The organism is Eikenella sp. Marseille-P7795, assembly GCF_916618725.1.
Lineage (GTDB): Bacteria > Pseudomonadota > Gammaproteobacteria > Burkholderiales > Neisseriaceae > Eikenella > Eikenella longinqua.
In genome coordinates this window covers 218,257-447,620 of sequence record NZ_CAKAJZ010000001.1, presented here as the reverse complement: position 1 = coordinate 447,620, position 229,364 = coordinate 218,257, and the positions used below count along the sequence as shown (strand labels likewise).

At 59.1% G+C, this 229,364-nt stretch carries 198 protein-coding genes, 5 tRNA genes, 3 rRNA genes and 7 pseudogenes (1 of these 213 running past the window's edge); 129 read left to right on the top strand and 84 right to left on the bottom strand.

The genetic code is table 11. The features are described from left to right. Positions 1–177: 177 nt before the first annotated feature. From LG371_RS02250 to LG371_RS02240, 3 genes are all read left to right on the top strand, one after another. Entirely contained in the window at positions 178–1,578 is a 1,401-nt protein-coding gene (locus LG371_RS02250) for a dihydrolipoyl dehydrogenase (RefSeq protein WP_225747629.1), read from the top strand. Between the two features lie 545 nt (positions 1,579–2,123). After that, positions 2,124–4,229 carry a polyribonucleotide nucleotidyltransferase gene (gene pnp / locus LG371_RS02245; protein WP_225747628.1) on the top strand — a complete coding sequence of 702 codons (2,106 nt, stop codon included), beginning with the start codon at positions 2,124–2,126 and terminating at the stop codon, positions 4,227–4,229. An 89-nt stretch (positions 4,230–4,318) separates the two neighbouring features. Next, positions 4,319–4,795, top strand: coding sequence for an Lrp/AsnC ligand binding domain-containing protein (locus LG371_RS02240; RefSeq protein WP_156503443.1), 477 nt, complete (start codon positions 4,319–4,321; stop codon positions 4,793–4,795). 71 nt (positions 4,796–4,866) lie between these two features. On the opposite strand, the gene dcd is transcribed toward LG371_RS02240, so the two are convergent. The 4 genes from dcd to LG371_RS02220 form a co-directional block, all read right to left on the bottom strand. Next, positions 4,867–5,433: a dCTP deaminase gene (gene dcd, locus LG371_RS02235; protein ID WP_225747627.1), complete on the bottom strand. Its 567-nt coding sequence runs from the start codon at positions 5,431–5,433 to the stop codon at positions 4,867–4,869. A 110-nt stretch (positions 5,434–5,543) separates the two neighbouring features. Next, positions 5,544–6,212: a hypothetical protein gene (locus LG371_RS02230; protein ID WP_225747626.1), complete on the bottom strand. Its 669-nt coding sequence runs from the start codon at positions 6,210–6,212 to the stop codon at positions 5,544–5,546. A 58-nt stretch (positions 6,213–6,270) separates the two neighbouring features. After that, positions 6,271–7,170 (bottom strand): recombination-associated protein RdgC, encoded by a 900-nt coding sequence (locus LG371_RS02225; RefSeq protein ID WP_067590747.1) that lies wholly within the window; start codon positions 7,168–7,170, stop codon positions 6,271–6,273. Between the two features lie 36 nt (positions 7,171–7,206). After that, positions 7,207–7,371 carry a hypothetical protein gene (locus LG371_RS02220; RefSeq protein WP_225747625.1) on the bottom strand — a complete coding sequence of 55 codons (165 nt, stop codon included), beginning with the start codon at positions 7,369–7,371 and terminating at the stop codon, positions 7,207–7,209. 6 nt (positions 7,372–7,377) lie between these two features. Between LG371_RS02220 and LG371_RS02215 the strand changes: the two genes are divergently transcribed. Both LG371_RS02215 and LG371_RS02210 read left to right on the top strand, forming a co-directional pair. Next, positions 7,378–7,453 (top strand) — tRNA-Glu (locus LG371_RS02215). A 217-nt stretch (positions 7,454–7,670) separates the two neighbouring features. Then, the gene (locus LG371_RS02210; protein WP_225747624.1) at positions 7,671–8,681 is read left to right on the top strand and encodes a site-specific integrase; all 1,011 of its coding nucleotides are present in this window, start codon (positions 7,671–7,673) and stop codon (positions 8,679–8,681) included. Positions 8,682–8,706: 25 nt separating this feature from the next. Here LG371_RS02210 and LG371_RS02205 read toward each other — a convergent pair whose 3' ends face one another. The 3 genes from LG371_RS02205 to LG371_RS02195 all read right to left on the bottom strand — a co-directional run bounded on the left by LG371_RS02205 (position 8,707) and on the right by LG371_RS02195 (position 9,765). Beyond that, positions 8,707–8,994 (bottom strand): hypothetical protein, encoded by a 288-nt coding sequence (locus LG371_RS02205; RefSeq protein WP_064088930.1) that lies wholly within the window; start codon positions 8,992–8,994, stop codon positions 8,707–8,709. Positions 8,995–9,055: 61 nt separating this feature from the next. After that, positions 9,056–9,460 carry a hypothetical protein gene (locus tag LG371_RS02200; RefSeq protein WP_225747623.1) on the bottom strand — a complete coding sequence of 135 codons (405 nt, stop codon included), beginning with the start codon at positions 9,458–9,460 and terminating at the stop codon, positions 9,056–9,058. Continuing rightward, entirely contained in the window at positions 9,457–9,765 is a 309-nt protein-coding gene (locus LG371_RS02195) for a MazG-like family protein (RefSeq protein ID WP_225747622.1), read from the bottom strand. Before LG371_RS02195 ends, LG371_RS02200 begins: the two co-directional genes overlap by 4 nt. A 187-nt stretch (positions 9,766–9,952) precedes the next feature. On the opposite strand from LG371_RS02195, the gene LG371_RS02190 reads away from it, so the two are divergent. The 7 genes from LG371_RS02190 to LG371_RS02160 all read left to right on the top strand — a co-directional run bounded on the left by LG371_RS02190 (position 9,953) and on the right by LG371_RS02160 (position 15,537). Next, positions 9,953–11,113 (top strand): terminase TerL endonuclease subunit, encoded by a 1,161-nt coding sequence (locus LG371_RS02190; RefSeq protein WP_370632627.1) that lies wholly within the window; start codon positions 9,953–9,955, stop codon positions 11,111–11,113. Beyond that, complete coding sequence (locus tag LG371_RS02185; protein WP_225747620.1) at positions 11,110–12,363, top strand: phage portal protein; 1,254 nt, start codon at positions 11,110–11,112, stop codon at positions 12,361–12,363. Before LG371_RS02190 ends, LG371_RS02185 begins: the two co-directional genes overlap by 4 nt. Next, positions 12,329–13,102 (top strand): head maturation protease, ClpP-related, encoded by a 774-nt coding sequence (locus LG371_RS02180; protein WP_225747619.1) that lies wholly within the window; start codon positions 12,329–12,331, stop codon positions 13,100–13,102. Before LG371_RS02185 ends, LG371_RS02180 begins: the two co-directional genes overlap by 35 nt. A gap of 61 nt (positions 13,103–13,163) precedes the next feature. Further along, positions 13,164–14,408: a phage major capsid protein gene (locus LG371_RS02175; RefSeq protein WP_225747618.1), complete on the top strand. Its 1,245-nt coding sequence runs from the start codon at positions 13,164–13,166 to the stop codon at positions 14,406–14,408. Between the two features lie 54 nt (positions 14,409–14,462). After that, the gene (locus LG371_RS02170) at positions 14,463–14,771 is read left to right on the top strand and encodes a hypothetical protein (protein ID WP_225747617.1); all 309 of its coding nucleotides are present in this window, start codon (positions 14,463–14,465) and stop codon (positions 14,769–14,771) included. Further along, on the top strand, positions 14,758–15,030 hold the full coding sequence (locus LG371_RS02165; protein WP_064084338.1) for a head-tail connector protein: 273 nt from the start codon (positions 14,758–14,760) through the stop codon (positions 15,028–15,030). The genes LG371_RS02170 and LG371_RS02165 overlap by 14 nt, the downstream gene beginning before the upstream one ends. Before the next feature lie 141 nt (positions 15,031–15,171). Then, on the top strand, positions 15,172–15,537 hold the full coding sequence (locus LG371_RS02160) for a hypothetical protein (RefSeq protein ID WP_225747616.1): 366 nt from the start codon (positions 15,172–15,174) through the stop codon (positions 15,535–15,537). Here the strand turns inward: LG371_RS02160 and LG371_RS02155 are convergent. After that, entirely contained in the window at positions 15,534–16,421 is an 888-nt protein-coding gene (locus tag LG371_RS02155; protein WP_225747615.1) for an exonuclease domain-containing protein, read from the bottom strand. The two genes, LG371_RS02160 and LG371_RS02155, sit on opposite strands and share 4 nt — an antisense overlap. Positions 16,422–16,528: 107 nt before the next feature. Between LG371_RS02155 and LG371_RS02150 the strand changes: the two genes are divergently transcribed. The 22 genes from LG371_RS02150 (at position 16,529) to LG371_RS02045 (ending at position 35,400) form a co-directional block, all read left to right on the top strand. Then, complete coding sequence (locus LG371_RS02150) at positions 16,529–16,849, top strand: phage head closure protein (protein WP_225747614.1); 321 nt, start codon at positions 16,529–16,531, stop codon at positions 16,847–16,849. After that, entirely contained in the window at positions 16,850–17,326 is a 477-nt protein-coding gene (locus LG371_RS02145; protein ID WP_255593049.1) for an HK97-gp10 family putative phage morphogenesis protein, read from the top strand. It abuts the gene before it with no gap. Further along, a complete protein-coding gene (locus LG371_RS02140; protein ID WP_225747613.1) occupies positions 17,307–17,648 on the top strand; it encodes a DUF3168 domain-containing protein in 342 nt (113 codons plus the stop codon). Before LG371_RS02145 ends, LG371_RS02140 begins: the two co-directional genes overlap by 20 nt. Before the next feature lie 126 nt (positions 17,649–17,774). Next, complete coding sequence (locus tag LG371_RS02135; protein WP_225747612.1) at positions 17,775–18,326, top strand: phage tail protein; 552 nt, start codon at positions 17,775–17,777, stop codon at positions 18,324–18,326. Positions 18,327–18,404: 78 nt separating this feature from the next. Further along, the gene (locus tag LG371_RS02130; RefSeq protein WP_225747611.1) at positions 18,405–18,719 is read left to right on the top strand and encodes a phage tail assembly chaperone; all 315 of its coding nucleotides are present in this window, start codon (positions 18,405–18,407) and stop codon (positions 18,717–18,719) included. 47 nt (positions 18,720–18,766) lie between these two features. Next, positions 18,767–19,039 carry a DUF1799 domain-containing protein gene (locus tag LG371_RS02125; protein ID WP_225747610.1) on the top strand — a complete coding sequence of 91 codons (273 nt, stop codon included), beginning with the start codon at positions 18,767–18,769 and terminating at the stop codon, positions 19,037–19,039. Then, positions 19,032–22,304 (top strand): phage tail length tape measure family protein, encoded by a 3,273-nt coding sequence (locus LG371_RS02120; protein ID WP_225747609.1) that lies wholly within the window; start codon positions 19,032–19,034, stop codon positions 22,302–22,304. Before LG371_RS02125 ends, LG371_RS02120 begins: the two co-directional genes overlap by 8 nt. After that, a complete protein-coding gene (locus LG371_RS02115) occupies positions 22,305–22,640 on the top strand; it encodes a phage tail protein (RefSeq protein WP_153716776.1) in 336 nt (111 codons plus the stop codon). Then, positions 22,637–23,362: a phage minor tail protein L gene (locus LG371_RS02110; RefSeq protein WP_225747608.1), complete on the top strand. Its 726-nt coding sequence runs from the start codon at positions 22,637–22,639 to the stop codon at positions 23,360–23,362. Before LG371_RS02115 ends, LG371_RS02110 begins: the two co-directional genes overlap by 4 nt. A gap of 33 nt (positions 23,363–23,395) precedes the next feature. Beyond that, positions 23,396–24,124 carry a C40 family peptidase gene (locus tag LG371_RS02105; protein ID WP_225747607.1) on the top strand — a complete coding sequence of 243 codons (729 nt, stop codon included), beginning with the start codon at positions 23,396–23,398 and terminating at the stop codon, positions 24,122–24,124. Between the two features lie 21 nt (positions 24,125–24,145). Beyond that, positions 24,146–24,913 carry a hypothetical protein gene (locus LG371_RS02100; protein ID WP_225747606.1) on the top strand — a complete coding sequence of 256 codons (768 nt, stop codon included), beginning with the start codon at positions 24,146–24,148 and terminating at the stop codon, positions 24,911–24,913. Continuing rightward, on the top strand, positions 24,910–25,263 hold the full coding sequence (locus LG371_RS02095; RefSeq protein WP_064103022.1) for a hypothetical protein: 354 nt from the start codon (positions 24,910–24,912) through the stop codon (positions 25,261–25,263). The genes LG371_RS02100 and LG371_RS02095 overlap by 4 nt, the downstream gene beginning before the upstream one ends. 66 nt (positions 25,264–25,329) lie before the next feature. Next, on the top strand, positions 25,330–26,061 hold the full coding sequence (locus LG371_RS02090) for a tail assembly protein (protein ID WP_225747605.1): 732 nt from the start codon (positions 25,330–25,332) through the stop codon (positions 26,059–26,061). Positions 26,062–26,072: 11 nt separating this feature from the next. Continuing rightward, a complete protein-coding gene (locus LG371_RS02085) occupies positions 26,073–29,318 on the top strand; it encodes a host specificity protein J (protein WP_225747604.1) in 3,246 nt (1,081 codons plus the stop codon). A 9-nt stretch (positions 29,319–29,327) separates the two neighbouring features. After that, a complete protein-coding gene (locus LG371_RS02080; RefSeq protein ID WP_225747603.1) occupies positions 29,328–29,690 on the top strand; it encodes a hypothetical protein in 363 nt (120 codons plus the stop codon). Further along, positions 29,683–31,620: a hypothetical protein gene (locus tag LG371_RS02075; protein WP_225747602.1), complete on the top strand. Its 1,938-nt coding sequence runs from the start codon at positions 29,683–29,685 to the stop codon at positions 31,618–31,620. The genes LG371_RS02080 and LG371_RS02075 overlap by 8 nt, the downstream gene beginning before the upstream one ends. 47 nt (positions 31,621–31,667) lie before the next feature. After that, entirely contained in the window at positions 31,668–32,306 is a 639-nt protein-coding gene (locus LG371_RS02070; protein WP_225747601.1) for a hypothetical protein, read from the top strand. Further along, entirely contained in the window at positions 32,299–32,799 is a 501-nt protein-coding gene (locus LG371_RS02065) for a hypothetical protein (RefSeq protein WP_225747600.1), read from the top strand. The genes LG371_RS02070 and LG371_RS02065 overlap by 8 nt, the downstream gene beginning before the upstream one ends. Further along, on the top strand, positions 32,796–33,227 hold the full coding sequence (locus LG371_RS02060) for a hypothetical protein (RefSeq protein WP_225747599.1): 432 nt from the start codon (positions 32,796–32,798) through the stop codon (positions 33,225–33,227). Before LG371_RS02065 ends, LG371_RS02060 begins: the two co-directional genes overlap by 4 nt. Next, complete coding sequence (locus LG371_RS02055; protein ID WP_225747598.1) at positions 33,224–33,613, top strand: hypothetical protein; 390 nt, start codon at positions 33,224–33,226, stop codon at positions 33,611–33,613. Before LG371_RS02060 ends, LG371_RS02055 begins: the two co-directional genes overlap by 4 nt. A 323-nt stretch (positions 33,614–33,936) precedes the next feature. After that, a complete protein-coding gene (locus LG371_RS02050) occupies positions 33,937–34,485 on the top strand; it encodes a TIGR02594 family protein (RefSeq protein ID WP_225747597.1) in 549 nt (182 codons plus the stop codon). Positions 34,486–34,902: 417 nt separating this feature from the next. After that, positions 34,903–35,400 carry a hypothetical protein gene (locus LG371_RS02045; RefSeq protein WP_225747596.1) on the top strand — a complete coding sequence of 166 codons (498 nt, stop codon included), beginning with the start codon at positions 34,903–34,905 and terminating at the stop codon, positions 35,398–35,400. Between the two features lie 246 nt (positions 35,401–35,646). On the opposite strand, the gene LG371_RS02040 is transcribed toward LG371_RS02045, so the two are convergent. The 3 genes from LG371_RS02040 to LG371_RS02030 all read right to left on the bottom strand — a co-directional run bounded on the left by LG371_RS02040 (position 35,647) and on the right by LG371_RS02030 (position 38,061). Beyond that, positions 35,647–36,066, bottom strand: coding sequence for a type II toxin-antitoxin system HicB family antitoxin (locus LG371_RS02040; protein WP_225747595.1), 420 nt, complete (start codon positions 36,064–36,066; stop codon positions 35,647–35,649). Between the two features lie 60 nt (positions 36,067–36,126). Then, entirely contained in the window at positions 36,127–36,309 is a 183-nt protein-coding gene (locus LG371_RS02035; RefSeq protein ID WP_225747594.1) for a type II toxin-antitoxin system HicA family toxin, read from the bottom strand. A gap of 192 nt (positions 36,310–36,501) precedes the next feature. Beyond that, entirely contained in the window at positions 36,502–38,061 is a 1,560-nt protein-coding gene (locus tag LG371_RS02030) for a recombinase family protein (protein ID WP_225747593.1), read from the bottom strand. A 92-nt stretch (positions 38,062–38,153) separates the two neighbouring features. On the opposite strand from LG371_RS02030, the gene LG371_RS02025 reads away from it, so the two are divergent. Continuing rightward, positions 38,154–38,948, top strand: a complete 795-nt coding sequence (locus tag LG371_RS02025) for a hypothetical protein (protein ID WP_225747592.1) — start codon at positions 38,154–38,156, stop codon at positions 38,946–38,948. Between the two features lie 738 nt (positions 38,949–39,686). Here LG371_RS02025 and LG371_RS12345 read toward each other — a convergent pair. The 8 genes from LG371_RS12345 to LG371_RS01985 all read right to left on the bottom strand — a co-directional run bounded on the left by LG371_RS12345 (position 39,687) and on the right by LG371_RS01985 (position 47,072). Next, positions 39,687–39,896 (bottom strand): FAD:protein FMN transferase, encoded by a 210-nt coding sequence (locus LG371_RS12345; protein ID WP_225747591.1) that lies wholly within the window; start codon positions 39,894–39,896, stop codon positions 39,687–39,689. Between the two features lie 88 nt (positions 39,897–39,984). Beyond that, positions 39,985–40,248 carry a hypothetical protein gene (locus LG371_RS02015; RefSeq protein WP_225747590.1) on the bottom strand — a complete coding sequence of 88 codons (264 nt, stop codon included), beginning with the start codon at positions 40,246–40,248 and terminating at the stop codon, positions 39,985–39,987. Between the two features lie 14 nt (positions 40,249–40,262). Next, positions 40,263–41,468: an MFS transporter gene (locus tag LG371_RS02010; protein WP_225747589.1), complete on the bottom strand. Its 1,206-nt coding sequence runs from the start codon at positions 41,466–41,468 to the stop codon at positions 40,263–40,265. Positions 41,469–41,775: 307 nt separating this feature from the next. After that, complete coding sequence (locus LG371_RS02005; RefSeq protein WP_225747588.1) at positions 41,776–43,188, bottom strand: NADH:flavin oxidoreductase; 1,413 nt, start codon at positions 43,186–43,188, stop codon at positions 41,776–41,778. Positions 43,189–43,357: 169 nt separating this feature from the next. After that, on the bottom strand, positions 43,358–44,581 hold the full coding sequence (locus LG371_RS02000) for a beta-ketoacyl-ACP synthase (protein ID WP_067590768.1): 1,224 nt from the start codon (positions 44,579–44,581) through the stop codon (positions 43,358–43,360). Further along, positions 44,581–45,309, bottom strand: coding sequence for a 3-oxoacyl-ACP reductase FabG (gene fabG, locus LG371_RS01995; protein WP_067590771.1), 729 nt, complete (start codon positions 45,307–45,309; stop codon positions 44,581–44,583). The genes LG371_RS02000 and fabG overlap by 1 nt, the downstream gene beginning before the upstream one ends. 683 nt (positions 45,310–45,992) lie before the next feature. Then, positions 45,993–46,442, bottom strand: a complete 450-nt coding sequence (locus LG371_RS01990) for a hypothetical protein (RefSeq protein WP_067590774.1) — start codon at positions 46,440–46,442, stop codon at positions 45,993–45,995. Positions 46,443–46,559: 117 nt separating this feature from the next. After that, positions 46,560–47,072, bottom strand: coding sequence for a DUF4189 domain-containing protein (locus LG371_RS01985; protein ID WP_067590777.1), 513 nt, complete (start codon positions 47,070–47,072; stop codon positions 46,560–46,562). A gap of 264 nt (positions 47,073–47,336) precedes the next feature. Here LG371_RS01985 and LG371_RS01980 point away from each other — a divergent pair, with 264 nt between their 5' ends. Continuing rightward, entirely contained in the window at positions 47,337–47,897 is a 561-nt protein-coding gene (locus LG371_RS01980) for a PH domain-containing protein (RefSeq protein ID WP_067590779.1), read from the top strand. An 85-nt stretch (positions 47,898–47,982) separates the two neighbouring features. Here LG371_RS01980 and LG371_RS01975 read toward each other — a convergent pair whose 3' ends face one another. The 7 genes from LG371_RS01975 to LG371_RS01945 all read right to left on the bottom strand — a co-directional run bounded on the left by LG371_RS01975 (position 47,983) and on the right by LG371_RS01945 (position 54,795). After that, positions 47,983–48,651 carry an OmpA family protein gene (locus tag LG371_RS01975; protein ID WP_225747587.1) on the bottom strand — a complete coding sequence of 223 codons (669 nt, stop codon included), beginning with the start codon at positions 48,649–48,651 and terminating at the stop codon, positions 47,983–47,985. 63 nt (positions 48,652–48,714) lie between these two features. Next, positions 48,715–49,311 carry a phosphoribosylglycinamide synthetase gene (locus tag LG371_RS01970; protein ID WP_225747586.1) on the bottom strand — a complete coding sequence of 199 codons (597 nt, stop codon included), beginning with the start codon at positions 49,309–49,311 and terminating at the stop codon, positions 48,715–48,717. A 289-nt stretch (positions 49,312–49,600) separates the two neighbouring features. Next, entirely contained in the window at positions 49,601–50,053 is a 453-nt protein-coding gene (locus LG371_RS01965; protein WP_225747585.1) for a hypothetical protein, read from the bottom strand. A 262-nt stretch (positions 50,054–50,315) separates the two neighbouring features. Then, positions 50,316–51,617: an adenylosuccinate synthase gene (locus LG371_RS01960; RefSeq protein ID WP_225747584.1), complete on the bottom strand. Its 1,302-nt coding sequence runs from the start codon at positions 51,615–51,617 to the stop codon at positions 50,316–50,318. A gap of 53 nt (positions 51,618–51,670) precedes the next feature. Further along, positions 51,671–52,675, bottom strand: coding sequence for a hypothetical protein (locus LG371_RS01955; protein ID WP_225747583.1), 1,005 nt, complete (start codon positions 52,673–52,675; stop codon positions 51,671–51,673). Positions 52,676–52,757: 82 nt separating this feature from the next. Then, the gene (purM, locus tag LG371_RS01950; protein WP_225747582.1) at positions 52,758–53,792 is read right to left on the bottom strand and encodes a phosphoribosylformylglycinamidine cyclo-ligase; all 1,035 of its coding nucleotides are present in this window, start codon (positions 53,790–53,792) and stop codon (positions 52,758–52,760) included. Positions 53,793–53,880: 88 nt separating this feature from the next. Beyond that, on the bottom strand, positions 53,881–54,795 hold the full coding sequence (locus LG371_RS01945; RefSeq protein ID WP_225747581.1) for a TIGR01777 family oxidoreductase: 915 nt from the start codon (positions 54,793–54,795) through the stop codon (positions 53,881–53,883). Between the two features lie 39 nt (positions 54,796–54,834). On the opposite strand from LG371_RS01945, the gene LG371_RS12200 reads away from it, so the two are divergent. After that, entirely contained in the window at positions 54,835–54,963 is a 129-nt protein-coding gene (locus tag LG371_RS12200) for a hypothetical protein (RefSeq protein WP_255593045.1), read from the top strand. A gap of 23 nt (positions 54,964–54,986) precedes the next feature. Here the strand turns inward: LG371_RS12200 and LG371_RS01940 are convergent, their stop codons facing one another. Continuing rightward, entirely contained in the window at positions 54,987–55,634 is a 648-nt protein-coding gene (locus LG371_RS01940) for a hypothetical protein (RefSeq protein ID WP_225747580.1), read from the bottom strand. Between the two features lie 355 nt (positions 55,635–55,989). On the opposite strand from LG371_RS01940, the gene LG371_RS01935 reads away from it, so the two are divergent. Next, positions 55,990–56,610 carry an L-threonylcarbamoyladenylate synthase gene (locus LG371_RS01935; protein WP_067590804.1) on the top strand — a complete coding sequence of 207 codons (621 nt, stop codon included), beginning with the start codon at positions 55,990–55,992 and terminating at the stop codon, positions 56,608–56,610. Between the two features lie 204 nt (positions 56,611–56,814). Next, positions 56,815–57,711: a hypothetical protein gene (locus LG371_RS01930; RefSeq protein ID WP_225747579.1), complete on the top strand. Its 897-nt coding sequence runs from the start codon at positions 56,815–56,817 to the stop codon at positions 57,709–57,711. A 110-nt stretch (positions 57,712–57,821) separates the two neighbouring features. Here LG371_RS01930 and glnE read toward each other — a convergent pair whose 3' ends face one another. The 5 genes from glnE to LG371_RS01905 form a co-directional block, all read right to left on the bottom strand. Continuing rightward, on the bottom strand, positions 57,822–60,506 hold the full coding sequence (glnE, locus tag LG371_RS01925; RefSeq protein WP_225747578.1) for a bifunctional [glutamate--ammonia ligase]-adenylyl-L-tyrosine phosphorylase/[glutamate--ammonia-ligase] adenylyltransferase: 2,685 nt from the start codon (positions 60,504–60,506) through the stop codon (positions 57,822–57,824). A 166-nt stretch (positions 60,507–60,672) separates the two neighbouring features. Continuing rightward, positions 60,673–61,086, bottom strand: coding sequence for a hypothetical protein (locus tag LG371_RS01920; RefSeq protein WP_225747577.1), 414 nt, complete (start codon positions 61,084–61,086; stop codon positions 60,673–60,675). Between the two features lie 276 nt (positions 61,087–61,362). Further along, on the bottom strand, positions 61,363–63,444 hold the full coding sequence (locus tag LG371_RS01915) for a site-specific recombinase (protein ID WP_225747576.1): 2,082 nt from the start codon (positions 63,442–63,444) through the stop codon (positions 61,363–61,365). A gap of 385 nt (positions 63,445–63,829) precedes the next feature. Further along, positions 63,830–64,747: a permease-like cell division protein FtsX gene (gene ftsX / locus LG371_RS01910; protein WP_225747575.1), complete on the bottom strand. Its 918-nt coding sequence runs from the start codon at positions 64,745–64,747 to the stop codon at positions 63,830–63,832. Then, entirely contained in the window at positions 64,744–65,397 is a 654-nt protein-coding gene (locus LG371_RS01905) for a cell division ATP-binding protein FtsE (protein ID WP_067590821.1), read from the bottom strand. Before LG371_RS01905 ends, ftsX begins: the two co-directional genes overlap by 4 nt. A 177-nt stretch (positions 65,398–65,574) precedes the next feature. Here LG371_RS01905 and LG371_RS01900 point away from each other — a divergent pair, with 177 nt between their 5' ends. The 9 genes and pseudogenes from LG371_RS01900 (at position 65,575) to dusA (ending at position 73,404) form a co-directional block, all read left to right on the top strand. Beyond that, positions 65,575–66,078: an adenylyltransferase/cytidyltransferase family protein gene (locus LG371_RS01900; RefSeq protein WP_067591134.1), complete on the top strand. Its 504-nt coding sequence runs from the start codon at positions 65,575–65,577 to the stop codon at positions 66,076–66,078. Beyond that, positions 66,075–67,808, top strand: coding sequence for a biotin--[acetyl-CoA-carboxylase] ligase (locus tag LG371_RS01895; RefSeq protein WP_225747574.1), 1,734 nt, complete (start codon positions 66,075–66,077; stop codon positions 67,806–67,808). Before LG371_RS01900 ends, LG371_RS01895 begins: the two co-directional genes overlap by 4 nt. Next, positions 67,805–68,599 (top strand): cell division protein, encoded by a 795-nt coding sequence (locus tag LG371_RS01890; RefSeq protein WP_067590824.1) that lies wholly within the window; start codon positions 67,805–67,807, stop codon positions 68,597–68,599. The genes LG371_RS01895 and LG371_RS01890 overlap by 4 nt, the downstream gene beginning before the upstream one ends. Positions 68,600–68,747: 148 nt before the next feature. After that, positions 68,748–71,357 (top strand): annotated as a pseudogene (recC, locus tag LG371_RS01885) (exodeoxyribonuclease V subunit gamma); the annotation flags it as partial. A gap of 74 nt (positions 71,358–71,431) precedes the next feature. Beyond that, a pseudogene (locus LG371_RS12195) lies at positions 71,432–71,527 on the top strand (hypothetical protein); the annotation flags it as partial. A 68-nt stretch (positions 71,528–71,595) separates the two neighbouring features. Beyond that, the gene (locus LG371_RS01880) at positions 71,596–71,985 is read left to right on the top strand and encodes a hypothetical protein (RefSeq protein WP_370632615.1); all 390 of its coding nucleotides are present in this window, start codon (positions 71,596–71,598) and stop codon (positions 71,983–71,985) included. Between the two features lie 194 nt (positions 71,986–72,179). Beyond that, a tRNA-Asn gene (locus tag LG371_RS01875) sits at positions 72,180–72,255 on the top strand. 2 nt (positions 72,256–72,257) lie between these two features. Beyond that, positions 72,258–72,333 (top strand) — tRNA-Lys (locus LG371_RS01870). Between the two features lie 63 nt (positions 72,334–72,396). Next, entirely contained in the window at positions 72,397–73,404 is a 1,008-nt protein-coding gene (dusA, locus tag LG371_RS01865; RefSeq protein ID WP_225747573.1) for a tRNA dihydrouridine(20/20a) synthase DusA, read from the top strand. Between the two features lie 120 nt (positions 73,405–73,524). Here the strand turns inward: dusA and trkA are convergent, their stop codons facing one another. Together trkA and LG371_RS01855 are read right to left on the bottom strand one after the other, a co-directional pair. Then, entirely contained in the window at positions 73,525–74,934 is a 1,410-nt protein-coding gene (gene trkA, locus LG371_RS01860) for a Trk system potassium transporter TrkA (RefSeq protein ID WP_225747572.1), read from the bottom strand. A 141-nt stretch (positions 74,935–75,075) separates the two neighbouring features. Next, complete coding sequence (locus tag LG371_RS01855; RefSeq protein ID WP_225747571.1) at positions 75,076–75,801, bottom strand: cyclic nucleotide-binding domain-containing protein; 726 nt, start codon at positions 75,799–75,801, stop codon at positions 75,076–75,078. A 199-nt stretch (positions 75,802–76,000) separates the two neighbouring features. Between LG371_RS01855 and hemN the strand changes: the two genes are divergently transcribed. The 19 genes and pseudogenes from hemN to potE all read left to right on the top strand — a co-directional run bounded on the left by hemN (position 76,001) and on the right by potE (position 109,457). Further along, on the top strand, positions 76,001–77,386 hold the full coding sequence (gene hemN / locus LG371_RS01850) for an oxygen-independent coproporphyrinogen III oxidase (RefSeq protein WP_225747570.1): 1,386 nt from the start codon (positions 76,001–76,003) through the stop codon (positions 77,384–77,386). Between the two features lie 366 nt (positions 77,387–77,752). Next, on the top strand, positions 77,753–79,408 hold the full coding sequence (locus LG371_RS01845; RefSeq protein WP_067590844.1) for an AMP-binding protein: 1,656 nt from the start codon (positions 77,753–77,755) through the stop codon (positions 79,406–79,408). Beyond that, entirely contained in the window at positions 79,401–81,710 is a 2,310-nt protein-coding gene (locus tag LG371_RS01840; RefSeq protein ID WP_225747569.1) for an MMPL family transporter, read from the top strand. The genes LG371_RS01845 and LG371_RS01840 overlap by 8 nt, the downstream gene beginning before the upstream one ends. Positions 81,711–81,994: 284 nt before the next feature. After that, entirely contained in the window at positions 81,995–84,028 is a 2,034-nt protein-coding gene (locus tag LG371_RS01835; protein ID WP_225747568.1) for a hypothetical protein, read from the top strand. A 372-nt stretch (positions 84,029–84,400) separates the two neighbouring features. Continuing rightward, positions 84,401–85,645 (top strand): annotated as a pseudogene (locus LG371_RS01830) (NAD(P)/FAD-dependent oxidoreductase). A 268-nt stretch (positions 85,646–85,913) separates the two neighbouring features. Next, positions 85,914–87,077: an efflux RND transporter periplasmic adaptor subunit gene (locus tag LG371_RS01825; RefSeq protein ID WP_225747567.1), complete on the top strand. Its 1,164-nt coding sequence runs from the start codon at positions 85,914–85,916 to the stop codon at positions 87,075–87,077. Positions 87,078–87,377: 300 nt separating this feature from the next. Further along, positions 87,378–89,315: a MacB family efflux pump subunit gene (locus tag LG371_RS01820; protein WP_067590859.1), complete on the top strand. Its 1,938-nt coding sequence runs from the start codon at positions 87,378–87,380 to the stop codon at positions 89,313–89,315. Between the two features lie 400 nt (positions 89,316–89,715). After that, positions 89,716–91,164 (top strand): TolC family protein, encoded by a 1,449-nt coding sequence (locus LG371_RS01815; RefSeq protein WP_225747566.1) that lies wholly within the window; start codon positions 89,716–89,718, stop codon positions 91,162–91,164. 682 nt (positions 91,165–91,846) lie between these two features. Beyond that, the gene (locus tag LG371_RS01810; protein WP_225747565.1) at positions 91,847–93,940 is read left to right on the top strand and encodes a carbon starvation CstA family protein; all 2,094 of its coding nucleotides are present in this window, start codon (positions 91,847–91,849) and stop codon (positions 93,938–93,940) included. Then, positions 93,924–94,130, top strand: a complete 207-nt coding sequence (locus tag LG371_RS01805; RefSeq protein WP_067590868.1) for a YbdD/YjiX family protein — start codon at positions 93,924–93,926, stop codon at positions 94,128–94,130. The genes LG371_RS01810 and LG371_RS01805 overlap by 17 nt, the downstream gene beginning before the upstream one ends. Before the next feature lie 363 nt (positions 94,131–94,493). After that, entirely contained in the window at positions 94,494–95,180 is a 687-nt protein-coding gene (locus tag LG371_RS01800) for an epoxyqueuosine reductase QueH (RefSeq protein WP_225747564.1), read from the top strand. A gap of 32 nt (positions 95,181–95,212) precedes the next feature. Continuing rightward, positions 95,213–95,536, top strand: coding sequence for a DUF2322 family protein (locus tag LG371_RS01795; RefSeq protein ID WP_225747563.1), 324 nt, complete (start codon positions 95,213–95,215; stop codon positions 95,534–95,536). Positions 95,537–95,954: 418 nt separating this feature from the next. Continuing rightward, the gene (locus tag LG371_RS01790) at positions 95,955–97,400 is read left to right on the top strand and encodes a peptide MFS transporter (protein WP_225747562.1); all 1,446 of its coding nucleotides are present in this window, start codon (positions 95,955–95,957) and stop codon (positions 97,398–97,400) included. 253 nt (positions 97,401–97,653) lie between these two features. Further along, entirely contained in the window at positions 97,654–99,096 is a 1,443-nt protein-coding gene (locus LG371_RS01785; RefSeq protein ID WP_225747561.1) for a peptide MFS transporter, read from the top strand. Between the two features lie 201 nt (positions 99,097–99,297). Continuing rightward, complete coding sequence (locus tag LG371_RS01780) at positions 99,298–101,091, top strand: aminopeptidase P family protein (protein ID WP_225747560.1); 1,794 nt, start codon at positions 99,298–99,300, stop codon at positions 101,089–101,091. Between the two features lie 506 nt (positions 101,092–101,597). Further along, positions 101,598–103,091 carry a peptide MFS transporter gene (locus LG371_RS01775; RefSeq protein WP_082890699.1) on the top strand — a complete coding sequence of 498 codons (1,494 nt, stop codon included), beginning with the start codon at positions 101,598–101,600 and terminating at the stop codon, positions 103,089–103,091. 399 nt (positions 103,092–103,490) lie between these two features. Beyond that, complete coding sequence (locus LG371_RS01770; RefSeq protein WP_225747559.1) at positions 103,491–105,287, top strand: aminopeptidase P family protein; 1,797 nt, start codon at positions 103,491–103,493, stop codon at positions 105,285–105,287. A 566-nt stretch (positions 105,288–105,853) separates the two neighbouring features. Then, positions 105,854–108,016 carry an ornithine decarboxylase gene (locus LG371_RS01765; RefSeq protein ID WP_225747558.1) on the top strand — a complete coding sequence of 721 codons (2,163 nt, stop codon included), beginning with the start codon at positions 105,854–105,856 and terminating at the stop codon, positions 108,014–108,016. A gap of 124 nt (positions 108,017–108,140) precedes the next feature. Continuing rightward, positions 108,141–109,457 (top strand): putrescine-ornithine antiporter, encoded by a 1,317-nt coding sequence (gene potE / locus LG371_RS01760; RefSeq protein ID WP_225747557.1) that lies wholly within the window; start codon positions 108,141–108,143, stop codon positions 109,455–109,457. 419 nt (positions 109,458–109,876) lie between these two features. Here the strand turns inward: potE and apbC are convergent, their stop codons facing one another. The 11 genes from apbC to LG371_RS01705 all read right to left on the bottom strand — a co-directional run bounded on the left by apbC (position 109,877) and on the right by LG371_RS01705 (position 121,459). Beyond that, positions 109,877–110,959, bottom strand: a complete 1,083-nt coding sequence (apbC, locus tag LG371_RS01755; protein ID WP_067590895.1) for an iron-sulfur cluster carrier protein ApbC — start codon at positions 110,957–110,959, stop codon at positions 109,877–109,879. Positions 110,960–111,074: 115 nt separating this feature from the next. Next, positions 111,075–112,322, bottom strand: coding sequence for a cell division protein ZipA C-terminal FtsZ-binding domain-containing protein (locus LG371_RS01750; protein ID WP_225747556.1), 1,248 nt, complete (start codon positions 112,320–112,322; stop codon positions 111,075–111,077). A 124-nt stretch (positions 112,323–112,446) separates the two neighbouring features. Further along, on the bottom strand, positions 112,447–113,886 hold the full coding sequence (locus LG371_RS01745; protein WP_225747555.1) for a cell wall metabolism sensor histidine kinase WalK: 1,440 nt from the start codon (positions 113,884–113,886) through the stop codon (positions 112,447–112,449). 133 nt (positions 113,887–114,019) lie between these two features. Continuing rightward, a complete protein-coding gene (locus tag LG371_RS01740; protein WP_197902035.1) occupies positions 114,020–114,697 on the bottom strand; it encodes a response regulator transcription factor in 678 nt (225 codons plus the stop codon). Positions 114,698–114,932: 235 nt separating this feature from the next. Beyond that, positions 114,933–116,786 (bottom strand): PglL family O-oligosaccharyltransferase, encoded by a 1,854-nt coding sequence (locus LG371_RS01735; protein ID WP_067590904.1) that lies wholly within the window; start codon positions 116,784–116,786, stop codon positions 114,933–114,935. Then, entirely contained in the window at positions 116,783–117,130 is a 348-nt protein-coding gene (locus LG371_RS01730; protein WP_179945893.1) for a DUF2069 domain-containing protein, read from the bottom strand. Before LG371_RS01730 ends, LG371_RS01735 begins: the two co-directional genes overlap by 4 nt. A 343-nt stretch (positions 117,131–117,473) precedes the next feature. Then, positions 117,474–118,232 (bottom strand): twin-arginine translocase subunit TatC, encoded by a 759-nt coding sequence (gene tatC, locus LG371_RS01725; protein WP_067590909.1) that lies wholly within the window; start codon positions 118,230–118,232, stop codon positions 117,474–117,476. Further along, positions 118,229–118,714, bottom strand: a complete 486-nt coding sequence (gene tatB / locus LG371_RS01720; RefSeq protein ID WP_067590913.1) for a Sec-independent protein translocase protein TatB — start codon at positions 118,712–118,714, stop codon at positions 118,229–118,231. Before tatB ends, tatC begins: the two co-directional genes overlap by 4 nt. Positions 118,715–118,717: 3 nt before the next feature. Then, positions 118,718–118,927 carry a Sec-independent protein translocase subunit TatA gene (gene tatA, locus LG371_RS01715; protein WP_067590916.1) on the bottom strand — a complete coding sequence of 70 codons (210 nt, stop codon included), beginning with the start codon at positions 118,925–118,927 and terminating at the stop codon, positions 118,718–118,720. Between the two features lie 420 nt (positions 118,928–119,347). Next, positions 119,348–120,454, bottom strand: a complete 1,107-nt coding sequence (gene glf, locus LG371_RS01710) for a UDP-galactopyranose mutase (protein WP_067590919.1) — start codon at positions 120,452–120,454, stop codon at positions 119,348–119,350. 36 nt (positions 120,455–120,490) lie between these two features. Continuing rightward, a complete protein-coding gene (locus tag LG371_RS01705) occupies positions 120,491–121,459 on the bottom strand; it encodes an ATP-binding protein (RefSeq protein WP_067590922.1) in 969 nt (322 codons plus the stop codon). Positions 121,460–121,522: 63 nt separating this feature from the next. Between LG371_RS01705 and LG371_RS01700 the strand changes: the two genes are divergently transcribed. Both LG371_RS01700 and LG371_RS01695 read left to right on the top strand, forming a co-directional pair. Next, positions 121,523–121,753, top strand: coding sequence for a hypothetical protein (locus LG371_RS01700; RefSeq protein ID WP_156503478.1), 231 nt, complete (start codon positions 121,523–121,525; stop codon positions 121,751–121,753). A 41-nt stretch (positions 121,754–121,794) separates the two neighbouring features. Next, positions 121,795–122,130, top strand: coding sequence for a multidrug efflux SMR transporter (locus LG371_RS01695; RefSeq protein ID WP_225747554.1), 336 nt, complete (start codon positions 121,795–121,797; stop codon positions 122,128–122,130). A 132-nt stretch (positions 122,131–122,262) separates the two neighbouring features. On the opposite strand, the gene LG371_RS01690 is transcribed toward LG371_RS01695, so the two are convergent. The 4 genes from LG371_RS01690 to LG371_RS01675 all read right to left on the bottom strand — a co-directional run bounded on the left by LG371_RS01690 (position 122,263) and on the right by LG371_RS01675 (position 124,409). Then, the gene (locus LG371_RS01690) at positions 122,263–122,559 is read right to left on the bottom strand and encodes a hypothetical protein (RefSeq protein ID WP_225747553.1); all 297 of its coding nucleotides are present in this window, start codon (positions 122,557–122,559) and stop codon (positions 122,263–122,265) included. 90 nt (positions 122,560–122,649) lie between these two features. Beyond that, complete coding sequence (locus LG371_RS01685) at positions 122,650–123,000, bottom strand: WG repeat-containing protein (protein WP_225747552.1); 351 nt, start codon at positions 122,998–123,000, stop codon at positions 122,650–122,652. Continuing rightward, positions 122,997–123,500 carry a hypothetical protein gene (locus LG371_RS01680; protein WP_225747551.1) on the bottom strand — a complete coding sequence of 168 codons (504 nt, stop codon included), beginning with the start codon at positions 123,498–123,500 and terminating at the stop codon, positions 122,997–122,999. Before LG371_RS01680 ends, LG371_RS01685 begins: the two co-directional genes overlap by 4 nt. Positions 123,501–123,518: 18 nt before the next feature. Then, positions 123,519–124,409 carry a LysR family transcriptional regulator gene (locus LG371_RS01675; RefSeq protein WP_225747550.1) on the bottom strand — a complete coding sequence of 297 codons (891 nt, stop codon included), beginning with the start codon at positions 124,407–124,409 and terminating at the stop codon, positions 123,519–123,521. Positions 124,410–124,525: 116 nt separating this feature from the next. Here LG371_RS01675 and LG371_RS01670 point away from each other — a divergent pair, with 116 nt between their 5' ends. The 4 genes from LG371_RS01670 to LG371_RS01655 all read left to right on the top strand — a co-directional run bounded on the left by LG371_RS01670 (position 124,526) and on the right by LG371_RS01655 (position 127,834). Next, positions 124,526–125,668 (top strand): NADH-dependent flavin oxidoreductase, encoded by a 1,143-nt coding sequence (locus LG371_RS01670; RefSeq protein ID WP_067590931.1) that lies wholly within the window; start codon positions 124,526–124,528, stop codon positions 125,666–125,668. Positions 125,669–125,754: 86 nt separating this feature from the next. Beyond that, the gene (locus LG371_RS01665; protein ID WP_225747549.1) at positions 125,755–126,621 is read left to right on the top strand and encodes an alpha/beta fold hydrolase; all 867 of its coding nucleotides are present in this window, start codon (positions 125,755–125,757) and stop codon (positions 126,619–126,621) included. After that, positions 126,621–126,974, top strand: a complete 354-nt coding sequence (locus LG371_RS01660) for a phenylpyruvate tautomerase MIF-related protein (protein ID WP_225747548.1) — start codon at positions 126,621–126,623, stop codon at positions 126,972–126,974. The genes LG371_RS01665 and LG371_RS01660 overlap by 1 nt, the downstream gene beginning before the upstream one ends. Further along, entirely contained in the window at positions 126,971–127,834 is an 864-nt protein-coding gene (locus tag LG371_RS01655) for a DsbA family protein (RefSeq protein WP_067590941.1), read from the top strand. The genes LG371_RS01660 and LG371_RS01655 overlap by 4 nt, the downstream gene beginning before the upstream one ends. Before the next feature lie 438 nt (positions 127,835–128,272). On the opposite strand, the pseudogene LG371_RS01650 reads toward LG371_RS01655, so the two are convergent. Continuing rightward, positions 128,273–129,101: pseudogene (locus LG371_RS01650) on the bottom strand (CPBP family intramembrane glutamic endopeptidase). A 282-nt stretch (positions 129,102–129,383) separates the two neighbouring features. Continuing rightward, complete coding sequence (locus tag LG371_RS01645; RefSeq protein WP_067590947.1) at positions 129,384–130,064, bottom strand: response regulator; 681 nt, start codon at positions 130,062–130,064, stop codon at positions 129,384–129,386. Positions 130,065–130,352: 288 nt separating this feature from the next. Here LG371_RS01645 and LG371_RS01640 point away from each other — a divergent pair, with 288 nt between their 5' ends. After that, entirely contained in the window at positions 130,353–130,922 is a 570-nt protein-coding gene (locus LG371_RS01640) for an inner membrane CreD family protein (RefSeq protein ID WP_225747547.1), read from the top strand. Positions 130,923–131,099: 177 nt separating this feature from the next. Here the strand turns inward: LG371_RS01640 and LG371_RS01635 are convergent, their stop codons facing one another. Then, complete coding sequence (locus tag LG371_RS01635; RefSeq protein ID WP_225747546.1) at positions 131,100–132,110, bottom strand: N-acetyltransferase; 1,011 nt, start codon at positions 132,108–132,110, stop codon at positions 131,100–131,102. 134 nt (positions 132,111–132,244) lie between these two features. Beyond that, the gene (gene lpdA, locus LG371_RS01630) at positions 132,245–134,050 is read right to left on the bottom strand and encodes a dihydrolipoyl dehydrogenase (protein WP_067590953.1); all 1,806 of its coding nucleotides are present in this window, start codon (positions 134,048–134,050) and stop codon (positions 132,245–132,247) included. A 317-nt stretch (positions 134,051–134,367) separates the two neighbouring features. Between lpdA (LG371_RS01630) and pssA the strand changes: the two genes are divergently transcribed. From pssA to LG371_RS01590, 8 genes are all read left to right on the top strand, one after another. Beyond that, a complete protein-coding gene (gene pssA / locus LG371_RS01625) occupies positions 134,368–135,162 on the top strand; it encodes a CDP-diacylglycerol--serine O-phosphatidyltransferase (RefSeq protein ID WP_067590955.1) in 795 nt (264 codons plus the stop codon). A 96-nt stretch (positions 135,163–135,258) separates the two neighbouring features. Further along, entirely contained in the window at positions 135,259–136,068 is an 810-nt protein-coding gene (locus LG371_RS01620) for a sulfite exporter TauE/SafE family protein (protein WP_067590958.1), read from the top strand. A gap of 314 nt (positions 136,069–136,382) precedes the next feature. Next, positions 136,383–136,808, top strand: coding sequence for a nucleoside-diphosphate kinase (ndk, locus tag LG371_RS01615; RefSeq protein WP_067590961.1), 426 nt, complete (start codon positions 136,383–136,385; stop codon positions 136,806–136,808). A 116-nt stretch (positions 136,809–136,924) separates the two neighbouring features. Continuing rightward, positions 136,925–138,016: a 23S rRNA (adenine(2503)-C(2))-methyltransferase RlmN gene (rlmN, locus tag LG371_RS01610; protein WP_067590964.1), complete on the top strand. Its 1,092-nt coding sequence runs from the start codon at positions 136,925–136,927 to the stop codon at positions 138,014–138,016. Positions 138,017–138,021: 5 nt separating this feature from the next. After that, positions 138,022–138,795: a type IV pilus biogenesis/stability protein PilW gene (pilW, locus tag LG371_RS01605; RefSeq protein ID WP_067591150.1), complete on the top strand. Its 774-nt coding sequence runs from the start codon at positions 138,022–138,024 to the stop codon at positions 138,793–138,795. Then, positions 138,792–139,685 (top strand): helix-turn-helix domain-containing protein, encoded by an 894-nt coding sequence (locus tag LG371_RS01600; protein WP_225747545.1) that lies wholly within the window; start codon positions 138,792–138,794, stop codon positions 139,683–139,685. Before pilW ends, LG371_RS01600 begins: the two co-directional genes overlap by 4 nt. Positions 139,686–139,698: 13 nt before the next feature. Beyond that, complete coding sequence (gene ispG / locus LG371_RS01595) at positions 139,699–140,976, top strand: flavodoxin-dependent (E)-4-hydroxy-3-methylbut-2-enyl-diphosphate synthase (RefSeq protein ID WP_225747544.1); 1,278 nt, start codon at positions 139,699–139,701, stop codon at positions 140,974–140,976. 166 nt (positions 140,977–141,142) lie between these two features. Then, a complete protein-coding gene (locus LG371_RS01590; protein WP_225747543.1) occupies positions 141,143–141,535 on the top strand; it encodes a hypothetical protein in 393 nt (130 codons plus the stop codon). Positions 141,536–141,827: 292 nt separating this feature from the next. Here LG371_RS01590 and pdxH read toward each other — a convergent pair whose 3' ends face one another. Beyond that, entirely contained in the window at positions 141,828–142,460 is a 633-nt protein-coding gene (pdxH, locus tag LG371_RS01585) for a pyridoxamine 5'-phosphate oxidase (RefSeq protein ID WP_225747542.1), read from the bottom strand. Positions 142,461–142,596: 136 nt separating this feature from the next. Here pdxH and hemA point away from each other — a divergent pair, with 136 nt between their 5' ends. The 3 genes from hemA (at position 142,597) to LG371_RS01570 (ending at position 146,025) form a co-directional block, all read left to right on the top strand. After that, entirely contained in the window at positions 142,597–143,853 is a 1,257-nt protein-coding gene (gene hemA / locus LG371_RS01580; protein ID WP_225747541.1) for a glutamyl-tRNA reductase, read from the top strand. A gap of 365 nt (positions 143,854–144,218) precedes the next feature. Beyond that, positions 144,219–144,662 (top strand): universal stress protein, encoded by a 444-nt coding sequence (locus LG371_RS01575; protein WP_067590979.1) that lies wholly within the window; start codon positions 144,219–144,221, stop codon positions 144,660–144,662. Between the two features lie 196 nt (positions 144,663–144,858). After that, on the top strand, positions 144,859–146,025 hold the full coding sequence (locus tag LG371_RS01570) for a PilT/PilU family type 4a pilus ATPase (RefSeq protein WP_067590982.1): 1,167 nt from the start codon (positions 144,859–144,861) through the stop codon (positions 146,023–146,025). A gap of 155 nt (positions 146,026–146,180) precedes the next feature. Here LG371_RS01570 and gltS read toward each other — a convergent pair whose 3' ends face one another. From gltS to zwf, 5 genes are all read right to left on the bottom strand, one after another. Next, on the bottom strand, positions 146,181–147,419 hold the full coding sequence (gltS, locus tag LG371_RS01565) for a sodium/glutamate symporter (protein WP_225747540.1): 1,239 nt from the start codon (positions 147,417–147,419) through the stop codon (positions 146,181–146,183). 211 nt (positions 147,420–147,630) lie between these two features. Continuing rightward, positions 147,631–148,620 (bottom strand): glucokinase, encoded by a 990-nt coding sequence (locus LG371_RS01560; RefSeq protein ID WP_067590988.1) that lies wholly within the window; start codon positions 148,618–148,620, stop codon positions 147,631–147,633. Next, positions 148,601–149,314 (bottom strand): 6-phosphogluconolactonase, encoded by a 714-nt coding sequence (pgl, locus tag LG371_RS01555; RefSeq protein ID WP_067590990.1) that lies wholly within the window; start codon positions 149,312–149,314, stop codon positions 148,601–148,603. The genes LG371_RS01560 and pgl overlap by 20 nt, the downstream gene beginning before the upstream one ends. Positions 149,315–149,420: 106 nt before the next feature. Next, positions 149,421–149,897 (bottom strand): hypothetical protein, encoded by a 477-nt coding sequence (locus LG371_RS01550; RefSeq protein WP_067590993.1) that lies wholly within the window; start codon positions 149,895–149,897, stop codon positions 149,421–149,423. A gap of 162 nt (positions 149,898–150,059) precedes the next feature. Beyond that, on the bottom strand, positions 150,060–151,508 hold the full coding sequence (zwf, locus tag LG371_RS01545) for a glucose-6-phosphate dehydrogenase (protein ID WP_067590996.1): 1,449 nt from the start codon (positions 151,506–151,508) through the stop codon (positions 150,060–150,062). A gap of 137 nt (positions 151,509–151,645) precedes the next feature. Between zwf and pmbA the strand changes: the two genes are divergently transcribed. Further along, the gene (pmbA, locus tag LG371_RS01540) at positions 151,646–152,974 is read left to right on the top strand and encodes a metalloprotease PmbA (protein WP_067590999.1); all 1,329 of its coding nucleotides are present in this window, start codon (positions 151,646–151,648) and stop codon (positions 152,972–152,974) included. Positions 152,975–153,001: 27 nt separating this feature from the next. On the opposite strand, the gene LG371_RS12190 is transcribed toward pmbA, so the two are convergent. Next, positions 153,002–153,130 (bottom strand): hypothetical protein, encoded by a 129-nt coding sequence (locus LG371_RS12190; protein ID WP_255593039.1) that lies wholly within the window; start codon positions 153,128–153,130, stop codon positions 153,002–153,004. Between the two features lie 29 nt (positions 153,131–153,159). Here LG371_RS12190 and LG371_RS01535 point away from each other — a divergent pair, with 29 nt between their 5' ends. From LG371_RS01535 to LG371_RS01525, 3 genes and pseudogenes are all read left to right on the top strand, one after another. Next, positions 153,160–153,927 (top strand): hypothetical protein, encoded by a 768-nt coding sequence (locus tag LG371_RS01535; RefSeq protein WP_225747539.1) that lies wholly within the window; start codon positions 153,160–153,162, stop codon positions 153,925–153,927. Between the two features lie 75 nt (positions 153,928–154,002). Then, positions 154,003–154,888 (top strand): annotated as a pseudogene (locus tag LG371_RS01530) (DMT family transporter). 195 nt (positions 154,889–155,083) lie between these two features. Further along, positions 155,084–155,995: a DMT family transporter gene (locus tag LG371_RS01525; RefSeq protein WP_225747538.1), complete on the top strand. Its 912-nt coding sequence runs from the start codon at positions 155,084–155,086 to the stop codon at positions 155,993–155,995. 173 nt (positions 155,996–156,168) lie between these two features. Here LG371_RS01525 and LG371_RS01520 read toward each other — a convergent pair whose 3' ends face one another. From LG371_RS01520 to LG371_RS01510, 3 genes are all read right to left on the bottom strand, one after another. Beyond that, positions 156,169–156,453, bottom strand: coding sequence for a hypothetical protein (locus LG371_RS01520; protein WP_225747537.1), 285 nt, complete (start codon positions 156,451–156,453; stop codon positions 156,169–156,171). Then, a complete protein-coding gene (locus LG371_RS01515; protein WP_225747536.1) occupies positions 156,450–156,872 on the bottom strand; it encodes a phage holin family protein in 423 nt (140 codons plus the stop codon). Before LG371_RS01515 ends, LG371_RS01520 begins: the two co-directional genes overlap by 4 nt. A gap of 82 nt (positions 156,873–156,954) precedes the next feature. Continuing rightward, positions 156,955–157,272 carry a YqjD family protein gene (locus LG371_RS01510; RefSeq protein WP_067591013.1) on the bottom strand — a complete coding sequence of 106 codons (318 nt, stop codon included), beginning with the start codon at positions 157,270–157,272 and terminating at the stop codon, positions 156,955–156,957. 420 nt (positions 157,273–157,692) lie between these two features. Here LG371_RS01510 and hemL point away from each other — a divergent pair, with 420 nt between their 5' ends. The 4 genes from hemL (at position 157,693) to LG371_RS01490 (ending at position 162,354) form a co-directional block, all read left to right on the top strand. After that, a complete protein-coding gene (hemL, locus tag LG371_RS01505; RefSeq protein WP_067591016.1) occupies positions 157,693–158,979 on the top strand; it encodes a glutamate-1-semialdehyde 2,1-aminomutase in 1,287 nt (428 codons plus the stop codon). 137 nt (positions 158,980–159,116) lie between these two features. Further along, positions 159,117–159,998 (top strand): UTP--glucose-1-phosphate uridylyltransferase GalU, encoded by an 882-nt coding sequence (galU, locus tag LG371_RS01500; protein WP_067591156.1) that lies wholly within the window; start codon positions 159,117–159,119, stop codon positions 159,996–159,998. A 176-nt stretch (positions 159,999–160,174) separates the two neighbouring features. After that, the gene (locus LG371_RS01495) at positions 160,175–161,755 is read left to right on the top strand and encodes an inorganic phosphate transporter (protein WP_067591019.1); all 1,581 of its coding nucleotides are present in this window, start codon (positions 160,175–160,177) and stop codon (positions 161,753–161,755) included. Between the two features lie 239 nt (positions 161,756–161,994). Beyond that, positions 161,995–162,354: a hypothetical protein gene (locus LG371_RS01490; RefSeq protein ID WP_067591022.1), complete on the top strand. Its 360-nt coding sequence runs from the start codon at positions 161,995–161,997 to the stop codon at positions 162,352–162,354. A 137-nt stretch (positions 162,355–162,491) separates the two neighbouring features. Here the strand turns inward: LG371_RS01490 and secB are convergent, their stop codons facing one another. From secB to LG371_RS01475, 3 genes are all read right to left on the bottom strand, one after another. Continuing rightward, positions 162,492–162,950: a protein-export chaperone SecB gene (gene secB / locus LG371_RS01485; protein WP_067591024.1), complete on the bottom strand. Its 459-nt coding sequence runs from the start codon at positions 162,948–162,950 to the stop codon at positions 162,492–162,494. A 117-nt stretch (positions 162,951–163,067) separates the two neighbouring features. After that, positions 163,068–164,507 carry a D-alanyl-D-alanine carboxypeptidase/D-alanyl-D-alanine-endopeptidase gene (gene dacB / locus LG371_RS01480; protein ID WP_067591027.1) on the bottom strand — a complete coding sequence of 480 codons (1,440 nt, stop codon included), beginning with the start codon at positions 164,505–164,507 and terminating at the stop codon, positions 163,068–163,070. Positions 164,508–164,694: 187 nt separating this feature from the next. Then, the gene (locus LG371_RS01475) at positions 164,695–165,381 is read right to left on the bottom strand and encodes an OmpA family protein (RefSeq protein WP_067591030.1); all 687 of its coding nucleotides are present in this window, start codon (positions 165,379–165,381) and stop codon (positions 164,695–164,697) included. Between the two features lie 207 nt (positions 165,382–165,588). On the opposite strand from LG371_RS01475, the gene LG371_RS12185 reads away from it, so the two are divergent. The 4 genes from LG371_RS12185 (at position 165,589) to LG371_RS01460 (ending at position 169,051) form a co-directional block, all read left to right on the top strand. After that, a complete protein-coding gene (locus LG371_RS12185) occupies positions 165,589–165,720 on the top strand; it encodes a hypothetical protein (RefSeq protein WP_255593035.1) in 132 nt (43 codons plus the stop codon). Positions 165,721–165,824: 104 nt separating this feature from the next. Beyond that, positions 165,825–166,769, top strand: coding sequence for a LysR substrate-binding domain-containing protein (locus tag LG371_RS01470; RefSeq protein ID WP_067591033.1), 945 nt, complete (start codon positions 165,825–165,827; stop codon positions 166,767–166,769). Positions 166,770–167,027: 258 nt separating this feature from the next. Further along, positions 167,028–167,684, top strand: a complete 657-nt coding sequence (gene mtgA / locus LG371_RS01465; RefSeq protein ID WP_370632597.1) for a monofunctional biosynthetic peptidoglycan transglycosylase — start codon at positions 167,028–167,030, stop codon at positions 167,682–167,684. 572 nt (positions 167,685–168,256) lie between these two features. Beyond that, positions 168,257–169,051 (top strand): 3'-5' exonuclease, encoded by a 795-nt coding sequence (locus tag LG371_RS01460; RefSeq protein WP_067591039.1) that lies wholly within the window; start codon positions 168,257–168,259, stop codon positions 169,049–169,051. 540 nt (positions 169,052–169,591) lie between these two features. Here LG371_RS01460 and thrB read toward each other — a convergent pair. Then, positions 169,592–170,497: pseudogene (gene thrB / locus LG371_RS01455) on the bottom strand (homoserine kinase); the annotation flags it as partial. 400 nt (positions 170,498–170,897) lie between these two features. Between thrB and adhP the strand changes: the two are divergent. After that, a complete protein-coding gene (gene adhP / locus LG371_RS01450) occupies positions 170,898–171,938 on the top strand; it encodes an alcohol dehydrogenase AdhP (protein WP_225747535.1) in 1,041 nt (346 codons plus the stop codon). Positions 171,939–172,065: 127 nt separating this feature from the next. On the opposite strand, the gene gluQRS is transcribed toward adhP, so the two are convergent. After that, positions 172,066–172,953 (bottom strand): tRNA glutamyl-Q(34) synthetase GluQRS, encoded by an 888-nt coding sequence (gluQRS, locus tag LG371_RS01445; RefSeq protein ID WP_225747534.1) that lies wholly within the window; start codon positions 172,951–172,953, stop codon positions 172,066–172,068. Positions 172,954–173,611: 658 nt separating this feature from the next. Here gluQRS and gyrA point away from each other — a divergent pair. Both gyrA and dtd read left to right on the top strand, forming a co-directional pair. Then, a complete protein-coding gene (gyrA, locus tag LG371_RS01440; protein WP_225747533.1) occupies positions 173,612–176,377 on the top strand; it encodes a DNA gyrase subunit A in 2,766 nt (921 codons plus the stop codon). A 116-nt stretch (positions 176,378–176,493) separates the two neighbouring features. Continuing rightward, positions 176,494–176,952, top strand: coding sequence for a D-aminoacyl-tRNA deacylase (gene dtd, locus LG371_RS01435; RefSeq protein WP_067591051.1), 459 nt, complete (start codon positions 176,494–176,496; stop codon positions 176,950–176,952). Between the two features lie 179 nt (positions 176,953–177,131). Here dtd and rplS read toward each other — a convergent pair whose 3' ends face one another. Genes rplS through rpsP form a run of 4 tightly spaced genes read right to left on the bottom strand, consistent with a single transcriptional unit; the run spans position 177,132 to position 179,038 of the window. Further along, on the bottom strand, positions 177,132–177,503 hold the full coding sequence (rplS, locus tag LG371_RS01430) for a 50S ribosomal protein L19 (protein ID WP_067591054.1): 372 nt from the start codon (positions 177,501–177,503) through the stop codon (positions 177,132–177,134). A gap of 14 nt (positions 177,504–177,517) precedes the next feature. Beyond that, entirely contained in the window at positions 177,518–178,261 is a 744-nt protein-coding gene (gene trmD, locus LG371_RS01425; protein WP_067591057.1) for a tRNA (guanosine(37)-N1)-methyltransferase TrmD, read from the bottom strand. Then, positions 178,261–178,773 carry a ribosome maturation factor RimM gene (rimM, locus tag LG371_RS01420; protein WP_067591165.1) on the bottom strand — a complete coding sequence of 171 codons (513 nt, stop codon included), beginning with the start codon at positions 178,771–178,773 and terminating at the stop codon, positions 178,261–178,263. Before rimM ends, trmD begins: the two co-directional genes overlap by 1 nt. 16 nt (positions 178,774–178,789) lie before the next feature. Further along, complete coding sequence (gene rpsP, locus LG371_RS01415; RefSeq protein WP_067591061.1) at positions 178,790–179,038, bottom strand: 30S ribosomal protein S16; 249 nt, start codon at positions 179,036–179,038, stop codon at positions 178,790–178,792. A 361-nt stretch (positions 179,039–179,399) separates the two neighbouring features. Here rpsP and hslU point away from each other — a divergent pair, with 361 nt between their 5' ends. Then, positions 179,400–180,737 (top strand): ATP-dependent protease ATPase subunit HslU, encoded by a 1,338-nt coding sequence (hslU, locus tag LG371_RS01410; RefSeq protein ID WP_225747532.1) that lies wholly within the window; start codon positions 179,400–179,402, stop codon positions 180,735–180,737. Between the two features lie 198 nt (positions 180,738–180,935). Here the strand turns inward: hslU and LG371_RS01405 are convergent, their stop codons facing one another. Both LG371_RS01405 and LG371_RS01400 read right to left on the bottom strand, forming a co-directional pair. Further along, positions 180,936–181,598 (bottom strand): NAD(P)H-dependent oxidoreductase, encoded by a 663-nt coding sequence (locus LG371_RS01405; protein ID WP_225747531.1) that lies wholly within the window; start codon positions 181,596–181,598, stop codon positions 180,936–180,938. 286 nt (positions 181,599–181,884) lie between these two features. Then, positions 181,885–183,357, bottom strand: coding sequence for an aldehyde dehydrogenase family protein (locus LG371_RS01400; RefSeq protein ID WP_225747530.1), 1,473 nt, complete (start codon positions 183,355–183,357; stop codon positions 181,885–181,887). A 379-nt stretch (positions 183,358–183,736) separates the two neighbouring features. Here LG371_RS01400 and LG371_RS01395 point away from each other — a divergent pair, with 379 nt between their 5' ends. Then, on the top strand, positions 183,737–184,813 hold the full coding sequence (locus tag LG371_RS01395; RefSeq protein WP_225747529.1) for an Ldh family oxidoreductase: 1,077 nt from the start codon (positions 183,737–183,739) through the stop codon (positions 184,811–184,813). A gap of 194 nt (positions 184,814–185,007) precedes the next feature. Further along, positions 185,008–185,802 carry a thymidylate synthase gene (locus LG371_RS01390; RefSeq protein ID WP_225747736.1) on the top strand — a complete coding sequence of 265 codons (795 nt, stop codon included), beginning with the start codon at positions 185,008–185,010 and terminating at the stop codon, positions 185,800–185,802. 130 nt (positions 185,803–185,932) lie between these two features. Here LG371_RS01390 and LG371_RS01385 read toward each other — a convergent pair whose 3' ends face one another. Together LG371_RS01385 and LG371_RS01380 are read right to left on the bottom strand one after the other, a co-directional pair. Next, positions 185,933–186,364 carry a hypothetical protein gene (locus LG371_RS01385; protein ID WP_067591080.1) on the bottom strand — a complete coding sequence of 144 codons (432 nt, stop codon included), beginning with the start codon at positions 186,362–186,364 and terminating at the stop codon, positions 185,933–185,935. Between the two features lie 83 nt (positions 186,365–186,447). Continuing rightward, the gene (locus tag LG371_RS01380) at positions 186,448–188,307 is read right to left on the bottom strand and encodes an ABC transporter ATP-binding protein (RefSeq protein ID WP_225747735.1); all 1,860 of its coding nucleotides are present in this window, start codon (positions 188,305–188,307) and stop codon (positions 186,448–186,450) included. Between the two features lie 378 nt (positions 188,308–188,685). On the opposite strand from LG371_RS01380, the gene LG371_RS01375 reads away from it, so the two are divergent. The 7 genes from LG371_RS01375 to LG371_RS01345 all read left to right on the top strand — a co-directional run bounded on the left by LG371_RS01375 (position 188,686) and on the right by LG371_RS01345 (position 195,248). After that, positions 188,686–189,552 (top strand): mechanosensitive ion channel family protein, encoded by an 867-nt coding sequence (locus LG371_RS01375; protein WP_225747528.1) that lies wholly within the window; start codon positions 188,686–188,688, stop codon positions 189,550–189,552. A gap of 660 nt (positions 189,553–190,212) precedes the next feature. Beyond that, positions 190,213–191,325 (top strand): LPS export ABC transporter permease LptF, encoded by a 1,113-nt coding sequence (gene lptF, locus LG371_RS01370; RefSeq protein WP_225747527.1) that lies wholly within the window; start codon positions 190,213–190,215, stop codon positions 191,323–191,325. Continuing rightward, the gene (gene lptG / locus LG371_RS01365) at positions 191,322–192,392 is read left to right on the top strand and encodes an LPS export ABC transporter permease LptG (protein ID WP_225747526.1); all 1,071 of its coding nucleotides are present in this window, start codon (positions 191,322–191,324) and stop codon (positions 192,390–192,392) included. Before lptF ends, lptG begins: the two co-directional genes overlap by 4 nt. Before the next feature lie 184 nt (positions 192,393–192,576). Further along, positions 192,577–193,128 carry a DUF2726 domain-containing protein gene (locus tag LG371_RS01360; protein WP_067591094.1) on the top strand — a complete coding sequence of 184 codons (552 nt, stop codon included), beginning with the start codon at positions 192,577–192,579 and terminating at the stop codon, positions 193,126–193,128. 68 nt (positions 193,129–193,196) lie between these two features. After that, a complete protein-coding gene (locus tag LG371_RS01355) occupies positions 193,197–193,817 on the top strand; it encodes a riboflavin synthase (protein WP_067591096.1) in 621 nt (206 codons plus the stop codon). Continuing rightward, positions 193,814–194,440 (top strand): 1-acyl-sn-glycerol-3-phosphate acyltransferase, encoded by a 627-nt coding sequence (locus LG371_RS01350; RefSeq protein WP_067591099.1) that lies wholly within the window; start codon positions 193,814–193,816, stop codon positions 194,438–194,440. Before LG371_RS01355 ends, LG371_RS01350 begins: the two co-directional genes overlap by 4 nt. Before the next feature lies 1 nt (position 194,441). Beyond that, complete coding sequence (locus LG371_RS01345) at positions 194,442–195,248, top strand: RNA methyltransferase (protein ID WP_067591101.1); 807 nt, start codon at positions 194,442–194,444, stop codon at positions 195,246–195,248. A gap of 97 nt (positions 195,249–195,345) precedes the next feature. Here the strand turns inward: LG371_RS01345 and LG371_RS01340 are convergent, their stop codons facing one another. Next, entirely contained in the window at positions 195,346–197,634 is a 2,289-nt protein-coding gene (locus LG371_RS01340) for a Tex family protein (RefSeq protein WP_225747525.1), read from the bottom strand. A 132-nt stretch (positions 197,635–197,766) separates the two neighbouring features. Beyond that, the gene (locus tag LG371_RS01335) at positions 197,767–198,450 is read right to left on the bottom strand and encodes an SMI1/KNR4 family protein (protein ID WP_225747524.1); all 684 of its coding nucleotides are present in this window, start codon (positions 198,448–198,450) and stop codon (positions 197,767–197,769) included. Positions 198,451–198,589: 139 nt separating this feature from the next. Here LG371_RS01335 and yjgA point away from each other — a divergent pair, with 139 nt between their 5' ends. From yjgA to prfB, 6 genes are all read left to right on the top strand, one after another. Further along, the gene (gene yjgA / locus LG371_RS01330) at positions 198,590–199,165 is read left to right on the top strand and encodes a ribosome biogenesis factor YjgA (protein WP_225747523.1); all 576 of its coding nucleotides are present in this window, start codon (positions 198,590–198,592) and stop codon (positions 199,163–199,165) included. Between the two features lie 392 nt (positions 199,166–199,557). Beyond that, positions 199,558–201,129, top strand: a complete 1,572-nt coding sequence (locus tag LG371_RS01325; RefSeq protein WP_179945891.1) for an MFS transporter — start codon at positions 199,558–199,560, stop codon at positions 201,127–201,129. Between the two features lie 266 nt (positions 201,130–201,395). Beyond that, positions 201,396–202,157 (top strand): hypothetical protein, encoded by a 762-nt coding sequence (locus LG371_RS01320; protein ID WP_067591115.1) that lies wholly within the window; start codon positions 201,396–201,398, stop codon positions 202,155–202,157. A 197-nt stretch (positions 202,158–202,354) separates the two neighbouring features. Then, on the top strand, positions 202,355–203,230 hold the full coding sequence (locus LG371_RS01315) for a hypothetical protein (protein ID WP_225747522.1): 876 nt from the start codon (positions 202,355–202,357) through the stop codon (positions 203,228–203,230). Positions 203,231–203,325: 95 nt separating this feature from the next. Then, entirely contained in the window at positions 203,326–204,759 is a 1,434-nt protein-coding gene (lpdA, locus tag LG371_RS01310; RefSeq protein ID WP_067591121.1) for a dihydrolipoyl dehydrogenase, read from the top strand. Positions 204,760–205,066: 307 nt separating this feature from the next. Further along, positions 205,067–206,170: a peptide chain release factor 2 gene (gene prfB, locus LG371_RS01305; RefSeq protein WP_225747521.1), complete on the top strand. Its 1,104-nt coding sequence runs from the start codon at positions 205,067–205,069 to the stop codon at positions 206,168–206,170. A gap of 215 nt (positions 206,171–206,385) precedes the next feature. Here the strand turns inward: prfB and hemB are convergent, their stop codons facing one another. Next, entirely contained in the window at positions 206,386–207,393 is a 1,008-nt protein-coding gene (gene hemB, locus LG371_RS01300) for a porphobilinogen synthase (RefSeq protein WP_067591128.1), read from the bottom strand. Positions 207,394–207,804: 411 nt separating this feature from the next. Between hemB and LG371_RS01295 the strand changes: the two genes are divergently transcribed. The 5 genes from LG371_RS01295 to rrf all read left to right on the top strand — a co-directional run bounded on the left by LG371_RS01295 (position 207,805) and on the right by rrf (position 213,280). After that, positions 207,805–209,345, top strand: a 16S ribosomal RNA gene (locus LG371_RS01295). A gap of 66 nt (positions 209,346–209,411) precedes the next feature. Further along, positions 209,412–209,488 (top strand) — tRNA-Ile (locus LG371_RS01290). 51 nt (positions 209,489–209,539) lie between these two features. Next, positions 209,540–209,615 (top strand) — tRNA-Ala (locus tag LG371_RS01285). Between the two features lie 310 nt (positions 209,616–209,925). Beyond that, positions 209,926–213,002: ribosomal RNA gene (locus tag LG371_RS01280) — 23S ribosomal RNA — on the top strand. 165 nt (positions 213,003–213,167) lie between these two features. Beyond that, positions 213,168–213,280, top strand: a 5S ribosomal RNA gene (rrf, locus tag LG371_RS01275). The 16S, 23S and 5S rRNA genes sit together here with 2 tRNA genes alongside, the layout of an rRNA operon. 214 nt (positions 213,281–213,494) lie before the next feature. Here rrf and LG371_RS01270 read toward each other — a convergent pair. Then, a complete protein-coding gene (locus tag LG371_RS01270; RefSeq protein WP_067594690.1) occupies positions 213,495–213,935 on the bottom strand; it encodes a polymer-forming cytoskeletal protein in 441 nt (146 codons plus the stop codon). Positions 213,936–213,976: 41 nt separating this feature from the next. Continuing rightward, positions 213,977–214,855 carry a M23 family metallopeptidase gene (locus LG371_RS12320; protein ID WP_305054835.1) on the bottom strand — a complete coding sequence of 293 codons (879 nt, stop codon included), beginning with the start codon at positions 214,853–214,855 and terminating at the stop codon, positions 213,977–213,979. Between the two features lie 307 nt (positions 214,856–215,162). Between LG371_RS12320 and LG371_RS01260 the strand changes: the two genes are divergently transcribed. The 4 genes and pseudogenes from LG371_RS01260 (at position 215,163) to LG371_RS01245 (ending at position 221,088) form a co-directional block, all read left to right on the top strand. Beyond that, positions 215,163–215,693 (top strand): hypothetical protein, encoded by a 531-nt coding sequence (locus LG371_RS01260; RefSeq protein ID WP_225747520.1) that lies wholly within the window; start codon positions 215,163–215,165, stop codon positions 215,691–215,693. 90 nt (positions 215,694–215,783) lie between these two features. Beyond that, positions 215,784–219,266 (top strand): chromosome segregation protein SMC, encoded by a 3,483-nt coding sequence (smc, locus tag LG371_RS01255; protein ID WP_225747519.1) that lies wholly within the window; start codon positions 215,784–215,786, stop codon positions 219,264–219,266. A gap of 112 nt (positions 219,267–219,378) precedes the next feature. Next, positions 219,379–220,302 (top strand): LysR family transcriptional regulator, encoded by a 924-nt coding sequence (locus LG371_RS01250; RefSeq protein ID WP_067594677.1) that lies wholly within the window; start codon positions 219,379–219,381, stop codon positions 220,300–220,302. A gap of 133 nt (positions 220,303–220,435) precedes the next feature. Continuing rightward, a pseudogene (locus LG371_RS01245) lies at positions 220,436–221,088 on the top strand (IS1595 family transposase). A gap of 126 nt (positions 221,089–221,214) precedes the next feature. On the opposite strand, the gene LG371_RS01240 reads toward LG371_RS01245, so the two are convergent. Further along, entirely contained in the window at positions 221,215–222,198 is a 984-nt protein-coding gene (locus tag LG371_RS01240) for a phosphatidate cytidylyltransferase (RefSeq protein ID WP_067594674.1), read from the bottom strand. Between the two features lie 134 nt (positions 222,199–222,332). Further along, positions 222,333–222,929 carry a phosphatase PAP2 family protein gene (locus LG371_RS01235; protein ID WP_067594670.1) on the bottom strand — a complete coding sequence of 199 codons (597 nt, stop codon included), beginning with the start codon at positions 222,927–222,929 and terminating at the stop codon, positions 222,333–222,335. Between the two features lie 150 nt (positions 222,930–223,079). Here LG371_RS01235 and gloB point away from each other — a divergent pair, with 150 nt between their 5' ends. Further along, positions 223,080–223,829 (top strand): hydroxyacylglutathione hydrolase, encoded by a 750-nt coding sequence (gloB, locus tag LG371_RS01230; protein WP_067594667.1) that lies wholly within the window; start codon positions 223,080–223,082, stop codon positions 223,827–223,829. A 244-nt stretch (positions 223,830–224,073) separates the two neighbouring features. Here the strand turns inward: gloB and LG371_RS01225 are convergent, their stop codons facing one another. Further along, entirely contained in the window at positions 224,074–224,649 is a 576-nt protein-coding gene (locus tag LG371_RS01225) for a TetR/AcrR family transcriptional regulator (RefSeq protein WP_067594664.1), read from the bottom strand. Between the two features lie 173 nt (positions 224,650–224,822). Between LG371_RS01225 and LG371_RS01220 the strand changes: the two genes are divergently transcribed. The 3 genes in view from LG371_RS01220 to LG371_RS01210 are tightly spaced (at most 9 nt apart) and all read left to right on the top strand, a layout consistent with a single transcriptional unit that may run on beyond the window. Beyond that, positions 224,823–225,803, top strand: coding sequence for an HlyD family secretion protein (locus LG371_RS01220; protein WP_067594661.1), 981 nt, complete (start codon positions 224,823–224,825; stop codon positions 225,801–225,803). A 9-nt stretch (positions 225,804–225,812) separates the two neighbouring features. Next, positions 225,813–228,569 carry a ribosome-associated ATPase/putative transporter RbbA gene (rbbA, locus tag LG371_RS01215; protein ID WP_067594658.1) on the top strand — a complete coding sequence of 919 codons (2,757 nt, stop codon included), beginning with the start codon at positions 225,813–225,815 and terminating at the stop codon, positions 228,567–228,569. A gap of 1 nt (position 228,570) precedes the next feature. Beyond that, a protein-coding gene (locus tag LG371_RS01210) for an ABC transporter permease (RefSeq protein WP_225747518.1) crosses the window boundary here: on the top strand, positions 228,571–229,364 show its 5' portion. 331 nt of this gene lie beyond the right edge of the window; only the first 794 of its 1,125 coding nucleotides appear in the window; its start codon is at positions 228,571–228,573; its stop codon lies beyond the right edge, outside the window.

Sequence of the window (229,364 nt, the reverse complement as noted above, 5' to 3'; positions counted from 1 at the left end):
GCCTTTCAGGTAGCCTGCATCCGGATTTTCAGGTAGCCTCTTTATCAGGATAGGTGTGCCGAATTAAGAACGAAACAAGGCAAACCAACGCCGTATCATCTTAATTTGGAGCAACCATACCCGCCATACAGGCTACCTGAAAGGTCTTCCGCCACTTACCCCACAAGGAAAGCAGACATGAAACACCTCACCGCAGACGTCGTCGTGATTGGCGGCGGCACCGCCGGCATGGGCGCCTTCCGCAACGCCAGCCTCTACACAGAAAATGTATACCTCATCGAAAGCCACGTTTTCGGCACCACCTGCGCCCGCGTCGGCTGCATGCCCTCCAAGCTCCTGATTGCCGCCGCCGAAGCCCGCCACCACGCCCTGCACACCGCCCCCTTCGGCGTGCATCTGGACCAATCCAGCATCACCGTAAATGGCGAAGAAGTGATGGCTCGCGTGAAATCCGAGCGAGACCGCTTCGTCGGCTTCGTGATGGAAGACGTGGAAGCCTGGCCCGCCGAGCGCCGTATCATGGGCGAAGCCAAATTCATCGACGAGCACACCGTGCAAATCGACGACCACACCCAAATCCGCGCCGGCCGCATCGTGATTGCCACCGGCTCGCGTCCCGTCGTGCTGCCGCAATGGCAGGCCTTGGGCGACAAGCTCATCATCAACGACGACGTGTTCGCTTGGGACACCCTGCCCGAAAGCGTGGCCGTGTTCGGCTCCGGCGTGATCGGTTTGGAGCTCGGCCAGGCGCTTGCCCGCCTCGGCGTACGCGTGGAAATGTTCGGCCTGGGCGGCCTCATCGGCGGCATTTCCGACCCCGTGGTGCTGGAAGACGCCCGGGAAATCTTCGGCCAGGAAATCCCGCTGCACCTCAACGCCCACACCGAAACCCGCCTGAATGATCAAGGCCAGGTGGAAGTGGCTTGGATGCAAGACGGCGAAAGCGGCGTATTCACCGCCGATTACCTGCTCGCCGCCATCGGCCGCCGCCCCAATGTGGACAACATCGGGCTGGAAAACCTCAATATCGAAAAAGACGCACGCGGCGTGCCCGTGGCCAACCCGCGCACCATGCAAACCAGCATCCCGCACATCTTCATCGCCGGCGACGCCTCCAACCAAATCCCCCTGCTGCACGAAGCCGCCGACCAGGGCAAAATCGCCGGCGAAAATGCCGGCCGCTATCCCGACGTTCGCCCCGGCCTGCGCCGCAGCCTGATCGGCGTGGTGTTTTCCAATCCGCAAATCATCAGCGTGGGCGCCCGCTTCAGCCAGCTGGAGAAAGAATACGGCGACAACCTGCTCACCGGCCAAGTATCCTTCCGCAATCAGGGCCGCAGCCGCGTGATGCTGGTGAACCAAGGCAGCCTGCGCGTGTATGCCGACCGCGCCACCGGCCGCTTCCTCGGCGCCGAAGGCGTGGGCCCCGCGCTGGAGCACATCGCCCACCTGCTCGCCTGGGCACACCAGCAGCAGATGACCATCCCTCAGATGCTGGATATGCCCTTCTACCACCCCGTGATCGAAGAAGGCCTGCGCACCGCCCTGCGCGACGTGGCTGCCAAGCTGGCCGCCTAAAGGCTACCTGAAAACGACGTTTTGCGAAGCAAAGTGGAGTTTCTGCGAAGCTAAAGCGATGTTTTGACACCGCCGGAGCTGAGCTTCAGCAAAGCGAAAACAAACGGCAAGCGGATTCAATCCGTTTGCCGTTTTTACGCGCCTTGGGTTTGCATGGGAGCAAGCGCGTTTTGCTTGGGGATATTTTTCAGGTAGCCTGCTTCGCTCTATGCAGGCTACCTGAAAATATCGGGATTTATTGTTTGATCAAACCCATAAAACCACGTTTCAGCAAGGCGCCTAGCCCGCAGCTATTTTCAGGTAGCCTCAGGCAGGCGCAGAGGCTACCTGAAAAACGGATTATCTTGTTTATACGGTGCAATCCGCCCGGCGGCGTGTTAGAATGCGCGCCGGTTTCGGGCTGCCTTTGGTTTTTTCAGGTAGCCTGAGCCGATTGTTTATTTTCCCATCCGGCCCTGCCTGTCTGAAACCCTAACCATGCGCTTGCGCGGCGGGTGCATGCTTAGTGTTTTAGCGGCAGCGGCTTCTGTTTTAAAGGAATATTTATGTTTAACAAACACGTGAAAACCTTCCAATACGGCCAGCACACCGTTTCCATCGAAACCGGCGAAATCGCCCGCCAGGCCGCCGCCGCAGTGAAAGTGTCCATGGGCGAAACCGTGGTGCTGGTGGCCGTTACCGCCAATAAAGAAGTGAAAGCCGGGCAGGATTTCTTCCCGCTCACCGTGGATTATCTGGAGCGCACCTACGCCGCAGGCAAAATCCCCGGCGGCTTCTTTAAGCGCGAAGGCAAACAGAGCGAAAAAGAAATCCTCACCAGCCGCCTGATCGACCGCCCCATCCGCCCGCTCTTCCCCGAAGGCTTCTACCACGACATCCAAATCGTGGCCATGGTTGTGTCTTGCGATCCTGAAATTGACAGCGACATCCCCGCCATGATCGGCGCTTCTGCCGCGCTGGTGTTGAGCGGCGTGCCCTTTGCCGGCCCCATCGGCGCCGCGCGCGTGGGCTATGTGGACGGCCAATACGTACTGAACCCCACCAAAACCCAGCTTTCCCGTTCGCAGCTGGATTTGGTGGTGGCTGGTACCGCGCAGGCCGTGCTGATGGTGGAATCCGAAGCGCAGATTCTGCCCGAAGACGTGATGCTCGGCGCAGTGGTATACGGCCACGATGAAATGCAGGCCGTGATCCGCGCCATCAACGAACTGGCCGACGAAGTGAACCCCGAAGTGTGGGATTGGCAGGCGCCCGAAACCAACGCCGAACTGGTGGCCAAAGTGCGCGAAATCGCCGGCGCCACCATTCAGGAAGCCTTCAAAATCCGCCAGAAACAAGCCCGCAGCGCCAAGCTGGACGAAGCCTGGGCCGCCGTGAAAGAAGCCCTGATCACGGAAGACACCGACACCCTGGCCGCCAACGAAATCAAAGGCATTTTCAAGCATTTGGAAGCCGACGTGGTACGCGGCCAGATTCTGGCCGGCCAGCCGCGCATCGACGGCCGCGACACCCGCACCGTGCGCCCCATCAACATCCAAACCGGCGTGCTGCCGCGCACCCACGGCTCCGCCCTCTTCACCCGCGGCGAAACCCAATCCCTGGCCGTGGCCACCCTCGGCACCCAGCGCGACGAGCAAATCATCGACGCCCTGAGCGGCGAATACACCGACCGCTTCATGCTGCACTACAACTTCCCGCCCTATTCCACCGGCGAAGTCGGCCGCATGGGCGCGCCCAAACGCCGCGAAATCGGCCACGGCCGCCTGGCCAAACGCGCCCTGCTGGCTGTGCTGCCCGCGCCCGAAGATTTCAGCTACACCATGCGCGTGGTGTCTGAAATCACCGAGTCCAACGGCTCTTCCTCCATGGCCTCCGTGTGCGGCGGCTGCCTGAGCCTGCTCTCCGCCGGCGTGCCGCTGAAAGCCCACGTGGCCGGCATCGCCATGGGCCTGATTTTGGAAGGCAACAAATTCGCCGTGCTTACCGATATTCTGGGCGACGAAGACCACCTCGGCGACATGGATTTCAAAGTGGCCGGCACCACCGAAGGCGTTACCGCCCTGCAAATGGACATCAAAATCCAAGGCATCACCAAAGAAATCATGCAGATTGCCCTGGCGCAGGCCAAAGAAGCCCGCCTGCACATCCTCCAGCAGATGCAAACCGCCGTGGCCGGCCCGCAGGAGCTCTCGCAGCACGCCCCGCGCCTCTTCACCATGAAGATTAACCAAGACAAAATCCGCGACGTAATCGGCAAAGGCGGCGAAACCATCCGCGCCCTCACCGCCGAAACCGGCACCGAAATCAACATCGAAGACGACGGCACCATCACCATCGCCGCCGTGAATGTGGAATCCGTAGAAGCTGCCCGCAAGCGCATCGAAGAAATCACCGCCGAAGTGGAAGTGGGCCAGGTGTACAACGGCGTGGTGATTAAGATTTTGGACAACAACGTGGGCGCCATCGTATCCGTGATGCCTGGCAAAGACGGCCTGGTGCACATCAGCCAGATTGCCCACGAGCGCGTGAAAGACGTGCACGACTACCTCAAAGTCGGCCAAAACGTGCGCGTGAAAGCGCTGGAAGTAGACGACCGCGGCCGCGTGCGCCTCTCCATGAAAGCCCTGCTCGACCAAATCCGCGAGCAATAAGCGCGCAACAATCAAGGCTACCTGAAAACCGCTGCACCGTTTTCAGATAGCCTTTCCAATCATAGGAGACGTCCATGCCCAACCGACAACTGAAAGAAGCCGACAGCATCGACTACCGCATCCTCAAGCTTTTGCAGGAAAACGCCCGCCTGAGCATGACCGAGCTGGCCGAGCGCGTCGGCCTCTCCGCCACGCCCGTTACCGAACGCGTGCGCCGGCTGGAACGCGACGGCCACATCACCGGCTACCACGCCCGCCTCAATCCCGCCCGGCTCGGCTACGGCCTTTTGGTGTTTGTGGAAATCAAGCTGCATTCCAAATCCGGCGATATTTTTGAAGAATTCCGCCGCGAAGTGCAGCAGATTCCACAGATTCTCGAATGCCACCTTGTGTCGGGCGAATACGACTACCTGATCAAAGTGCGCCTGCAAGACATGTCCGCCTACCGCGACATGCTCGGCAAAATCCTGCTGCAACTGCCCTCGGCGGTGGAAAGCCGTAGCTATGTGGTGATGGAGGAAGTGAAGGAAAACGGCCCGCTGGCGCTGGAGGATTGGGAAGAGTAGAAACTGAGCCGTATCGAAGCAAAAGGCTACCTGAAAAATGGTTTTCAGGTAGCCTTTATCGTGGCGGCGGCTTATGTCTTGGGCAGGGTAACGCCAGTTTGCCCCATGTATTTGCCTTTGCGGTCTTTGTAGGACGTTTCGCACACTTCGTCGCTCTCGAAGAAGAGGACTTGCGCTACACCTTCGCCGGCGTAGATTTTGGCGGGCAGCGGCGTGGTGTTGGAAAATTCCAGCGTAACGTAGCCTTCCCACTCCGGCTCGAAGGGGGTAACGTTTACGATGATGCCGCAGCGGGCGTAGGTGGATTTGCCCAGGCACACGGTGAGCACGTTGCGCGGGATGCGGAAGTATTCCACCGTGCGCGCCAGGGCGAAGGAGTTGGGCGGGATGATGCAGCAGTCGTCTTCCACGGTAACGAAGTTTTTCGGGTCGAAGTTTTTCGGGTCGACGATGGTGCTGTTGATGTTGGTGAAGATTTTGAATTCGTTGGCGCAGCGGATGTCGTAGCCGTAGCTCGATGTGCCGTAGGAGATGATGCGGCGGCCGTCTTGCTCTTTGATTTGGCCGGGCTCGAAGGGCTCGATCATGCCGTGCTCTTCGGCCATGCGGCGGATCCAGCGGTCGGATTTGATGCTCATGGTGTTGTCCTAGGTTGGGGGTGGCTTGGAGGCTACCTGAAAACGAGCTTCGCGAGTTTCTGCGCAGCTAAAAATTGCTGGTTGGGTTTTCAGGTAGCCTTTACTGATGTTTATCGGGTGAGATACAGGCAGTCTTTGTCTAAGGCAAAGCCGTAGCCCTGCTGCCACAAATCAAAATAGGGGCGCAGGAAATCGCTCTTGGGCTTGTTGCGGAATAGCGGGTATTGCAGGTAGGCGGCGAGATAGTAGTCGCAGTTTACCGAATAATAGGCTTCGGCCAGCACTTGTGCGGGGCTGTCGTGGTCGGTGTTGCCAATCCGCCATTCGTCAAACGCTTCGCCAAGCAGCTCTGCCGTTTCGTTGTATTCGTCGTCGGGCTCGCCGAAGTGTATTTCTTTAACGGCGGCGAGTGCGGCCAGCAATGCTTCGTCTTCGGCAAAGCGGGCAAATTCTTGCAGGCCGGCCAACAGCTTCTCGCCGGTTTTTTGCGCTTCGGTCTCACTTTGCGCGGGCGGGCAGAAATAGCCGGGGGCATAGCCGCTTTCGAGGATTGCCGAGTTGCGCTCGGAAGTGCTTTGATACACGGGCAGAATACGCGCCAGCAGTTCCTGCCCGCGTTCCAGCGGTTCGAACACGGCAGCCACGCCTTCTCCGCCGGGCATGAAGCTTTGGAACAGGCCGTAGAAGAAATCTTCCCAGCCGCCGTATTGGTCGGGGGGTTGGGGCTCTTCGCCTAAGAGTTTGAACAGATATTCCGCGTATTCTTGTTGCGTCATCATACTTTCCTTTTGGCTGATATTTTTCAGGTAGCCTTTAGGCAGCAGGCTACCTGAAAACTCAATCCTGCCAGCCGCCCAGCAGCGCCACCAGCTCCTGCAACAGCGCCGACAAGCCCTCGGCCATCAGCACCTGCGAAGCGAAAGCCAGGCTGGGCGCATCATCGCCGTGGCTTTCCGCCTCTTCCTGCAACACATCCAAATACTGAATGCGCTTGAGCGTGAAATCCTGAGTGAGCACAAAGGCAATCTGCTCGCGCCACACCAGGCCAAGCTGGGTAACCGTTTTGCCGTTTTTCACGTGCTGTACCACTTCTTCGGCAGTCAAATCCTGCTTCGACACGCGCACCGTGGGCGCCGCGTCGCCCGCGCCCTTGAGTTCGCACATATCGTCCAGCTCGAAGCCGCCGCCGCACGCGCCTTGCAGCAGCCATTCGGTCATCAGCGAAGAGGGCGACTGCTTGGTGTTTGGCAGCTTGGCCTCTAGCCCGCCCAAAGCCTCGCGCAGCTTGGCCAGCAGGTTTTCCGCGCGGGTGGCGGAAGCTTGGTTGACCAACAGGAAGCCGCTGCGCGTGTCGCACACGGCTTCGGTTTTGCTGCTGCGGGTAAAGGCGCGGGGCAGCAGGTCGTCGGTAATCTGCTCTTTCAGTTCCTGCTTTTCCTTGCGCCCCACCGTGCGCGCCTCCGCTTCCTGGATTTCGGCCACTTTCTCTTCCAAAATCTCGCGGATCACGCTGGCCGGCAGCACCTTTTCCGATTTTTTTAGCGCCACGCCCCAAGTGAAATCGGCGGGAAACACCCATTCCGGCGAAAAAACCTGCGGCGGCGCAAAGCCCTCGCCAAACCAGTCCAAGCCCTGCGGCGGCGCAAACGCGGCCTCCTCCAGCTTGGCAGACAGGGTTTCCGCATCCGGCAGTTTGTCTTTATTCAGGGGGTAAAAGCTGACTTGTTTAAACCACATTTTGCTTGCTGCTTCCGTTTGTTTCAAAGCGCGGCATTATACCGCCAATCCCGTCCGTTTGCCGTTTTCGCCCCGCCCGCGCCACCCGTTGCCGCCACAGGCTACCTGAAAGCGCCAGCCGCCGTGCAAGTTTAAGCGCAAGCGCCCCAAGCCGCCGCGCTTGACAGCCTGCCGCGCATCAGTATAATGCGCGCCTCTCATACGAATGCGCCCATCGTCTAGAGGCCTAGGACACTGCCCTTTCACGGCGGCAACCGGGGTTCGAATCCCCGTGGGCGTGCCAGTTTCTATTAGCCTGCAACCTGAAAAAGGTGCAGGCTAATTTCATTTCATCTTTATAATTCAATCTTATATTTCAATTTCCGGCTATTCATAGCCTACTCTTACTTTGCCTCTTATTTGTGCTTTTTTGCTTCTGTTTTGCTCTGTTTATGCCTATAATTGCAACGGATTTGCAACGCAATTTGCAACGGCGTTGCAACGGCTCGGAGATAAAAACAATGGCATCTATCCGCAAAAAATCTAACGGTATGTGGTTGGCGCAGGTGCGGCGGGTGGCTCGGGATGGGCTACCAGCTCTAAACCGCTCGGCTTCGTTCCCGCGCAAGGCGGAGGCGGAGGCTTGGGCGGCGAAAATCGAGAATGAGTGGCGCACGCTGCGCTTTGGTGGTGCGCCGAATGTGCCGTTTTCGGAGGTGTTGGAGCGGTATAAAAACGAGGTGTCGGTGCACAAGCACGGCTGGCGCAATGAGACTAATATCATCAACCGCGTGCTGCGCACGCCGTTGGCGGAGGTGCGGCTGCCGCATTTGTCGGAGCTGCAGTTTCAGGCTTGGGCGGATGAGCGGAAAAAAGAGGTGAGCACGGCCACGCTGCGGCGGGAGTGGGTGCTGCTGTCTAATGTGTTGACGGTGGCGTCTAAGCAATGGCGCTGGCTACCTGAAAACTTTATGCAGCGGCTGGACAAGCCTGCAGATGGGTTGGCTCGCACGCAGCGGGTAACGGATGAGGATGCGGCGGCGGTGGCGTTTGCGGGCGGTTATACGCCTGACTGCGTACCGAGCGCGCGTACGCAGCGGGCAGCGGCGGCGTTTTATTTCGCACTGGAAACGGCGATGCGGGCGGGGGAAATTGTGATGCTGACGTGGGATTGTGTGTTTTATGATCGCCGCTATGTGCATATCCCGCTTACCAAAAACGGCCATCCGCGCAATGTGCCGTTAAGCAGCAAGGCAATGGCAATTTTGCGGCAAATGGAAACGGTGCGTGAAAATGCTTTTGTGTTTAATATCACCAGCGGCTCGCTGGATGCGCTGTTTCGCAAGCTCAAGCGGCGCAGCTTGCTGGAAAACCTGCATTTTCATGATGCGCGGCGTGAGGCATTGACGCGGCTGGCCAAGATATATTCGCCGATGGAGCTCGCTAAGATTTCGGGGCACCGTGATTTGCGGATTTTGCTCAATACCTACTACGCGCCCACGGTGGAGGATTTGGCGGATAAGCTGGAATAAGGAAAGCGGCCGATTGGCCGCTTGTTTATTGCTGTCTGCATGATTTGATGTATTTCACCACGTCGCCGGCTATCCAACGGCGGTTTTTTTTGCCGCTGCCGCGCTGGCGTTTTTCGGGGTCAACCGGCGCTGGAAAATCGGGGCGGCAGACGATTTTGTTGTAGGTGTGGCTGTAAGAGTAATTCATCATTTCGGCGATGTCGGCAGTATCGATCAGGATAGCCGAATCTTCGGTGAGACCGGCCAGCCTGCCGCGCTGCTGATTATTATGCAGCTCCTGCACCATTGATAGGATGGTTTTAATCTCGTTCATTTTCTGCCTCTAGTTCTGCCGCGCGGGATGTGATCTGGTCTGTGGGGGTGGTGCTGGCGATTTAATTGGTTGCCAGTGAGTAATGTTTTGGACAGATAAGGATGGGGTACATCATGGAGTCCCCCCAAACATATTCTCCCGTTTCCTGGTCTAAACATCGGTAGGCAATCATAACGGCCGGAACAACTGGACTAAATTTTGATAGCGGATTGGGATAAATAAAATATCTTTGATTGGTGCCCAATGAGCCTTTAGACATTAAGTTTGGATCATCTTCAGGCAGGCTGTCCTCCACGCTTATCCATTCGGATTGTATAGCTCGGGCTTGCCAACCTTCCCATTTATACTGCGTGCCGAGGCGGCTGTATTCGTCGCCTACTCGTTCCGTTTGTGGGTTGGTTGGATATAGTTCAACCATCCACGCCTCAAAAGATTCGCGCTCTTGTTCGATTCTTTCGGGGGTCATTGTGCATCCTCCTCTTTCACAAACACGCCATCTTTCATCACGCCCTTGCGCTCTTTGATTTCGTCATAGGCTTGGGCAATGCAATCTTCTATCTGCAAGCCGTTCTGTGCCGCCAGGATAGTCAGCACGACTACGCAATCGCCGATGCTGTCAGCGATACGGCGGCGCGGGCGGCCACGGGAAATATCGGCGGCCAGTTCGCCGGTCTCTTCTACGAGCTTGGCCAGCTGTCGGAAACTGTCGCTGCCTGCGATAAGGTTGCGGGCTTCTGCCCATTCTCGGATTTGGGTAAATGTTTGGGTCATGATTATTCCTTTGCTTCTGCTGCCTGCTCCTGCATGGCGGCATCGATATGCGCCCGCAGGCAGGGTTTTAGTTGGACGGTGTTGCCAAGCGTGATATCGATATCATCTTGTGCGGCCAGCCAGTCTAGGCGCTCGGTGTCGGGGTGGGGAATGGGTTCTAACCCGCGCCACGCTGAAAGTGGTGGCGGTGGATGATAAAACCGTGGGCGGTTCGAAGGCGACGGGGATTTTGATTGACGAGCTGCACTTGTTCGGCAAGGTAGCCAACGCCGAATCCATCATCACCGAAGCCACCGGCGGCTTGTTGTCGCGCATCGACAGCTTTGTAATCAAGCTCTCGACCCAATCCACCGAGCCGCCGGCCGGGGTGTTTAAGGCGGAGCTGGATTTGGCGCGCGACGTGCGCGACGGCAAGGTGGTGAACCCCAATTACCTGCCGGTGTTGTACGAATTTCCGCGTGCCATGCTGGACAGCAAGGCTTATGAAAACCCGGACAATTTCCACATCACCAACCCGAACCTTGGGGCCAGCGTGGATGTTCGCACCCTGCTGACGTTGAAACAGAAGGCGGAAGCCAAGGGCGGCGAGGCGATAGCCGAGTTTTACGCCAAACACCTAAATGTGGAAATCGGGCTGAACCTGCGCAACGACCGCTGGGTGGGCGCCGATTTCTGGGAACGGCAGGCGCGGCCGGAAATGGCCGGGCTGCCCTACCTGCTGGCAAATTGCGATGTGGTAACAGCCGGTATCGACGGCGGCGGCATGGACGACCTGTTGGGGTTCGTGCTGTTGGGGCGGCTGAAGGCCGACCCGGAAAGCTGGCTGGTTTGGAGCCGGGCATGGGTGAACCGGGTGGTATTGGAGCGGCGCAAGCAGATTGCGCCGCTTTTGCTTGATTTCGAGCGGCAGGGCGATTTGCAGATTGTGGACGAATTCGGCCAAGAATACGAGCAAATGGCCGCGCTGATTGCCGAAGTACGCGATTGCGGGCTGCTCGGCGGCATCGGCATCGACCCGGCGCGCAACAGCGTGATTTTGGATGCGCTCAACCGGCACGGTTTCGTGGATAGCGATGCCACCGGGGTAAAACAGGGCTACCAGCTTACCAACGACATCAAAATGGCCGAACAGAAGCTGGGCGAGGGGCGGCTGTTTCACGGCGGGCAGCCGCTGTTGGCGTGGAGTATTGCCAATGCCAAGGCCGAACTGCGGGGCAATGCGGTGTACATCACCAAACAGGCCGCCGGGGTGGCGAAAATCGACCCGGTGATTGCGTTGTTTTGCGCGGTGAACATCATGCAAGACCCGAAATTGGGCATGGACAGCCCGGGGATTATCACACTATGAGACTTTTTAAATGGTTTTCAGGCAGCCAAAAGGCCGAACCGCAGGCGGCGGGTGCCAACCCGGCTCCAGCCTCCGGCATCGTGCCCGGCACGCCGGCTTATGCCTGGCTCACCGGCGGCGCGGCAGGCTACGGCAAGCCCTTGTCGGAAACGGCGGCGCTCTCGCAAGGCACGGTGTATGCCTGCGTGGGCTTGCTCTCCGGCGCGCTGGCCTCCATGCCGCTGCACCTGTACCGCCACACCGACAACGGGCGCGAGCGGGTGCGCAATGATTTGTGGCGCATTTTGAACGAGCAAATGCAGACCCGCTGGACGGCGGCGTTGGGCTGGGAATTCGCCATGCAATCGCTGCTGCTGCACGGCGACGCATTTTTCCGCATCGACCGCGCCAGCTTGTACAGCAACCGCATTGTCGGGCTCACACCGCTGCACCCGCTCACAGTAGAGGTGCGCAAGCAAGACGGCCAGCTGCTGTATCTGTACAACGATGACGGGCAGATTCTGGTGTACGACCAAGATGACGTGCTGCACGTTCCCGGTTTGGGTTTTGACGGCAAGCGCGGCATGAGCCAAATCAGCTATGTGCTGCGCCAGCCGGTGAACATCGCCACCGACGCGGGCAATCAGGCCGGGGCGTTTCTGGGCGACGGGATGCGGCCGGATTTGGTGTTGCAGTCGCCGGCCGGCACGAAACTGGGTGGCGAGCAAATCGACTTGGTACGCCAGCAATGGCGGGCGCGCTACAACGGCGTTTCCAACAGCGGCGCCCCGGTTATCCTCACCGGCGGCATGGATTTGAAGCAGATCACCATGACCGCCGTGGATGCCCAGCTGCTGGAAACGCGCAAACTGCAGGCGCACGAAATCGCGCAGATTTTCGGCGTGCCGCCGCACATGATCGGCATGACGGAAAAAACCACATCGTGGGGCAGCGGGATTGAGCAAATGTCGCTGGGCTTTGTGAAATACACCATGCAGCGGCATTTGGTGAAGTTTGAGCAGGAAATCAACCGTAAGTGCAATGTGGGCAACGGCCTGTTTTGCGAATTTAACACCAAGGGTATTGAGCGCGGCGATTTGAAAAGCCGCAACGAATCCTACCGCATTGCCTTGGGGCGCGCCGGCGAGCCGGGCTGGATGACGGTAAACGAGGTGCGCCGTGCGGAAAACCTGCCGCCCTTGGAGGGCGGCGATGTGCTTTTTAGAGGAAATCAAGATGAAGCAGAACCTGATGCGGCTGCTGGCGCGTAACCGCGGCCGGGGGCAGTTTGAAATCAAGGCCGCCGCCGACGGCAAAGAAGCCACGGTGTATCTCTACGATGCCATCGTAGCCACCGATGAGGAGGCGGAATGGTACGGCGGCGTATCGGCGCAATCGTTTGTGAAGCAACTGGCCGGACTGGAGGCCGACACCATCCACCTGCGCATCAATTCGCCCGGCGGCTCGGTGTTTGCCGGGCGGGCGATGGAAACCGCGCTGCGCCAGCATTCGGCCAAGGTGATTGTGTATGTGGACGGGCTGGCCGCCTCCGCCGCTTCGTTTGTGGCGATGGCGGGGGATGAAATCGAGATGGCGCAAGGCGCGTTTTTCATGATTCACAAGGCTTGGTCGATGGCGTGGGGCAACGGCGACGAGCTGCGCAAGGAAGCCGACCTGCTGGATAAGGTGGACGGCACGCTGGCGAAAACCTACCACGACCGCACCGGGCTGCCCGAGGACGAACTGGCCGAAATGATGGCGGCGGAAACGTGGCTGGATGCCGACGAGGCGGTGGCGAAAGGCTTTGCCGACCGCGTGGCGGAAGGCAATGCGGCGCAAAATCGCTGGGATTTGTCCGCCTACCAAAACGCCCCTGCCGCACCTGCCGCCGACAACCCGCCGGCCCCAGCCGCTAAGGGCGAGCCGCCGGCCGAACCCGAACCGCAGCCCGACCGCGCCGCTTTGGCACGGGCGGCGCAGGTGGCTATTTTGGGCGGTGGTGCTGCCTGAAATATTTTTAGCGAAGTAACCCCGCCGCAGCTGCGGCACTATTTTTTGAAAAGGAAATGTAATGTCTCAACACATTCAAGCCCTGCGCGCCAAGCGCGACCAAGCTGCCGCCCTGTTGCAAAACTTGGTGGACAAAGACAAAACCCCGGAGTGGACGGCCGACTGCCAGGCGAAATACGACCAGGCAATGGCCGACATCGCCCAAATCGATGCCGAAATCAAGCGCCACCACGATGCCATGAACGCCATCGGCGCGGGGGTGAGCGATGAAGACCGCAACCGCTTCACGCTGGACAACAGCCGCCAAGCCGGCGACAACCACGCCCTGCGTGCCTACCTCACCGGCGGCTTGCAGGCGCTGACTGCCGAACAACTGCAGGCGCACAGTGCCCGCCGCAACCCGGATATTCAGGGCGCCATGTCCACCAGCACCGGCAGCGAAGGCGGCTACACCGTAGCCACCGAATACTACCGCCAACTGACCGAAGCGATGAAGCAGAGCGGCGGTATCCGCTCGGTGGCGCGCATCCTGCAAACCAGCACCGGTGCGCAAATGCTGTTCCCCACCGCCGACGCCACCAGCGAGGAAGGCGAAATCGTGGGGCAAAATGCGGCGGTTGGCGCGGCAGATACCACCTTCGGGCAAATCAGCATCGATGTGTACAAATACTCTTCCAAAAAGATTGCCCTGCCCTTCGAGCTGATTCAGGACAGTATGTTCGACATTGAGGCGTATATTCAGGCGCTGCTGGCACGCCGCATCGGCCGCATCACCGACAAGCATTTCACGGTGGGCACCGGCACCGGCCAGCCCAAAGGGCTGATTACTGCCGCTACCGTGGGCAAAGCAGGCAAAACCGGCCAAGCCAGCAGCATCACTTACGATGACTTGGTGGATTTGGAGCATTCGGTCGACCCGGCCTACCGCAACGGCGGCGCTGTGGGCTTTATGATGCACGATGCCACGCTGAAAGAGCTGCGCAAACTGAAAGACAGCGACGGACGCCCGATTTTTGTGCCGGGTTATGAGCAGGGAAACCCCGGCGGCGCGCCTGATCGCTTGTTGAACCGCCCGATTTACATCAATCAGGCGATGGATCTGATGAAAGCCAATGCCAAATCGGTAGCCTTCGGCGATTTCTCCACCTACTTCATCCGCGAAGTGATGGATTTAACCCTGTTCCGCATGGCGGATTCGGGTTTTATCACGAGCGGGCAAATCGGCTTTATCGCCTTCAACCGCCAAGGCGGCAACCTGATCGACGTGGGCGGCGCAGTGAAGCTGTATCAAAACAGCGCCAGCTAAACCGGATAAGGCGGGGCAACCCGCCTTTATTGGCTCTTTTTGGGAGATAAAATCATGGCAAAAAACAAAGAAACCCCAGCCGATGAGGCAGAAAAAGGCGATACCGCCCCTCTGCCGGAAAACCCGCCTGCTCCGGCGGGCGAAACCGTGGCTGATAAGCCGACCGATGCCAACCCGCCGCCGCAGGCCGGATTGTTCGGCAGTGGCGGCACGGTGCGGGCGCGGGTGATTTGCGCCGGGACGTTTGGCGCGGTGGATGACGTTGTGGAAGTGGCGGCGGATTTGGCGGTGCAGTCGGACGAGCTGGATGCCGACCCGGCGGCGGTGGCCTACGCGGAGAGCCTGCAACATGGCCTTGCTTGATTTGGTGAAAGCCCACCTGCGCATCGACGGCGACGAGCACGATACGCTGCTGCAACACCTGATTGCCTCGTCCACCGCCGAATGCCGCCGCTTTACCGGGCTGAAGGCCGATGCCGCCGAGCTCTCCGAGCCGGATATCCAAACCGGCATCCTGCTGGCGGTGCAGGCCGATTTCGACGGCAATCCGGCGCAGCGCACGGTGTATTTGCGCGCGGCGCAGGCGCTGTGGACACCGTTTTGCCGCCAGTTCGGCGTGTGAACGGATTTCAGGCTACCTGAAACAGGATGAAGCAATGCTTCGCGGTATTTCAGGTAGCCTGAAATTGGTGTTTCGCTTAGGGTGTTGCTAAGATGGCTGCCTTTACCAAACAAGGAAACAACAATGAAAGCAGCAGTGTGTTTGGGCGTGGTTTTAGCCTTATTTTCTGCCGCCGCAGGCGGGCAGCCGCCAACCCGTGCACAATGGGAGGCGGCGCGCTTTGAATTTAACGACCAATTTTGCCGACGCGAGGCCTATTTTTCCAAAATGCTGATGTGGCAGCGGCAACATGATTGGGCGCTGACCGATTCGCTGAACTGGATGGATGAGGAGCTGAAAAACCATCCGAACCGGATAGATACCACCAATAAAAGCCTATACAACACCATTGCCCGAGAAGCGCATTTTTATCCCGTGGCCGCCACGGAGGCGGAAAAGCAGCGGGCCAGCAATGATTTTGAGGCGACCCATTATCATAAGTGCATGGACGCGCTGGCGGACGATTAGCCGCCGAGCAGGCGCATGAATTCGGCTTCGTTCAGAATTTGGATCGGATGCCCGGCTGCCTGCAACTCCCTGGCGCGGCGCTCTTTGCTGCTGGTGCCGTTTTTCACAGCGGATAAATCGGTGGCGCCCAGCACTAATATGGTGGTTTTCGGGCTGACGTTGGCGGTGCAGCGGCAACCGGCATCGGCGGACATCTGCTGGATTTCGGGGCGTGGCCGGCTCAAATCGCCAGTGAAAACCACGGTGTGCCCGTAGAGGTGTCCGTGGGGGTTGGCGTTGGTGTTGGTGCGCCGGTTGCGGGCTTGGTAGTCGTTATCGACGGTGAGGTGGCTGCTGTTATCTAGCATATAGCGGAATACGCCCAAGGTGGTGAGGCAGTCGGCTAGGGCGCGGTGGGCGTGGGTAACGCGCACGCCGCAATCGGAGGCAGCCTGTATCAGGCGGTGGCGGCGCGGCTTTTCACGATGCCGGGCGGCATACCATTGGCTATACAGCTTCATCATGCAGCCGGCGCGGTATTCGGCTAGGGCGATGCCGTGCAGGATGGCGCTTTGCTGCATCAAGCGGATGTCGAAATCGGCGTTGTAAATCAAAATCGGGCGCTCGGCGGCAATATCGATTAGCTGCTCCTGAACCTGCGGCCAGCTTGGAGCATCCAGCAGTTCGCTGTAGCGGATGCCGTGAACGGACGCTGCTTCATTATCGTCGCCATAGGGGCGGCTTGGCTTGACCGTGGTATTCAGTAGGATGTTGCCGATAGTATCAATGACTGCAATTTCAATGACTTCATCGCTGCTGTCTAGCCCGGTGGTTTCGGTGTCGAGGATTACGCCGTTTTCGGCATACGCCGCTAATTCGCGGGCTAATGGGTGTTGGGCGGCCATGTTTTTTCCTTTAACGTTGGGCAAAGAGGAAATCATAGGTCGGTTGGTGGGGTTTGTATAGCAGGCTACCTGAATTTCAGGCAGCCTTTTTTTATTGGGAGCAGGCAATGCGAGCTGGGGAATTGAATACGCGGGTGACGGTGCAGCGCAAGGTGAAAACCGCCGATACGAGCGGCGCGACGGTGTGGGATTGGCAGGATGTGCGGCAGCTGTGGGCGGATGTGCGCCATGTTTCCGGTCTGTCCAAACTGAAGGCGGATCAGGAAATCAGCGTGGTACGCGCCAGCGTGCGCATCCGTTTCCGGCGCGATATTGACCACACGATGCGGCTGAAGCTGCCGCACGGGGCGGTGTACGACATTAAAGCGGTGCTGCCGGACGAGGAAAAGCGCCGCTTTGTGGATTTGGTGTGCGAAAAGGCGGAATAAATGCTGGAATTGGATGTGGACTTAGCGGCGGCACTGGGACAGCTGGACGGTTTGGCGGAGCGGGTGGGGCAGGAATTGCGGCCGGCTACGCTGGCCGGGGCAATGCTGGTGCGGCGCGAGGCGGAAGAGAGGGCGCCAAGGAGCGAGGCGGCGCACTGGTTTTACAGCCGCCGGAACAAAGACGGCACGGCGGGACGCAAATACTTATTTGAGCCGGGCAGCCTGAAAAAGGCAATCTATATCCGGCACATCGACGAAAACAGCCTGAACGGGCAGAGAGAGGAATACAAAATCGGCTGGCGCAAGAACCCGTCGAACAAAGGCTATGTGCCCTATGCGCACATGGTGGAATACGGCACGGTGCGCACGCCGGCGCAGCCGTTTTTGCGCCCGGCCTTTGATGCGATGCGTAAGCAGGCGGAACAGTTGATTATCGAGCGCATTAAGGAGGCGGCTCGTGGAAAAGACCATTATTGATGCCATCCGCTCGGCGCTGCCGACGGTGGAGGTGTATCACGATTTTGCGCCGGATGATGCCGGCAGCCCGCTGGTGGTATTGCAGCGGGTGGGCGGTGCGGGCAATCTGTTTATAGATAATGCCACGCCGGGTGGCTATCAAATCCGGCTGCAGCTGGCGGTGTGGGCGGTTTCGCGGCTGGAGGCGGTGTCGCTGTCGCTGCGTATTGAGCAGGCTCTGGCCGCGCTGCCGGGCGTGGCGCCGATTGGTGCGGCGCAGGCGGATTACGATCCGGAAACCGAACTGCGCGGGATGCGGCAGGATTTTTATGTATTGGAATAAGCAGCGCTTGGCTGTGTAAATTTTGTTTGGCTGTTCGCCGTGGGCGGGCGGCTTTTTTTGTGCCCGTTGCGGGCGTTTTTTATGGAGTAGTGAATTATGGCTATGACTTTGCCGAACGGTTCGACCGTGTTTATCGCAACCGAAATGGAAGCGGAAAAACCCTTTACCGGCGCCAGCAATGCGGCGGAATGTGTACTGACTGCCACGGCGCACGGCCTGCAGAACGGCGATTACATCTTGGTGACCAGCGGCTGGGGCGATTTGAACGGCTGTGTGTTTAAAGTGGGCGATGTGCAGGCTAACACCGTGAAGCTGATCGGCATCGACACCACCAACCTAACCCGTTTCCCGACCGGCAGCGGCGGCGGCACCTTGAGCAAGATTAAAACGTGGCAGCAGCTGCTGCAGATTTTGGAATATTCCACCTCCGGCGGCGAGCAGCAGTATTACGACTATGCCTTTATGGAAGACGGCATTTCGCGCCAGCTGCCGACCACGGTATCGCCCACGCAAATCAGTATCTCCCTGGGTGATGACCCGACCCTGCCCGGTTACCAAGCCGCAGTGAAAGCGAGCCGTGCGGGCAAACAGGTGCCGCTGCGCCTGAACCTGAAAAACGGCAGCGTGGTGGTGTACAACGGTTATCTATCGGTGAACGAAACGCGACCACCACCATGAACGAGGGCATGAAGATTCAGGCGTCCTACGCCATGAACGGCCGCCCCAACCGCTATCTCGGCTAAGGAGGGCTGAAATATGGCAAGCAAACTGAAACTGCAACCGAACCCGACATTTAAATGCAAGGTGGATATTCCTGTGCCCGGTGTTGGGGTGGTGGAAACTGTATTCGAGTTCAAACATAGAGGTTTGAACGAATTGGATCGGTTTTGGGCGGACAACGTGGACAACCCAGACCCTAAATTGGCGGAAGCCTTAGTGGTGGGATGGGAATTGGAAGATGAATTCAATATCAGCAACTTGCGCACGCTGTTGGATAACTATCCCGGCGCGGCACACGCGCTGATTGCTGCGTACAGCGAAGAACTGGTTACTGCCCGCCGGGGAAACTGATTGCCGCCGCCCGTGCCTTGTATCGGCCGGAAGCTTCCGAAACGGAAATGGCGGCTTTCGGCCTCACGCCGGAGGATTTCGGCGAAGAGGATGTGGTGCAGGTGTGGCCGGACTGTTGGGCGGCGGTACAGCTGTTTGCGTCGGTATCCACCCAATGGCGGGTGAGTATGGCCGGTGCTTACGGGCTGGATTACACCGCGCTGTTCGGCGTGATGCAGGCGTGGGGCATTCGTAAGAAAAAACGCGCGGAAATGCTGCACGATATTAGGGTGATGGAGCAGGCGGTATTGGAGATGTGGCAGGAGGGTAAAAATGGCTGATTCAGTGGTAACCATCGGCGCGGAAGTGTCCGGCCTGAAATCCGGGGTGGAAGAGGCTAAGGTATCGTTGCGCTCGCTGGCGGAAACGGCGGAGAAAGCCGGCCGCCGGGGTGCGGACGGGCTGGATAAAATCGGACAAGGCGCGGGCGACAGCGCAAAAGAGGTGGAACGCGCCAACAAACGCCGCGAACGCTCCTACACTTCGTTGGAAAACGCCATCAAGCGCGATATTGCGGCGATGCAGGCCGGCGGCAAGGCCAGCCGTGCCTACTACGAGGCTTTGGCAGGGCAGCGCGGTTTGGATAAAGCCCGGCTGACGCCGCTGCTGCATGATTTGGAGCGGGCGCGCGAACTGCATTTGGCTAATGTGGCGGTGGCGCGGCAGCACCGGCAGATGGTGGGCAATATTTCGCTTGGGCAATACAACAATGCCATGCGGCAGGTGCCGGCGCAGTTTACCGATATTGTGACCCAACTGGCCGGCGGGCAAAACCCGCTGCTGGTTGCGTTGCAACAGGGCGGCCAGTTGCGTGACAGCTTCGGCGGCTTTAGTACGATGTTTCGTGGTTTGGCGGCTTCGGTATCGCTGGGCAAGGTGGCACTATTAGGCTTTGGCGGTGCGGTGGCTGGTTTGGGTTACGCCATGAAACAAGGTAGCGAGGAGGGGCGCGAATACCAAAAAGCAGTGATTTTTTCCGGTGACAGTGCCGGGCTGACTGCCGGCCAGTTGGCGGATTTGGCTTTAGCTGTGGGTAAAGTGAGTGGCCGTTATAGCGATGCGCGCGAAGCAGTGTTGCAGTTTGTGGCCAGCGGCAAGATCGCATCTGAGGATTATCAGCGCTTTACACAAACGGTGGTGCTGCAATCGCAAGTCACTGGCAAATCGGTGGAGGATTTGACCGCTAAATACATCGAAATTGCCAACGACCCGCTGAAAGCGGTGCTGGCTATGTCGGGCGTGTATAGAAGTATGACCGCCGATGTGTACGCCCAAGTGAAGGCGCTGCAGGAACAGGGGCGCGAGCAGGAAGCTGTCCGCTTAGTACAAAGGAAGTACGACGACGAATCGGCGGAGATGTCGCGCCGGGTGGTACAAAACCTCGGCGCGATTGAAAAGGCTTGGCTGGGAATTAAGAACGCCGCCTCCGGTGCTTGGGAGGGAATGAAGAGCATCGGGCGTGATGCAACCAAGCAGGAACAGCTGGATGCGTTGAACCGAAGCATTCGTGAGCGAGAGGAATATCAGCGCAACCACCCCGGCAGCCGCGTGTTTAGCGAGCAGGCGTTGAATGCCGACCGGGAGGCGGCTACTAAATTGCAGCGCGAATTGGCGCAAGAAAACCAACAGGCAAAACTGCAGCAGGAAGAAGCGCGCCGCCGCCGCCACAGTGTGGAGATTTTGGCTGAAACCAATCGCGAATACGAACGTAACCTGACGGCACGCGAAGAAGAAACAAGGGAGATCAACCGGCTAAGAAGGAATCTGGCTGATTTCAAAGCCGACCCGCACAACTCGCCGGCGCAGGTACGGCAGATGGAACAGCAGACCGCGCGACTGGTGACGGCGGCGCACCAAAAACGCGAACAGGCCGAGCAACGCGGACAGCGGCGCAGCCGGCCGCGCGGCGAACGCAATCAGTTTGCCACCACGGCGCAGGGTTTGCGGCTGAAGCCTTCAGCCATCGGCACGGTGAACGGGCAGGCGCGGTATGTGGCGCCGGGTACGTTTGCCGCCGCGCAGGCCATGCAGCAGCTGCTCGGCAACAAATTGGTGTATTTCTCTGCTTTTAACGACGATTACCACCATTCCGAAGACTATTTCCGGCGCAAGGGCAACCGCAGCTCCGGCACGCACGGGGCGGGTTTGGCCTTCGATTTTTCAATCCGCGACCCGCGCAAATCGGATGAAGTGGAACGGCAAATCCGGGCGTATTTCCGCGAGCTTGGTTTGTCGGAAAAAGATTTCACGCTGATCAATGAATACAAGCGGCCGAGTGCGGGGGCGAACGGCGGGCATTTCCACCTAAACTGGAATAATGCCCGTATTGCCGCGCAATTTGCCGGCGGGTTGGACGGCCGCGCCAAGGCGTTTGCACGCGGCGGGCTGTTTGCCGAGGCGGAAAAAGCTGCCACGCCCTACGAACGGATGCTGGCGCGGCTGACGCAGCAGTCGGAAAAGGCCAGCCTGCAGGCGCAGTTGTGGTCGGAAAACCTGGGCAAATCGTTTTCGCACCAGCTGGAATTGCTCGCCAGCCCGGAATATCAGAAATTCAGCGCCACCGAAAAGGAAACGCTGCTGGCATTGGCGCAAAAGGCCGATGCGCAGGAGCGGGTGAACAGCGTAACCGAGAAATATAATACGCTGATTCAAACGCTGGCACTGGAAACCAATAAGGGGTTTGAAGATAAGGCGTTTGAATTGTCGCTTACCGGCAAAACCGCCGATGAAATCGACCGGCTGCGGCTGGCGCGCGAATACGACCTGAAAATCCAGCAGGCTATCGCCGACGGTGCCAGTCCGGAAATTGTGGACGGCCTGCGCCAGCAGAAAGAGGCAGCGGAAAAGGCACGTCAAGAATTTCAGCGGCTGCGGCAGGCACAAAGTGATGACTGGCTTAGCGGCATCAATGACGGTTTCACGCGCTATGCGGATTCTTTCAAAGGAATGCGCGAGGAAATGGCGGACGGGGTAACTGATTCGCTGGGCAGGATGTCGGATGCGCTGGGCACGTTTGTGGCCACCGGCAAACTGGATTTCCGCGAATTCACGGTGTCGGTACTGCAAGACCTATCCAAAATGCTGATTAAGATGGCGATTCTCAATGCCATGAAATCGGCATTTGGGGGCTATGCCGACGGCGGGGTGGTAGGCGGTTTGAAAAGTTTGGCGGTTGGCGGCTACACCGGCGACGGCGGCAAATACGAACCGGCCGGCATCGTGCATCGTGGCGAGGTGGTGTTTTCGCAGGCTGATGTGCGGCGCTTCGGCGGGGTGCATAAAGTGGAGGCGGCGCGCTTGCGCGGCTATGCCGACGGCGGCGTGGTGGGGATGACCCCGGCGCTGGCGGCGGCGGTGTCCGGCGGCGGGCAGCCAAACAATATGCAGGTGAGCATTGTAATCAACCAAGACGGCAGCAGCGAAGCCAACAGCCAGGGCAGCAGCGAAATGGCTAAAGCGTTGGCGGTGGCGCTGCCGGGCATGATTGAGCAATGGTTCGTGGATAACGTGGCCCGTGTTGGCGGGCGTTACCACCGGAGTAATTAAATGGCAATCGAAACATTCGGCTGGCCGGTGGAGGCCAAGTTTTCGGCGGAACACAAATTCGCCGTGCGCACGGTGAAATTCGGCGACGGCTACGAGCAGCGGCAGGCGCTCTCACTGCGGCCCAAGCTGCAGACTTGGGAAGTAACCTTGGGCGGGCTGCCGGAAACGCTCTCGCAAGTGCGGGCGTTTTTGGATGCCCATGCCGGGGTGCGGGCGTTTTATTGGACGCCGCCGGGGCGGGAAAGGCTGCTGGTTAAGGTGGCGGAATACCGCGAAGCGCACCAAGGCGGCAAGGTGTGGCAGTTGTCTTGGAAATTTGAGGAGGTGCTCGCATGAATCCGCGTATGAAGCAGTTGTCGATTCCGATGCTGCGGGCGTTGTCGGCGGCGGATCAGGGCGTGTTGGTGGATTTGTGGGAGCTGGATTTGCGGCCGTTGGGCGGCGAAATCCTGCGCTACTGCAATCTGATGAACGAGCTCTCGCAGCCGGTGATATGGAAGGGGCAGGCTTATCAGGGTTTGCCGATTCAGGCCGATGGTTTCGAATCGAGCGGCCAGGGGGCGGGCAACCGGCCTAAGGTTACGCTGGCTAATGTGTACGGCACGGTTACCGGCCTATCCGAGCAGTTCGGTCAGCTGATCGGCGCGGAAGTATGGCGCCGGCAGACGTATGCCCGCTTTCTGGATGCCGCCAACTTCGCGCAGGGCAACCCGCAGGCCGACCCGGCGCAGGAAATCGTGAGCAAGTATCTGGTGGAGCGGATGGTATCGCTCACCGCCGAATCGGCGCAGTTTGAGCTGGCCGCTCCTTCGGAAGCGGACGGGGCAGTGATTCCGGCGCGGCTGATGCTGCACGATTACTGCCCGTTCGATTATCGCGGCGAAGCCTGCGGTTATCGGGGCAAGCCGGTGGCCGACCGCTTCGACATGCCCACTGCCGACCCGGAAAAAGACGAATGCAGCCGCAAGCTGCAGGGCTGCAAGGCGCGTTACGGCGAAACCACCGCCCTGCCCTTCGGTGGCTGGGTGGGGGTGGATAAAACTTTGACGGCCTCTTAAGGCTACCTGAAAAGGCTACCTGAAATGTTGGAGATGACAAAATCCGTACAGGCGGCGATTTTGGCGCACGCGGCCAAGGAAGCACCGCAAGAATGCTGCGGCCTGATTGTGCAGGCGGACGGGGAACAGTTGTATCGGCCCTGCGGCAACGTGGCGGCCGACCCGTTGGCACGCTTTGAAATCGCGCCGTTGGATTTAATTGAAGTGTCGGAACAGGGCGAAGTGTGCGCCATTGTGCATTCTCACCCGCAGGGCGAACCGTGGCTGTCCGGTGCCGACCGGCAAATGCAGGCGGCCAACGGCCTGCCTTGGGTGCTCGCCGTTTCAGGCAGCCTGAAAGTGTTCGCACCGGTGCCGCACCTACGCGGGCGGGTGTTTGAATACGGGCGTTTTGACTGCTACAGCCTGCTGGCGGATGCCTACCATCTGGCGGGGATTGACTTGCCGCCGGTGCGGCGTGGCGATATCGACGATGACGCGGCGCAGGGGCGTTTTTTGGCGCTGGCCGAGAAGGCAGGGTTTGCGCGGGTGCGCGATTTGCAGCCCGGGGACGTGGTATTGACCGAATTTGACGGACTGGCTTCGCACGTGCTGCTGTATTTGGGCAACGGCGAAATGCTGCACCATGCTTTCGGCCAATTAAGCCGCCGCGATGGCTACGGGCCTTATTGGCAACGGCACACGCACAGTATTTGGCGGCACCGGCAATGGCAGCCTGAAATGCTGCAGGCGGTGCTGAATGATTTGGAACACGCCAATTAGCCACTATGCTAAAATGCTGTCATGAATCCAAAGCCTCAAACTACCGCCTATGAACTAGAGAAGGCGATCAGCCATGCCTACCGGGTATCGCACCTTAAACCGTTTAATATCGCCCGCATCGAACAGGAGGCGAGAAAACTGTTCAGAACGAATGAAGCCTTTAGGGCGTATACCATATTAGGCGCGGTATCCGTATTCAAAGAGGATCTGACTTACGAACAGAAAATAGCGGAAATGCAGGTAAATTTCGATGCAGCGCGGCGGCTGCCACATTCTATTTATGATGTGGAAATGTGTTATTTTAATTCGCTTATCCGCCTGCATATGCGAGAATCCGCCTATGAGCTGGCAGAATATCTTTTTGAATTGTCGGCAGACAATCCGGACTGGTTACGCGCCTGTTTCAACCGTGGCAGTTTTACCGGGCAGCTCGGCTTGATGGAAAAAGTAATCGCCCGCTTGGATAAGTTGGGGAAAGATACGATGAACGAAAAGGAAAGAATAGGCATACTTCGTGCATCCGGTGTTGCTGAAGAGCATCTAATACGCCTACTAGCTCAAGCCGGCCATGCCATGAAAGAATCTGGGGTGGCCTATTTGGCGGACGCAGTCGATACAGACGGGGATGCCGCCTATCTGACCCTACTGGCTGTATCGGATGCCGATCCGGAAGCGGTGGCTGATTGCGATATCGCCATCAGCCGCGCCAAGGTGCGTTATGCGTTGGAGCACGGGCTTGATTTATCCAGGCTGGTTATCGGCTGCGAATTGGCGGGTGCCGACTTATGATACAGGCGGAAAACTTCCTTGGCTTTGCTAAATCCATGCCCCGTGAGAATGAGACGGATGACCGGGTGTGTATCAGCCGTGCATATTACGCCGCTATGCATAAAGCATTGGAATACGCCGTAGGAAACGGTTATGAATACAGCAATAAAGAGGCTGGTGGAACACACAGCAATCTGATTTTCTATTTTGATAGGGAGGGAACAGAATCCGCCGGAGTGGTAGCCGATTTGTTGAAAAAGTTGAAACGGAAACGCATTCAGGCTGACTACTATTTAAATGAGAATATTTACTCTGGAGAAGCTGCTCAGGCATTGAGGCGATCCAGCTGTATATTTGCCGAATTGGAATAACGTCGGTATTGATTGAAAGAAAGCCCCGAAGCTTTAAGTTCGGGGTTTTCCTTTTTGGATAAATTCATGATTACAGTTTGCTTACACGGCGGCCTGCGCGAATACGGCCGCCGTTTTGATTTGCACGCTGCAAGCCCGGCGGAAGCGGTGTGGGCATTGCTCACCCAACTGCCCGGCTTCCGGGAAATTTTAGGCAGCGGGTTTTATCAGGTGCGCTTCAACGGCCACGATTTCTGCGAGGCGGAACTGGAGCACGAATTCAGGCAGCCTGAAAGCGGGATTTTGCACATCGTGCCGCGCATTCAGGGTGCGGGCAAGGCGGGGCAGATTATCGCCGGTGTGGTGTTGATTGCGTTCGCGTGGTGGAACCCGTTCGGCTGGGCGGCAGCCGGGGCATTGATGAGCGCCGGTATTGGTTTGGTGGCGGGCGGGATTGCGCAGATGTTGGCGCGGCCGCCGAAATTGGACAATGAGCAGCGCGGGCAGAAGGCCGGGCGCAATACGGCGTTTTCTAATTTGGACAACACGGCGGCGCAGGGGCAGCCGGTGCCGCTGGCTTACGGCGAGGTGTATTGCGGCAGCCGGGTGGCATCGCAGGGTGTGGTGTCGCGCCGGGTGGATACCGACGGCGACCCGGTGCTGCAAAACCCGACGGCGGCAGACGTTACCCTGCGGCTGGTGAGAACGCCGATTGCCGGGCAGGCGGCGAAAGCGCCGAACGGGCAGTATTACGACACGGATTTTAATGACGATTCGGTGCGCGCCCGTAACTACACAGCGGCACTGCAGCAGGATTAGGAGTAAGGGTTATGGGTGGGCAGAAAAGCGGTGGCGGCGCACGCACGCCGCATGAGGCACCGAATAAGTTGTCTTCGGCGCAGATGCTGCGCATCGTGGATGTGATCAGCGAAGGGGTGGTGGCCGGGTTTGCCAACGGCAACGATGCGCCGTTTAAAAGCGTGTTCTTCAACGATACGCCGGTGCAGAATCCTGACGGCAGCTACAACTTTAAGGGCGTAACGGCGGTATTCCAGCGCGGCACGCCCGACCAATCCTATATTCCGGGCTGGGAGAGCGTGGAGCGCACGGTATCGGTGTCTAATCCGGTGAAAAACCAAAGCCCGGTTATCCGCACCGTATCCGACGGCGGCCCGACCAGGCTGCGAGTGACGGTGGGCGTGGAGCGCAATGCGTCGGTGCAGGAAAACGGCGACACGCTGGCAGCGAATACCACGCTGATTATCCAGCTGCTCAACGATGACGGCGTGCAACAGCAGCGCCATGTGAACTTTACCGAGAAGGGCAGCGGCGCGTTTTACCATGACGAGGTATTCGACCGGCTGCCGAAGGCGCCGTTTTCCATCAAGGTTTCACGCCCCACACCGGACAGCACCAGCGACAAAATTCAAAACAGCACTTTTTTTGCCAGTTACGTAGAGATTACGGATGCCAAACTGTGCTACCCGTTTACCGCGCTGGCGGCTTTGAGCATCGATTCCGACCAGTTCGGCGGGCAGAATCCGCGTCGTAATTACCTAATTCGCGGCATCGAGGTGCAAGTGCCCTCTAATTACGACCCGGAAACCCGCGCTTATACCGGGCTGTGGGATGGCAGCTTTAAAACGGCTTGGACGAATAACCCGGCGTGGGTGTTTTACGATTTGGTGCAGCAGGAACGCTACTCCACGCTGGCCTTGCGTCTGGCGTCGGAAGACATCGATAAATGGAGCCTGTATCAGGTAGCCCGTTATTGTGATGAGATGGTGCCGGACGGCTTCGGCGGGCTGGAGCCGCGCTTTACCTGCAATGCCTACCTGACCGACCGGCGGCAGGCAGGCGAACTGCTCACCGAACTGGCGAGCGCCTTTTGTGGTATGCCGCTGTGGAACGGCAACCAGCTGTCGGTATTGTTGGATCAGGGCGGCGACCCGGTGGCGCAGTACGACAACAGCAATGTGGTGGACGGGCAGTTTGCCTACAACGGCGTGGCGCTGAAATCCACCTATACCGCCGTGTTGGTGCGCTTTGCCGACAAATACGACAGCTACCGCAGTAAGACCGAGTATGTGGCCGATCCGGAGGCAGTGGCGCGTTACGGCCTGAATATCCAGTCGGTAACCGCGTTCGGCTGCACCACACGCGGGCAGGCGGTGCGTTACGGGCAATGGATACTGCAAACCGGCCTGCGCCAGCAGGATGCGGTGTCGTTTACCGTGGGGCGCGAAGGGTTGAAACACCTGCCCTACGACATTATCCAAATCGCGGACAACCACTTTGCCGGCGCACAGCTGGGCGGGCAGGTGTTGGCGGTGAGCGGCCGGGTGGTCACCCTCGACCGCGTCATCACGGAAAACCTTGCCGGTTGGTGGTTCCAATACCTTGCGCTCGAGCAAAATGCGCAAGGCGAAACGGTGCCGAAGCACTACAGCCTGAAAGTGGCATCACAGCCGCAGCCTAATCAGCTGCTGTTGGATGGCGACCCGGCAGGGCTGGGTTACGACGACCATTGGGCTTTATCCGGCAAGGTGGTGCCGCGCCAGTATCGGGCGGTAAGCATCAAGGAAAATACCGATGACGGCACGTACACCATTACCGCCTTGCGGCATGACCCGACCAAATACGCGGCGGTGGACAACAGCGCGCTGTTTGAAGCGGGGGCAACCACCAAATACGGCCGCCAGCCGCAGCTCGGCAACAGTAACTTATCGACCAACGGGCGGGATTTGACCCTAAGCTGGGAGAATTTGAGTGCCGACGGGCAGGTGGTGAGCTACGACATCAAGATTTTTAAAGACGGCCGGCTGTGGCGGCATATTCCGGATGCGCCCAGTGCCGAAATCAGCCTGCAAGGGCTGCCCAACGGCGATTACCGCGCCGAAATCCGCGGCCGCACCGCGCGCGGCGTGTTGTCTAAACCGCTGGAAAAGGCTTGGAGCCTGAATTACACCATTACCGGGGTGCGGCCCACGCCCAAGCTGTTTGCCATCGGCCTAAATTGGACGCTGCCCAGCCCGCTGCTGGCGGAAGCACACACTGAAATCCGCTACGGTAGGAGCAACAATTTTAATCAGGCTATGCCGCTGGCGAAACTGCCTGCGCCACAAACCGACTACCAGCTTACCAACGTCAAGACCGGCGAGCATTGGTATTTCTGGCTGCGCTTGGTGGACAGCGCCGGGCTGGCCGGAGAATGGACGGCGCCGGTGGACGGGGTATGCAGCGACGACCCCAGCCTGCTGTTGGAACAACTCAAAGGTAAGTTGGGCAAAGAGCAGTTTGCACCCGGCGCCGGGGAAGAGTTGCTGAACTTGGTGGGCAACTTGGCCGGTAACAACAACGGCATGGCCGGCAATACCGGCAAGCTGGCCGGCAAGTGGGATTTTTACAGCCAGATGAACGAGGCGGATTATGTGCTGTCCAAACGCATCAACGCCGTACGTTCGCAGTTCGGCGACAAGATCGCCACTGTAGCCGAGGAGATGAAAACCCTCACCACCCGAACTGAAGCCCAAGCCCGCAAAGTGCAGGCGGTGGAAAGCGAAGTGGCCGGGGCTAAGGCATCGGTAACGCAGGTGGCGCAGTCGTTTGCTGATTTAAACGGTAAATTGAGCGCGGCCTACACGTTGAAAGTGAGCACCGATACCCGCACCGGCACTAAGGTGGTGGGCGGTATCTCACTGTTGGCGGACGGTACCAGCGGTCAGTCCGAGGTAGTGATTCAGGCTGACAAGCTGGTGCTGTGGAACAACAAGAAATTGCCGATGTTCACGGTAACCGGCGACAAAACCTACTTCAACGGGGATTTAATTGCCGACGGCTCGATTTTGGGGCGGCACATCAAGGCCAACCAAACCATCGAAGCACCGGACATCCGGGGCGGTACCTTGCATATGGCGGATGGGCGCTTCATCGTGACTAAAGAGCACGGGGCGCAACTGCGTTCCGACCCCAACAGCAAGGTGGGCACCCAGTTGGATTATCGCGGCCTGATTGTACGCAACGAGAAAGGCCATGTGATGGTGCGGTTGGGTAAGCTCACCAACTGGGGGGATTGATAGGAGAACATGATGGCCGATGAATACGGCATCCAGATATATGACAACAACGGCAATGTGCTGGATACCAATTTGGATTCTGCGTTGGTGGTCGAAGGGGTCATTATTCTGGGGAATACCACAACCGGGCGTATTGATTTGGACATCCTGTTCCCGCTGCGCGAAAAGTTCAAAGGCATCTTCATTATGCCGGTGTTTCACGCGTTCACCGTTTCGGCGGATGTGGAGCATTCGGTGGAGGTGTACTTTGACGGCGCGTCCTTGTGTTGGGTAGTCAGCTACCAAGCAGCCAGTGGGTTATGGAGCAGCGTCCCGCATTACGGCGGGGCTTTCGCCGGCAGACAGTTTTTATACGGGTATTACAATGGATGATTACGGATTGGCGGTGTACAACGCCGAAGGCTTGAATGTGCTCAGTAAGCACCTGTACTGCCCGAAACTGATCGGCAGCGTGACGTTTCGGCAGCGGCAGGTGTTGCGCCGCCCGGGCGGGGATTTAACGGTGGTGGCTGCCGATGGCCGCGAAATCGGGTTGGGCGATCGCAGTTTAAACATAACTTTAGATTCGCTCCGTGCCCGGGGAATTGCCAACTTTATGCGTGATTCGGGTCGTAGCCGCCGCCCGTTCCGTGAATCTGGCGGAGATATAGTGACGGAGAAAACCTACCGCTACGAGTTCTCACTATATGGTGCTACCGGTCCGGGCACTACTGGTTTATTGCCGGCAGTAATCCACGGCTGGGGCAGCGGCTACGATGGCGACAAGTTCGACAAGGCCGAGCGTTTGGTGTGGTCGGTATTTTCCGGGCAGGATATACAGTTAGCCAACCTGCTTAATCACGCGCCGAATGGGCAGAATGACCCGCAATTCCCGCAGTACCAGTTGGCGGCCTTCCGTTCGGGCGTGGGAGTTGGACCGGTGGCCACCGGCCTACCGGTAACCATGACTTTCCGCAGCACGATTTTAGATAAAAACAATATCACTTCGCCCACAGACGGGTTTGGTTTGGTGTCTTGTGTCGGTGGCTGGCTGTATGTCGAAATGACGGCCAATACCGAGCTTACGGTGCATTTCTACGATTTGGCCGGGGTGCCTTGGGAATACTTTGCCCAATGCTCCACGGTAGAGCCGCCGCCATCCTATGGTTTGGTAGCCTACCGTTATGAGCCGATGCCGATTAAGTACGTGATAACTTCGGAAGAGCGGTCGGATATGTTCGGGCACAGCCACCGTGGCGCACCGCTGGAAATGGGGAATATCCCCCGGGCGCAGTATGTGGCGATGCCGGCGCACACGCTGCCGACCCTGTGGCGGCTGAGGCGGCAGGTCAAAGAGGGTGATGCAACACACCGCCGGCAACTGTCCGAATTATTTGAAGGAGACCCCGACAAACCGTTGCGCTACGAGGTGTTCAACAACGCCCGCCCGTATCTGCGCTTGTTGTCCAATAGCGAAGAGACCCGCAAAGGGCAGGCCATCACCGTGAAAGGGGTGCCCGGTACCAATGGTTGCATCTACACCATTACCGGCGGTCATGATTACCGGCAGGTATGCAATCCGCTAGCCCACGGCAGCGCCGGGCAGTTCAAGCTGCCGGGCGGCGGGTTGATGAATGCGGTTGGCGGTGCTGGCTCGCACAGTATGCTGGAACGTTCCTTCTCCAACGCCCCGCTGCGCGTGAATGCTCCAAGGGTGCCCGACGATTATCGCGGTGCGCCGTGGAACCCGACGGTTTCGCCGCGGATGTCGGATGCGTACAAGGCAATGGGGTGGGATTACTACGCCCCGCAGTACAATATGTCGCGGGACGAGATGCTGGGCAGCCCGACGGTTTTAGACCGAGTAGGCGACTGGGTATTCCGTAATACATGGAATTTGCAGCGGGTGGCCAACGTGCTATTCAAGCGCGACCCGGTGACTATGACGATACCGAACCCGGACTACTCACCGGATGAAGCAATGAAACGGCAGCAAGCCCGCCAGCGTTACCGCGAAGCGTTCAATGAGGCGGAATCGCAGCGTGAGTTTGAAACCTGGGGCGGTTGGGATGTGGAGGCGCAAAAAGAAATTCAGCAAGAAGTCAGCGCCCGGCTGGGATGGTTGGAATTGATTGATGAAGTCCTAGATTCGACCGAGGAAGATTTGGCGGATATTTTCCCGTTCTGGGCCAACCACGGCTACCGCCATAGCGACGACAGGCTGGAAGTGTACAAATACGTTTCGCTCAAACACAACAGCAACGTGTACAACCCGCCGGAATACGTCCCGGAAAACTGGATTTTGTGCCGGTTGCCGGTATAGGCGCATCACTACTGAGACCCTGACGGGTCTTTTTTATTGGAGACAATATGGAACAAGTCAATTTAGGCAGCCTGCCCGACGGGACGGGCGGCGACAGTATTCGCGTTGGGTTTCAGAAATGTAACGACAACTTTACCGAGGTTGCGGAAAAGTTAAAGACAGCCGGCGGCGGTGCATCCGCCGAAGAATTGAAGCAGATTAAGGATGCTGCTACTGCTTTGGCAGAGCGGGTAGAGAAGTTAGAGAAAGCTGGATCGGGTGGCGGTGTCCCCGCCGGTGAGTTGGCGGAATTAAAAAAGCAGTTGCAGCAACTGCAAACCAAACTCACGGCGGCGGAACAGGTGGCTGACGGGGCAGCCAGCAAGGCCACTACCGCGCAGCAAACTGCAACGACAGCGCAGCAGACGGCCACCACTGCCCAACAAACCGCGACTGCCGCGAAGCAGGCGGCGGAGCAATCGAGGGTGGCTGCCGAAGCCGCTGCCGCCAGCGCGGAAGGCGCGGTGAACAATGTGAGCGGCAAGCTGGCGGCGAAGCTGGATACCAGCGTTTTTGAAGAGTTTAAGAGCAAGGCGGTAACCCAGGAGGAGCTGGAAGAGAAGGTGGGCACGGCGCAAAGCCAAGTGCTGGGCAAAATCGAACTGCTGCCCTTACCGCACGGCAGATGGCGCGGAGGTATTGATTGAGCAGCTGGGCGAACTGCCGGAAGGGCTGACCTTTACGCCGCGAGAAAACGAGCATCAGACGTGGAACGGCAAGGCTTGGGTGCTGACTAAGGAGGCTAAAGCGCAACTGCTGGCCGAAGCCATTGAGCGCGGCGTGGACGAAATCAACAACGCGGTGGAGCAAGCCTACCGCCATGTAACCCGCTTTGAGGCGGAATACCAGCTCAGGGAGCAGCAGGCACGCGACTACAAGGCCGGCGGCTGCAAGGGCGAAGCACCGGCTCAAGTGGCCGCCTTTGCCGTGCCTGCGGGTAAGACTGCGTGCGAAGCGACCGACATCATCATTGCCCAAGCCGACAACCTGCGCATGGTAATGGGCAAGCTGGGCGCATTGCGGATGCGTAAGTTTGAATTGAAGGTGCTGAAGACCGCCTCCGAAGTAGAGAAACGCACGGCGGAAATCTTGGCTGAGATTAAGCCGATTGCCGACAAGCTGGGCGAGGTGGGCAAATGATTTACTTGGCTTTGTATCACGGCCACCGTGGCGGCACGGGCTGGCGCGTATGGGCGGCACGGTTTACTGATGGGCTGACTCGCATTCTCACGCGCGGGCGGTACTCACATTGTGAGCTTGCCGTCAGGCTGCCTGAAACGGCAGGCGGGCAGGAATACGAGTGCTACTCCGCCAGCATCCGCGACAAGGGCGTGCGCATGAAAACCATGCCGCTGCCTGCGGATAAGTGGGATTTAATACCACTGGATGATGCCGTGCTGCACGCCCACACCGTCGGGCTGTATCTCCGTACGGCAGGACAGGGCTATGACTTAATGGGCGCATTGGGTATTTGGAGCTTGGCAGTCTGGCTGGTGGGCGAGCATTTGCAGGATATGTTGCGTGATGAGAGACAGGCCGCGCAGACGGTCGGAAAGAAGGCATCGTGAATGATTTGCTTGCGGGATTTTTTGCCAGCAAAACACTGCTGGCGGTGGTGGGCGCGTTTGTCGGCTCGCTGCGGGTGTCGATGCGTGCCAAAGATAAAAGCATGGCGGCCAAATGCGGGGATTTAATCGCGGCGCTGTTTTTGTCTTTGGCGGTGGTGGACGACCTCACGCCCAAGGATATGCCGCGCTTGGCGCTGATGGTGGGGATACTGGCCGGGACGATGTGCGATGTGCTGCTGGATTCGGCGCGTGCGCTCTCGCCCGATACGGCGGGCGGCATCTTGGATTTTGTGCTGGGCAAGCTGGGCTACCACCGCCAGCCCCCCGCCGAGAAGCCGCCGGTGGTGGTGGCGGATGATGATGAGCCGCCACCGCCGCCGGAATAGTTTTGACGACCGCCGCCTCTGCCCGCTGTATCCGGGTACGCGGCGGTTTTTATTTTGAGGCTACCTGAAAAAGTATGGACTTTACCGCTCAGGATATAGCCTGAGCGGTATCGGCTATATTTTCAGGCTACCTGAAAACCAGTTATTAAGTAATCCTTAATAACTGAAACAAGGCTAGCTGGAGAGCAAGAAATATCCTGTTTTAAAACAATGGGATATTTTTTTATTGGGTGTAAAAACACCCAATATAAGGCTAGCTGGGAAAATCAATGACTTACGTTCTGCCCGCCATTGCGCGGGCTTTTTGTTTGGAGGTGTGAAAAATGACGAAACAAACTGAATTGCCGTGGATTGCCAAAGGCAAAGGCTACCTGGGCTTGCGTGAGATACCGGGCCCGCAGCACAACCCGGAAATCCTGCGATGGCTGGTGAAGTTTGGCGGCTACAACGGCGAAGAGAAAGCGTGGTGGAAAACCGATGAAGTTGCTTGGTGCTCCACATTTGTTGGTATGTGCTTGGGCGAAGCTGATCGCTTTGTTGTGCCGCAATGGTATCGCGCCGGGGCTTGGGCGGATGAACGCTACCTTACCCGCTTATCCAAACCGGCTTATGGCTGCCTGGCGGTCAAAAAACGCACCGGCGGCAATCATGTGATGTTTATCGTGGGCAAAGACAGACAAGGCCGCCTGATGGGGCTTGCTGGCAACCAAGGCAACCGGGTGAGCATCATCCCGTTTAACGCTGCCGAATTGAGCTTTTGGTGGCCTAGCTACTGGCGCGATAAGCAGTGCGTTAAATCCGAGCCAGCAGCCATCCGCTACGAGCTGCCGATAGTAGATGCTACAGGCAAGCAAGGCGAAAGCGAGGCATAGCATGGCAGATGAGAGTACAGCCGACTGGGTGCGCCGCATGATTGCCGAGTAAGAGGCGGTGCTGGCAGATGCCGAGGCCATCGGCGATGCCTACGCCGCCCGCCACGCGGAGCATGAATTGCGCAACTACCGGCAATTTTTGGCGCGGTTGGAACAGGCTGCCTGAAAAAGCGAAACCCCGCAAACTGGGCTGGTTTGCGGGGTTTCTGTATTCAACCTTTGAGCGGAAAGATTGAAAACTGTATGAATGATAAACGATTTACTTTCAAAATGCTAGGAGTATTTTTGATGGAAGCAATGAATGTGAGTCCAAAAGAAGTGCGTAAAACCTTCTGGCACGTTGTGGGCGGCTTGATATTGCTGATTTTGGCTTTCAGGCTACCTGAAATTTTGGCCGTATTGTTGAGGTAAGAAACGATGTGGATAGTCAAATATTGGAAACCGCTAGCCATTGCCGCCCTGCTGGCGGCAGTGGTGGGCGGGGAATATTGGTATGGCGCGCAGCGCTACAGCGCAGGCTACCGCGCCGCCGAGACCAAACTAAAGCAACAGCAAACCGAGGCGCTGGCGAAACAAACCGGCGCAGTTTTGGAAAAAGAAAGGCAGGCGCAGGCGGAATTGGCCGCCGCGCAGGCCGAAGTGGAAAAGGAAAGAGAAAATGCAAAAATTGCTGTGGATAATCTGCGCGGCGAGCTTGAGCGCGTGCGCGCCTACGCCGCTGCCCGTAGTCGCTCCCTGCCCCAAACCGCCGGCACCGCCGGCACGGTTGATGAAGCCGCTGCCCGAGGCTGGCAGTTATTCGGCAACTGCGCGAAAGAATATGCAGGATTGGCAGAAATAGCTGACACGCAGCGCAACGACCTGGCCGAATGGCAGGCGTATGGGCGCGTGGTGGCCGATACGGCAGATAAGTAAGAACCCGCCGCTTTGCGGCGGTTTTGTTTTGGGTGTGTGAAATGATTAAGCAAGAATTTGCCGGCGCAACGCTCTACCTGGGTGATTGCGCCGGCCTTTTGCCGGCGGTACTTTGATATTGCCTGCCAGCGTATTGAGCACGCACTGGCGCAAGGGCAGTTGTTCTGATTTCAGGCTACCTGAAAAAAAGGCTACCTGAATTTTCAGGCAGCCTTTATAATTTTCACTGTATAAGAAAGTATGGATTTACGAGAAGCTAATATTTAGACTTTTGCCGAGCTTCGAGGCGGCTTTTTCCAAAAAGTCTATGCGGGTATTATGCCGCAGGTCGAGTAGGCGGTCAATTTGGGGCATATGCACATCCAGTCGACGCGCCATTTCTGCCTTGCGTACGCCTTGGCTAACCATTTCATTCAGTAACAGTACTTTGGCGGTTTCCAATGCTGGTAACACTACAACCGGCTGCCCTTTGGCGGGTTTCGATGGCAGCGGAACAGCCCGGCGGTCTTCAAAATAGCCATCTATCGCGCAAAGTAGCCCGTCTAGCGCCTCAATAGCGGCAGTTTCTTTATCTTCACCAACGGCCGCCGCCTCCGGAATATCCGGAAACATTACCAAAAATGTACCGTTGTCGTCTGGAGTTAAAATATAGGGATAAGCTAACATAATTGTACACCTCTGAATTTATTATTTTGTTTTATAAGGTAGCCCTTTCGGGCTACCCTCCTATTTAAGACCTAAGTCTTTTTTGATTTTTCTAACTAACCCCGAACCGATTTCTTTGCTGCCGTGGTCTGGGAAAACTGAAGTTTTATTTCCTAATCTAATGTTTTGGTGGCTTCCGCGTTTTTGTGTTGTGAACTCAACGCCTTGAGCCTTTAACCATTTCTTAAATTCACTGTATTTCATCTCTACCTCCTTTCTTATACAGTGAATATATAATACAACAAAAATGTTTCATTTACAAGAAAAAACTAAACTTTTTTGTTGTGTTTTTCAGTATGGGCGATGATGCAACACTTTTAAAAATCTGCTTCTGATTTTTTCTGATTGTTTGCGGCAAATTGGGGCTACGTTGTTTCTTACTGCAATAGATGCATTTTATATTTTTGGTTTTAAAGCAAAATCAGAATCCCCGTGGGCGTGCCAACCTTTCGTACTATGAACCCCAGTGGAATCATGAATAACCCGTTCTGGGTGGTAGTGAATAACTACATCGGTAGGATTGACATCGATTTTTTGGATAAAGCTCTGCAATAGAATGCGGAGCTTTTTTGCATTTCTTGTGTTTAAAATGATATTTTTTAGTGTGGTTAGGGCACTATCAATATCAATTTCAGGAATTTTTTCAACACTTGGTGCAGAATCTAGCTTATCAAGTTCGACGAGCAGGGTTTGTTCCCGTTCATCATAGCCGGCCAGCCGCTCAAGCAGGGAGCGACTGTCTGAACCGGCCAGCCCGGATTCGACCAATTCAAATAGGGTATTGCGACGACGGCGCAGTTCGGTCAGTTCGCTTTGCAGCAGTTTACGCTGCTGGGCATCCCCGGCACGTTTTTCAGCATACTTTTGATAAGCCTTGCTGATGAAATCACTGACTACATCTTGAGTAAGCAATTTGTCGATAACGATATTGAGCAGGTAGTCATCTATCTTTTCGGCAGGGATACGCCGCATGATGCAGTTGCAGCCTTTGCGGGCTCCGCTGCAATTGTAGTAATTGTAGCGGCGCTTAGTTTTACTGGTCGCGGTCTCAATAACCATCGCCTTGCCACATCGACCGCATCGCAATAATCCAGTAAACAGGAAACTGCTAGAAGGGCTGCCTGCCGCTGTATGACGAGGCTGGAAACGCCGCTGGGCGTTTTCAAATTCCTCTTCCGAGAGCAGCGGCTCGTGGGTTTGGCGTATTACCCAGTCTTCTGGCGGATTGGTTTTACGGTTACTGGTTTTGTTATACACAGTTTGTCCGAGATAGACGCGGTTCTTCAGCATATGTGACAGACTGGCGGCCTGCCATTCCGCCCCGCGCCGGGTATAGCCGCGGCTGGCAAAGCTACGGGCAATTGCCAATGCGCTTTCTCCGGCTGCAAAGCGGCGGAAGGCTTCCTGTACTAGAGTTCTTTCGGCATCGTTTGGTACCAGTTTTCGGCGTTTATTTTGAGTCATGATTTGATAGCCGGACGGTGCACGGCCGCCATTGAACCAGCCTTCTTCCGCGTTTTTCAGCATGGCGCGGCGGGTGTCTCGGCTGATTTGGCGCGATACCTGCTCATCCATAATCTCCATAATCGAATCGGTGAACCAGCCTTCGTCGGTATCGCTATCGATATTCATTGAGGCATACACCAGGCGGGTACCGCTTTCACGCAGCAGCAGTTTGTAGCTGGCGGCATCCAGCTTATTGCGGGCAAATCGCGAAGTAGACCACACAATGAAATAGTCCACATCGTTTACCGCGCAGTAATGGATGGCGCGCTGGAATGCCTGGCGCTTCATGGCTGAAGTACCGGTGACGCCTTCATCGCGGAATATCTGCAACACGCTAGCGCCGAGCTCTTTGGCTTTCTTTTTGCATTGGTCGGTTTGGGCATCGATGGAAATGCCCTCATCGGCTTGGCGGGCAGTGCTGACCCGCACGTAGATAATTGCTCGTTTCATACTTCCCTTTCCTGTTCCGGGCAAATTTTACTGCCTATCCTGTGCCAAAAATACCCCTGTTTTGTTCTTGTCTTTGGTCGTTTAATGCCCGTATGAGCGACCATTCTTCCCAATCTCTCGACACCGTTGTTTTCCGTTGCACCGCCTGCAAGCACACTTTTGAATGTGCCCCGAAAACGGTGCTGGATGCGCCTGAATACGAGTGGCACCCGTTTGCCTATCAGGCAGCCTGCCCGAAATGCGGGGAGACCTGCGCCCAGGCGGCCTGGCACCGCAACCTAATGAAGGGTTGGGCGAATGCCACCGGTCCGAAGACGCCGGAAGGTAAGGCGGCGGTACGTAAGAATCTGGAAGGCCACCCGACGCCGGAGGAAACGCGAAGGACCCGCTTCAATGCGCTCAAGCACGGCATGAATGCCCGCACCGCCACCTATTTCCCGGCTAAGCCGGATGGCTACCCGGCCTGCCGCACCTGTACGGTGGATCGCGAATACTGCCGCAGCCAGCCGGCCTGCGTAAAGCAGACGCAGCTGTTTATGCTGCACCACGCCGCGTTCGAGCAGCGCGACCCACGGTATTTGACGGAGATTTATGCCGATATGCAGGCGGCCATTACCGCTATCGTCCAGCAGATACTGCAGACGATTGTGGCGGACGGCGTGGTTTTGCGCGCGCCGGCATGGAAGGTGGATCAGGAAGGCAATGTAGTGATCGGCGAATACCTCGACCGGGCCAGCGGCGAGATGAAGGTGATTTACGAAGTCCACTACCCCTTTCCAAGAAGAAGGGATTGTGGCGCCACGCCTACAGCAGAGCCAAACCAACCTGATGTATCACATCGATGCCATCCGCCGCAGCCCGATTTTGAGCGGTTGGATCGGCTATAAATCCGGGCGGCGACAGATTGCCGATACGCGTTACCAGTTCCACAACGGCAGCAAGGCCGTCTGCTACGGCATCATGAGCCAAATTGACGGTGACGGCCTGAGTATCGGTTCTCTGGAAGAAATCGACGACATGCCGGCCGACCGGCTATTTTCCCGCTTCCTGCCGATGCTGGGTTCGGCCCGGCGCCTTGGGGTGGACAGCTCGGTGAGTTTCGACCCGCAGATCCGTATCACCGGCGTGTACAAAGGGGCGGACGTGCTGACCCAGTTGATTGATACCGGCGGCTACCATGTATTGCCGCCGGTAGACGTGTATCTCGGTATCGAACTGGGGATTTTGAATCAGGCGTTTGTGGATGAGATGAAGGAACAGTTACCGGATTCGGAGTGGATTCGGCAGTTCTTGTGCATCAACGCTTCGGCGCAGAACCATATTTGGGAAAAATACATCCGTCGCGCGATGGCGGTGGGCTTGTCGGCCGGTTTGCAGGCTGCCTGCCCGCTACCAGGCGGCCGCTACCGCAAGAAAGGATTGCTCAGTTTCGGTTATGACCATTCCGGCCACGGCGAGAGCGCACATGCTTCCAAGTCTGCTTTGGTGGTGTGCGAGCAGGTGGGGAATTTCGCCACCTTCCCATTTGTGAAAACGTGGCCGGCGGGAACCGATGATGCGGTGGTGCAGCGTGACCTGTTCGGCTTTTGGGAGTATTTCCGCCCGGATTACGCGATGGGCGATGCCTACGGGTTAGGGATGCTGACCAACCTGAACGATATGCTGTTTGCTCGCGGTCTCACCGATATCGACCGACGCAGTATCGGTGATGAGCCGTGCAGCACCACGTTGCCGCCCAAATCGATCATGGCGCGCGCTATGCCCGCTTCGGCCAGCAGCCGTTTCACGCCGTCGGCGATGTAGCCTTTGGCGATGGCGCCCAAATCCAGCGACATGCCCGGCTGGGTTCACCGTGCCCATGGCGATAAAGGTGGCAACGTTCATGGCGGGCGCTCCCAAACGGGGGGATGATGAAAACACCCTTTATCCGCAGGCTCTCGGACAAAGGGCGTAGGGGCTACCTGAAAAGTTTGCGGCGGTTTGGGCTGGCGGGTTGTCGGTCGGAGCGGCGGCTAGGCTGTTTTCAGGTAGCCTTTCCGTGCCTGCTGCCGCATGAGGAGCCGATTCCCTTTGTTTCGCCACGGCGGCGGGTGCGGAAGCCGAAACGGTTTCCCCTTCTGCCCACGCCAAGTTGCCTGAAAGTGCCAAGGTGCAGGCCAAAGCGATTTTGCTGTATGAGAAATTCATTTGATGCCTTCCTTTCACGCTGTTTTTTTCAGTTTGAGCCCCAACAGGATGCCCACGATGGATACGCCCACCATAAAGAGGAACGAGGCGCTGTAGGTTTTGGTCAGGTTGTAGATCCATGAGCAGGCGATGGGCGAAAGGATGCCTGTCACGAAGCTGAAGGTCATGCTGAAGCCGGCCACGCGGCCGATGATGTGCGGCGGGTAGGATTTGGTGATGAACGACATCACCACGGGATTAACGAAAGATTGGAACACGCCCAACACAATCAGGCAGGCAATTAGGCCGGCGGTGTCTGTCCAATGCACAATCAGGTAGCTGAACGCGGCGGATACGGCAAACGCGGCCGCCAGCACCAAATTGTCTTTCTTGCCTTTGAGCAGCATGCCGGAAATAAAGCCGCTGATTGGCGAGCCGACGGCGAAGGCGATGGCGTAGTAGAACATCAAATCAGCGCCGGCCAGCTGCCCCATGTGCAGCTCGTCGCCGATAAAGCTCGAACCGATGGAGTTCACCGACTGCTGCAGCCAAGTGCCGCCGAAGAAACACAGCCCGCCCAGAATGACCAAAGGCTGAAGCATTTTGAATTTTTCCGGCGGCGGGGAGGCAGCGTCGGGCGCGGCGCCGGTGTGTTGCGCAACAGCCGGTTTCGGGCCGAGCATCACCGCAAAGGTGAGCACGATGCCCAGCGCATTGATGCCGGAAAGAGTAAGATACGACTGCGTCCAGTTGCCGGCAGCGGCTTCCACCAAGCGCGGCACCAGCAGGAAGCCCGCTGCAATCCCCCCCGACACCGCCATGCCCTGCAAGCCGGCCACGATGCCGTGTTCGTTTTCCTTAAACCACTGGTGCGAAAGTACGGCCACCGACACCATAATCGGCCCCGTGCCCAAGCCCTGCAAGGCGCGGCTGACAAACAAGCCCACGGGCGAATTGCCCGCCATCAGGCCTACCAGATTGTCGACAATCGCCAGCAGCAGGCCGCCGATATAGATTTTGTTCACGCCGAATTTGTCCACCAGCATCCCGCCGAGCATCACGGCGGCCACAATGAACAGATTGAAGGTGCTCATGGCGATGGTGATGATGGTGGGCGGCGCCATGCCCGAAGACTGCGCGATGCTCCCCACCACCGTTACCGGCGCGATCAAAAGAAGCGAGGTGGATGCGGTAACGATAAACATCACCAAGGCCACAAACCATCTGAAATTCGTATGCATAACAACCTCCTTACCGGATTGCTCCGCAGTTAATCGGGTGCTTCCGAATATAGAGGGGGAGGGGATAGCGGCGGAAATTCTTTATTTAACGACGGTCATGCAATTTGGACATAATCAAAAAAACAAATAGGGATGGATGCCGCTCAAGCAGCCTATCCCGTATCAACAAAGGCTACCTGAAAAAAGTTCAGGTAGCCTTTTGCTGCCGGATTGATGGGTGGAATGATTGCATATCCTTCCGCCATCATTGGCAGGAAACAGCCTAGTATTTGCCAGTTAAACAGATCTTGCCGTTCAACTTGTGCGCTTACAAAATATCCATTGCCGCACAGAATCCTTCATAAGTGGCTTCTTTTACCGTTCTAGCCTGCCGGGCATCGCCAACTACAATAAATCTCGGGCAAACGCCTTCCAACCGTTTGACCAAATCTTTATTTGAACGGCTGCCGCAGCAATGCAGCACCAGGTCGGCAGCAATTTGCTGTTGCTTGCCTTCTTTATTGAGATAAATCACACTGTCTTCTGTGATTTCCTGTACCACGACCACATGGCGGCGGCCTTTCGGCTGTGGTGCATTCCGCCAGCGCAATTCCCGTTGTCCGCGAGGGTTTACTGTGCAATGCCAAAGTGCCGGAATCGGGCGGGCATCGGGGTCAGAGCTCAGCGGGTTGAAGCAAGAACAACGCAGACATGGCGCTATCTGGTCTTCAATGCCGTCGCGGGTTTTGTTGACAAAATCGGGATCGGCAAATTGTTGGCGCCCCATGGCGACAATATCGCATTTCCCCGATGCAATGGCTTTTTCAATCTGTTCCGGCGAATTAAACCCGCCCACTGAAATAACCGGAACATCAACATGTTTTTTAATGGCTTCGGCCAAATCCAAGTTGCAGCCGTGCGGATCAAACATGGAGCTGAAAGCCTTGGTATTGACGTGATCCTGATAAGAACCGGACGTTACATGGATCAAATCCACATGGTGTTGGATAATCTTTGCAAACTCGATGCCGTCCTCCAGCGTCATCCCGCCTTCCATCCGTTCCGAACCGGACAAACGGTATTCGATGAGCAAATCATTGCCGCACACTTCGCGAATCTTTTTACACACCATAATCGGAAATTTCGCCCGGTTTTCCATACTGCCGCCGAATTCGTCGGTACGGTGGTTGAATTTGGGGGAGATAAACTGGTTCAGCAGCCAGCCGTGTCCGCCATGCAGGTTGATGACTTGGAAACCTAAAGATTTGCATACCCAAGCTACTTCTGCCCATTGTGCGGCTGTTTTTTCCATCATTTCCACCGTCATCTCCTCTCCCTGCACCCCGTCTTCACGGACAAATGCAGATGGGCCGATGGGATTTTTATGGCCGGGGATGGTATCAGGGTGGTTCATTGCCCCGACGTGGTTGAGCTGAATGGCGGCCACCGCGCCGTGCGCCTTGATTGCTTCGGTCAGTATCATGATAGCTTCCATGTGGATGGTGGACATCGGGTTTTCCCACAGGTTCAAACCATGCTCATGCCGCCAAGAATATTCATGGTCGATGAAGCTTTCGGTGATTGTTACTTCTGCAAAGCCTCCTCTGGCTTTGGTTTCATATACATCAATGGTTTCCGGAGTCGGGTAGCCTTGTTCGGTAACAACACGGTTGGTGGTGATCGGGGAGGCGAACACCCGATTTTTGAAGGTAACGCCTTTGATGGTTAAAGGTTGAAACATGTGGGGGTAAAGGCTACCTGAAAACCATCCGAGCATTTTTCAGGTAGCCTTTGCGCTTGTGCCGAAAGCGTTACGCCGTTGCAGCTTGCGTTTTAGCTTTGCAGAAACTCAGCCTTGCTTCGCAAGACATCGTTTTAACTTCGTTGAAGCTGACGCTTTCAGGTAGCTCCTACCAACGCTTGAATATCAGCGAGGTATTCACGCCGCCGAAGGCGAAGTTGTTGTTCATCACGTATTCGGTGTCGATGCGGCGGCCTTGGCCGGTGAGGTAGTCGGCTTCGCCGCAGCGGGGGTCGATGTTGTCCAGATTCAGCGTGGGGGCAAACCAGCCATTGCGCATCATTTCGACGGCAAACCAGGACTCGAGTGCACCACACGCGCCGAGGGTGTGGCCGAGGTAGCTTTTTTGCGAGCTGAGCGGGATGTGGCCGAACACGGCGGCGGTGGCTTGGGTTTCGGCGATGTCGCCCTGTTCGGTGGCGGTGCCGTGGCCGCTCACATAGCCGACGGCGGAGGGCGGCAGGGCGGCGTCTTCGAGGGCGAGCTCCATGCAGCGCTGCATGGTGCGCATTTCGGGGCGGGTGATGTGGCTGCCGTCGCAGTTGGCGCCGTATCCCACGATTTCGGCGATGATGTGCGCACCGCGCGCTTGGGCGTGTTCCAATTCTTCCAGCACCATCATGCAGCCGCCTTCGCCGAGCACGAGGCCGTCGCGCGCGGCATCATAAGGGCGCGGGGTGAGTTCGGGCTCGCCGTTGCGGAGGCTGGCGGCATAAAGGCTGTCGAACACATAGGCTTCGGAGGGGCAGAGCTGGTCGGCGCCGCCGGCCAGCATCATGGGGATTTTGCCGTATTTGATCGCTTCGTAGGCATAGCCGATGCCTTGGCTGCCGGAGGTGCAGGCGCTGGAAGTGGGGATCAGGCGGCCGGTGAGGCCGAAGAAGATGGCCACGTTGGCAGCGGTGGTGTGCGGCATCATGCGCACATAGGTGTTGGCGCTGAAATTGTTGGGCTGATGGGCGAGCAGCAGGCCGATGTCGAGCACGTCGGCGGTGCTGCCGCTGGACGAGCCGGCGGCCACGCCCATGCTGCCGTTGCGGATGACGGGGTCGCCGAGTAAACCGGCCTGTTTCAGGGCCTGTTCGGCGGCGTCGGTGCAGTATTGCGCCAGCGGGCCCATGCTGCGCAGCTGTTTGCGCGTCCAATGTGCGGGCGGGGCATAGGCGGGCAGCGGCGCGCCGAGGCGGGTTTCCATTTCGGGGAAGGCGTCCCACGCCTCCATGTGGCGCACAGCGTTTTTGCCCGCGCGGAAGGCGGCTTCGATTTCGTGCCACTCGCGGCCGAAGGCGCACACCGCGCCCACGCCGGTAATCACCACCCGTTTCGTTTTCATCAGCACAATCCTCCGTTTACCGCAATCACCTGCCGCGTGATGTAGGCGGCGTGTTCGCTCATTAAGAAGCGCACGGCATGCGCCACTTCTTCCGGCCGCCCCATACGCTGCGCCGGAATCGCCTTCAAAATCTCTTCCACCGGCACGTTTTCATCCAAAATTTCCGTATCAATCAAACCGGGCGCAACGCAGTTTACCGTAATTTTGCGTTTGGCCAGCTCCACCGCCAAAGCCTTGGCCGCGCCGATTAGCCCCGCTTTCGACGCGCTGTAGTTCACCTGCCCGCGGTTGCCGATCAGGCCGGACACGGAGGCCATGCACACAATCCGCCCCGGCGCGCGGCGGCGGATCATCGGCATGATGAGCGGGTGCAGCACGTTGTAGAAGCCGTCGAGATTGGTGCGCAGCACGCGATCCCAATCTTCGTCTTCCAGCGCGGGGAAGGCATTGTCGCGCGTCAGCCCCGCATTGAGCACCACGCCGTAATACGCGCCGTGTGCTTCAATATCCACTTCCAGCACGCGGCGGCATTCGGCGCGGTCGGCCACGTCAAACTGCAACACCCGCGCCTGCCGCCCCAGCGCACGGATTTGTTCCGCTACCGCTTCGGCTTCCGCCATGCGGCTGCGGCCGTGCACCACGATGTCGAAGCCGTCTTGCGCCAAGGCCAAAGCCGCCGCACGGCCGATGCCGCGCGTGGAGCCGGTGATGAGGATGGTTTGGGTCATGATGGGGTTCCTTGTGTAGAAGGCAGCCTGCTCCGGTTGAGGCTACCTGAAAAATAAGAAAGGCTAACTTAGGCGGCTTCATCTTGGCCTAGGCAGGAAAGCTGATAAAACTAGGGAAACTGCCACGCCGCATTTGATGAATATCCATATGTCGTCGCCTGTTGCACTTAATGAAAAAAAGCAAACTAGGGTCGTGCTTAATGTGCCAAGGATGACCATAATACATATGCCGAGCCAATTTCGCTGCAAATTCAAAATCATGATCAATACCCCAACCAATAAAGCAGGCAGGCCGCCGTAAATATAGCTGAATGGTACGGCGAGAGGGAAAAACATTAATGTTATCAACAGCCCTGAAGTATGGCTGCCATCAATGCTCCAACCAATCACACACATCAAAAAGAACAGCCCCAGCGGAGGACCGAGTGCTAGACAAACTGCGGGAAATCCCCAGTCATATACCGGCTTGGCTGAGCCCCTATTGCGCCTATTTTATGCCATTGTAATCTCAAATTTTCGCCTATTAGTGAGGCTACCTGAAAAATCGGGGAAAGCAGATTGTGCCACGCCTGCGCCGGTTGGGAAACGGGGAGGGCGCAGGCGGGGCGGTTTAACTTCGTTTTAACTGCGTTGAAGCTGACGCTTTCAGGTAGCCTTTTGGGCTGGAGGCCGCTGGAAAAGGCCTATCGGCAATAATTGACGACAATCCGTGCGCCGCCGTCTTGCGGGTGGTAATACGCCCCTGCGTCGCCCCATGTAAAGCGGCGGCATTGCCCTGCTGCCGATGGGTGAATGGTGCACGGAGTATCGCCCAGCTGCCGATCCAGCCATTGCTCAAACTGCTTTCTGCGCTGCCATTCGTGCGCCTCCGACCATGCCTCCCAGCCCGTGTCTTTGCCTATCGGGCAGAAAAATAGGGATAGCCTGGCCAGCCGCTGCTGCTCGAACCAAGCGGTAAGGGCATATTGTGTGGATTGCTCGGTAAACGACACGCCGAAAGAGGTGATCCCGGCCTGCGGATGATGCGGGCAGGATTCGGGAAACAGGGCAAGCCAGTTATCCAAAGTGGTGTGCGCTGTGATGGCGTGGCCGCCGGGCAGAATGATGCTGCCGTCTTCGGGCTTGATTTTCATATTTGAAGTTCCCCATGCGGTTGGCAGGTAATCTGCAAACAGACTGGCGGATGGGAGAGGCTACCTGAAAAAGAAAGGCTGTGTAATCATCTGGTTGGCGGTTTTTGGGCGTGTCCGTTATGGGTGCAGATAATATTGGTGGCGGGCATTGAGCTGGCGGATGTCGAGTTTGCAGCTGGCTGCGCCGCTGTGGCGGCAGCGGTTCAGGGCTTCCTGCTCCACCCTGCCGCACACGCCGGAAGCGGAGAAGTGGAAATTTGCGCCGCCGGTTGGGTTGGGCGAGGAGGCCATGGCGAGGCAGCCGTTGCGCTGGAAGGCAGCGGCGCGGCATCCGCCCCGGCCGGATTGTTCGCAGTTCATCACGGCGTCAGCCTGCGCGGCTTCTTGGCCGAAAAAGCCGGTAGACCAGCCCCATGCGCCGGTTTGGGCATTGACGGCGATGGCGGCATAATAATCGGTGCGGCGGGAGAAGTCGGGGGCAGGTTTGCTTGCGCTTTGATTGGGTGAGCAATTCGGATTGTAGCCATAGCCGCATAATGCCGGGTTGGTTTGTAACGGCCCTTGTGTCGGGTTTTGGGCATAGGCATGGGCGGACAGCACGGCGGCGAAGGCAAGCAGGTATTGTTTCATGGGGTTTCCTTGTGGTGTGCGGCAGGCTGGGCTTTCAGGCTGCGGCTGTTTTGCCCGCGGATTGTACCTGCGAACCGGTTTGGCCGGAATGGTGTTGGCCGTTTTCAGGTAGCCTCTTCAGGGCTGAAGGCTGCGGGAAAGGCTACCTGAAAAATCATGCGGCCTCCACAAACCGTTCTGCAGCCGCCGGGGGAAACGTGATAAATTTGAATATATTGTTTGATGGTACAATCATCCCGTTTCATGAACCGTCTGGAGGGGCAAATGCTGAAAGAATTCACCGACCCAAACGAAAACATCCTGTGGCAGGGCAAGCCGCACCGCCTGCTGTATGTGATGGGCAACCCGCTGATTTACCCTTTCGCCCTGTGCTGGGGGCTGTTCGACCTGTTTTTCATCACTAAGTTCAACGCCGCCTCGCACGGGATGTTTCCGCATGCCAACCTCTTTGTGCTGTTGCATATGGCGCCGGTGTGGTATGCGATATTTTCGCCAATCTACCGCTTTTTCAACTGGTACCGCATCGATTACGCGCTCACCGACAAGCGCCTCTATTTCACCGCCGGCGTGATCGGGCTGGATATTGCCAGCCTGGAGCTGCCGGAAGTGCATAATTTGCGGGTGTATGTGGGCGTGCTGGAAGCCTTGTTTAAGCGCGGCACGATACGCTTCGGCAACCGCAATGCCCTGTATGCGATTGAAAAACCATACGAAGTATATAAGCTGATTCAGCAAACCGCGGTGGATATTACCACCGACCGCCAGTTCCCCAACCAGCTGCGCCCCGAAGAAAACCCGGGCTACCATACCCGCTATAAGCCTTAATAGCGGAAGCCGATAAAACAGGCCGTTTGAAAACAGATTTTGCTGCTTTCAAACGGCCTCTTTCTTTCCAAGCTAGAGCGGAAACCTAGCTCCCCAGCTGCGTGGTTTTGTTCACAATAATCTCCACGCGGCGGTTTTGGGCACGGCCTTCCGGATTGTCGCTGCCGTCGGGGTGGGTGTTGGGCGCGATGGGGCGCGTGGCGCCGAGGCCTTCGATTTGGTAGTTCTGGTGCAGACCTTGTGCTTCAAACCAGCTTTTCACCGCCTGAGCTCGTGCCAGAGACAAACGCTGGTTGTAGGCATCGGAGCCTTTGCTGTCGGTATGGCCGGTGATCAGAATCAGCCCTTGGCCTTTGCGGCGGATCACTTCGGCGGCTTTTTGCAGCTCGGCATCGGCTTCGGGCTTGAGATCGGCCTTGTCGAAATCAAACAGCACATCGGAAGATAGATTGATTTCGATGTTAAACCCGGTTTCGGTGCCGCTCAAACCGCTGCCTTGCGCCGAGAGGCCGCTGCCCTGGGAAGATAAGCCGCTGCCTTGAGAAGATAGGCCGCTGCCCTGCGCCGACAGGGCAGAAGAGGCGGGCGATGCCTGCTCAGAAGCGGCGGCGGGCGCGGGTTGCTGCAAATCGGCCGCGCTGGCGGCAAGGGTTTGCTCCTGCTGCGATTGCTGGTCGGCGGGAGTAGGCTCCTGCCCGCAGGCGCACAGGGCGGAAACGGCCGCCACACAGGCAAGGAAACGCAATGTTTTCATAAAGCAAGCTCCTTCAGGGGCGGCGGGGCGGCGCTAGGCCGCCCATATGCCGCCGGGTGGAAATCAGCGGCTCACCGGCACCGAATCAAACGAGCCCGCACCGGGGAAATCGATGGTGATGGTGGGCGTGGTGGCGGCCGGGGCGGGGAATTTCAGCGCGATGATTTTGGGCGAACTGCCTGTGAGACTTATTGTATTGCTCACGCCGGGGGCAGGGTCGGTCATGTATTTGCCGCTTTCGTCTTGCAGCAGGCTGATGCGTTTGCTGGTGCTTTCGTCGATATAGGCAAAATCGGCAACCTTGCCAGAATGCTCATTAGTGAATTTATAATTGCCGCTTTCATTTTTGGGCGGAATATACATAAATTCCACATTCAGAATCTGGCCGACCACCTTCACTTTGGTTAAAGCCAGCGTGCCTCCTTCGCCAAACGGTTTGGACTGGATGGCATTTGCTGCCGGGTCTTGCTGCTGCTGCGGGGCGGCCGGCTCGCGGATTAGGCTGGTGCTGGAAGCGGGTTCGGGGGCAGGCGGCGCGGGATTGGGGTTGGGGGCTTGTTCCTGCGCCTGCGGCGGCGGGGTGGGCTCGGGATCTTTTTGGCAGGCGGCGAGCAGGGCCAAAGCAGACAACACAACAAGGGCAGATTGGGAAACACGCATTTTGGATACCTCTTTCAGGGTTGGGATATTTCTAATGAAAACACGATCAGACTGCTGGCCGTGTATACCAAAAATCCCGATAAAATTCAAGTGAGCCGCAGCTGGAACAAACACTCAACTCGAGATATAAACGGCAGCCCGCCCATGCTGTTGCTGCGCAGCCGGTTTGTTGCATCGGTGTTGGCTATTTTCAGGTAGCCTTTGCTCAGAAGAGGCTACCTGAAAATGAGCAAAGCGGCTTTCGCTGCCACGATGTTTTGCACAGCCGAAAAACCCGCCGCCCGCCCGCTCACGCCTTGGGCAGAAACCGCGATAGCACCAAGGCTGCCGCCGCGCCGCAGCCGGCAAATGCCGCCACCGCCAGCAGCCGCATCTGCATATCGACCTGCGGCCAATCCACCAGCACCACAAACGTGCTGAAGGCCGCTGCAATGGCCGCGCCGATCAGCGTCATGGCTGCCGCGCCTTTTTTGTTGCGCCGCAAACCGAGCTGCGACACGGCCAGACCGGTGAGCGCGCCCGGCACGGCGCCGTAGAGGAAGCCCCACAGCAGCAGGCGGGGCAGCAGGCCTGTGCCGCCCGCCGCTTTGCCCGTGAGCAGCAGATACGCGGCCAAGGGTAGCACGCCCAGCACGCCGCCAAGCAGGCCGCAAATCAAGGCCATGCGCCAGCGCCGCCATTCCGCGCCGAAGGCGGCGGCGGGGGAATGCGGGCGGGGCGGCGGCGTGTGTTGTTGCGTCATGAGGGTTCCTTGGTTTGGATTTGAATTTTGTTGAAGCTTGCGTTTTCAGGTAGCCTTTTGGTACTTGGGCAAGTGGGGGCAACGGTTGCCATGCGGCCTGCACGGGCGCTGAGGGCGGCCGTCTTGCCTTGCCAAGCTCCGCTCACCCTTGCAAACCGGGCAAGCGGAAGGCTACCTGAAAAAGGCTGCAACGCAGTGGGAACAGGGCACGGCAAAGTTTCTGCGAAGCCGGGATTTTCAGGTAGCCTTTTCGCGCGGCGGCTTAGGCGGCAAACGGGTGTTGCAGCACGATGGTTTCCACGCGGTCGGGGCCGGTGGAAACGATGGCGATGGGGGCGCCGCACACTTCGGCGATGCGTTTCAGGTAGCCTTTGGCGTTTTCTGGCAAGGCGTCGAAGCTTTGCACGCCGAAGGTGGATTCGCTCCAGCCGGGCAGGGTTTCGTAGATGGGGGTGCAGCCGGCCACGGCGTCGCTGCCGAAGGGCAGGATGTCGGTGGTGCTGCCGTCGGGCAGGGTGTAGCCGGTGCAGATTTTGATTTCGGGAATGCCGTCCATCACGTCGAGCTTGGTGATGCACAGGCCGCTGATGCCGTTGATTTGGATGGCGCGTTTGAGCGCGGCGGCGTCGAACCAGCCGCAGCGGCGGGCGCGGCCGGTAACGGAGCCGAATTCGTTGCCGCGTTCGGCCAGGCCGGCGCCGGTGTCGTCGAACAGCTCGGTGGGGAAGGGGCCGGAGCCGACGCGGGTGGTGTAGGCCTTCACGATGCCGAGCACGTAATCCAGGGCTTGCGGGGGCACGCCTGCGCCGGTGGAGGCGGCGCCTGCCAAGCAGTTGGACGAGGTAACGAAGGGGCAGGTGCCGTAGTCGATGTCGAGCAGGGTGCCTTGCGCGCCTTCAAACAGCAGGCGTTCGCCGCGCTGGAGGGTGTCGTGCAGGCGGCGCGATACGTCGGCGAGCATGGGCAGGATGCGCGCTTTGAAACTGTCGATTTTGGCCATCACGTCGTCGAATTGCATGGGCTCGGCGCCGTGCAGGTGTTGCAGCTGCATGTTGTAAAACTCGAGGTTGGCGCGCAGTTTGTCGGCGAGGCGGCCAATGTCGGCCAGTTCGCCGAGGCGGATGGCGCGGCGGGCGACTTTGTCTTCATAGGCCGGGCCGATGCCGCGGCCGGTGGTGCCGATTTTGCCGGCGCCTTTGGAGGCTTCGCGGGCGTGGTCGAGCGCCACGTGGTAGGGCAGGATCATGGGGCAGGTGGGGGCGATGTGCAGCCGGCCGGCCACGTTTTTTACGCCGGCGGCGGTGAGCTCATCAATTTCGCCGAGCAGGGCTTCGGGGGAGACCACCACGCCGGAGCCGATGTAGCAATGCAGGTTTTCATGCAGGATGCCGCTGGGGATGAGGCGCAGCACGGTTTTTTTGCCGTTCACCACCAGGGTGTGCCCGGCGTTGTGCCCGCCTTGGAAGCGCACCACGCCGGCGCATTCTTCGGCCAGCCAGTCTACGATTTTGCCTTTGCCTTCGTCGCCCCATTGCGCGCCGATGACTACGATGTTTTTTGCCATGATGTTGTTGCCTTTGTTGGAATAATGGATGGGATTTTTCAGGTAGCCTTTGCCTACATTAGCGCCTTGATATGTTCAGGCAGCATGGGCAGGGTAAGGAATGTTAATTCATACATACTGCTAAATGCTTTAGCTTGCGCTTCATCTATATCGGTAACCAATAGAATAAAGTTTTCGGCTGGGATATTCAGCCGTTTGCGCAGATTGAGGTATTTGTCTAAATTGCGGCGGTATTCGCCGGTTTTGCATTCGATGATTAGGGGTTGTTTGTCTGCAGGCAGGAAAACGACATCCAATTCATGCAAATCTTCGTTGGCGAAGCGGATTTCCACACTTCTGGCGCAAGAGAAAGAATAGGACTTGCCCCGCTGCTTGGCCTCTTTCAATACTTGCCCGAGCGCATACCATTCCAGCCACTCGCCGCTGAAAAATTGGCGGATAGGTGCGGCGCTTTGCAGTTTCAGATGGATGAGTTTGTCTTGTTTCTGATAGGCATAGCGGGAAAACAGGGTGTGGCTGTAGAACTCGCGGCAGGTGTTGTTGATTTGCTGGGCTTCTTTTTGCGAATATTTTTTCAAATCCAAATTCAGCCCGCTGTGGCTGTTGCGGTATGCCCAAGTGATTCTGCCGATGATGTCTTTGAATACGCCGTAATATTGCCCGATACGCTCGGCAGCTTCATCGTAATAGCCGCTCATATCCACAGCGGAATAATCAAAGTTTGGGACAATCTGCCTGCTGCCGAACCATTGCGCCAGCCCGAAATGTTGCTGTGCCGTGCTCAGCACTTCGGTATCCGATAATTTGATGCCGTGCAGCGGATTGGTTTCATTCGATTGAGCAGCTTCGTTTGCCTCTCCGCCGGCAGGCTGTTCGCTTTCTTGCTCCTTCAATGCATTCAATTCGCGCATGGCGGCGGCATAGCGGCTAATCAGCTGTCCGATGAAATACACGGTGTCGTAAACGGTAACGGGTTGCCCGCATTTTTGGCAAACCGCCCCCTGTTGGATGGCGTGTTCGCCCAGCTGTTTGCAATGGTTGCAGCGGTAAACGCCCATTGTTTCTCTCTTTAACTTTATGAATAATAATGAGTTATAGTTTCAGGTAGCCTTCCCGTTGCGGTGGGGCTACCTGAAAAATTTACGCCACCTGCGTTTGGTGCTCCTCGCCTGCACGTTGGCGGATTTCGCCCAGGCGGTACACGGTTTCGCCCTGTTCGGCGAAGAAGGCCTGCGCCGCTTCGGCCTGCCCGGCGGGCACGATCACGGCCATGCCGATGCCGCAGTTGAAGGTGCGGTACATTTCCTGCATGTCCACATTGCCGGCCTGTTGCAGCCATTGGAACAGTTTGGGCAGCGGCCAAGATTGTGCATCGATTTGCGCCACGCAGTTATCGGGCAGCACGCGCGGGATGTTTTCGGTGAGGCCGCCGCCGGTGATGTGCGCCATGCCTTTGATGTCAAACTTTTCCAGCGCAGCCAAAATCGGCTTCACATACAGGCGGGTGGGCGCAATCACGGCCTGGCGCAGGGTTTGGCCGCCGTCGAACTCGGCATCCAAATCGGGATGGCTGCGCTCGATGATTTTGCGGATAAGGGAATAGCCGTTGGAATGCGCGCCGTTGGAGGCGAGACCGAGCACCACGTCGCCGGGGCGGATGCCGCGCCCGTTGATGACCTTGCTTTTTTCCACCACGCCCACGGCGAAGCCGGCCAAATCGTATTCGCCTTCGGGATACATACCGGGCATTTCGGCGGTTTCGCCGCCAATCAGCGCGCAGCCGGATTCCTCGCAGCCCTGCGCGATGCCTTTAATCACATCGGTGGCGCGCGCCACATCGAGCTTGCCGCAGGCGAAGTAATCCAGGAAAAACAGCGGCTCGGCGCCCTGCACCAAAATATCGTTCACGCTCATGGCCACCAAATCGATGCCCACGGTGTGGTGGATATCCCATTCGAAAGCCAGCTTCAGCTTGGTGCCCACGCCGTCGGTGCCGCTCACCAGCACGGGCTGCTCATATTTCTTGCTGATTTCCACCAGTGCGCCGAAGCCGCCCAAATCGCCCAACACTTCGGGGCGCAGGGTGCGCTTGGCAAACGGTTTGATGTTTTCGACCAGTTGGTCGCCGGCATCGATATCCACGCCGGCATCGCGGTAGCTGAGGGGTTGGCTCATGTTCGGGCTTTCGGGAAAGGGAAAAAGGGAAAACGGAAAGCGCTATTTTACCTGATTTTAAGGCGGCTAACGATTGAATCGGGCAAGCCTAGCCCAGCAGGTCGTCCAGCGCGCTGCCGATATTGGGGAAACGGAAGCGGAAACCCTGCCGCAGCAAGGCCTGCGGCAGCACCTGTTGGCCGTCGAGCAGCAAATCGGCCTGTTCGCCCAGCATCAGGCGCAAGGGCTTTTCGGGAATGGGGAACAACAGCGGGCGGTGCAGCCGTTTGGCGGCGGCGCGGGCGAAATCGAGCTGGCTGGCGGGCTCGGGCGCGGTGAGGTTGTAGGCCTGCCAGCCGCTGTGTTGTTGCCCGGCCAAAAAGCGGATGGCGGCCACCGCGTCGCCCAAATGAATCCACGCCATAGGCTGCCGCCCGCTGCCGATTTTGCCGGCACACCAGCGCACGGGCTGGAGCAGCCGCGGCAAGATGCCGCCGCCTTCGCCCAGCACCACGCCGAAGCGGCACACGGCCACGGGGATGCCGCTGCTCTGCTGCAATTGCCGCGAAGCCGCTTCCCATTGCTGGCACAGCTGCGACACAAACACTTTCTGCGGCGGGCTGGCTTCGGTGCAGGGCGGCCAGCCTTGGGCGCTGCCGTAGCCGTAGTAGCCCACGGCGGAGGCTTGGATGATGAGGCGCGGCGGCTGCGGATGCTTGGGCAGCCAGCCGGCCAGCGCGCGCAGGGTTTGCAGGCGGCTGTGCAGCAGCTCTTGTTTGCGTTCGGGCGTCCAGCGGCCTTCGCCTATGGAAGCGCCGGCCAGGTTGACGAGCACGTCGGGGCGGATGGTGTCGTAGAGGTGGTGCAGGGCGGCGATATATTCGAAGCGCGGGTCGGCGGCTCGGGCGCGGGCGGGATCGCGGCTCACGATGAGCACACGGTCTCCGCTTGCCTGATAGGAAGCAGCCAGCGCGCGGCCGATGAAGCCGCTGCCGCCGATGATAATGATGGTTTGACGGCTCATGCGCATCTCCGGCGGGCAAAAGAAGGGGCTACCTGAAACATGGTTGATCCTCGGAAAGATTTTTCAGGTAGCCTGCCATGTTCTCGGGCGGCGTGCAACTGTGTGGCCGGGGGCGAAAGATTTTCAGGTAGCCTTTTGCTGTGGAAAGGCTACCTGAAAAATGGATAGTTTGAATGGGCAGACAAGCCGGCTTATTGATGCCGGCGCAATTCCTGCCGCAGCGAATGCAGGCCGGAGCGGCGGTCGGCGATTTGGATTTGCAGGTTGCCGGCGCGGTCGGCCTGGTGGTGGCGGCGGGCGTTGGCCAGCTCGCGTTCGGCTTGGGCGAGGGCGCGCTCTTCGCGCTGGATGTCGCGGGTGATGATTTGTTTGGGAGTAAGCGGTTTGGCGGCGACCATCACGGGCGCGGAGCGGATGGCGGCGGCTCGCACGGGCTGCTGTCGCAGGGTAACGCGCATCGGCACGGGCTGGGCGAGCTGCACATCGCTGGCGGCGGCCACGGCCTCTTGCCACACGGCGGGCAGCTCGCCGTTGTCGGCCTGCTCTTTGGTGGGGCGGCCGTTGGGGATGGCCACGGTGTCGGCTGCGGCGGGCGTGGAAGCGGCGGCTTCGGCATGTTGGCTGCTGGCGCGGACGGGGCGGCAGCGGCCTTGCGGCAGGGCGGTGCGCACGCTTTGGCCGTTGGGTAGCTGGCAGAGGTAGGCGATGTCGGTGGGCGCTTTGGGCTCGGCGCTTGGGGTTTCGGTGGCGGCGCTGATGCCGAAGGCGGCCAGCAGCAGGGCGGGGAGGAGGAAACGGGCGGTTTTTTCAAACATGGTATGGGTGTGGCGTTCATTCATGCGGGCAGATTATAGCAAGCGGCAGGTAGCCTGCCGTTGGCTTGGGTTTAAACAGGTAAATGGATTTTAAAAGCTGCCTGAAAGCGTTATAGCGAACCAACTTAACTTTCGCTACGGCGTTAGCTCGCCTTGCCGTACTCCTGTACTGCCTGCGGCTCGCTGCCTAGTATCGAAAGCCAATTTGATTCGCTATAGCTTCAGCGCGGTTAAAAAACACCGCCGGCGTGAAGCGTGCCCCAAGCGCGGGGGCGCGCTCTTTTTCAGGTAGCCTGCCGCCCGCGCAAAAGCAAGACAAGCCGACCGCCGAAGGATTAAAATACACCCTTTCGCACCCACCGATTTGCAGGAGGCCGCCATGGCACAGTTTTTCGCAATCCACCCTGAAAACCCGCAAGAGCGGCTGGTGAAGCAGGCCGCCGAAATCGTGCGCCAGGGCGGCGTTATCGTGTATCCCACCGATTCCTGCTACGCGCTCGGCTGCCAGATGGGCAACAAAGAAGCGATGGAGCGCATCCTCGCCATCCGCCAGATCGACTTGCGCCACCACCTCACCCTGATGTGTGCCGACCTCAGCGAGCTGGGTACCTATGCCAAGGTGGACAACAGCCAATTCCGGCAGCTCAAAGCCGCCACCCCGGGCGCCTACACCTTCATCCTGCCCGCTACCAAAGAAGTGCCCAACCGCACCCTGCACCCCAAGCGCAAAACCATCGGCCTGCGCGTGCCGGATAACCACATCGCCCTCGCGCTCTTGGCCGAGCTGGGCGAGCCCATGCTCTCCTGCACCCTGATGCTGCCCGGCGACACCGAGCCGCAAACCGACCCCTACGAAATCCGCGACCGCCTCGAGCACGCCGTGGATTTGGTGATAGACGGCGGCTGGTGCGGCACCGAGCCCACCACGGTGATCGACATGACCAACGGCACCGAGCTCATCCGCCAGGGCGCGGGCGATACGGGTGTGTTCGGCTTATAAGCCCGGATGCTTGGCACAGCAAAAGGCTACCTGAAAAACGGTTTGCGGTTTTTCAGGTAGCCTTTTCGCCTTCAGCCGACGGCAGCGTGATTGGATTGGCGCTGGGCGGCGGGCGGTTTGGCGGCGCAGCAATCTTGCCCGGGCTATGCTCGCACGCCGTTTTCAGGTAGGATTTATCATTAATTTTAGGTAAATCAAATATTCATGTTTACTGAACAGGATTTCCTCTTTGTTTATAACCTGCTTCATTGGGGCGGGATAATATTGCTGATCGTGGCCGTGAGTTTTGCCTGTTATCAGATAAACCCCAAATTATTTAATAAAAATCCGCAGTTAATATTTCTGCCTGGGCTAGTTGTGGCCGGGCTGCTTTATGCGGTAGGGCAGGTAGAAAAAATGCAGGAGAGGCAGGAAGCCGAAGCGGCTGAAGCCGAATGGCGCAAACGCTACGACCCTGCCAAAGCCCGCTTCGACCAACTGTGCCAAAACGCCGGCGAGAAGATCTACCGCACCGCAGACAATGTGGACGGCATCCTGCTGCTGAAAGTGCGCGGGGAGGGGGAGAAATACCAAGACAGCTTCTACAACCCGCGGAAAGACCAGATGTGGGAGGATGCGGCGGTGGAGAGTGAATTTGATCGTGAGGCATATATTGAGGAGTTTTTTCTTTGGGCTACAAGTGGGTTACCAAGGTATGCTTATATTGATGTTATACAAAAAGACGGCTCAATTATTCGTTACAGTACGCGAAGAGAGGATCGAAATTGGGTTATGGATAAACAGCCTAATCCCCATCCCCGCGCCCGTTATGCTGTTACCTACGAAAACGATGTTTCTTGGGAAAACCGCAAACATTGGATAGCGGGAACAACCATCAAGGTGATTGACACCCAAACCAATGAATTGATGGCTGAGAAAACCATGTATGCCTTTGTGCCAGAATTAGGCTATTCCAAATTTGAGCAGAATCCAAACCCTTGGGGCAGGGGGATACGCTGCCCTGATGAAAATTCGTATGAACAGAAAACAGTTATTTTTGCGAGTAAAGTTTTAATCCCGCCGCCTCGAGCCAGCGAACCCGCTGCCTCTTCCCAGCCGTAAGCCCAAACCCAAAAGGCTACCTGAAAGCGTGAGCTCCAACGAAGTTAAAATGCCGCGCAGCAAAGTTCTGCCAAGCGGACATTTTTCAGGTAGCCTTTTCCTTGCCTGCTCTAGCGGATGGCTTCGCCGAATACGGTCTGCCACAGTTCGGCCACTTGGGCATAATGCGCGAGCAGGGCGGCATCCACCTGCACGGCGCCGGCGCCGTGGAGCTGCTGGCGGTGCTGCACTTGGCGGTAGTGGCGGTAGGCGGCGGCGGTGCGCGCGGCGGCTTCGGGGCTCACCAGGCCGCGGCGGGCGGCCATGTCGAGCAGGGCGATGTTGCCGTAGTTTTCCAAAAGCTCGGGATAGCGGCGGGCGTGGAGCAGCACCCAGAATTGCACGATGAATTCCACGTCCACCACGCCGCCGCGCGCGTATTTCACGTTGCTTTCGTGCGCGGGGTGGGTGGGCAGCATTTTGTTGCGCATGTCGGCCACTTCTTGGCGCAGTTGCGCTTCGTCGCGCGGCAGGCTGAGAATTTGGCGGCGGATGGCTTCAAATTTGCGCCCCACTTCGGGGCTGCCGGCCACGAAGCGGGCGCGGCTTAAGGCTTGGTGCTCCCAAATCCAGGCGTTTTCGTGCTGGTATTTGGCGAAGGCTTCGAGGCTGTGGGCTTGGAAGCCGCTGTCGCCGTTGGGGCGCAGGCGCAGATCGGTTTGGTAGAGCGTGCCGGCGCCGGTGCTGCCGGAGAGCCAGGTGGTGAGGCGGCGGGCGAATTTGCTGTATACGTCGGCGGCTTCGGGCGCGCTGTCGTCATACAGATACACCAAATCCAAATCGGAGGCATAGGCCAGCTCTTTGCCGCCGAGCTTGCCGTAGCCGATGATGGCGAATTGCGGCATGGGGCGGTGCACTTTGGGCATGGCCTGCCATACGTGTTGCAGGGTGTGCTCGAGCAGGATGTCGGCCAGGTAGGAGAGCTGGTCGCTGAGGGCTTCGAGCGGCCAGAGCCCGGCCAAATCCTGCACGGTCAGCCGGAAGGTTTGCGCGTGTTTGAAGCGGCGCAGCACGTCCATTTTGGCTTCGGGGTCGCCGGCGGCTTGCAGGCTACCTGAAAGCGCGCCGATGAATTGCGGCCAGTTGGGGCGCTCCATGAGCTGGGCCGACAATAATTCGTCGAGCAGCACGGGGTGTTGCTGCAAATATTCGGCCAGCCAGGGGCTTTGCGCCATCAGCTCGGCCACTTGCTTTAAGGCGGCGGGGTATTTCTGCAAAAAGGCGAGATAGGCGGAGCGGCGGCTGATGCTGTCGAGGAAGTCGAGCAGGCGCGGCAGGGCGTCGGCGGGGCGGCTGCTTTCGGCGGCGGCGGCAATCACGCGCGGCAGCACGGCATCGAAACGCTGCTGGCCGCGCACGGACAAATGCCGATAGCGGCTGCTGCTGCGGATTTGCGCCAGCCTTTCGGCAGTGGCTTGGGCGTGCTCGAAGCCGAGGCCGGCCAGCTCGCCCGCCCATTCGGCGGCATCGGCTTCGCCCTGCCACAGCTCGTCGAGCGGCTGCCCGGCGGCGCTTTCGGCTTCTTCGGGGCTGCTGAGGATGTGGTTGAACTGTTCGGCCACATGGCTGCGGTGTTCGTTGAGGCTACCTGAAAAGACTTCGTAGCTGGCAAAGCCCATGCTTTCGGCCAGCAGGGCTTGCTGCTCGGGGCTTTCTGGCAGGGTTTGGGTTTGCTGGTCGTCCCAGTATTGCAGGCGGTGTTCGAGGCGGCGCAGGAAGCGGTAGGCTTCGAGCAGGCGCGCGGCGGCTTCGGGCGCGAGGATGCCGGCTTCGGCCAGCGCGGCGAGCGTTTCCTGTGTGCCTTTGAGCTGGAGGCTGCGGTTTTGCCCGCCGCGTATCATTTGGAAAATCTGCGCCACAAACTCCACTTCGCGGATGCCGCCGGCGCCGAGCTTGATGTTGCCCTGCATGCCCTTTTTGCTCACTTCGCTGCGGATTTGGCGGTGCAGGCCGCGCAGGGCTTCGTAGGCGCTGTAATCCAGATATTTGCGGAACACGAAGGGCTGCACCACGCTGCGGATGCCGTTTTCATAAGGCGTGATCACGCGGCCTTTGCACCAGGCATAGCGCTCCCACTCGCGCCCCTGCACAATCAGATATTGCTCCAGCGCGGTTTCGCTGAGCACCAGCGCGCCGCTGTCGCCATCCGGCCGCAGGCGCATATCCACGCGGAACACCTGGCCGTCGGCGGTGATGTCGTTTAAGAGCGCAATCAGCTTCTGCCCCACCTTGGTGAAAAACTCCTGATTGCTGCGGCTGCGCCGGCCGTCGGTTTCGCCCGCTTCGGGATAGACGAAAATCAAATCGATGTCGGACGACACATTCAGCTCGAAGCCGCCGGCCTTGCCCATGGCCACCACGCTCAAATGCTGCGCCGCGCCGCTATAGCGCCCGATGGGCGTGCCGTAGAGCGCGGCGTAGTGCGCCTCGGCGAAAGCGAGCGCGGTGTTCACGGCGAAATCGGCCAGGCGGGTGATCGATTCGGTTACCTCCGCCAGCGGCGCGGCGCCGCACAAATCGCGCACCATAATCTGCGCCAGCACATAGCGGCGCAACAGGCGCAGCTGCCGCGCCAGCTCGGCTTCGTCTGCCGCTGCGGCGATGCTGGCCCACGGCGCGAAGCCGGCAAAATCCTGCGGGCGCAAGGGCGCTTCGAGCAGGGGCTGCAAACGCGCGGTATCGAGTTGGCCGCTGTCGAGCTGGCGCGACAGCCAAAGGGAAAAACGGCGGGCTTGGGTGAGCATATCGGCGGGCATAGGGAATCCGTGAAAATAGTTTGCGGGAAGGGAAACGGGCGGATTATAGGCTACCTGAAAGCGTGAGCTTCAACGAAGTTAAAAATGTTTGGGCGAAGCCGAAGCGGCGTTGCTGCGCGGCGAAATTTTCAGGTAGCCTCAACGCAGGCAAAGGCTACCTGAAAAATTATTCCGCCGGCTTGGGCAGGCATGCCGACAACACGAAAGCCGCTGCCGCGCCGCTGGCGGTAAAGGCCAATCCGCTGAATATGTCCATCACTAACCAACACATGCCCGACAGCAGCGCGCCGATGGCCGTGACGGCAGCGATGCCAGGCAGGTTGCGCTTCAGGCGCAGCAGCATGGCCAGCAATCCGGTGAGGGTGGCGGGGATGCCGCCCGCCATGTAGCCGAGCAAAACGGCGATGGGAATCAGCCGAAAAGCCTGCTCCGGATGAGGGTCGGTTAAACCGAGGCCGAGCAGCAGCAATACCGATCCCAAAGGCGAGCCGAACAGGCTGTAAATAATCAGCACCCGCCACGAATACGGCGGTTTGGCGGTGGGGTTGTTGTGATGATTTTGTTTGGGTTCTTCCATCATGTTTTCCTCGGCAGGCTACCTGAAAAATGATACGGTTATTTTAACTGATGTTGAAGCTATGCCTTAACAAGCGTTGCTTGAACCTCCCTATCTGCGTACGTGGCTGCGCCACACACCTACCGTGTTTCGCCCAAATAGTTTTCAGGTAGCCTCAACGCAGATGAGCCGCCTGCCCCGTTCGTTTGACTGAAAAGGCTACCTGAAAACGTGAGCTTCAACGAAGTTAAAAATGCCGCGGCACATTTCAGGTAGCCTCGATCGTGTGCGGGAAGCCCGTTATTTGCCGGGCGCGGCAGGCTTTTTCTCGGCGTCGGCTTCGGGCGCGTCGGGCGGGGGAAAGAACAGGCTTTTGGGCTTCTGCTTCACCAGCGCGACGGTGCTGCCGACGATTTGCAGCGGGTCGTCCACCACGGCGTCGCGCGAGCGCAGCGCCACCCACAGGGTGATGGAGAAGCTCACCAGCAGGTTTACCGCACCAATCATCAGCACCATCAGCAGGTTGGCGGCGAAGGAGAAGGGGCCGATGTGGCCGCTCACGGCGGCGTAGCCCAAGTTGGCGGAGGAGAAGGCCACGTGGCGGATGTCGAGCGGCAGGCCGGTGAGGTGGCCGAGGTAGCCGGTCATGCCCAGGAGCCAGCCGAAGCAGAAGTTGCCCATCATGGCGCCGTAGTGGTTGTGGATGTAGTCGGCCAGCTTTTGCCGCCAGGCGGCGGGCAAGATGCGCTTGAGCAGGGGGTGTTCGCGCAGGCGCATTTTGAGGTTGAGATAGTCGGCGCGGTTGTCGAAGAAGCCGGCGATGATGCCGGAGCAAAACAGCCACACGCCGGCGATGGCGGCAAACAGGAGCGCGGGCGTGGTGAACACGGCCATGGATTTGAGCTGGTAGGCGGTGGTGGCTTCATCCAGCAGCGTCGCGCCGAAGCGGTGGGCGAAACCCCAGCTGATGAGGCAGGCCAGCAGCACGGCCACCAGCACGTTGCCAAACACGGCCACGCCCTGCGAGCGCACCACGTCGATCAGCAATTGCGCCAGCTTCTGGCTCACGGCGCGGCCGCTGCTGCTGCGCTCTACGGCTTGGGCGAAGCTGGCGGCGGTTATGGCGGGCTGTTTGGTGGCCACGGTGAAATGCAGCATGTGGATCAGCACGAAGCCGATGCCATAGTTCAGGCTCACCAGCACGGCGTGCCAGAAGTGATCCTGCACCAGGCTGCCGATGTGGATTTTGAGCAGCGCCATCAGGGCGATGAGCACGCCGCCGCCGGCTGCGGAGCGCAGCATGCCCCAGTATTCGCTGCGGTTGCGCGTGATGTAGTGCTCGCCGTGGCGGCTGGAATTTTGGCTGATGCTGCGGGCGAGCATTTTCACGCTGCCGCGCCACAGCGGGGCAATCCGCCGCTGCGCCACCACGGCCACGGCGATGTCGCGCGAGAGCAGCAGGGTGCGCAGCATGCATTGCAGGTAGCTGCGGGCGGTAAACAGCGCCATCAGCTGCTCCATGCGGTTGAGCGTTTGTTTGAGCCGCTCCAGGAGGTGTGCCACGTGCATGGAGGAGCCGGCACCGGCGCCGGTGCCTTTGCGTTGCAGGCGGTCGATGAGCTTGCGGCTTTGGCTCATCATCACTTTGAGGTGGCTGTCGTCGTAGGCGGGCGGCTGGTGTTCCGCGCTGTGGTCAAACCATTCGCCCAGCTCGGGTTTCATGCCGGCGAAGGGGGTTTGGCGGTAGTGCGCCAGCCAGTCGGACACTTCGCGCATCAGCCCCACGAAGGGCGAATCCACATCCAGCAGCTTGGGCTCGAGGCGGATGAGGTCGGGGTCGAGGTCTTCGGCGGCCACCCACACCGAGAGCATTTCCACGGCATACAGGCTTTCGTTGCGCAGGTGGCGGCCGCAGGTGTCGGACACGGCGGGGTCGGTGTGGCGGCGCATCAAGGCCAGGAGGCGCAGCCAGCAGGGCAGGGGGATGGCGGCGAGCCATTCGGCGTCGTGGCGGCCGTGAAACAGCATGGCGAGCACGTCGCGCAGGTCGTGGCGGTCTTTATAGGCCGGGTTGAGCCGCTCGTAGAGGCGGTGGCGGAATTCGTGGCCGAAGCCGGAGCGGGAGAAAATGCCGATGGTGATGAGCGTGGGATAAATGCGCACGCTGGAGAGCCAGCGGCACAGCAGGTTGGTAACGGTTTGGCAGGCGGCCGTATCTTGCTGCAAATGGCGGCACAGCATGCGGAAACGCACGGGTGCGCCCGCTGCGCCGCCCTGCCGCAGCCACACCACCGCAGCCTGCATCATGCCCAGCGCGTCGCCTTGGGCGGCGGCTTGGAACAGGGCTTCGGGCAGGATGTGCTGTGGTTTGCGTTTGAACATGGGCTTCCTTGTGCGTGTGGGCGGGCGGAGGGCTACCTGAAAAAGGGGCGGCGATTATAACAGCTCGGCGCTTGATGCAAAAAGGCTACCTGAAAACCGATTTTCCGTTTCAGGTAGCCTGATTCTTTGCGCCAACTTTTTCAGGTAGCCTTTTGAGGCTGCGCGGAACATTCCACACAAATTTATAGTGAATTAACAAAAAACGCTACTGCGTTAGCTCGCCTTGCCGTACTACCTGTACTGTCTTCGGCTCGCCGCCTTGTCCCGTTTTTTGTTAATCCACTATACCGAGCTTGCCCCCTCTGCCGGTGTGGAGCCAGCAAAGCAAAGGCTACCTGAAAACGCTTCTGCCATTTTTAGGTAGCCTTTGTCTTGCCCGCAGCGCCTAGCGGCTTCTGGCCTTAAACTCCTGCAAATGCCGGCTGCCGGCCAGCCACGCGCCGGCCATGCCCAGCCCGCACCCCACCGCCACAATCACCGCCATCTCCCAGCCGTGGAAGAAGCGCCAATCCAAATTCAGGCCGTAGGGGCGGAAAATCTGGTCGGCCAGCGGGCGGGCGCTGCGCATCAGCCAGCCGCACAAGAGCAGGCTCAGGGCGGAAGACAGCACGCCCTGCCACAGCGCCTGATAGAGGAAAGGCCGGCGGATAAACGAAGCGGGCGCACCCAAAAGCTTGGTGATTTCGATTTCCTCGCGCCGGCTGAGGATTTGCAGGCGGCTGGTGTTATACGCCACCAACACCAGCGCCGCGCCCAGCGTGCACACCAGGAAATAGAAAATCCGGTGCACGAATTCATTGATTTGAAACAGCGTCTGCATCCATTCGGCGTCCATCTGCACGCTCTCGGCCTTGGGCAGCGCCGCCAAATCGGTGCGCAGCGCGGTTTGCTCCTGCGGCGTGGCGCCCGCTTTGGGCGTGACCACAAAGGCATCTGGCAGCGGGTTGCCGTCCAGCATCGACACCAAATCCTGCCCGTCGAAGGCCTGTTGCAGCTCGGCCATGCCCTGCTGCTTGCTCACGTATTCGGCGGTGGCGATGCGGCTGTCTTCCGCCAACTTGGCGCGGATGGCGGCCACGTCGCCCTCGCCCGCTTCGGGCGCGAGGTAGATAGTCATCTGCGGGGCTTGGTTGAGCCGGCCGAGCACCTGCGTGCTGCTTTGCACGCCGAGGTACAGCATCAGCGGCAGGGTCATGGCGGCGGCCAGCATCAGCAGCACCAGCAATGTGCCCAAGGGCTGGCGCAAAAGGCGGGCGAAGGCTTGGGCGGCGGCTTCGAAATGCAGCGAGAGATAGTGTTTCATGCGGCAAACCTGCCTTCCTGCAAACGCAAAATGCGGTGGCCGTAGTCGGCCATCAGGGTTTCGTCGTGCGCGGCCACAATCACGGTGGTGCCGGCTTCGTGGAAGGTTTTGAAGAGCTCCATGATGTCGAGCGCGTAGGCGCGGTCGAGGTTGGCGGAGGGCTCGTCGGCAATCAAGAGGCCGGGCTGGTGCACCACGGCGCGGGCAATGCACAAGCGCTGCTGCTCGCCGCCGGAAAGGGTGATGGGGTCGGCCAGCTCGCGCCCGCCCAGGCCGACTTTCTCGATGGCGATGCGGGCGCGCTTGTCGGCGGTTTTGCGGTCGTAGCCGATGATGCGCAGCGGCAGCAGCACGTTTTGCAGCACGTTGCGGTCGAACAGGATTTTGTGGTCTTGAAACACCAGCCCGATGTGCTGGCGCAGGTAGCCTAAGCGGCTGTCGTTGAGCGTGCCGAGGTCTTGGCTGTTCATCCACACTTTGCCGGAAGTGGGCTTGGTGATGCCGGCAATCAGCTTGAGCACGGTGGATTTGCCGGCGCCGGAATGCCCGGCCACGAAAATCATCTCGCCCTTGCTGATTTTGAAGCTCACGTTTTGCAGGGCGCGGAAGCCGCCGGGGTAGGTTTTGGAAACTTGTTCGAAACGGATCATGATGTGGGGTTGGAATGTGGACAAAGATTTTTCAGGTAGCCTGTATGCCGGCTCAGGCGCGCCGGAGGCTACCTGAAAAACATCTTGCGGATTATACGGCAATTCCCGCTCGCCCAACACCAAGCCCGCGCGCAGAAATGGTATCATCCGCGCTTTAATTACCCCGAAGAGAGCGCCATGACTGCCTGGCCCACCCCCGATTTCGAACGCAAAATCTGCCCGCCCGAAGCCTTGGCCGAAAGGCTTGCCGAACTGCCGCGCCCGCTGGTGTTCACCAACGGCTGCTTCGACATCCTGCACCGCGGCCACGTAAGCTACCTCGCCCAGGCCCGCACCCTCGGCGCCGCACTGGTGCTCGCGCTGAACACCGACGATTCCGTGCGCCGACAGGGCAAAGGCAGCGACCGCCCCATCAACCCGCTGGCCAACCGTGCCGCCGTGGCCGCCGCGCTCGCGAGCGTGGATGTGGTTACCTGGTTCGACAGCGACACCCCCGCCGCGCTGATTGAGCAAGTTCGGCCCGACATTCTGGTGAAGGGCGGCGACTGGCTACCTGAAAACATCGTCGGCGCCGCCGAAACCCTCGCGCGCGGCGGCCAAGTGTATTCCATCCCCTTCCTGCACCAAACCTCCACCACCCAAACCCTGGCCAAAATCCGCGCCTCGGAGCCCGCCGCATGATGCAGGAAATCCACTGGCAGCTCCTCGCCGCCCTCGCCGACGGCCAGGCGCACCATGTTACCGAGCTGGCGCGCCGCATCGGTCTCAAGCCGCCGCAGCTCAACGCCCTCTGGCAGCAGATGCCGCCGCACATCCGCGGCCTTCTGCGCCAGCAAGATGGCCGCTGGCGGCTGGTGCGCCCCCTGGCGATTTTGGACGAAGCCCTGTTGCGGCAGCAGGCGCAGGCCGCCGGCTGGCAGGCCGAGCTGTTGCCCGAACACCCTTCCAGCAACAGCTACCTCATCGCCCAGGCCAAAGAGCAGGGCGCCGACATCCACCGCCGCATTGTGTTTGTCCACCACCAAACCCAAGGCCGCGGCCGGCAGGGGCGCAGCTGGCAGAGCCGAATCGGCGAATGCCTGATGTTTAGCGCCGGCTGGCGTTTTGCCCGCGCGCAGGCCGAATTGGGCGGGCTCACGCTCGTGGCCGCGCTGGTGTGCTGCCGTGCCCTGCGCGGTTTGGGCGTGCCGGCGCAGATTAAGTGGCCGAACGATTTGGTGATCGGCGGCGAAAAGCTCGGCGGCATCCTCACCGAAACCGCCCGCCGCAACAGCCAAACCGCCATCGTGGTGGGCATCGGCATCAATTTTGTGCAGCCCAAGGCGGTGGAAGCTGCCGAAGCCGTGCAGGGCAGCGCGCCGCATGCCAGCGTTGCCCGCCTCACCGAGCGCCTGCTGCCCGATTTGGCTGTCGCCTTCGAACAGTTTGACCGCGAAGGCCTCGCCCCCTTCCTTGCCGACTACCACGCCTGCCACCGCGACCAAAACCAGCCGGTGCGCCTGCTACGCGACGGGCAAACCCTGCTGCAAGGCACCGCGCTGGGCGTGGACAACAGCGGCGCGCTGCACATCCTCGATGCCGACGGCGTGGAGCACAGCATCGTGAGCGGCGAAATCAGCCTGCGCCCGCTGCACGGCCACACCGCGCCCGCGGCGAAGCCTGCCGACAGCAAAATGCTGCTGCTGGATGCCGGCAACAGCAAGCTCAAATGGGCCTGGGTGGAGCACGGCCGCATGGTGGCGGTGGACAAAACTTCTTATTGGAACTTGGAGCCCTTTGCCCACAGCTGGCGCCAGCACAGCGGGGAAAACGTGCGCATCATCGGCTCGGCGGTGTGCGGCGCGGCCAAGCAGCAGGCCGTGGCCGAGCTGCTCGGCCGCGAGCCCGAATGGCTGGGCTCCATGCCGCAGGCCTTGGGCATCCGCAACCACTACCGCCGCGTGAGCGAGCATGGTGCCGACCGCTGGTTCAACATCCTCGGCAGCCGCCTCTTCACGCCGCATGCCTGCGTGGTGGTGAGCTGCGGCACGGCCGTCACCATCGACGCGCTCACCGCCGACAACCACTATTTGGGCGGCAACATCATGCCCGGCTTCAACCTGATGAAGGAAGCCATGGCGCAACACACCGCCAACCTCAACCGCCCCGCCGGCCGACCCTACCCCTTCGGCACCCCCACCGCCAATGCCATGGCCGGCGGCATGATCGATGCCGTGTGCGGCGCGGTGATGCTGATGCACGAACGTTTGCGGCAGAAACAGCCCGACGCGCCCACCGCCGTGATCATCACCGGCGGCGGCGCGGCCAAAATCAAACAGGGGCTACCTGAAAAATTTGCTTTGGACAACCCCATTCAAATTGTGGATAATCTCGTGCTTCACGGATTACTCAACTGGGCTGTACAAACATGAAGTGGCTGTTTGCCATTCTGGTGGCGTTAAACATCATCGTTTTCGGCGGCATGCTGGTTACGCGCATGGCGCAGCCGCAGCCTGCGCCCGTGGTGCAGCAACAGCCGCAGCAGCCCACCACCGTGGTGGTGCATGCCGCGCCCGCTCAAAGCACCGCGCCGCAGCAGGCGCAGCAGGGCGTGCCCGTATTGCCGGTGGATGCCGCCCGCCCGCGCCAGAGCGCCTCGCCCGCCCGCGGCAACGCCCCTGCCCAAAGCAAACCCGCCGAAGGCCAACCCAAGCCCACGCCCGAAAGCGGCATCCGCGCCCCCAGCACCGCCTGCACCGCCACCGCGCTCTTGCCCGAAGACGACTACCACCGCATCAAAGGCTTGCTCGCCCGTTGGCCGCACGCCGCCACCCGCGTGGTCGAGCGCCGCCGCGACGGCGGCCGTGCCCAGCGCGGCGGCGAACGCTACCAGGTGAGCGTGGCCATCGAAGGCGACGTGCAGGAATTCACTGCCAAGCTGCGCGCGCAGGGCTTCCGCGGCGCCAGCGTATCCGGCGGCCGCATGAGCCTGGGTTCCTTTGTCAACGAGCGCCAGGCCGAGCAAACCGCCGTGAAAGCGCGCCAAGCCGGGCTGAACCCGCAAATCGCCCGCACCGGCTCCGGCGGCGGCGAGCAATCCGCCGAATTGGGCGAATCCAAAATGCAGGTAACCTTCATGAATGTGGACGACAACGCCGCCGCCGGCATCAGCAGCGTGATCGGCCGCTATTCCAGCCTGCGCCGCGCCCCCTGCCGCCGCTAAATACGCCCTGAATACACGGAAGGCTACCTGAAAACCAATTTTCAGGTAGCCTTTATCCTTTTTGCCCTATTGCTTGATTAGGCTACCTGAAAGCCCCCGCCCGTTTCGCTATAATGCCGCCATCCTCCTTTTCCTCCAGCGGCCAGCCATGCTCCACCTCTACCAATCCAACCGCCTCGAATTCCTCGCCGAAACCGCCGTTGCCCTAATGCAGACCAGCCCGCCTGCCTCCGCCTTCGCGCCCGAAGAAATCATCGTGCAGAGCCAGGGCATGCGCCGCTATCTCAATCATTATTTGGCCGAACGCAGCGGCATCGCCGCCAACCTCAAGTTCAGCCTGCCCGCCGCCCTTAGCTGGCAGCTCACCCGCCGTTTCCTGCCGCACTCCCCCCGGCTGAACCCCTTCGCCCCCGAAGTGTTGCGCTGGCGCCTGCTGCCCCTGCTTGATCCCGCCGGAGAGCATGCCGCCGCGCTGCCGCCCGTGTTGCAGGGCTACCTGAACAGCAGTCCCACCGCCGCCTACCACCTCGCCGGCCGCCTGGCCGACGTGTTCGACCAATACCTCGTGTATCGCCCGCAATGGCTCGACCAATGGGAACGCGGCCGCCTCAACGATTTGGGCAGCGACGAAGCCTGGCAGGCCGAATTGTGGCGCATCCTCGCCGCGCAAAGCCCTGCCGCCCACCGCGCCGCCCAGCATCAGCAGCTGCTCGCCGCCCTCCGAGCCGAAAGCCTGCCGCAACGCTACCTCGCCTTCGGCATCTCCACCCTCGCCCCCGTGTATCTCGACCTGCTCGAAGCTCTGGCCGAACACACCGAAATCCACCTCTTCGCCGTCAATCCCAGCCAGCAATACTGGGGCGACCTGCCCAGCCCCAAGCGCCTGGCCAGCGCCCCACCCGCCGCCGCCGAAGCCGGCCACCCCCTGCTCGCCTCGCTGGGTAAGCAGGGCCGCGACTTCTTCGACCACCTTGCCGCCAGCAGCCGCGCGTGGCAGAAATCGAGCTTTATCCCGCCCCGCCCGAACCCCAGCCTGCTGCAACGCCTGCAAACCGACATCCAGCTCTTGAGGCTACCTGAAAAAATGCCCGAAGCCGGCGGCAATCCCGCAAACGGCAGCATCACCATCCAAGCCGCCCACAGCCCCCTGCGCGAGCTGCAAATCCTCAAAGACCACCTCCTGCGCCGCCTAGCCGAACAGCCCGATTTGCAGCCGCACCACATCGCCGTGCTCACCCCCGCCATCGAAGACTACCTGCCCTTCATCCAAGCTGTCTTCGGCGAAGCCGCCCCCGGCAGCCGCGCCTTGCCCTACAACATTGCCGACGTGCGCCTCAGCCGCAGCCAGCCCCTCATGCTCCTGGCCGAGCAGCTCATTGCCCTCATGCAGAGCCGTTTCGAAACCGAACGCCTGCTGCCCCTGCTCGACCACGACACCGTGCGCCGCCAATGGCAAATCGGCGCCGACGATGCCGACTTCCTGCGCCACAGCAGCGCCGAGCTCAACATCCGCTGGGGCGCCGATGCCGCCATGCGCGCCCAATACGGCGGCAGCGGCCAAGCCTTCACCTGGCAGCAGGGCGAAGAGCGCAGCGTGCTCGGCTGGCTGCTGCCCGCCGGCCGGGGCGAACTGTGGCAGGGCGTGCACCCCTATGCCGCCGATTTGGCGCAGCAGCCCGCTCAAGCCGCCTGGTTCGTCCTGCTGCACCACCTGCGCGCCCACCACCGCCAATGGCAAACCCCCGCCGATGTGGCCGGCTGGATCGAGCGCTTCCGCAGCCTCCTGGCCGACGCCACCGGCGATGCCTCCGCCGAAGCCGACCAGGCCGCCCACCAGCAAATCATGCAGGCGCTGGCCGACTGGCAAGCCGAAGCCGAGCTGGCCGGCTACCGCGCCCCGCTCCCGCCCGACACCGCCCGCGAACACCTGCGCCTCTTCCTCGACCAAAGCAGCGAAGCTGGCTTTTTGCGCGGCGGCATCACCTTTTGCAGCATGGTGCCCATGCGCAGCCTGCCGTTCCCCACCCTCTGCCTGCTCGGCCTCAACGACGGCAAGTTCCCCCGCCAAACCAAAGCCCCCGCCTTCGACCTCATCGCCCGCCATCCCCAGGCCGGCGACCGTTCCCGCCGCGACGACGACCGCTACCTCTTCCTCGAATCCCTCATCAGCGCCCGCCGCGAGCTCTACCTCTCCTACATCGGCCGCGACTACCACAAAGACGAAGCCCAAGCTCCCTCCCCGCTGTTGAGCGAGCTGGTGGACACCCTTGCCCAAATGACCGGCCAAAGCAGCGCCGACTTCGCCGCCGCCCACATCCGCCAACACCCCCTGCAAGCCTTCTCTGCCCGCTATTTTTCAGGTAGCCCCCATGCCGGGCAGGCCGATTTTTCAGGTAGCCTTTCCAGCACCCGTCAAGACTACGCCCAAGCCCTCAACCAGCCCCCCACAGAGCCGCCCCCCTTTATCGGCGATACCCGCCCGCTGCCGAATCCCCGCCGCAATCCCGCTCGGCAGCTTCCTCTATTTCTGGAAAAACCCCGTGCGCTATTGGCTGCGCCACGCCCTGCAATGGCGGCGCCCCTATGCCGAAGCCCCGCCGACTCCGCCGAGCCCTACGCCATCGCCGACCCCGCCGCCGTCAAACAACACTACCTCGACGCCCGCCGACATCACGAAAACTTCGCCCACACCGAAGCGCGACTGCGCGCCGAAAGCCTGCTGCCCGCCGGCCTGCTTGGCCAGTTGCTGCAAGAGCCGGAGCGCACCGCCGTCAAACAGCTCGATTCCGCCCTGCTCACCAGCCCCCGTCGGCCGACTTCCCCTTCCGTTTTGTGCACCGCGGCATCGTGCTCGCCGGCAGCCTCAGCCACCTGCACCAACACGGCCAAATCTTCTACCGCGCCCAAGACCTCAACGCCCCCAACACCATCGAGCTCTGGCTGCAACACCTCGTTTATTGCGCTGTCGCCCCCCAGCCGCAGGCCACCCACCTCGTTTGCCCCGCCAGCCCGCAAACCCTGCCCCCGCTGCCGGGCACCGAAGCGCCGAGCTGCTCGGCCGCTGGCTCGACTACTACGCCCTCGGCCAACGGCAGCCGCTGCCCTTCTTCCCCCGCACCTCGCTTGCCGCCGCCCAAGCCTGCACCGCCGACGACCTTACCGCCGGCAGGCTACCTGAAGCAGCCCTCAAAGCTGCCCGCAGCAAATACCGTGATGGCTACAATTACTCCGGCCAAAACCAAGACCGCGAAGTCGCCCAAGTGTTCAGCCGCAACGATGACGAGCCCATCGAGAGCCCCCTGTTTGCCAACATCGTGCTCGAGCTGCTCGCCCCGCTGGCTCTGCACCTGACCCCAAAAGCCGGCAAGGGCAAAAAGGCTACCTGAAAAATCCGGCCAGCTGCTGGAAGCAGAATTTTCAGATAGCCTCTCAAGCGCGCCTGCAAATGCTGAAAAATACAAACATATGTATTAAAAGAATTTTCTAGGATATTCGTGTGGTGGTGCGATTTTTTTTACCACTTTCGGCAAAATTTTTATTGACAACTCCCGCGCCCATCCCTAAAATGCGCGTCTTCCTTTCCCCGATAGCTCAGTCGGTAGAGCGACGGACTGTTAATCCGCAGGTCGCTGGTTCGAGCCCAGCTCGGGGAGCCAAAGGGTCGTTAGCTCAGTCGGTAGAGCAGCGGACTTTTAATCCGTTGGTCGAGCGTTCGAATCGCTCACGACCCACCAAATTCCAGAAAGCCTAAACATCCCGTTTAGGCTTTTTCTCTATCCGCATTCGGCCAAACCATCATGCCCGCCACCGCCTCCCTCCCCGCCCGCCGCCTTTCCGTTGCCCCCATGCTGGATTGGACGGACAGGCATTACCGCTACCTCGCCCGCCAAATCAGCCGCCATGCCTGGCTCTACACCGAAATGATTCATGCCGGCGCCATCATCCACGGCGATGCCGAACGCTTTCTCGGCAAAGACGAGGGTGGAAACCCGGTGTCGCTGCAACTGGGCGGCAGCCACCCCGCCGATTTGGCCCGAGCCGCCAAAAAAGCCGCGCAATACGGCTACGACGAAATCAACCTCAACTGCGGCTGCCCCAGCCCGCGCGTGCAGAAAGGCGCGTTCGGTGCCTGCCTGATGAACGAAGTCGGCTTGGTGGCCGACTGCCTCAACGCCATGCAGGATGCCGCGCCCGACTGCGCCGTCACCATCAAGCACCGCATCGGCATCGACCGCCAGACAGACTATCACACCGTGCGCGATTTCGTCGGCACCCTCGCCGGGCAAACCGCCTGCCGCACCTACATCGTCCACGCCCGCAACGCCTGGCTGGAAGGCCTTTCGCCCAAAGAAAACCGCGACGTGCCGCCGCTGAAATACGACTACGTTTACCGCCTCAAGCAAGACTTCCCCGAGCTGGAAATCATCATCAACGGCGGCATCAAAACCAACGCCGAAATCGCCGAACACCTGCGGCACGTAGACGGCGTGATGATCGGGCGCGAGGCCTACCACAACCCCATGCTCATGCAAGCGTGGGACAGGTTGTTTTACGGCGAAAGGCTACCTGAAACCGATTTCGACACCCTGATTCCCGCGCTCTACCGCTACATGCAGCGCATGCTCGCCGCCGACCCCGGGCTCTCCGTCCGCCACATGCTGCGCCACTACCTCGGCCTGTTGCACGGCCGCCCCAACGCCCGCCTGTGGCGCCAGATGCTCTCCGATGCCAAATTGCTCCAAAGCAACCGACCCGAGCTGATTCTGGAAACCTGGGCCAAAGTCTCCGCCGCGCCGGAAGCCTGAGCCACGGCAAATCGCGCGCCCAAAGCAAACAGCAGCCCGTTAAGCTGCTGTTTTTGCCTGTCAGGCTACCTGAAAATTGATCGATTATTTTTCAGGTAGCCTTTCCCAAAGCTTCCGGCCTCAGCCGAAAAAGCCGATGCGCACCTGAATCAGTTTTTCCAACTCGCTCACCACGCGGCGTCGCGCCACGAAAAGGATGATGTGGTCGCCGTCGGCCAGCTCCACGTCTTGGTGCCCCATAAACACTTCCTTGCCGCGCACCACGGCCGCCACGTGGCAGCCGCTGGGCCAGCGCACCGAGCGCACGCGCCTGCCCACCAGCTTGGAGGTGTCGCGGTCGCCGTGGGCGATGATTTCGATGGCTTCCGAGCTGCCGCCGCGCAAGGGGTGTACCGCTTCCACGTCGCCGCGCCGGATGTGCGCCAGAATCGAACCGATGGTGACCAAATGGGGCGACACCACGATGTCGATGGTGTTGCCTTGCAGCAGGTCCACGTAGCTGGAGCGGTTGACGATGGCGATCACGCGTTTGGCGCCGAGGCTTTTGGCCAGCATGCCGGCCATGATGTTGTTTTCGTCGTCGTTGGTGAGCGCGCAAAACACGTCGATTTCGTCGATGTATTCGCCTTCGAGCAGGCCTTCGTCTACTGCCGAGCCGTGCAGCACCAGCGCGCTGTTGAGGTTTTCCGACAGCCATTCGGCACGTTTTTCGTTGTTTTCGATGATTTTCACGTCGAAATGCTGTTCGAGCTGGCGGCTGAGGCGGAAGCCGATCTGGCCGCCGCCGGCAATCATCACGCGCCGCGTGGGCTGCTGTTTCGGGCGCAGTTCGCGCAGCACTTCGGCCACCTGCGAGGTGGGCGCGGCCACAAACACTTCGTCGTCTTGCTGAATCACGGTTTGCGGCGTGGGCATGATGAGCTTGTTGTTGCGGTATACGGCGCAGATTTGGCAGTTGGTGCCTTCGGGCAGGTGTTCGTGGATGGCGTGGATGGGCTTGCCCAGGAGCCGCCCGCCGCTTTGCGCGCGCACCACCAGCATGCGCACTTTGTCTTCGGCGAAGGTGAGTACTTGCAGGGCGCTGGGGTGGCAGAGCAGGTCGGCCAGCCGCTCGGTAACCAGTTGCTCGGGGCAGATGGATTCGCTCACGTCGAACAAATCGAGCGTACCGCGGCTCACGGGCTCGTCTTCTCCTTCGCGGCCGGTGTATTCGAGATAGTCGGAAAGGCGCACGCGGGCGATGCGGTTGGGAATGTTGAACAAGCTGGCGGCGAGCTTGCAGGCGGCGAGGTTGGTTTCGTCGTGGCGAGTGAGGGCGAGCAGCAGGTCGGTGTCGTAGGCGCCGCCTTCGGCCATCACGGCGGGGGAGGAGCCGTTGCCGAGCAGGGTTTGCACGTCGAGCTTGCCGCCGATGTTGCGCAGGGCGTCGGGGTCGTTGTCGATAACGGTTACGTCGTGGTTGGGGATTTCAACCAGATTCTGCGCCACGGCGGTGCCGACTTGACCGCTGCCTAATATTAGGATTTTCATGGTGGATGGCCGGATGGGAAAGGGGAGGGCGGCGGTGCCGCCGAATATGGGGCATTATACAAGGCAGCAGGCGCTCAAAATAGTGAGGCTACCTTTTTCAGGTAGCCTTTACGGCTGGGGAAATAAGCGCTTCCGCTGTCGCTAGGCCGTTATCGTTTGCAGGCCGGAGGCCAGCTGCTTGAGCCGTTCGGGTTTGATCAGGCGGATGTGTTTGTATTCCACTTCGATGATGCCCTCCTGGCTGAATTTCGACAAAGTGCGGCTCACCGTTTCCAGCTTCAGCCCCAGATAGCTGCCGATTTCCTCGCGCGACATGCGCAGGATGAAATCATTGGCCGCCAGGCCGCGTTTTTTCAGGCGCTGCGAGAGGTTGAGCAGGAAGGTTGCCAGCCGCTCTTCGGCGCGCATATTGCCCAACAGCAACATCACGTTTTGGTCGCGCACGATTTCTTCGCTAAACAAGCGGTAGAAATGCAGTTGCAATTGGGGCACGGCCAGGCACAATTCTTCCATATTGCGGTAGGGCAGCTCGCACACTTCGGTGTCTTCCAGCGCCACCGCGTCGCAGTGGTGCATTTGGTTGCACATGCCGTCCATGCCCACCAATTCGCCCGACATGAAAAAACCGGTTACCTGATCGCGCCCGTCTTGGCTGGCAATCACCGTTTTCAGGAAACCGGTACGGATCACATACAGCGAAGCGAATTCGTCGCCGTTGTGAAACAGGAAATCGCCCTTTTTCAGGCGGCGGCTGCGTTTAACGACGGCATCAATCCGCCCCACCTCCGCCGCCATCGACGGGGCGGGATGGCACAGTTCCTTGAAAACGCATCGGGAACAGGTTGTGGCGCTATGCAATACTTTCATGTGTGTGCTGGCTTTCAAACTAAAGGCGGCTGCATCATCTTTACCCTCGGCAAACGGCTAAATTCCAGCCGGTTGCAGCAATTATCGTTTATACTCGCCGCTGCGGCGAATCGGCACAGGCAGGCCGCCGAACGGCTTGTATTGTACCCGATTTCCCCGCCAAAGCATACACTACAAAATTACCAAAAATAACATACCCATGAACACCAGCCACAGCCAAGAAATCATCTTCGACCGCAAGCTTATTGCCTCGCTGCCCGCCAACGGCCCGCGCTACACCTCCTACCCCACCGCCGACCGCTTCCATGCCGGCTTCACCGCCGCCGACTACGCCCAAGCCGTGCAACAGCGCGCCCCCGGCCCGCTCTCGCTCTACATCCACATCCCCTTCTGCAACACCATCTGCTACTACTGCGGCTGCAACAAAATCATCACCAAAGACACCAGCCGCGCCGACCAATACCTAGGCTACCTGAAAAAAGAATTCGCCCTGCAGGCCGAACTCCTGCAAGGCAAGCCCGAGCTGGCCCAGCTCCACTTCGGCGGCGGCACCCCCACCTTCCTCTCCGACGCCCAGCTCGATTTCGTATTCGACACCATCCGCCGCCACTTCACCCTGACGCCCCAAGGCGAATACTCCATCGAAATCGACCCGCGCAAAGTGAGCCGCCAAACCGTATTGTTCCTCGGCTCGCTCGGATTCAACCGCATGAGCGTGGGCATACAGGATTTCGACCCGCAAGTGCAGCAGGCGGTAAACCGCATCCAGAGCGAAGAAGAAACCCGTATCATGATTGATGCCGCCCGCGAAGCCGGTTTCCAATCCGTGAGCGTCGATTTGATTTACGGCCTGCCGCACCAAACCCCCGCCACCATGCAGCAAACGCTGGATAAAGTGCTCGCCCTTGCCCCCGACCGCCTCGCCGTGTACCACTATGCCCACCTGCCGCACATCTTCAAGCCGCAGCGCCGCATCGACACCAACGCCGTGCCCGACAGCAACACCAAGCTCGACATGCTCCAGCAAATCGTTCAGCGGCTGGGCAGCGAAGGCTACGTTTTCATCGGCATGGATCACTTCGCCAAACCGCAAGACGAGCTCGCCGTCGCCCTGCGCGAAGGCCGCCTGCAACGCAACTTCCAAGGCTATTCCACCCATGCCGACTGCGACCTTATCGCCGTCGGCCTCTCCTCCATCGGCAAAATCGGCCGCATCTACAGCCAAAACCAGCGCCATCTCGACGACTACTACGCCGACCTCGACGCCGGCCGCCTGCCCGTTTTCCGCGGCTACAGCCTCAATGATGACGACCTGCTGCGCCGCCGCCTGATCCAAGATCTTATGTGCCGCTTCGGCCTCAATTTTGCTGATTACGAAGCCGAATGCCGCCAGCCCTTCGCCCAATATTTCGCCGCCGAGCTTGCCGACCTGGCCCAGCTTGCCGCCAAAGGCCTGGTCGAGCTAAACAACGCCGGCTTGCGCGTTACCCCCAAAGGCCGCTTCCTCATCCGCAACATCGCCATGGTGTTCGACCACCACCTGCGCCACCGCGACACCGTCGCCAAATATTCACAAACCGTGTGAGCAGAGTTTCCACCCCGCAGCCCAAACGGGCAAACAAATTTTCAGGTAGCCTCCCGCAACAGGCTACCTGAAAATGATATCTTGCCAAGCAAGGCTGGGTTTCTGCGAAGCGAAAATTTTCAGGTAGCCTTCTGCCGCTCCAGATGGAGGCTACCTGTAAAGCGCAGCTGCAACGAAGTTGAAACGCGCAAAGCGGATTTCGCTAAAACGTGAGCCGCAGCTCGGGCATTGATGCCCGGCTGTTTTATAATGCGCGGCTGAACATATCGGGCATTGATGCTCTGCCGTTTTGTTTTTCAGGTAGCCCGAACCGACGGCGGTACAGCAACGCCGCCCGCCCATCCAACCAAACCCAAACCCGACGCCATGCCCATCCTCTCCCTGCTCAACCGTTCTCCCGATTCCCCGCTGGCCGACAATTGGACAGCCGCGCAGTTTTCCGCCGCCACGCTCTCTTTGGCCGCGCGTTTGCGGGCGCACAATATTCAGGCCGCCGCGCTGTGGTTCGATGATGCGGCGCGGTTTGCCTCCGCGCTGCTGGCCGCGTGGCTGGCGGGGGCGGAGGTGTATCTGCCGCCCAATCTGGCCGAGGAAAACCGCCGCTGGGCGGAGGCGCGGGGCGCGGTGTGGCTGAGCGACGTGCCCGAGGTTTCAGACGGCCTCTGGCTGTACGACGAAGCGGCGGAGCAGGCGGCTGCGCCTTCGGAAGCGTTTGCATGGCCGCATGAAAACGTGCTGTATCTGAAAACCTCCGGCTCTTCGGGCGAGGCGAAAACCATTGTGAAAACGCGCGCGCAGATGCTGGCGGAAGCGGCGGCGGTGGCGCAGAGGCTACCTGAAAACTGGCGCGGCCTCTCCGCCGTGGGCAGCGTCAGCCCGCAGCATTTGTACGGGCTGACTTTCCGCGTGTTCGTACCGCTGGCGGCGGGCTGGGCCATCGGGCGGCGGCAGTGCGTGTATCCCGAGCTGCTGCTGGCCGATTCGCGCCGCGAATGCCTGTGGATTGCCAGCCCCGCGCTGCTAAACCGTTTGGGCGAAGGGCGCGATTGGGCGCGGCTGCGTGGGCGGGTGTGCGGCATCGTCAGCGCGGGCGGGCTGCTGCCCGAAGCGACCGCCGCACTGCTGCAAGAGAAGCTGGGCTTTGCGCCGCACGATGTGTACGGCAGCACGGAAACCGGCGTGATTGCGCTGCGGCAGGGCGGGGAATGGGAACTGTTGCCCGAAGTGGAAGCCGCCGTGGATGAGCAAAATCGTTTTCAGGTAGCCTCACCGTGGAGCGGCGGGGTGCAGCAAACCGCCGATGCAGTGCGGCTGCACGGGCGGCGGCTAGAGCTGCTCGGCCGCCAAGACCGCATCATCAAGCTGGAAGACAAGCGCGTGTCGCTGGCGCAGTTGGAGCACGACCTGCTGGCGCACGCTTGGGTTGCCGACGCGCATTGCGCCCGCCACCCGCAGCACGGCCGGATTGCGGCGTGGACGGCCTTGAACGAAGCGGGCATCGCCGCATTGCGCGAACAGGGCCGTGCCGCCGTGGCGCAAAGCCTGAAGCGGCATCTGGCCAAAACGCAGGACACCGCCGCATTGCCGCGCTATTGGCGGTTTGCCGCCGAACTGCCGCGCAACCCGCAGGCGAAAATCCGCGAACAGGATTTTCAGACGGCCTTTACCGTGCCGCAAACCGCGCCGCAGTGGGTTTTGGTGTCGCAAAACGACGAGGCGCGCGAATATGCGTTTGAAGGCGTTGTGCCGCTGGATTTGGCCTGGTTCGGCGGCCATTTTGCCGATTTCCCGCTGGTGCCCGGCGTGATCGAAATCCAGTGGGCGATGGATTTGGCGGCGCGTTTCGACTGGGGCAGGAAACAAGTGAAGCAGATGGAAAACCTGAAATACCAACACTTTGTGCGCCCGCACGACACGGTGCGGCTCACGCTGCGCCACGATGCGGCGAAAAACAAAATCCATTTCGCCATCGCGCAGGGCGACACGCCTTGCGCCTCGGGCAGGGTGGCGCTGCATGACTAGGCTCGCGTGGCTGTATGCCCTGCTGCTGGCCTTTGCCGCCGCGTGGCTGGGCTGGGGGATAGCGCAGGGTGGCCGCCTGCAAACCGACCTCACCGCGCTGTTGCCCGCCGACGCGCAGGTGGACGAAGTGTGGCGCGCGGCCGACGAAGCAGGCGAGAAACAGCTCAACGGCCAAATCCTGCTCCTGGTGGGCAGCAGCGATGCCGACCGCGCCTTCGCCGCCGCCGAGCAGGTGGCCGCCGCGTGGCAGCAAAGCGGCCTGTTCGCAGCGGTGGACAGCCGTCTGGATCCCGATTTGGCGCAACTGCGGCAAGACATCCGCAGTCTCGGCGCAAACGCCCTGCCGCGCGAACAGCAGCAGCTTCTGTTGCACGACCCCACAGCCTATTTCCAGCAACGCGCTGAAGACGCGGCCAACCCGTTTGCCGCGCAAATCGTGCCGCTGGAAGACGACTGGCTCGGCTTCGCCCGCTTTGTACAGCAAAAACAGCCCGCCAGCCGCCTGCAATGGCACAGCGGCAACGGCATGCTGTATAGCGAGCAGGACGGCCTCACTTGGGTGTGGCTGCGCGCGAGGCTACCTGAAAAAGCGGCTGCCGACCAAGCCGAACGCCTGCTGCCGCTTCTGGCCGATTCCCGCGCCCAAGCCGAACGCGGCGGCTACCGCCTGTTGGCGGCGGGCGGCGCGTTGTTTGCCGCCGAAGCCAAAGTGCAGTCGGAGCGCGAAAGCGGGCTGATGTCCGCCGTCGGCCTGTCGCTCACCTTCGCCCTGCTGCTGGCCGTGTTCCGCAGCCCGCGCGTGTTTGCGCTGGCCTTGCCGCTGGGCGCGGGTATGCTGCTGGGCGCGGCGGCGGTGGTGGCCGTGTTTGGGCAGATGCACATCCTCGCCGTGGTCATCGGCACGAGTTTGGTCGGGATGCTGGTGGACTTTCCGCTGCACTGGCTCACGCCCTCGGTGTTTTCGCCCCACTGGCAGGCCGCGCCCGCCATGCGCCGCGTTTTGCCCGCCTTCTTGGCCGGGCTGGGCATCACCGCCACGGGCTATCTGCTGCTCGCCTTCACGCCGCTGCCCGTGCTGCGCCAAACCGCCGTGTTTTCCGTGGCCGCGCTCACGGGCGCATTTGCCGCCACCGTGCTCCTGCTGCCGCCGCTGTTTCGCGGCTACCGCCCCCGCGCCGCCTGGTTTGCCGCCGCCATGCACAAGCTCGCCACCGCACGGTTGCACTGGCTGCTTGTCCCGCTGTTGTCGCTGGCCGCCGCAGGCTACCTGAAAACCGATTGGCGCGACGACATCCGCGATTGGGCGGCACTTTCCCCGCAGCTTATCGCCGAAATGCGCCAAGTGGCCGACATCAGCGGCAGCGACAGCGGCGGCCGCAGCATCCTCGTGCAGGCCGATGATGCAGACGAACTCTTGCGCCGCAGCGCGCAAGTGGAAACCGCCCTGCGGCCATTGGTCGGCAAAGGCGGTCTCGGCGGCGTGCAGTCGCTCAACCAATGGCTGCTGCCCGCCGACGAACAACAAGCCCTGCGCCAGCAGTTGCAACGCCTCGCCGCGCAGCCTTCCCCCGCCGCCGACCCCATGCTCCAGCTCGGCCTGCATCCCGACACCATCCAAACTGCCCTGCACCAAGCCGCCGAACAGCCGCCCGTGTCCCTCGCGCAAGCCCTGCGCCCGCAGATGGCCGAAGCCTGGCGCAGCCTGTATCTGGGCAACATCGGCGGGCAGGAAGCCGCCCTCGTGCGCGTGCAGGGTTTGAACGATGCCGCCGCCGTGCAAACCGCGCTCGCCGCCCTGCCGTGCAATCAAGGCCGAACCTGCGCCCGGCTGGTGGACAAACGCGCCCGGCTGAACGAACTCTTCCGCCACACCCGCAACCACGCCGCCTGGCTCAAACTCGCCTCCTTCGCCCTGGCCTGGTTCGTGCTGTGGCGCATCTTCGGCGCACGGCGCGGCAGCCTCATCCTCGCCGTGCCCATGATTTCCGCCGCCGCCACCGTCGGCCTGCTCGGCTGGCTCGGCCTGCCCGTCAGCCTGTTCGCCATGTTCGGCCTGCTCTTGGTGGCCGCCGTGGGCGCGGACTACGCCGTCTACGCCCTCACCGCCCGCGAAACCCCCGCCGCCAAACTCGGCGGCATCCTCCTCGCCGCCCTCACCACCGCCATCTCCTTCCTGCTGCTCGCCATCAGCACCACCCCCGCCGTCGCCGCCTTCGGCATCACCGTATCGCTCGGCGTGGGGCTGAACGTGCTGCTCTCCGCGTGGCTGTTGAAGAGGGAAGGGGCGGGGGAGGCCGTCTGAAAAGGCTACCTGAAAACCTATCTTATGCCTTACTACCCCATCTTTATTTCTGTGCAGGCGGGAAACAAGGCAGGCTCACCCCAGCCGATGGCGAAGCGGATTCGCCCGAACCGGCAACAGCATTTTCAAACGGTTTTCCCTTATATTAGAAAAGCACGTCCGCAAATCAGGCTGGCCAGCTGTAGGCGGCGCGCCGTTTTGCTATAATCCTGCCACCTTTCCGGCACCTTATCCGATGGCGGATGCTCCGCCGCTTTTTTACAATCTACAAACAAAGGAAAACTATGCTTATACAAAAATCTCCCCCGCCCCGCCTTTTAATCCTCGCCGCCCTGCTGGCCGCGCTGCCCGCTGCCGCCGCACCGGACAACATTACCGACCTCGGCACACTGAGCGCCGGCAATTCGGGGTACTCAATGGCAACCGCCATCAGTGCCAACGGGCGCGCCGTGGTCGGCGAATCGGATAACGACAACGGCGCCCGCCGTGCCGTCGTCTGGTCGGGCAGCGGCTGGGGCAGCAAAACCGATCTCGGCACGCACCGCACCGACAATTTGGGCGTTTCTGCTGCAACCGCCGTCAGTACCGACAGCTCGGTGGTGGTTGGGGAGGCGAGCGGCGACACCTTCTCACAACACGCCACTGTCTGGTCGGGCAGCGGCTGGGGTAGCAAAACCGACCTCGGTACGCTGAGCAGCGGCAATGCGGGCGGCTCGGTTGCAAGAGCCGTCAGCGGCGACGGTTCGGTAGTGGCCGGATGGGCGCACAACGATAACAGCGACCAACGCGCCATCGTCTGGTCGGGCAGCGGCTGGCAGACCAAAACCGACCTCGGCACGCACCGCGCCGGCACTTTGGGTAGCTCGGTTGCATATGCCGTCAGCCGCGACGGTTCGGTGGTGGTCGGAGTAGCGGATAATGACAACGTTGAGCAACGCGCCACCGTCTGGTCGGGCAGCGGCTGGGGTAGCAAAACCGACCTCGGTACGCTGAGAACCAATAATTCGGGTAGTTCGGCTGCAATAGCCGCCAGCGGCGACGGCTCGGTAGTGGCCGGATTTGCGCACGACGATAACGGCGACCAACGCGCCACCGTCTGGTCGGGCAGCGGCTGGCAGACCAAAACCGACCTCGGCACGCTGAGAACCAATAATTCGGGTACTTCGGTTGCACAAGCCGCCAGCTCCGACGGTTCGGTGGTGGGCGGATTTGCGGACAACGATAACGGCAACCAACGCGCCACCGTCTGGTCGGGCAGCGGCTGGCAGACCAAAACCGACCTCGGCACGCTGAAAACCGACAATTCGGGATTTTCTCAGTTATACGGCTTCAGTGCCGACGGTAACATTGCGGTCGGCGGTGCGGACAACGACAACGGCGACTTCCGCGCCGTCGTCTGGAACCTGCGCGGTGGCCGCGCGGTCGATACCGCCAACACCCGAGCCGCCATGTCGCTGCTCTCCGCCGATACCGCCGCCATGCTCGCGCAGCGCGGCCGTGCGGCGGAAACCTTGCTGGAAGGCTGCCGTGCCGACGGCGGAAAATTCTGTTACAGCGCAGGCTATACCCACGATGTCGGCCACGGCGCGCGCTCACGCGGTGCGGGCTTCGCTTTCGGCTACGGCTTCTCCGACAATTTCGATGCGGGCTTCTCCTTTGCCGTGCCGCTGCCTACCGATGAAAACGGCAGTCATCGCCTGAAATCTGGCGCAGGTTTGGGCTTGTCCGCCCGCTTCCATAACGGCACAGGCTGGTATGCCGTACCCGCCGTGGCTTTCGAATCAGATAAAACCCGCATCCGCCGTCCGCATTTGAGCGGCACGGAAGCCCCCGAAAACAACGTGCGGGTAAAAAGCCGCGCATACAGCCTGACCTTGGGTCGGGACTTCGGTGTGCCTGCGGGGAAATCCTTCGGCTGGTATGCCGCACTGCGCCGCACCGAAGCCGAACGCCCCGCCTATGCGGAAAATGGCGGTCTGTCCTTTCCGTTTTCCTACGGCGAAGCGGAATTGAAGGAAACCACCTTGGCGGCAGGCGCGAAAGGCAGGCTGCCTTTGGGTGGCGGGCTGTCGTGGTACGGTAGTGCCGAAATCGCCCAACGCGTGGGTGGCGGCAAAACCCGTTTCTCTGCCTCCGCCCCGTTCTTCGGCTCGTTTGAGGAAGAGCACGAAACCTCGCGTACCCGTCCGAGTGTGCAGACCGGCGTGGACTACGCCTTCAGCCCAGCTGCCGTGTTGTCTGTGGGCGGCTACGTCGGTCGCAACGCCTTCTCCGGCACCGACAAAGGAATGTTCTTGAGGCTGAACGGCAGCTTCTAATCGTTTTGACGCGATGTAAAAAGCAGAGAGCGTGATATGTTTTGCATCGCAAGGCAAGGAACGAAAAATGGCCGCAACCCTTTAAATATAGGGCTGCGGCCATTTCCTTGCCTAGAAACTGTGGCGCTTTACTTTTCCAGGAAGTGGATAAAAAGCGGGGAAAGAACGTGGGCCAAAAGCTCAGCTAACCCATGTTACCCGACTAGTGCCATGGCTGCTATTTTGCAGCAACACCGGCTTGGATAAGTTTTGGCATAACGGGCAAGAGAAAACCCGCTTAACAGGTCGTTCAACGGGGGTTAAAATCAGGGTATACAAAGTTTTCTGTCGGTTTTGTGTTTTTCTTTTCCATCATCCCTAAGGAGACCAAACATGTCCCAATCCTGCGATATCGCCATCATCGGCGCCGGCCCCTCCGGCGCAGTCGCCGCCGCCCTGCTGCTCAAACACGGCTTTTCCGTGTGCGTGCTCGAAAAGCAGCACTTCCCCCGCTTCGTAATCGGCGAAAGCCTGCTGCCGCACTGCATGGAATTTTTGGCAGAAGCCGGTTTCCTGCCCGCCGTAGGGGCCGAGTCGAGCTTCCAGTTTAAAGACGGCGCAGCCTTCACTTGGGGCAGCCGCTACACCTATTTCGATTTCACCGACAAATTCAGCCCCGGCCCGGGCACGACCTACCAAGTGCGGCGCGGCATCTTCGATAAAATCTTAATCGACGAAGCCGCCAAGCAGGGCGCGGACGTGCGCTTCGGCCACGCCGTTACCGCCTTCGACAATAGCGGCAGTGTTGCCCGCCTGTCCGTGCAGCCCGAAGACGGCGCGGCGTATGAACTGCACGCCTGCTTCGTGCTGGATGCCAGCGGCTACGGCCGCGTGCTGCCGCGCCTGCTCGATTTGGAAACCCCGTCCGAGCTGCCCGTGCGCGAAGCCCATTTCACCCACATCAACGACAACATCGCCGACCCCGATTTCGACCGCAACAAAATCCTCATTTCCACCCACCCCGTGCACCGCGACGTGTGGCTGTGGCTCATCCCCTTCGGCGACAATCGCTGCTCCATCGGCGTGGTCGGCTTGCCCGAACGCTTCGGCGGGCTGGGAGATTCCGAAGCCATCCTGCGCTGCTACGCCGCCGAAGTGCCCATGCTCGCCCGCATTTTGGCCGACGCGCAATGGGAAAACGACTTCCCCTTCCGCCACATCAAAGGCTATTCCGCCAACGTCAAAACCCTGCACGGCCGCCACTTCTCCCTCTTGGGCAACGCCGCCGAGTTCCTCGACCCCGTGTTCTCCTCCGGCGTAACCATCGCCATGCACTCGGCCAAACTCGCCGCCGACCTGCTCGCCCGCCAGCTGAAGGGCGAAGAGGCAGACTGGCAGCGCGACTTCGCCGAACCGCTGATGGTGGGCGTGAACGCCTTCCGCACCTATGTGAACGGCTGGTACGACGGCAGCTTCCAAGACGCCATCTACGCCCCGCAGCGCACGCCCGAAATCAGCAATATGATCAGCTCCATCCTCGCCGGCTACGCCTGAGACACCGCCAACCCCTATGTGGCCAAATCCGAACGCAGGCTCAGGGCTTTGGCGGAAACCGTGGGCGTGCAGCGCTGCGAATAAAGTTTTCAGGTAGCCTCAAGATGTATAGGCTACCTGAAAATTTTTGGCCATTGGGCATTCAATATTTTTTGGAAAGACTGGTTGCGCCGCAACCTTGCCGGCCAAGTTTTCAGGTAGCCTCTTGATCTGCCGCCATCCTTCGGTAAAGCCTTGCCAACAAAGCCGGGCGGCGGGGTAAGGAAAGGTTAATCAGATAGCGCGGGGGGCGGGGCTTTCCTAAAATAGCCGCATTTTCCAACAGCTGCCGGCAAACGGCAGGCGGAGCAAGATGAAAAAACCGTTGAAATGGGCATTGTGGGCGGCAGCCGCCCTGGCCGTGGGCGCGGCGGGCTATGCCTTTTTGAAGCCGAGCAAGCCGCAAACCACCTACCTCACCGAAGAAGTGAAACGCGCCGACGTGCGCCAAACCGTATCCGCCACCGGCGAGATTTCCGCCGCGCAATTGGTGGACGTGGGCGCGCAGGCTTCCGGCCAAATCAAGCATTTGTATGTGAAGCTCGGGCAGCACGTGGAAAAGGGCGACCTCATCGCCGAAATCGATTCCACCACTCAGCTCAACGCGCTGAACACCAACAAAGCCCGACTGGAAACCTATCAGGCGCAGCTTGTGTCTGCTCGTGTGGCGCTGCAAAACGCCGAGCGCAAATACCGACGCGAGCAGGCCTTGTGGGCAGAAAACGCCACCTCCAAAGAAGAGCTGGAAAGCGCGCAGGGCGCCTATGCCGCCGCCAAGGCGCAGGTGGGCGAGCTGCAATCTTCCATCCGCCAAACCCGCATCGCCATCAACACTTCCGAAGCCGATTTGGGCTACACCCGCATCACCGCGCCGATTAGCGGCACCATGGTGTCGGTGAAAGTGGAAGAAGGGCAAACCGTGAATGCGGCGCAGAGCACGCCCGCCATCGGCCAGGTGGCCGATTTGAGCCGCATGCTGAACAAAATGCAGATTGCCGAAGGCGACGTGACCCGCGTGAAAGCCGGGCAAACCCTGCTCTTCACCACGCTGGCCGACCCCGACAGTGAGCGTGAAGCCAAGCTCGACAGCATCGACCCCGGCCTCACCACCCTCTCGCAAGGCAGCTACACCACCAGCACCGACACCACCAGCACCGCCATCTATTATTACGCCCGCGCCCTCGTGCCCAACGAAGACGGCAAGCTCGCCATCGGCATGACCACGCAAAACAACATCGTGATCGGCGAAGCGAAAAACGTGCTCACCGTGCCTTCCGCCGCCGTGAAGCAGCGCGGCCGCGAACGCTATGTGCGCGTGCTGCTGGGCGAAGGCAAAGTGGAGGAGCGCACCATCACCGTGGGCATCAGCGACGGCACGCGCACCGAAGTGAAATCGGGCGTGAAAGAAGGTGAGAAAGTGATTGTGTCGGAGAGCGACGGCACGGTGAAGGATTGGCAGGGCGGCCCGCCGATGTAAATGAGCCGACCCGCTCTCAAACCATTACCGCGTTGGCTCGCCTTGCCGTATTGCCTACTGTCTGCGGCTCGCCGCCTTGTACTGGTTTGAGATTGGCTCGGCTAAATGATGGCAGCAAGCCGGATTGGCCGATGCCGAGCCCGTTCCATAGCTAGGGCTACCTGAAATTTGAGACTACCTGAAAATGTGAGCTTCGCAGGAACCTTGCCGTGCCCGTTTTTAGCTTCGCAGAAACTCAACTTTGCTTCGCAAAACATCGTTTTCAGGTAGCCTCCCCGCCGCAACGAAAGCCGTATCTATATGAACCTAATCGAATGCCGCAACATCAACCGCTATTTCGGTGAGGGCGAAAACCGCGTCCACATCCTGAAAGACATCAGCCTGAGCATCCAAAAAGGCGACTTCATCGCCATCATCGGCCAATCCGGCTCCGGCAAATCCACGCTGATGAACATCCTCGGCTGCCTCGACAGCGCCACTTCCGGCTCCTACCGCATCGACGGCGTGGAAACCGCGCAGATGAGCGGCGACGAGCTGGCCGCGCTGCGCCGGCGCAAGTTCGGCTTTATCTTTCAGCGCTACAACCTGCTCGGCGCGCTCAGCGCCCGCGACAACGTGGCCCTGCCCGCCGTGTATGCCGGCATGGATCAGAAAGACAGGCAGGAACGTGCCGATATGCTGCTGGCCGATTTAGGCCTGGCCGGCAAAGAAGCCAACCGCCCCAACGAGCTTTCCGGCGGGCAGCAGCAGCGCGTTTCCATCGCCCGCGCCCTGATGAACGGCGGCGAAATCATCCTCGCCGACGAGCCCACCGGCGCGCTCGATTCCGGCAGCGGCGAAATGGTGATGGAAATCATCCGCGGCCTGCGCGCCAAAGGCCACACCATCATCTTGGTCACGCATGACCCGAACATCGCCGCCTTCGCCAACCGCGTGATCGAAATCAAAGACGGCGAAATCATCGCCGACCGCAGCAAAAACGAAAACATCCCGCCCAGCAGCGTGGAAAGCCGCCGTGAGCAGCAGTCTTGGCTGTTTTACAAAGACCAGTTTGTGGAAGCCTTCAAAATGTCGGTGCAGGCCATTATGTCGCACAAAATGCGTTCGCTGCTCACCATGCTCGGCATCATCATCGGCATCGCCTCGGTGGTGTCCGTGGTGGCGCTGGGGCGCGGCACGCAGGAGAAAATCCTCTCCGACATCAGCGCCATCGGCACCAACACCATCGGCGTGTATCCCGGCAAAGGCTTCGGCGACCGCCGCCGCAACCGCATCCGCACGCTCACCATCGCCGACGCCCAAGCCATCGGCAAGCAAAGCTATGTGGACAGCGTTACCCCGATGACCACCTCCAGCGCCACCGTCACCTACCGCAACACCAACGTTACCGCCCAGCTCTACGGCGCGGGCGAGCAGTATTTCAGTGTGCGCGGCATCAAGCTCGATCAGGGGCGGCTGTTTGACCAAGCCGACGTGGACGCCGCCGCGCAGGTGGTGGTGATCGACCCGAACACGCGCAAGCAGCTCTTCCCCGACGGCACCAACCCCATCGGCCAAACCATTCTATTTGGCAAGCGCCCGCTGCGCGTAATCGGCATCAGCGCGGAAGACCAAAACGGCTTTGGCGGCGCCGACAACCTGCAAATGTGGGCGCCCTACACCACGGTAATGAACCGCATTTCCGGCGAGCGCTACATCAGCTCGGTAACTGTGAAAATCAAAGACGACGTGAGCACTTCGGTGGCCGAGCAGGGCATCAAAGAGCTGCTCCTGGCGCGGCACGGCACGGAAGACTTCTTCACCAGCAACAGCGACAGCATCAAGCAAACCATCGAAAAAACCACCAGCGCCATGACGCTGCTGATTTCCTGCATTGCCCTGATTTCATTGGTGGTGGGCGGCATCGGCGTGATGAACATCATGCTGGTGTCGGTAACCGAGCGCACCAAGGAGATTGGCGTGCGCATGGCCATCGGCGCGCGGCAGGGCAATATTTTGCAGCAGTTTCTGATTGAGGCCGTGCTGATCTGCCTCATTGGCGGCGCGGCGGGGATTATGCTTTCCTATTTAATCGGCACGGGCTTCAACGCATTGGCCACCGAATTTGCCATGTCGTTTTCCACCTGGTCGATTGTGAGCGCGGTGCTGTGCTCCACCTTTATTGGCGTGCTGTTCGGCTTTATGCCGGCCAAAAACGCCTCGCAGCTCAATCCGATTGCCGCCCTGTCGCGCGATTAGCCGGGCGGCGTGAGGCTACCTGAAAAATGCGCCTCACTGCAGAAAGATACCGTTTTAGCTTCGCAGAAACTCCGCTTCCTTCGGAAACATCGTTTTAACTTATCGTTGAAGTTTGCGCTTTAGCTGCACAGAAACTCAGCCTTGCTTCGCAAGACATCGTTTTAACTACGTTGAAGCTTGCGCTTTCAGGTAGCCTGCAAAGCTTCTTGTACATCATGAAGGCTACCTGAAAATTAGCAGGCTGCCTGAAACTAACTCCCCCATGGGGAGAGGGCAGGGGCGAGGGTCGGCAAACCGTAGGTTTGCATTCCGGCGCTTTCCGCAGACAGGCGGAGGCTACCTGAAAAATCCCGGCACCACCCAAACCAGACACCAACACCCAACCAAGAAACGAGGGTTTATGAAACCGACAACCCAAGCCGTCCCCGCCCGCGCCGCCGTGCTCGCCCTGCTGCTGCTCAGCGGCTGCGCCATCGATCGCACCCCCAACAGCCAAATCGGCCTGGCGCAGGCGCAAAGCGAAGGCGCGGTCAACCCGCCCGCCGCCGTGGCCGATGCCGCCGGGCAGTGTGCCCAGGCCGAAGGTTGCGCCTATCAGGCCGACAGCGACTGGTGGCAGGTGTTCGGCGACAGCCGCCTCAACGACCTGGTGCAGCAGGCGCTGGCCAACAACGTGAATTTGAAACAGGCAGCCATCAATGTGAACAAAGCCCTGTATCAGGCCAACATCCTCGGCGCCAACCTCGTGCCCGCCTACAACGCCTCGCTCGGCGCCAACGCCAGCCGCAACCTCGACACCCGCGCTAACAGCCACAGCTACAGCAGCCAGCTCGGCTTAAGCTACGAGCTCGACCTGTGGCGTCGCCTCAACGCCACCGCCTCCGCCCAAGTGTGGGAGCAGCGCGCCACCGAGCAAGATTTGGCCGCCACCCGCCTCACCGTGGTCAACAACGTAGCCGACGCCTATTTTCAGGTAGCCTATTTAAACGAAGCCATCAAGCTGGCCGAACAATCCGTCGGCCACTATCAGCAAATCCTGCAAATCGCCCACAGCAAATACCGCCACGGCCGCTCCGCCTCCATCGAAGTTACCCAGGCCGAGCAATCCCTGCTTTCCGCGCAAAACAGCCTGCTCTCGCTCCGACAAAGCCGCGAAAACGCCGAAGCCACCCTGCGCAACCTGCTCAACTTGCGCCCCGGCCAGCAAATGGCCGTGCAGCCCGCCGATTTCAGCCTGCCCGAAGGCGGAAAAGTCGATTTAAACGTGCCCGTTTCCACCCTCTCCGCCCGCCCCGACCTCATCGCCGCCGACTACCGCCTGCAATCCGCCCTCAAAAGCCAGCAGGCGCAATACCGCAGCTGGTATCCCAGCATCAGCCTGAACGCCGCCCTCAGCACATCGTCCGAGCACAGCCGCAACTTCTTCAACGTGCCGATATTGGGCGGCAGCGTTAGCCTCAACCTGCCCTTTTTAAACAGGCACACCCTGCGCTGGCGCGACCGCAGCGCCGAAGCCGACTTTGAAAACGCCAAGCTCGCCTTCGAAAAAGCCCTCACCACCGCGCTCAACGAAGTGCAAACCAACTACAGCCAATACCAAAGCAGCCGCCAAAGCCAGGAAAACCTGCGCCGCCGCTACCGCCTCGACGTGGAAAACAGCCGCTACTACCGCGCACGCTACCAACACGGCCGCAACGAACTCAAAGACTGGCTTTCCGCCCTCAACACCGAATACGGCAGCGCGCAAAGCCTGCTTGACGCCCGCTACCAAACCCTCCACCACGAAGCCATGGTGTACAAATCCATGGCCGGCCGCTACCGCCGCAATGGCGGATCGGCCGCGCAATAAACCAGCAGCCGTCAGAAAAACCGGGCAGCCGATTTAAAGGCTGCCCGGTTTTTTGCGGCCGTTTCCGGTTTGAGCGGCGTTGGGGCTGGTGCTTTAATGGCGGATGATCACTCAACGATACGTCCGTGGCTGCGCCAAGGCATTGCTTTCAGGTAGCCTCAGTTTTTCAGGTAGCCTAATTGGGCGCAACAGGCTACCTGAAAATTCTAGCCTGCTTTCGGCAACGCCGGCGCGAAGCGGAGATGCGTTGGCATGCAGTTAAGATGGAAATAAACCAGAGCATTGCCGACTGGTGTTGTTTCGATTTGAACCAAGCAGGCATAAGGTACAACCGCGCGTTGGAGCGGATGGCTTGGCCGGCCTGTTGAGTCAGCTTTGCCGGTTCTGCGTGGCAAAATCGGGATTTTGAAGGTTGACTTAAATCAAATTAACGTGCTTTCGGCAGTTTATGCCGCCGAATTTGGAGCTTTTGTCCAATTTCGGGTAAAAATACCGTGGTGCTTGTAAAAATTTTACTCATGGAAATCCACAAATATGTTAAGCTTTGACCGTTTGGCAGGAGCTATAGCCGCATCGGGTTTCCGTGCGGCGCGGCGATTGCCGGATGGGTGGCTGTCGTAATAGGCAGTGATAAGCTGAACCGCAGCCGTTTTATTTTTATTGAATCGGAGTGTTGTGTATCATGAACAAGCTCAAAAGCATCCTGATATGGGGCATTGTGGTGCTCGCCGGCCTGGCCGCGTTTACCACTTTGGCCATCCATCGAGGGGAGCAGGTAAGTGCTGTATGGATGGTGATTGCCGCCGTTTCCGTATATTGCATTGCCTACCGTTTTTATAGTCTGTATATCGCCAAAAACGTTATGCAGCTCGACCCGAACCGGCTCACGCCGGCCGAGCGCCATAACGATGGTTTGGATTATGTGCCAACCCATAAGGGTGTATTGTTCGGCCACCACTTTGCCGCCATTGCAGGCGCCGGCCCGTTGGTAGGCCCGGTGCTGGCCGCGCAGATGGGTTATCTGCCGGGCACGCTGTGGATTATCTTCGGCGTGGTGTTTGCCGGTGCGGTGCAGGACGCGATGGTGTTGTTCGTGTCTATGCGTCGTGATGGTAAATCCTTGGGCGACATTGTGAAGCAAGAGCTGGGTACTGTGCCCGGCGTGATTGCCTCTATCGGTATCCTGATGATCATGGTGATCATTATGGCCGTGCTGGCGCTGATCGTGGTGAAAGCCTTGATCCACAGCCCGTGGGGTACCTTCACCATCGCCACCACTATCCCGATCGCCCTCTTCATGGGCGTGTACACCCGCTATATCCGCCCGGGCAAAATCGGTGAGATTTCCGTGGTCGGCTTTATCCTGCTGGTGTTGGCGATTGTGTATGGTAAAGACGTGGCCGAAAGCTCTTTCGGGCACTACTTCGACTTGGAAGGCCTGTCTATCGCTTGGGCAGTGATGATCTACGGTTTTATCGCTTCCGTGCTGCCGGTATGGTTGCTGCTGACCCCGCGCGATTACCTCTCCACCTTCCTGAAAATCGGTACCATCATCGCATTGGCTTTGGGCATCATCATCGTTAGCCCGCCGCTGCAGATGCACGCCGTTACCCGCTTTATCGACGGTACCGGCCCGGTATTCTCAGGCCATCTCTTCCCCTTCCTGTTCATCACCATCGCTTGCGGTGCGGTATCCGGCTTCCACGCTTTGATTTCTTCTGGTACCACCCCGAAAATGGTTGAGAACGAAGAACACGTACGCATGATCGGCTACGGCGGCATGATTATGGAAAGCTTTGTGGCCATTATGGCTCTGGCTGCCGCTGCCTCTCTGGACCCAGGTGTGTACTTCGCCATGAACAGCCCGGCTGCCCTGATCGGCACCGACGCTGCCAATGCCGCACAAGTGATCACTACCCAGCTGGGATTCCCCGTAACCGAAGCCACCCTGCTGCACGTGGCCAAAGAAGTGGGCGAACACACCATTCTGTCCCGTGCCGGCGGTGCGCCGACTCTGGCGGTGGGTATGGCTCACATTATGAGCCAGCTGATCCCCGGCGAAAGCATGATGGCGTTCTGGTATCACTTCGCGCTGCTGTTTGAAGCCCTGTTCATCCTGACTGCCGTGGACGCCGGTACCCGTGTGGCCCGCTTCATGATCCAGGACTTGGGTAGTATCTTCTACAAACCGTTCGGCAACACCGACAGCCTGCCGGCCAACCTGATTGCTACCTTTATGGCCGTGGCTCTGTGGGGCTACTTCCTCTACACCGGTGTAACCGACCCGCTGGGTGGTATTAATTCCCTGTGGCCGCTGTTCGGTATCGCCAACCAGATGTTGGCTGGCGTGGCTCTGATCCTGTGTACCGTGGTTCTGATCAAGATGAAACGCGACCGCTACATTTGGGTTACCTTGGCGCCCGCCCTCGGCGTATTGCTGGTAACCTGCTATGCCGGTTGGCAGAAAGTGTTCGACTCCAACCCGCGCGTTAGCTTCATGGCCCATGCTGCTAAATACAAAGATGCTCTGGCTAGAGGCGAAATCTTGGCTCCGGCCAAAACCGCTGAAGAGATGGGCCGCATCGCGTTTAACGATACGGTGAACTCCGGTCTGACCATCCTGTTCTTGGCTGTGGTTGTGGTAGTGGCCATCTACGGCTTCCGCGTAGCCATGAAAGCCCGCAAAGTGGCGTGGCCGACTGCTCAGGAAATTCCGCCGGTATACCGCAATGAAGCGGCTGCCGCTGAGGCTGGAAACAATGAAGCACAAGCTTAAGCTGCACTTGCAGAACGCCTGGAAAACGGCGAAGCTGACCGCCAACCTGATGGTGGGCGTGCCAGACTACGCCAACTATGTGGCGCGCCAAAGGCGTTACAACCCGAAAGCGCCCGTGATGACCGAGCAACAGTTTGCGGATTATTGCCGTAAGCGCCGCTGCGGTGCCAACGGCGGCCGCTGCTGCTGATTCCGGTTTCTGCCAGATTGCCTGGAAGGGTTTTGCCCTTTCAGGCAATTTTGATTGTGAGGCTACCTGAAAACGTAGTACCGGTTTTTAGGTAGCCCTTTTATATTCATTAAAGAGCAGGCCACCTAAATATACAGTACAAGCAGTACGGCAATGAGAGTCAACGCCGTAGCGGTTTAAATGTAATCCACTATAGTTGCCCCAAATTTTCAGGTAGCCTTTGTGTTTGGCAAGAGGCTACCTGAAAAATACCGCTCCCCCATCATCCGCCCAACCAGGTTTTCAGGTAGCCCGTCAGCCCGCCGCGTTTAGTGCTAAAATCCCTACCCAAATCAAACAAGCCCCCCCAGGGCAGGACAAAACATGACTCGCACCACCGCCGAAGTTACCCCCATCAGCCGCCCCGTGCTCATTCCGCCAGGCGGGCATAACAAAGTTTTATTGCACTCCTGCTGCGCTCCGTGCAGCGGCGAAGTGATGGAAGCCATGCTCGCCTCCGGCATCGACTACACCATCTACTTCTACAACCCCAACATCCACCCGCTCAAAGAATACCTGCTGCGCAAAGAAGAAAACATGCGCTTCGCCGAAAAATTCGGCATCCCCTTCATCGACAAAGACGACGACTACGAAAACGACCGCAAAGAATGGTTTGCCAAAGCCGAAGGCATGGAATTCGAGCCCGAACGCGGCATCCGTTGCACCATGTGCTTCGACATGCGCTTCGAAAAAGCCGCCCAATACGCCCACGAACACGGCTTTCACGTCTTCACCAGCAGCCTCGGCATCTCCCGCTGGAAAAACATGAACCAAATCAACGATTGCGGCCGCCGTGCAGCCGAAAAATACCCCGATTTGGTGTATTGGGACTACAACTGGCGCAAAGGTGGCGGCAGCGCCCGCATGATCGAAATCAGCAAGCGCGAACACTTCTACCAGCAAGAATATTGCGGTTGCGCCTACTCCCTGCGCGATTCCAACCACCATCGCAAATCGCAAGGTCGCCCGCCCATCAAAATCGGCGTCAAATACTACGGCGACGAAGAATAATCCGCCAATTCAACCCAACACAGGAGCACATCATGACCACCTTTGCCGAAAACCTCGCCACCTTCCCCAGTATCGACCATCTCAGCGGCATCGATATTCAAGACGCAGCCGGGCAAACCGTCCACCATATCCCCGCCGCGCCCGGCAAACTCGGCTCCCTGCGGCTGTATTACGCCCTGGCCGAGAAGTTTGCCAACCGCCTAGATGGCAAAGCCGCCACACAGGGCTTGGAGTGGTTTGCCGAGCATACCGCCGATGCCGAGGCTCACCCGGGCAAACACCCGAACATTGATTTGCTGAAACAGATTATTGATAACAATCAGACTTTACATATTGCTCCGTTAAAAAAGCAATGAAATGACCAATTGGCTACCTGAAAAGGCAGATAATAACTTTGACTCGCCTCAAACGAGGGTTCTTAATATTTCTTGACAAAAAAACATGAAAAGATTAATGTTACGCCGACAGTCTTTTCTTTAGGGTCGGAAACGATTGTTAATAGAACAGACAATTGCGTATGCTTCTAATGCCAAGCAAAGCTTGCTTGGAATGTAAAGAAAAGATGTTTTGCCGCAGTGTAGTAATTTGCCGGAAATGGCAGTGTCTCATGTTGGCAGAGCTGGGAAAGCAGCAAATCTCAGACGTTTCAGTATCAATCGGCTGATGTGGTCAGTGCCAAGCGGTATGCTTGTTCCGTATGGCGTAATAGTTTGTGCGGGATAAGTTCCGGCAGGGTAACTGCGTTTTTTAAATCTTGATTTAAAGGATGCTGAAATGACAACATCAACCGAAAAAAGGTTCTTCGGCCACCCACGGCAGTTGGGTACGCTGTTTTTCATCGAAATGTGGGAGCGCTTCGTTTACTACGGTGTGCAATCCATCTTGATGATTTATATGTATAAGCAGGCCACGGAAGGCGGCGGTTTAGGCATGGAAAAATCGCTCGCCGCCGGTATCGTGGGCGCATACGCTGGCAGTATTTATCTCACCACCATCGTTGGTGGTTGGTTGGCCGACCGTGTGCTCGGTACGAAAAATACTCTGCTTTTGTCTACAGTAGTGATGTTAGCCGGTAATATCCTGCTTGTGATGTTGCCCGGCTATTCTAGTCTGTTGGGCCTGCCCCTTATCTCTTTGGGTAGCGGTAGCTTCAAAGCCACGGCCAGTGCCATGGTGGGTTCGCTCTATGAAGCCGAATCCGAGCAGAAGCTGCGCGATGCGGGTTTCTCCATCTTCTACACTTCAATCAACACCGGTGTTTTCCTTGGTACGCTGCTGGCCGGCTATCTGCAGCCGAAATACGGTTTCCGTATGGTGTTTGCCTCAGCCGTGGTTGGCATGGTGCTCTGCTTGCTGACCTTCCTGCAAGGGCAACGCAAACTGCCGGAAACGCCTGTTCCTAACCCTCTGCCGAAAGAGGAGCGCGGTAAAGCCATCGGTATCGTGGTGGCCATCTGCGCCGTTCTCGGCGGTTTGGTTGGCACCGGCTTGGTGAATCTCGAAAACTTCTCCAGCGTGCTGCTGGGTGTGGTGGGTGTGATCAGTATCGGTTATTTCTTTTTGATGTTTAACGACAAAAAATCTACCGAGGCCGATAAACGCCACCTGATTGCCTATATTCCGCTGTTTGTGGGTATGTGCCTGTTCTGGGCGGCCTATTTGCAGATGTACACCATTGTGGCTGCGTACTTTGAAGAAACCGTGCCGCGTCAGGTTGGCAGCTTCGAAGTGCCGGTGGCTTGGTTGCTCACCTTCCAAAGTTTGGCTGTGATCGTGTTGGCCAGTTCTATGGCTATCTTGTGGACCAAAATGGGTGACCGCCAGCCGAGCTCCCAAATGAAATTTGCCTTGGCTACTTTGGTGGTAGGTATCGCTTATGCAATCTTCGTTCCCTTCCTTTCCACCAATACGCCGATGCCGCTCGTTATCCTGATGGTGGTACTGGTGCTGATTACGGTAGCCGAGCTCTTGCTCTCCCCGATCTCCCTCTCTTTTGCCACCAAAGTTGCGCCGCAGGCGTTTAAAACCCAGATGGTATCGTTTAACTTCCTCTCCCTCTCTTTGGGCTTTACGCTCGGTGGTGTGTTGGGCGACAGGCTGTATACCCCGGAATCAGCCACTCAGTTCTATATTATTCTGGCTGCTCTCGGTCTCGGTTCTGCCGTGACACTGTTTGTGCTGATGCCCTTCCTCAACCGCATGCTGCACGATGTGGATTGATATACAAAAGCCTAGCCTTGAGCTGACGAGCGACCTTTAGTTTCTATGCCTTGGCTAGGCATATTTTCCCAAACCAAATACAGTAACAGCAACCGCTTGAATGGTCGCTGAGTGAGACATAGGGCTGATTCCAAAAGGTAATCAGGCCAAACCGGCAGAATGCCGCAGATGGTAGTCAGCCCTGTGCAACACGGATGATGTAGAGGGATGTTGCTGGACTTTATGGCGTATAAACAATGTAAAGGACGCTGAAATGACTACGTCGACCGAAAAAAAATTCTTCGGCCATCCGCATCAGCTGGGAACATTGTTCCAAGTTGAGCTGTGGGAACGGTTTTCGTTCTACAGCATGCAGGCCATTCTGGTAATTTATCTTTATTACCAAGCCGAAAAGGGCGGCTTGGCAATGCCGGAGGCGCTGGCCGTCGGTATTGTGGGCGCCTATAACGGCAGTATCTATCTTTCCACCATCATCGGCGGTTGGTTTGCCGACCGCGTGATCGGGCCAAAAAATACCTTGTTCTTAGCCGTGTCCACCATGTTGGTGGGGCACATCCTATTGGTGATGATTCCCGGCGTGGGCAGTTTGGCCGGCCTGCCCTTTATCGCATTAGGCAGCGGCGGCGTGAAATCTGCCTGTAGCACCTTGGTTGGTTCGTTGTATGAAGACGAATCCACCCGCAACCTGCGCGACGCCGGTTTCTCCATCTTCTATACCGGCATCAATATCGGCAGCTTCTGCGGCTCGCTGGTGGCAGGCTACCTGCAAACCCATATGGGCTTCCGCATGGCCTTTGCCGGCGCAGTGGTTGGTATTGCCATCGGCCTGACGCTGTTTGTTAAAGGTAAAAGTAAACTGCCGGATTTGCCGCTGCCCAATCCGCTGCCCAAAGAGCAGCGCGGCAAAGCCATCGGTATGGCCGTGGGCATTTTGGTCGTTATCGGCGGCCTGATTGCCACCAAAATCCTGCGTTTGGACAACTTCTCCAGTATCCTGCTGGGCGTGGTAACCTGCATCAGTATCGGCTATTTCTTCCTGATGTTCCACGACAAAGAAGCCACCGAGGCCGACAGACGCCACATCATTGCCTATGTGCCGCTGTTTATCGTGATGTGCTTGTTCTGGGCCATCTATTCCCAAGTGTATAGCTCCGTTACCCTGTATTTCGATAAAACGGTAAACCGTACCTTCGGCGGCTTCACCGTGCCGGTGGCTTGGTTGGTTACTTACCAGAGCTTGATTGTGATCAGCTTGGCCGGCGTAATGGCTGCCGTGTGGACCAAAATGGGCACCCGCCAGCCGAAATCCCAAATGAAATTCACCTTGGCTATGCTGTTCTTGGGCTTGGCCTACTTGGGTTTCGTACCTTTCCTCTCTTCCGGCACGCCGATGCCGATTATCGTGCTGATGCTGCTGCTGCTGGTGATCACCATCGCCGAGCTGCTGCTCTCGCCGATTTCCCTGTCGTTTGCCACCAAAGTTGCGCCCAAAGCGTTTAAAACCCAGATGGTTGCGTTTAACTTCCTCACCCTTTCCCTCGGCTTCACGCTGGGCGGGGTGCTGGGCGACAAGCTCTATTCAGAAGAGGCCGCCACGCAGTATTTCATGATTTTGGCCGGCTTGAGCATCGGCTCCTTCGTAGCATTGCTGCTGCTGATGCCCAAACTCAACAAACTGCTGCACGACGTGGATTGATGCACAATATTTTTCAGGTAACCTCCCGCCGTATTGAGGCTACCTGAAAACGGGATTCCCCAGATTCAAAATCAAATCTTCGCAGATTCCCTCTCCGTTTCATGTTTTCCGCCGCCCGCAAATTCGGGCCGGCTAGGGCAGCTGCGCCCTTATCCTGCGGCTGTCGTTTGAAAAATATCAACTTAGTCAAGGAGTAAACAAATGAGTAACCAATATGCCCAACGCCTCGCCGCCCTGCGGCAAGCCATGAAGAAACACCAGATCGACGGCTGGATCATTCCCACCGGCGACCCGCACCTCTCCGAATACCTCCCCGCCCGCTGGGAAGGCCGCAACTGGCTCACCGGCTTCAGCGGCACCGCCGGCACCATCATCGTTACCGCCAACTCTTCCGAATTGTGGGTAGACGGCCGCTACTGGGAAGAAGCCGAACACCAATTGCAAGGCACCGGCACCGTGCTGAAAAAACTCGTTACCACGCCCACCCATGTGGATTCGCTGGTAGAGCAGCTGCCGGAAAACGCCGTGGTGGGCATTGCCGCCGACGTATTGTCGCTGGCCGAAAAACGCCATCTGGAACAAGCCTTCGGCAAGAAACACATTAAATTGCGCCACGATGTCGATCTGCTCGACGAAGTGTGGGAAGGCCGCCCCGGCGCTTCCGACAAACCCGTGTTTGCACAAAAAGCCGAATTCGTGCCCGAAAGCGCCGCCCAAAAATTAAGCCGCATCCGCGCCGCCATGAAAGAGCAGGGCGCCGACTACCACTTGGTTTCCGGCCTCGACGATATCGCCTGGATCACCAACCTGCGCGGCAGCGACGTGCCCTTCGACCCAATTTTCCTCTCCTTCCTGCTCATCGGCCAAGACAGCGCCACCCTGTTTGTGGACGAAGCCAAGCTCACCGCCGACAGCAAACAAGTGCTCTCCGAAGCCAAAATCGGCATCGCCCCCTATGCCGCCATCGGCGAAGCCGTGGCCAAACTCAGCGGCAGCCTGCTCATCACCCCCGACCGCACCGCCGTGTACACCCTCAGCAGGCTACCTGAAAACGTGAAGCTGATTGAAAACATCAGCCCCAGCACCCTGTTTAAAGCCTGCAAAACCGAAGCCGAAATCCAGCACAACAAAGAAGCCATGGTGCAAGACGGCGTGGCCTTGTGCGGCTTCTTTGCCGAGCTCGAGCAGAAACTGGCCAAAGGCGAACGCCTCAGCGAGCTTGACATCGACACTATGCTCTACGAACACCGCAGAAAACAGCCCCACTTCGTCGGCCTCTGCTTCGGCACCCACGCCGGCTTCAAAGCCAACGGCTCCCTGCCGCACTACCTGGCCAAGCCCGAAAAATTCAGCTACCTCGACGGCGAAGGCATGCTGCTGATCGACTCCGGCGCCCACTACCACAACGGCACCACCGACATCACCCGCATGGTGTATATCGGCACCCCCAGCGCCGAAGAAAAACGCGACTACACCCTGGTATTGAAAGCCCACATCGCCCTCGACCAAGCCGTGTTCCCCGAAAACCTCAGCGGCGTGATTCTCGACGCCGTTTGCCGCGCCCAACTGTGGCGCGCCCAGCGCGACTACAGCCACGGCACCGGTCACGGCATCGGCTATTTCCTCAACGTGCACCAAGGCCCGCAGGTGATTTCCATCCTCAAGCCGCTCACCCAGCACAACGCCATGAAGCCCGGCATGGTCACCTCCAACGAGCCCGGCCTCTACCGGCCCGGCAAATGGGGTATCCGCATCGAAAACCTGCTGGTGGCCCGCCGCGTGGAAAACCCCGAGGAAACCGTATTCGGCAACTACCTCTGCTTCGAAGCCATCACCCTGTGCCCGATTAACACCCAGTTAATCGACCGTGATTTGCTTACCGCCGAAGAAATCCAATGGGTAAACAACTACCACGCCAAAGTGCGCGCCGCCCTCGCCCCGCGCACCGAAGGTGCCGCCAAAGCCTGGCTGGAGAAAAACACCCAGCCGATTTAACCCTGTCGGCCGCATAGGCTTTCCGGTCAAATGTCGGCCATAAGAAAGGCTACCTGAAAACTTTCAGGGCAGATTTCCTGCCAAACGGTTTTCAGGTAGCCTTTAATCTATTGAAAGTAATTTAAAAAACGCCGTGGGAAGGCATTCCTCCGGCCTCCCGATTTGCCTTGGCTATCGCCGCGATTGTCGGCTAAGTGTAACAAACAGTAAAAAAATTGGAATCATTGTGCGCCTGCTTGACAAGTTGCGCTTGCCAAGCAGGCGTATTGCGTGTAAAAGTACGCCCCAATCCTCCTTCAAACAGGAAAGGGTGGCTGCGGAGTGGAAATGCTGCTCGGCATGTTCCGCTTCCGATGCCAAACTTTCTTGGGGTAAGGGAGGAATTTATTTTTTGCCGCGCCGATGCCGTATGGGCCGGAAGCAGACTTGCCAGGGTTGGACGGAGGCGGGGTGCGGCGGTTTTTAATTAGCCTCTGATAGGCATAAAAAACATTGAGGGAATATCCATGACCACTCCAACCAATGAGCAAGTTGCGGCGGCTCCCGCCGTGGGCGCTGGCGCCAGAGCCGGTTTCTTCGGCCACCCCCGCCAGCTGGGCACGCTGTTCCACATCGAATTGTGGGAGCGTTTTTCGTTTTACGGTATGCAGGCCATCCTGCTGATTTATCTTTATTATGAAGTAACCAAGGGCGGCTTGGGCATGAATGAGACCAAGGCCGCCGCCATTGTGGGCGCCTACAACGGCAGCATTTATCTGGCTACGATTTTGAGCGGCTGGCTGTCCGACCGCCTGCTGGGTGCGGAGAAGACGCTGTTTTGGTCGGGCGTGGTAGTGATGCTGGGGCACGTTGCGTTGGCGGTGCTGCCGGGCTTGAGTGGCTTGGTGGTGGGCCTCTTGCTGATTGCTTTGGGCAGCGGCGGGGTGAAATCTTCCGCCGGAGCGATGGTGGGTTCGCTGTATGAAGAGGAATCCACCCGTGCGCTGCGCGATGCCGGTTTCTCCATTTTCTACACCGCCATCAATATTGGCGGCTTTGTGGGCCCGCTGATTGTGGGCGTGTTGCAGGTGAAATTCGGTTTCCACTACGGCTTCGGTGCCGCTGCGGTGGGCATGGCTTTCGGCCTGTGGCAATACTGGCGCGGCCGCGCTTCGCTGCCGGATACGCCGCCGGCCAATCCTCTGCCGAAACAGAAATACGGCGCTGCGCTGGGCGTGGTAGCGGCCGGCCTGGCCGTGATCGGCGGCTGTATTGCTGCCGGCCTGCTCACTTTGGATAATTTCTCGCAGGTGCTGTTGGGCACGGTGATCGTCACCAGCCTGCTGTATTTCATCCGACTGTTCCGCGATCCGCAGGTTTCCAGCGACGAGCGTCGCCATATGGTGGCTTATGTGCCGTTGTTCATCGTGATGTGCTTGTTCTGGGCGGTGTGGTCGCAGGTGTTTACCGTGGTGACCGTGTATTTCGACCAAGATCAGGCTGCGCTGCGCATGATTAATGGCTTTGAAATTCCGGTGGCTTGGCTGAGCGCCTTGCAGAGCCTGTGGGTGATTGTGTTTGCCGGCGTGATGGCGGCTTTGTGGACCAAAATGGGCTACCGCCAGCCGAGAACGCCGATGAAATTCACCATGGCGATGGTGATTTTGGGTGTGTCTTACCTGTGCTTCATCCCCTTCCTCACTTCCGGCACGGTGATGCCGCTGGTGATCATGGCGCTGCTGCTGCTCACCATCACCATTTCCGAGCTGCTGCTTTCGCCGATTTCGCTATCGCTGGCCACCAAAATCGCGCCGAAATCGTTTAAAACGCAGATGGTGTCGTTCAACTTCCTCACGCTCTCGTTGGGCTTTACCCTAGGCGGCGTGTTGGTGGACGAATGCTATGTGGCGGAAAAAGCCATTGAGTTTTACGGCCTGCTCGGCGCGCTGGGCATCGGCGGCGGCGTGGTGCTGATGCTGATGATGCGCAAGCTGAACAATATGCTGGTGGATGTGGATTAATCCCGTCGTTTCCATCTTTATAATCAGACAAACCCGTATCCGTTTGAATGCGGGTTTTGCTTTTTCAGGTAGCCTTTATTGATATGGGGCAGGCGATTTGAAGTTTTTGCTTGAAATTTTATGCCACGGCTTGCGGCTGCGGGCGGGCTATACTATAGTTGGAGCTGGCCGGCAGCGGATTTTGTGCAGAAGCTTTCCCATCTGTATGAAATAAACGAACCGGCCATAGGCAGCTTCCGGGCAAAGCGGTTGTTTCCCGCCGCCGGTTGGCTTGCACAAGCCGCAGAGCAGTTTGCATGCTGCGGCTTCCGGCAAAGCCCGCGATGGATTGCCCTCTGTTTTCAGGTAGCCAGTTCTCCGGCTGCCGCTATTTCTCATCAAACCGTCAAGGAGCAAGCAATGACTACTAGTCCCGCGCAACGCCTCGCCGCCCTGCGGCAAGCCATGAAAGCACAGCAGATTGACGCCTGGATCGTTCCTTCCGCCGACCCGCATATGTCCGAATACCTCCCCGAACACTGGCGCGGCCGCACCTGGCTGTCCGGTTTCGACGGCTCGGTCGGCACCCTGGCTGTTACCGCCGATTTTGCCGAGCTGTGGGTAGACAGCCGTTATTGGGAACAAGCCAAACGCCAGCTGGAAGGCAGCGGCTTCGTATTGCAAAAACTCGGCCAAGGCCGCCCCAGCATGCTGGAATCGCTGGTGCAAAGGCTACCTGAAAAAGCCGTAGTCGGCATTCCCGCCGACGGTCTCTCATTGGCCGGAAAACGCGAAATGCAGGCAGAATTTGCCAAGAAAAACATACAACTGCGCCACGACATTGATTTGCTCAACAGCTTCTGGAGCGACCGCCCCGGGCTGCCCGCCAGCCCCTTGTTTGTGCACAAGCCCGAATTTTCACCGGAAAACGCCGTACAGAAACTGAGCCGCGTGCGCGCTGCCATGAAAGAGCATGGCGCCGACCACCATCTGATTTCCTCGCTCGACGACCTCGCCTGGATCACCAACCTGCGCGGCAGCGACGTGCCGTTCAACCCTGTGTTCCTCGGCTATTTGCTGATCGGCCCCGAACGCTCCACCCTATTTATCGACCCCGCCAAGCTCAACGACGAAACCCGCAAAGCCTTGGCAGAAGCCAAAATTGACGTGGCCGACTACGGCAGCATCGTGGATGCCATGAGCAAACTGAGCGGCACATTGCTGGTCGATCCCGACCGCACTGCCGTTTACACCCTCAACAGGCTACCTGAAAACGTGCGCGTGGTGGAAGACATCAACCCCAGCACCCTCTATAAAGCCCGCAAGCCCGAAGCTGAAATCGAGCACACCAAAGAAGCCATGATCCGCGACGGCGCGGCCTTGTGCGGCTTCTTCGCCGAGCTGGAGCAGAAACTGGCCGCCGGCGAAACCGTAACCGAGCTCGATATCGACACCATGCTGCATGAACACCGCAGCAAACAGGCGCACTTCATATCGGCCAGCTTTGACACCATTGCCGGCTTCAACGAAAACGGCGCCCTGCCGCACTACGCCGCCACCCCCGAATACTACAGCACCATCAAAGGCCCAGGCCTGCTGCTGATCGACTCCGGCGCGCACTATCTCGACGGCACCACTGACATCACCCGTGTGATCCCCATCGGCGAGCCCACCGCACAGCAGAAACGCGACTACACACTCGTGCTCAAGGCTCACATCGCCTTGGCCGAAGCCGTGTTCCCCGAAGGCCTCTCCGGCCAGATTCTCGACACCATCTGCCGCGCCCCGCTGTGGAAAGAGCAGTGCGACTACGGCCACGGCACCGGCCACGGCGTCGGCTACTTCCTCAACGTGCACCAAGGCCCGCAGCGCATCGCCTACAACGTGGCCGGCATCAAGCACAACATGATGGAAGAAAACATGATTACCTCCAACGAACCCGGCCTCTACCGCCCGGGCAAATGGGGTATCCGTATCGAAAACCTGGTGGTGCACCGCCGCGTGAAACAGCCGGCCGAAACCGAATTCGGCAGCTATCTCTGCTTCGAGCAGCTCACCCTGTGCCCAATCGACACCCAGCTCATCGAGCGCAGCATGCTGACCGATGAAGAAGCCGCCTGGCTGAACGACTACCACGCCCTCGTGCGCGAAAAACTCGGCCCGCGCACCGAAGGCGCCGCCAAAGAGTGGCTGGAAAGAAATACCCGCCCGATCTAAACTCGGCCTAGCCGCTTGAACAAAAGGCTACCTGAAAAATACCGCTTCCGATGGAGCGGAGGATTTTCAGGTAGCCTTTTTACGTATGTTACCGTCCTGCGGAAGGAGTAGGGGCGGTTATGGTGTAACATGCTAATAAATCAAGCATTGTTAAGCTTTCTTTACTTTTACTTTTGTTTACATTACTGCGAATTTCTTTGCGCTAGCGCAAATCCGCAACGGGGATTCAGTCAAAAAGAATTGTCTTTCAAAAAATACTTATGCTAATATCCGCCCAACAAATGAGCTAAAAAGTAGTAATAATTGCACTAAGTTAGCATTCTTTAATATCCAAGTGCGACTGGGTCGCAATTAGATTGGCCGTTTTTCAAACGGTTTGATACTGGATTAATCAGGATGGTTTGTGCTAAAATACGTTTGGTCCGGATGTAGAACAAGTCCATAGTTTTACAAAACTACACAATAAAATAGCAGTATCAACACATTCATCACTCCGAAAAAAATTTTTTCCATTGCTGCCGCTGAAGCTTGGCGGCGGTGTTTATTGAAACACATAGGAGTTTGATATGACGTTTTTAAAAGTAGCAGCCAGCCCGTCTGTTCAACAGGGCTTCACCACTGAATTCGACGTGGTGGACGTGCAAGGTGCCGACCTCGCAGGTATTGGTGCCGTAGTTGCTTCTACCGGCGATGCAGAACAAGCTGTAACGCAAGTTGAAGCCACCGGCTTCGGTATCCCGGTATTTGTGGCTCTGCAACCTGGCGAAAGCGTGCCGGAAAGCCTGCTGACCCGCATCAACGGCGTGATTCAGCTTGGCCGCGGCAACGAAGAATATTACGGCCGTCAGGTAACTACTGCTCTGCAGAAGTATGAATCTCAGCTGCCGCCTCCTTTCTTTGGCGCCCTGCAGCAATATGTGGGCATTGGTAACGCCCAGTTCGACTGCCCGGGACACCAAGGCGGTCAGTTCTACCGCAAACATCCCGCCGGTCGTCAGTTCTACGAATTCTTCGGCGAAAACGTATTCCGTGGCGACTTGTGCAACGCCGACGTTCGTTTGGGCGACCTGTTGATTCACGAAGGTCCCGCTTGCGCAGCCCAGCAACACGCTGCCAAAGTGTTCAACGCCGACAAGACCTACTTCGTTCTGAACGGTACTTCCTCTTCCAACAAAGTGGTAACCAACGCCCTGCTGGCTAAAGGTGACTTGGTATTGTTCGACCGCAACAACCACAAATCCAACACCATCGGTGCTTTGGTTACTGGCGGCGCCATCCCGGTTTATCTGCAAACTACCCGTAACCCCTTCGGCTTCATCGGCGGTATCGACAACGTCTGCTTCGAAGAGTCCTACATCCGTGAGCAGCTGGCCAAAGTTGCTCCGGAACGCGCTAAGGAAGAACGTCCGTTCCGCCTGGCCATCATTCAGTTGGGTACTTACGACGGCACTATCTACAATGCTCGCCAGGTAGTAGACCGCATCGGTCATTTGTGTGACTACATCCTGTTCGACTCCGCTTGGGTAGGCTACGAACAGTTCATCCCGATGATGCGCGACTGCTCTCCGATGCTGCTGGAATTGAACGAAAACGACCCCGGCATCTTCGTTACCCAGTCTGTACACAAACAACTGGCCGGCTTCTCTCAAGCTTCACAGATCCACAAAAAAGACAGCCATATTAAAGGCCAGAAACGCTATTGCAGCCACAAACGCTTCAACAATGCGTTCATGATTCACGCTTCCACCAGCCCGTTCTACCCGATGTTCGCTTCTCTTGACGTGAACGCCCGTATCTTGGACGGCGAAGTGGGTCGCAACCTGTGGCGTGACTGCGTAAGCGTGTCTATCGAAGCCCGTAAGCTGCTGCGCGCAAGCTGCAAGCTGATCAAACCGTTTATCCCGGAAACTGTTGACGGCAAACCGTGGGAATCTTACCCGACCGAGCAGATCGCCCAAGACCTGCGCTTCTTCGAATTCGAACCGGGCGCCAAATGGCACTCCTTCCCGGGGTACGGCAAAGGTCAATACTTTGTTGACCCGTGCAAATTCCTGCTGACCACCCCGGGTATCAACGTGGAAACCGGCGAATACGAAGACTTCGGCGTACCGGCTACCATTTTGGCCAACTTCTTGCGCGACAACGGCATCGTTCCGGAAAAATGCGACTTGAACTCCATCCTGTTTCTGCTGACTCCGGCCGAAGACCTGGCTAAGATGGAACACCTGATCGCCTTGATCGCCCGCTTCGAACAACACATCGAAGCCGACAGCCCGATGAGCGAAGTGGTGCCCACCGTATACGGCCGCAACGCCGAATACTACAAAGGCTACACCATCCGCCGCCTGTGCCAAGAAATGCACGACTTCTACAAACGCAACAACATGAAACAGTTACAGAGCGAGATGTTCCGTGCCGACGGCTGGCCGAAACAAGCCATGCTGCCCTACGAAGCACAGCAAGCCTTCATCCGCAACGAAGTGAAACTGGTTCGCTTGAGCGAAATCGCCGGCCAAATCGCTGCCGAAGGCGCCCTGCCTTATCCTCCCGGCGTGCTTTGCACTATCCCGGGTGAAGTTTGGGGCGGTGCGGTGCAGAAATACTTCTTGGCTCTGGAAGAAGGCATCAACTGCCTGCCCGGCTTCGAGCCCGAGCTCCAAGGTGTATACCTGCAAACCGTGGAAGACGGCAGCCGCCGTGCGTTCGGCCACGTTATCGTGAAAGACTAAGGCCGTGTCAGGCTACCTGAAATGGGTTCAGGTAGCCTCTATCTGATGATGATTTGCGCGGTAAGGCAAGCTGCGCCGGAACATTGGCAAGGTTTGCTTACCGCTTTAAGAAGGATTTATTACTATGTCAACCTCTCAAAACAAGATGGGTGTGGTGCAGCTGACCATTCTCACCATGGTGAATATGATGGGCTCCGGCATCATCATGTTGCCGGCCAAATTGGCTCAGGTTGGTACGATTTCTATTTTGTCATGGCTGGTTACCGCAGGCGGTTCGCTGGCTCTGGCTTATGCGTTCGCCAAGTGTGGCCGCTTCAGTAAAAACGCCGGTGGTATGGGCGGTTATGCCGAATATGCCTTTGGCAAATCCGGCAACTTCATTGCCAACTATACCTATGCCGTTTCTCTGGTAATTGCTAACATCGCCATCGCTATTACCGCAGTGGGCTATTTGGCTCAGCTGATGGAATGGCAGCTTTCTCCGCAGCAAGTAACCATGTGGACCATCATTTTCGTATGGGTTACCACCGTGGCTAACTTCGGCGGTGCTTCCATTACCGGTAAAATTGGCGGCTTTACCGTGTGGGGCGTGGTGATTCCGGTGGTGGGCATCTCCATTATCGGCTGGTTCTGGTTTGACGGTGCCAAATATGCTGCTGCTTGGAACCCGCATAACTACGGTGTGTTTGAGGCTTTGCCGAAATCAATCTCCATCACTCTGTGGTCATTCCTTGGTTTGGAATCTGCCTGTGCGAACTCCGATGCTGTGGAAAACCCCGAGAAAAACGTGCCGATCGCTGTATTGGGCGGTACGCTGATGACTGCGGTAATCTATATTGTTTCTACCAACGTGGTGGCTGGTATTCTGCCGAATGCTGATTTGGCTGCTTCCGACGGCCCCTTCGGTTTGGTATTTGCTCACATTTTCACCCCGACTATCGGTAAAGTGGTGATGGGCTTGATGGTGCTGGCTTGTACCGGTTCCCTGTTGGGCTGGCAGTTCACCGTGGCTCAAGTGTTCAAATCCAGTGCTGATGAAGGCTACTTCCCAAAAGTATTCAGCAAAGTAACCAAAACCAATACCCCGTTGGTTGGTATGCTCATCCTGTGCGGCGTGCAAACCCTGCTCTCCTTGATGACCATGAGCCCGAGCTTGAGCGAACAGTTCGACGTGTTGGTGAACTTGGCTGTGGTAACGAACCTGGTGCCCTACGTACTGTCTATGTCTGCCCTGTATGTAATGCAGAAAGTCAGCAACGTGCCTGCCGGTGAAATGAAACTGACCACCTTCATCGCCCTGATTGGTAACATCTACAGCTTCTACGCCCTGTATGGTTCAGGTGCCGAAGCAATGCTGGGCGGTGGTTTGGTAACCTTCTTCGGCTGGGTAATTTACGGCCAGGTTGCCGGCAAAAAATACGATCTGAAAGAACCGTATTAATCCTGCCAACAGCTAGTCTAAGCAATATCTAGACAAACCTGCTAAAAGCAGACCCCGAAATTCTAATTAGAGGAGAATTCGGGGTCTGCGCTTTTTCAGGTAGCCTCCGGACAAGCAGGCTACCTGAAAAATGGGAAAGCTTATTGTGTGTTCAACCGATTGTCCGCGCGGGAGGGGCGGTTGTTTTCTGAGTGGCATTCCTGTTTTCAGGTAACTGAAGCGGGAAAGAGGCTACCTGAAAAATCCAGCCGTGCCGACAATCGTATCTTTCTATACCGTGAGAAGACGGCAACTAGGGTTGCCTCCTGCGGTTTAAAAAAATTTCAGGTAGCCTGCTTGTCCGGAGGCTACCTGAAAACAAAAAAGGCTGCCCGAAGCCCATGCTTCCCGCAGCCTTTCCTGCCGAATCAAACCCGCCGTTATTCCACCACAATTTGCGGAAAACGGCTGCTGAAATCCTTACCCTTTGCCGCCACGGCCAGCGCAACCTGCCAGGCCGCCTCGGTGTAGATTTGAGCGATGGCCGGGTTGGCCGCCTGCATGGCCGCCGCGCTGCCGCTGTCCATCGCCTCGCGCACGGGCAGGCTCAGCGGCAGCTGCCCCAGAAGCGGCACGCCCAAGCGTTCGGCCAGCGCCCTGCCGCCGTCTTGGCCGAAAATCGGCTCGTGGTGGCCGCAGCGGCTGCAAATGTGCACCGACATATTCTCCAGCACGCCGAAAATCGGGATGTTGACCTTGCCGAACATGTCCACCGCCTTGCGCGCGTCGATCAGCGCAATATCCTGCGGCGTGGTCACCACCACCGAGCCGGTTACCGGAATCTTCTGCGACAGCGTGAGCTGGATGTCGCCGGTGCCGGGCGGCAGGTCCACAAGCAGATAATCCACATCATCCCATTCGCTTTGAAACAGCAGCTGTTGCAAGGCCTGGCTCACCATCGGCCCGCGCCACACCACGGCCTGATCGGTGTCCACCAGAAAGCCGATCGACATTACCTGAATGCCCTCGGCCGAACGTACGGGGATGAAATGCTTATTTTCCTGCTGCGGCTTGCTTGCGGGCACGCCGAGCATGGTGGGCTGGCTGGGGCCGTATAAATCCGCATCCAAAATGCCCACGCGCGCGCCCATCCTTTGCAGCGCGATGGCCAGGTTGGCGGCGGTGGTGGATTTGCCCACGCCGCCCTTGCCGGAAGCCACGGCAATGATGTTTTTCACGCCGCTGATGGTGCGCACGCCGGGCTGGACTTTGTGGGCGGTGATTTCGCTGCGGAGGGTGATGTGCGGGCTTTGGGTGCAGCCGGCGTCGGCCAGCGCGGCGGCAATATCCCGCTCCAGCTCGCCGGCGATGTGGCCGATGGGGAAGCCGAAGCACAGGTCGAGGTGCAGGCCGTGTTCGTTTGCTTCCATGGATTTCAGGGCGCGGCTGCTGCCGATGGTGAGGTTGCTGCGGGGGATGGCCACGGCTTCAACGGCGGCGCGTAGGTTGCTGGGTGTGTGCATGGTGTTTTCCTGATGAGTGATGAAAAATAAGGATTTGGGTGGGGAAACAGGCTACCTGAAAAACGGGCAATCCGATTTTCAGGTAGCCTGTTTGGCTGCGGCGATGGGGTGGCGCTTATGAAAACAGCCGTTTGGCCAGCTCGCTGCCGGGCTCGATGCCCACCCGTTTCATTTCATCCTGCCGCGCTACCACGTAGCTGCGGATTTCTTTCAGCCATTGGGTGGAGAGCTCTTCCAGCTTGTCGTTGACCAAATCCAGGCCGAGCATGCTGGAAAGCTTGACGGCGATGTCCATGAAGCGGTTGAAGTTTTTCTCGCCGTCGGGGATGTGCGGCGCGTCGAACAGCATGCTGATGCCGCGGTAGTTTTGGCTGGAAAGCAGGGTGGCGGTGAAGGCGCTGTTGTCGAGGGTGGAGATGGCAAACAGCGGCTCGCCGGCCTGGTCGTTGAGGTAGAACATACCGTCGTGCGAAAGCTCGAAGCCTTGGCGCTCCACGGCGTTGCGCAATTCCACGCCGCTCACGTTGTTGCGCGACACCAGGTGGATGGCGATGGTTTGGTCCACGCGGGCGCAGAGCTCGTCGAGCGGGCGGGCGATGGAGAGGAAGGTGTCGATGTCGGTGAGCAGCAGGCCGCCGTCCATTTTTTCAGCAAAGGCGTTGGCCTGCTCGCCGAATTGCTCGAGCTCGGCGATGCTGGCGAGGCCGTTGCGGCTGATGGCTTGCAGGCCGATTACGAAGCCTTGGTAGTACACGCTGGGAATCGGCTCGGCGATTTGGAAGCGGTCGTCCATGGTGCAGCCGGCGATGCGGAAGCGGTGGCGGCTGGAGAGACGCGGCATGGCGTGCAGCTCCTGCGGCTCTTTCAGCGAGATGTAGCACAAGTAATCAAAGCGGCTGTCGAACCAAGGCAGCTGCTGTTTGGCCAAATCCTGCAAATCGAGCAGCAGCTTGCGCTTGGCCGGCTCTTGGGTTTGCGAGGGGGCGGGGGTGGGCACGGGCTGGAAGTTAAAGGCGGGCGTTTCGGCGGCAGGCTCGGCCTGCAACACCGGCTCGGCCGGTTCGGCGCGCTGTTCGGGCAGCGTCTCGGCCACGGGCTCGCCGGCATGTTCGGCCGGGCGGTCGGCTTGGACGAAGGCGGGCTGGAGGCGCGGGGCGCTTTCTTCTTCGGCGGCGGGGGCTTGCTGCTGCCCGTCGCGCACGGAATGGGTGTGGCTTTCCAGCAGCGCGTCTTTGTCGGCATGACCGAACTGGGCGCGGATGGCGTCGCGGTATTTCTTTTCCTGATAGGTGTTGTATAGCAATACGCCGAACACCGGCGCGAAAACGAGGATGGCGATAATCAGAATCGTGTTGGTGCTCATGGGTGGGTCCAAAGGGGCTGCCGTGAAAACAGCAGGATTATACCAAAATCGGCAAGCAAGCCGTGGCGGGGCTGAGGCTACCTGAAAACGTCAGCTTCGGCGAAGCGAAAATACGGCGGGCAAATCAGGAAGCTTGCTGGGCTTCGTCGCGCTCGCGCTCGCGTTCTTTTCCTTCGCGCTTCTGCTGCTTGGCGGTGAGCTTGGGCAGCTCGAAACGGATGTTCAGGCCGTTGGGCTCAACGTTGTTGGCGTTGATGAGGCCGTCGTGTTTGCCAATCACGTGGCGGGCGATGGCCAGCCCTAGGCCGGTGCCGGGCTTGTGGGCGCCGCTGTCGGCGCGGTAGAAGGCGGTGAAGATGTGCGGCAGCTGCTGGGGATCGACGCCGGGGCCGTTGTCGGTGATGTCCACCACCCAGTTGTGTTTGTGCTCGCCGAGGCGGATGTTGATTTGGCTGCCTTCGGGGCTGTAGGACATGGCGTTGCGCAATACGTTGTCGAAGGCGCGGTAGAGGTAGCCTTCGTTGGCGGAGACGGTGGCGTCGGCGTCGGCGGGGTCGTAGGCAAAGGCGATGTGCTGGCTGTTTTGGCAGGCGATGGCGCGGCAGTCTTCCATCAGGTTTTCCAGGAAGGGCACGAGCTTGAGCGGGTCTTTTTCCATTTCCACATTGGCGGTTTCCAGGCGGGAAAGGGTGAGCAGCTCGCCTACGAGTTTGTCCATGCGGGTGAGCTCGGATTCGAGGCGCTTGATGTTTTGCTCCTGCTTGTGGGGCTGCACTTGCAGCAGCGCCAGCAGAGCCTGCATGCGCGCCAGCGGAGAGCGCATTTCGTGGGAAACGTGGTGCAGCAGGTGGCGTTCGCGTTCCACCAGTTTTTGCAGCTGGCCGGCCATGCGGTCGAACTGCACGGCCAGCTTGGCCAATTCGTCGCGCCGGCCGATGAGCTGGTGGGAGATACGGGTTTCGAGGTCGCCTTCGGCCAGGCGGCTCATGCCACGCTCAAGTGTGCGGATGGGCTGGGAGATGTTGTTGGCGAGGATGTAGGCCAGCAGGAGGCCGACGATGATGATGAAGCTGAGGATGATGAGCTCGTGCCACACCGGCGCCATTTCCACGCCGGGAATCATCAGCGGGGAGGGCAGGCGGGCGGGCTGTTGTTTGTCCCAATCGGCGAGCATGAAGATGTATTCTTCGCCCAGCGGGTCGTAGGCCACGCGCACCACGCGGGTGTTGGGGAATTCGGCGGCGAATTTGCGTGCGGCGAGGATGCGCGATGGCTCCACCGGGCGCTGGAAAATATCGGCTTTGCTGTCGCCGGAAATCACGAGGATGTTGTCGAAGGTGGGGGTGTTGTTCCAGTCTTGCAGGGTTTCGCGCACGCCGGAGAGGCCGCGGGTTTGAAACACGGTTACGGTGCTGTTGAGCAGGCCGGTTTCGAAGGAGCGCTGCTGCTTGAAGCGGGTTTCGGCCACTTTGTCTTGCACCAGCCAAAAGGAGAAGCTGGCCACGAAAATGGCGGCGATGATAACGAAGAAGAAGGTGAGGAAAATCCGCTGGAACAGTTTCATGAATTTGCTTTGGCGGGAAGGGGAAATCGGGCGGGCGGGAAAACAGAGCCGCCGTTGGCCGGCATGGCTTGGCGGCGGCTAGATGTTTTCAGGTAGCCTTTTGGCGGATTGAGGCTACCTGAAAAACGGAGCATCAGTTTTTCACAAACAGATAGCCCAAGCCGCGCACGGTTTGAATCAGCGAGGCGTCGCCCAGCTTGTGGCGGATGCTGGAGATGTGCACGTCGATGCTGCGGTCGAACTTGGCCAGCTTGCGGTCGAGCGCTTCCAGCGAGAGGGTTTCTTTGTTTACCACTTGGCCGGCGTGGCGCATGAGCACTTCCAAAAGGTTGAATTCGGTGCTGGTGAGCTCGAGCGGGGCTTCGCCGATGGTGGCTTGGCGTTTGGCCGGATAGAGGGTAACGCCGCTCACGGAAATTACGTTGGGCGTGCTGTTGTCGGGCTCGGCCTGGCGGGTGCGGCGCAGGATGGCGTTGATGCGCGCCAGAAGTTCGCGCGGCTGGCAGGGCTTGGGCACGTAGTCGTCGGCGCCCATTTCGAGGCCGATGATGCGGTCGATGTCGTCGCCTTTGGCGGTGAGCATGATGATGGGGATTTTGCTTTGCTGGCGCACGGTTTTGAGCACGTCGAGCCCGCTGAGCTTGGGCATCATGGAATCGAGCACCACCACGTTGTAGTTGCCGTTGAGGATTTCGTTCACGCCGGCTTCGCCGTCGGGCACGCTGCTGACTTCGAGGCCTTCGGCGCTCAGGTATTCGGTTAAGAGTTCGGTGAGCAGGGCGTCGTCGTCTACCAATAAAACACGGTTCATGATTACTCCTTTATTAGGATGCCGCGCAGTGCGGCGTAGATTGTGTTGCGGCGGGCCGTATGGGCAATGTTGTTTGCCAAACCCGCTTATAGCTGTTTAATTTCAAGCGTCTTAACACTTTGCCTGATAGCGGCGCACAAGCCAAATTCTTTTGCGTATCTTTGCGTAAGCAGGGGCTGGGATTACGGGTGTGAAGTTTTGCTGGCTGTAGCGGCTGGGTTTTCAGGTAGCCTCGTCAGCCGCCGCTGCTTTGGCTGCTGCGGCTGGCCGCTGTGCCGGCGGCGCTGGCGGGCTGGGTGCCGCAGGTGAGGTTGCCGGCGGCTTCGGGCATGGTTTGCACATAGCGCTGGCACTGTTCGCGCAGGGGCTGCACGATGGCGGGGGCGGCGCGGAAGGCGGCGGCGGTGCTCAAGAGGTGTGGCTGCTGCTTGGGGTAGTAGCGGCCCATATTCAAGAGCCAGTCGGCGGCTTCGCGCTCGCGGCCGGCCTGCTCCAGATAGAAGGCGCGCACGGCGGTGTTGGCGTAGGGGCGGAACAGGCTGGCGCGCAGGGCGGCGTCTTGGCCCCATTCGGGCAGCGGGCGCAGCCAGTCGATTTTGCGGATGATGCCCATCTGGGCGTAATACTTCAGGAAGTAGTGTTTTTCTTCCAGCTCGCGCAGGGTGTCCACTTGCTTGTATTGCGGATAATTTTCGGTGGGGTTGGCGTAGGCGTAGATCAGACGGTGGTAGGCGAAGCCGTATTGCACGGTGATGGCGATGGCGAGCGCGGCCATCGCGGCGCCGAAGCGTTTGGTCCACATGCCCGGCTGCGGGCGCACGAACCAGCCGGGCGTTTTGGCCGGGGTGAGGCTCATCATCACCACGAAGGGCGTGAGGAAATACACATACCACAAAGGATATTCCAGCAGGCTGTGGCACAGCGACACGGTCATCAAGGCCAGCATCAGCGCGGAAGATGCGCCCAGCCGTTTCTTCAGGTAGCCTTTGGCCACCAGCATCCAGCCGCCGAACACCAACAGCGCGCCAATCATGCCCGTTTCGGCCAGGATTTCCAGCATGCTGTTGTGGCTGTGGGTGAAGAGCACGCCCACGTCGTAGTTGCGGAAGCCCGGGTTGCGCATGGCCAGCGCGAAGCTTTCATGTGCATAGCCCTGCCAGCCCACGCCCAGCCATGGGTTTTCGGTGAATACCGTCCACGCCTTCGCCCACTCCGAAGCGCGCCCCGGGCTGGCCGCATCGCCCGACACCAAGCGCCCCACGCCCGAAGATTCCACATCGCTCGGCAGGAAATTGCTAATCAGCCAAGGCATCAGCAGCTGCGCCGCCAACACGCCCAGCACCAGCAGCGCGGTAAACGCACACCAGCGCCGCAGCGGCCGCCCGCCCAGTACATACAAAAACGGCAACAGCAGCAGCAGTGCGCCCACATACAGGATAATCGTGCGCGACGTAATCACCCCCACCACCTGCGACAGGAACACCGCCAGCGCAAACGCCAGCAGCCCCGGCAGCCGCCGCCGGCTCCACAGATAGCCCAGCGAGAGCACGCCCCACATCATATAGTGGCCCAGATGGTTGCGCTGCCCCACCTGGCCGAACACGAAATACTTATGCGGCGAGCGCATCAGCCCCGGCAGCCAGCCCGTGTGCCCGATAAATTGAAACACACACACCAAGCCCTGCAACAGCGCCCCCGCGAGCAGCGCCCAGGCAAAGATTTCCACCACCCTGTCCTGCCCCAGGCGCGCCACCTGAATCCGGCAGGCCCAAGCCAACAGCGCCATCACGCAAAACACCGCCGCCGTCAAATCCGACATCTGCGGATAAGGCAGCCGCAAAATCCGCGCCTGCACCACCCAAAAGCCCGCCAGCAGTACAAAATACACCATCGCCGCAGGCAGCCGCGCGCGCACCGGGTTCAGCCACAGCGTGAGCAGCGCAAACAGCGAGGCGAAAATCAGCGAGCCGCTCTCGATAAACCAGCCCCCCTGCGGCCCCGTGCGCCACGACGACAAAAACGGCACCACCGCCATCAGCGCCATGCCCAGCCACACCACCCAGCTTTCCTTCAGCCGCTGCCACATCATGCCCGCTCCTTCCGGCCCGAGCGCATAAACATCAGGCAAGACACAAAAAACACCCCGCCCGCCGCCAAAGCCGCCATCGCGCAAGCCCTGCTCGCCGGCACCGCGTCAAACAGCCGCACCACCGCTTCCGCCGCATAAAATAGCACCAGCATGCCCGAGAGCAGGAAGCTTTGCCGACGCCGCTGCAAAATCCCCGGCAGCAGCAGGCAGAGCGGCAGCGCCTTAAGCGCCAGCCACGAGCCGCCCGGGCGCAGCGGCGCCAGCCACAGCTCCCAAGCCAAAGATAAGAAAATCAGCGCAAGCAGGCTGCACACGGCCATGCGGTAAGCAGAAGATTGGGCAATCGGCATCGGTTATTCAAATAAAAGAAAAGGTTGGATGAAGTAGCAAAGGCTGCCTGAAAAAGCAAATTCGGTTTTCGCGGCGCCGAGGCATTGTTTTTCAGGTAGCCTGCATCGGGTTGGGGCTACCTGAAACCTGTCCCTTCTCCTGTGGGAGAGGGCTGGCAAAGCGTAGGTTTGCAACATTCGGCTGTGAAAGGCTACCTGAAAATCCCAAAAGGTTTGCAACTCAAATGCTGTATTTTGGTTTCGCCAAAATTTGAGACGCCCGGTTTCGTTTTGTTGCAAGCATATTTTCAGGTAGCCTCAACAAGGTTAGAGGCTACCTGAAAACCAGGCAACCGGGTTAGCCGGCCTCATCCGCATCCGTAGTGCTCGGCAGCGCGGCCACTTCCGCATTCGGTTTGGTCAAACGGCACATCAGCAGCCCCGCCTCATACAGCGCAATCAGCGGCACCGCCAGCAGAAACTGCGAAATCACATCCGGCGGCGTGATGATGCCCGCCACCACAAAAGCCGCCACCACCACATAAGGCCGCGCCGTTTTCAGCGCCGTGAGCGGCACCGCGCCCATGCGGTAGAGCAGCACCACCAACACCGGCAGCTCAAACGCCGCGCCGAAGGCCACAAACATCCCCAGCACGAAGGAAAGATAGCGGTCGATGTCCGTCATCATGCTCACCCCTTCCGGCGTGGCCGAGGCAAACACCTTAAACACCAAGGGAAACACCAAAAAATAGCAAAACGCCATCCCAGCAAAAAACAGCCCCACGCTGGAAAGCAGCAGCGGCGCCACCAGCCGCTTCTCGTGCCGGTAGAGCGCCGGCGCCACAAAAGCCCAAAGCTGGTACAGCGTGTGCGGCAGCGACACGAGAAACGCCGCCATCAGCGCCACCTTCAGCGGTACGAAAATCGGCGCAATCACATCAATCGCCTGCATATGCGCGCCCGGCGGCAGGCTTTCCATCAGCGGCTTGGCCACCAGCGAATAAAGCGTGTTGGCAAAAGGCACGGCGGCAAATAAACACAGCAGCAACACCGCCACCACCCAAATCAGGCGGCGGCGCAGCTCCTTCAAATGCTCCACCAAAGGCTGTGCGTTCATCGGCTGCCGCCTCCCGCCTGTTTGCGCACCCGCAGGCGCGGCCGGATGCGCACGCGCGGCTGCATTTTGCGCCGCCCGGCGCGGGCGCGCTGCTGGAGCGAAGGCGTGTGGAAGCCCGCTGGCAGCGGGGCAGGGCGGGGCACGTGTTTGCCGTCCTCATCCGTATCGATGCCGAAATCGGCGGGCGTGCGCGGCGGCGGCAGGCGCTCCCAAGCGGGCAAATCGGGCATCGCGCCGGCGCGCAGCTGCTGCATTTCCTGCTTGAGCTCGCTGGCCGTGTGTGCCAGCGTTTCCTGCATCCGGCGCAGGTCGGCCACATCGGCGTGCTGCGCCAGCTCGGCTTTCAGGCTGCCGGCCAGGCGCTGGATCCTGCCCAGCATCCTGCCCAGCGCGCGCGCCGCCTGCGGCAGCCGCTCCGGCCCGAGCACCACCAGCGCCACCACGGCGGCCAGCAGCATCTCGCTGAGGGCGAAGTCGAACATGGCTTATTCGCCCGGTTTCTCTTCTTTATGCTCGGCAATCTGCTTGGGCGCGGCGGCTTCGGCTTCGCCTTCGCTGCCTTCGTTCAGGCCTTTTTTGAAATCGTGAATCGCGCCGCCGAGGTCTTTGCCCACGTTGCGCAGTTTTTTGGTGCCGAATATCAGCACCACCACAACCAGGATGACCAGCCAATGCAGGCCGCTTGAAATACCCATGATGTTTCCTTTCGGTTCGATTGGGTGGCAGGGGAGGCTACCTGAAAAACAGGATTCAACGAATCGGGAAAAGGGGAGTTGAAACATGACTTTGCCGCTTGAGCACGCTGCTGTTTGGCCGGCGGGCAAACGTTGCCGTGCGGTTTCAGGTAGTCTAGGGTTTTGCGCCGCAGCCGGCACACGTGGGGCGGGCTGGGGCTTGTGGGGAGGCAGCCGCGATTGTAACAGCGGGCGCGGTAAATCGAAAGAACGTCGGCAGGTGGAGAAACGCTGCTGCACGGGTGTGGCAGGCGGCCGGAGGCCGTGCTGCAAGGTGGCTAAGACGGGGTATGGCGGGAGTGTGCTGTGTTTAAGTTTGTTTTTCAGGTAGCCTTTGGCGAAGGGGCTACCTGAAAACAGCATTTCTCAAGTGCTTGGCGGTCATGTTTGCCGTGCTGCTGCATGCAAGGCTTGTTCAATTACTTGGTGCATATCGTAGTAGCGGTATTCGGCTAGGCGGCCGCCTAGAATCAAGTGTTTTCTTTGTGCGGCCAAGGCTTGGTATTGGGAGAATATGGTTTGGTTTCGCTTGTCGTTAACCGGATAGAAGGCTTCTTGGCTGTGGGATGGGCTGGCCGGATATTCCCGGGTGATGATGGTGTTCGCTTGCTGCCCGAATTCAAAATGTTTGTGTTCGATAATGCGGGTATAGGGAATACGGGATTCTGTGTAGTTGACAACGGCATTGCCTTGGTAGTTTGGTGTATCCAAAATCTCATGTTCAAAACGCAGGCTGCGGTAATCCAAGCGGCCGTAGCAGTAGTTAAAAAGCTCGTCGATCTTTCCGGTATAGACGATTTTTTCGGCATGGTTATCCCAATATTGGCGGTTTGGGAGATAGTCGGTGTGGGTTTTCACTTCTATGCCGTTAAGCATTTTGCTGATTATTTGGGTGTAGCCGCCAATCGGGATGCCTTGATAAGTATCGTTGAAATAATTGTTGTCGAAGGTGAAGCGCAAGGGCAGCCTGCGTAGGACTGAGGCGGGAATTTCGGTGGCCGGCCTGCCCCACTGTTTTTCAGAATAGCCTTTGATTAGCTTTTCATAAATATCCCTGCCCACCAAAGATAGTGCTTGTTGTTCCAGATTTTCCGGCTCGGTGATATGGCGGTATTCTGCGCATTGCTCTTGGATTTTCTCTTGGGCTTCTGCCGGTGTTTTCACGCCCCATAATTGGTAGAAAGTATTCATGTTGAAAGGCAGGTTGAACAGCTGCCCTTGGTAGCAGGCTAATGGCATATTGGTAAAGCGGTTGAATTCGGCAAAATGGTTTGCGTAATCCCATATTTGTTTATTGTTGGTGTGGAAGATATGGGCGCCATACATATGCACCTGAATGCCTTCCCGTTTTTCGGTGTAGATGTTGCCGCCGATGTGATGGCGCTTTTCCAATATCAGGCAGCGTTTGCCGCGCTTGTGCATTTCGTGTGCGAATACGGCGCCAAACAAGCCGCTGCCGACGATTAAGTAGTGGTAGGGTTTCGTCATGGTTTTCAGGTAGCCTTTGGTGGGGGAGCAGGGACGTTATCTGCCGCTTTCGTTGGGAAACAGCAAAGCCGCCTCCACCCCGCCTTCGCAATTGCCCAGCACCAAGCTGCCTCGGTGCAGGCGCATGATTTCGGTGGTGAAGCTGAGCCCCAGCCCGCTGCTGCGGCTGCCGTCGGCGCGGGGCAGAGAATAAAAACGCTGGGGGATTTTGGCCAGCGCATAGTCGGGAATCGGCGCGCCTTGATTGCGGACGCTGAGCCTAGTTCGGCCGCGTTCGCGGGCAAGGCGGATGCGGATTTCGCTGCCTTCGTCGGCAAAATCGATGGCGTTGTAAAGCAGGTTGTCGATGGCTTGGCGCAGCAGCAACGGGTCGCCCTGTACGGTGTGGGGCGGGCAGTCTAAGGCGATGTGCAGCCGTTTGGCGTGCCGGGCGGCGCGGCTGTCTTGGGCGGCTTGCGCGGCGAGCTGTGCCAAATCGGCGGTTTGGGTGCTTTTCAGGCTGTCGCGGTTTTCCAGACGGGCGAGTTTGAGCAGGCGGGCAACGAGCTGTTTTTGGTTTTGGATATTGCGGCGGATGCGGTCGAGCAGTTGCCGCTGGTCGGGGGCGAGCGGGCTGTCTTGCAGCAGTTCGAGCGCGGCCTGCTGGGCGGTGAGCGGGGTTTTGAGCTCGTGGGTGAGCCCCAATACATAGTTTTCGATGTGTTGGCGGTGGTCGAGTTCGTCGCGCAGGCGGGCAACGGCGTTCACAAGGCGGTAAAGATAGCTGTCGCCGAATTGCGGCTGCGGGGCGGGACGGTTGGCGGCCATGGCTTCGGCATAACGGCGGATGCGGCTGATGCTGCGGGCGAGCCACCAGGCAAGCGCGCCGAGCACGGCAAGGTTGGCGGCGAGCAGGTGGGGAACATAGGGGCTGCCGTGCGCCAACGCCCACACGGTAAGCAGGACGAGCACGCCGAGCAGGACGAAAAACAGGCGCAGGCTGAGATGGGTGAAATATTTGAGCATGGAGGCTACCTGAAAATGGAAAGGCGGCGCGGGGCAGCCTGAAAAACGGCGGATGGCTTCGGGTTGCCGCAGGCCGGTATTCTACGCGAAGCCAATATTGGCGAAAGGTTTGCCCGCCTGCCGCCTCTACTTTTTCAGGCAGCCTTCCGGCGTTTGGGGCAGCCTGAAAACGGGCGGCGTTTGTTGGTTTTCAGGCAGCCTGAAAAAGCCGCCCGACTGCCTTACCAAGGCGGGGTTTGCGCACAAAAAACCTTTAAAAACAAGACTGTTTTTTATTTTATTGCGTTGATATAATTAGGCTTTCTTGTTATTCACTCACTCATCGGGAGAGAAATATGCAAATGCACTGGGTATTTCTGGCCGTGGCGATTTTGGGCGAAGTATGCGGTTCCGCCATGTTTAAATTAAGCGACGGGTTCAGCAAGCTGATGCCTTCCATCGGCGTGGTGGTCAGCTTTTCGGTGTGTTTTTGGGCGTTGTCGATGGCGTTAAAAACCATGCCACTGGGGACGGCATACGCCATTTGGGCGGGCGTGGGGCTGGTTTTAACGGCACTCATCAGCGTGGTGTTTTTCGGGCAGAAGCCTGATGTCATCGGCATTGTCAGCATCGGTTTGATTCTGTTGGGCGTGGTGCTGCTCAATACCGTATCGCATATGTCGGGGCATTGATTCCCCGCCCCAAAAGGCAGCCTGAATATCCGCAACGGGTTTCAGGCTGCCTTTTTTGAGGCTACCTGAAAAACAGCTGGGGCAGCCCGGATTGGCGGGGCGTAAGCCGGTGAGGGTGTGCAAGATGCTGGGCTATTGCCTGCGCCCCAACAACGCTTCTGCTTCGGGATAATCTTTCAAATCAAAAGGGTTGTCTTGCCCGAAGCCGTTTTTCTGCCGTTCGGGCTGCTCGGCAAGGACGGTACGGATTTGTCGGCTCAGGTAGGTTTCCAGCGACTTCGGGTTGTCGTCGCCGTCGGGGGCGGCGTAGAGCCGTTTGCCGTCTTCGCCGGCGAGGAAACGGCTGTCTGAAACGGCACGGCCTGTATCGTCAAACAGCACGATTTCGTAATACGGATAGCCCGGCACGGGGCGCGACACGGTTTCCAAGCGGTAGGCGGCACGTTGTTCGGGCGGAATATGCGGCGAAACGCGAACGAGATACAGCGCAACAATCAGGTTTTTATAGCGGTTGATGTGTTACAGGATAGCGCGCTCGACGGCGGTGTGGGCAAACGGGTAGGGATAAAATTTGCCGTCCCGTTCGATATCGTTGGCGGCGCGGCGCGTGTTGCTGGGTTGAACCGTGTCGCCGCGCGTGTTCATCATGCCCCAAGTGCCGCCTTCGAGGGCGGTGTGTTCTTCGTTGGCGCGCACTTCGCGGCAGCCGTCGCAAAATTCGGCATAGCCGTATTCAAATTGCCCTGCCCAGTCGTGCCGGGCGGGGATGACCAGTTTGCCCGCTCGGTTGGCAAAGCCGACTTTGCCGTCAGGCGACACATAGCGGCGGCGGCCTTCGGCAAAATCGTCTGCGCCCATGTCGTACATCATCGGCTGATACAGGAAAACGCCCTGCCGCGAATGCAGGAAAAACGGCGAATAAGCAACCGGCCCCTCACTGCGCGGCCGATGTCCATAAACAGCAGCTTGCCTTCGGCGGTTTCGCCGTGTTCGCGGATCAGGCCGCTGTCGTATTGCGCGGGCACGATGATTTCGCCGCTCTCGGTTTGGGCGCCGAATCTACCGTTTTGCTCGAAATAGACGATTTTCCCGGCGGGAGGCGGGGCGGGCTGCCCGAATAGGTGAGCGCGGCAAATATGGCCGCGCCAGCTAGGGTGGAGAGCAGGAACAGGGGGGTCAGCTTCATGGGAGGCCTTTCGGATGAAGGGTGCGGCAGGCGGCGCGGGCTGAGAGGCCGCCTGCTTTTTTTCAGGTAGCCTTTTGATGCGGGAGGCTACCTGAAAACCGGGTTGCTGCGAAGCGGTAGCCTTCCGGTATTTGGGGCTACCTGAAAAAGCTACTTGAAAAACGGCGGGTGTGCTGGTTTCCATTTTGTGGAAACTGTATTTTTAGGCCGCCTTCCCACGCGAGCCTTCGGTCAGGGCATCCGTTACGGCTTTTACCTTCGGCTGCAAATGCTGCTTTTTCTGCCACAGCACGCAGATGGGTTCGGGCGGCAGGGCGTGGCTGTCGAGCAGCGGCACGAGCCTGCCTTGCGCCAAATAGGGTTGAATCAGCCAGTCGGGCAGTTGGGCGATGCCGCAGCCGGCCAGCACCGCTTGCAGGCGGGCATCGCCGTCGTTCATCCGGTGGCGGACGGATACGGCGCAGGTTTGCACCGCACCTTGCCCGTCTTGCAGCAGCCAGTGGGACGCGCTGCCGCCGATGCAGGCGTGCCGCACCAAATCTTCGGGGAGTTGCGGTGTGCCGCAGCGGGCAAGATAGCCGGGGGCGGCGCACACGCGGTTGCGGTTTTCGTCTATTTTGCGGGCGATGACGTCTGCCGAGTCGTCCGGCTCGCCGAAGCGCACGGCAACGTCGATATGTTCGGCAATCAGGTCGGTTTTGCGGTCTTGGAAGCTGATGTCCAAATGCAGGCGCGGGTGTCGCTCCGCCAGAACCAGCAGCTTTGGCAGCAGCCTGTTTCTGCCGTAGGTGGTGGGCAAATCTATCCGCACGCTGCCTATCGGCTCCTGCCGTTCGCTGGAAAGCAGGTTTTGCACCTGTTCCATTTCTTCCGTCATCCGCAGGCAGGTGGCAAGCCACACTTCCCCTTCGCGCGTGAGCGTCAGGCGGCGGGTGGAACGGTGGAAAAGCTGCGTATTGAGCCGTTTTTCCAAGCGCGTGATGCTTTTGCCCACTGCCGAGCCGGTCATGTCCAGCTTGCTGCCTGCCGCGCTGAAACTGCCCGTTTCCACCGTGGCGAGAAATTCTTCGATGCCTGCAAATTTGTCCTGCATATTGCCCCATTCCGGAATCTGGTTCCCAAATCAATGGAATTGTACCTACTTAATCCGTCTTTTAGAAATGAATATACTGCGCGCATCCCAAACACAGACAGATTAGGAGCGCAGCCATGAAAGCAAAATACCAACCCCTATTCCAACCCTACATCCTAAACAACGGCGTTGAAATCAAAAACCGTCTCACCGTCGCACCGCTGACCATTTACGATTCGGGCGCAGACGGCGAAATGACCGAAGCCGGCCGCCGCTTCTGGCAAAACCGTTTTGAAGGCTTCGGGCTTTACATTATGCCGTTTACCAACGTCCACCCGAGCGGCATCGGCTTTGAATCGCCCAACGCCTTTAACGAACGCCATTTGCCGACCTTGCGCGAATACGCCGAAATCGCCCATGCCCAAGGCGCGAAAGCGGTGGTGCAAATCGCCCATTCCGGCTTGCGTGCTGACCCGTCGATGACGCAAGGACACGATGTCATCGCCCCGACCGGCGATATGTACGGACGTTTCCGCACCATGACGGAACAAGAAGTGTGGGATATGGTGCAAAGCTACGCTTACGCGGCGGAACTGGTGATGAAAGCAGGTTTTGACGGCGTGGAAATCCACGGTGCGAACGGCTGGCAAATCCAACAATTCGTCTCCGCCGCCACCAATTTACGCACCGACCACTGGGGCGGCAGCTTGGAAAAACGCCTGCGTTTCCCACTTGCCATCATCGACGCCATTGACGAAATGCGCCAAAAACACCACCGCCCCGATTTCATCATCGGCTACCGCTTCTCGCCTGAAGAACCGGGTTCAGACGGCATCACCATGAAAGAAACGCTCACGCTGGTGGACGCATTGCTCGAAAAACCGCTGCAATATCTGCACATCTCGCTGTGGGACTTCTACAAAAAAGTCCGTCGCGGCGCAGACACCAGCCTCACGCGTATGCAAGTGGTGCACGACCGCATCAACGGCCGCCTGCCGTTCTTTGGCTCGGGTAACCTCTACACCGCCGACGATATGCTCAAAGCCTATCAAACCGGCTGGGTAGAAAGCGTTTCCATCGGCAAAAGCATTATGCTCAACCCGAATTTGGTGGAACTCATCGAAACCGACCGCGAAGACGAAATCCAAACCGCCTTCGACTGGGAACAAGCCGACTTCTACCGCTACACGCCTGCGATGCTGCAAGGCACAAGGGCGGGAACGGATTTCTTCCCACCGTCAAAACAGAGAGGTGTGCGGTATAAGACGGAGCATTTTTAAGGCAGCCTGAAAAGGCTACCTGAAAAGTGCGGCGTCAATACACAACGTGTTTCAGACGGCCGCACTTTTTCTTTCAGGAGAACAAAATGGAAAAATTAAACATCCCCACCCAAAGCGGCGTGGTGCTGCACGGGGCGAGATTCAGCGGTGGGCCGAGCGATACGGTGGTGATTGCCATCACGGGCGTGCATGGCAATTTTTATTCCAATCCGTTTTATTACCGCATCGGCGAGACTTTGAGCCGTGCGGGCGTGGATTTTATCTATGCCCAGACCCGCAATGCTTTCGGGCAGATTGAAATCCAAAATGCGAACACGGGCGAGCGGCAGCTTATCGGTTCGTGGAACGAAAATTTTGTCGATGCAGTGGAAGATGTGCGGGCTTATGTGGATTTTGCCGCGCAGTCGGGCTATCGCCGCATTATTTTGGCGGGGCATTCCTTGGGGGCAAACAAGGTGATTTATTACCTGTCGCAAACCGCCGACCCGCGCGTGGAAAAATTCATTCTGCTCAGCCCTGCCAATATCAAACATTTGACCGGCTATGTGTCGCCTGCCGAGCGCGCGTTGGTGCAGCAATGGGTTGCAGACGGCATGGGGCAAGAAGTGCTGCCGTTCGAGCTGTTCGGCTGGCTGCCGAGCGTTGCCGACACTGCCCATCAGTGGCTGCACAGCCCGATTTTGGACAATGTCCACGTTGAGCCGGACGGCGATTTTTCGCAAATCGAGCAAATCCGCCACACGGGTGCGTTGCTGATTGGCACTTACGACCGTTTTACCTACGGCGAGCCGGCGGATTTTCTGCACAACATCAACAACCACTTTCCAAGTGCGGTGGAAAACAAAGTCATTTTGATTGAAAAAACGGGGCATACCTACCAGCAAAAAGAGCAGGAACTTGCCGACATTTTGCGGGATTTGGTGTTGAAATGGGGCGAAGACAAGGAGAAATAATGCCGTTTATCTTTCTACAAACCAATGTGAAAATCGACGAACCCCAAGCCGAACGCCTGAAAGCAGGCTTGGGCAAGGCGATTGAACTGGTGCCGGGCAAATCGGAGCAAGTGTTGATGGTGGGGCTGGAAGGCGAAAAATGCCTGTATTTAAAAGGCAAAAACACGCCTGTTGCCTACATTAAAGTCGCCGTGTTCGGCAACCGCACGCATCAGGGCTATGCCGAACTCAGCCACGCCATCACCGCCTTGGTTCACGCCGAACTGGGCATTTTGCCGACGCAAATTTATGTGCAATATGAAGACATTCCCGCGTGGAGCGTGGGCAGTTATTTCTTTGGGGAGGAGCGATGAACCGGCTCAAAATTTCTGTTTTCACCGACCCGATGATGGGGCTTTCCTACGAAAGCGAGCCGTTTTTCCGCAAACTGGAAACCCATTTCGGCGACCGAATCGAGGTGCAGCCAATTATGTCGGGCTTGGTGCGAAACGTGTATGACTTTGTGAACCCAAGCGATTTGGCGGTCAGCGAAGATTACGCCATCGAACGCTATCTGCCGCGTTTGGCAGCCATTTACAACGCCGAGCAAGCCATCAGCGGAATGCCGATTGCCATGGAAAAACTGGATTTATTTTCAACCGAACGCACCTCGTCCATTCCGCTGAATCTAGCCTACAAAGCCGTGCAACGCATCGTGCCCGACAAAGCCGAAGCCTTTTTATACCGCCTGCGTTTCGCCACCATCGCCGAAGTCCGCCCGACCACCAAACTGGACGAACTGGCACGCGTCGCCGAGCAGGTCGGCGTAAATCAGGCTGATTTTCTGACCGCTTACCACACGCCCGAAACCGAAGCCGCATTAGCAGAAGATTTCAGACGACGTGAACAACTGCGCTTATTCAGCCTGCCTGCGTATCTGTTTGAATATAAAGGGCAAGCAGTGTTGGCAAAAGGCGTGTTGGACGACAAAGCTTTGTTTGAACTGGTTGAAAAAATCACGAATGGCGAACTCAAACCCCAACCGCTCGAAGCCACGACTGAAAACGTGCGGAAATTGTTTGAACGCCACCCGCTGATAAATCTTATCGAACTGCGTTATGCGTTTGACTTGTCGGATAAAAATACGGTATTGAAACGGGGGAAACCGTTGTTGGAGAACGGGGAAATCAGGCGGATTGACATGGCGAGCGGGGTGTTTTTTGAGGCGGTATAGGCAGACATTGGGGGTTGCAGACACCTGTGTTGCCCATTTTAACCGTGCCGAACTGCGTTTTCAGGCTGCCTTTCGGTGTGCGGGGCTGCCTGAAAAAGGCTACCTGAAAAAATATCGGTAGGTTGGGTTGGCAAACCCAACATTCCAGACAACGTGACGGTTTGGTTAGGTCATAACCCGACTTACCCTCACTATTTTCAGGCAACCTTGCGTAGGTCGGGCATTGATGCCCGACAATTTTTTTGCGTTCGGGCAACCGTCGGGCATCAATGCCCGACCTACCGCTGCTGTGTTTTCAGGCTGCCTTTCGGTATGTGGGGCTACCTAAAAAATACGGCAGCCTGAAAACGCCGCATCAGTATCGGTAGGTTGGGTTGGCAAACCCAACGTTTCGGATAATTCGACGGTTTGGTTGGGTCATGGCTCAACCTACACTGGCTAATCCAACCTGCGATTACTGTCATATGGCAAGCACATCGCCTTACGCCAAAAAACCATCACAATTGCCGCTGCAATGATGATGATTCCGTATGGAATCATGCCGTTGCCGTTTTCATATGCCGCCCGTCTGCCCGGAAAACCCGTGCGTGCGGTATTGGCAACCGTATGAACGCAACCAATACAAATACCGAACCACCGCTGCCGTTGTACAGCCATACATAAATAATTCTCACGGCAACCGTCCCAGCCAATCCCCATGCAATCAGTTCGGCAGACTGCCCCACGGCAATCATGGACGGCAAATGCCACAATGCCCACGGTATCCCGTAATCAGTGCCGTAACAAGCGGGGTAAAACGCCGTTGCAGACTTTCAGTTGCATAGGCGGCATAGCCCAATTCCTCGGCAACTGCCGCGATAAAGAACATGACGAACGCACCGGCGAGCGGCACAAGCGATACGGATAAGGTAGGTATGTTTTGTCCTGTTTGGCGTATCGCGACATAAGTCAGCAGATAAAATAGAGGGAAAATCAGTATTGCCGTCCAAAAATAGGCAGAATGCTTTATCCGCCCGTAATCAAACACACGTCCAAACAGTCCGCGTACCGCTGCCATTCCGCTCTCGCGGTAACGCAGTAACGCGGCGGCAACCGTCGGGGTGAGTGCTGCGCCGATGTCGGTCAGCGGCAGATTATCAGGCAGAGGACTGTGTTTGAGAAACAAAGACAGTAGCCAAAACGGCGCGCTCAAAGCGTACACCAGCAGAAAGTATTGCCACGGATGCGAATAATTCACGTCCAAGCTCCCCGAATACTTGACTTGCATTTGCATATTACCTCCATTTATTCAGTATCGGCGGGTTGGGTTGGCAAACCCAACATTCCAGATAACTTGACGGGTTGGTTAGGTCATAGCCCAATTTACCCTCACTGTTTTCAGACAACCTTTGCGTAGGTCGGGTATTCATGCCCGACAATTTTTTTGCGTTCGGGCAACCGTCGGACATGAATGCCCGACCTACGGCGGCTGTGTTTCAGGCTGCCTTTCGGTGCGCAGGGCTACCTGAAAAAGGCTACCTGAAAAATACGGCAGCCTGAAAACGCCGCATCAGCCTTCGCTAAAACTATACCCCAGCCCGTGGTGCGTGCGGATGGGTTCGCCGGCCACGCTCGCTTCGCGCAGTTTGTGGCGCAGGGCGCGGATGTGGGTGTTGATGGTGTGCGGGTCGGAGGGGCGGTTGCCGCCGAACATGGCGGCGAGCAGTTCTTCGCGGCTGAACACGCGGCCGGGGCGGTGCAGCAGGGTGCGCAGCAGGCGGTATTCGCCCTGCGTGAGCGGCAGTTCGCGCCCTTGGTGGCGGATGCAGCAGGCGGGCGCGTCGTCGTGCCATACCAGTGCGGATTCAGCTTCGGCGGCGGGCTGTGTTTGTGTGCGCCGCAGCACGGCTTTGACGCGGGCGGTGAGCTCGCGCGGGCTGAAGGGTTTGCCGATGTAGTCGTCTGCGCCGAGCTCGAGGCCGAGGATGCGGTCGGTTTCTTCGTCTTGGGCGGTGAGCATGATGACGGGCTGGGCATACTGCGGGCGCAGGGTTTTGAGCAGTTCGAAGCCGTCGGTGTCGGGCAGGCCGACGTCGAGCAGGAGCAGGTCGAAGCGTTCGCGCGCGAGCAGTTGCCGTGCCTGCCCTGCGGTGGGGGCGATGCGTGCGGTGAAATGGGCGCGGGCGAGGGTGAGTTCGACCAGTTCGGCGATTTCGCGCTCGTCTTCGATGATGAGGATATGCGGGTTCATGGCGGGGCGGGGTTTCTGCAAAATGGCGGATGGGCGGTTTTCAGGTAGCTTTTTTAGGCAGCCTTTGCGCCCGATATGCTGTGTATGGCCGGAATCGTGGTTTCTTCATAACACGGCATGACTCCGGCGGTATTGTACGCAAGGGCGGCGGGCGGCACACGCTTTCAGGCTGTCTTCTTCATGAAATCTTCATTATTGCTCTACGGGAAATTGACGCGGCACGGGCATACTGGGCGCAGTTGGCAGGCGCGTGTCCTGCCGTGTTTGATTTTTTTGAAGGAGCAGAAAATGACGAAAAAACTATGGAGCGTGTTGGGGCTTTGCCTTGTGTTTGCCGTGGTGCTGTTTGCGATTTACGGCCTGGCGGAGCAGCGGGGGTATTACCAATCGAGCACGCTGTTGGACGCGGAAGACTACCGCATGATTATCCGCAGCGTGAAATACGGCATGGTGCTGGTGGTGCTGGTGTTTGCCTCGTTCTTTTTGAGCGAGGTGTTGCAGGAATGGCGCATCCACCCGATGCAGTATCTGCTGGTGGGCGCGGCCTTGTCGATATTTTACCTGCTGCTGCTTTCGCTGGCCGAGCATATCGGCTTTACCGCCGCTTATTGCATCGGCGCGTTTGCCTGTATCAGCCTGCTGTGCTGGTATCTGCATTTCGTGCTGGCCACCACGCGCGGGGTGTATATGATGACCGCGCTGCTCGCGGCGGCCTACGGCGCGATGTTCGTGCTGGTGAAAATGCAGCAATACAACCTGCTGGTGGGCTCCTGCCTGCTGTTTGCCGCGCTGTTTGCGGTGATGTATTACACGCGGGAAATTGATTGGTATGCGCTGGGCGGGGAGACTAAAGATTAGTGCGCGATAGGCGGATAAAGGCTACCTGAAAATTTTAGCTGCGCAGAAACTCGTAAAGCTTGTTTTAGCTGCGCTGAAGCAGACGCTTTCAGGTAGCCTTTTTATATGCCGGTGCGGCTGAGGGGAGGCTACCTGAAAATATGGCTGCAAACAAAAACAGTTGGGCTGCTTGGGCGGTTAGCGGCGGGAGTCGGGTTCGTTTTTGCGGTAGTGCCCTTGCTGGTAGGGGACGGCATGGTTGCGGATTTCTCCTTTGGTGAGGCGGTGCCATGCGCCGCGCAGATAGGTGAGGCCGACGGCGAGCAGGCCGTCTTGCTTGAGGCGGCGCGGGTGGAATTCAAAATACACCGGCAAAATGCGGAAGCGGAAGCTTTTCGAGGCTCGGTTTACATAGTCGCAGTCTTCGCCCAGGGTGATGGTTTCGTCGAAACCGCCGAGATGGCGGTGGACGGTTTGCGTGCTGAAGATGCAGGCGCCGGCGCATTGGGGAAACCAAAACTGCATGGCACGCATTATCCAGTCGGCGCTTCGGATGGCGGCACGGATGCGCCAGGAAGGGTCGCGGCTGCGGAGGCGGGCGGCGGCCACCAATAGGCCGCTGTTGTCTAGCGCGCGGCGGGCTCGGGCCAGGAAGTCGGCATCCAGCCGCACGTCGGCATCAAAGAAAATAAGCCGGTTGGCGCGTGCTTCGGCGGCGCCTGCGTTGCGCCCTAAGCCGACGCCGCGTGCTTTCATGGCCACCGTGCGCAGGTTGAGGCTACCTGAAAAACGGCGGGCAACGGCCAGGGTGTCGTCGTCGCTGTTGCTGTCGCTCACGATGACTTCGAAATCGTTGAAGGTTTGGGCTTGCAGGTCGCCCAGCAGCTTGGCGATATTTTCTTCTTCGTTCAGCGTGATGATGACGATGCTGAAGTGCGGCCGGTGCAGCAGGTCGCCATACTCCGGGTGGTGCTCGATATAGGTGCGCACGAAGGAGCAGCTCGGGCGTACCGGCCAGCCGTGGGCGCGGGCGTGCGCCAGCGCGGTTTGCACCAGCCGTGTGCCGATGCCGCGCCCGCCGATGGGCGGCGGCACAACGGTGTGCCGGAAATCATAGGTGCCGTCGGGCAAGAGGGTATAGCTGAGGTAGGCGGTTTCGCCGTGTTCGGTGAGTTCAAAACGTTGGGCAGCGGGTTGATGGGTAACCATGGTTGGCGCCTGGAAGCGGAAAGGGAACAGGATAATATAGTGAATTAAATTTAATCCACTATACAGAGAAACAGGCTACCTGAAATAATGCAGAACGGTTTTCAGGTAGCCTGTTGAACTAAGCAATCAGATGCTTATTTTTTCTTGCGCTGCGGGGGCAGGTCGGTGCAGGTGCCCATGGCCACTTCGGCGGCCATGCCGATGCTCTCGCCCAAGGTCGGGTGCGGGTGGATGGTTTTGCCGATGTCTTCCGCATCGCAGCCCATTTCGATGGCCAGGCAGATTTCGCCGATCATGTCGCCGGCGTGGGTGCCCACAATGCCGCCGCCGATAATCAGGCCGCTTTCGGCATCGAAAATCAGCTTGGTGAAGCCTTCGTCGCGGCCGTTGGCGATGGCGCGGCCGGATGCGGCCCACGGGAACACGGCTTTGGTGATCTTGATGCCGTCGCGTTTGGCGATTTCTTCGGTTACGCCCACCCAGGCCACTTCGGGGTCGGTGTAGGCCACGCCGGGGATCACGCGTGCGTCGAAATAGGCTTTGTGGCCGGCGCAGTTTTCGGCGGCCACGTGGCCTTCGTGCACGGCTTTGTGCGCCAGCATGGGCTGGCCGACCACGTCGCCGATGGCGTAGATGTGCGGCACGTTGGTGCGCTGCTGTTTGTCCACTTCGATGAAGCCGCGCTCGGTTACGGCCACGCCGGCTTTTTCGGCGTCGCACAGTTTGCCGTTGGGCGCGCGGCCGGCGGCCACCAGCACGAGGTCGTAGCGCTGTGGCTCTTTCGGCGCTTTTTCGCCTTCAAAGGTTACATAAATGCCGTCTGCTTTGGCTTCCACGGCCACGGTTTTGGTGTTGGTCATGATGTTGTCGAAGCGGTGTTCGTTCATCTTCTGCCATACTTTCACCAAATCGCGGTCGGCGCCCTGCATCAGGCCGTCCATCATTTCCACCACGTCCAGGCGGGCGCCCAGCGTGCTGTACACGGTGCCCATTTCCAGGCCGATGATGCCGCCGCCGATCACCAGCATCCTTTCAGGCAGCTTGCCGCCGTTTTCACGCAGCTCCAGCGCGCCGGTTGAATCCACAATGCGTGGATCTTCGGGGATGAAGGGCAGTTTCACCACGCGGCTGCCCACGGCGATGATGCAGTTTTTGAAGGCGACGGTTTTTTTCTCGCCGGTTTCGGTGGCCTGTTCGTATTGGGGCGATTCGGTGAGCGCCACTTCGATGTGGTTGGCGCCCACGAATTTGCCGTAGCCGCGGATGATGTCCACTTTGCGGGCTTTGGCCATGCCGGCCAGGCCGCCGGTGAGCTTGGCGATGACTTTTTCTTTATAGGTGCGCAGTTCGCCCACATTGATTTCGGGCTCGCCGAACTTGATGCCGTTTTTCACCAGGTGTTTCACTTCGTCGATCACGGCGGCGTTGTGCAGCAGTGCTTTGGAGGGAATGCAGCCCACGTTCAGGCACACGCCGCCCAAGGTGCTGTATTGCTCGATGATGGCGGTTTTCAGACCTTCGTCGGCTGCGGCGAAGGCAGCGGAATATCCGCCCGGGCCGCCACCCAACACGACCACGTCGTATTCGGCATCGGCGCTGCCGGCAAATTGCGCGGCCTGCGGCGCGGGTGCGGCGGCTTTCGGGGCTTCCTGCGCGGGAGCAGGAGCAGCGGCTTTGGGCGCTTCGGCAGCGGCGGCCGCGCCGGCGGCTTCAATCACGGCAATCACGCCGCCTTCGGAGATTTTGTCGCCCACGTTCACGCGCACTTCCTTCACCACGCCGGCGGCTTCGGCCGGCACGTCCATGGTGGCTTTGTCGGTTTCCAGCGTAATCAGCGTGTCTTCCACGGCGATGGTGTCGCCCGCTTTGATTTCCACGGCGATGATGTCCACGTTTTCGTGGCCGCCGATGTCGGGCACTTTCAATTCGATCAAGCTCATTATTTTGCCTTTCTTGTGTGTTGGGTTGTGTGTGCCGATAAAAGCGCTGCAACCCGTGGGGTTGTTGGGGGAGGGCTACCTGAAAAAGGCTACCTGAAAAATGTCTGCTTCAGCGCGGCCAAACAAGCGGCGCGAGTTTCTGCGCGGCTCGAAAGCGGAACCGTTTCCGGCCGCCCGATGGTTTGCTCAAGGGCGGATTATAGCGCACTTCGCCGCCTTTTCTGCGGCTTTGTTTCCGGCTTGGGAGCGGGGCGGATTGCGGCGGGAGGGCGGTTGCGGTATATAATGCCGCTCAAACCGTAGCTTGCGAGATTGCCATGAATCCGTTTGACACTCCCGGACAGCCCGCCAGCCGCCGCGAGGCTTTCCGCCAAAACAGCATCTATCTGCTGCCCAATTCCTTCACGCTGGCGGCTTTATTTTGCGCCTTTTTCGCCATCACCCAAGCCATGCACGGCCGCTATGAAGCAGCCGCGGTGGCGGTGTTTGTGTCGATGCTGCTCGACGGCATGGACGGCCGCGTGGCGCGCTGGACCAACAGCCAGAGCGCGTTTGGCGAGCAGCTCGACAGCCTGGCCGATATGGTGAGCTTCGGGGTGGCGCCGGCGCTGATTGCCTATCAGTGGCAGCTCCACGATTTCGGCCGCATCGGCTATTCGGTGGCCTTTATCTACTGCGCCTGCGCGGCTTTGCGCCTGGCTTTGTTCAACACGCTCATCGGCAAGGTGGACAAACGCTGGTTTATCGGCATTCCGAGCCCGACGGCGGCGGCGCTGGTAATCGGCCTGGTGTGGGTGGACCACAGCTTCGGCGGCCTGCCGCTGGCGGGCTGGTGGTGTTTGATCATCACGCTGTTTGCGGGGCTTTCGATGGTGGTGCAGATCCGCTTTTGGAGCTTCAAGGAAATCAATATGCGGCGCAAGGTGCCGTTTTTCGGGCTGATTTTGGCGGTGCTTGGCTTTTTGGTGATCACTTGGGAGCCGTCGCTGGTGTTGTTCCTGCTGTTTTTGGCCTACAGCCTGTCGGGCTATGTGCTGTGGTTTTGGCAGCGCGGCCGCAAACAGAAGCCGCAAGCGCAAGCGAAGCCGGAAGACGGGCCAGAGGCTACCTGAAAAACTTTGGGCGACTGAGAGGCTACCTGAAAAGCTGAATGATGAATACGCCGCTGCCGATTGTTTTCCGGCGGCGGTTTTGCAATGGAGGCGGATATGTGGGGCATGGAAGTGTGGCTGCCGCTGTTGGCGGTGGGCGCGGCGGCGGGCTTTTTGGCGGGGCTGTTGGGCATCGGCGGCGGGGCGGTGACGGTGCCGATTGTACTGTGGTTTCTGGGCAAGCAGGGCATTGGCGGGGCGCACAGCCAGCATTTGGCGGTGGGCACGTCGATGGCGGTGATGGTGTTCACCACCTTTTCCAGCGCGCTGGCGCAGCAGAAAAAAGGGGCGGTGCGCTGGGAGTTTGTGCGGCGTATGGCGCCGGGGCTGGTGGCGGGCAGCCTGCTGGGCTCGCTGGTGTCGAACCGGATTCCCACTTTCGGCTTGCAGGTGTTGTTTATCGTGTTTTGCTATTTGGTGGCGGCGAAAAATTTGTTTCGGCTCAATCCGCAGCCGGCGGCCAAGCTGCCGGGCGAACGTGCGCAGGTGGGCGTGGGCGGGCTGTTTGGGCTGCTTTCGAGCTGGGTGGGCATCGGCGGGGGCTCGCTGTCGGTGCCGTTTATGATGTATTGCCGCGTGCCGGTGCATCAGGCGGTGGCCACTTCCAGCGTGCTGGCTTGGCCGATTGCGGTGTCGGGGGCGGCGGGCTATTTGGTGTCGGGCTGGGATGTGCCGGGTTTGCCGGCGGGCACGCTGGGCTTCTGGTATCTGCCCTGCGTGGCGGCGCTGGGGGTGTGCACGGTGTTGTTTGCACCCTTGGGGGTGACGGCGGCGCACCGCCTGCCGCCGGAATGGCTGAAGCGGGCTTTCGGGGTGTTGATGGTGGTGATCGGCAGCCAGATGCTGTGGAAGCTGTTGTATGGCTGAGGCGCTTCACTTCCTGCCGCGTTAGCTCGCCTTGCCGTATTGCCCATACTGCCTGCGGCTCGCTGCTTGGGATGAAGTGAAGCGCTTCAGCTATAGGGATTGCTGTTTCATTCGGGCTACCTGAAAACGGCGGCTGCAAATCTCGGCGGGCAAATGCAAAAATCCGTATCCGAACAAGCAATCCCGTGGAAAACTTGCTAGAATGACGCCCGCTGGCCGCAGCCTGTTGCACCGGCGCGCCGTGCCGGCGGCGGGAAGCCGGTTTAAAAATGAATAATCGCCAGCCCCTTATCCCCGAACTTTGGAGAATCCCGATGGCCGTTGAACGCACCTTGTCCATTATCAAACCCGATGCCGTTGCCAAAAACGTGATCGGCAAAATCTACAGCCGTTTTGAAAGCAACGGCCTGAAAATCATCGCCGCCAAAATGAAGCACCTCACCCGCGAAGAGGCCGAAGGCTTCTACGCCGTGCACAAAGAGCGCCCGTTTTTTGCCGATTTGGTGCAGTTTATGACCAGCGGGCCGGTGATGATTCAGGTGTTGGAAGGCGAAAACGCCGTGGCCAAAAACCGCGAGCTGATGGGCGCCACCAATCCGAAAGAAGCCGCGCCCGGCACCATCCGCGCCGATTTCGCTTCCTCCATCGATGCCAACGCCGTGCACGGCTCCGACAGCTTGGCCAATGCCGCTATCGAAGTGGCCTATTTCTTTAACGAGCAGGAAATCTGCCCGCGTTAAAGCAGCAGGCACAGCAGGCTACCTGAAAGTTTCAGGCATTGAAACTCGGTTTTCAGGTAGCCTTTAAGCCTTTATCCAATTAGAAATATAACGAACACAGCCGCCCCGCTGCCCGTATGAAAACCAACCTCCTCAACTACGACCTCGCCGGCCTCACCGCCCACTTCGCCCAGATGGGCGAAAAGCCCTTCCGCGCCCGCCAAGTGATGCGCTGGATGCACATGGGCGCCGCCGGCGATTTCGACGAAATGACCGACCTGGCCAAATCCCTGCGCGCCAAGCTAAACAAGCATGCCGAAGTGGGCGTGCCCGCGCTGATGGCCGCGCAGGAAAGCCGCGACGGCACGCGCAAATGGCTGCTCGACGTGGGCACTGGCAACGGCGTGGAAACCGTGTTCATCCCCGAAACCGAGCGCGGCACGCTGTGCATCTCCTCGCAGGTGGGCTGCGCGCTGGAATGCACCTTCTGCTCCACCGGCCGCCAAGGCTTCAACCGCAACCTCTCCACCGCCGAAATCATCGGACAATTATGGTGGGCAAATAAAGCCTTGGGCGCCACGCCGAAAAACGAACGCGTGATTTCCAATGTGGTGATGATGGGCATGGGCGAGCCGCTGGCCAACTACGACAACGTGGTTACCGCGCTTTCCATCATGTTGGACGACCACGGCTATGCCTTGAGCCGCCGCCGCGTTACCGTGTCCACTTCCGGCATGGTGCCGCAGATGGACCGGCTCAAAGAAGACATGCCGGTGGCGCTGGCCGTGTCGCTGCACGCGCCGAACGACGCCATCCGCAACGAAATCGTGCCGCTCAACAAAAAATACCCGCTCAAAGAGCTGATGGCCGCCTGCCAACGCTATCTGGCCAAAGCGCCGCGCGATTTCGTTACTTTTGAGTACGTGATGCTCGACGGCGTGAACGACAAACCCGAGCACGCCCGGCAGCTGGTGGAATTGGTGAAAGACGTGCCGTGCAAATTCAATCTGATTCCGTTTAATCCCTTCCCCCATTCTGGCTACCGTCGCTCCGGCAACGAGAGCATCCGCGTGTTCCGCGACATCCTCTATCAGGCCGGGCTGGTGGTAACCGTGCGCAAAACGCGCGGCGACGACATCGACGCCGCCTGCGGCCAGCTGGCCGGACAGGTGCAAGACAAAACCCGCCGCCAGCAGAAATGGCTGCAATTACAAGTTGTGAAAGGTTGATGATCATGAAAAAAAGTTTCATTGCTTCCCTAACGACGCTCGCCCTGCTCGCCGGCTGCGGCGGCATCACCATCCACACCGGCAGCAAAGAGGCGCGTAACCGGCCGGAAGAAATCGCCGCCATCAAAATCCAGCTCGGCATCGAATACATGAACGCGCGCGACTACCGCGCCGCCGTGGACGCCATCGAAGAAGCCTTGCGCCTGCAACCGCGCAACGCCAACGCCTGGCTGGTGCGCGCCGAGATTTACCAATATCTGAAAGTGCCGGAAAAGGCGCAGGAAAGCTTCCAGCGCGCCTTGGCCATCCAGCCCAACAGCGCCGAAATCAACAACAACTACGGTTGGTTTTTGTGCAACGCCGGCGGCCGCCTGAACGAATCGCTCACCTATTTCGACCGCGCCTTGGCTGACCCCACCTATCCCAGCCCGCAGGTGGCCTATATGAACAAGGGCATTTGCAGCGCCCGCCTCGGCCAATACAATTTGGCCACCTCTTACCTGGAGCGCTCGCTGGCCGCCGACCCAAGCTTTGCGCCTTCGCAGAAAGAAATGGCGCGCGTGCGCATGTTGGAAGGCAACCTGGGCGAGGCCGACCGTCAGTTCCGCCAATATCAGAGCAAGGTGGACAGGCTCAGCGCCGACGACCTGCTGCTGGGCTGGAAAATTGCCCGCGCCCGCGGCCAAACCCAAGCCGCCTACGAATACGAAGCGCAACTGCGCACCAACTACCCGTATTCGCCCGAACTTGAAGAAATCACCACAGGAAGACCCAAATGACCGAAATTTCCAACCCGCAACTGGCCGCCGCCGAAGAACTGGGCAGACTGCTGCGCCACAACCGCGAGCAGCAGCAGCTTTCCATCGGTGACGTATCCGAGCATCTGAAGCTGCCCGCCCGCCAGGTGGAAGCGCTGGAAAACGCCGATTTCGACAAACTGCCCGAGCCGGTATTTGTGCGCGGTTTCCTGCGCAGCTACGGACGCTACCTGAATTTAGACGAAGAGGTGCTGAACAACTATCTCGAGCAGCTCGTGCGCGCGGATCCGGCCTTGCGCCCCGCTGCTAAAGCCGATGCCGGCGAAGTGAAGATGACCTATCACAACGCGCGCCTGCGCAAACCCTTCCCGCGCTGGGTGTTCGGCGTGGCCGCCGCCGTGGCGATTGTGGGCGCGGTGTATCTGTGGCAGGGCAAATCCAAAACCGAACACGAACGCCAAAACGCGCAAACCAGCATTCCGGAAAACCAAGTGCTGCCGCCCAATCTGAACGGCAGCAGCGTGCAAGTATTGCCTTTGCAGGATGCTTCCGCACCGTCGGCTTCTGCCCCCGCAATTTCAGGTAGCCAACCCTTGCCGGCGGAAAACGCCTCTGCCGCTTCCGCGCCGGCTACCGGCATCCAGTCGGCAGCCGGCGAGTTAGTGATCAAACTGCGCTTCCGCTCCTTTCTCATCGTTACCGATAAAGACGGCCAGATGCTGGTAAGCAAAATCGTGCCGGCCGGCAGCGAACACCGCTTCTCCGGCAACGGCCCCTACCGCGTGCGCATCGGCTTTGCCAAAAACAGCCTGGCCAGCTACAGCGGCCGCGACATCAATGTGGCCGACCACATGGTCGACCGCAAAACCGCCGCCTTCACCGCCGGCGCGCCGGATGCTGCCGCACAATAACAACAGCTGATTTATGAACACAACCCTTCCTCCCCGGCGGCGCACACACCAGGTGCAAATCGGCCATATCGCCGTCGGTTCCGATTCGCCGGTGGTGGTGCAGTCGATGACCAACACCGACACCGCCGACGCCGAAGCCACCGCCTTGCAGGTGAAAGAGCTGAGCGACGCCGGCTCGGAAATGGTGCGGATTACCGTGAACAACCCACAGGCCGCCGCCAAAGTGGCCGAAATCCGCAGCCGGCTCGACGACATGGGCTGCACCACGCCGCTCATCGGCGATTTCCATTTCAACGGCGAGCGCCTGCTGGCCGAGTTCCCCCAATGCGGCAAAGCCTTGGCCAAATACCGCATCAACCCCGGCAATGTGGGCAAGGGCGCCAAGGGCGATGAAAAATTTGCCTTTTTAATCCGCACCGCTGCCGAAAACGACAAAGCCGTGCGCATCGGCGTGAATTGGGGCAGCCTCGACCAAAGCCTGGCCAAACGCCTGATGGATGCCAACCGCAGCCGCCCCGAGCCGCTGCCGCCCGAAGCCGTGATGAAGGAAGCGCTGGTGCTTTCCGCGCTCGAATCCGCGCAAAAAGCCGTGGAATTGGGGCTACCTGAAAACAAAATCATCCTTTCCTGCAAAGTGAGCGCCGTGCAGGATTTGATTCAGGTATACCGCGATTTGGGCAGTCGCTGCGCCTACCCGCTGCACCTCGGGCTCACCGAGGCCGGCATGGGCAGCAAGGGCATCGTTGCCTCCACCGCCGCGCTGGCCGTGCTCCTGCAAGAAGGCATCGGCGACACCATCCGCATCTCGCTCACCCCCGAGCCAGGCAGCTCGCGCACGCAGGAAGTGATTGTGGCGCAAGAGATTCTGCAAACCATGGGGCTGCGCTCCTTCACGCCGATGGTTACCGCCTGCCCCGGCTGCGGCCGCACCACCAGTACCGTGTTTCAAGAGCTGGCGCGCGACATCCAGCAGCACTTGCGCCGCCAGATGCCCGTGTGGAAAGACCAATACCCCGGCGTGGAAAGCCTGAACGTGGCCGTGATGGGCTGCGTGGTGAACGGCCCCGGCGAGAGCAAGCTGGCCGACATCGGCATCAGCCTGCCCGGCACCGGCGAAACGCCGATTGCTCCCGTGTATGTGGACGGCGAACGCAAGGTTACGCTCAAGGGCGACAATATGGCGGCCGAGTTTTTGCAGATTGTGGAAAACTACATCGTGGAAAACTACGGGGAAGGCGGCAAAAAACGCCGCAGCCAAGTGCCCAAAATCATCCCCATCCGCCAAGCCTGATTGAGGGCTACCTGAAAATTTGTCTCCAAGCAAAAACCTTTGCCCGTTCCTCAGCGGCAAAGGTTTTTGTTTTTCAGGTAGCCTTCCTCCTCGATAGAGCTTATCCGGCAGATTGGCTATAATGGCGCCAACCGCAGCCAATAGCGGGAAACCCAAGGGAAACATCATGACCGACCTGCGCCAGCTCCTGCTCAAACTCTATCTGCTCAACAACCACAAAATCGAACACAAAGTTTACATCTACAGCTATCGCGGCGTAACCGACGTGGCCACCAACCCCTTCCAATACGTGAGCGGCGATTTGGCGGAAAACGTGAAAAAAATCCTGATTCTGCAAAACCTGGCCAGCGGCGAGATGCTGCAAGCCTTCATTGTGCCCACCGAAGAGAGCGCCGGCAAAACCCACAGCGCCTACAAAATCGAAAACACCGTGCTCTACGGCAACAAAACCGGCGTCATCATCGAAATCGGGCTGGATAAAGATAAAATCGAGAAAACCGACAAATACCGCCAATTCAGCCACCTAGCCACCAGCATGCTGCGCCAGTTTATCGACTAACGAAGTTGGCCGGCAACAAAAAGGCTACCTGAAAGCGTCAGCTTCAGCGCAGCTAAAACGAGCTTCGCGAGTTTCTGCGCAGCTAAAACTTTTCAGGTAGCCTTTCCCGTGCTTTGCGCGTATGGCAACGTCAATCTTGTTATCCATTAATCCGCTATATTGCCGATAAACAAACCAAGAAAGCCAACAAAGGCTACCTGAAAAGTTTTAGCTTCGTAGAAACTTCACGGCGCCCAAGTTTTAACTTCGTTGAAGCTGACGCTTTCAGGTAGCCTTTTGCCATATTGCCAAACTAAGGCGCCAGCCGCTCCTTAATCCATTCGCCGTTTTCCAAACGGTATTGGATGCGGTCATGCAGGCGGCTGGGGCGGCCCTGCCAGAATTCCACGCGGTCGGGAATCAGCAGGAAGCCGCCCCAATGCGGCGGGCGCGGCACGTGCAGCGGGTGTTTGATGGCTTCTGCCGCCGCGCGCGCCACGATGATGCTTTTGCCGGCAATCACACTGCTCTGCTCGCTCGCCCACGCGCCCAGGCGGCTGGTGTAGGGGCGGCTGGCGAAGTATTCGTCGGAAGCCTTGGCGTCTAATTTCTCCACCCGCCCTTCGGCGCGCACCTGCCGCTCCAGTTCCGGCCAGAAGAAGGTGAGCGCGGCAAAGGGATGGGCGGCCAGAGCGCGTCCTTTGCGGCTTTGGTAGTTGGAGAAAAACACGAAGCCCTGCGCGTTCACTTCTTTCAGGAGCAGGATGCGGCTGCTGGGGCGGCCGTCTTCGCCCACGGTGGCCACGCTCATGGCGGTGGGCTCTTTGGCGGCGGAGTGCATGGCTTCGCCCAGCCATTTTTCAAACTGCGGCAGCGGCGCGGCGGCACATTCGGCTTCGGATAATTCCTGCTTGCTGTAGTCTTCGCGGATGTCGTGCAGATCCATTCGGGGTTTCTCCTTTCTCTCGGATGGTTTAATTGATAGATGTTATCATCTTGAAGTTGTTCAATAATATTTTCTTTTGGCTGCGTATTGCTTATAATGCGCGCTTTCGGTTTTGGAAATTTTGGAAACGTTTGCCATGCAGCTCACCGCCATCGGCTTAAACCACCAAACCGCTCCGCTGAGCATACGCGAGCGTTTGGCTTTTGCCGCCGCCATGTTGCCAGACGCTTTGCGCGCGCTGGTGGGCAGCCGCACGGCCGAAGAAGCCGTGATTTTGTCCACATGCAACCGCACCGAATTATACTGCGTGGGCGAGCCGGACGATATTGTGCGCTGGCTGGCCGACTACCGCAAGATTCCCGGCAGCGCGCTGGAGCCCTATCTTTATCGTTATCAAACCGAAGCCGCGGTGCGCCACGCCTTCCGCGTGTCTTGCGGGCTGGACAGCATGGTGCTGGGTGAGCCGCAGATTCTGGGGCAAATCAAAGATGCGGTGCGGGTGGCGCAGGAGCAGCAGGCCGTGGCTTCCAACCTGCACGCGCTGTTTCAGAAAACCTTTGCCATCGCCAAGGAAGTGCGCACCAGCACGGCGGTGGGCGCCAATTCGGTGAGCATGGCGGCGGCCAGTGTGAAGATGGCCGGCCAGATTTTTCCCGATATTGGCGAATTGAACATTTTGTTTGTGGGCGCGGGCGAGATGATTGAATTGGTGGCCACGCATTTTGCCGCCAAGTCGCCGCGCGGCATCATGGTGGCAAACCGCACACTGTCGCGCGCGCAGGAGTTGTGCGCCAAGCTGGCTTCGCCGGCCGCGCCCTGCCTGTTGAGCGATTTGCCGCAGCGGCTGCACGAGTTTGATGTGGTGGTGTCGTCCACCGCCAGCCAGCTGCCGATTATCGGCAAGGGCATGGTGGAGCGGGCGCTGCGCGGGCGCCGCCGCCAGCCGGTGTTCCTGCTGGATTTGGCCGTGCCGCGCGACATCGAGGCGGAAGTGGCCGAGCTGGACGATGCCTACCTCTACACCGTGGACGATATGATGCAGGTGGTGAACAGCGGCCTGGCGGCGCGGCAGCAGGCGGCGGCGGAAGCCGAGCAGATGGTGGAAAGCAAGGTGGAAGAGTTTATGAGCTGGCAGCGCCGCCGCCAAAGCGTGCCGCTGATCCGTTCGCTGCGCGACGAGGGCGAGCGGGCGCGGCAGCAGGTGTTGGAGAATACGCTGAAGCTGCTGGCCAAGGGCGTGCCGCCGGAAGAGGCGCTAGCCAGGCTCTCGGTGCAGCTCACCAATAAGCTGTTGCACGCGCCCACCCGCGCGCTTTCGAAAGTGGACGGGCAAACGGCGCACCTCACCGAGGCGTTGGTGCAGGTGTACGGGCTGGATAAGCCGCGCGCTTGAGCTTTGCTTGCCGGTAAAATAGAGGCTACCTGAAAACTATTTAAGCTTCGCAGAAACTTGCGTTGCCTGTTTTCAGGTAGCCTTTTGCATGGCCGGGCGGCGGGGAAGGCTACCTGAAAAAAGCGGGAGGAACCGGCTCAGTGGCGAGCCATTCGTTTTTCAGGTAGCCTGCCTTTGTGCCGCAGAGAAATGCGCCGGTGTTGTTATCTTAGCCGGAAAAATGCGCTTTTCAGGGGTTTTGCCTGTGTGAAACGGCGATTTGCTTTACAATCGGGTTACCAGCAAGTGCTCAGACGACAACGGATGGGCGGCTTCGGCGGCGGCAGTATCCCGCCTAAGCGCCTGCAAACAAAAGGAGTATGAAAATGTATCAACGAATTTTGGTTCCGATAGACGACAGCAAAACTTCCGTGCATGCCTTGCAAGAAGCCTGCCGGCTGGCCAAGGCGGTGGGCGCCACCCTGGTGGCGGTGCACGTGGTGGATTTAACCGATTTGAAGCGCGAGGCCAATATGCTACCGCGCTCCGAAGAGCTGTATGCGATTGAGGCGCAGGTGGCCGACCATGCCGAATCCATCATGAAAGAGGCCGGCGTGCCCTATGAAATCGAAACGCTGGAAAACGACGGCATGCGCATTGCCGACGTGCTGATTAAAGAAGCCGCGCGCCAAGAGTGCGACCTGATTGCGATGGGCACCCACGGCTTCAGTGGCCTTTTGCACTTGCTGATGGGCTCCGTGGCCGAAGGCGTGCTGCGGCAGTCGCATGTGCCCGTGTTGCTGTTCCGCCGCGCCGACGACGAAGAATAACACCCTGGTTTTTCAGGTAGCCTCTGTGCCAGCATAGAGGCTACCTGAAAATATAGTGAATCAAAATTAAGAATGCTACGGCGTTGGCTTGCCTTGCCGTACTGCTGGTACTGTCTGCGGCTCGCCGCCTTGTCCCATTCTTATTTTGATTCACTATGTATTTAACTGATTTATCACTAAAAATGGAAAACGTTTTATGGCAATTCCCGCTTACAACGAAGAGATGAAAAAATTCATCCACGGCCTGCTCCACCACCTGGTGCAAAGCAAAGGCTCCGACCTCTTCATCACCGCCGGCTTCCCCCCGGCCATGAAGCTCGACGGCAAGCTCACCCCGATCACCGACAAACCGCTCACTGCCGACCACACCGCGCTCATCGCCCGCGCCCTGATGGACGACAAACAGGCCGAAGAGTTCGACAACACCAAAGAATGCAACTTCGCCATCAGCCTGGCCGGCGTATCCCGCTTCCGCATTAACGCCATGGTGCAGCGCGGCGCCGCCGCCCTCGTGTGCCGCGTGATCACCAGCGAAATCCCCAAGTTCGACAACATGAACCTGCCGCCGATTTTGAAACAAGTGGTGATGGAAAAACGCGGCCTCGTCATCTTCGTGGGCGGCACCGGCTCCGGCAAATCCACCTCCCTGGCCGCCATGATCGACTACCGCAACGAAAACAGCTACGGCCACATCATCACCATCGAAGACCCGATCGAATTCGTGCACCCGCACAAACACTGCATCATCACCCAGCGTGAAGTGGGCGTAGACACCGAAAACTGGTTTGCCGCCCTCAAAAACACCCTGCGCCAAGCCCCCGACGTGATCCTCATCGGCGAAATCCGCGACCGCGAAACCATGGACTACGCGCTCGCCTTCGCCGAAACCGGCCACCTCTGCATGGCCACCCTGCACGCCAACAACTCCAACCAGGCGCTCGACCGCATCATCAACTTCTTCCCCGAAGAGCGCCGCACCCAGCTCTTGAACGACCTCTCGCTCAACCTCAAAGGCTTTATTTCCCAGCGCCTCGTGCCCAAGCCCGACGGCAAAGGCCGCGTGGCCGCCGTAGAAGTGCTGCTCAACTCCCCGCTGATTGCCGAGCTGATTTTGAACGGCGACATCCACGGCGTGAAAGAAATCATGGCCCGCTCCCGCGACTTGGGCATGCAAACCTTCGACCAATCCCTGTTCGACCTCTACGAAGCCGGCCTGATTTCCTACGACGACGCGCTGAAAAACGCCGACTCGGTAAACGACCTGCGCCTCAATATCCAGCTCAACAGCAAGCGCGGCAATGCCGGCCAGGCCTCTGGCATCGACAATCTGGCGATTGTGGGCATGGAAGAAGGCGAAGCCTAATCAGGCTACCTGAAAAAAGTTGGCACAATAAAGGCAGGTATCCAATACCTGCCTTTTTCGGCTTTGCAGAACTCGTTTTTCAGGTAGCCTTTTCCCACTGCACAAACCAAAACGGCATCCCGCAAGAGGATGCCGTTTTTTCAACCGGAGCCAACTTATTTCAGGAAATTCACAAAGCCGGACAGAATCAGCGCATTGATGATGTCCACGAAGAACGCGCCCACCAGCGGCACAATCAGGAAGGCCTTGTGCGAGGGGCCGAAGCGTTCGGTGATCGACTGCATATTGGCTACCGCGGTTGGGGTGGCGCCCAAGCCGAAACCGCAGTGGCCGGCGGCCAGCACGGCGGCATCATAGTCGCGGCCCATAAACACATAGGTGGCATAGGTGGCATACAAAATCATCACCACAGTTTGCACCAGCAGGATGATGGTAACCGGGCCGGCCAGGCCGGTGAGCTGCCACAGTTTCAGGTTCAGCAGCGCCATGGCCAGGAAGAGCGACAGCGAAGCATTGCCGAACACGTCAATGGCGCGGTCGAACATATTGAATTTGAAGCCCATCACCAACACGTTGCGCAACACCACGCCGCCAAACAGCGCCCACACGAATTTGGGCAGGTCGAACAGGTATTGTTTGTCGATGCCGTCCATGATTTCGGAGAAAGAAAGGCAGGCGGCAAACATGGCCAGCGTTTCAATGGCAGAAGTGGCGGTAATCAGGCGGGTTTGCTCGGCGTGTTCGAACACGTCGTTGGTGTTTTTGCCGGAATCGTCGGAAGCGCATTGGCGGTCGGCTTGATTGACTTCCTCGTCAGACAAGGGTTTGCGCCCCATTTTGTTGATCAGGCGGCGGGCCACCGGGCCGCCGATCAAGCCGCCGGCCACCAGGCCGAAGGTGGCGGAAGCCATGCCCAGCTCGGAGGCGGCGGGCACGCCGTATTTCATCAGGTCGGGCGCCCAGCCGGCTGCGGTGCCGTGGCCGCCGGTGAGCGTGATGGAGCCGGTAATCAGGCCGGTCATCGGGTGCAGGCCGAACATGCTGGCCAAGCCCACGCCCACCACGTTTTGTAGCAGGATGAAGGCGCCCACTACGGCAGTGAACACCACCAAGGGCACACCGCCCGCTTTCAGGCGCGAGAAATCGGCGCTCAGGCCGATAGAGGTGAAGAAGATCAGCATGAAGGTGTCTTGCAGCGGTTTTTGGAAACCGAAACTGACGCCGCCGAAAGAATAGAGGGCGAGCAAAGCTGCTGCTGCCGCCAGGCCGCCGGCCACCGGCTCGGGAATATTGAAATCCCGCAAAAATTTGATTTTGCGTACCATCGCCTTGCCCAGCAGCAGCACCATCGTTGCCGCGATCAAGGTATAGTAGCTGTTTACTTCGATTTCCATAGCTGTTTACCTCGTTGAAATAATTAGACAATTAATACAGGCCTGCGGGTCGTTTCAACAGGCCTCAGGCGGATATTAGGATAGCAGTTAAAAATTGTCAAAGCATATTGCTTGCTTTTTACACTCGCGGGAAGGAGCAAAAAACGGCAAAAGGCTACCTGAAAATGCGCAATGCGGGTTTTCAGGTAGCCTGTTGAACGGTCGCACAGATTCAGTGCGCGTCCTGCAAATGTTCGGCCAGCGCCACTGCCGCGCCGGGCAGGCCTGGGTATTTGTTGAGCACCACGAATACCGGAATCGCCGCCAGATAGGCATCGAAACGGCCTTTGTTTTCAAAGCGGCTGCGGAAGGGCGAGGAGTGGAAATAATCGATGAAGCGCGGCACGATGCCGCCACACAGATACACACCGCCGCGCGCGCCTAACGTGAGCGCCAGATTGGCTGCCACCGTGCCGAGCATGGCGCAGAAAATATCCAGCGCCAGCCGGCACAGCGGGGAATGGCCGCTGAGGGCGCGTTCGGTGATGTCGGCGGCGGAGAGCTTGGGGCGGCTGATTTGCTCGCGCGCTGCCAGCCCTTCGTGAATCAGGCTGAGCCCGGCGCCGCACAAAAAGCGCTCGGCCGACACATGCCCGAACTTCTGCTTGGCGTATTGCCACAAAAACACTTCGGTGTCGTCGAACGGCGAAAAGCTCACGTGCCCGCCTTCGCCCGCCAGCGCGGCAAAACGCCCCGCCGCATGCGGAATCAGGCCGGATACGCCCAAGCCCGTGCCCGGGCCGAGCACCGCCACCGGCATATCCGGCAGCGCGGCGCCGCCGCCCACCTGCACCAGCTCGCCGGCAGCCAAATGCGGCAGCGCCAGCGCCTGCGCGGTGAAATCGTTGAGCACCAACAGCGTGTCGAAACGCAGCGCCTGGCGCGTGGTTTCGATGGAAAACGCCCAGTGGTGGTTGGTCATCTGCACCCAGTCGCCCACCACCGGATTGGCAATGGCGATGGCGCAGTGGCGGATTTCAGGTAGCCCCACCTGCGCCAGATAGGCGCGCACGGCATCGGCCAGCGTGTGGTAGTCGTTGCAGGGCAGGATGCGCACTTCTTCGATTTGCAGTGGCGCGGTTTCCAGCGCGAAGCGGGCATTGGTGCCGCCGATGTCGGCCACCAGGCGCGGCCAGTTTGGGTTAGTCTGCGTAGTAGGCATGGCATTTCTCTGGGTGGGATGTGTCTTGCAGGCGTTGCAGCAGCAGGCCGATGGGGAAAGATAGCGGGTTGGCCGCGGCCTGCTCCAGCACGGCGCGTTTCTCCGCCCCTTGGATGGATACGAACAGGTGCGGCACGGCGGCGAGCGCGTTCAGGCTCATGCCGATGCGCTCGTGTGCGGCGGTAATGGGGCTGGTGTGCGCCAGTTTGGCGCCGTATGCGGGCGACACGGCTTCGGCCAGCTGCGGCGCTTGCGGAAACAGCGAAGCGGTGTGCCCGTCGGCGCCCATACCGAGCACGGCGATGTCGGGCGCGGGGAAACGGGCTTCGGCAGCGGCCAGCGCGGCGGCGGGGTGGGCGGTGTCGCTTTGTTCGTCCACCAGCGGCAGGAAACGGGCTTCGGCGGCGGCTTGCGCCAGCAGGTGGCGGCGCACCAGCGCGGCATTGCTGTCGGCGTGGGCTGGCGGCACCAAGCGCTCGTCCACCAGCGTAACGGTAACGTTCGGCCAATCCAGCGCCTGCTGCGCCAGCGCTTCGAAAAACGCCACCGGCGAGCGCCCGCCGGACACGGCCAGCACGGCGCGGCCTTGGGTGCGCAAACATTGCCACAGGCAGCCGGCCACGGCCTGCGCCAGCGCGGCGGCTTGGGCGGCGGGGGTGGGGAAAGTGTGCCAAGTGAGGAAGGGGCTGGTCATATTTTTCAGGTAGCCTTGAAAGGGAAAGGAAACGGCAGGACAAGTTTTCAGGTAGCCTTATCAAGAGGCTACCTGAAATACTCAAGCATGACTGGGATAATGCCTGTTATAAGGAAACCATACCCATCATACTCAATACAAAGATCACGATAAAGCTGTATACAAATAAGCCGCACACGCCGAGGATACCGAAAAATATCGGTTTGCCCCAAGACTTGCGCGGATAATCCGTGCCGAATTCATCTTTCACCTGTGCCACCTGTTTGCGGCCCACGCCGCCATACCACGCGCCCAGCAAGGCGAGGCCGAGCACGTTGGTGCCTATATCAAAAATCACGAAAATCGGAATAGCAATCGCCACCACGGCCAGCATGCCCCAAATGAAGGCTTTGTTCAGTTTCTCCAATTCTTGGTCGCCCAAGGCGCGGGCGTTGAGCATATGCAGTGCCGCGCCGAATATGGGCGAAAACAGCAGCGACCAGCAGGCGGCCGCATTCGGGTTCCACAATTCGGGCGTGCCTTGGCCGCGCAATCCGGTGTTTTCGCTTTGCGGGGCGCGGTAGCGTTCGTCGAAATTATTCATGGTGAAGCTCCTTGGGTTTGGGTGATGGGATGGCGGGATTATAGCTGAATATTCAGTGGATTGTTTTTTCAGGTAGCCTTTTTGCTTGTTGAGGCTACCTGAAATTTTGAAAGCTTTAAAACTCAAATCATTACTACCGATTTTCAGGTAGCCTGAACGAGCCTAGCGGTTGCGCCAGTCCACGCCGCAGGCGGCGGCCATGTCGATGGCGGCGTCGGGGCCGTGGCTGCCGGCGGCGTAGGGCAGGGGCTCGGGCCGGCGTGCTGCCCAGTCGTCGAGCACGGGCTGGAGCCAGCGCCAGGCGGCTTCGAGCTCGTCGCTGCGCATGAAGAGGGCGAGTTTGCCGTCGATGGCGTCGAGCAGGAGGCGTTCGTAGGCGTCGGCGCGGCGTTCGGGGAAGATTTTGAGCAGGTCGAGGTCGAGCGCGGCTTCGTGCACGCACAGGCTGGTGCCGGGGGCTTTCATCTGCAGGAAGAGTTTGACGGATTCCTGTGGTTGCAGGCGCACGCTGAGGCGGTTGGGCGAGCCGCCGCAGCCAAACAGGGGGTGGGCTTCGGGCCAGAAGTGCAACACGATTTCGGCCAGCCGCCCGGCCATGCGTTTGCCGGTGCGCAGCAAAAACGGCACGCCGCGCCAGCGGGGGTTGTCGATTTCGGCGCGCAGGGCGACGAAGGTTTCGGTGCGGCTTTGCGGGGAGATGTCGGCTTCTTCGCGGTAGCCGCGCACGCTTTGGCCGCGGATTTGGCCGGCGGTATATTGGCCGCGCACCACGTCGGCGCGCACGCTGTAGGCGTTGAAGGGCTTGAGCGCGTTGAGCACGCCGAGCTTGGCGTTGCGCACGTCGCTGTCGCCGAGGGAGCGGGGCGGCTCCATGGCGGTGAAGCAGAGGAGCTGCAAAAGGTGGTTTTGCAGCATGTCGCGCAGGGCGCCGGTTTGGTCGTAGAACTCGCCGCGTTTTTCCACGCCGAGCTCTTCGGCAATGGTGATTTCTACGGCGCGGATTTGGGCGGAACACCACAGGGGCTCGAACAGGCGGTTGGCAAAGCGCAGGGCGAGCAGGTTTTGCACGGGCTCTTTGCCCAGATAATGGTCGATGCGGTAGATCTGCTCTTCGCGGAAGAAGGCGGCCACGGCGGTGTTGATGCGCTGCGCGGAGGCAAGGTCGTGGCCGAGCGGTTTTTCCAGCACGATGCGGGTTTCGGCGCGGTTGAGCCCGGCGGCGGCGAGGTGGCGGCAGATGGGCATGAAGTAGTGCGGCGCGGTGGAGAGGTAGATCACCAGGGCGCGGCCTTTTTGCCCGGCGGCGTTGCCGAGCTGCCCGGCAAGGCGGTGGAACTGCTCGGCGTTTTCGGCGTCCACGGGCAGGTATTCGATGCGCCGGCAGAAGCTTTGCCATTGCGGCTCTTCTAGGTTGGGGATGTGCGGCCGGGCGGATTCTTCCACTTTTTTCAGGTAGCCTTCGCGGCCGAGATCGCGGCGGCCGAGGCCGATGATGCGGCCTTCGGCGTGCAGCGTGCCGGCGGCGTGGGCTTGGTAGAGGGCGGGCAGCAGTTTGCGCATCACCAGATCGCCGGTGCCGCCGAAGAAGACTAAATCGAATGGGGTGGACATGATGGATGGCCGTGAAACAGAAAAAACAGGCGCATTATAGCGAAAGCATGGGTGGCAGCCCAAAGGCTACCTGAAAAATAGGCAGCCGCTTCGGTTACAATACCGCCTTTCCATTCTATCGACACAGGCACACCACCATGTTCAACCACAGCGAGCAAACCCTGCGCGACGTTTGCGCCCAAGCCCTGGCGCTGGCCAAAGCCGGCGGCGCCACCGCTGCCGAAGCCGACGTGAGCGAATCCATCGGCCAATCGGTGCAGGTGCGTTTGCAGGAAATCGAGCAGATCGAATACCAGCAAGACAAATCGCTCGATCTTACCGTGTATGCTGGGCAGCGCAAAGGCCGTGCCAGCACCGCCGATTTCTCGCCCCAAGCCATTGCCGACACCGTGCGCGCCGCGCTCGACATCGCCCGCTACACCGCCGCCGACGATTGCGCCGGCCTGGCCGATGCCGCGCTGATGGCCACCGAATTTCCCGATTTGCACAGCTACTACGAATGGCCGCTCGACACCGCCGCCGCAGCCGAGCTCGCCCGCCGCAGCGAAGCAGCCGCGCAGCAGGCCGACAGCCGCATTTGCAATTCCGAAGGCGCCGGCGTGCAAACCGGGCATTATCAATACGTTTACGGCAACAGCCACGGCTTCATGCAATACCAAAAAAGCTCGCGCCACAGCCTCTCCTGCAGCATGGTGGCCGGCGGCGGGCAAGGCATGCAGCGCGATTATTGGTATGACATCGCCCGCGACCCCGCCGATTTGGACGCGCCCGAGCACATCGGACAAGCCGCCGCCCGCCGCGCCGTGCAGCGCCTCGGCGCCAGAAGCCTGCCCACCGGCAGCTATCCCGTGCTGTTCGACGCCACCGTTTCAGGTAGCCTCATCGGGCATCTGGTGGGCGCGCTCAGCGGCAGCGCGCTTTACCGCCAAACCAGCTTCCTGCAAGACAGTATCGGCCGCCAAATCCTGCCCGCCGCCCTCAGCCTGCGCGAAGAGCCGCACCTGTCCAAAGCCCTAGCCAGCACCGCCTTCGACGCCGAAGGCGTGGCCACCCGGCCGCGTTTCGTGATTGAAAACGGCATCATCCGCGGCTACTTCCTCGGCAGCTACAGCGCCCGCAAGCTCGGCCTCGACACTACCGCCAACGCCGGCGGCGTGCACAACCTGGTGCTCAACCACACCCACGCCGGCCAGGCCGAGCTCCTGCGCGAAATGGGCAGCGGCCTCTTGGTAACCGAGCTGATGGGGCAGGGCGTGAACACGGTTACCGGCGACTATTCGCGCGGCGCCGCCGGCTTTTGGGTGGAGAACGGCGAAATCGCCTACCCCGTGCAGGAAATCACCATCGCCGGCCGCCTGCAAGACATGCTGCCCAACATCGCCGGCGCCGCCAACGACGCGCTCAAACGCAGCGCCCACAAAGTCGGCTCCCTGCTGCTGGAAAAAATGACCGTGGCCGGGCGTTGAGCATGGCGTGCCGGATGCGGCAAAAGGCTACCTGAAAAATGGGGTGATGAAAGGCCGGAAATATTTTTCAGGTAGCCTGTCCAATTTCAGGTAGCCTTCTGCTTCGTTTAATGCGGCCGGTGTGGCACGGGAGACGAGCCGCAATTTTAAATTCATCGCCCAAACGTCTAATTGATAAGCAAAAAATGGAAACCCTTGAAGCACTGGTGGAACAAGCCTACGAGCTATTTGCCGACTATCCGGCCACCTTCCCGCTCAACGTTTGCGACTGTGGCGGCTGTATGCCCCGAGAAATGCAGCATTCATACCTCAGCATTCCGCTGCGCGAATGGAGCGAAGCCATGATGCGTGTCTATCAGAGCAGTGCAATAGTCATTGTGGGGGAAGCCGCCGATGGCATTGCCGAGTTCAAACATTTCCTGCCGCGCATCGCGCAGGGCATTATCCGGCTGGAAGATACGGCAATCACTACGGAAATGGCTTGGTATCGTGCACATTTTTCGCAGCGCGAATGCTGGCTGCCGGCCGAAATAGACTGGGCAAAACGCTTTGCCCGCGCGTGGTTTGCGCATTTGCTGCACCATGGCTGCCACCCTCTGTCGGAGAACCTGACCGGATTTCTGTGTATGTTCCAACACGCCGAATTGGATATGATTCCCGAGCTGCTGCAATTGTGGACGCAACACAGCATGCAGCCGACGGCGATAGACGAATTTGTTGCAATATTGGAAGAGTTGCCCGATGGCGGCAATGCGGCAGCATGGGATGAAAGCTGCCTCTGCTACCTGCCCGAATACGGCTACCGCAACGAAGAGTTTGCGGCCGTGATGAACGGCTGGCTGCTGGCCCCCGAAACCCGGCAAGCCTTTTTGCAGGCGCTGGCGCTTATCTGCCCCGCAATGTGCCCGATGAATACAACGCCGAGAAATGGCAGCGTGCGTATGCCCGGTTGAGCAGTGAGCATGTGAAATAAAGCAGGCGCGGCTCGAACAGGTTTCGGCGGCTGCGCTGAGTGTGAAGAGAAAAATATGTTCTACCAAATCATGGCGCTGCTCTTGTGGAGCAGCTCGTTTATTGCGGCGAAGTATGTGTATACGATGATGGAGCCGCCCTTGATGCTGCTGTTTCGCCTGGGGATTGCGGCGCTGTTGGTGTTGCCGATGGCGCTGCGCTTCGGGCGGGGCTTGTCGCGGCGGCAGTGGCGGGGGCTGCTGTGGCTGTCGTTTTGGAATTTTGTGGTGGTGTTGAGCTTGCAGTTTTGGGGTTTGAAATATACGTCGGCGGCGAGCGCCTCCACCATCATCGGGCTGGAGCCGCTGCTGATGGTGTTTATCGGGCATTTCTTCTTCCGCGATTATGCGCGCTGGTATCACTGGCTGTGCGGGCTGCTGGCGTTTGCGGGGGTGGCGCTGTTGGTGGCGGGCGGCGGCGAGGGCGGGGAAGTCGGCCTGGCGGGCTGTGCGCTGGTGTTGGCGGGCGGGGCGGTGTTTTGCGCGATTATGCGGCCGATGCAGCGGATGGTGGCGGAAATCGGCTCGCCGGCGTTCACTTCGCTTTCGATGGCGGTGGCGCCGCTGCTGTATCTGCCGGTGGGTTTGCTGTCGCTGGGGAAGGCGGAGGTGGCGTGGAATGTGCCGGGGTGCTGGGGCTGTTGTATTTGGGGGTGGGGTGCAGCTGGCTGGCCTATACTTTGTGGAATAAGGGCATGAAAACGGTGTCGGCCAATTTTTCGGGCATCCTCACGGCCTTGGAGCCGATTTTCGGGGCGTTTTGGCGGTGTGGGTGTTGGGCGAGCGGATTTCGGCGCTGTCGTGGCTGGGGATTGTGCTGGTGGTGCTGGCGACGGTGTTGGTGGGGCTGCTGCCGAGGTGGTTGGCGCGGCGGCAGCTGGCGGAAATGGGCAAAAGTGAATGAATGCTCGAAAAGGCTACCTGAAATTTTCAGGTAGCCTTTGCTGAATGGGGGGATAAAGAGACAGTTTGAAGCTGATTTATTTGCTTTTAAGCAGATATTTTTCAGGTAGCCTGCTGCCGCGCTTGCGGGGGATATGGCGGCCGCAGTAAACTGTTTGCATTATAATTTTCGGCGCGGATGCGCCGGGGGGAAGCTGTGTTGTACCAAATTATTGCGCTGCTATTGTGGAGCAGCGCTTTTATTGCGGCCAAATATACCTTCACGATGATGGACCCGGCGCTGATGTTGTTGTTTCGCCTGGGGATTGCTTCGCTGTTGGCGTTGCCGCCGTGTTTGCGCTATTGGCGGCAGGTGGAGGGGCGGCATTGGAAGGGCTTGCTGTGGATGTCGTTTTGGAATTATGTGGTGGTGATGATGCTGGAGTTTGTGGGGGCGAAAACCACTTCGGCGGCCAGCGCCACCACGATTTTGGGCTTGAGCCCGATTTTGACGGTGTTTATCGGCCATTTCTTTTTCTACGACCGCGCGCACTGGTCGGTGTGGCTGTGCGGCGTGGCAGCGTTTGCCGGGGTGGCGCTGTTGATTGCCGGCGGCGGGGAAGGCGGGGAAGTCGGCCTGTGGGGCAGCGCGCTGGTGTTTGCGGGCAACACGGTGTTTTGCGCGGTGTTGCGCCCCACGCAGGATATGATTAAGAAAATCGGCGTGTCGGCCTTCACTTCGATTTCGATGGCGGTGGCGCCGCTGCTGTGCCTGCCGGCCACGCTGGTGTTTGCAGACAGCCTGCACATCGATTGGAACTGGAAGGGCACGCTGGGGCTGGTGTATTTGGGCGTGTGTTGCAGCTGGCTGGCCTATAATTTGTGGAATATCGGGATGAAAACGGTGCCGGCCAATGTGTCGGGCATCCTTTCGGCGCTGGGGCCGATTTTCGGGGCGTGGTTGGCGGTGCTGATTTTGGGCGAGCGGATTTCGGCGCTGTCGTGGCTGGGGATTGTGCTGGTGGTGGCGGCCACTTTGGCGGCGGTGTGGGTGCCGAAGTGGCTGAAGCGGCGGCAGGCGACCGGCGGGTTTGCCATGGCCGAGGCAGATATGGATTTGGCTGAATGAAATCAAGGCTGAACTAAAGGCTACCTGAAAACCGGTTTTCAGGTAGCCTTTATAGCGAACCAAATTGGCTTTCGATACCAGGCAGCGAGCCGCAGACAGTACGGGAGTACGGCAAGGCGAGCTAACGCTGAGCGAAAGTTAAGTTGGTTTGCTATAGCATGGGGCGAGGCAACTTATTTGCCGGATTCGGCCGGCAAACTGCGCCACCAGCGCCACAGCATCCGCCCGGCCTTGGGCAGCAAGGCACGCTGTTTGGCCGGAGGCAGCACGGCAGCCTGCCACAGCAGCATGGCGGCAGGCAGGTGATCGGCCAGCTTGAGCCAGCGCTGCCAGTCGCTGCCGCGGCCTTGCTGCCGCTGGCGCTGTTTGAGCTGCTCGGCGCGGATTTTCAGGCGGGCGAGCTCGGCTTGCAGCGCTAAGAGTTCGCGCTGCTGCTGTTTGCTTATCGGGCTGCTCATTCGGCTGGCTCCGTGTCGGCTTGGGGCGCGGGGGCGGGATGGTTGGGCGAACGGCCGCGCAAGGTGTCGATGTCGCGGCGCATATCGGCCAGGGTAGAGGCTACCTGAAAACCAGCCTGCCGCCAGCCGGATGCGGCGCGCGCCAAGGCCATCCAGGCAATCAGCAGCAGCAACACGGGCAGCCCGAAAAACACCCACGCTTTGGCCTGCGCCGGCAGCACCGCATCCAGCCCGAACAGCAGGCTGATCAGCGTGGCGAGCAGCATCACGCCGCCCACTGCCACGGCGGCGAGCATGCGCACCAATCCCGCCGCCTGGCCGGAAAGGTCGATGCCGAGGATTTGCAGGCGCAGCAGCAGCAAATCCACGCCCTGGTTCATCAGGAAGCGGAAGTGGTTGATATTCTGTTTCAGGCTCATGGCGGGCTCCTCGGCGGGGCGGCGGGCAAAACGCCCGCCTGCGCTTGATGGGGCAGGGCGGGCGGTGTATCAATGCGGCTGGTTAGCGGCGGTTGAGCAGCACGCCCACCACCAAGCCGGCCAGCGCGGCAAAGCCCATGGCGTAATACGGTTTTTCCTGCACCAGTTCGTCGGCCTGGCGCGCGGTTTGTTTCACGCGGTCTACGGCCACGTCTTCAAACTCGCCCAGCTTGCGTTGGGCGGCCTGCAATTTGCGTTGCAGCTTGCCGCGCAGCGCTTGGGCTTCTTCGCTGCCGTATTCGGCGCCGGCCTGGTAGAGCTCTTCCACGTTGTCCAGCACGTCGCGCACTTCTTTCATCAGCTCTTCTTTTTGCTGCTCGAAATCTTTCTCTTTGCTCATGGCGGTCTCCTTAGGGTGGGTAACGGCGCGGAAGGTGTGCCGTTTGGGCTAGTATATGGGTCGGGCGGCGGGGATTGCAAGCGCGGCGGCTTGATTTTGGTTTTGCAGAAACTTTGCCGCGTTATGGTTTAACCGCATTGAAGCTCGCGCTTTAGCTTCGCAGAAACTCACTTCGTTCGTTTTCAGGTAGCCTCAAAACATCGGGTGTTTCGTTTGCTTTGCTTTGGGCTACCTGAAAACCTGGATGCACGGTTTCTGCATGGCTTCGGCCGGATGGCTGCGTATATTTTTCAGGTAGCCTCTTCTCAACCTGAGGCTACCTGAAAACGCAGTGCGGCGGAGTTTGTGCGAAGCTAAAAACCCGGCAGCGGAATCTGCTAAAATCCGCCCGTTTCCATTTTTCTATTCAGGACTTCCGCCATGACCGACCGCAACCAACAGCTCTTTTCCCGCGCCAAAGCCGTGATTCCCGGCGGCGTGAACTCGCCCGTGCGCGCCTTCGGCAGCGTGGGCGGCGTGCCGCGCTTCATCAAAAAGGCCGAGGGCGCGTTTGTGTGGGACGAAAACGGCACACGCTATATCGACTACGTCGGCTCGTGGGGGCCGGCCATCGTGGGGCACGCGCATCCGGAAGTGCTGGAAGCGGTGCGTGAGGCGGCGCTGGGCGGGCTTTCGTTTGGCGCGCCCACCGAAGCGGAAATCGTAATAGCTGAGGAAATCTGCCGCCTGGTGCCCAGTGTGGAGCGGCTGCGGCTGGTGAGCAGCGGCACGGAAGCCACCATGTCGGCCATCCGCCTGGCGCGCGGCTACACCGGGCGCGATCAAATCATCAAATTCGAAGGCTGCTACCACGGCCACTCCGACAGCCTGCTGGTGAAAGCCGGCAGCGGCCTGCTCACCTTCGGCCACCCCTCCTCCGCCGGCGTGCCCGCCGATTTCACCAAGCACACGCTGGTATTGGAATACAACAACATGGCGCAGCTGGAAGAAGCCTTCGCCCAAGCCGGCGGCCAAATCGCCTGTGTGATTTTGGAGCCTTTCGCGGGCAACATGAACCTGGTGCGCCCCACGCCGGCATTTCTGCGCGCACTGCGCGAGCTCACCGCCAAACACGGCGCGGTGCTGATTTACGACGAAGTGATGACCGGCTTCCGAGTGGCGCTGGGCGGCGCGCAGTCGCTGCACGGCATCACGCCGGATTTGACCACCATGGGCAAGGTAATCGGCGGCGGTATGCCGTTGGCGGCCTTCGGCGGCAAACGCGAAATCATGGACTGCATCTCGCCCTTGGGCGCGGTGTATCAGGCCGGCACGCTTTCGGGCAACCCGGTGGCGGTGGCGGCGGGCCTGAAAACGCTGGAAATCATTCAACGCCCGGGCTTCTACGAAAACCTCACCGCGCGAACCGAGCAATTGGTGCGCGGGCTGAAACAGGCGGCGGCACAAGCGGGCGTTGAGTTTAACGCCGACAGCGTGGGCGGTATGTTCGGCCTGTATTTTTCAGGTAGCCTGCCGCAGAACTATGCCGATATGGCGGCTTCGGATATCGACGCGTTTAAAACCTTCTTCCACGGCATGCTGGATAAAGGCGTGGCCTTCGGGCCTTCGGCCTATGAGGCGGCCTTTGTGTCGGCGGCGCACAGCGAAGAGCTGGTAAACGAGACCGTGGCGGCAGCGGCAAACGTGTTTGCACACATGGCGCGTTAATCCGAATGTTGTAAGGCTACCTGAAAATTTAGCTTCGCAGAAACTCCGCTGCGCTGCGTTTTCAGGTAGCCTTAGATTCACTTTAAGCCGCTATAATGCGGCATCTTTCCATTTTCAAGCCAAACAGAGACGAAATCATGCAACACCCCGTTCCGATCAAAAAAGCCGTGTTCCCCGTGGCCGGGATGGGCACGCGCTTTCTGCCCGCCACCAAGGCCAGCCCCAAAGAAATGCTGCCAATTGTGGATAAGCCGCTGATTCAATACGCGGTGGAAGAAGCCGTGGCCGCCGGCTGCACCGAGCTGGTGTTCATCACCGGCCGCAACAAGCGCAGCATCGAAGACCATTTCGACAAGGCCTACGAGCTGGAAACCGAGCTGGAACACCGCCACAAAACCGCGCTGTTATCGCATGTGCGCGACATTTTGCCGCCCGAGGTAACCTGCCTGTATATCCGCCAGGCCGAGGCGCTGGGTCTGGGGCACGCCGTGCTGTGCGCCCGCGCGGCGGTGGGCAACGAGCCTTTCGCCGTGATTCTGGCCGACGATTTGATCGACGCGCCGCAGGGCGCCATCGCGCAGATGGTCGACGTGTACCGCCAAACCGGCAACAGCGTACTGGGCGTGGAAACAGTGGAGCCCGCGCAAACCGGCTCCTACGGCATTGTGGAAGTGTCGCCTTGGCAGCAGTATCAGCGCATCCGCAGCATTGTGGAGAAGCCGAAGCCGGAAGAGGCGCCGTCGAACCTGGCCGTGGTGGGGCGCTACATCCTCACGCCGCGCATTTTCCAGCTGCTGCAAACCATCGGACGCGGCGCGGGCGGCGAAATCCAGCTCACCGACGGCATCGCCAAGCTGCTGGAGCACGAGCCGGTGTTGGCGCACGCCTTTGCCGGCAAGCGCTACGACTGCGGCAGCAAGCTGGGCTACCTGGAAGCCACCGTGGCCTACGGCCTGAAACACCCGGAAACGGCGGCAGCCTTCCGCGCGCTGCTGCAGGAATATAGCCGGGCGCAATAGTGCGCACAGCCATTGAGGCTACCTGAAAAAGGCTACCTGAAAACCACGTATTATTTTCAGGTAGCCTGATTTTGCGTGTGCTGCGGATGGGTTTTGGTATAATCGCCCCGTTTGCGTGGGGTGCCGCTGCCTGTGCGGCTGCCTTGTTTGAATTTTCGTTTGCAAAGAACACCATAATGGCCGCTTCCCCTGCTTCGCTGCGTTTGAAGAGCGTCAATTTCCTCGGTATTGCCGTGTTGTTTGGCATGTCCGGCTATTTCATCTATTGGGGGCTGGGCTACATCCAGCACCATCATGCGGCGCTGTTTATCCTGGCTGCGCTGTTCGGTATCTTCATGGCCTTCAATATCGGCGGCAACGACGTGGCCAATTCCTTCGGCACTTCGGTGGGCGCGGGCACGCTGAGTATCCCGCAGGCGCTGGCGGTGGCGGCGGTGTTTGAAGTGAGCGGCGCGATGCTGGCCGGCGGCGGCGTAACCGAAACCATCCGCAACGGCATTGTGGATTTGGGCGGCATGTCGCTGGAGCCTTTGCAGTTTGTGTATATCATGATGGCGGCGCTGGCGGCGGCTTCGTTGTGGCTGCTGTTTGCCTCGCAAAAAGGCCTGCCGGTGTCCACCACGCATTCCATCATCGGCGGCATTGTGGGCTCGGCGCTGGTTTTGGGCTTCTACAACAGCGGCTTGGGCGGCCTGAACATGGTGCGCTGGGACAAAATCGGCGAAATCGCCATCTCTTGGGTGCTCTCTCCGCTGTTGGGCGGGGTGACTTCCTATCTGATTTTCAAAAACATCAAAACCTATATCCTGGGCTACAACGTGGCCTCCAGCCGCCATGTGCAGCGCCTGCGCAAAGAGAAGCTGGCCTACAAGAAAGAACACAAAACGCGCTTCGAGCAGATGAGCGAGCTGCAACAGATGGCCTACACCGCCACCATCGTGCGCGACGCCCAGCTCTACAACGAAGGCCATTATCAGCCCGAAGAGCTGGCTTCCGACTATTACCGCGGCCTGCACGAAATCGACTGCCGCAAAGACGAAATCAACGCCTTCCGCGCCTTGCGCCTGTGGGTGCCGCTGGTGGGCGCGGTGGGCGGCATGGTGATGGCGGCGATGCTGCTGTTTAAAGGCTTGAAACATCTTAACTTAGGCCTGAGCACGCTGGACAACCTGCTGATTGTCGGCATGGTGGGCGCGGTGTTGTGGATGGGCACGTTTGCCTACGCCCGCACCCTGAAAACCGGCAACAACCTCGACCGCGCCACCTTCATCATGTTCAGCTGGCTGCAAGTGTTCACCGCCTGCTGCTTCGCCTTCAGCCACGGCTCTAACGACATCGCCAACGCCATCGGCCCCTTCGCCGCCATCATGGACGTGCTGCGCAGCGGTGGCATCGGCAGCGGCGGCGACATCCCGCCGATTACCATGCTCACTTTCGGCGTGGCGCTGGTGGTGGGGCTGTGGTTTATCGGGCGGGAAGTGATTGCCACCGTGGGCGAAAATCTGGCCAAGATGCACCCTTCCTCCGGCTTCGTGGCCGAGCTTTCCGCCGCCACCGTGGTGATGCTGGCTTCCGCGCTGGGCCTGCCCGTGTCGAGCACGCACATTCTGGTGGGCGCGGTGCTGGGCATCGGGCTGGTAAACCGCAATGCCAACTGGCGGCTGATGAAGCCCATCGCGCTGGCCTGGGTGATTACCGTGCCGGCGGCGGGGCTGCTGGCGGCGATTTGCTTTATCGTGCTGAATGCGGTGTTTTGATGAAGGCTACCTGAAAAAGTAGCGACATTTTTAGCTTCGCTGAAGCTGACGCTTTCAGGTGGCCTGAATGTTTGGCACAATCTTCATAGCAGTGGCGGATTTTATATCCGCCTTTTGCTTGCTGTGGTGCCGGCCTCGGGTGTTGTCATGAGGCTACCTGAAAATCGTGTGCGGCCGAGCATCGACAAAGCCAAAATATAGCCGGCACAGCACCACCAAACAACGGAAGAAAGGCAACCATGTCCGCAGACGAATTGGCCAGAAATTTCTATCTGGAAAAGCTTAAATTCCTTAGCTCTTGTTTTGAAGAACAGCCCGCCCATCCCAGCGCAGTCAATGCCAAGATCAAAGCCCTGCTGCTTAACGATGCCCAAGCAGCGCAGCTCAAGGAAGTGATAGACATGTTGCTGGACGACGTGTTCTATACCATCCTGTTAGGATTGGATGGCGAATGCGCGATAGGAAGCGTGCAGCAGACTTACAAAATTTATGATGAGCAGAGCCGCCTTATTTCCGATTGCGGCGAGCTGGAAGTGAGCGCGGGCAAGTATTTCAATGAGCGAAAATACGAAAAAGAGATGGACGAATCAAGGGAATAAGGGCGCAATGTTGAAGCGGCGTTTTCAGGTGCCTTCTGCCTGCGGCATGAGGCTACCTGAAAATCGGCAGCAGCTTAGAGTGAAACAAAAACAGGCTATGGCACTCCTGCCATAGCCTGTTTGGTATCGGTTGAATGTTAAGCGTTGCCGGCAGCCGGGGCGTTGGCGGCGGCCTGTTGCTGCTCGTACATGGCTTCGAAGTTGATCGGCGCCAGCACCACGGGCGGGAAGCCGGCGCGGGTGATGGTGGAAGACACGGCTTCGCGGGCGTAGGGGTAGAGGATGTTCGGGCAGGCGATGCCGAGCAGCACTTTCACGTCAGCTTCGGGAATATTGGCCAGGCGGAAGATGCCGCTTTGCGCCACTTCGTTCAGGAACAATACTTTGCCGTCGGCCAGCTTGGCGGTTACGGTTACGGTTACGGTAACGTTGTAGAAATCTTCTTCCAGTTTTTTATTGTCGGTGTGCACCTGCATTTCCACTTCGGGGGTTTCCTGATTGAGGAAAATCTCGGGGGCGTGAGGCACTTCCAAAGACAAATCGTTTACATAGAGTTTTTCCACGCTGAATACGGGTTGCTGTTGTTGTTCGCTCATATGGGTTCCTTCAAAAAAGGGTGAAAAAAACAAAACAGCGCTAGGCTACCTGAAAATGCCCGGCTTTGCCAGCTTTTCCTTGCCGGGTAAGGCATACGGCGGCTGTTTTGCGGAGGATTACTGGGCGGGGGCAGGCTGAACGGGGGCGGCGCCGTCCAGCTCGTCGGCATCGTGCACAATCCGGCGCACGAGGGCGTCCATATCGGGCAGGTAGCCGCCGGAGCGGTGGCTGTTGATGATCACAACCACGGCGAGTTTGCGCCCGCTAGGCGGCAGCCAGTAGCCGGCTAGGGCGCGCACGTTGCGCAGGGTGCCAGTTTTCATGCGCAGCGAGCGGCCGAGCTGGCGGAAGCGGCCGCGCAGGGTGCCGTCGGTGCCGGCAATCGGCAGGGTGTGGATGAAGCTGTCGCGGAAGGGCGAGCGGTAGGCTTGAAACAGCATGCTGCCGAGGAAGCGGGCGGTGAGGCGTTCGCGGCGCGACAGGCCGGAGCCGTTTTCCAGCACCAGGGCTTCGTCGTCCAAACCGGCGGCCACCAGTTGCCGGCGCACGGCCGCTTCGGCGTTGTGCACGCTGTGCGGGCCGCGTTCCTGATGGCCGAGCGTGAGGAACACGCTGCGGGCAATCAGGTTGTTGGAGTGTTTGTTCATATCGGTGAGGATTTCGCCGAGCGGCTTGGAATAGTGCGCGGCCAGAATGCGGCTGTTGGGCGGGGCGTTGCCGCGGCCGAAGCCGTAGAGCCCGCCCAGGCCTTGCGCCAGCCATTGCCCGCGGAAGCTTTCTTCGGCGAAGCGTTGGGCGTCGAAAACGTTGAGAAACATTTTTTCGCCGATACAGGCGGCGGGCAGGCGGCCGCGGAACACCAAAACGTTGTTTTCGAGCTTGGCGGAAACGTGGTTGGAAAGTTTGCCGCAGCGGCCCGTAGTTTCAACAACTTGGCTGGTGTCGGTGGGAATGCCGTAGAGCGGCGGATTGAGCAGGAAGGCGGGTTGGCCGGCTTCGTTGCGGGAGGCGGTGGCCCACAATACTTTGTAGGCAATCATGTGTGGATCGGGCGGGACAACGAAGCTTTCTTCGGCATCGTTTTCAAAGCCGTCGGCGCTGCCGGCGCTGCCCCATACTTGGCGGTCGAGCACCACTTTGCCGTTGAGCGAGAGGATGCCTTGGCCGGTGAGCTGCCGCTGCATGGCCAGTAAGTCTGGCTGGTCGAAGCCCGGGTCGCCGCTGCCCACCCAGTATAAATCGCCCTGCAAAGCGCCATTGGCAATGGGGGCATTGCTGCGCCATTCGGTTTGCCAGCGGAAATTGCCGCCCAGTGCGCGCAAGGCGGCGAAGGTGGTTACCAGCTTCATGGTGGAGGCGGGGTTCATCGACACGTCGGCACGGTGGGCGAGCAGGATTTCGCCGCTGTCGAGATCTTGCACGTAAACGGCAGCTTCATCCGGCTGGATACGGCCGAAATCCAGGGCAAAGGCTACCTGAAAAAAACAGCTGAAGAGAAGGGTGACCAGCAGGCGGCCAATGGATGGGCGGGGAATACGGGTGAATTTTTCCGGCATGGGCTTGGTTGGGCAAGTGGAGTGAGCAGAACGTTTATGCAGCCTGAATTTTATGGGTTGACGGTGTGGGTGGCACGGGCTAAGCAAGAGTTGGCTTGCTATCAGGAGAATCAGGAAAATAAAAAATGAGGAACTGAACTTTTATCCAAAGCTCAGTTCCTTCATGGTTATCAGCTAGTCGGCTAAATTAGCGAGCCGGCTGTTCTACCACGGTGCGGATGCGAACGTCTACGCGACGATCCGGTTCGATACATGCAATCAGAGCGCTGCGTTTGCGAGCGGCAGAAGCGCGACGACCCAAGTTGCGAACTTCTTGCTGACACTGCTCGGTCATCTTAGCTTGAGATTCGCCCAAGCCAACAGCAGAGATTTTCTCGGCAGGAACACCGCGGCTAACCAAGTACTGGCTAACAGTATTAGCACGGCGCTCAGACAAGCGCTGATTGTAGGCATCGCTACCCATAAAGTCAGTGTTGCCCTCAACACGTACAGACTGCACATTGCTGCCAGCCAGACGCTGAGCCAATTGATCCAGAGTAGTACGAGCCTCAGGTCTCAAATTGAATTTATCAAAGCCGAACAGGAAGTTAGAAGCTAGAGATAGTACTTCCTCGTTTGTCTGTGCCTGAATAGGTGCATCAGGCCGACGATCGCCACACTCTACCAAGCCCAAACGGTCAACTTCGCTATTCAGGAAGTCGTTTTCCCAGCACTCATGAGCGCCGTTGGGCTCATAGTTGGAACGAACCACTTCGCGAGACTGCTGGCTGATGGTGTAGCCGTATTTTTCGTTACTGAAGCTGCTGTCTGCCATGGCGGCGCCGGAAGCAACCAAGGCCAAGAACAAAGCACCAAATTTAAGCTGTTTGGTCATGTTATTCCCTCATCAAAAAATTTGTTATGCGCAGACTTGCAAGCTTTGCAGCATGCCGGCCTTCACAAAAATCACCATATACGGACCGCTCGAAAACAGCGGTTATCCAAATATATTCGGGCTACCACTATAAAAAACCAAACCCGAACTGTCAATAAGGAATTGGCTGCCCGCTGGGCGGACGCCTCCGTTTCCTACGGGGCAATCATGCCCAAAATCGTTCTTGCTGTCAGCATGATATTGGGAAAAGCGGGGGATATTTCTTATCAAGTTGCTAAAAAGCAACAAAATCTGCCGTGTTTGGGCAATAGCAGCCAAAATGGCGGCGGCGGGCTGTGATACCATTTCGGGCCGGTTCGGTTTGCAATTCCAACCGGCCTAGCGGCGTTCGGCACGGCGGCCGCGCTGTCGTATAAATCTGACAAAACAAACTTTGGAGCCTTATGAAGCTGCAACAGCTGCGTTATTTCCTGGAGGTGTACCGCTGTAATCTGAATATTTCGGAGGCGGCGGAAATCCTGTTTACTTCCCAGCCTGGCATTTCCAAGCAGATTAAGTTGTTGGAAGACGAGCTGGGCGTGCAGCTGTTTGTGCGGCACGGCAAGCGCATTGCGGCGGTCACGCCGCCGGGGCAGGCGGTGCTGGAGATTGCCGAGCGCATTTTCCGCGACGTGCAGAGCATCCGCAATATCGGCACGGAATTTGCCGAGCAAGACAGCGGGCGGCTGACAATTGCCACCACGCACACCCAGGCGCGGCATGTGCTGCCGCCGGTGGTGGCCGAATTTTTCCGGCAATATCCCAAGGTGGAGCTTTCGCTGCTGCCGGCGGAGCCTTCGGCGGTGGACCGCATGGTGGCCGAGGGGCTGGCGGATTTCGCCATCAATTCGGAGGACGGCGAGCGCCATTCCGAGCTGCGCTACATCAGCGCGCGCGTTTGGAACCGCTGCGTGCTGGTGCCGAAGGGGCACGATTTGGCGGGCAGGGCGCGCATCGGGCTGGCGGATTTGTCGGGCACGCCGCTGATCGGCTATACCGATGCGGCGCAGGATACAGCTTTGCAGGCGGCGTTTGCCGGCAGCGGGCTGCCTTTGCCGAAGGTGGTGTTGTCCAGCGTGGATGCGGGCGTGATCAAAACTTATGTGCGTGCCGGGCTGGGCGCGGGCTTGCTGGCCGATGCGGCCTACGACCCGGAGCGCGACGATGATTTGGCCTGCCTGCGGGCAGACCATCTGTTTAAGCCGTCGTTGACCTATATCGTAGTGCGGCAGGATGCCTATCTGCGCAACTATGCCTACGATTTCATGCAGCTCTATTTGCCCGGCCTCAGCCGCGAGCGCATCGAGCAGGCGCTGTACGAGCCGATTCGCGAGGATTTCTCGATTTGATGTGCGGCGGTTTGCGTTTGGCTTGGCAAGGCGTCTTTATTTTTCAGGTAGCCTGTGCGGCTTGGCAGAAGGCTACCTGAAAAACCGGCTTCGCTCCCGTTCAAACCAGATTCCTTTATAATCGTCCCGCTTCCCTTCGATTGATATTGCCGATGGATACCCATACCCCACCCCGCGCCTGTTGCCGCCCCCGTTCTGCCCCGCCCCCAGCCCGCCAAAAAACGCCCCGGCCTGCTGCGCCGCTGGTTTAAGCGCCTCGTGTGGGGCGTGTTTCTGTTGCTGCTCGGCTTCCATCTGCTCGTGTTCCTGTTGCTGGCCTACTGGAAAAGCCAGCCCGTGCACACCAGCGCCTTCATGCTGCGGCACAACCTTTCCACCCTCTCCCGTGTGCATCAAACCTGGGTGGACGACGACCAAATCGCCCGCGTGGTGAAACAAGCCGCCATCGCCAGCGAAGACGCCCAATTCAGCAACCACGACGGCTTCGACTGGAACGGCATCGAACACGCCATGCGCCGCAACCAGCGCAGCGGCACCATCCGCGCCGGCGGCTCCACCATCAGCCAGCAGCTTGCCAAAAACCTGTTTTTGTTTGCCGAACGCTCCTACGTGCGCAAAGCCGAAGAAGCCGTGATTACCGTGATGCTGGAAAACATGTGGAGCAAAGAGCGCATCCTCACCGTGTATCTCAACGTGGCCGAGTTTGGCAACGGCATCTACGGCATCGAAGCCGCCGCCCAACATTACTACCGCAAGCCCGCCTCCCGCCTGCGCGCCGGCGAAGCCGCCTCCCTTATCGCCATGCTGCCCAACCCCAAATACTTCCAAGAACACCGCCACGACCGCCGCCTGCGCAACAAAACCCGCATCATCCTGCGCCGCATGGGCAGCGCCGATTTGCCGCCCGACGAATAGCCGGCCGCCAAAGCAAAAGGCTACCTGAAAGCGGGCGAAGCGGGTTTTGGCGAAACTAAAAACCGTTTTCCGATTTTCAGGTAGCCTTTAATGGTTGTGGCGAGCGTTGAACTTCAGGCCGCTTGCTAAGTTTAGGTAGTCTTCTCATTTCTACATCGTTCACCTTTGCGCCTTATGCCGGCGCGGGCACTTCCTTTTCTTTGCTTCGCCAAAGAAAAGGAAGCAAAAGAAAGGCGACTGCGGGCACAGGTTTGGCTTCGCCAAACTTCCCTCACTCCACGCAATTTTTCGGGCGGGCTCGCAACTTGCGGCTTCGCCGCTTCGAACATGCAAGCCCTTGTTCCCCGAAAAACCGCGCTCCGTTCGGCTGCGCCAGCAGAAGAAGGTGCAGCCCAATCATTCGCACCAAGTTTCCCCTATTTGGTTTCGCAAAAAGGGTTATGTTGTCTGAAGATGGGAAGGCTACCTGAAAACTATTCCCCTTCCCCAGGCAGCCCTCCCGCTTGGCGAAACAAATACTTCGTGCCACAATCCCCGCCGTTTCCAACCCCGCCGCGCCAGCGCCAGCCATCATGACCCCCATCCTCGCCTTCGACATCGAAACCATCCCCGACGTAAACGGCATCCGCCTGCTCCACCACCTCCCCGCCGACACCCCCGATGCCGATATCGTGGCCTGGGCACAGCAGCAGCGCCGCGCCGCCCACAACGGCAGCGACTTCATGCCCTATCACTTGCAGCAAGTGGTGGCCATTTCCTGCTGTATGCGCTGGGGCAGCGACAAAATCCACGTTGGCACCATCGGCGAAACCAGCGACAGCGAAGACACCATCATCGCCAAATTCTTCGAACTCATCGAAAACCACACCCCCCAGCTTGTGAGCTGGAACGGCGGCGGTTTCGACCTGCCCGTACTGCACTACCGCGCCCTCATCCACGGCCTCACCGCCGCCCGCTACTGGGACAGCGGCGAAGGCGACTTCGGCGACAGCCGCGACTTCAAATGGAACAACTACCTCAACCGCTACCACAGCCGCCACTGCGACCTCATGGACCTGCTCGCCCTCTACCAGCCCCGCGCCTACGTGCCGCTCGACGACATGGCCAAACTCTGCGGCTTCCCCGGCAAGCTCGGCATGGACGGCAGCCAAGTATGGCAGGCCTACCACGAAGGCCGCCTGCGCGAAATCCGCAACTACTGCGAAACCGACGCCGCCAACACCTACCTCATGTACCAACGCTTCCGCCTGATGAACGGTGCCGCCGATGCCGACGAATACGAAATGGAAATCAAGCGGCTCAAAGGCTACCTGAAAAACCAAGAAGGCAAAACGCATTGGCAGGAGTTTCTGGAAGCGTGGCATTAACGGCGATGCTGTCCGACAGCGCATAGAGGCTACCTGAAAACCGAAACGCACCAGGCGGCATGGCTATGCCGCCGTTTGTTTGGCCGGCTGGAAGGCTACCTGAAAACACGAAGGCAGCCGACTAACTTGCGGCCGGCTGCAATGACAAAGGCTACCTGAAAATTTTCAGGTAGCCTTTTCTGTATCAAATCATGCTCAGGGCAAGGTTTCCTCCAACACAGTTTCCCCGCCGTTTTCATGCAGGTGCAAACGCAGGCCGCCGGTGGTGCGCTCGAGGCGCAGGTGGCCGCTGGCGCTGTGTGCTTCGGCGGTATTGCTCAGGTGTTGGCTGGTGTGGGCGATGCGGGCGGGGGCGGTGTAGCGGCCGAGCAGGAAGCCTTTGCAGACGGGGCCGCCGCTGTATTCCGCCCACACGGTGCTGCCGTCTTGGTTGAAATGGTAGACGGGCTGGCTGCCGCCGGCGGGGCGGAAGGTTTTGCCGTGCAGGTTGAAGGCTTCTTCGGCGCGGGCGGCGGGGGCGAGGGGAAGGGTGCGGAAATAGAGCAGCAGGTCGCGGAAGACGTCGGGGTCTTTGATGAAGGTCATCTCGCCGCCCTGAGGGAAATGGTAGTCGAGCAGGCGGGACACCCAGAAGCGGATGCAGCCGGCGCGGTGGGCGATGGGGAGGTAGGCCTGCTCGGCGGGGGTGAGCGGGCGCACGCTTTGGTAGCCGCGCATGAAGGCTTGCTGCAATGCGGGATCGATGCGGTTGTCGGCCAGGCGCGCCCAGTCGTTTACGGCGATGGCGAGGTCGTACATGAAGCTGCCGTTGCAGGCGTAGTAGAAATCGATGAAGCCGGCTACCTGAATGCCGTCGAGTAACACGTTGTCTTTGAAGAGGTCGGCGTGGATGATGCCGCCGGGCAGGTGGTGGTCGGGGTTTTGGGCGAGGAAGGCGATTTCGTTTTGCAGCAAATCGGCGTCTTCGGGGCTTAAGCAGGGCAGCAGGCGGCGGCTTTCGGCTTCCCACCAGGCGGCGTGGCGCGGATTGGGCATGCTTTGGTCGAAGCTTTGACCGGCCAGGTGCATTTTGGCGAGCATGGCGCCGGTGTGGAAGCATTGGGCGGCATCGGGCACGGCGGTGTCGCGGCCGTTGAGGAAGCTCACCACGCAGGCGGGCTTGCCGGCGAGCATGCTGTCGAAACGGCCGTCGCGGCGCGGGATGGGGGCGGGGCAGGCCACGCCGTTGCGGCTGAGGTGTTGGCTGAGCTCCATGAAAAACGGCAGCTCTTCGCGGGTGAGCACTTCGAAGATGGTGAGCACGAAGCGGCCGCGGTCGGTGTCGAGGAAATAGTTGCTGTTGGTCACGCCTTGGGCGATGCCTTGCAGCGACACGAAGCCGCCTAAATCGTAGTCTTCCAAAAACTGGCGGATTTCTTGGTCGGAAACGCTGGTGTAAACAGACATGGCGGGCAATCGCGGCGTGGTGGATAAGGATGGGGATTCTAGCAAATACGGCGGCGAGCAGGCTACAGGCTACCTGAAAGCGCGGCGCAGCGGAGTTTCTGCGAAGCTAAAACGTGAGCTTCAAGGAAGCTAAAACGATGCCTTGGCACAGCTAAGGCCGGGTTTCTGGGAAGCGGAGCAGCTAAGCTGGAAACGGTTGTTTATTTTTATGAAAATCGAGCCTTGGCAGCGGGCGGCACATGCCCGATTCGCAGCGCACGGCAGGCGGAGTAATAGTTATAATATAACATCGTTAAATCAACGGTTTATTTGACGCAAATCCTTGACGGCAGCCCGCCGGAAAAGGCATACTGCGCCTGAGCAGTTCCCCCGATTTTTCCAACCCTATGAGGACACGATCATGAAGATGAAAGCAGCAGTGGTTGCCCCCCAATGCGACGGTAACGTAGAAATCGTTGAGCGCGACATCCCTGCCGTGGGCGCGGGCGAAGCGCTGGTGGAAGTAGAATACTGCGGCGTGTGCCACACCGACTTGCACGTGGCTGCCGGCGACTACGGTAAAAAACCCGGCCGCGTGCTCGGTCACGAAGGCATCGGCATCGTGAAGCAGATTGCGCCCGATGTAACCACCCTGAAAGTGGGCGACCGCGTGAGCATTGCCTGGCTGTTTGCCAGCTGCGGTCACTGCGAATACTGCATCACCGGCCGCGAAACCTTCTGCCGCAGCGTGCTGAACGCCGGCTACACTGCCGACGGCGGCATGGCCACCCACTGCGTGGTGAAAGCCGATTATGCGGTGAAAGTGCCCGAAGGCCTCGATCCCGCCCAGGCCAGCAGCATCACCTGCGCCGGCGTAACCACCTATAAAGCCATCAAAGTGGCCGGCGCTGCGCCTGGCCAATGGATTGCCATCTACGGCGCCGGCGGCTTGGGCAACCTGGCCGTGCAATACGCCAAAAAAGTATTCGGCGCACACGTGATCGCCGTAGACATCAACGACGACAAACTGGCACTGGCCAAAGAATCCGGCGCTGATTTGATCGTGAACCCGGCCAAAGAAGACGCCGCTAAGTTCATTCAAGAGAAAACCGGCGGCGCACACTCCGCCGTGGTAACTGCCGTTTCCCGCGCTGCATTCAATTCCGCCGTGGATTGCGTGCGTGCTTGCGGCCGCGTGGTGGCTGTTGGTCTGCCGCCCGAAACCATGGATTTGTCGATTCCGCGCCTGGTGCTGGACGGCATCGAAGTGGTGGGCTCACTGGTGGGTACACGCAAAGACTTGGAAGAAGCCTTCCAATTCGGTGCCGAAGGCATCGTGGTACCCGTGGTGCAGCTGCGCCAGCTGGACGAAGCCAACACCATTTTCCAAGAAATGCGCGACGGCAAAATCCAAGGCCGTATGGTTATCGATATGAAGGCTTGCGGTTGCCATCACCACTAAGCGTTTGCCAGTAAGCAAATAGCAAGGCCGCCCCGGGAATCGGGGCGGCTTTTTTAATGCGGGCATAATGAAAAGGCTACCTGAAATTTTCAGGTAGCCTGTGGCGGCAAGAGGCTACCTGAAAAATTTATTCGGCCACGATTGCCTGCTGCGGCACGTTTTCCAGCCGCCAATGCTGCACCGCCCAATCCAGCAGCGCTTGCGGTTTATCCACTTCGGGCGCGGGCGGCAGTTTCAGGTAGCCCATCACTTGGCGTAGCAGGGCTTCTTTGCGTTGCAAATCAAGCGCGGGGGCGAGGGTTTGCTTCGACCATTTCTGGCCGGCTGCGTTGGTGAGCAGGGGCAGGTGGGCGTAGTGCGGGGTGGGGTGGCCGAGGCAGCGTTGCAGCCAGATTTGGCGCGGGGTGGAGACGAGCAGGTCTTGCCCGCGCACGATGTGGGTGATGCCCTGCGCGGCGTCGTCGGCCACCACGGCGAGCTGGTAGGCCCAGAGGCCGTCGGCGCGCAGCAGCACGAAGTCGCCGATGTCGCGGGCGAGGTTTTGCGCATAGTGGCCGACGATGCCGTCGGTGAAGGATAGGGTGTCGTCGGGCACGCGCAGACGCCAGGCGGTGCGGCCGGCGGCTTGGGGCGGCGGGGAGGTGAGGCGGGAGCAGGCGCCGTTGTAAACGAAGCCGTCGGCGCCTTGGCGGGCGTGGGCGTGCCATTGTTTGCGGCTGCAATAGCAGGGGTAGGCGAGTCGGCGCTGTTGCAGGGTTTCGAGGGCGGAGCGGTAGAGGGCGTGGCGTTGGCTTTGGTAGGCGGTTTCGCCGTCCCATTCGAAGCCAAATGCTTCGAGGGTGCGGAGGATGTGGGCGGCGGCGCCGGGCATTTCGCGCGGGGGGTCGAGGTCTTCCATGCGCACCAGCCAGCGGCCACCGTGGGCGCGGGCGTCGGCGTAGGAGGCCAGGGCGGTGAGCAGCGAGCCGATGTGCAGGAGGCCGGTGGGGCTGGGGGCGAAACGTCCGATATACATATCAATGGGCTACCTGAAATGTGGGTTTCCACGAAGCGAAAAAGGAGTTCGAATGAAAGAAGAGCGGATTTTTATGAGGCTAAACTGTAGGGAAGTATAGAAAAGTTTGAGTGATGGCCGGTTGTTTATCTAGGGTAAATCAGCCTTAAGTAGATAAAACTGTTTCTATGTGGAAGTATCCATCAGCGATTGATGAGCAGCGGGCAATTCGAAGTTGCCGCCACCTCCAATCAAACGTTCGAAACGGAAGCTGGCATGTTCTACAAAGAAACGGTTGAGAAGTATCCCCCAACGGCAATATCTGAAAATGTGCTTGAGCATTAACAGCTAAAGCCTCAACGTCCGAAACGGGGAGGGGGCATGCACCAATACTACCGCTACTATAAAAAACAATCAATACAGGCTGTATTCATCCAATAAATGGACGAGTGCGGCAATAAAAATCCGCTCTCTCACATAATTATGGAGGCTACCTGAAAGCTTAACGGCATAGGCGCTTAGGTTTTCAGGTAGCCTCTATCGCTTTTCTGCGAATCGTTGCCATGAAAACAACGCGTTTGGTAGGAAAGAGATTTCCCCCGCCCCGCCGCCACAGCCAGCCGCGAAGCCCGTTGTGTGATAAAATAACGCGTTTTTAAACGATTGGGCTTAAATCTCCATGAGCAGCACCCACGACCACCGGTTTGCCAAAGAAACCATCCCCGTCAGCCTCGAAGAGGAAATGCGCAAAAGCTATCTCGACTACGCCATGAGCGTGATTGTCGGGCGCGCGCTGCCCGACGTGCGCGACGGCCTGAAGCCTGTGCACCGCCGCGTGCTCTACGCCATGCACGAGCTGAAAAACAACTGGAACTCGTCTTATAAGAAATCCGCCCGTATCGTGGGCGACGTCATCGGTAAATACCACCCGCACGGCGATTCCGCCGTATACGACACCATCGTGCGCATGGCGCAGCCCTTCTCCATGCGCTATATGCTGGTAGACGGCCAGGGCAACTTCGGCTCGGTAGACGGCGACGGCGCCGCCGCCATGCGTTACACCGAAATCCGCATGGCGCGCATCGCCCACGAAATGCTGGCCGACATCGAAGAAGACACCGTGGATTTCGGCCCTAACTACGACGGCAGCGAGCAAGAGCCGCTGGTGATGCCCACCCGCTTCCCCGCCTTGCTCACCAACGGCTCCGCCGGCATCGCCGTGGGCATGGCCACCAACATCCCGCCGCACAACCTCGGCGACACCGTGGACGCCTGCCTGCAACTCTTGGCCGATCCCGATACCGACATCGACACGCTCATCCACACCATCAAAGCCCCCGACTTCCCCACCGGCGCCACGATTTACGGCCTCTCCGGCGTGCGCGAAGGCTACAAAACCGGCCGCGGCCGCGTGGTGATGCGCGGCAAAACCCACATCGAGCCCATCGGCAAACACGGCGAGCGCGAAGCCATCGTTATCGACGAAATCCCCTATCAGGTAAACAAAGCCAAGCTGGTGGAGAAAATTGGCGAGCTGGTGCGCGAAAAAGTGCTGGAAGGCATTTCCGACCTGCGCGACGAATCCGACAAATCCGGCATGCGCGTGGTGATCGAGCTCAAGCGCAACGAAAACGCCGAAGTGGTGCTCAACCAGCTCTACAAGCTCACTCAGCTGCAAGACAGCTTCGGCATCAATATGGTGGCGCTGGTAGACGGCCAGCCCCGCCTGCTCAACCTCAAGCAGATTCTCGCCGAATTCCTGCGCCACCGCCGCGAAGTGGTTACCCGCCGCACCCTGTTCCGCCTGAAAAAAGCGCGGCACGAAGGGCACGTCGCCGAAGGTAAGGCCGTGGCGCTGTCGAACATCGACGAGATGATCCGCCTCATCAAAGAATCCGCCGACGCCGCCGAAGCCAAAGCCAAACTGCTGGCGCAGCCCTGGCAGTCCGGCCTGGTGGGCGACATGCTCAGCCGCACCGATTTGGATTTGCGCATGGCGCGCCCCGAAGGGCTACCTGAAAACCTCGGCCTCACCGCCGAAGGCTACTACCTGAGCGATTTGCAGGCCGACGCCATCCTGCGCATGAGCCTGCGCAACCTTACCGGCCTCGACCAAGACAGCATCGTCAACGACTACAAAACCATCATGGCGCAAATTATCGATTTTCTGGATATTTTGGCCAAATCCGAGCGCATCACCCAAATCATCCGCGACGAATTGGTGGAAATCAAAACCAATTTCGGCGACCCCCGCCGCAGCGAAATCAACCCCTTCGGCGGCGACATTGCCGACGAAGACCTGATTCCGCCGCGCGAAATGGTGGTCACGCTCACCCACGGCGGCTACATCAAAACCCAGCCCACCACCGACTACCAAGCCCAGCGGCGCGGCGGTCGCGGCAAACAGGCCGCCGCCACCAAAGACGAAGACTTCATCGAAACCCTGTTTGTGGCCAACACGCACGATTACCTGATGTGCTTCACCAACCACGGCCGCTGCCACTGGATTAAGGTTTACAAACTGCCCGAAGGCGGGCGCAACTCGCGCGGCCGCCCGATTAACAACGTCATCCAGCTCGACGAAGGCGAAAAAGTATCCGCCATCCTGCCCGTGCGCGACTTCCCCGAAGACGAATACGTATTCTTCGCCACCGCCCAGGGCGTGGTGAAAAAAGTGCAGCTTTCCGCCTTCAAAAACGTGCGCAGCCAAGGCATCAAAGCCATCGCCCTCAAAGAAGGCGACAGCCTGGTGGGCGTGGCGCGCACCTCCGGCAGCAGCGACATCATGCTCTTCTCCAACCTCGGCAAAGCCATCCGCTTCAACGAATACTGGGAGCGCAGCGGCGACGAAGAAGAGCTTGGCGACGATGCCGAAACCGAAATTTCAACCGGCCAAGAAGACGACGAAGGCAGCGAACACGCCCCCGTGAGCGGCAAACACGGCGTGCGCCCCAGCGGGCGCGGCAGCGGCGGCCTGCGCGGCATGCGGCTACCTGAAAACGGCCGCATCGTCAGCCTCATCACATTCGCCCCCGAGTGCGAACAGCAAAGCGCGCTGCAAGTGCTCACCGCCACCGCCAACGGCTACGGCAAACGCACCCCGATTGCCGACTACAGCCGCAAAAACAAAGGCGGCCAAGGCAACATCGCCATCAACACCGGCGAGCGCAACGGCGAGCTGGTGGCCGCCACCCTGGTGAGCGAAAGCGACGACTTGATGCTCATCACCAGCGGCGGCGTGCTCATCCGCACCAAAGTCGAGCAAATCCGCGAAACCGGCCGCGCCGCCGCCGGCGTGAAACTGATTAACTTAGACGAAGGCGAAACCCTGGTCAGCCTCGAGCGCGTGGCCGAAGAAGAAGCCGACGAGGCCGAAGGCGAAGCTGTGGAAACCGCCGTTTCCGCCGAAGCCGCCGGCCCGAGCGAAGGGCAGGGCGAGGTTTAACCGCCATCAAGAAAAGGCTACCTGAAAATAGTGCGGCATTCATTTTCAGGTAGCCTTTTGTTCAACTGCTTATCCCAAACCGTGTTCCCACCACCCCAAGGAGGCTACCTGAAACCATGCGTGCCGTTATCCAAAAAGTCAGCCATGCTCACATCGCCCCCGCCGATGCGCCCGAGTCCCCGTTCAGCCAAATCGCCCACGGCCTGTGCGTGCTGCTCGGCGTGGGCGGCGAAGACAGCGAAGCCGACGCCCGCTACATCGCCGACAAAATCGCCCACCTGCGCATTTTTGAAGACGAAGCCGGCAAGCTCAACCTGTCGGTGAAAGACACCGGCGGCGAAGTGCTGCTGGTGTCGCAGTTCACCCTCTACGGCGACGCACGCAACGGCCGCCGCCCCTCTTTCACCCAGGCCGCCCGCCCCGAGCAGGCCGAAGCGCTGTATCAGCAAGTGGCCGAACTTCTGCGCGGCCACGGCGTGAACGTGGCCGAAGGGCGCTTCCGCACCCATATGCTGGTGAGCCTGTGCAACGACGGCCCGGTTACCATTCTGCTAGATTCGCAGAAAAGCTTCTGATGCCGCGCAATCCGGCCGTATGGATGGAGCCGGATATTTTCAGGTAGCCTCATTGCCAATCGTGAGACTACCTGAAAATAGTTGCTCCGTAGATTGCAAGCCATCAAGGCAAAACCGCGATGCCTGCCCGATCAAACAAAAAACCTGCCGCAAGGGCAGGTTTCTTATGACAAGCAGGATTAATCTTCCTGTTTGCGGGCAGGCAGTTTTTCTTTGATGCGGGCGGCTTTGCCGGTGCGGCCGCGCAGATAGTACAGCTTGGCACGGCGAACGTGGCCGCGGCGTTTCACTTCGATTTTCTCCACGTTGGGCGAGTAGAGCTGGAAAGTACGTTCCACGCCTTCGCCGCTGGAGATTTTGCGCACGATGAAGTTGCTGTTCAGGCCACGGTTGCGGCGGGAAATCACCACGCCTTCATAGGCTTGCAAACGGGTGCGGTTGCCCTCGGTTACGCGCACGGAAACGGAAACCACGTCGCCGGGAGCGAATTCGGGGATGGATTTGTTCAAACGGGCAATTTCTTCCTGTTCGAGCTGTTGAATCAAGTTCATTGCAAAAGTCCTTGTTATGATGGGATATCTCGTTCCTCCTGCCGGATTTTCCGCAGGAGCCTAGATTCCTCTGGGGTTAATTCGCGCTCGGCCAAAAGGTCGGGCCGGCGCAGGAGGGTGCGGCGCAACGCCTGTTCGAGGCGCCATTCCGCAATCAGCGCATGGTTGCCGCTGCGCAATACAGCGGGCACGGCCATGCCCTGAAATTCTATCGGGCGGGTGTAGTGCGGGCAGTCGAGCAGGCCGTTGGCAAAAGAATCCTGCCCGGCCGAATCGGCATCGCCCAGCACGCCGGGAATCAGCCGCAACACCGCATCCATCAGCATCATGGCCGGCAGTTCGCCGCCGGACACCACAAAATCGCCGATGCTGATTTCTTCATCAATACTGCTGGTTAGCAGCCGTTCGTCGATGCCTTCGTAGCGGCCGCACACCAAAATCAGGCCATCCAGCTTGGCCAGCTCGGCAGCCTTGCGGTGCGTGAGCGGTGCGCCTTGCGGGCTTAAATAGATAACCCGGCCGTTTTGCTGCGATTTGGCGGCATGGATGGCTGCCTGCAAAGGCTCGGCCATCATAATCATGCCGGGGCCGCCGCCGAAAGGCCGGTCGTCGATGTAGCCCAGTTTGTTGTCGGCAAACTGGCGCGGATTAACTGCGTCAAACTGCCACAATCCGCGTTGCAGCGCCCGGCCGGTTACACCGTGCTCGGTGATGCTGCGAAACATCTCGCCAAACAGGGTAACGGCTTGGATATACATCAGTAATCCAAGCCCCAGTCGGCCACGATGCCGCCGGCTTCCAAATCCACGCTGTCGATATAGTGCTCAACAAAGGGAATCAGCTTGCGGCCGTGTTCGCCGTCCACCACCAAAATATCGTGCGCACCGGTTTCCATTAGGTTGCTCACGGTGCCGACGAGCTCGCCTTGCCGGTTGTGTACCGCCAAGCCGACCAAGTCGGCCCAGTAGTATTCGCCTTCTTCGGCCGGCTCGAAATCGCTGCGATGGATTTCAATAGTGTGGCCGCGCAGCAGCTGGGCGGCGTCGCGGTCGCCGATTTCGGCGAATTTCACCTGCAATTCGTCGCCGGCCACTTGGCCGCTTTCCAGCGTGTAGCTGTGCGAAGCGCCGTCTTTGCTCAAGCGCCACACGGGATAATCCAAGAGGCTGTCGGCGTATTCGGTGCCAACGGCCACTTTTACCCAGCCTTTTACGCCGAACGCGCCTTTTACATAGCCCATGGCTATCCATTTGTCTTGGCTGCGGCTCATGGCGGGCATTCCGGGATTAGGCGGCTTTTTGCTGCTCTTTCACCAGGCGGGCAACGGCGTCGCTCACTTGCGCACCTTGGCTCACCCAGTAGTTCAGGCGTTCGGTGTCCAGGCGTACGCGTTCCTGTTTTTCATTGGCAACGGGGTTGTAGAAGCCCACGCGCTCGATGAAACGGCCGTCGCGGCGGTTGCGCGAATCGGCTACCACGATGTTGAAAAACGGAGAGTGCTTGGAGCCGCCGCGCGAAAAACGGATCACTACCATATGATTATTCCTTCTTTCTTCGGGAAATTGGGTCAATAAGAAAACAGCGGATTTTAGGATAGTTTGCGAGATGAGCGCAAGTCTTTATTGCAAAAATACTCTTTTTGCGCCGGCGGCGTGGGCAAAACGGCTACGGCGGGCGGGTTCGGCCTGCGGTGCGGACGGATTGGGCGAGGGCTGCATATTGTTTTCAGGCGGCCTCGGATTTTTCAGGTAGCCTCAGGCGGAGGCAGGCTACCTGAAAAAGAAAACGCCGGGCAGCAACCCTGTTCCGCCCGATGTTCGCCCCTTGATTTTCCCCGCGCCGGCGCCATTTCCCCGCCATTCGAAATTCTAAAACCCATAGCAAGGAATGGATTTGATGACTACTTCCGTGATGACCCCGCAAGAGATTGTGCACGAGCTCGACAAACACATCATCGGCCAGCAGCAGGCCAAGCGCGCTGTGGCCGTGGCGCTGCGCAACCGCTACCGCCGCAGCCAGGTGGCCGAGCCGCTGCAAAGCGAGATTGTGCCGAAAAACATCCTGATGATCGGCCCCACCGGCGTGGGCAAAACCGAAATCGCCCGCCGTTTGGCGCGGCTAGCCAATGCGCCCTTTATCAAAATCGAAGCCACCAAGTTTACCGAAGTGGGCTACGTGGGGCGCGACGTGGATAGCATCGTGCGCGACCTGATGGAAATTGCCCTGAAAAACCTGCGCGAACAAGCCGTGCGCAAAAACCGTGACCGCGCGCAGGATGCCGCGGAAAACCGCATCCTCGACGCGCTTTTGCCGCCCCCGCCGCACACCGGCTTCGAAGGCGAGCCCGCCGAGCCACAGCCCGAAAGCAATACGCGCAAAAAATTCCGCGATATGCTGCGCCGCGGCGAGCTGGACGACAAAGAAATCAACATCGAGCTGAGCCAGGCCTCGCCCGCCGCCATGCAGGTGATGGGCCCGCCCGGCATGGAAGAATTCAGCAGCCAATTGCAGGATATGTTTGCCAACCTGAGCAAGGGGCGCACCAAGCCGCACAAGATCAAAGTGTCTGCCGCCATGAAGCTCCTGCTCGACGAAGAAGCCGCCAAGCTGATCAACGAAGAAGAGCTGCGCGAGCAGGCCGTGCACGCCGTGGAGCAGCACGGCATCGTGTTTCTCGACGAAATCGACAAAATCGCCGCCGACAGCAGCCGGCACGGCGGCGACGTATCGCGCCAAGGCGTGCAGCGCGACCTTTTGCCCTTGGTGGAAGGCACCACCGTGCAAACCAAATACGGCATGATCAAAACCGACCACATCCTCTTCATCGCCTCCGGCGCCTTCCACCTGAGTAAGCCCAGCGACCTCATTCCCGAGCTGCAAGGCCGCTTCCCCATCCGCGTGGAATTGAGCAGCCTCACCGTGGAAGACTTCCAAGCCATCCTCACCAGCACCGACGCCAGTCTCACCAAGCAATACCAAGCCCTGCTGGCCACCGACGGCGTTGAGCTCGATTTCACGCCCGAAGGCATCACCCGCCTGGCCGAAATCGCCTTCCAAGTGAACGAGAAAACCGAAAACATCGGCGCGCGCCGCCTGCACACCGTGCTGGAAAAACTGCTGGAAGACGTATCCTTCCACGCCCCGCAGGGCGGAACGCAGATTACCGCCGCCTATGTGGACGAACGGCTGGCCGAAGTGGCCGAGCAGGAAGATTTGGCGCGCTATGTGCTGTAATGCCTAAACCGCGTTGAAGCAATGAAAAGGCTACCTGAAAATATGCCGCAGCATTTTTCAGGTAGCCTTTTGCTATGCGGGGAGGCGGCGGAAAGCTATGGCGAATCAAATTGGCTTTCGATACCAGGCAGCGAGCCGCAGACAGTACAGGAGTACGGCAAGGCGAGCTAACGCCGTAGCGAAAGTCAAGTTGGTTCGCTATTCCACCCACTGTACAATCTCTTCCATCGGCAGGCGGGTTTTGGCGCGGATGTCTTCGCCGCGGTAGCCGAAGGCGGCCATGATGCTGATGTGGTAGGCGGCGGGGTCGAACAAGCCTTTGCCGGCGAGCAGCGCGTTGGCCTCTTCCAGGCGGAAACCCTCAATCGGCGTGGAATCGATGCCGATGAAGGCGGCGGCGCTCATCATATTGGCCAGGGCGATATAGCTTTGTTTGCACGACCAATCGTAGAAAGCGCGCGGGCTTTCGGTGAGGGCGAAATCGCTTTCGGCAAACTGCTTGAAGAAGCCCTCGCGGATTTCCACGGCCTGCGGCGGGATATGGTGCACCTCGCCCCACATTTTGCGCTGGTAGTCCGGCTGCATCGCGGCCTGCGTGCGGGCGAGGATAACGACAAAATGGCTGCAATCCATGATTTTGTCGGCCGCACCCCAGGCCACCTGCCTGATTTCGGCGCGCAATTGCGGATTTTGGATAATGAGGAAACGCCACGGCTCCAGCCCGAAGGAGCTGGGCGAGAGGCGGCCGGTTTCGAGGATAAAGGCAAAATCTTCGCGGCTGATTTTGCGCGCGGGATCGTATTTTTTGCAGGCGTAGCGGCGGTGGAAGGCTTCGAGGACGGTTTGCTTGATATCGGGCATGGCGGGCTCCTGAATCGGGCGGTGGAAAAGGGCAGAGGATAGCGGGGCAGGGGGTGGAAGTCAAAAAGCTACCTGAAAAATATTTTCTACTTCACAAAAGTTTCTCCGCGCTGCGTTGCCATATATTGAAGCAAAAGCCGCACCCCATTTTCAGGTAGCCTGTTGCCGGCTGGAGGCTACCTGAAAAATGAAGGTGATCGCGCCCGTTTGATGAATCGGGCTTCAGCGGGCGCAAAAAAAGCTGCCGGAAATTCCGGCAGCTTTCGCGTTTCGGCACACGGGCAAATCAATACATCCCTTCGCGTTCTTCGCGGGTGCTGATGTAGATGTTTTTCACCTGCGTGTAGGCGGCGAGCATCATTTTGTGGGTTTCGCGGCCGATGCCGGAGGTTTTGTAGCCGCCGAAGGGGGCGCCGGCGGGCAGGCGGTTGTAGCAGTTCACCCACACGCGGCCGGTTTCCAGGGCGCGGGATACGCGCAGGGCGCGGTTGATGTCGCGCGTCCACACGCCGCCGCCCAAGCCGTATTCGCTGTCGTTGGCCAGCTTGATCACTTCTTCTTCGGTTTTGAATTTGATCACAGTGGCCACCGGGCCGAAGATTTCTTCTCGGGCGATGCGGCTGTTGTTATCGGCGGCAATCAGGGTGGGCTCGACAAATTCGCCGCTGCCCAGGCTGCCTTCCACTTTCTTGCCGCCGGTGATGATGCGCGCGCCTTCCTGTTCGCCGATTTTCACGTATTTCAAAATCGTGTTGAGCTGGCCGGCGTTCACTTGCGCACCCATTTGGGTGTCATCTTCCCAAGGCAGGCCGACTTTCACGCGTTTAAACTCTTCGGCCAGAGCGGCCACGAATTTGTCGTAAATGCCTTCCTGCACGAAAATGCGCGAGCCGGCGCAGCACACCTGACCTTGGTTGAACAAAATGCCTTTCTGCGCGCCTTCGAGGGCTTTGTCGAACGGCATGTCGTCGAAGAAGATATTGGCAGATTTGCCGCCCAGCTCCAGGGTGGCGGGGATGAGCAGCTCGGCAGCAGCAATGCCCACGCGGCGGCCCACTTCGGTGGAGCCGGTGAAGGCGAGCTTGTTGAAGCCTTTGTGGTGCAGCATGTATTCGCCGGATTTGCTGCCTTTGCCGGTGATCACGTTGAGCACGCCTTTGGGCAGCAGGTGGTTCACTTTCTGGGCGAAGGAGAGCAGGCTCAGGGAAGTGCTGGAAGAGGGGTGGATGACGATGGTGCAGCCGGCGGCCAGCGCGGGGGCGATTTTCCAGGCGGCCATCAGGAAGGGGAAGTTCCACGGGATGATTTGACCGACCACGCCGATGGGCTCGCGCAATACGAGCGATAAATCTTCGGCATCCAATTGGTTGGCGCTGCCTTCTTCGCCGCGGATTACGCTGGCGAAATAGCGGAAATGGTCGGCGGCCAGCGGGATGTCGGCGGCGCGGGTTTCGCGGATGGGTTTGCCATTGTCGAGCGTTTCCTGCAAGGCAAACAGTTCGGTATGTTCGTCGATCACGTCGGCGATTCGGTTGAGGATGGAGGCACGTTCGGCGGCGGTGGTGTGGCGCCAGGTTTGGAAGGCTTCCTGCGCGGCGGCCACGGCGGCGTCTACGTCGGCATCGGTGGCGTCGGTGAATTTGGCGAGCAGGACGCCGTTGGAGGGGTTGTGCGATTCGAGCAGGGCGCCGGGGCGGGTCCATTCGCCGTTGATGAGCAAACCGTATTCACGGTCGAAAACATCTAAATTTTTAGCCATTTCTTTGGTTATCCTATGTATGGGTATATCGGATATATGCAGTCGATAATATAAAAACAGCATCCGGGATGCTGTGAATCCAGCATAGCCCTTTTTATCCGGCGGTTCAAGAATGCAGATTATCAAACGGCCTGCCGCCGCCTAATCAGGCTACCTGAAAACCGAAACGGCCAGGCATGGAATATTGTGCTGCGGCGAAGAGTTTTGCGGCTCGAATATGGCGCTTGCATCGGCTTCAGTTTGGCGCGAAAATCGCCGTATAACAAGCATAAGCAGCCTGCGGCCGTGTGCGGTTTCCAGTATAAAAACGCAGCGGCGGGCAGGCAGAGCGCATCGGAGGCAAACGGTTTTTGTTCGCGTAAAAGCAAGGAGGAAAGCAATGCAAACGATAAAGAAAATTGATGCCGCCGCCCTGCGCGGTTTCACCGAGGCCGCGTTTAAGGCCTACGGCTTTGCGCCGGAGGAGGCGGAGCAAATCACCGACGTGCTGATGGCCGCCGATTTGTGCGGCGTGGACACGCACGGCTCGCAGCGGCTAGATATGTATCGCAAAAACATCGCCGGCGGCTTCGTGCGCATCGGCGCCAAGCCGGAAACTGTGTTTGAAACGCCCGTGTCGGCGGTGGTGGACGGCCACGCGGCAATGGGGCAGCTGGTGTCGCGCTATGCCATGCAGATTGCCATTGACAAAGCCAAACAGAGCGGCATCGGCATGGTGTCGGTGCGCAATTCCAACCACTACGGCATCGCCGCCTATTACAGCAGCATGGCCGCCAGCCAAGGCCTGGTGGGCATTTCCATGACCAACTCCTTCCCCATCGTGGTGCCCACCTATGGGCGCAGCCCGATGATGGGCACCAACCCCATCGCCGTGGCCATCCCGGCCGATCCGCTCGATTTCAGCCTGGATGCCGCCACTTCCGTGGTGGCCTTCGGCAAGCCCGAGGTGTACCTCAAAAAAGGGCTCACCGCCCCGCTGGGCTGGGCCATCAACAGCCAGGGCGTGGACGAAACCGACCCGCAGATTATTGTGGAATGTGTGCGCCAAAGGCTGGGCGGCGGCATGTATCCCCTGGGCGGCAGCAGCGAGCTGTTTGGCAGCCACAAAGGCTACGGCTATGCCGTGCTGGTGGAATTCTTCGCCGCCAGCCTCTCGCAGGGCACCACCTCCAACCACACCATGAAAAACGGCAGCGCCGGCATCTGCCATTATTTCTCCGCCTTCAACCCCGAAATCTTCGGCAACGCCCAAGCCATCCGCCGCCACTTCAGCGCCTACCTGCAAGAGCTGCGCGAATCGGAAAAAGCCGCCGGCCAGGAGCGGATTTACATTCACGGCGAAAAAGAAGCCGAATGCTGCCGCGAACGCAAAACCGGCGGCATCCCCATCCTGCCCAAAACGCTCGACGAAATGCGCTGCCTGGCCGAAGAGCTCGGGCTGCCGTTTGAGTGGTAGGCGGCAAACGCAGGCGTAAGAAAGGCTACCTGAAAAATATTGCCAACCGTTTTTCAGGTAGCCTTTGCTATCCGCACAGTTCATTTCTGCCCATCGTTTTCGCTTCGCAGAAACTTCGCTGCACTGCGTTTTCAGGTAGCCTCCCGCCCAAACGTGTACAATACGCCGTTTTCATTCCAAGCACGCCCACACCCATGCGCCCATACCTCAGCCTCCTCCAACACATCCTCGACCACGGCACCGACAAATCCGACCGCACCGGCACCGGCACCCGCTCCGTGTTCGGCCACCAAATGCGCTTCGACCTCGCCCAAGGTTTCCCCCTGCTCACCACTAAAAAGCTCCACCTGCGCTCCATCATCCACGAGCTCCTCTGGTTCCTCAAAGGCGACACCAACATCCGCTACCTCAAAGAAAACAACGTATCCATCTGGGACGAATGGGCCGACGAAAACGGCGACCTCGGCCCCGTGTACGGCTACCAATGGCGCTCCTGGCCCTCCCCCGACGGCCGCCACATCGACCAAATCGCCAAGGTTGTCGAACAGATTCAGCGCAACCCCGACAGCCGCCGCCTCATCGTATCCGCCTGGAACCCCGCCCTGGTGGACGAAATGGCACTGCCCCCCTGCCACGCCCTGTTTCAGTTTTACGTGGCCGAAGGCCGCCTCTCCTGCCAGCTCTACCAGCGCAGCGCCGACGTTTTCCTCGGCGTGCCCTTCAACATCGCCAGCTACGCCTTGCTCACCATGATGATGGCGCAAGTGTGCGGCTTGAAGCCCGGCGAATTTATCCATACCTTCGGCGACGCCCACCTCTACAGCAACCACTTCGAGCAGGCGCGCCTCCAGCTCACCCGCGAGCCGCGAGCCCTGCCGCAAATGCAGCTCAACCCCGAAGTGCAAAATCTCTTCGACTTCCGCTTTGAAGATTTCGAGCTGCAAAACTACGACCCGCACCCGCACATCAAAGCCCTCGTGGCCGTGTAGTGCGGGCAGGGCGAGAAAAAGGCTACCTGAAAAGTTTAGCAGCGCAGAAACTTTGCTGCGCTGCGTTTTAACTTCGTTGAAGTTGATGCTTTCAGGTAGCCTTTTGGCGTTTGAGTATTCCGAATAGTTATTACTTTGAGTGGTCTAATTTAGATAATAAAGAATGGAATACAATACTGTCTATCGATGATTTTGGTGCAAAATCCACAACTATATATTTAATTTTTTTCATAATATCTCTCGTTACCTTTTTTGTGCCTAGAATGGAATTCATAGTATCTATGATAGAGACTTGGACTTCGTATGAGCTTTTATCAAAAATTAAAATACAGCTTGCCAACGCATTATGGAAATTTTCAATTTCAGATAAGGTATCAATAAATGCTACATACCATAATTCATCTTTTTTATTTTTTAGATCGTTGAGTAGGAATTCCCATTCGGAATCGTTAAATTTGTCTATGATTTCAATAGCATTAAATACTAAATAATCATACCAATAATTGTCAAAATCTCCTCTATATTTAGATAGGATGCGATTGTATTCAAGTACATTTTTCATTTGTGTCCCTTATTTAGGATAAAAGGCTACCTGAAAATTTTCAGGTAGCCTTTTTAGTTTAGTTGGCTAAAACGCGTTCATGCTCACTTTTCGCCCTGCGGATACGCCTTCACGCTGAGGAAGCCGCCGCTTTGGTGTGCCCACAGGCTGGCGTAGAGGCCGCCTTTGGCCAGGAGTTCGACGTGGCTGCCTTCTTCCACGATGCGGCCTTGGTCGAGCACGATGAGGCGGTCCATGGCGGCGATGGTGGAGAGGCGGTGGGCGATGGCGATCACGGTTTTGCCGTCCATCATTTTATCCAGGCTTTCCTGAATGGCGGCTTCCACTTCGGAATCGAGCGCGCTGGTGGCTTCGTCCAAAAGCAGAATCGGCGCGTCTTTCAGCATCACGCGGGCGATGGCGATGCGCTGTCGCTGGCCGCCGGAAAGCTTCACGCCGCGTTCGCCCACGTGGGCGTCGTAGCCTTTGCGGCCTTTGGCGTCGGAAAGGGCGGGGATGAAGCCGGCGGCTTCGGCGTATTCGGCGGCTTGCAGCATGTCGGCTTCGGTGGCGTCGGGGCGGCCGTAGATGATGTTGTCGCGCACGGAGCGGTGCAGCAGGCTGGTGTCTTGCGTAACCAGGCCGATTTGGGCGCGCAGGCTTTCTTGGGTAACGTCTTCGATGTTTTGGCCGTCGATGCAGATTTTGCCGCTTTGCGGCTCGTAGAAGCGCAACAGCAGGTTCACGATGGTGGATTTGCCGGCGCCGCTGCGGCCGATGAGGCCCACTTTTTCGCCGGGGCGGATGTGCAGGCTGAAGCCGTTGAGCAGGGGTTTGCCCGGCTCGTAGGAAAAATCGATGTGGTCGAAGCAGATTTCGCCTTTGCCCACCACAAGCGGCTTGGCTTCGGGCTTGTCGAGGATGGTTTGCGGCTTGGAGAGCGTGCCCATGCCGTCGGCCACGGTGCCGATGTTTTCAAACAGGCGGGCGGATTCCCACATGATGTATTGCGAAAGGCCGTTCACGCGCAGCGCCATGGCGGTGGCGGTGGCCACGGCGCCCACGCCCACCTGGCCTTGGTGCCACAGCCAGATGCCGAGCACGGCGGTGGAGAGGGTGAGCGCGGTGTTGACGGCGGCGCTGGCGCTGTAGAGCAGGGTGGCGAGCCGCATTTGCGCGTGCACGGTAACCATAAATTCTTCCATCGAGCGGCGGGCGTAGTCGGCTTCGCGCGCGCCGTGGGAGAAGAGTTTGACCGTGGCGATGTTGGCGTAGGCGTCGGTAACGCGGCCGGTCATCAGCGAGCGGGCGTCGGCCTGGCGGGCGGCGGTTTGGCCAAGCTTGGGAATCAGGAAGCGCATCACCAGGCTGAAGGCAATCAGCCAGCCGATGAAGGGCAGCAGCAGCCAGCTATCCAGCGCCACCAGAATCACGCCGGAAGTGATGAAATACACCAAAACATACACCACCATATCGGCAATGGTCATCACTGTGTCGCGCACGGCCAGCGCGGTTTGCATCACTTTGGCGGATACGCGGCCGGCGAATTCGTCTTGATAAAAGCTGAGGCTTTGGCCGAGCATCAGGCGGTGGAAATTCCAGCGCAGGCGCATGGGAAACACGCCCTGCAACACTTGCAGGCGCACGGAAGAAGTGAAAAACGTCCAGACGACAAACACCACCATCAGCACGCCCATGCCGATGAGCGCGCCGCCTTTTTCGGCAAACAGGGTGGCCGGCGTGTAGCGGCCGAGCCAATCTACGATTTTGCCCATAAACTGAAACAGCAGCGCTTCGGCAATGCCGATACCGGCGGTGAGCAGCGCCAAAAGCGCGAGCCAGCCGCGTACGCCTTCGAGGTTGCTCCAGATGAAGCCGAAAAGGCCGGAGCGCGGGGTTTGCGGCGCGCCGGCGGGATAGGGGTCGATGCGGGATTCAAACCAGGAAAAGAGGCGGTTGAGCATGGTGTGGCGGTGTGTCATTCAAATTAGGGTTAAGGGTTTCAGGTAGCCTGTCAGATAGGGCTACCTGAAAAACAATGTTGCCTTGGTGTAGCCAAGGCCGGGCTGCCGCGCCGCGAAAAATACGGTTGCCGGATGGGCGGGAAAGTGCGGCTAAAAAGGCCGCTATCATAACAGAAACAGGGGGCTGGGCACAGGGCGGCTGTGGCAATGCGGAATGCGGGGCGGCGATTGGCTATAATGCGCGGCATCAGAAAAGAAGTATCCAATCAGGCTTCAGGCTACCTGAAAAATGAGTGAAGCAGTTTTTGGCAAAGCCAAACAGGTTTTAACTTCGTTGAAGCTTTCGCTTTCAGGTAGCCTCCATCAAGGAAACCGATTATGTGGAACACATTGCAAAACTGGCTGCACGGCAGCCCGACGGCTTATCAATGGCTGGGCACGCTGCTTTTGGTGCCCGGCGTGCTGCTGGCGCGGCTGGTGCTGCTGCGACTGTATTTCCGACGCCATCCGCGTTTGGAAATCGACGAAATGCGCCGCGCGCTGGTGGTGAGCCGTAATATGGGGCTGATTGTGTGCGCCTTGGGCTTGTTTGCCGTGTGGTTTGCGCAGATTCAAACCTTCGCGCTTTCCATGATGGCGCTGGCGGCGGCCACGGTGCTGGCCACCAAGGAGCTCATCATGTGCCTTTCCGGCAGCCTGATGCGCATGCTCACCAAGCAATATTCGGTGGGCGATTTCATCGAAATCGGCGGTATCCGCGGGCGGGTGGTGGACATCAATATGTTTAACACGCTGGTGATGGAAATCGGGCCCAACGCGCTGGTGGAGCATATGTCGGGGCAGGCGGTGTCGTTTCCCAACAGCCTGGTGCTGGCGCAGCCCTTGCGCCGCGACAATGTGTTCGGCAGCTATGTGGTGCACACGTTTGAAGTGCCGGTGCCGATTGCGCTCGACCCGGCTGCGGTGCTGCCGCCGCTGCGCGCGGTGCTGGAGCGGCTGTGCGCGCCAGAAACGGCGGCGATTGCGGCCTATCTGGAGCAGGTGCAGGCGCAGCGGCTGTTTATCACGCCGGCGGCCGAGCCGCATATCGGCTGCGTGCCGTTTGACGACAAGTTGTATAAGCTGGCCGTGCGCTTCGCCGCGCCGCTGCCGCGCCGGCTGGCCATCCAGCAGGCGGTGTTGGACGAGTTTATGCGGGTGCAGCACCGTTTGCTGGCGCAGGCGGGGCGGGAAGAGGCTACCTGAAAAATATCCGCCCGGCTGCGGCAGCCTTGGCGCGGCGTGGCAAAAAAGGACGTTCTGCCGTACAATCCGCGCGATTTGTTTAACGGGGCAAGGGCTTGGCTTGCGTGGCGAAAGGCTACCTGAAGAATTAGCCTTTGTTCGGGTGGATGTTGTGCAGCCATGCCTTGTATGGTATTCGGAATTTCTGCAACAAATATTTTCAGGTAGCCTTTCTCGGTTGGGCTTCGTTCACCTTTGCGCCTCGTGCCGGCGCGGGCACTTCCTTTTCTTTGCTTCGCCAAAGAAAAGGAAGCAAAAGAAAGGCGACTGCGGGCACAGGTTTGGCTTCGCCAAACTCCCCTCACTCCGCACGGTTTTTCGGGCGGGCTCGCAACTTGCGGCTACGCCGCTTCGAACATGCAAGCCCTTGTTCCCCGAAAAACCGCGCTCCGTTCGGCTGTGCCAGCAGAGAGGGCGGCAAGCCCAGAATGTTTATGGTAAATAATTCTGTTTTGAAAAGGCGGTATGTAGAGGCTACCTGAAAAAAGGTAGGATACCTGAACCCATCCCCTAGGGGTGTGCAAGACAGGTATGATTCATCAACATCTGCCACTTTCCCACAACACAACGCGGCGCCCGCCGCCCATCCGGCCGCATCCGCCAGCCTTGCTATGGAACAATATGGTTTATCAGAGAAAATTCATTAAAGAAGTGTCGCAAACCGCCATGGGCGTATTTGTGCTGCTCTTGGCCACGCTGGTGGCGGTGCAGGCGGTGAAGCTCTTGGGCGGCACGGCCGGCGGCAAGGTGGCGGCCGATGCGGTGGCCACGCTGGTGGCGTTTTGGACGGTGGCGTTGATGCCCATCGTGCTCATCCTCACCGCCTACATCAGCGCGCTCACGGTGCTCTCCCGCTATTGGCGCGACAGCGAAATGGCGGTGTGGCTCTCTTCCGGCCTCTCGCTCTACGGCTGGATTAAGCCGCTGATGGCCTTTGCCGTGCCTTTTGCCCTGCTCACAGCGCTGGTGTCGATGCTGGTGATGCCGTGGGCGGATTCGCGCAGCCGCGAGTTTGCCGAAGTGCTCAAGCGGCGGCAGGACACATCCATGGTGCGTCCGGGCGTGTTTCAAGAATTCGGCGGCAGCACGCCGCGCGTGTATTTTGTGGAGAAATTTGACGCGGGCAGCGGCGATGCGGCCAATCTGTTTATCCGCGAGCAAAACGCGCAGGGGCGCGACACGCTGATTACCGCCGAGCGCGGCCGTTTCGCCGAAGCCGACAACCAGCGCACGCTGGAGCTCTTCAACGGCCGGCGCTACAGCGGCACGCCCGGCATGGCCGATTACGACGAAGTCTCCTTCGAGCGGCTGCACCTGATTGTGGGCACCGCACCCAAGCTGGTGCAGCGCGACATCCACCGCCGCACCGTGCCCACCGCCAAGCTGTGGGGCAACCCCAATCCGGAATTGCGCGGCGAGCTGATGTGGCGCATCACCATGCCGGTGAGCGTGCTGATTTTGGCGCTTTTGGCGCTGCCGCTCTCCTATATGGACAACCGCAGCGGCCGCAGCTACAGCCTGCTGATTGCCATCGGCATGTTTCTGCTTTATCAAAACGGGCTCACGCTGGTGCGCGACGGCATCAGCAGCGGCAAGATTCCGCTGTGGCCGGGCTTGATTGTGCCGCATCTTTTAATGCTGATGCTGGCTGTGTTGCTGCTGCGCGTGCGCAGCCAGCCGGCCAGGCCGTTTTGGCAGGCGCTGCGCCTGGCTCTGGGAGGCAAACCGGCATGAAACTGCTCACCCGCTATCTGATCCGCCGCCTGGGCACGGCCACGCTGTATGCGCTGTTGGCCTTGGTGGCGCTGTTTTCCTTTTTCGAAGTGATTAACGCCGTGGACGACGTGGGCGACGGCAGCTACACCGTGCTCACCCTGCTGCTGTATGTGGGCATGCGCCTGTTCGGGCATATGTATACCCTGCTGCCGCTGGCGGTGTTGGTGGGCTGCCTGGCTGCGCTGAGCCAGCTGGCTTCGGCCAGCGAGTGGACGGTGATCCGCACCAGCGGCGCTTCGCTCAAGCGCATCATCGCCACCGTGGCGGCGGTGGGGCTGCTGGCCGGCTTCATCGGCGTGGCGCTGGGCGAATGGGTGGCGCCGTATATGGAGCAGCGCGCCGAGCGGCTGCGCCTGCACGCGGTGCAGCAAACCGTGAGCCTTGGTGGCAGCGGCCTGTGGTTCCGGCAGGGGCGCGACAACATCAATGTGCGCGAAATGCTGCCCGATGGCCGCCTGCGCGGCATCCGCATCTACCGCTACAACGAGCACGCCGCCCTTGCCGCCGCCTGGCAGGCCGAGGAAGGGCGCGTGAACGGCAACGGCACGTGGACGCTCAAGCAGGTGGCGCGCACCAGCCTGCTGGCCGAGCGCACGCACACCGAGCGCCTGCCCGAAACGCAGTGGCAAAGCGAAGTGGGGCTGGATTTGCTCGGCGTGCTGCTGGTGGACACCGACCAAATGTCGGCGCGCAGCCTGAAGGTGTATATCGACCACCTGCAAAGCAACGGCCAGCAAACTGCCACCTATGCCACCGCCTGGTGGCGCAAACTGCTCTACCCGCTGGTGTGCACGGTGATGGCGTTGGTGGCGCTGGCCTTCACGCCGCAGAGTGCGCGCCACGGCAACATCGGCGTGCGCCTGTTCCTCGGCATCTGCCTCGGCCTCGCCTTCCACTTTGCCGGCCTACTCTCCGGCTATGTGGCGCAACTCTCCGGCCTGCCGCCCTTGGGCGCCGCCGCGCTGCCCGGCGCGGTGTTTGCCCTCGCCGCCGCTTGGTTGATTCGGCGGCAGGAAGTGCGCTGAGGAGGGGCTGGTTGGGTTTTCAGGTAGCCTGTTTGAATCTTTATCGGGCTACCTGAAAATAAGATGGCGGCATTTTTCAGGTAGCCTCAGATTGTTGTTTACAAGAATGTGCGGTTTAGGGCTCCAGGTAGCCTATTGATGGGGCTGTTGTTGTTCGGATGGGTAAAAACGGGAGGATAAGAAAATGATGCTGATACTGGTTGTGGTGGTGGCTGTGATTGTTTTTGCTATGGTTTCCGGTTCGAAAAAAGGCGGTGGTAGGAAAAGAGCCTCTAAGGCACAGCAGAGAGCATCGGAAGACGTGAATGAGCCTTGGCCGTTTTATCCCAGCTATGCTATGAGCCGCAACGAACAAGAAGTGTATTGGAAGCTGGAGCAGGCCTTGCCAGACTATATTGTGCTGGCGCAAGTACAGGCTTCGCGGGTATTAAAGGTAAAGCGGGGAGAGAACCATCAGGCGTGGCTTAACCGGATTAACCGCATGAGCTACGATTATCTAATTTGTCATAAAAACACTTACCCGTTGCTGGTGATTGAATTGGATGATTCCACGCACGATCGGGCAGATCGGCAAGATGCCGACCGCCGCAAAGAGATGGCCTTGGCCGGTGCGGGAATTAAAATCGTCCGTTGGCGGAAGCAAGATGTACCCTCTGCGGAGCAGATTCTGGCGCTTGTACGGCAGCAGCAAGCAATGCTTCAGGAGAGGATGAAACGGAAACAACAGGCTACCTGAAAAACAGGCTTGGCAATTTTCAGGTAGCCCTAATCAAGCAGTCATCACAATATAATCAAGGAGAAACCATGTTTACAGGAATTGTACAAGGCTTGGGCGAAGTGCTGGCCGTGGAGCAGCGCGCGCCCGATTTCCGCAGCCACACCGTGCGCCTGCCCGAAGGTGCGGATGCCGATTTGCGCGTGGGCGCATCGGTGGCGCACAACGGCTGCTGCCTCACCGTTACCCGCGTGCACGCCAACGGCGCGGCCGATTTCGACCTGATGGGCGAAACGCTGGCCAAAACCAACCTCGGCGCGTTGCGGCCGGGCGACAAGGTAAACATCGAGCGTGCCGCCCGCTTCGGCGACGAAATCGGCGGCCACAGCATGAGCGGGCATATCAGCAACACCGCCGAAATCAGCCGCATCGAAGAGAGCGGCCTGAACCGCACCGTGTGGTTCAGGCTACCTGAAAACCTGAAAGGCTATGTATTCCCCAAAGGATTCATCGGATTGGACGGTTGCAGCCTCACCGTCGGCACGGTAACCGACAGCGAGTTCAACGTGCACCTGATTCCCGAAACCCTGAGCCGCACGCTGTTTGGCAGCCGCCGGGCCGGCGAGCGCGTAAACGTGGAAATCGACCCGCAAACGCAGGTGATTGTGGACACCGTGGCGCGGATTCTGGCTGAACGGGCGAAGCAATGACAACGAGCGAACTGCCGCCGCAAGTGCCGCGACGGGGCGGCAGGCTGAGCCGCCGCGTGGCGGCCGTTTTGCTGCGGCTTTTGGGCTGGCGCGTGGCTGGCAGCGTGCCGGATGTGGCCAAATGCGTGGTCATTGCCGTGCCGCACACTTCTAATTTCGACGGGCTGTATGTGCTGCCCGCCCTCTTGGCCTTGGATTTGAAAATCAGCATTTTCGGCAAGCAAAGCCTGTTTGCCGTGCCCGGCCTGGCGGCGTTTTTGCGCTGGGCGGGCGTGATGCCGCTGGATAGGGCGCACGCCGGCGGCGTGGTGGACGAGGCGGTGGCAAGCTTCCGCCGCAGCGAGCGCCTGTTTCTCGGCATTTCGCCCGAAGGCACGCGCCACGCCGCGCCCAAATGGAAAAGCGGTTATTGGCGGATTGCGCGCGGTGCGGGCGTGCCGATATTGCCGGTGGCGATTGACTACGCCCGGCGCGAAGTGCTCTTCTTGCCGCTGTTTGCCCCCAGTGCCGACATGGCCGCCGACCATGCCGCCCTGGCCGCGCTGTTTCGCGGCGTCGAGCCGAAACACCGGCACCGCCTGTCCTTGCCGTTGCGCGAACATCCGATAAACGAAACCGATTGATATGACCGACACCCCCACCGTTCCCGACTACCTGCGCCACATCCGCGTGGTGCTCGCGCGCACCAGCCACCCCGGCAACATCGGCGCCGCCGCCCGCGCCATGAAAACCATGGGGCTGAGCCGCCTCACCCTGGTGGCGCCGAACCTGATGGCCACGCCGATGACGCCCGAGCCGCCCGCCTTCGATGCCGGGCGCGCCGCCGCATTCCGGCTGCCGGAAGAAAGCTTCATCCTCGCTTCCGGCGCGCGCGACGTGCTGGAGCAGGCGCAGATTGTGGCTACGTTGGACGAAGCGCTGGCCGACACCGTGCTCAGCTGCGCACTCACCAGCCGCCGCCGCGAGCTCTCCGCCCCGCTGCACACGCCGCGCGAGCTGGTGCCCGAGCTGTTGCAGGCCGCGCGGCAGGGTTTTCAGGTAGCCCTCGTGTTCGGCAACGAAACCTTCGGCCTGAATATCGACGAAGTGCAGCGCTGCAACCGCCTGCTCACCATCAGCGGCAATCCCGCCTATTTTTCGCTCAACCTGGCGCAGGCCGTGCAGGTGGTGTGCTACGAAATTTTCAGCCAAACCGGTATGGGCGTGAGCCGGCTGGCGCACGAGCACACCCCCGCCACGCAAAGCCAAATCCGCGGTATGGTGGAACACTTGGAGCAAATCATCGAGCAAACCGGCTTCGCCCACCGCCGCAACCAAGAACGCATGATGCGCCGCCTGCACAGCTTGTTCGACCGCGCCTCGCCCAGCCGCGAAGACATCGACCTGCTACGCGGCCTGTGGAACAGAATCGGGCAGCGCTTGAAGGGGTGAGCTTGCCTTTCTAGTGTGTTTGTTTGGAAAGAGAAAAGGCTACCTGAAAACCATGTTTCGGTTTTCAGGTAGCCTTTTGCTTGGGGGGAATACGGTTTTACCGCTTCAACTTCGCCAGTGCATCCGCCATTGCCGAGTTTGCAGGCTGCTTTTCGCGCGGTGGTTTGCCGTTTTTCAGGCTGCCTGAACGGCTGTTCGCGCCACGTTTTTCGGTTTCAGACGGCCTTCCGCGTTTTTCCGCGCCCGCTTCGTCATCCAAGCGCATGGTCAGCGCGATGCGTTTTCTGGCGGCATCGACTTCCAGCACTTTCACTTTCACCACGTCGCCGGCTTTCACGACTTCGCGCGGGTCTTGGACGAACTTGTTTGCCAGCGCGGAAATATGCACCAAGCCGTCTTGGTGTACGCCGATGTCCACGAATGCACCGAAGTTGGCGACGTTGGAGACCACGCCTTCGAGTATCATGCCGACTTGCAAGTCGCTGATTTCGTTAATGCCTTCGGCAAACGATGCCGTCTGAAACTCGCCGCGCGGGTCGCGGCCGGGTTTTTCCAGCTCGGACAGGATGTCCAAAATAGTGGGCAGGCCGAAGCGTTCGTCGGTGAAGTCGGATGCTTTGATTTGCTTCACGCGCTCGCGGTTGCCGATAAGTTCGGCGGCGGTAATGCCTTGTTGCGCCAGCATTTTGGCGACGACGGGGTAGGCTTCGGGGTGTACCGCGCTTGCGTCCAGCGGCTCTTTGCCGCCGTTAATCCGCAAGAAGCCCGCCGCCTGCTCGAAGGTTTTTTCTCCCAAGCGCGGTACTTTCAGCAGTTTTTTGCGGCTGTCGAACGCGCCGTTTTCATCGCGGTAAGCGACGATGTTTTGGGCAAGGGTTTGATTCAAACCGGAAATCCGCGCCAAAAGCGGGGCGGAGGCGGTGTTCACATCGACGCCGACAGCGTTCACGCAGTCTTCGACCACCGCGTCCAGCGATTTGGCGAGCTGGCTTTGGTTTACGTCGTGCTGATACTGCCCCACGCCGATGGATTTGGGGTCGATTTTGACCAACTCGGCAAGCGGGTCTTGCAGCCTGCGGGCGATGGACACCGCGCCGCGCAGGGAAACGTCCAAGTCGGGGAACTCGCGCGCCGCCAGTTCGGACGCGGAATAAATCGACGCGCCGGCTTCGGAAACGACGATTTTGTGCAGCCCCATTTCAGGCAGCCCCTTCACCAGTTCACCCGCGATTTTGTCGGTTTCGCGGCTGGCGGTGCCGTTGCCGATGGCGATGAGCTTCACGCCGTGCTGCTTAATCAGGCGCGACAGCATGGCAAGCATATTGTTTTCTTGGTGCAAATAGACGATGACCGTATCCAGCAGCTTGCCCGTGTCGTCCACCACAGCGCATTTCACGCCGTTGCGGTAGCCGGGGTCGAGACCCAAAGTCGTCAGCCGTCCGGCGGGCGCGGCGAGCAGCAAGTCTTTGAGATTGCGGGCGAATACGGTAATTGCGTCGGTGTCGGCGGCTTCTTTCAGACGGCCTAAGGCTTCAAGTTCCAGCGACAAAAAGATTTTCGCGCGCCAAGTCAGGCGCACGGTGTCGCGCAGCCATTTGTGGCCGTCTGAAACCTTGAAGCGGCGGGCGATGATTTGCTCGTATTCGCTTTGCTGCGTAATCGGCGTGTCGTCGGGCTGGTATTTGAGTGCGATGTTCAACACGCCTTCGTTCCTGCCGCGCAAAACCGCCAGTGCGCGGTGGCTGGGTATGGCGCGGACGGGTTCGCGGTGGTCAAAATAATCGCTGAATTTTTCGCCTTCGGTTTCTTTTCCTTCAACGACTTGCGCGTGGATTTCGGCTTCGTTCCACAGCTTGTCGCGCAGCGTGCCGATGAGTTCCGCGTCTTCGGCAAACTGTTCCATCAGAATCGAGCGCGCGCCGTCCAGCGCGGCTTTGGTGTCGGGGATGTTTTCGTTCAGGTAGCCTTGCGCGGCGGCTTCCACGTCCTGCGGCTGCTCGGCAAGCAACACGTCCGCCAGCGGCTGCAAACCGTGTTCGCGCGCGATTTGCGCTTTGGTGCGGCGTTTGGGTTTGTAGGGCAGATACAGGTCTTCCAGCGCGGTTTTGTTGTCGGCGGCTTCGATTTGCGCCTTGAGGTCGTCTGAAAGCTTGCCTTGCTCTTCAATGCTTTTTAAAACAACGGCTTTGCGCTCTTCCAGCTCGCGCAGGTATTGCAGCCGCTCGGCAAGCTGGCGCAACTGCGTGTCGTTCAGCCCGCCCGTGGCTTCCTTGCGGTAGCGGGCGATAAACGGCACGGTCGCGCCGTCGTCCAAAAGCTCGACGGCGGCGGTGATTTGGGCGGCGGTGGCGGAGAGTTCTTGAGAGAGGATTTGGATGATGTTCATGGGTGTGCTTTCTAAAAATATCAGGCTGTGTTTCAGTAAAGGCTACCTGAAAAACGATGTCTTGGCGAAGCCAAGGCAGAGTTTCTGTGTTAGTTAAAATGCAGTTTCTGTGGAGTTGAAAATATCGGTGGTTTATTCTTCGTCGTCTTCATCTTCATAAGAAGTGTAGAGCCAATTATCCCAGCCGAACAGTTCGAGCAGCGTGTCGAAGCGGTTTTGCTCGGCGGTGCCGATAAACACACCGCCGACATTGCCGCCTTCGGCAAAACAGAGCAGGATGATTTCGTGGAAGCCGTCGGTGTAGAAGCGTTGGTTTTCTTGGCGCAGCTCGACGATTTCGGTGCGGTTTTGCCGGACAAACTGCACGGCTTGGCTGCTTACCGATTCTTCGTCCATGATGTTGGCGCAGTAGCGCAGGCCGCCCATGACGGCGTTGGTGCAGGCCAGTTGCAGCAGCAGGGCGCGGGTGTCGGGCAGGTGCGGCTGCCATTGGTTGGCATCGGCAATATCGAAGGCGATGTGGACAGGTGGGTCGTCTTGCGCCAAGTCGGCTTTGGCAATACCGCACAGGAACACGCCTTGGTTTTCTTCCGCCAGCACCAGATAATCGCCATCGAAATCCATTTTGTCTAACGGTAGCAATCGGTTAAACGATTGATTAACCGCTTCGCTGCCGCCCAAGGCAAGCAAATATTCGCGCAACACGGCGGGGAAGCGGATGCCTAAGCGTTGTTCGGCGGCGGCGATGTCGGCTTCGGGCAGGCCGCAGGGGGAGTTGATTTGATAGAGGGTGGCGATGTGGTTGAGATAATCCATAACTTAGGTTTGAGGCTACCTGAAAAAATCCGCTCGGAAGCAAAACGCGGATTATGCCACATATCGGTTTTCAGGTAGCCCGAAAGCCGCCGCGCGCAAACTTTGCTAAAATGCCGCCATCTTTTTTATGGAAACCGCCATGCACAAGCAGCCAAGCAGCCAGCAGGAACAAGAACAAGAATGGGTGAGCAAAACCCGCCGCAAGCAGGAAATGCACGATTTGCAGGATTTGGGCATGCAGCTCGCCCGCCTTTCTGCCGACACACTGAAGAAAATCGAATTGCCCGAAGAATTGCGCGAAGCCATTGCCATGTATAGGAAAATCCACAGCAACGGCGCGCTCAAGCGGCAAACCCAATACATCGGCCGCCTCATGCGCGACCTCGATCCCGCCCCCATCCGCGAGTTTCTCGACAAACTGCAAGGCAGCCACGCCGCCTACAACGCCTTTTTGCAGCGCGTGGAGCAGATGCGCGAAACCCTGCTGGAACACGACGACGCGCTCACCGATTTCCTGCGCGATTACCCCGCCGCCGAAGCCGGCCAACTGCGCACCCTCATCCGCAACACGCGCAAAGAACGCGAGCAGGCCAAGCCGCCCAAACACTTCCGCGCGCTCTACCGCTACCTGAAAGAAATAATGGAAGCGGATCATCCCACCGCAGAAATGCCCGCAGCAGAAGGGGAAGAAGAGCAGGGCGGAGCCTTGGAATAAAGCGTTTGGCATCCACCAACAAAATAAAGGCTACCTGAAAACTGCAAACCGGTTTTCAGGTAGCCTTTTTACGTTTTCACCACAGGCAGTTTGCCAACCACGCCCTAATGCCATAATGGCTACCTGAAAGCGTCGCTCCAACAAAGTTGGAACGCACACGGCGCAAACGAGGCAGCCTTTCCAAAACCGAAATTTTTCAGCTAGCCCCTCGCGCAGGGCGCCGCTGATAGCTGAAATGATGATTTCCGCATACCAGGCGGCAAGCCGCAGGCAGTAGGGCAAGGCAAGCCAACGCAGCAGGAAGTGAAGTATTTTGGCGATAACCTTGCCGCCGAAGCAAACGCGCTATAATGCCGCGTTTTCCCCGTTTCACCCCGCAGCGGAGCCGCACCATGACTTCATCCCGCCCACGCCCGGCCGATTCCCCTTCTCCCGCCAGCAGCCCAGCGCCCAAACGGCGCGCCTGGGCTGGCTATGCCGACCGCCGCGCCGCGGCCATGCTGCTGCTCGGTTTCGCGGCGGGGATTCCGATTTTGCTGATTTTCTCCAGCCTTTCGCTGTGGCTCACCGAAGCGGGAGTGGACCGCGCCACGGTAACCATGTTCAGCTGGGCGGCGCTGGGCTATTCCTTCAAATTCATCTGGGCGCCGCTGGTGGATGCGCTGCCGCTGCCGTGGCTCACGCGCCGTTTGGGGCAGCGGCGCGGCTGGCTGCTGCTCGCGCAGGGGCTGATTATTGCGGCGATTTTGGCGATGGCCGCGCTCGATCCGGCGCAGGCGGCGGCCCTGCCTTGGATGGCGGCCTCGGCGGTGCTGCTCGGTTTTTCTTCGGCCACGCAAGACGTGGTGATCGATGCCTACCGCATTGAAATCGCGCCGGGCGATGCGGGTATGCAGTCGGTGATGTCGGCCACTTATACGGCGGGCTACCGCGTGGGCATGATTGCGGCGGGCGCGGGCGCGCTGTGGCTGGCCAGCGGCTTCGGCTCGGAAAAGGGGCATTATCTGTATGCGGCATGGCGCAACACTTATTGGCTGATGGCGGCCACCATGGGCGCGGGCGTGCTGACCACGCTGTGGGTGCGCGAGCCGGCGGTGCGGCGCGAGCGTCCGGCGGGCGCGTCGCTGGGCGACAATGCGCGGCTGGTGGGCTTGTTTGCCTGCGCGGTGCTGGCTTTTGTGCTGGTGTTCCGGCTGGCGGGCGGGTGGCTACCTGAAAATTCGGGGCCGCTGGCTTCGCTGCTGCTGGAGGGCTTGCGGCTCTTGGCGGCGCTGCTGGCAGCGGGCGCGGTGGCGCGGCTGCTGGTGGCCGCCGGGCTGGTGCGCGGCGAGGCGGTGCGGCAAACTTGGGTGTCGCCGCTGGCGGATTTTTTCCGGCGCTACGGGCGGCATGCGGCGCTGCTGCTGGCTTTGATTGGGATGTATCGGATTTCGGATATTGTGGCGGGGGTGATTGCCAATGTGTTTTATGCCGATATGGGCTTCAGCAAGGAGGAGATTGCGGGCGCGGTGAAAACGTTTGGCGTGCTGATGTCGATTGCGGGCGGCTTTTTTGGCGGCGTGCTGGCGCAGCGGTTTGCCGTGATGCGCATGATGATGCTGGGCGCGGTGCTGGCTTCGGCCACCAATCTGCTGTTTATCCTGCTGTTTTGGCAGGGGCACAATCTGCCTTTCCTTTATCTGGCGGTGGCGTTCGATAATTTGGCGGGCGGGCTGGCCAGCGCGGTGTTTGTGGCCTTCCTCTCGTCGCTCACCAGCATCCGGTTTACCGCCGTGCAATACGCGCTGTTCAGCTCGCTGATGACGCTGCTGCCCAAAACGCTGGGCGGCTATTCGGGTAGCATCGTGAACCAGATTGGCTACGACGGTTTCTTTCTCTTCACCGCGCTGTTGGGCGTGCCGGTGCTCGGGCTGGTGTGGCTGGTGCGGCGCAAGTTGCCTATGCAGGGCGGGGGCGAGCTTTAGCGGCGCAGAAACCGCTTCGCTTTTTTAGCTTCGCAGAAACTCAGCCATCGTTTTAACGAAACTCATTGTGCTTGTTTTAGCTTCGCAGAAACTCGCTGCGCTCGTTTTCAGGTAGCCTTCCTCCTGCAGGAAAAGGCTACCTGAAAAACCATCCCGCCAAAATATCCAATGAAAATAGTCTGCTGCCTCCGCACTAAACACAGCGCCCGCCATTTGGTGTAGACTGCGCGCCACTCAGCTATTTTTCCCTAGGAGAACATCGCATCATGTTGAAAAACATCCTCACCGCCGCCGTATTGTCCGCCCTGCTCGGCGCCTGCGCCGCCACCGGCAGCGGCGACGCCATCCCCGCCCAGGCCGACCAGCTCGCCGCGCGCACCAACCAAGCCGCCGCAGCCGTGCGCCAGCGTGAAGCCCAAGAAAACATCATCGCCTACTACGACGCCGACGGCGACCCCGCCGAACGCGCCATGCCCGGCGGCTACTACCGCATCCTGCTCGGCCGCACCGCCGAAGGCCGCGCTGTGGTGCAGGATTTCTACCAAGACAGCCGCACCAAGCAAATCAGCCCCGTGATCATCGGTAAAGACAGCGAGTTGAAAAACTTCAACTCCGAAGTGATCGAAGGCCTGGTGGTGTGGTACACCCCCGAAGGCCGGCTCACCAACTTCTCCGAAATTCACAACGGCAAACAGCTGCGCGCCGGCATGTATAACGAAAACGGCCGCCTCGCCCTCAGCATCGTGGGCGAGCCCGACGAAAAAGAAGGCGTTTTCGAGCTGAAAGGCTTCTACGACGACGGCAAGCTCCTGTTTGCCATGCGCGACGACAAAACCGAAAACGGCCTCGTCCGCACCTACTACTACCCCAACGGCAACAAGCTGATGCAAACCACTGGCAAAGACAGCAACGCCAAAACCGAATTCTGGAAAGAAGACGGCAGCAGCGCCACCGCCGCCGACGTGCAAACCCCGCTGCGCGACAACCTCCAGCGCGTAAACTACCTGATGAGCAAACACCTGCGCTAAAGCCGCCGGCGCGGCATAGAGGCTACCTGAAAATTCGTTCCGTAGAATTTTCAGGTAGCCTTTTCTTATGCCGCCCGGCAAAGGGTGGATTAGACAAATCGGCCAAGGTTTCCGCTATGGATTTTTAAGGGTTAAGGCTTTAGAATGCGGCAGTCTGCCGTATACGCAAACATTCATCCATTCCTACGGGGAAATCCATGAACAAACTCTTTTCCATCGTGGCCGCCGCCCTGCTGCTGGCCGCCTGCAATCCCAGTCAAAACAACAGCCAAAACAGCGAAGCTTCCGCTCCGCCCGCCGCTTCCGGCACCGCCCAGGCCGACAGCCAGCAGCCGCCGGCTTTAGCCCTGCCGCTTGAAGCGCAAGCGCTGGAAGCCGCTGCCGCCAAAGCCGTGGAAGGCTACCAGCCTGCCGCCGAAAAACAGCTTATCTATTTCGACCGTGATTCCAAACCCGCCGACAAACCCAGCCCCGGCGGCTACTACCGCGAAATCCTGGGCACCATGCCCGACGGCCGCCTAGTGGTGCAGGATTTCTACCAAGACAGCGGCAAACCGCAGATTCTGCCCGCCCTCCTGGTGAAAGACGGCGATCCGAAAGACTTCTCCACCGATATAAACGACAGCTTGGTGGTGTGGAAAGATGAAGACGGCTCGATTTCCTCCGCCGGCGAGTTTGCCCAAGGCAAGCTGAACGGCTGGCTCGGCGTGTACCGCAACGGCCGCCTTGCCATGCAGGGGCGCGACACCGAGCCCGGGCTGGAAAACGAAGTATTGTTCCTCTATGCCGACGGCAAACCGATGATGTGGATACACCCCGCCGCCGACAAACAGCACGTGATCATGAACGCCTACTACCCGGGCGGCGGCATCATGGTCAATTCCATCGGCAATGCCAACGGCGAAGGCCAGCCTGTTATTTCCGCTTGGGACAAACAGGGCAAACCCGCGCCCGTGGCCGCCATCAAAGAAGATTGGGAAACCATCCAGTCTTCCTTGGCCGAGCTGCAAGAGCATATGGCGCAGCACGACACAGTGATGGGCAGCGGGCAATCCGCTTCCGCGCCGAAGTAAGCAATGATTTTCAGCCGCTTAGCATGAAATAATGCCAAACCATGCCAAGCGGCTTATTTTCCCCACCTTGGTTTTCACACAAAAGGAGCTTCAATATGTCTCAGTTTGACGTAGTGGTAATCGGTGCAGGCCCCGGCGGATACATCGCCGCCATCCGCGCCGCCCAACTGGGTTTCAAAACCGCCTGTATCGACGCTGGCGTGGATAAGGCCGGAGACGCCCCCGCTTTGGGCGGCACCTGCCTGAATGTGGGCTGCATTCCTTCCAAGGCGCTGTTGCAGTCTTCCGAGCATTTCCACGCCGCGCAGCACGATTTTGCCGAGCACGGCATCACCGTGGGCGACGTGAAGTTTGATGCAGCCAAGATGATCGAGCGCAAAGACGCCATCGTCACCAAGCTCACCGGCGGCATCAAATTCCTGTTTCAAAAGAATAAGGTAACCAGTCTGTTTGGCACCGCCTCCTTCGTGGGCAAAAACGGCGATTTCTGGCAGCTGGAAGTGGACGACGCGGGCGAGAAAACCACCGTGGAAGGCAAGCACATCATCGTGGCCACCGGCTCCACCCCGCGCCCGCTGCCGCTGGTGGACATCGACAATGTCAACGTGCTGGACAACGAAGGTGCGCTGAACCTGACCGAAGTGCCGGCTAAGCTGGGCGTGATCGGCGCCGGCGTAATCGGCCTGGAAATGGGCTCCGTGTGGAACCGCGTGGGCTCGGAAGTGACCATTCTGGAAGCTTCGCCGGTGTTCCTGGCCGCTGCCGACCAGCAGATTGCCAAAGAAGCGTTTAAATATTTCACCCGCGAGCAGGGCTTGCACATCGAGCTGGGCGTGAAGCTGAACAAGATCACCAGCGGCGAGAGCAAGGTGAGCGTTGAATTTGTTAGCGCCAAGGGTGAGGCGAAAACCGCCGAGTTTGACAAGCTTATCGTGGCCATCGGACGCGTGCCGAACACGCACGGCCTGAATGCCGAAGCCGTGGGCCTGCAAAAAGACGACCGCGGCTTCATCGTGGTGGACGGCGAATGCCGCACCAACTTGCCCAACGTGTGGGCCATCGGCGACGTGGTGCGCGGCCCGATGCTGGCGCACAAAGCCAGCGACGAAGGCGTGGCCGTGGCCGAACGCATTGCCGGTCAGAAACCGCATTTGGATTTCAACACCATCCCGTGGGTGATCTACACCGATCCGGAAATCGCCTGGGTGGGCAAAACCGAAGAGCAGCTCAAAGCCGAAGGCGTGGAATACAAAAAAGGCACCTCCGGCTTCGCCGCCAACGGCCGCGCCATGGGCTTGGGCAAGGCCAAAGGCACGGTGAAAATCCTAGCTGATGCCAAAACCGACCGCATCTTGGGCGTGCACATGATTGGCCCGATGGTGAGCGAGCTGATCACCGAAGGCGTGGTGGGCATGGAATTCTCCGCCAGCAGCGAAGACATCGCCCGCATCGTGCACGCACATCCGACCCTGTCGGAAGTGGTGCACGAAGCCGCCCTGGCTGTGGACAAACGCGCCCTGCACGGCTAATCCCGCCCGGCCTGCCCTGCCTGAAATAGCGTGCACGGCAGGCTCGGCCGAGTAAAGCAAAGGCTACCTGAAAAATGGTTGAACCGTTTTCAGGTAGCCTTTTTGTGCGCACACCGTTTGTGCACGGAGAAAGCAGCCATCCTAAAGGCTACCTGAAAACGCAGCACAGCGGAGTTTCTGCGAAGCTAAAAATTTCCCGCCCCGCAGAAAAGCGTCCGCAGTATGAAGACCCATTTTTCAGGTAGCCTAATCTGTTACAATACGCGCCCTGCAATCCGCGCATTCGATTACACAAAAGACAAAAACCATGGAAGCCGAACGCATCAACCTGCTCAACCACACCCTTTCCGACCTCGAACAACGCAGCGCCGAAATCCGCGTTTATCTCGACTACGACGGCAAAAAAGACCGCCTCGAAGAAGTGGTCGGCCTCTCCGAAGACCCTGAGCTTTGGAACGACCCCAAGCGCGCCCAAGAAATCGGCAAAGAGCGCAAAGTGCTCGAAGGCATCGTGCTCACGCTCGATAAGATTGCCGGCGGCATCGAAGACAACCGCCTGCTCATCGACATGGCGCTCGAAGAAAACGACGAAGGCGGTTTCGCCGCCATCGAAGCCGACGTGGCCGCGCTGGAAAAGCAAATGGCCGAGCTCGAATTCAAGCGCATGTTCAACCAGCCCGCCGACGTGAACAACTGCTTCATCGACATCACCGCCGGCGCCGGCGGCACCGAAGCCGAAGACTGGGCCGGCATGCTTTTGCGCATGTACGTGCGCTACGGCGAGCGCAAAGGCTTCAAAGTGGAAATCATGGAGCAAGACGACGGCGAAATCGCCGGCATCAACCGCGCCACCATCCGCCTCGAAGGCGAATACGCCTACGGCCTCTTGCGCACCGAAACCGGCGTGCACCGCCTCGTGCGCCACTCCCCTTTCGATTCCAACAACAAGCGCCACACCTCCTTCGCCTCCGTATTCGCCTACCCCGAAGTGGACGACAGCTTCGAAGTGGAAATCAACCCCGCCGACGTGCGCACCGACACCTACCGCGCATCCGGCGCCGGCGGCCAGCACATCAACAAAACCGACTCCGCCGTGCGCATGACGCACATCCCCACCGGCATCGTCGTGCAATCGCAAAACAGCCGCTCGCAGCACGACAACCGCCGCGTGTGCGAAGAAATGCTGCGCGCCAAACTGTTCGAGCTGGAAATGCGCAAACGCAACGAAGAAAAACAGGCGTTGGAAGAAGGCAAGGCCGACGTGGGCTGGGGCAGCCAAATCCGTTCCTACGTGCTCGATTCCTCCCGCATCAAAGACTTGCGCACCGGCCACGAAACCGGCAACACCAAAGCCGTGCTCGACGGCGATTTGGACGACTTCATCGAAGCCAGCCTGAAACAGGGCGTGTGATTACTGCCGCGTTTGGTATTGCGGGCATACAAGGGCTACCTGAAAGCGCAGCGCAGCAGAGTCTCTGCGAAGCTAAGATTTTCAGGTAGCCTTTAAGCATATCGGGCTGCCGCGGCACGGTTGGTACGACTTGAAGCAAACAGTTTGTAATGACAGCTTCGGTTTGCTTGGGGGAGGAGCCGAGGTTTTCAGGTAGCCTTTTGTTGTGCCGCTGCTTAGCGCTGCTGTTTTAGCTGTTTGGCGGCTTCGATAGCGTAGTAGGTGAGGATGCCGTCGGTGCCGGCGCGTTTGAAGGCGAGCAGGCTTTCGAGGATGACTTTGCTGCCGTCGAGCCAGCCGTTTTGGATGGCGGCTTGCAGCATGGCGTATTCGCCGGATACTTGGTAGGCATAGGTGGGCACGCCGAATTGGTCTTTCACGCGGCGGATGATGTCGAGATAGGGCAGGCCGGGCTTCACCATCACCATGTCGGCACCTTCCTGCAAATCGAGCACGATTTCCTGCAAGGCTTCGTTGCTGTTGGCGGGGTCGAGTTGGTAGGTGCGCTTGTCGGCCTTGCCTAAATTGGCGGCGCTGCCCACGGCGTCGCGGAACGGGCCGTAGAAGGCGGAGGCGTATTTGGCGGAGTAGGCCATCAGGCGGGTGTGGATGTGGCCGGCGTCTTCCAGGGCTTCGCGGATGGCCCCGATGCGGCCGTCCATCATGTCGGAGGGGGCGATCACCTGCGCGCCGGCTTCGGCGTGGCACAGGGCTTGTTTGATCAGTACTTCCACGGTTTCGTCGTTCAGCACATAGCCGTGTTCGTCAATCAGGCCGTCTTGGCCGTGGCTGGTGTAGGGGTCGAGCGCCACGTCGGTCATTACGCCCAGCTCGGGGAAGCGTTCGCGCAGGGCGCGCACGGTGCGCGGCACGATGCCTTCCGGGTTGTAGGCTTCGCTGGCGCTCAGGTCTTTGTGCGGCACGGCGGCAGGGAATAGGGCCAGCATGGGGATGCCGAGCTCGCAGGCTTGTTCGGCCTGGCGCAATAAGTTATCTAAAGTTTGCCGCTCGATGCCGGGCATGGAGGGAATGGGCTCGTTGTCCGAGCCTTGTTCCAACACGAATACGGGGTAAATCAAGTCGTCGGTGCTGAGGGCGTGCTCGCGCATCAGGCGGCGGGAAAAGTCGTCTTTACGCATGCGGCGCGGGCGGGAATAGGGAACTTGGCGGTGTGGGAAATTCATGGTTTCGGCCTTGTGGAATGAAGTGGTGCGTATTTTACGCCGCTTGAGAGGGAAAGGGCAGCCGGCAGTATCGGGTAGGAAAGAGGAGAAATGTGAAATTAAATTCTCAATGATATGTAGGATTTGAGTGTTTTGGATAGAAATTTAGTTCTTGAGTATTTGACAGGTGGGGAGGGGATGGCGTATAGTTCGCATCTTCGCTGCTTCCACGGCACCGTTTCGAAATTGGTTGGACTGATTGGTTTTGAGACGTGTCGTTTTTATTCGGGAGCGGAATTGTTCTTTAACAGTGAGATTACCGATAAGTGTGGATGTTTCGGCATCCGCACTGCTAAGAGAAGACAAGACGATGTTTTAGACATTGATCTGTTGGTTTCTTTGAAGCAGACCAGAAGTTTAAAGTTAGAGATTGAACATAAGAGTTTGATCCTGGCTCAGATTGAACGCTGGCGGCATGCTTTACACATGCAAGTCGAACGGCAGCGGAGGAGTGCTTGCACTTCTGCCGGCGAGTGGCGAACGGGTGAGTAACATATCGGAACGTGCCGAGTAGTGGGGGATAACCAATCGAAAGATTGGCTAATACCGCATACGCTCTGAGGAGGAAAGCAGGGGACCGAAAGGCCTTGCGCTATTTGAGCGGCCGATATCTGATTAGCTAGTTGGTGGGGTAAAGGCCTACCAAGGCGACGATCAGTAGCGGGTCTGAGAGGACGATCCGCCACACTGGGACTGAGACACGGCCCAGACTCCTACGGGAGGCAGCAGTGGGGAATTTTGGACAATGGGGGCAACCCTGATCCAGCCATGCCGCGTGTATGAAGAAGGCCTTCGGGTTGTAAAGTACTTTTGTTCGGGAAGAAAAGGGGACGGTTAATACCCGTTTCTGCTGACGGTACCGAAAGAATAAGCACCGGCTAACTACGTGCCAGCAGCCGCGGTAATACGTAGGGTGCGAGCGTTAATCGGAATTACTGGGCGTAAAGCGAGCGCAGACGGTTATTTAAGCAGGATGTGAAATCCCCGGGCTTAACCTGGGAACTGCGTTCTGAACTGGATGGCTAGAGTGTGTCAGAGGGGGGTAGAATTCCACGTGTAGCAGTGAAATGCGTAGAGATGTGGAGGAATACCGATGGCGAAGGCAGCCCCCTGGGATAACACTGACGTTCATGCTCGAAAGCGTGGGTAGCAAACAGGATTAGATACCCTGGTAGTCCACGCCCTAAACGATGTCGATTAGCTGTTGGGCAGCTTGACTGCTTAGTAGCGTAGCTAACGCGTGAAATCGACCGCCTGGGGAGTACGGTCGCAAGATTAAAACTCAAAGGAATTGACGGGGACCCGCACAAGCGGTGGATGATGTGGATTAATTCGATGCAACGCGAAGAACCTTACCTGGTCTTGACATGTACGGAACCTTCCAGAGACGGAAGGGTGCCTTCGGGAGCCGTAACACAGGTGCTGCATGGCTGTCGTCAGCTCGTGTCGTGAGATGTTGGGTTAAGTCCCGCAACGAGCGCAACCCTTGTCATTAGTTGCCATCATTTAGTTGGGCACTCTAATGAGACTGCCGGTGACAAACCGGAGGAAGGTGGGGATGACGTCAAGTCCTCATGGCCCTTATGACCAGGGCTTCACACGTCATACAATGGTCGGTACAGAGGGTAGCCAAGCCGCGAGGCGGAGCCAATCCCAGAAAACCGATCGTAGTCCGGATTGCACTCTGCAACTCGAGTGCATGAAGTCGGAATCGCTAGTAATCGCAGGTCAGCATACTGCGGTGAATACGTTCCCGGGTCTTGTACACACCGCCCGTCACACCATGGGAGTGGGGGATACCAGAAGCAGGTAGGCTAACCGCGAGGAGGCCGCTTGCCACGGTATGCTTCATGACTGGGGTGAAGTCGTAACAAGGTAGCCGTAGGGGAACCTGCGGCTGGATCACCTCCTTTCTAGAGAAAAGCGGGGCAGGAGCATCCACACCTATCGGTAATCACACAGATGCAAGAGAAGACCTTGGGTTTGTAGCTCAGCTGGTTAGAGCACACGCTTGATAAGCGTGGGGTCGGAGGTTCAAGTCCTCCCAGACCCACCACCACGCTGAAGCCAGAGGCAGAGCAGTAGAAACGCCCGAGGAGAGAGGTAAGGGGGCATAGCTCAGTTGGTAGAGCACCTGCTTTGCAAGCAGGGGGTCATCGGTTCGATCCCGTTTGCCTCCACCACAGACCCAGCACTTTTCAAATCAAAGCGAACCGCTTTCAGGCCACTTGAAAGCAGCTGGTTTTGATTTGCGAAGCGCAAGCGACGCATCGATCTTTAACAAATTGGCAAGCCGAAATCAATAAACAAACGAAGTAAGAGGGGGTGTGCCCCACTTACTGAAATTTGGGTAATGATTGTATTGACCGGATCCTGAGACAAAAGGCAGGATTCGGACACAACAAGCAGTAAGCTTTATCAGAGTAGAGGCCTTAAGTCCCGACTGTCGTCAACGCAGGGAGGGCAAAGTCAGAAAGGCACTTCAAATGATAGAGTCAAGTGAATAAGTGCATCAGGTGGATGCCTTGGCGATGATAGGCGACGAAGGACGTGTAAGCCTGCGAAAAGCATCGGGGAGCTGGCAATAGAGCTATGATCCGGTGATGTCCGAATGGGGAAACCCACCGTATTTTGTACGGTATCCTTATCCGAATCCATAGGGTAAGCGAAGCGAACCCGGAGAACTGAACCATCTCAGTACCCGGAGGAAAAGAAATCAACCGAGATTCCGCAAGTAGTGGCGAGCGAACGCGGAGGAGCCTGTATACGATAGCTGTTGAGATAGAAGAAGGAAATGGAAAGTTCCGCCATAGTGGGTGATAGCCCCGTATTCGAAATCTCGGTAGTGGTACTAGGTATACGACAAGTAGGGCGGGACACGAGAAATCCTGTCTGAAGATGGGGGGACCATCCTCCAAGGCTAAATACTCATCATCGACCGATAGTGAACCAGTACCGTGAGGGAAAGGCGAAAAGAACCCCGGGAGGGGAGTGAAATAGAACCTGAAACCTGATGCATACAAACAGTGGGAGCCCCAGATTTAAGTATCTTGGTTCTTTCAGCGAGCGAGCAGCGAGCTAAAAGCAGACTAAGGAGTGAAACTGGCAGATTTAAGCAAGATAGCAGGATGCTTAAATCTGGGGTGACTGCGTACCTTTTGTATAATGGGTCAACGACTTACGTTCAGTAGCGAGCTTAACCGGATAGGGGAGGCGTAGGGAAACCGAGTCTTAATAGGGCGACGAGTTGCTGGGCGTAGACCCGAAACCGAGTGATCTATCCATGGCCAGGTTGAAGGTGCCGTAACAGGTACTGGAGGACCGAACCCACGCATGTTGCAAAATGCGGGGATGAGCTGTGGATAGGGGTGAAAGGCTAAACAAACTCGGAGATAGCTGGTTCTCCCCGAAAACTATTTAGGTAGTGCCTCATGTATCACTTCCGGGGGTAAAGCACTGTTATGGCTAGGGGGTCATTGCGACTTACCAACCCATGGCAAACTCAGAATACTGGAAAGTGTGAGCATGGGAGACAGACAGCGGGTGCTAACGTCCGTTGTCGAAAGGGAAACAACCCAGACCGCCAGCTAAGGTCCCAAATGATAGATTAAGTGGTAAACGAAGTGGGAAGGCTTAGACAGCCAGGATGTTGGCTTAGAAGCAGCCATCATTTAAAGAAAGCGTAATAGCTCACTGGTCGAGTCATCCTGCGCGGAAGATGTAACGGGGCTCAAATCTATAACCGAAGCTGCGGATGCACGCTTCATTAAAACAGCTTACCGGAGCGAAGCGACGGAAAGCGCCCATCAAAGTCGAGCGTGACGGATGGTGGAAGCAGAGTTGTTTTAATGAAGCGTGCATGGTAGGGGAGCGTTCTGTAGGCCTGAGAAGGCGTATCGTAAGGTATGCTGGAGGTATCAGAAGTGCGAATGTTGACATGAGTAGCGATAAAGCGGGTGAAAAGCCCGCTCGCCGAAAGCCCAAGGTTTCCTGCGCAACGTTCATCGGCGCAGGGTGAGTCGGCCCCTAAGGCGAGGCAGAGATGCGTAGTCGATGGGAAACGGGTTAATATTCCCGTACTTGATTTAAGTGCGACGTGGGGACGGAGAAGGTTAGGTCAGCAAACTGTTGGAATAGTTTGTTCAAGCCGGTAGGTGGAAGGACTAGGCAAATCCGGTTCTTCGAAACACCGAGAAGCGATAACGAGCATCTACGGATGCGAAGTGACCGATACCACGCTTCCAGGAAAAGCCACTAAGCTTCAGCTTAAATCGAACCGTACCGCAAACCGACACAGGTGGGCAGGATGAGAATTCTAAGGCGCTTGAGAGAACTCGGGAGAAGGAACTCGGCAAATTGATACCGTAACTTCGGGAGAAGGTATGCCCTTCGACGTTAAGCCTTCGCGGCGTAAGCGTTGGAGGGTCGCAGAGAATCGGTGGCTGCGACTGTTTATTAAAAACACAGCACTCTGCAAACACGAAAGTGGACGTATAGGGTGTGACGCCTGCCCGGTGCTGGAAGGTTAATTGAAGATGTGAGAGCATCGGATCGAAGCCCCAGTAAACGGCGGCCGTAACTATAACGGTCCTAAGGTAGCGAAATTCCTTGTCGGGTAAGTTCCGACCCGCACGAATGGCGTAACGATGGCCACACTGTCTCCTCCCGAGACTCAGCGAAGTTGAAGTGGTTGTGAAGATGCAATCTACCCGCTGCTAGACGGAAAGACCCCGTGAACCTTTACTGTAGCTTTGCATTGGACTTTGAAGTCACTTGTGTAGGATAGGTGGGAGGCTTAGAAGCAGAGACGCCAGTTTCTGTGGAGCCGTCCTTGAAATACCACCCTGGTGACTTTGAGGTTCTAACCCAGGTCCGTGATCCGGATCGGGGACCGTGCATGGTAGGCAGTTTGACTGGGGCGGTCTCCTCCCAAAGAGTAACGGAGGAGTTCGAAGGTTACCTAGGTCCGGTCGGAAATCGGACTGATAGTGCAATGGCAAAAGGTAGCTTAACTGCGAGACCGACAAGTCGAGCAGGTGCGAAAGCAGGACATAGTGATCCGGTGGTTCTGAATGGAAGGGCCATCGCTCAACGGATAAAAGGTACTCCGGGGATAACAGGCTGATTCCGCCCAAGAGTTCATATCGACGGCGGAGTTTGGCACCTCGATGTCGGCTCATCACATCCTGGGGCTGTAGTCGGTCCCAAGGGTATGGCTGTTCGCCATTTAAAGTGGTACGTGAGCTGGGTTTAAAACGTCGTGAGACAGTTTGGTCCCTATCTGCAGTGGGCGTTGGAAGTTTGACAGGGGCTGCTCCTAGTACGAGAGGACCGGAGTGGACGAACCTCTGGTGTACCGGTTGTCACGCCAGTGGCATCGCCGGGTAGCTAAGTTCGGGAAGGATAAGCGCTGAAAGCATCTAAGCGCGAAACCTGCCTGGAGATGAGACTTCCCTTGTGGTATAACCACACTAAAGAGTCGTTCTAGACCAGGACGTTGATAGGTGGGGTGTGGAAGCGCGGCAACGCGTGCAGCTAACCCATACTAATTGCTCGTGAGGCTTGACTCTATCATTTGAAGTGCTTTGCGGTGGCTGGCCACCGGAGAGGACGGAAGATAAAGCTTACTGGAAAGAGATACACATTACCCGACGGTCGAACCTTGAGAGAGTTTGGCCGGAGAAGATTGATTGGCCGATAGCGATATCGGCGGCTTGACGATTTGTACAGTTTAGTTTGGCGGCCATAGCGGTTTGGTCCCACGCCTTCCCATCCCGAACAGGACCGTGAAACGAACCAGCGCCGATGATAGTACGGATACCCGTGCGAAAGTAGGACACTGCCAAACACCTATTCCGACACCCCGGCTTAATCAGCCGGGGTGTTTCCTTGTGGGGGACAAGCGAATTTCAGAGAAAATCTTGAGGAATAAAGTAGGGGAGAACATGTAGCGGCGGCGAGTTGTGGTTCAGTTTATACGAGGCAAAGCAGCCAAAGGCCCTGAAAAGTTTCAGGTAGCCTTTGCTTATGCTGTATGGGGAAAACAGCGAACAGGCTTGGACTTATTTGCCTGCTGCTTTCTCAGGTGGGGCGATGGCCTTGTCGGGACTGCCGGCGGGGGGCAGGGTGGCGTTGCCGGCGTTGCGGTCCATGCGGATGTCGCCGGTATAAACGGCGCCGTCTTCCACTTGCAGCGATTGGGTGCGGATGTTGCCGGTTACCCGGGCGTTCGGCTTTAGGTGGAGTTTTTTCACTTCGATCAAGCCTTCGGTTTTGCCGAATACCACCAATTCGCTGCCGCGGATATCGCCGTTTACCGCGCCTTTGTCGCCGATAATCACTGTGCCGCCGGCCTGCACATTGCCTTGAATCTGGCCTTCAATCTTTACCGATTGCTGGCTCAGGATGTCGCCCTGAATCCGGCATTGGGCGCCGATGATGGTATCGATGGCGCTGGGTGCGTTGCCGGTGGGTTGGGAACGTTCTTTCTTGTCTTTAAACATGGTTATTTCTCCGTGATTTGGCTGGAAGGAAGGGATAAGGATTATTTGGCGAGGCTGAGGAAGCCTGCGGGATCATGCGGTTCGTTGTTCAGGCGCACTTCGTAGTGCAGGTGCGGGCCGGTGGAGCGGCCGGTGGAGCCGAGTTTGCCGATGAGGTCGCCGGCTTTAACCGTTTGCCCGGTTTGCACGTCGATGTGCGACAAATGGCCGTACACCGTGCTGTAGCCGTAGCCGTGGCGCACTTTCACTACTTGGCCGTAGCCGTTCATGGTGCCGGCAAATTCCACCGTGCCGTTGGCGGTGACGCGCACTGGGTCGCCGATGTTGCCGCGAAAGTCTAAGCCGTGGTGGAATTCGCTGCCACGCCCGCTAAACGGGTTGTGCCGCGGGCCGAAGCCGGAAGACAGCCCGCCTTGTGCGGGGCGGCCGAGCGGCATGCTACGGGCGGCTTTCAGCAGTTGTTCGATGATTTGGCTGAACTCCGGCGTATCGGCCGGCGGCAGGATGCTGACCGGGCCGCCGGCCTGGCTGATGGGTTTGCCATCTTCGGATTTGGGCGGTGGCGGCGAGGGCACGTTGGCGCCGCGCTGGCGCAGATATTCGCGCAGCTCGGCTACGGCTTTTTCCGATTGCGCCAGCTGGTTGAGTTTGGCGGAAACTTCGGCGGAACGCGCTTCTTTCAAGTCTTCGATTTCTTGGGCGAGCTGTTGCGTTTGCGCCTGCTGTTGGGCAAATTGATGGTAGCTTTGGTAGTAGTGCCAGCCTAGCGCCAGCAGGCCGGCCAGTAGCGCTGCCGTGGCGAGGGAAAGCCCGATAATGGTGGGTTTGATGGCACGCAGCCGTGATTCTTCGATCACAAAGGTTTCGGTGTGCTGTTCGTCCAGCACCATTACGGTAACGAGTTTCTTTTGCTTATCCATTGATTTCAATAGTAAATGAGTTGTTACTCAAGACGGGGCATTGTATTACAAAATGCTATCGTTTGGCAAAAACAAATCTATCGTTTGGCGGACGGTTTTGGGTTGGTCAGTCGGCAGTTTTCAGGTAGCCTTAAGCCCATGCATGGTTTATCTTGCTTGTTTCGCTATACAATTTGGCTGCTGAAATACAGGAGGCGGGATGGGCAATTTTTTTCACACCATACGGCAGATACAACAGAACAAAGAGCGACTGAACCGCGATTTTGCGAAGATTCAATTCAGCCTGCCTTGGCTTTAGCTGAGCGGCATGTTGGTAGCCGCAGGCGTGGGTATGGGCGCCTTGGTGTCGGCGGCGGAAAACCACAAGCGCTGGCAGCATTTGCGCACGCCCGTATCCTATGTGCGCTATGGCAGCGGCGAACTGACGCGGCGCCAATGGTATGACGATGACGACAATCCGCATATCGCCGGCACCATTCGTACGGCAGAGACGGCACGCAGCTCAATCTGGATTGCCGCAACCCGGCCGACCCGCTCTGCCAATACGATGAAGAGCTGTGGCAGCGGGAAGAGTGCCTGCCGATGCAGCGCGTGGTGCGGGCCGGGGCTGAGCTACCGCGTGATCACCGAGCTGGACTACACCAAAGACGGCATCGTGCGCCAATACCGTGCCGAATTCAGCCCGCAGCAGGAAGCCGAGCAGTGGTGGTGTTATGCGCGCGGCTGGACACGCGCTGCCTTGGTGGCTTGGGGATTGTGGCTGTGGCTGAGCATCGCCTGGTATCGGCGCGCCCGCAGGCAGCGGTTGCGCCGCAAGAAACAGCAAAAGGCTACCTGAAAACTTATCCGTAAAGCAGCGGATGTTTTCAGGTAGCCTCTCCCACCCGCTTCCGATAAAATACCGCGTTCCGTTTTTTCCACACCCTTCATGCGTTTAACCCACATTAAACTGGCCGGCTTCAAATCCTTCACCGATCCCACCACCATCCACGTTCCCGGCCAGCTCGTGGCCGTGATCGGGCCTAACGGCTGCGGCAAATCCAACGTCATCGACGCCGTGCGCTGGGTGCTGGGCGAAGCCTCCGCCAAACAGCTGCGCGGCGAAAGCATGCAAGACGTCATCTTCAACGGCGCCGCCACCCGACGCCCTGCCCCCCGCGCCTCCGTGGAGCTCGTATTCAGCAATGCCGACGGCAGCCTGCAAGGCGCATGGGGGCAATACGGCGAAATCAGCATCCGCCGCCAGCTCACCCGCCAAGGCGAATCCAGCTACTACATCAACGGCCAGCTAGTGCGCCGCCGCGACATCACCGACCTCTTCCTCGGTACTGGCGTGGGCGCGCGCGGCTATGCCGTGATCGAACAGGGCATGATTGCCCGCATCATCGAAGCCCGCCCCGAAGAGCTGCGCGCTCACATCGAAGAAGCCGCCGGCGTATCCAAATATAAAGAACGCCGCCGCGAAACCGAAAACCGCCTGCGCGACACCCGCGAACACCTCCAGCGCCTCGGCGATCTGCAAGCCGAGCTCGGCCGGCAAGTGGAAAAACTCCAACGCCAGGCCGCCGCCGCCGAACGCTACCGTAGCCTCACCGCCGAGCTCAACCACGCCCAAAACCAGCACGACTTCACCCAATGGCGGCACACCCTTGCCGCCGCCGACCAAGCCGCCGAAGCCCACGAACACGCCCGCGCCCGCCAAGACGAGCTCGCCCGCCAAAACCAAGCCCTCGGCGACGCCGTGCACATGCTGCGCCAAACCGAGCAAAACCAGCAGGCCGAACAATACCGGCTGAACCAGCAACACGCCCTCCTGCGCGAGCAAAGCGCCCGCCTCGAAGAACAAATCCGCTCCCGGCAAAGCCAGCGCCAGCGCCTCGAGCGCGAGCAGGCTGCCGCCCAAGCCGCCATCCAAAAAATCGACAGCGAACACAGCGAGCTCCAGCAGCAACACCGCGCCGCCGCCCAAGCCGCCGCCGAACAGCAAGCGCAGCTCGAGCTCCTCAGCGCCGAAGCCGACGCCCTCGAAGAACAACTGCCCGCGCTTGAAAGCGCCGGCCGCCAAGCCGCCGAGCAGCAGCAAAGCCGCCGCGACGAAGCCGACCGACTGCGCCGCGAGCTCGCCCTCAAACAGCAGCAGCTGCAACACAGCCGGCAAAATATCGGCCGGCTGCAAGAGCGCCAAGCCAGGTTGCAGCAAGAAGCCGCCGCCCTCGCGCCCGCCGACGGCGCCGCGCCCGCTGCCGCCCAAGTGCACACCGAAGCCCTTGCCGGGCAATACCAACGCGGCGAGCAGCAGCTGCAACAACTAGAAGAGCAAACAGGCTACCTGAAAACCGCCCTGCAAGCCGCCCGCGAACACGAGCAGGAACAGGAACGCCGCATCCTAGCCGCCCAAGCCGAGCAGCACACCCTCGCCGCCCTCCTGGCCGAGCAGGCCGGCCACGACTTCTGGCAGGGCAGCGGCCAAGCCGAAACCCCCGCCCTGTGGCAGCACATCCGCGTGCCCGAAGCCTGGCAGGGCGCGCTGGCCGCCGTGCTCGGCGAGCGGCTCAACGCCCGCGCGCTGCCCGCCGATTTCCGGCCGCCTTCTCCGCTGCCCGAAGCCGCCGCCGCCTGGTTCAGCCGCGAAGCCCATGCCCACCGCACCGCCAGCCCCGCCCAAGCCCTAATCCACCAAATCCAGGCCGAGCCGCCTTTTCAGGTAGCCCTCGCCCATTGGCTCGAAGGCATCCTGTGCGCCCCCGATTTAGACTACGCCCTCGCCCACCGCAGCCGCCTCGAGCCCGGCCAAGAATGGCTCACTCCGCAAGGCCACCGCATCGACCGCCTCGGCGTGCTGCTGCACCATGAAGCCGGCGCCGGCCGCCAAATGCGCCTGCACAGCCGCCACGACGAGCTCGCCGCCCAGCTGGCCGAATGGCAGCCGAAATTTCAGGTAGCCCAAGCCGAAGCCCGCAAGCTGGCACAGCAGCAGGCCGAAGCCGAAGCCGCGCTGCGCCAAGCGCAAAGCGAACAGCGCCGCCTTGCCGCCGAGCTCGCCGCCGCCCGCCAGCAGGCCGGCGAACAGGCCGCCCGTGCCGCCCAAGAGCAGCAGCGCCGCCAGCACATCGCCCAAGAGCAGGCGCAATTGGCGCAGGAAATCGAAGAACTGAGCCTCGCCGCCGAACTCTTGGCCGAAGAAAATACCGCGCTCAAAGAAGCCCTGTCCGAGCTGGAAGAAGGCAGCCGCGAGCAGGCCGAACACAGCCGGCAGGCGCAGCAAGCCCTGCGCCAAGCCCAGCAGGCCGTGCTCGAAGCCGCCCGACACCGCAACGCCGCCGAAATCGAAGCCCAGCGCCAGCAACAGCAGCTGCACTATCTCGGCAGCCGCATGGCCGCGCTGGTGCAGCAGAAAGCCGACTGGCAGCAGCGCCAGCACGAGCTCGCCCTCACCTACGCCGAAGACAGCGAAGACGAACAGCGCCTCCAGCTGGAAGCGCTTGCCGAATCCGCCTTCGCGCTGGAAGAGCAAATGCAGGCCGCCGCCGCCCAGCTGGCCGCCACCCAAGAGCAGGGGCGCGAGCAATACGCCCGCCAGCAGGCGCTGGCCGCCGAACTGCCCCAATGGCAGGCCGCCGCCCAAACCGCCCTGCTGCAACAGCAGGAAGCCCTGCTCAACGCCAAACACTTCCACGACAATTTATTAGCTCGCCAAGCCGATTTGCCCGCACTCGAAGCCGAGCAGCAGGCAGGCTACCTGAAAAAAGACTGGTCGCAGCAAATCGACAGCCTGTCCCGCCGCATCCAAGCCCTCGGCGCCGTGAACCTGGCCGCGCTCGAAGAGCTGGCCGAAGCCCGCGAGCGCGACGGCTACTACCAAACCCAGCGCCAAGACCTGCAATCCGCCATCGAACTGCTGGAAGAAGCCATCGCCCAAATCGACGGCGAAACCAAGCAGCGCTTCCAAACCACCTTCGATGCCGTAAACGCCAAAATGCAAACCTTCTTCCCCACCCTGTTCGGCGGCGGCGAAGCCGCGCTGCATATGACGGGCGACGACTTGCTCAGCGCCGGCGTTTCCATCATGGCGCGCCCGCCCGGCAAGAAAAACAGCACCATCCACCTCTTGAGCGGCGGCGAAAAAGCCCTCACCGCCATGAGCCTCGTATTCGCCCTGTTCAGCCTCAACCCCGCCCCCTTCTGCCTGCTCGACGAAGTGGATGCCCCGCTGGATGACGCCAACACCGGCCGCTTCTGCAAGCTGGTGAAAGAAATGAGCGCGCAAACCCAGTTTCTGTATATTTCCCACAACCGCCTCACCATGGAGATGGCCGAGCAGCTCATCGGCGTGACCATGCAGGAAAAAGGCGTGTCCCGCATCGTGGCCGTGGATATCAAGCAGGCGCTGGAAATGGCGGAAACCGATTGAGCGCAAATTTTCAGGTAGCCTCCGCACACGGCAAAGGCTACCTGAAAACTAAAAAATGCAAACAAAACAAAACGCCGGCACAATGCCGGCTGAGCAAAAGGCTACCTGAAAAATGGAATCCATCATCGAACTGCGCCACCTCAAAACCCTGCTCGCGCTGGCCGAAACCGGCAGCGTGTCGCTGGCCGCCAAGCGCGTGTTCCTCACCCAATCCGCCCTGTCGCACCAAATCCGCGCGCTGGAAAACTACTACGCCACGCCGCTGTTCGAGCGCAAATCCAGCCCGCTGCGCTTCACCCCCGCCGGCGAGCGCCTGCTCCAGCTGGCGCGCGAAATCGTGCCGCAGGTGGCCGCCGCCGAGCGAGACATGGCGCAGATTGCCGGCGGCGGCAGCGGCGAATTGCGGCTGGCGGTGGAGTGCCACACCTGTTTCGATTGGCTCATGCCCGCCATGAGCGACTTCCGCCCGCTGTGGCCCAAGGTGGAGCTGGATATCGTGTCCGGTTTCCAGGCCGATCCGGTGGGGCTCTTGCTGCAACACCGCGCCGACCTCGCCATCGTATCCGAAGCTGTGCCGCAGGCCGGCATCCGCTACCAGCCGCTGTTTGCCTACGAAATGGTGGGCATCTGCGCGCAAGATCACCCGTTGGCCGCCAAGCCGGTGTGGCAGGCGCAGGATTTTGCCAATGAAACGCTGATCACCTACCCCGTGCCCGACGATATGCTCGACCTGCTGCGCAAAATCCTGCTGCCCGTGGGCATCAACCCGCCGCGCCGCCACAGCGAGCTCACCATCGCCATCATCCAGCTGGTGGCCAGCCGGCGCGGCGTGGCCGCCCTGCCTTATTGGGCGGTGATCCCCTACTTGGAAAAGGGCTACATCGCCGCGCGCACCATCGGTAGCCCGCCGCTCACCAGCGAGCTCTACGCCGGCATGCGCAGCGACGACGCGCACAAAAGCTACCTCGATAATTTCTGCCAAATCGTGCGCGAGCGCGGCTTTGCCGATTTGCCCGGACTGAGCGTGCTGGAATAGCGGCACGGGCGGAGGCGTGTCGGATTTTTCGGCACAAGCGGTATTCGGAGAGATATGGGAAAGGGTTGGCTCATGCGCCAAGGCGATTTTTTAAGGGGCTGTACTAGATTAGCAGTGATGTTACCCTCAAAATATGAAGATAACTCACTGCAAATTAAAGAAGAAAGCACAAAAAGAACTGCTCCGTTTTTTGTGTTGGAAGTTACCGCCCGTTCCTCTGCCGATATTTTAGGCATACAACCCAACTCTGCTATCCTGTTCTACCACAAAATCCGCCAAGTCATCAGCCATCATCTGGCACTGGCTGCCGATGAAATTTTCGCCGGCCCGGTTGAACTGGACGAAAGCTATTTCGGCGGACGCCGCAAAGGCAGGCGAGGACGCGGTGCGGCAGGCAAGGTAGTGGTATTCGGCATCCTGAAACGACAAGGACGGGTCTATACCATTGTGGTGGATAACGCCAAGTCTGAAACGTTACTGCCTGTCATCAAAAAGAAAATCATGCCGGACAGCATTGTTTATACCGACAGCCTGAGCAGTTACGACAAGTTGGACGTGAGTGGTTTTATCCATCACCGTATTAACCATTCCAAGGAATTTGCAGACCGTCAAAACCACATCAACGGCATTGAGAATTTTTGGAATCAGGCAAAACGTGTCTTACGCAAATACAACGGAATCGACCGCAAATCTTTCCCGCTGTTCTTAAAAGAATGCGAATTTCGGTTTAACTTCGGCACACCGTCCCGACAGCTTAAAATCCTGCGGAGATGGTGTGGAATTTAGGGCTAATCTAGTACAGGCCCTTATTTTTTCAAAATACGGGAAAACAAAATAAATAATCCATATTTTTAAGCATATTATGCCAGAAATCTTTTTTCAGGTAGCCTGCTATCGCTTTTTTTCCCACCTTCAGCCGTGCCAGAAATAGCGGACGATGTGGAAAAACACGGGTGCGGCGAAGCAGATGGAATCTACGCGGTCAAGCATACCGCCGTGTCCGCGTATCATGTTGCCCCAGTCTTTGACACCGTAGTCGCGTTTGATGGCGGACATCACCAGCCCGCCGAAGAAACCCATCAGGCAGACGACGAAGCCGATTGCGGCGGCCTGACCGTGGGTAAAGGGGGTAATCGGCGACATCAGTGCGGCGAGGACGGTGGCGGACAAAATGCCGCCGACCGTGCCGGATACTGTTTTGGACGGGGAAAGCGAGGGCATGATTTTGGCTCCGCCGACGAGTTTGCCCCAAACGTATTGCAACACGTCCGAAGCCTGCACTACGCCTATCAGGAAAATCAGCAGGAGGATGTTGCCGCCGCTGTCGAAGCCGTCCAAGTTCAGGAACATCAGGGCGGGGACGTGTGAAAGGCAGAAGATGCAAATCATAGCCATCCACTGCGTTTTGGCGGCGCGTTCGAGGAAATGGGCGGTTTGCCCGCTCAGGCTGGCGATAATCGGCAGCAGCAGAAAGCCATAGACGGGGATGAAAATGCTGAACATGCCGTACCAGCCGTCATAGACGAAATAATACTGCACGGGCAAAAGCAGGTAGAAACACGCCACCATGCTGTAATAGTCGCTGCGGCGGCGGTAAACGAGGGTCATAAATTCGCGCAGGGCGGCAAACGAAATTAGGAAAAACAGCACGACCGTCCCCGTTTTGCCGAACCAGAATGCCGCCAGCAGCACCAGCGTCATCAGCCACCAGGCGTAGATGCGGGCGTTGAGGTTGGCGATGGTGGCATTGCCTGCGCCGTTTTTGCGTTTGAGCCATTGCCCGATGACGCTGGCGAAAAGCAATACGGCAAAGACGCCCATAAAGATATAGCCTGCCTGCGGGGCTAAATGGGCGGCTTGGGCGGCGACGGGCGGGGAAGAAAGGGCAAGGCTCATGGCGGGGTCCTTTTGGGGTTTGCCTGCTGGGGCGGAATTTGCTGCGGGCGTGTTTGCTGCGTTGAAACCGAATTTTAGCTCCAAGCAAGTGGATACACAGTTTTCAGGTAGCCTGCCCCCTACCCCGTCCGGCATCAAACCAGCATCAGCCAGCCATACAGCTTAAACACCAGCCAGCCCAAAAACGCGCCCGCCGGCAAATCAATCAGATAGTGCTGCTTGGTAAACATGCACGAGAGCGCAATCAGCAGCGGGAAGGCAAATGCCGCCGCGCCCATGCTCGGGTAGGCGTGCATGGCGGTGAGCATCGCCACGGAAACGTGCATGCTCGGGAAGCAGTTGGTGGATTGGTCGAACTTCTGCACAAACAGCAGAAACTTCTCCGAAGCCGTTTTGCCCGTGTTGATGCTGCGCCAGTGCGGCGGCGTGGACACCGGCCACAGCCAGAAAAACAGCATCTGCGCAAACAGCAAAATCAGAAAGCTGAACGCCGTCATCACAAACTGCCGCGAATCCGCCATCAGCCAGTTTAAATACAAAATCGCCGGGTAATACAAAAAGCTATACACCCAAGACCACCAAGCCACAAACGGAATTTTCTCATCCAGCCGCGAATTCATCACCTTCGCCGCCCGCCGCGGATGGCGCTGGGTGAAAAAGTAAAACTGATACGCCCCCACAATCAAAATCGCGCTCAGCACCAGATTAACCACATAATCAACCGCAGACATCCGCACCCGATCCTTTGTAAAATGCCGTAAAGGCAGGCATTTTGGCAACCCGCCCCCCGTTTGTCAATTCATTCACCCCCGTACTTCCCAGCAACAGCCATCACCGCTTAAAATCCCAGCACATCCAGCACTCTTTATTCAAAACAAGCCATGCAAATCCTCCCCATCCCCGCCCTCGCCGACAACTACATCTGGCTGCTGCGCCACGGCAGCGAAGCCGTGTGCATCGACCCCGGCGAATCCGAGCCCGTATTAGGCTACCTGAAAACTCAGCGCCTCAGCCTGCGCCAAATTTGGATCACCCACCACCACGACGACCACACCGCCGGCCTGCCCGAGCTGCGCCGCCACTTTCCCGACTGCGCCGTTTATGCCCCGCCCGGCATCCCCCACGCCACCGACACCGTCGGCGAAGGCAGCGGCTGGACGCTCTGGCAGCACCCCGTGCGCGTGTGGCACACCCCCGGCCACACCGACAGCCACCTCAGCTACCTGCTGCAAACGGGCGGCCGGCTGCACGTATTCTGCGGCGACACCCTCTTTTCCGCCGGCTGCGGCCGCGTGTTCACCGGCACCCCAGCCCAGCTCTTCGCCTCCCTGCAACGCTTTGGCAGGCTACCTGAAAACACATTGTTCTATCCCGCCCACGAATACACCGCCGCCAATCTGCGCTTCGCCCAACACATCGAACCGCACAACCCCGCTGTCGCCCGAGGCCTGCAAGATGCCACGCACACCCCCACCCTGCCCGTATCCCTCGCCCACGAACGGCAAATCAACCCCTTCCTGCGCACCGATCATTTTCAGGTAGCCGACCGCGCCGCCGAGCTCGCCGGCCAAACCCTCGCCAACGAAGAGCAAGTCTTCACCGCCCTGCGCGAATTGAAAAACCGCTTCTGAGTTTCCCGCTCTCCAAACGCCAAAGAGGCTACCTGAAAAATTTCAGGTAGCCTTTATTGATACGGCGGATGAACAGGGCAGCCGAAAAACCGCCGCACGCCAGCGCTCTTTTTCAGGTAGCCTGTTTGGATAAACCAATCATGCAATCTGAGAGCGCTCGTTCGGGCTGAGATAACGCTTGCTTTAACTGGCTTCAACCAGACAGCTATTTTTCAGGTAGCCTTTTCCTTGCCAGCAAACGCGCTTACGGCAGCAGCAGCTCGCTCATCTCCGCCCAGGCTTTGCGGATTTCGGGCAGGCGCAGGGGCAGGTCGCGGCTGAAGAAGTAGTCCATGCTGCCCAGGATCATGGTGGCGAGCATATCGGCCTGGTAGTCCCAGTCTTTGTTTGGGTCGGCTTTGGGGTGGCGGCGCACGAAGCGCAGGAATTGCTGCTTAATCAGGCCGTGCATGTCGCGGTAGAGGTGGTGGCGGCGGGTATCGACTTTCCACAGGGCGAGAATGAGCCGCCGCCGGCTGTGTATCCACTCCGAGGCTTCGGGCATCACGCTCAAAAATACATCGAAACTACTCGCCTGAAATCGGGTAAGAATAATGACACTGTATTCGGCTTTGAAATCGGCAATCATCTTGCCGGCCAAATCGCTTTTGCCGGAATAGTATTTATAGAAGGTGGAGCGGTTTACCGGAGCGCGCTCGAGGATGTCCTGCACGCTAATCTGGGCGAAGGGCTTTTCGTGCAGCAGCTCGATAAAGGCTTCACGGATGGCGCGGTGGGTTTTGATGATGCGCGGGTCGGTGCGGGTTTCGGTGTCGGCCATGATGTTTCCTCAGGGTGTTGCCCGAGGCCATTTTGCATTTTTCCATGCGCTTAAGCAACGGTTTTGTCGTTTCCGTATGCTTAGTGGCACGGCCAATCGTTTTTTAGCGGTTTGCAGCGCCCGGCCGCGCCTTTAGAATTATTCCTATTCACGCCTTGCTTTGAGGGATTCCCATGAAACTGCCTAAACGTTTATTGCTCCTGCTGCCGCTGGCCGCCATTGTTGGTATCGGCGCACTTGTGTTCCGCCAATACGGCGCGCCCGACCCGCTCGCGGGCATCGCCCATGCCAACGGGCGGCTAGAATTTGCGCGTATGGATGTGGCCAGCCTGTATGCCGGGCGGGTGGAGGAAATGCTGGTGAAGGAAGGGCAGTATGTGGAGGCGGATACCGTGCTGGCGCGGCTTTCTTCCGATACGGCGCAGGCGCAGCTTTCCGAAGCGCAGGCCGGCAAGGCGCAGCTGGAGCAAACCGTGCGCCGCGCCCAGGCGCAGGTGAGCGCGCAGCAGCAGCAGCTGAAAACCGCGCAGATGGAAGCCGACAATGCCCGCCAGCTGTTCCGCGACAATTTGATTTCCCAAGCCGAGCTCAATACGCGCCTGGCGCAGCGTGATGCCGCCCGAGCCGCCGTGCAGGCCGCGCAGGCCGCGCGTAACGAAGCGCAGGCCGGCGTGGGGCAGGCGCAGGCCAAGATGGCGCAGGTGTCTTCCGTGATTGGCGACTTGTCGGTGCGCGCGCCGCAGGCCGGGCGGGTGGAATACCGGCTGGCCGAGCCGGGCAACGTGCTGCCCGCCGGCGGCAAGGTGGTGAGCCTTTTGAACTTGAACGACGCTAGCATCAGCCTCTTCCTGCCCGCGCCCACGGTGAACCAAATCCCGCTGGGCAGCGAGGCGCGCATCAAGATGGACGGGCTGGACGCAGTATTCCCCGCCACGGTTACCTATGTTTCCGCCGAAGCGCAGTTCACGCCCAAATTTGTGGAAACCGCCGAAGAGCGCACCAAGCTGATGTTTCGGGTGAAGCTGCAAATTCCGGCTGATGTGGCCGCCAAATACCAGGGCTACCTGAAAGGCGGCATGACGGCCACCGGCTTCGTGCGCACCGATGCCAAGCAGCCCTGGCCGGCCGAGCTGCACACCCGCCTGCCGCAATAGGGCAAAGCCATGCCAAACGCCATCGAAATCAGCCAACTCTCGCACGCCTACGGCAAACGGCAGGCCTTGCGCGGCGTGTCGCTCACCATCCCGCGCGGCACCACGGTCGGCCTCATCGGCCCCGACGGCGTGGGCAAATCCACGCTGCTTTCGCTGATTGCCGGCGTGCGCACCATCCAAAGCGGCGAAGTGCGCGTGCTCGGGCACAACGTGGCGCACAAAGCCGAGCGGGAGGCGCTGTTGCCGCGCATTGCCTTTATGCCGCAGGGCTTGGGCAAAAACCTCTATCCCACGCTTTCGGTGTATGAAAACATTGATTTCCACGCCCGCCTGTTCGGCCTGAGCAAACCGCAGCGCCGGCAACACATCGCGCGCCTGATGCAGTCCACCGGCCTTTCGCCTTTCGCCTCTCGCGCCGCCGGCAAGCTCTCTGGCGGTATGAAGCAGAAGCTCAGCCTGTGCTGCGCTCTGGTGCACAATCCCGACCTGCTGATTTTGGACGAGCCCACCACCGGCGTGGATCCGCTGTCGCGCCGGCAATTTTGGGAGCTGGTGCGCGAGCTGCGCGCCGAAAACCCCGGCATGACCGTGCTGGTGGCCACGGCTTACATCGACGAAGCCGAGCAATTTGAGCAGCTGCTGGCCATGGACGACGGCCATATTTTAGTGAACGGCGGCACGCAATCCATCCTCGCGCAAAGCGGCTGCGCCACGCTGGAGCAGGCCTATATCCGGATGCTACCTGAAAGCAAACAAACCCATTGGGACGACGCCCAACTGCCTCCCTTCCTCCCCGACGATTCCCTGCCGCCCGCCATCGAAGCCGAAAACCTCAGCAAGCGCTTCGGCAATTTCACGGCGGTGGACCACGTGAGCTTCCGCATCCGCCAGGGCGAAATTTTCGGCTTCCTCGGCTCCAACGGCTGCGGCAAAAGCACCACCATGAAAATGCTCACCGGCCTCTTAGACGCCAGCGAAGGCGAAGCCACCCTCCTGGGCGAGCCCATCGACGCCGGCAGCGCCGCCGTGCGCCAGCGCGTGGGCTATATGTCGCAGGCCTTTTCGCTGTATGAGGAGCTGAGCGTGCGGCAAAACCTGGTGCTGCACGCCCAGCTCTACCAGCTCGGCGAGAACAGTGAAGCCGCCATCGCCGCCGTGTTGCAGCAGTTTGAACTCTCCGATTTGGCCGGTGCCACCCCCGCCGCCCTGCCGTTGGGCGTGCGCCAGCGCCTGCAACTGGCCGCCGCCTGCCTGCACCGCCCGCAGGTGTTGATATTGGACGAGCCCACCTCCGGCGTCGATCCCGCCGCGCGCGATATGTTTTGGCAATACCTGTTCCGCATGGCGCGGGAAGAGCGTGTGACCATTTTCGTGTCCACCCACTTCATGAACGAAGCCGCCCGCTGCGACCGCATCTCCCTGATGCACCGCGGCCGCGTGCTGGCCGTGGGCGAGCCGGAAGAACTGCGCCGCCGCCAGCACGCCGACTCCTTGGAAGAAGCCTTTATCCGCTACTTGGAGCAAGACGAAGCCGCCGAACAGCAAAGGCTACCTGAAAAATCTGCGGCCACCCCCGACGCCCCAACTGCCCAAGAAAGGCTACCTGAAAAACCTGCGGCCACCCCCGACGCCCCCTCCGGCCTGCGCTACTGGCTCGCTTCCGTGTTCACCTTTGCCCGCCGCGAAGGCAGAGAGCTGCTGCGCGACCGCATCCGCCTGATGTTTGCCCTCATCGGCCCGCTGGTGTACCTCCTGGCCGGCAGCCTTGGCGTATCGTTCGACGTAAACGAAATGGACTTCGCCGTGCTCGACCAAGACCAAAGCCAATACAGCCGCGAGCTGGCACAAGCCTTCGACGGCTCGGCCTATTTCCGCCAAACCGCCGAGATCGCCTCCCGCGCCGACATCGGCGCCACCCTCACCGCCGGCCGCGCCCGCATGGTGCTGGAAATCCCGCCCGATTTTGGCAAAAACCTGCAATTGCAGCGCCGCCCGCAGCTCGGTTTCTACATCGACGGCTCCTGGCCCTTCGTGGGCGAAAACATCAGCGGCTACGCCCAAGGCATCCTCAGCCAATACGCCGCCGGCCTCTATCGCCAACACGGCATCCGCCTTGCCGCACCCACCGAAATGCAAACCCGCTTCATCTACAATCCCACCTTCAAAAGCATCAACGCGCTCACGCCGGGCTTCCTCATGCTCTCGCTGATGATGATTCCCGCCATGCTCACTGCGCTCTCCGTGGTGCGCGAAAAAGAAATCGGCTCCATCATGAACCTGTATAGCTCGCCCGCCTCGCCCTTTCAGTATCTGCTGGGCAAGCAGCTGCCCTATGTGCTGCTTTCCATGCTCAGCTATCTGTTTTTGCTCGGCGTGGTGGTGTTCGGGTTGGGCGTGCCGCTGAAAGGCTCGTTTGCCGCGCTCACCGCGGGCACGCTGTGTTTCGTGCTCGCCTCCACCGGCTTCGGGCTCTTGGTGTCCACCTTCGTGCGCACGCAGGTGGCGGCGATTTTTGCGGCGGCGATTTTGGCGATGATTCCGGCGCTGGATTTCTCCGGCATGATCTACCCGGCTTCCACCCTGAGCGGCGCGGGCAAATGGATCGGCATCCTCAGCCCCACCAGCTGGTTTCAAACTATCAGCCTGGGCACCATCACCAAAGGCCTGGGCTGGTGCGATGTGGACACGCTGTGTGGCACGCTCTTACTGTTTTTCGCCGTTTATTGGCTCGCCGCCGGGCTGCTGCTGAAGAAACAGGAGAAATAACATGCGCCAATGGCTGAAAAACGTGTGGTATTTGGGCGGCAAGGAAATCCGCAGCTTCTTCACCGATTACGCGCTGTTTGCGCTCTTGGTGTTTATGTTCACATTCAGCGTGTATTCCGTGTCGAAAAACGTGACCACCGAAATGAAAAACGCGGCGGTGGCGGTGTACGACCAAGACCGCAGCGCGCTCACCTACCGCATCCGCGACGCCATGCTCGCGCCACAGTTTAAACAGGTGGACAACATCGAGGCCGGGCAAATCGACCGTGCCATGGACGTGGGCGAATATAGCTTCATCCTCTCCATCCCGCCCAACTACACCGCCGACCTCCTGGCCGGCAAACGCCCGCAGCTGCAATTGTTGGTGGACGCCACCGCCATGTCGCAGGCCGGGGTGGGCTCGGTGTATATCGGTCAAATTGTGAACCGCGAAGTGGGCGATTATTTGGGGCCGCGCCATGCCGCCGCCGCGCCCTTCGAGCCGGTGGTGAACGTGCTGTTCAACGAAAACCTGCGCAGCGAATGGTTTATGCCACTCACCCAGCTGGTGGGCAACGCCACCCTGCTCACCATTCTCTTGGTGGGCGCGGCCGTGATCCGCGAGCGCGAGCACGGCACGATTGAGCATTTGCTGGTGATGCCGGTGGGCGCGGGCGAAATTGTGATGGCGAAAATTCTGGCCAACGGGCTGATTATCCTCATTTCTTCCGTGCTCTCGCTGCTCTTGGTGGTGCACCGTGCCGTGGGCGTGCCGATTCACGGCTCGCTGGCGCTGTTTATCGTCTGCCAGGCGGT

What these genes read in the sequence shown, in the direction of transcription:
- LG371_RS02250 (WP_225747629.1), top strand. Translation starts at nt 178, where the DNA reads ATGAAACACCTCACCGCAGACGTCGTCGTGATTGGCGGCGGCACCGCC.
- pnp (WP_225747628.1), top strand. Translation starts at nt 2,124, where the DNA reads ATGTTTAACAAACACGTGAAAACCTTCCAATACGGCCAGCACACCGTT.
- dcd (WP_225747627.1), bottom strand. Translation starts at nt 5,433, where the DNA reads ATGAGCATCAAATCCGACCGCTGGATCCGCCGCATGGCCGAAGAGCAC.
- LG371_RS02230 (WP_225747626.1), bottom strand. Translation starts at nt 6,212, where the DNA reads ATGATGACGCAACAAGAATACGCGGAATATCTGTTCAAACTCTTAGGC.
- LG371_RS02225 (WP_067590747.1), bottom strand. Translation starts at nt 7,170, where the DNA reads ATGTGGTTTAAACAAGTCAGCTTTTACCCCCTGAATAAAGACAAACTG.
- LG371_RS02220 (WP_225747625.1), bottom strand. Translation starts at nt 7,371, where the DNA reads ATGAGAGGCGCGCATTATACTGATGCGCGGCAGGCTGTCAAGCGCGGC.
- LG371_RS02210 (WP_225747624.1), top strand. Translation starts at nt 7,671, where the DNA reads ATGGCATCTATCCGCAAAAAATCTAACGGTATGTGGTTGGCGCAGGTG.
- LG371_RS02205 (WP_064088930.1), bottom strand. Translation starts at nt 8,994, where the DNA reads ATGAACGAGATTAAAACCATCCTATCAATGGTGCAGGAGCTGCATAAT.
- LG371_RS02200 (WP_225747623.1), bottom strand. Translation starts at nt 9,460, where the DNA reads ATGACCCCCGAAAGAATCGAACAAGAGCGCGAATCTTTTGAGGCGTGG.
- LG371_RS02195 (WP_225747622.1), bottom strand. Translation starts at nt 9,765, where the DNA reads ATGACCCAAACATTTACCCAAATCCGAGAATGGGCAGAAGCCCGCAAC.
- LG371_RS02185 (WP_225747620.1), top strand. Translation starts at nt 11,110, where the DNA reads ATGAGACTTTTTAAATGGTTTTCAGGCAGCCAAAAGGCCGAACCGCAG.
- LG371_RS02180 (WP_225747619.1), top strand. Translation starts at nt 12,329, where the DNA reads ATGAAGCAGAACCTGATGCGGCTGCTGGCGCGTAACCGCGGCCGGGGG.
- LG371_RS02175 (WP_225747618.1), top strand. Translation starts at nt 13,164, where the DNA reads ATGTCTCAACACATTCAAGCCCTGCGCGCCAAGCGCGACCAAGCTGCC.
- LG371_RS02170 (WP_225747617.1), top strand. Translation starts at nt 14,463, where the DNA reads ATGGCAAAAAACAAAGAAACCCCAGCCGATGAGGCAGAAAAAGGCGAT.
- LG371_RS02165 (WP_064084338.1), top strand. Translation starts at nt 14,758, where the DNA reads ATGGCCTTGCTTGATTTGGTGAAAGCCCACCTGCGCATCGACGGCGAC.
- LG371_RS02155 (WP_225747615.1), bottom strand. Translation starts at nt 16,421, where the DNA reads ATGGCCGCCCAACACCCATTAGCCCGCGAATTAGCGGCGTATGCCGAA.
- LG371_RS02150 (WP_225747614.1), top strand. Translation starts at nt 16,529, where the DNA reads ATGCGAGCTGGGGAATTGAATACGCGGGTGACGGTGCAGCGCAAGGTG.
- LG371_RS02145 (WP_255593049.1), top strand. Translation starts at nt 16,850, where the DNA reads ATGCTGGAATTGGATGTGGACTTAGCGGCGGCACTGGGACAGCTGGAC.
- LG371_RS02130 (WP_225747611.1), top strand. Translation starts at nt 18,405, where the DNA reads ATGGCAAGCAAACTGAAACTGCAACCGAACCCGACATTTAAATGCAAG.
- LG371_RS02125 (WP_225747610.1), top strand. Translation starts at nt 18,767, where the DNA reads ATGGCGGCTTTCGGCCTCACGCCGGAGGATTTCGGCGAAGAGGATGTG.
- LG371_RS02120 (WP_225747609.1), top strand. Translation starts at nt 19,032, where the DNA reads ATGGCTGATTCAGTGGTAACCATCGGCGCGGAAGTGTCCGGCCTGAAA.
- LG371_RS02115 (WP_153716776.1), top strand. Translation starts at nt 22,305, where the DNA reads ATGGCAATCGAAACATTCGGCTGGCCGGTGGAGGCCAAGTTTTCGGCG.
- LG371_RS02110 (WP_225747608.1), top strand. Translation starts at nt 22,637, where the DNA reads ATGAATCCGCGTATGAAGCAGTTGTCGATTCCGATGCTGCGGGCGTTG.
- LG371_RS02105 (WP_225747607.1), top strand. Translation starts at nt 23,396, where the DNA reads ATGACAAAATCCGTACAGGCGGCGATTTTGGCGCACGCGGCCAAGGAA.
- LG371_RS02100 (WP_225747606.1), top strand. Translation starts at nt 24,146, where the DNA reads ATGAATCCAAAGCCTCAAACTACCGCCTATGAACTAGAGAAGGCGATC.
- LG371_RS02095 (WP_064103022.1), top strand. Translation starts at nt 24,910, where the DNA reads ATGATACAGGCGGAAAACTTCCTTGGCTTTGCTAAATCCATGCCCCGT.
- LG371_RS02090 (WP_225747605.1), top strand. Translation starts at nt 25,330, where the DNA reads ATGATTACAGTTTGCTTACACGGCGGCCTGCGCGAATACGGCCGCCGT.
- LG371_RS02085 (WP_225747604.1), top strand. Translation starts at nt 26,073, where the DNA reads ATGGGTGGGCAGAAAAGCGGTGGCGGCGCACGCACGCCGCATGAGGCA.
- LG371_RS02080 (WP_225747603.1), top strand. Translation starts at nt 29,328, where the DNA reads ATGATGGCCGATGAATACGGCATCCAGATATATGACAACAACGGCAAT.
- LG371_RS02075 (WP_225747602.1), top strand. Translation starts at nt 29,683, where the DNA reads ATGGATGATTACGGATTGGCGGTGTACAACGCCGAAGGCTTGAATGTG.
- LG371_RS02070 (WP_225747601.1), top strand. Translation starts at nt 31,668, where the DNA reads ATGGAACAAGTCAATTTAGGCAGCCTGCCCGACGGGACGGGCGGCGAC.
- LG371_RS02060 (WP_225747599.1), top strand. Translation starts at nt 32,796, where the DNA reads ATGATTTACTTGGCTTTGTATCACGGCCACCGTGGCGGCACGGGCTGG.
- LG371_RS02050 (WP_225747597.1), top strand. Translation starts at nt 33,937, where the DNA reads ATGACGAAACAAACTGAATTGCCGTGGATTGCCAAAGGCAAAGGCTAC.
- LG371_RS02045 (WP_225747596.1), top strand. Translation starts at nt 34,903, where the DNA reads ATGTGGATAGTCAAATATTGGAAACCGCTAGCCATTGCCGCCCTGCTG.
- LG371_RS02040 (WP_225747595.1), bottom strand. Translation starts at nt 36,066, where the DNA reads ATGTTAGCTTATCCCTATATTTTAACTCCAGACGACAACGGTACATTT.
- LG371_RS02035 (WP_225747594.1), bottom strand. Translation starts at nt 36,309, where the DNA reads ATGAAATACAGTGAATTTAAGAAATGGTTAAAGGCTCAAGGCGTTGAG.
- LG371_RS02030 (WP_225747593.1), bottom strand. Translation starts at nt 38,061, where the DNA reads ATGAAACGAGCAATTATCTACGTGCGGGTCAGCACTGCCCGCCAAGCC.
- LG371_RS02025 (WP_225747592.1), top strand. Translation starts at nt 38,154, where the DNA reads ATGAGCGACCATTCTTCCCAATCTCTCGACACCGTTGTTTTCCGTTGC.
- LG371_RS12345 (WP_225747591.1), bottom strand. Translation starts at nt 39,896, where the DNA reads ATGTCGCTGGATTTGGGCGCCATCGCCAAAGGCTACATCGCCGACGGC.
- LG371_RS02015 (WP_225747590.1), bottom strand. Translation starts at nt 40,248, where the DNA reads ATGAATTTCTCATACAGCAAAATCGCTTTGGCCTGCACCTTGGCACTT.
- LG371_RS02010 (WP_225747589.1), bottom strand. Translation starts at nt 41,468, where the DNA reads ATGCATACGAATTTCAGATGGTTTGTGGCCTTGGTGATGTTTATCGTT.
- LG371_RS02005 (WP_225747588.1), bottom strand. Translation starts at nt 43,188, where the DNA reads ATGTTTCAACCTTTAACCATCAAAGGCGTTACCTTCAAAAATCGGGTG.
- LG371_RS02000 (WP_067590768.1), bottom strand. Translation starts at nt 44,581, where the DNA reads ATGAAAACGAAACGGGTGGTGATTACCGGCGTGGGCGCGGTGTGCGCC.
- fabG (WP_067590771.1), bottom strand. Translation starts at nt 45,309, where the DNA reads ATGACCCAAACCATCCTCATCACCGGCTCCACGCGCGGCATCGGCCGT.
- LG371_RS01990 (WP_067590774.1), bottom strand. Translation starts at nt 46,442, where the DNA reads ATGAAAATCAAGCCCGAAGACGGCAGCATCATTCTGCCCGGCGGCCAC.
- LG371_RS01985 (WP_067590777.1), bottom strand. Translation starts at nt 47,072, where the DNA reads ATGAAACAATACCTGCTTGCCTTCGCCGCCGTGCTGTCCGCCCATGCC.
- LG371_RS01980 (WP_067590779.1), top strand. Translation starts at nt 47,337, where the DNA reads ATGCTGAAAGAATTCACCGACCCAAACGAAAACATCCTGTGGCAGGGC.
- LG371_RS01975 (WP_225747587.1), bottom strand. Translation starts at nt 48,651, where the DNA reads ATGAAAACATTGCGTTTCCTTGCCTGTGTGGCGGCCGTTTCCGCCCTG.
- LG371_RS01970 (WP_225747586.1), bottom strand. Translation starts at nt 49,311, where the DNA reads ATGCGTGTTTCCCAATCTGCCCTTGTTGTGTTGTCTGCTTTGGCCCTG.
- LG371_RS01965 (WP_225747585.1), bottom strand. Translation starts at nt 50,053, where the DNA reads ATGACGCAACAACACACGCCGCCGCCCCGCCCGCATTCCCCCGCCGCC.
- LG371_RS01960 (WP_225747584.1), bottom strand. Translation starts at nt 51,617, where the DNA reads ATGGCAAAAAACATCGTAGTCATCGGCGCGCAATGGGGCGACGAAGGC.
- LG371_RS01955 (WP_225747583.1), bottom strand. Translation starts at nt 52,675, where the DNA reads ATGGGCGTTTACCGCTGCAACCATTGCAAACAGCTGGGCGAACACGCC.
- purM (WP_225747582.1), bottom strand. Translation starts at nt 53,792, where the DNA reads ATGAGCCAACCCCTCAGCTACCGCGATGCCGGCGTGGATATCGATGCC.
- LG371_RS01945 (WP_225747581.1), bottom strand. Translation starts at nt 54,795, where the DNA reads ATGAGCCGTCAAACCATCATTATCATCGGCGGCAGCGGCTTCATCGGC.
- LG371_RS12200 (WP_255593045.1), top strand. Translation starts at nt 54,835, where the DNA reads ATGGTTGATCCTCGGAAAGATTTTTCAGGTAGCCTGCCATGTTCTCGG.
- LG371_RS01940 (WP_225747580.1), bottom strand. Translation starts at nt 55,634, where the DNA reads ATGAATGAACGCCACACCCATACCATGTTTGAAAAAACCGCCCGTTTC.
- LG371_RS01935 (WP_067590804.1), top strand. Translation starts at nt 55,990, where the DNA reads ATGGCACAGTTTTTCGCAATCCACCCTGAAAACCCGCAAGAGCGGCTG.
- LG371_RS01930 (WP_225747579.1), top strand. Translation starts at nt 56,815, where the DNA reads ATGTTTACTGAACAGGATTTCCTCTTTGTTTATAACCTGCTTCATTGG.
- glnE (WP_225747578.1), bottom strand. Translation starts at nt 60,506, where the DNA reads ATGCCCGCCGATATGCTCACCCAAGCCCGCCGTTTTTCCCTTTGGCTG.
- LG371_RS01920 (WP_225747577.1), bottom strand. Translation starts at nt 61,086, where the DNA reads ATGATGGAAGAACCCAAACAAAATCATCACAACAACCCCACCGCCAAA.
- LG371_RS01915 (WP_225747576.1), bottom strand. Translation starts at nt 63,444, where the DNA reads ATGTTCAAACGCAAACCACAGCACATCCTGCCCGAAGCCCTGTTCCAA.
- ftsX (WP_225747575.1), bottom strand. Translation starts at nt 64,747, where the DNA reads ATGAAACACTATCTCTCGCTGCATTTCGAAGCCGCCGCCCAAGCCTTC.
- LG371_RS01905 (WP_067590821.1), bottom strand. Translation starts at nt 65,397, where the DNA reads ATGATCCGTTTCGAACAAGTTTCCAAAACCTACCCCGGCGGCTTCCGC.
- LG371_RS01900 (WP_067591134.1), top strand. Translation starts at nt 65,575, where the DNA reads ATGACTGCCTGGCCCACCCCCGATTTCGAACGCAAAATCTGCCCGCCC.
- LG371_RS01895 (WP_225747574.1), top strand. Translation starts at nt 66,075, where the DNA reads ATGATGCAGGAAATCCACTGGCAGCTCCTCGCCGCCCTCGCCGACGGC.
- LG371_RS01890 (WP_067590824.1), top strand. Translation starts at nt 67,805, where the DNA reads ATGAAGTGGCTGTTTGCCATTCTGGTGGCGTTAAACATCATCGTTTTC.
- dusA (WP_225747573.1), top strand. Translation starts at nt 72,397, where the DNA reads ATGCCCGCCACCGCCTCCCTCCCCGCCCGCCGCCTTTCCGTTGCCCCC.
- trkA (WP_225747572.1), bottom strand. Translation starts at nt 74,934, where the DNA reads ATGAAAATCCTAATATTAGGCAGCGGTCAAGTCGGCACCGCCGTGGCG.
- LG371_RS01855 (WP_225747571.1), bottom strand. Translation starts at nt 75,801, where the DNA reads ATGAAAGTATTGCATAGCGCCACAACCTGTTCCCGATGCGTTTTCAAG.
- hemN (WP_225747570.1), top strand. Translation starts at nt 76,001, where the DNA reads ATGAACACCAGCCACAGCCAAGAAATCATCTTCGACCGCAAGCTTATT.
- LG371_RS01845 (WP_067590844.1), top strand. Translation starts at nt 77,753, where the DNA reads ATGCCCATCCTCTCCCTGCTCAACCGTTCTCCCGATTCCCCGCTGGCC.
- LG371_RS01840 (WP_225747569.1), top strand. Translation starts at nt 79,401, where the DNA reads ATGACTAGGCTCGCGTGGCTGTATGCCCTGCTGCTGGCCTTTGCCGCC.
- LG371_RS01835 (WP_225747568.1), top strand. Translation starts at nt 81,995, where the DNA reads ATGCTTATACAAAAATCTCCCCCGCCCCGCCTTTTAATCCTCGCCGCC.
- LG371_RS01825 (WP_225747567.1), top strand. Translation starts at nt 85,914, where the DNA reads ATGAAAAAACCGTTGAAATGGGCATTGTGGGCGGCAGCCGCCCTGGCC.
- LG371_RS01820 (WP_067590859.1), top strand. Translation starts at nt 87,378, where the DNA reads ATGAACCTAATCGAATGCCGCAACATCAACCGCTATTTCGGTGAGGGC.
- LG371_RS01815 (WP_225747566.1), top strand. Translation starts at nt 89,716, where the DNA reads ATGAAACCGACAACCCAAGCCGTCCCCGCCCGCGCCGCCGTGCTCGCC.
- LG371_RS01810 (WP_225747565.1), top strand. Translation starts at nt 91,847, where the DNA reads ATGAACAAGCTCAAAAGCATCCTGATATGGGGCATTGTGGTGCTCGCC.
- LG371_RS01805 (WP_067590868.1), top strand. Translation starts at nt 93,924, where the DNA reads ATGAAGCACAAGCTTAAGCTGCACTTGCAGAACGCCTGGAAAACGGCG.
- LG371_RS01800 (WP_225747564.1), top strand. Translation starts at nt 94,494, where the DNA reads ATGACTCGCACCACCGCCGAAGTTACCCCCATCAGCCGCCCCGTGCTC.
- LG371_RS01795 (WP_225747563.1), top strand. Translation starts at nt 95,213, where the DNA reads ATGACCACCTTTGCCGAAAACCTCGCCACCTTCCCCAGTATCGACCAT.
- LG371_RS01790 (WP_225747562.1), top strand. Translation starts at nt 95,955, where the DNA reads ATGACAACATCAACCGAAAAAAGGTTCTTCGGCCACCCACGGCAGTTG.
- LG371_RS01785 (WP_225747561.1), top strand. Translation starts at nt 97,654, where the DNA reads ATGACTACGTCGACCGAAAAAAAATTCTTCGGCCATCCGCATCAGCTG.
- LG371_RS01780 (WP_225747560.1), top strand. Translation starts at nt 99,298, where the DNA reads ATGAGTAACCAATATGCCCAACGCCTCGCCGCCCTGCGGCAAGCCATG.
- LG371_RS01775 (WP_082890699.1), top strand. Translation starts at nt 101,598, where the DNA reads ATGACCACTCCAACCAATGAGCAAGTTGCGGCGGCTCCCGCCGTGGGC.
- LG371_RS01770 (WP_225747559.1), top strand. Translation starts at nt 103,491, where the DNA reads ATGACTACTAGTCCCGCGCAACGCCTCGCCGCCCTGCGGCAAGCCATG.
- LG371_RS01765 (WP_225747558.1), top strand. Translation starts at nt 105,854, where the DNA reads ATGACGTTTTTAAAAGTAGCAGCCAGCCCGTCTGTTCAACAGGGCTTC.
- potE (WP_225747557.1), top strand. Translation starts at nt 108,141, where the DNA reads ATGTCAACCTCTCAAAACAAGATGGGTGTGGTGCAGCTGACCATTCTC.
- apbC (WP_067590895.1), bottom strand. Translation starts at nt 110,959, where the DNA reads ATGCACACACCCAGCAACCTACGCGCCGCCGTTGAAGCCGTGGCCATC.
- LG371_RS01750 (WP_225747556.1), bottom strand. Translation starts at nt 112,322, where the DNA reads ATGAGCACCAACACGATTCTGATTATCGCCATCCTCGTTTTCGCGCCG.
- LG371_RS01745 (WP_225747555.1), bottom strand. Translation starts at nt 113,886, where the DNA reads ATGAAACTGTTCCAGCGGATTTTCCTCACCTTCTTCTTCGTTATCATC.
- LG371_RS01740 (WP_197902035.1), bottom strand. Translation starts at nt 114,697, where the DNA reads ATGAACCGTGTTTTATTGGTAGACGACGACGCCCTGCTCACCGAACTC.
- LG371_RS01735 (WP_067590904.1), bottom strand. Translation starts at nt 116,786, where the DNA reads ATGATGTGGCAGCGGCTGAAGGAAAGCTGGGTGGTGTGGCTGGGCATG.
- tatC (WP_067590909.1), bottom strand. Translation starts at nt 118,232, where the DNA reads ATGAACGCACAGCCTTTGGTGGAGCATTTGAAGGAGCTGCGCCGCCGC.
- tatB (WP_067590913.1), bottom strand. Translation starts at nt 118,714, where the DNA reads ATGTTCGACTTCGCCCTCAGCGAGATGCTGCTGGCCGCCGTGGTGGCG.
- tatA (WP_067590916.1), bottom strand. Translation starts at nt 118,927, where the DNA reads ATGGGTATTTCAAGCGGCCTGCATTGGCTGGTCATCCTGGTTGTGGTG.
- glf (WP_067590919.1), bottom strand. Translation starts at nt 120,454, where the DNA reads ATGACGAAACCCTACCACTACTTAATCGTCGGCAGCGGCTTGTTTGGC.
- LG371_RS01705 (WP_067590922.1), bottom strand. Translation starts at nt 121,459, where the DNA reads ATGCTCAAATATTTCACCCATCTCAGCCTGCGCCTGTTTTTCGTCCTG.
- LG371_RS01695 (WP_225747554.1), top strand. Translation starts at nt 121,795, where the DNA reads ATGCAAATGCACTGGGTATTTCTGGCCGTGGCGATTTTGGGCGAAGTA.
- LG371_RS01685 (WP_225747552.1), bottom strand. Translation starts at nt 123,000, where the DNA reads ATGATGTACGACATGGGCGCAGACGATTTTGCCGAAGGCCGCCGCCGC.
- LG371_RS01680 (WP_225747551.1), bottom strand. Translation starts at nt 123,500, where the DNA reads ATGGAAACCAGCACACCCGCCGTTTTTCAAGTAGCTTTTTCAGGTAGC.
- LG371_RS01675 (WP_225747550.1), bottom strand. Translation starts at nt 124,409, where the DNA reads ATGCAGGACAAATTTGCAGGCATCGAAGAATTTCTCGCCACGGTGGAA.
- LG371_RS01670 (WP_067590931.1), top strand. Translation starts at nt 124,526, where the DNA reads ATGAAAGCAAAATACCAACCCCTATTCCAACCCTACATCCTAAACAAC.
- LG371_RS01665 (WP_225747549.1), top strand. Translation starts at nt 125,755, where the DNA reads ATGGAAAAATTAAACATCCCCACCCAAAGCGGCGTGGTGCTGCACGGG.
- LG371_RS01660 (WP_225747548.1), top strand. Translation starts at nt 126,621, where the DNA reads ATGCCGTTTATCTTTCTACAAACCAATGTGAAAATCGACGAACCCCAA.
- LG371_RS01655 (WP_067590941.1), top strand. Translation starts at nt 126,971, where the DNA reads ATGAACCGGCTCAAAATTTCTGTTTTCACCGACCCGATGATGGGGCTT.
- LG371_RS01645 (WP_067590947.1), bottom strand. Translation starts at nt 130,064, where the DNA reads ATGAACCCGCATATCCTCATCATCGAAGACGAGCGCGAAATCGCCGAA.
- LG371_RS01640 (WP_225747547.1), top strand. Translation starts at nt 130,353, where the DNA reads ATGACGAAAAAACTATGGAGCGTGTTGGGGCTTTGCCTTGTGTTTGCC.
- LG371_RS01635 (WP_225747546.1), bottom strand. Translation starts at nt 132,110, where the DNA reads ATGGTTACCCATCAACCCGCTGCCCAACGTTTTGAACTCACCGAACAC.
- lpdA (WP_067590953.1), bottom strand. Translation starts at nt 134,050, where the DNA reads ATGAGCTTGATCGAATTGAAAGTGCCCGACATCGGCGGCCACGAAAAC.
- pssA (WP_067590955.1), top strand. Translation starts at nt 134,368, where the DNA reads ATGAATCCGTTTGACACTCCCGGACAGCCCGCCAGCCGCCGCGAGGCT.
- LG371_RS01620 (WP_067590958.1), top strand. Translation starts at nt 135,259, where the DNA reads ATGTGGGGCATGGAAGTGTGGCTGCCGCTGTTGGCGGTGGGCGCGGCG.
- ndk (WP_067590961.1), top strand. Translation starts at nt 136,383, where the DNA reads ATGGCCGTTGAACGCACCTTGTCCATTATCAAACCCGATGCCGTTGCC.
- rlmN (WP_067590964.1), top strand. Translation starts at nt 136,925, where the DNA reads ATGAAAACCAACCTCCTCAACTACGACCTCGCCGGCCTCACCGCCCAC.
- pilW (WP_067591150.1), top strand. Translation starts at nt 138,022, where the DNA reads ATGAAAAAAAGTTTCATTGCTTCCCTAACGACGCTCGCCCTGCTCGCC.
- LG371_RS01600 (WP_225747545.1), top strand. Translation starts at nt 138,792, where the DNA reads ATGACCGAAATTTCCAACCCGCAACTGGCCGCCGCCGAAGAACTGGGC.
- ispG (WP_225747544.1), top strand. Translation starts at nt 139,699, where the DNA reads ATGAACACAACCCTTCCTCCCCGGCGGCGCACACACCAGGTGCAAATC.
- LG371_RS01590 (WP_225747543.1), top strand. Translation starts at nt 141,143, where the DNA reads ATGACCGACCTGCGCCAGCTCCTGCTCAAACTCTATCTGCTCAACAAC.
- pdxH (WP_225747542.1), bottom strand. Translation starts at nt 142,460, where the DNA reads ATGGATCTGCACGACATCCGCGAAGACTACAGCAAGCAGGAATTATCC.
- hemA (WP_225747541.1), top strand. Translation starts at nt 142,597, where the DNA reads ATGCAGCTCACCGCCATCGGCTTAAACCACCAAACCGCTCCGCTGAGC.
- LG371_RS01575 (WP_067590979.1), top strand. Translation starts at nt 144,219, where the DNA reads ATGTATCAACGAATTTTGGTTCCGATAGACGACAGCAAAACTTCCGTG.
- LG371_RS01570 (WP_067590982.1), top strand. Translation starts at nt 144,859, where the DNA reads ATGGCAATTCCCGCTTACAACGAAGAGATGAAAAAATTCATCCACGGC.
- gltS (WP_225747540.1), bottom strand. Translation starts at nt 147,419, where the DNA reads ATGGAAATCGAAGTAAACAGCTACTATACCTTGATCGCGGCAACGATG.
- LG371_RS01560 (WP_067590988.1), bottom strand. Translation starts at nt 148,620, where the DNA reads ATGCCTACTACGCAGACTAACCCAAACTGGCCGCGCCTGGTGGCCGAC.
- pgl (WP_067590990.1), bottom strand. Translation starts at nt 149,314, where the DNA reads ATGACCAGCCCCTTCCTCACTTGGCACACTTTCCCCACCCCCGCCGCC.
- LG371_RS01550 (WP_067590993.1), bottom strand. Translation starts at nt 149,897, where the DNA reads ATGAATAATTTCGACGAACGCTACCGCGCCCCGCAAAGCGAAAACACC.
- zwf (WP_067590996.1), bottom strand. Translation starts at nt 151,508, where the DNA reads ATGTCCACCCCATTCGATTTAGTCTTCTTCGGCGGCACCGGCGATCTG.
- pmbA (WP_067590999.1), top strand. Translation starts at nt 151,646, where the DNA reads ATGTTCAACCACAGCGAGCAAACCCTGCGCGACGTTTGCGCCCAAGCC.
- LG371_RS12190 (WP_255593039.1), bottom strand. Translation starts at nt 153,130, where the DNA reads ATGAATTTAAAATTGCGGCTCGTCTCCCGTGCCACACCGGCCGCATTA.
- LG371_RS01535 (WP_225747539.1), top strand. Translation starts at nt 153,160, where the DNA reads ATGGAAACCCTTGAAGCACTGGTGGAACAAGCCTACGAGCTATTTGCC.
- LG371_RS01520 (WP_225747537.1), bottom strand. Translation starts at nt 156,453, where the DNA reads ATGAGCAGCCCGATAAGCAAACAGCAGCAGCGCGAACTCTTAGCGCTG.
- LG371_RS01515 (WP_225747536.1), bottom strand. Translation starts at nt 156,872, where the DNA reads ATGAGCCTGAAACAGAATATCAACCACTTCCGCTTCCTGATGAACCAG.
- LG371_RS01510 (WP_067591013.1), bottom strand. Translation starts at nt 157,272, where the DNA reads ATGAGCAAAGAGAAAGATTTCGAGCAGCAAAAAGAAGAGCTGATGAAA.
- hemL (WP_067591016.1), top strand. Translation starts at nt 157,693, where the DNA reads ATGACCGACCGCAACCAACAGCTCTTTTCCCGCGCCAAAGCCGTGATT.
- galU (WP_067591156.1), top strand. Translation starts at nt 159,117, where the DNA reads ATGCAACACCCCGTTCCGATCAAAAAAGCCGTGTTCCCCGTGGCCGGG.
- LG371_RS01495 (WP_067591019.1), top strand. Translation starts at nt 160,175, where the DNA reads ATGGCCGCTTCCCCTGCTTCGCTGCGTTTGAAGAGCGTCAATTTCCTC.
- LG371_RS01490 (WP_067591022.1), top strand. Translation starts at nt 161,995, where the DNA reads ATGTCCGCAGACGAATTGGCCAGAAATTTCTATCTGGAAAAGCTTAAA.
- secB (WP_067591024.1), bottom strand. Translation starts at nt 162,950, where the DNA reads ATGAGCGAACAACAACAGCAACCCGTATTCAGCGTGGAAAAACTCTAT.
- dacB (WP_067591027.1), bottom strand. Translation starts at nt 164,507, where the DNA reads ATGCCGGAAAAATTCACCCGTATTCCCCGCCCATCCATTGGCCGCCTG.
- LG371_RS01475 (WP_067591030.1), bottom strand. Translation starts at nt 165,381, where the DNA reads ATGACCAAACAGCTTAAATTTGGTGCTTTGTTCTTGGCCTTGGTTGCT.
- LG371_RS12185 (WP_255593035.1), top strand. Translation starts at nt 165,589, where the DNA reads ATGCCCAAAATCGTTCTTGCTGTCAGCATGATATTGGGAAAAGCGGGG.
- LG371_RS01470 (WP_067591033.1), top strand. Translation starts at nt 165,825, where the DNA reads ATGAAGCTGCAACAGCTGCGTTATTTCCTGGAGGTGTACCGCTGTAAT.
- LG371_RS01460 (WP_067591039.1), top strand. Translation starts at nt 168,257, where the DNA reads ATGACCCCCATCCTCGCCTTCGACATCGAAACCATCCCCGACGTAAAC.
- adhP (WP_225747535.1), top strand. Translation starts at nt 170,898, where the DNA reads ATGAAGATGAAAGCAGCAGTGGTTGCCCCCCAATGCGACGGTAACGTA.
- gluQRS (WP_225747534.1), bottom strand. Translation starts at nt 172,953, where the DNA reads ATGTATATCGGACGTTTCGCCCCCAGCCCCACCGGCCTCCTGCACATC.
- gyrA (WP_225747533.1), top strand. Translation starts at nt 173,612, where the DNA reads ATGAGCAGCACCCACGACCACCGGTTTGCCAAAGAAACCATCCCCGTC.
- dtd (WP_067591051.1), top strand. Translation starts at nt 176,494, where the DNA reads ATGCGTGCCGTTATCCAAAAAGTCAGCCATGCTCACATCGCCCCCGCC.
- rplS (WP_067591054.1), bottom strand. Translation starts at nt 177,503, where the DNA reads ATGAACTTGATTCAACAGCTCGAACAGGAAGAAATTGCCCGTTTGAAC.
- trmD (WP_067591057.1), bottom strand. Translation starts at nt 178,261, where the DNA reads ATGTATATCCAAGCCGTTACCCTGTTTGGCGAGATGTTTCGCAGCATC.
- rimM (WP_067591165.1), bottom strand. Translation starts at nt 178,773, where the DNA reads ATGAGCCGCAGCCAAGACAAATGGATAGCCATGGGCTATGTAAAAGGC.
- rpsP (WP_067591061.1), bottom strand. Translation starts at nt 179,038, where the DNA reads ATGGTAGTGATCCGTTTTTCGCGCGGCGGCTCCAAGCACTCTCCGTTT.
- hslU (WP_225747532.1), top strand. Translation starts at nt 179,400, where the DNA reads ATGACTACTTCCGTGATGACCCCGCAAGAGATTGTGCACGAGCTCGAC.
- LG371_RS01405 (WP_225747531.1), bottom strand. Translation starts at nt 181,598, where the DNA reads ATGCCCGATATCAAGCAAACCGTCCTCGAAGCCTTCCACCGCCGCTAC.
- LG371_RS01400 (WP_225747530.1), bottom strand. Translation starts at nt 183,357, where the DNA reads ATGGCTAAAAATTTAGATGTTTTCGACCGTGAATACGGTTTGCTCATC.
- LG371_RS01395 (WP_225747529.1), top strand. Translation starts at nt 183,737, where the DNA reads ATGCAAACGATAAAGAAAATTGATGCCGCCGCCCTGCGCGGTTTCACC.
- LG371_RS01390 (WP_225747736.1), top strand. Translation starts at nt 185,008, where the DNA reads ATGCGCCCATACCTCAGCCTCCTCCAACACATCCTCGACCACGGCACC.
- LG371_RS01385 (WP_067591080.1), bottom strand. Translation starts at nt 186,364, where the DNA reads ATGAAAAATGTACTTGAATACAATCGCATCCTATCTAAATATAGAGGA.
- LG371_RS01380 (WP_225747735.1), bottom strand. Translation starts at nt 188,307, where the DNA reads ATGCTCAACCGCCTCTTTTCCTGGTTTGAATCCCGCATCGACCCCTAT.
- LG371_RS01375 (WP_225747528.1), top strand. Translation starts at nt 188,686, where the DNA reads ATGTGGAACACATTGCAAAACTGGCTGCACGGCAGCCCGACGGCTTAT.
- lptF (WP_225747527.1), top strand. Translation starts at nt 190,213, where the DNA reads ATGGTTTATCAGAGAAAATTCATTAAAGAAGTGTCGCAAACCGCCATG.
- lptG (WP_225747526.1), top strand. Translation starts at nt 191,322, where the DNA reads ATGAAACTGCTCACCCGCTATCTGATCCGCCGCCTGGGCACGGCCACG.
- LG371_RS01360 (WP_067591094.1), top strand. Translation starts at nt 192,577, where the DNA reads ATGATGCTGATACTGGTTGTGGTGGTGGCTGTGATTGTTTTTGCTATG.
- LG371_RS01355 (WP_067591096.1), top strand. Translation starts at nt 193,197, where the DNA reads ATGTTTACAGGAATTGTACAAGGCTTGGGCGAAGTGCTGGCCGTGGAG.
- LG371_RS01350 (WP_067591099.1), top strand. Translation starts at nt 193,814, where the DNA reads ATGACAACGAGCGAACTGCCGCCGCAAGTGCCGCGACGGGGCGGCAGG.
- LG371_RS01345 (WP_067591101.1), top strand. Translation starts at nt 194,442, where the DNA reads ATGACCGACACCCCCACCGTTCCCGACTACCTGCGCCACATCCGCGTG.
- LG371_RS01340 (WP_225747525.1), bottom strand. Translation starts at nt 197,634, where the DNA reads ATGAACATCATCCAAATCCTCTCTCAAGAACTCTCCGCCACCGCCGCC.
- LG371_RS01335 (WP_225747524.1), bottom strand. Translation starts at nt 198,450, where the DNA reads ATGGATTATCTCAACCACATCGCCACCCTCTATCAAATCAACTCCCCC.
- yjgA (WP_225747523.1), top strand. Translation starts at nt 198,590, where the DNA reads ATGCACAAGCAGCCAAGCAGCCAGCAGGAACAAGAACAAGAATGGGTG.
- LG371_RS01325 (WP_179945891.1), top strand. Translation starts at nt 199,558, where the DNA reads ATGACTTCATCCCGCCCACGCCCGGCCGATTCCCCTTCTCCCGCCAGC.
- LG371_RS01320 (WP_067591115.1), top strand. Translation starts at nt 201,396, where the DNA reads ATGTTGAAAAACATCCTCACCGCCGCCGTATTGTCCGCCCTGCTCGGC.
- LG371_RS01315 (WP_225747522.1), top strand. Translation starts at nt 202,355, where the DNA reads ATGAACAAACTCTTTTCCATCGTGGCCGCCGCCCTGCTGCTGGCCGCC.
- lpdA (WP_067591121.1), top strand. Translation starts at nt 203,326, where the DNA reads ATGTCTCAGTTTGACGTAGTGGTAATCGGTGCAGGCCCCGGCGGATAC.
- prfB (WP_225747521.1), top strand. Translation starts at nt 205,067, where the DNA reads ATGGAAGCCGAACGCATCAACCTGCTCAACCACACCCTTTCCGACCTC.
- hemB (WP_067591128.1), bottom strand. Translation starts at nt 207,393, where the DNA reads ATGAATTTCCCACACCGCCAAGTTCCCTATTCCCGCCCGCGCCGCATG.
- LG371_RS01270 (WP_067594690.1), bottom strand. Translation starts at nt 213,935, where the DNA reads ATGTTTAAAGACAAGAAAGAACGTTCCCAACCCACCGGCAACGCACCC.
- LG371_RS12320 (WP_305054835.1), bottom strand. Translation starts at nt 214,855, where the DNA reads ATGGATAAGCAAAAGAAACTCGTTACCGTAATGGTGCTGGACGAACAG.
- LG371_RS01260 (WP_225747520.1), top strand. Translation starts at nt 215,163, where the DNA reads ATGTTGGTAGCCGCAGGCGTGGGTATGGGCGCCTTGGTGTCGGCGGCG.
- smc (WP_225747519.1), top strand. Translation starts at nt 215,784, where the DNA reads ATGCGTTTAACCCACATTAAACTGGCCGGCTTCAAATCCTTCACCGAT.
- LG371_RS01250 (WP_067594677.1), top strand. Translation starts at nt 219,379, where the DNA reads ATGGAATCCATCATCGAACTGCGCCACCTCAAAACCCTGCTCGCGCTG.
- LG371_RS01240 (WP_067594674.1), bottom strand. Translation starts at nt 222,198, where the DNA reads ATGAGCCTTGCCCTTTCTTCCCCGCCCGTCGCCGCCCAAGCCGCCCAT.
- LG371_RS01235 (WP_067594670.1), bottom strand. Translation starts at nt 222,929, where the DNA reads ATGTCTGCGGTTGATTATGTGGTTAATCTGGTGCTGAGCGCGATTTTG.
- gloB (WP_067594667.1), top strand. Translation starts at nt 223,080, where the DNA reads ATGCAAATCCTCCCCATCCCCGCCCTCGCCGACAACTACATCTGGCTG.
- LG371_RS01225 (WP_067594664.1), bottom strand. Translation starts at nt 224,649, where the DNA reads ATGGCCGACACCGAAACCCGCACCGACCCGCGCATCATCAAAACCCAC.
- LG371_RS01220 (WP_067594661.1), top strand. Translation starts at nt 224,823, where the DNA reads ATGAAACTGCCTAAACGTTTATTGCTCCTGCTGCCGCTGGCCGCCATT.
- rbbA (WP_067594658.1), top strand. Translation starts at nt 225,813, where the DNA reads ATGCCAAACGCCATCGAAATCAGCCAACTCTCGCACGCCTACGGCAAA.